This is a genomic window from Fusobacterium ulcerans ATCC 49185, assembly GCF_900683735.1.
Taxonomy (GTDB): domain Bacteria; phylum Fusobacteriota; class Fusobacteriia; order Fusobacteriales; family Fusobacteriaceae; genus Fusobacterium_A; species Fusobacterium_A ulcerans_A.
This window is the reverse complement of the sequence record NZ_LR215979.1, coordinates 2,768,234-2,998,919: the sequence shown is the minus strand read 5'-3', so window position 1 is coordinate 2,998,919 and position 230,686 is coordinate 2,768,234. Positions and strand designations below refer to the sequence as shown.

At 30.2% G+C, this 230,686-nt stretch carries 202 protein-coding genes, 11 tRNA genes, 4 rRNA genes, 1 other RNA gene, 2 pseudogenes and 1 riboswitch (2 of these 221 cut by a window edge); of the genes and pseudogenes, 173 read left to right on the top strand and 47 right to left on the bottom strand.

Going from position 1 to position 230,686, the window contains the following annotated elements; translation table 11 throughout:
- The 7 genes from E0E45_RS13440 to E0E45_RS13410 form a co-directional block, all read left to right on the top strand.
- A protein-coding gene (locus tag E0E45_RS13440) for a TRAP transporter large permease subunit (RefSeq protein WP_130891641.1) crosses the window boundary here: on the top strand, positions 1 to 1,847 show its 3' portion. The gene continues 7 nt to the left of window position 1, outside the view; 1,847 of the gene's 1,854 nt are visible here — the last part of the coding sequence; the start codon falls outside the window, past its left edge; its stop codon occupies positions 1,845 to 1,847.
- A gap of 21 nt (positions 1,848 to 1,868) precedes the next feature.
- Complete coding sequence (locus E0E45_RS13435) at positions 1,869 to 2,831, top strand: acetylxylan esterase (RefSeq protein ID WP_130891640.1); 963 nt, start codon at positions 1,869 to 1,871, stop codon at positions 2,829 to 2,831.
- Positions 2,832 to 2,856: 25 nt separating this feature from the next.
- Positions 2,857 to 3,807 carry an ROK family protein gene (locus E0E45_RS13430; protein ID WP_130891639.1) on the top strand — a complete coding sequence of 317 codons (951 nt, stop codon included), beginning with the start codon at positions 2,857 to 2,859 and terminating at the stop codon, positions 3,805 to 3,807.
- A gap of 50 nt (positions 3,808 to 3,857) precedes the next feature.
- The gene (locus E0E45_RS13425) at positions 3,858 to 4,313 is read left to right on the top strand and encodes a YhcH/YjgK/YiaL family protein (protein WP_130891638.1); all 456 of its coding nucleotides are present in this window, start codon (positions 3,858 to 3,860) and stop codon (positions 4,311 to 4,313) included.
- Positions 4,314 to 4,357: 44 nt separating this feature from the next.
- Positions 4,358 to 5,230, top strand: a complete 873-nt coding sequence (gene nanA / locus E0E45_RS13420; RefSeq protein WP_130891637.1) for an N-acetylneuraminate lyase — start codon at positions 4,358 to 4,360, stop codon at positions 5,228 to 5,230.
- A gap of 30 nt (positions 5,231 to 5,260) precedes the next feature.
- On the top strand, positions 5,261 to 5,935 hold the full coding sequence (locus tag E0E45_RS13415) for an N-acetylmannosamine-6-phosphate 2-epimerase (RefSeq protein WP_130891636.1): 675 nt from the start codon (positions 5,261 to 5,263) through the stop codon (positions 5,933 to 5,935).
- Positions 5,936 to 6,267: 332 nt separating this feature from the next.
- Entirely contained in the window at positions 6,268 to 8,517 is a 2,250-nt protein-coding gene (locus tag E0E45_RS13410; protein WP_130891635.1) for an EAL domain-containing protein, read from the top strand.
- Between the two features lie 22 nt (positions 8,518 to 8,539).
- On the opposite strand, the gene E0E45_RS13405 is transcribed toward E0E45_RS13410, so the two are convergent.
- From E0E45_RS13405 to E0E45_RS13395, 3 genes are read right to left on the bottom strand one after another with little or no spacing between them, the layout of a single operon-like run.
- Complete coding sequence (locus tag E0E45_RS13405) at positions 8,540 to 9,487, bottom strand: 2-keto-3-deoxygluconate permease (protein ID WP_130891634.1); 948 nt, start codon at positions 9,485 to 9,487, stop codon at positions 8,540 to 8,542.
- Positions 9,488 to 9,504: 17 nt separating this feature from the next.
- Positions 9,505 to 10,662 (bottom strand): UxaA family hydrolase, encoded by a 1,158-nt coding sequence (locus E0E45_RS13400; protein WP_130891633.1) that lies wholly within the window; start codon positions 10,660 to 10,662, stop codon positions 9,505 to 9,507.
- A 45-nt stretch (positions 10,663 to 10,707) separates the two neighbouring features.
- Positions 10,708 to 11,001, bottom strand: coding sequence for a UxaA family hydrolase (locus tag E0E45_RS13395; RefSeq protein ID WP_130891632.1), 294 nt, complete (start codon positions 10,999 to 11,001; stop codon positions 10,708 to 10,710).
- 204 nt (positions 11,002 to 11,205) lie between these two features.
- Between E0E45_RS13395 and E0E45_RS13390 the strand changes: the two genes are divergently transcribed.
- The 11 genes from E0E45_RS13390 (at position 11,206) to E0E45_RS13340 (ending at position 24,004) form a co-directional block, all read left to right on the top strand.
- A complete protein-coding gene (locus tag E0E45_RS13390; RefSeq protein ID WP_130891631.1) occupies positions 11,206 to 13,071 on the top strand; it encodes a sigma 54-interacting transcriptional regulator in 1,866 nt (621 codons plus the stop codon).
- Positions 13,072 to 13,251: 180 nt separating this feature from the next.
- Positions 13,252 to 14,556, top strand: a complete 1,305-nt coding sequence (locus tag E0E45_RS13385) for a sensor histidine kinase (RefSeq protein WP_130891630.1) — start codon at positions 13,252 to 13,254, stop codon at positions 14,554 to 14,556.
- Positions 14,531 to 15,331 (top strand): response regulator, encoded by an 801-nt coding sequence (locus E0E45_RS13380; protein ID WP_130891629.1) that lies wholly within the window; start codon positions 14,531 to 14,533, stop codon positions 15,329 to 15,331. The genes E0E45_RS13385 and E0E45_RS13380 overlap by 26 nt, the downstream gene beginning before the upstream one ends.
- Before the next feature lie 121 nt (positions 15,332 to 15,452).
- Positions 15,453 to 16,985, top strand: a complete 1,533-nt coding sequence (gene nhaC, locus E0E45_RS13375; protein ID WP_130891628.1) for a Na+/H+ antiporter NhaC — start codon at positions 15,453 to 15,455, stop codon at positions 16,983 to 16,985.
- 28 nt (positions 16,986 to 17,013) lie between these two features.
- Entirely contained in the window at positions 17,014 to 17,427 is a 414-nt protein-coding gene (locus tag E0E45_RS13370) for a hypothetical protein (RefSeq protein WP_130891627.1), read from the top strand.
- Positions 17,428 to 17,834: 407 nt separating this feature from the next.
- Positions 17,835 to 19,865 carry a BglG family transcription antiterminator gene (locus E0E45_RS13365; RefSeq protein WP_130891626.1) on the top strand — a complete coding sequence of 677 codons (2,031 nt, stop codon included), beginning with the start codon at positions 17,835 to 17,837 and terminating at the stop codon, positions 19,863 to 19,865.
- Positions 19,866 to 19,972: 107 nt separating this feature from the next.
- Positions 19,973 to 20,401, top strand: coding sequence for a PTS sugar transporter subunit IIA (locus E0E45_RS13360; protein WP_130891625.1), 429 nt, complete (start codon positions 19,973 to 19,975; stop codon positions 20,399 to 20,401).
- A 34-nt stretch (positions 20,402 to 20,435) separates the two neighbouring features.
- Positions 20,436 to 20,711 carry a PTS sugar transporter subunit IIB gene (locus tag E0E45_RS13355; protein WP_039995694.1) on the top strand — a complete coding sequence of 92 codons (276 nt, stop codon included), beginning with the start codon at positions 20,436 to 20,438 and terminating at the stop codon, positions 20,709 to 20,711.
- Positions 20,712 to 20,745: 34 nt separating this feature from the next.
- On the top strand, positions 20,746 to 22,113 hold the full coding sequence (locus tag E0E45_RS13350; RefSeq protein WP_130891624.1) for a PTS ascorbate transporter subunit IIC: 1,368 nt from the start codon (positions 20,746 to 20,748) through the stop codon (positions 22,111 to 22,113).
- Between the two features lie 30 nt (positions 22,114 to 22,143).
- Positions 22,144 to 23,040, top strand: a complete 897-nt coding sequence (locus tag E0E45_RS13345) for a carbohydrate kinase family protein (RefSeq protein ID WP_130891623.1) — start codon at positions 22,144 to 22,146, stop codon at positions 23,038 to 23,040.
- 4 nt (positions 23,041 to 23,044) lie between these two features.
- Positions 23,045 to 24,004 (top strand): ketose-bisphosphate aldolase, encoded by a 960-nt coding sequence (locus tag E0E45_RS13340; protein ID WP_130891622.1) that lies wholly within the window; start codon positions 23,045 to 23,047, stop codon positions 24,002 to 24,004.
- Between the two features lie 125 nt (positions 24,005 to 24,129).
- On the opposite strand, the gene E0E45_RS13335 is transcribed toward E0E45_RS13340, so the two are convergent.
- Together E0E45_RS13335 and E0E45_RS13330 are read right to left on the bottom strand one after the other, a co-directional pair.
- The gene (locus tag E0E45_RS13335) at positions 24,130 to 24,885 is read right to left on the bottom strand and encodes an aspartate dehydrogenase domain-containing protein (protein WP_130891621.1); all 756 of its coding nucleotides are present in this window, start codon (positions 24,883 to 24,885) and stop codon (positions 24,130 to 24,132) included.
- 136 nt (positions 24,886 to 25,021) lie between these two features.
- The gene (locus E0E45_RS13330) at positions 25,022 to 25,870 is read right to left on the bottom strand and encodes a MurR/RpiR family transcriptional regulator (RefSeq protein ID WP_130891620.1); all 849 of its coding nucleotides are present in this window, start codon (positions 25,868 to 25,870) and stop codon (positions 25,022 to 25,024) included.
- 189 nt (positions 25,871 to 26,059) lie between these two features.
- On the opposite strand from E0E45_RS13330, the gene E0E45_RS13325 reads away from it, so the two are divergent.
- From E0E45_RS13325 to E0E45_RS13305, 6 genes are all read left to right on the top strand, one after another.
- Positions 26,060 to 27,004 carry a threonine ammonia-lyase gene (locus tag E0E45_RS13325; RefSeq protein WP_130891619.1) on the top strand — a complete coding sequence of 315 codons (945 nt, stop codon included), beginning with the start codon at positions 26,060 to 26,062 and terminating at the stop codon, positions 27,002 to 27,004.
- Positions 27,005 to 27,224: 220 nt separating this feature from the next.
- Positions 27,225 to 27,374 carry a hypothetical protein gene (locus tag E0E45_RS17720; RefSeq protein ID WP_172604198.1) on the top strand — a complete coding sequence of 50 codons (150 nt, stop codon included), beginning with the start codon at positions 27,225 to 27,227 and terminating at the stop codon, positions 27,372 to 27,374.
- A gap of 156 nt (positions 27,375 to 27,530) precedes the next feature.
- Positions 27,531 to 28,943 (top strand): pyruvate kinase PykF, encoded by a 1,413-nt coding sequence (pykF, locus tag E0E45_RS13320; protein ID WP_130891618.1) that lies wholly within the window; start codon positions 27,531 to 27,533, stop codon positions 28,941 to 28,943.
- An 85-nt stretch (positions 28,944 to 29,028) separates the two neighbouring features.
- Positions 29,029 to 30,336 carry a phosphopyruvate hydratase gene (gene eno / locus E0E45_RS13315; RefSeq protein ID WP_130891617.1) on the top strand — a complete coding sequence of 436 codons (1,308 nt, stop codon included), beginning with the start codon at positions 29,029 to 29,031 and terminating at the stop codon, positions 30,334 to 30,336.
- 388 nt (positions 30,337 to 30,724) lie between these two features.
- Positions 30,725 to 31,573 carry a pirin family protein gene (locus E0E45_RS13310; protein ID WP_130891616.1) on the top strand — a complete coding sequence of 283 codons (849 nt, stop codon included), beginning with the start codon at positions 30,725 to 30,727 and terminating at the stop codon, positions 31,571 to 31,573.
- Positions 31,574 to 31,779: 206 nt separating this feature from the next.
- Positions 31,780 to 32,214: a YcxB family protein gene (locus tag E0E45_RS13305; protein ID WP_130891615.1), complete on the top strand. Its 435-nt coding sequence runs from the start codon at positions 31,780 to 31,782 to the stop codon at positions 32,212 to 32,214.
- Positions 32,215 to 32,410: 196 nt separating this feature from the next.
- Here E0E45_RS13305 and E0E45_RS17935 read toward each other — a convergent pair.
- Positions 32,411 to 32,679 (bottom strand): annotated as a pseudogene (locus E0E45_RS17935) (IS3 family transposase); the annotation flags it as partial.
- A 161-nt stretch (positions 32,680 to 32,840) separates the two neighbouring features.
- Here E0E45_RS17935 and E0E45_RS13295 point away from each other — a divergent pair.
- Positions 32,841 to 33,698 carry a tetratricopeptide repeat protein gene (locus E0E45_RS13295; RefSeq protein ID WP_130891614.1) on the top strand — a complete coding sequence of 286 codons (858 nt, stop codon included), beginning with the start codon at positions 32,841 to 32,843 and terminating at the stop codon, positions 33,696 to 33,698.
- 37 nt (positions 33,699 to 33,735) lie between these two features.
- Here E0E45_RS13295 and E0E45_RS13290 read toward each other — a convergent pair whose 3' ends face one another.
- The 3 genes from E0E45_RS13290 to E0E45_RS13280 are packed head-to-tail and all read right to left on the bottom strand — an operon-like array spanning position 33,736 to position 35,894.
- Complete coding sequence (locus tag E0E45_RS13290) at positions 33,736 to 34,158, bottom strand: DUF2000 domain-containing protein (RefSeq protein WP_130891613.1); 423 nt, start codon at positions 34,156 to 34,158, stop codon at positions 33,736 to 33,738.
- Positions 34,151 to 35,056, bottom strand: a complete 906-nt coding sequence (locus E0E45_RS13285) for a DMT family transporter (RefSeq protein WP_130891612.1) — start codon at positions 35,054 to 35,056, stop codon at positions 34,151 to 34,153. Before E0E45_RS13285 ends, E0E45_RS13290 begins: the two co-directional genes overlap by 8 nt.
- Positions 35,049 to 35,894 (bottom strand): AraC family transcriptional regulator, encoded by an 846-nt coding sequence (locus E0E45_RS13280; RefSeq protein WP_130891611.1) that lies wholly within the window; start codon positions 35,892 to 35,894, stop codon positions 35,049 to 35,051. Before E0E45_RS13280 ends, E0E45_RS13285 begins: the two co-directional genes overlap by 8 nt.
- Before the next feature lie 420 nt (positions 35,895 to 36,314).
- Here E0E45_RS13280 and E0E45_RS13275 point away from each other — a divergent pair, with 420 nt between their 5' ends.
- On the top strand, positions 36,315 to 39,098 hold the full coding sequence (locus tag E0E45_RS13275) for an autotransporter domain-containing protein (protein ID WP_130891610.1): 2,784 nt from the start codon (positions 36,315 to 36,317) through the stop codon (positions 39,096 to 39,098).
- A gap of 92 nt (positions 39,099 to 39,190) precedes the next feature.
- On the opposite strand, the gene E0E45_RS13270 is transcribed toward E0E45_RS13275, so the two are convergent.
- Together E0E45_RS13270 and E0E45_RS13265 are read right to left on the bottom strand one after the other, a co-directional pair.
- Positions 39,191 to 39,337: a hypothetical protein gene (locus E0E45_RS13270; RefSeq protein WP_197730059.1), complete on the bottom strand. Its 147-nt coding sequence runs from the start codon at positions 39,335 to 39,337 to the stop codon at positions 39,191 to 39,193.
- A gap of 136 nt (positions 39,338 to 39,473) precedes the next feature.
- Positions 39,474 to 41,780, bottom strand: a complete 2,307-nt coding sequence (locus E0E45_RS13265; protein ID WP_130891609.1) for a patatin-like phospholipase family protein — start codon at positions 41,778 to 41,780, stop codon at positions 39,474 to 39,476.
- A gap of 164 nt (positions 41,781 to 41,944) precedes the next feature.
- On the opposite strand from E0E45_RS13265, the gene E0E45_RS13260 reads away from it, so the two are divergent.
- From E0E45_RS13260 to E0E45_RS13165, 20 genes are all read left to right on the top strand, one after another.
- Positions 41,945 to 43,852, top strand: coding sequence for an ABC-F family ATP-binding cassette domain-containing protein (locus E0E45_RS13260; RefSeq protein ID WP_130891608.1), 1,908 nt, complete (start codon positions 41,945 to 41,947; stop codon positions 43,850 to 43,852).
- A gap of 137 nt (positions 43,853 to 43,989) precedes the next feature.
- Positions 43,990 to 44,358, top strand: a complete 369-nt coding sequence (gene rpsL / locus E0E45_RS13255; RefSeq protein ID WP_005948786.1) for a 30S ribosomal protein S12 — start codon at positions 43,990 to 43,992, stop codon at positions 44,356 to 44,358.
- A gap of 24 nt (positions 44,359 to 44,382) precedes the next feature.
- Complete coding sequence (gene rpsG, locus E0E45_RS13250) at positions 44,383 to 44,853, top strand: 30S ribosomal protein S7 (RefSeq protein WP_130891607.1); 471 nt, start codon at positions 44,383 to 44,385, stop codon at positions 44,851 to 44,853.
- Positions 44,854 to 44,911: 58 nt separating this feature from the next.
- Positions 44,912 to 46,993 carry an elongation factor G gene (gene fusA / locus E0E45_RS13245; protein ID WP_130891606.1) on the top strand — a complete coding sequence of 694 codons (2,082 nt, stop codon included), beginning with the start codon at positions 44,912 to 44,914 and terminating at the stop codon, positions 46,991 to 46,993.
- Positions 46,994 to 47,085: 92 nt separating this feature from the next.
- A complete protein-coding gene (gene tuf, locus E0E45_RS13240; RefSeq protein WP_096401451.1) occupies positions 47,086 to 48,270 on the top strand; it encodes an elongation factor Tu in 1,185 nt (394 codons plus the stop codon).
- Positions 48,271 to 48,355: 85 nt separating this feature from the next.
- Entirely contained in the window at positions 48,356 to 48,949 is a 594-nt protein-coding gene (locus tag E0E45_RS13235; RefSeq protein WP_130891605.1) for a hypothetical protein, read from the top strand.
- Positions 48,950 to 49,033: 84 nt separating this feature from the next.
- Complete coding sequence (locus E0E45_RS13230; RefSeq protein ID WP_130891604.1) at positions 49,034 to 49,852, top strand: transketolase; 819 nt, start codon at positions 49,034 to 49,036, stop codon at positions 49,850 to 49,852.
- A gap of 32 nt (positions 49,853 to 49,884) precedes the next feature.
- On the top strand, positions 49,885 to 50,814 hold the full coding sequence (locus E0E45_RS13225) for a transketolase family protein (protein ID WP_130891603.1): 930 nt from the start codon (positions 49,885 to 49,887) through the stop codon (positions 50,812 to 50,814).
- 89 nt (positions 50,815 to 50,903) lie between these two features.
- Entirely contained in the window at positions 50,904 to 51,752 is an 849-nt protein-coding gene (locus E0E45_RS13220; protein ID WP_130891602.1) for a cell division protein FtsX, read from the top strand.
- Positions 51,749 to 52,846: a murein hydrolase activator EnvC family protein gene (locus tag E0E45_RS13215; protein WP_130891601.1), complete on the top strand. Its 1,098-nt coding sequence runs from the start codon at positions 51,749 to 51,751 to the stop codon at positions 52,844 to 52,846. The genes E0E45_RS13220 and E0E45_RS13215 overlap by 4 nt, the downstream gene beginning before the upstream one ends.
- A gap of 18 nt (positions 52,847 to 52,864) precedes the next feature.
- On the top strand, positions 52,865 to 53,668 hold the full coding sequence (locus E0E45_RS13210; protein ID WP_130891600.1) for an NAD(+)/NADH kinase: 804 nt from the start codon (positions 52,865 to 52,867) through the stop codon (positions 53,666 to 53,668).
- Positions 53,662 to 55,326 (top strand): DNA repair protein RecN, encoded by a 1,665-nt coding sequence (gene recN / locus E0E45_RS13205; RefSeq protein WP_130891599.1) that lies wholly within the window; start codon positions 53,662 to 53,664, stop codon positions 55,324 to 55,326. Before E0E45_RS13210 ends, recN begins: the two co-directional genes overlap by 7 nt.
- A 2-nt stretch (positions 55,327 to 55,328) precedes the next feature.
- Positions 55,329 to 56,114, top strand: coding sequence for a tyrosine-type recombinase/integrase (locus E0E45_RS13200; RefSeq protein WP_130891598.1), 786 nt, complete (start codon positions 55,329 to 55,331; stop codon positions 56,112 to 56,114).
- A 3-nt stretch (positions 56,115 to 56,117) separates the two neighbouring features.
- Positions 56,118 to 57,011: a GTPase Era gene (gene era / locus E0E45_RS13195; RefSeq protein WP_130891597.1), complete on the top strand. Its 894-nt coding sequence runs from the start codon at positions 56,118 to 56,120 to the stop codon at positions 57,009 to 57,011.
- 189 nt (positions 57,012 to 57,200) lie between these two features.
- Positions 57,201 to 58,907 (top strand): ABC transporter ATP-binding protein, encoded by a 1,707-nt coding sequence (locus E0E45_RS13190; protein WP_130891596.1) that lies wholly within the window; start codon positions 57,201 to 57,203, stop codon positions 58,905 to 58,907.
- Between the two features lie 791 nt (positions 58,908 to 59,698).
- Positions 59,699 to 61,543, top strand: coding sequence for a sigma 54-interacting transcriptional regulator (locus E0E45_RS13185; protein ID WP_130891595.1), 1,845 nt, complete (start codon positions 59,699 to 59,701; stop codon positions 61,541 to 61,543).
- Between the two features lie 156 nt (positions 61,544 to 61,699).
- Positions 61,700 to 62,653 carry a 2-keto-3-deoxygluconate permease gene (locus E0E45_RS13180; RefSeq protein ID WP_130891594.1) on the top strand — a complete coding sequence of 318 codons (954 nt, stop codon included), beginning with the start codon at positions 61,700 to 61,702 and terminating at the stop codon, positions 62,651 to 62,653.
- Between the two features lie 19 nt (positions 62,654 to 62,672).
- Positions 62,673 to 62,975 (top strand): UxaA family hydrolase, encoded by a 303-nt coding sequence (locus E0E45_RS13175; RefSeq protein WP_130891593.1) that lies wholly within the window; start codon positions 62,673 to 62,675, stop codon positions 62,973 to 62,975.
- Positions 62,976 to 62,978: 3 nt separating this feature from the next.
- Complete coding sequence (locus tag E0E45_RS13170; RefSeq protein ID WP_130891592.1) at positions 62,979 to 64,139, top strand: UxaA family hydrolase; 1,161 nt, start codon at positions 62,979 to 62,981, stop codon at positions 64,137 to 64,139.
- Positions 64,140 to 64,229: 90 nt separating this feature from the next.
- Positions 64,230 to 65,114, top strand: coding sequence for a fumarylacetoacetate hydrolase family protein (locus tag E0E45_RS13165; RefSeq protein WP_130891591.1), 885 nt, complete (start codon positions 64,230 to 64,232; stop codon positions 65,112 to 65,114).
- Between the two features lie 529 nt (positions 65,115 to 65,643).
- On the opposite strand, the gene E0E45_RS13160 is transcribed toward E0E45_RS13165, so the two are convergent.
- Together E0E45_RS13160 and E0E45_RS13155 are read right to left on the bottom strand one after the other, a co-directional pair.
- Positions 65,644 to 66,162, bottom strand: a complete 519-nt coding sequence (locus E0E45_RS13160) for an NUDIX hydrolase (protein WP_130891590.1) — start codon at positions 66,160 to 66,162, stop codon at positions 65,644 to 65,646.
- A gap of 39 nt (positions 66,163 to 66,201) precedes the next feature.
- Complete coding sequence (locus E0E45_RS13155) at positions 66,202 to 67,542, bottom strand: DUF1576 domain-containing protein (protein WP_130891589.1); 1,341 nt, start codon at positions 67,540 to 67,542, stop codon at positions 66,202 to 66,204.
- 214 nt (positions 67,543 to 67,756) lie between these two features.
- Between E0E45_RS13155 and E0E45_RS13150 the strand changes: the two genes are divergently transcribed.
- The 13 genes from E0E45_RS13150 (at position 67,757) to E0E45_RS13090 (ending at position 69,731) form a co-directional block, all read left to right on the top strand.
- A complete protein-coding gene (locus E0E45_RS13150; RefSeq protein ID WP_130891588.1) occupies positions 67,757 to 68,050 on the top strand; it encodes a GIY-YIG nuclease family protein in 294 nt (97 codons plus the stop codon).
- A gap of 121 nt (positions 68,051 to 68,171) precedes the next feature.
- A tRNA-Leu gene (locus E0E45_RS13145) sits at positions 68,172 to 68,259 on the top strand.
- 6 nt (positions 68,260 to 68,265) lie between these two features.
- Positions 68,266 to 68,342: transfer RNA gene (locus E0E45_RS13140), tRNA-Met, on the top strand.
- A 19-nt stretch (positions 68,343 to 68,361) separates the two neighbouring features.
- Positions 68,362 to 68,437, top strand: a tRNA-Gly gene (locus E0E45_RS13135).
- Between the two features lie 5 nt (positions 68,438 to 68,442).
- Positions 68,443 to 68,518: transfer RNA gene (locus tag E0E45_RS13130), tRNA-Lys, on the top strand.
- A gap of 5 nt (positions 68,519 to 68,523) precedes the next feature.
- Positions 68,524 to 68,600, top strand: a tRNA-Arg gene (locus E0E45_RS13125).
- Between the two features lie 16 nt (positions 68,601 to 68,616).
- Positions 68,617 to 68,693, top strand: a tRNA-Ile gene (locus E0E45_RS13120).
- An 8-nt stretch (positions 68,694 to 68,701) separates the two neighbouring features.
- Positions 68,702 to 68,776: transfer RNA gene (locus tag E0E45_RS13115), tRNA-Glu, on the top strand.
- Between the two features lie 4 nt (positions 68,777 to 68,780).
- Positions 68,781 to 68,864 (top strand) — tRNA-Ser (locus E0E45_RS13110).
- A gap of 15 nt (positions 68,865 to 68,879) precedes the next feature.
- Positions 68,880 to 68,955: transfer RNA gene (locus E0E45_RS13105), tRNA-Phe, on the top strand.
- Positions 68,956 to 68,972: 17 nt separating this feature from the next.
- Positions 68,973 to 69,048: transfer RNA gene (locus tag E0E45_RS13100), tRNA-Val, on the top strand.
- Between the two features lie 10 nt (positions 69,049 to 69,058).
- Positions 69,059 to 69,135, top strand: a tRNA-Asp gene (locus E0E45_RS13095).
- Between the two features lie 323 nt (positions 69,136 to 69,458).
- Positions 69,459 to 69,731, top strand: coding sequence for a hypothetical protein (locus E0E45_RS13090; protein WP_130891587.1), 273 nt, complete (start codon positions 69,459 to 69,461; stop codon positions 69,729 to 69,731).
- Between the two features lie 68 nt (positions 69,732 to 69,799).
- Here E0E45_RS13090 and E0E45_RS13085 read toward each other — a convergent pair whose 3' ends face one another.
- From E0E45_RS13085 to E0E45_RS13030, 12 genes are all read right to left on the bottom strand, one after another.
- Positions 69,800 to 70,231 (bottom strand): hypothetical protein, encoded by a 432-nt coding sequence (locus tag E0E45_RS13085; RefSeq protein ID WP_172604196.1) that lies wholly within the window; start codon positions 70,229 to 70,231, stop codon positions 69,800 to 69,802.
- A gap of 20 nt (positions 70,232 to 70,251) precedes the next feature.
- The gene (locus E0E45_RS13080; protein ID WP_130891585.1) at positions 70,252 to 70,473 is read right to left on the bottom strand and encodes a hypothetical protein; all 222 of its coding nucleotides are present in this window, start codon (positions 70,471 to 70,473) and stop codon (positions 70,252 to 70,254) included.
- 59 nt (positions 70,474 to 70,532) lie between these two features.
- Entirely contained in the window at positions 70,533 to 71,108 is a 576-nt protein-coding gene (locus E0E45_RS13075) for a hypothetical protein (protein WP_130891584.1), read from the bottom strand.
- 392 nt (positions 71,109 to 71,500) lie between these two features.
- Positions 71,501 to 71,971: a hypothetical protein gene (locus tag E0E45_RS13070; protein WP_130891583.1), complete on the bottom strand. Its 471-nt coding sequence runs from the start codon at positions 71,969 to 71,971 to the stop codon at positions 71,501 to 71,503.
- A 135-nt stretch (positions 71,972 to 72,106) separates the two neighbouring features.
- Entirely contained in the window at positions 72,107 to 73,054 is a 948-nt protein-coding gene (locus E0E45_RS13065; protein WP_130891582.1) for a M14 family metallopeptidase, read from the bottom strand.
- Positions 73,055 to 73,067: 13 nt separating this feature from the next.
- Entirely contained in the window at positions 73,068 to 74,366 is a 1,299-nt protein-coding gene (locus tag E0E45_RS13060; protein WP_130891581.1) for an MATE family efflux transporter, read from the bottom strand.
- The gene (locus tag E0E45_RS13055) at positions 74,341 to 75,180 is read right to left on the bottom strand and encodes an ABC transporter ATP-binding protein (RefSeq protein WP_130891580.1); all 840 of its coding nucleotides are present in this window, start codon (positions 75,178 to 75,180) and stop codon (positions 74,341 to 74,343) included. The genes E0E45_RS13060 and E0E45_RS13055 overlap by 26 nt, the downstream gene beginning before the upstream one ends.
- Positions 75,164 to 76,006, bottom strand: a complete 843-nt coding sequence (locus E0E45_RS13050; protein WP_130891579.1) for an ABC transporter ATP-binding protein — start codon at positions 76,004 to 76,006, stop codon at positions 75,164 to 75,166. Before E0E45_RS13050 ends, E0E45_RS13055 begins: the two co-directional genes overlap by 17 nt.
- Positions 76,003 to 76,827 carry a nickel/cobalt ABC transporter permease gene (gene opp1C / locus E0E45_RS13045; protein ID WP_130891578.1) on the bottom strand — a complete coding sequence of 275 codons (825 nt, stop codon included), beginning with the start codon at positions 76,825 to 76,827 and terminating at the stop codon, positions 76,003 to 76,005. Before opp1C ends, E0E45_RS13050 begins: the two co-directional genes overlap by 4 nt.
- Entirely contained in the window at positions 76,828 to 77,769 is a 942-nt protein-coding gene (gene opp1B / locus E0E45_RS13040) for a nickel/cobalt ABC transporter permease (RefSeq protein ID WP_130891577.1), read from the bottom strand.
- Positions 77,770 to 77,840: 71 nt separating this feature from the next.
- Positions 77,841 to 79,451, bottom strand: coding sequence for a nickel ABC transporter substrate-binding protein (nikA, locus tag E0E45_RS13035; protein ID WP_130891576.1), 1,611 nt, complete (start codon positions 79,449 to 79,451; stop codon positions 77,841 to 77,843).
- 338 nt (positions 79,452 to 79,789) lie between these two features.
- Positions 79,790 to 80,674, bottom strand: coding sequence for a VIT1/CCC1 transporter family protein (locus tag E0E45_RS13030; protein ID WP_130891575.1), 885 nt, complete (start codon positions 80,672 to 80,674; stop codon positions 79,790 to 79,792).
- A gap of 271 nt (positions 80,675 to 80,945) precedes the next feature.
- Here E0E45_RS13030 and E0E45_RS13025 point away from each other — a divergent pair, with 271 nt between their 5' ends.
- The 21 genes from E0E45_RS13025 to E0E45_RS12925 all read left to right on the top strand — a co-directional run bounded on the left by E0E45_RS13025 (position 80,946) and on the right by E0E45_RS12925 (position 99,862).
- The gene (locus tag E0E45_RS13025) at positions 80,946 to 81,497 is read left to right on the top strand and encodes a hypothetical protein (protein ID WP_130891574.1); all 552 of its coding nucleotides are present in this window, start codon (positions 80,946 to 80,948) and stop codon (positions 81,495 to 81,497) included.
- 2 nt (positions 81,498 to 81,499) lie between these two features.
- On the top strand, positions 81,500 to 81,676 hold the full coding sequence (locus tag E0E45_RS13020) for a hypothetical protein (protein ID WP_172604195.1): 177 nt from the start codon (positions 81,500 to 81,502) through the stop codon (positions 81,674 to 81,676).
- Positions 81,677 to 81,680: 4 nt separating this feature from the next.
- Complete coding sequence (locus tag E0E45_RS13015) at positions 81,681 to 83,273, top strand: GspE/PulE family protein (RefSeq protein WP_130891572.1); 1,593 nt, start codon at positions 81,681 to 81,683, stop codon at positions 83,271 to 83,273.
- A gap of 12 nt (positions 83,274 to 83,285) precedes the next feature.
- On the top strand, positions 83,286 to 84,467 hold the full coding sequence (locus E0E45_RS13010; RefSeq protein ID WP_130891571.1) for a type II secretion system F family protein: 1,182 nt from the start codon (positions 83,286 to 83,288) through the stop codon (positions 84,465 to 84,467).
- Positions 84,468 to 84,492: 25 nt separating this feature from the next.
- Positions 84,493 to 84,975 (top strand): type II secretion system protein, encoded by a 483-nt coding sequence (locus E0E45_RS13005; RefSeq protein ID WP_130891570.1) that lies wholly within the window; start codon positions 84,493 to 84,495, stop codon positions 84,973 to 84,975.
- Positions 84,976 to 84,988: 13 nt separating this feature from the next.
- The gene (locus E0E45_RS13000) at positions 84,989 to 85,441 is read left to right on the top strand and encodes an A24 family peptidase (protein WP_130891569.1); all 453 of its coding nucleotides are present in this window, start codon (positions 84,989 to 84,991) and stop codon (positions 85,439 to 85,441) included.
- A complete protein-coding gene (locus E0E45_RS12995; RefSeq protein WP_130891568.1) occupies positions 85,438 to 85,875 on the top strand; it encodes a type IV pilus modification PilV family protein in 438 nt (145 codons plus the stop codon). The genes E0E45_RS13000 and E0E45_RS12995 overlap by 4 nt, the downstream gene beginning before the upstream one ends.
- 7 nt (positions 85,876 to 85,882) lie before the next feature.
- Positions 85,883 to 86,485 (top strand): type II secretion system protein, encoded by a 603-nt coding sequence (locus tag E0E45_RS12990; protein WP_130891567.1) that lies wholly within the window; start codon positions 85,883 to 85,885, stop codon positions 86,483 to 86,485.
- Positions 86,478 to 87,065: a hypothetical protein gene (locus E0E45_RS12985; RefSeq protein WP_130891566.1), complete on the top strand. Its 588-nt coding sequence runs from the start codon at positions 86,478 to 86,480 to the stop codon at positions 87,063 to 87,065. The genes E0E45_RS12990 and E0E45_RS12985 overlap by 8 nt, the downstream gene beginning before the upstream one ends.
- Positions 87,055 to 88,287: a hypothetical protein gene (locus tag E0E45_RS12980; protein ID WP_130891565.1), complete on the top strand. Its 1,233-nt coding sequence runs from the start codon at positions 87,055 to 87,057 to the stop codon at positions 88,285 to 88,287. Before E0E45_RS12985 ends, E0E45_RS12980 begins: the two co-directional genes overlap by 11 nt.
- Entirely contained in the window at positions 88,271 to 89,092 is an 822-nt protein-coding gene (locus E0E45_RS12975) for a hypothetical protein (protein ID WP_232044121.1), read from the top strand. Before E0E45_RS12980 ends, E0E45_RS12975 begins: the two co-directional genes overlap by 17 nt.
- 12 nt (positions 89,093 to 89,104) lie before the next feature.
- A complete protein-coding gene (locus E0E45_RS12970) occupies positions 89,105 to 90,796 on the top strand; it encodes a secretin N-terminal domain-containing protein (RefSeq protein ID WP_130891564.1) in 1,692 nt (563 codons plus the stop codon).
- A 20-nt stretch (positions 90,797 to 90,816) separates the two neighbouring features.
- On the top strand, positions 90,817 to 91,815 hold the full coding sequence (rfaE1, locus tag E0E45_RS12965) for a D-glycero-beta-D-manno-heptose-7-phosphate kinase (RefSeq protein ID WP_130891563.1): 999 nt from the start codon (positions 90,817 to 90,819) through the stop codon (positions 91,813 to 91,815).
- Positions 91,816 to 91,822: 7 nt separating this feature from the next.
- A complete protein-coding gene (ispF, locus tag E0E45_RS12960) occupies positions 91,823 to 92,296 on the top strand; it encodes a 2-C-methyl-D-erythritol 2,4-cyclodiphosphate synthase (RefSeq protein ID WP_172604236.1) in 474 nt (157 codons plus the stop codon).
- 83 nt (positions 92,297 to 92,379) lie between these two features.
- On the top strand, positions 92,380 to 92,703 hold the full coding sequence (locus E0E45_RS12955) for a hypothetical protein (RefSeq protein WP_130891561.1): 324 nt from the start codon (positions 92,380 to 92,382) through the stop codon (positions 92,701 to 92,703).
- A 445-nt stretch (positions 92,704 to 93,148) separates the two neighbouring features.
- Entirely contained in the window at positions 93,149 to 94,471 is a 1,323-nt protein-coding gene (locus tag E0E45_RS12950; protein ID WP_130891560.1) for a GntP family permease, read from the top strand.
- A 69-nt stretch (positions 94,472 to 94,540) separates the two neighbouring features.
- Positions 94,541 to 95,317, top strand: a complete 777-nt coding sequence (locus E0E45_RS12945) for an enoyl-CoA hydratase-related protein (RefSeq protein WP_130891559.1) — start codon at positions 94,541 to 94,543, stop codon at positions 95,315 to 95,317.
- Between the two features lie 22 nt (positions 95,318 to 95,339).
- Positions 95,340 to 96,893 (top strand): acyl CoA:acetate/3-ketoacid CoA transferase, encoded by a 1,554-nt coding sequence (locus E0E45_RS12940; RefSeq protein WP_130891558.1) that lies wholly within the window; start codon positions 95,340 to 95,342, stop codon positions 96,891 to 96,893.
- A 38-nt stretch (positions 96,894 to 96,931) separates the two neighbouring features.
- Positions 96,932 to 98,083, top strand: coding sequence for an acyl-CoA dehydrogenase family protein (locus tag E0E45_RS12935; RefSeq protein WP_130891557.1), 1,152 nt, complete (start codon positions 96,932 to 96,934; stop codon positions 98,081 to 98,083).
- A gap of 72 nt (positions 98,084 to 98,155) precedes the next feature.
- On the top strand, positions 98,156 to 98,884 hold the full coding sequence (locus tag E0E45_RS12930) for an electron transfer flavoprotein (protein WP_130891556.1): 729 nt from the start codon (positions 98,156 to 98,158) through the stop codon (positions 98,882 to 98,884).
- 9 nt (positions 98,885 to 98,893) lie between these two features.
- Positions 98,894 to 99,862 (top strand): electron transfer flavoprotein subunit alpha/FixB family protein, encoded by a 969-nt coding sequence (locus E0E45_RS12925; protein WP_130891555.1) that lies wholly within the window; start codon positions 98,894 to 98,896, stop codon positions 99,860 to 99,862.
- 56 nt (positions 99,863 to 99,918) lie between these two features.
- Here E0E45_RS12925 and E0E45_RS12920 read toward each other — a convergent pair whose 3' ends face one another.
- Entirely contained in the window at positions 99,919 to 101,307 is a 1,389-nt protein-coding gene (locus E0E45_RS12920) for a sigma-54 interaction domain-containing protein (protein ID WP_130891554.1), read from the bottom strand.
- A 184-nt stretch (positions 101,308 to 101,491) separates the two neighbouring features.
- Positions 101,492 to 102,883 carry a tryptophanase gene (locus tag E0E45_RS12915; RefSeq protein WP_096401494.1) on the bottom strand — a complete coding sequence of 464 codons (1,392 nt, stop codon included), beginning with the start codon at positions 102,881 to 102,883 and terminating at the stop codon, positions 101,492 to 101,494.
- Between the two features lie 593 nt (positions 102,884 to 103,476).
- On the opposite strand from E0E45_RS12915, the gene E0E45_RS12910 reads away from it, so the two are divergent.
- From E0E45_RS12910 to E0E45_RS12900, 3 genes are all read left to right on the top strand, one after another.
- Positions 103,477 to 104,145, top strand: coding sequence for a helix-turn-helix domain-containing protein (locus E0E45_RS12910; protein WP_172426471.1), 669 nt, complete (start codon positions 103,477 to 103,479; stop codon positions 104,143 to 104,145).
- Positions 104,146 to 104,275: 130 nt separating this feature from the next.
- Positions 104,276 to 105,775 (top strand): sodium-dependent transporter, encoded by a 1,500-nt coding sequence (locus tag E0E45_RS12905; protein ID WP_130891553.1) that lies wholly within the window; start codon positions 104,276 to 104,278, stop codon positions 105,773 to 105,775.
- Positions 105,776 to 105,797: 22 nt separating this feature from the next.
- Positions 105,798 to 105,899 carry a MetS family NSS transporter small subunit gene (locus E0E45_RS12900; protein WP_130891552.1) on the top strand — a complete coding sequence of 34 codons (102 nt, stop codon included), beginning with the start codon at positions 105,798 to 105,800 and terminating at the stop codon, positions 105,897 to 105,899.
- 110 nt (positions 105,900 to 106,009) lie between these two features.
- On the opposite strand, the gene E0E45_RS12895 is transcribed toward E0E45_RS12900, so the two are convergent.
- The gene (locus E0E45_RS12895) at positions 106,010 to 107,719 is read right to left on the bottom strand and encodes a sigma-54 interaction domain-containing protein (RefSeq protein ID WP_130891551.1); all 1,710 of its coding nucleotides are present in this window, start codon (positions 107,717 to 107,719) and stop codon (positions 106,010 to 106,012) included.
- A gap of 281 nt (positions 107,720 to 108,000) precedes the next feature.
- Between E0E45_RS12895 and dpaL the strand changes: the two genes are divergently transcribed.
- The 14 genes from dpaL (at position 108,001) to mtnK (ending at position 125,285) form a co-directional block, all read left to right on the top strand.
- Positions 108,001 to 109,221, top strand: a complete 1,221-nt coding sequence (gene dpaL, locus E0E45_RS12890) for a diaminopropionate ammonia-lyase (protein ID WP_130891550.1) — start codon at positions 108,001 to 108,003, stop codon at positions 109,219 to 109,221.
- Between the two features lie 32 nt (positions 109,222 to 109,253).
- Positions 109,254 to 110,438 carry a YgeY family selenium metabolism-linked hydrolase gene (locus E0E45_RS12885; protein WP_130891549.1) on the top strand — a complete coding sequence of 395 codons (1,185 nt, stop codon included), beginning with the start codon at positions 109,254 to 109,256 and terminating at the stop codon, positions 110,436 to 110,438.
- Between the two features lie 43 nt (positions 110,439 to 110,481).
- The gene (hydA, locus tag E0E45_RS12880; protein ID WP_130891548.1) at positions 110,482 to 111,909 is read left to right on the top strand and encodes a dihydropyrimidinase; all 1,428 of its coding nucleotides are present in this window, start codon (positions 110,482 to 110,484) and stop codon (positions 111,907 to 111,909) included.
- Between the two features lie 18 nt (positions 111,910 to 111,927).
- The gene (locus tag E0E45_RS12875; RefSeq protein WP_130891547.1) at positions 111,928 to 113,340 is read left to right on the top strand and encodes a cytosine permease; all 1,413 of its coding nucleotides are present in this window, start codon (positions 111,928 to 111,930) and stop codon (positions 113,338 to 113,340) included.
- Between the two features lie 57 nt (positions 113,341 to 113,397).
- Complete coding sequence (locus E0E45_RS12870; RefSeq protein ID WP_130891546.1) at positions 113,398 to 114,882, top strand: NCS1 family nucleobase:cation symporter-1; 1,485 nt, start codon at positions 113,398 to 113,400, stop codon at positions 114,880 to 114,882.
- Positions 114,875 to 115,603, top strand: a complete 729-nt coding sequence (locus tag E0E45_RS12865; RefSeq protein ID WP_172604194.1) for an aspartate/glutamate racemase family protein — start codon at positions 114,875 to 114,877, stop codon at positions 115,601 to 115,603. Before E0E45_RS12870 ends, E0E45_RS12865 begins: the two co-directional genes overlap by 8 nt.
- A 17-nt stretch (positions 115,604 to 115,620) precedes the next feature.
- Entirely contained in the window at positions 115,621 to 116,994 is a 1,374-nt protein-coding gene (gene hydA, locus E0E45_RS12860) for a dihydropyrimidinase (protein ID WP_130891544.1), read from the top strand.
- A 10-nt stretch (positions 116,995 to 117,004) separates the two neighbouring features.
- Positions 117,005 to 118,594 (top strand): N-acyl-D-amino-acid deacylase family protein, encoded by a 1,590-nt coding sequence (locus E0E45_RS12855; RefSeq protein ID WP_130891543.1) that lies wholly within the window; start codon positions 117,005 to 117,007, stop codon positions 118,592 to 118,594.
- A 437-nt stretch (positions 118,595 to 119,031) separates the two neighbouring features.
- Complete coding sequence (locus E0E45_RS12850; RefSeq protein ID WP_130891542.1) at positions 119,032 to 119,796, top strand: DeoR/GlpR family DNA-binding transcription regulator; 765 nt, start codon at positions 119,032 to 119,034, stop codon at positions 119,794 to 119,796.
- Positions 119,797 to 119,817: 21 nt separating this feature from the next.
- Positions 119,818 to 120,987: an iron-containing alcohol dehydrogenase gene (locus E0E45_RS12845; protein ID WP_130891541.1), complete on the top strand. Its 1,170-nt coding sequence runs from the start codon at positions 119,818 to 119,820 to the stop codon at positions 120,985 to 120,987.
- Between the two features lie 15 nt (positions 120,988 to 121,002).
- On the top strand, positions 121,003 to 121,668 hold the full coding sequence (locus E0E45_RS12840; RefSeq protein WP_130891540.1) for an L-fuculose-phosphate aldolase: 666 nt from the start codon (positions 121,003 to 121,005) through the stop codon (positions 121,666 to 121,668).
- A 42-nt stretch (positions 121,669 to 121,710) separates the two neighbouring features.
- A complete protein-coding gene (locus E0E45_RS12835) occupies positions 121,711 to 123,006 on the top strand; it encodes a Na+/H+ antiporter NhaC family protein (RefSeq protein ID WP_130891539.1) in 1,296 nt (431 codons plus the stop codon).
- A 26-nt stretch (positions 123,007 to 123,032) separates the two neighbouring features.
- Positions 123,033 to 124,082: an S-methyl-5-thioribose-1-phosphate isomerase gene (locus tag E0E45_RS12830; RefSeq protein WP_130891538.1), complete on the top strand. Its 1,050-nt coding sequence runs from the start codon at positions 123,033 to 123,035 to the stop codon at positions 124,080 to 124,082.
- 15 nt (positions 124,083 to 124,097) lie between these two features.
- Entirely contained in the window at positions 124,098 to 125,285 is a 1,188-nt protein-coding gene (gene mtnK, locus E0E45_RS12825; protein ID WP_130891537.1) for an S-methyl-5-thioribose kinase, read from the top strand.
- Positions 125,286 to 125,450: 165 nt separating this feature from the next.
- On the opposite strand, the gene E0E45_RS12820 is transcribed toward mtnK, so the two are convergent.
- On the bottom strand, positions 125,451 to 125,951 hold the full coding sequence (locus E0E45_RS12820) for a YcxB family protein (RefSeq protein WP_130891536.1): 501 nt from the start codon (positions 125,949 to 125,951) through the stop codon (positions 125,451 to 125,453).
- A gap of 184 nt (positions 125,952 to 126,135) precedes the next feature.
- The gene (locus tag E0E45_RS12815; protein ID WP_130891535.1) at positions 126,136 to 127,206 is read right to left on the bottom strand and encodes a chorismate mutase; all 1,071 of its coding nucleotides are present in this window, start codon (positions 127,204 to 127,206) and stop codon (positions 126,136 to 126,138) included.
- 379 nt (positions 127,207 to 127,585) lie between these two features.
- Between E0E45_RS12815 and aroB the strand changes: the two genes are divergently transcribed.
- The 5 genes from aroB to E0E45_RS12790 are packed head-to-tail and all read left to right on the top strand — an operon-like array spanning position 127,586 to position 132,922.
- A complete protein-coding gene (aroB, locus tag E0E45_RS12810; protein WP_130891534.1) occupies positions 127,586 to 128,587 on the top strand; it encodes a 3-dehydroquinate synthase in 1,002 nt (333 codons plus the stop codon).
- An 11-nt stretch (positions 128,588 to 128,598) separates the two neighbouring features.
- The gene (gene aroC, locus E0E45_RS12805) at positions 128,599 to 129,708 is read left to right on the top strand and encodes a chorismate synthase (protein ID WP_130891533.1); all 1,110 of its coding nucleotides are present in this window, start codon (positions 128,599 to 128,601) and stop codon (positions 129,706 to 129,708) included.
- A 33-nt stretch (positions 129,709 to 129,741) separates the two neighbouring features.
- A complete protein-coding gene (gene aroF / locus E0E45_RS12800) occupies positions 129,742 to 130,761 on the top strand; it encodes a 3-deoxy-7-phosphoheptulonate synthase (protein WP_096401512.1) in 1,020 nt (339 codons plus the stop codon).
- A gap of 27 nt (positions 130,762 to 130,788) precedes the next feature.
- Entirely contained in the window at positions 130,789 to 132,060 is a 1,272-nt protein-coding gene (gene aroA, locus E0E45_RS12795) for a 3-phosphoshikimate 1-carboxyvinyltransferase (RefSeq protein WP_130891532.1), read from the top strand.
- On the top strand, positions 132,050 to 132,922 hold the full coding sequence (locus E0E45_RS12790; RefSeq protein ID WP_130891531.1) for a prephenate dehydrogenase: 873 nt from the start codon (positions 132,050 to 132,052) through the stop codon (positions 132,920 to 132,922). Before aroA ends, E0E45_RS12790 begins: the two co-directional genes overlap by 11 nt.
- Before the next feature lie 189 nt (positions 132,923 to 133,111).
- Here E0E45_RS12790 and E0E45_RS12785 read toward each other — a convergent pair whose 3' ends face one another.
- Positions 133,112 to 133,978 (bottom strand): ROK family protein, encoded by an 867-nt coding sequence (locus tag E0E45_RS12785; protein WP_130891530.1) that lies wholly within the window; start codon positions 133,976 to 133,978, stop codon positions 133,112 to 133,114.
- 242 nt (positions 133,979 to 134,220) lie between these two features.
- Between E0E45_RS12785 and smpB the strand changes: the two genes are divergently transcribed.
- The 16 genes from smpB to E0E45_RS12705 all read left to right on the top strand — a co-directional run bounded on the left by smpB (position 134,221) and on the right by E0E45_RS12705 (position 151,840).
- Positions 134,221 to 134,661, top strand: a complete 441-nt coding sequence (gene smpB / locus E0E45_RS12780; protein ID WP_130891529.1) for an SsrA-binding protein SmpB — start codon at positions 134,221 to 134,223, stop codon at positions 134,659 to 134,661.
- Positions 134,662 to 134,718: 57 nt separating this feature from the next.
- Positions 134,719 to 135,066, top strand: a transfer-messenger RNA (tmRNA) gene (ssrA, locus tag E0E45_RS12775).
- 1,059 nt (positions 135,067 to 136,125) lie between these two features.
- A complete protein-coding gene (locus E0E45_RS12770) occupies positions 136,126 to 137,547 on the top strand; it encodes a trypsin-like peptidase domain-containing protein (protein ID WP_130891528.1) in 1,422 nt (473 codons plus the stop codon).
- Between the two features lie 26 nt (positions 137,548 to 137,573).
- On the top strand, positions 137,574 to 138,230 hold the full coding sequence (locus E0E45_RS12765; protein ID WP_130891527.1) for a stress protein: 657 nt from the start codon (positions 137,574 to 137,576) through the stop codon (positions 138,228 to 138,230).
- Between the two features lie 22 nt (positions 138,231 to 138,252).
- Positions 138,253 to 139,227, top strand: a complete 975-nt coding sequence (locus tag E0E45_RS12760; protein ID WP_172604193.1) for an HpcH/HpaI aldolase/citrate lyase family protein — start codon at positions 138,253 to 138,255, stop codon at positions 139,225 to 139,227.
- A 3-nt stretch (positions 139,228 to 139,230) separates the two neighbouring features.
- Entirely contained in the window at positions 139,231 to 140,373 is a 1,143-nt protein-coding gene (locus E0E45_RS12755) for a phosphoribosyltransferase domain-containing protein (protein WP_130891525.1), read from the top strand.
- Positions 140,370 to 141,422, top strand: coding sequence for a cysteine protease StiP family protein (locus tag E0E45_RS12750; protein WP_130891524.1), 1,053 nt, complete (start codon positions 140,370 to 140,372; stop codon positions 141,420 to 141,422). Before E0E45_RS12755 ends, E0E45_RS12750 begins: the two co-directional genes overlap by 4 nt.
- Before the next feature lie 36 nt (positions 141,423 to 141,458).
- The gene (locus tag E0E45_RS12745) at positions 141,459 to 143,735 is read left to right on the top strand and encodes a YceG family protein (RefSeq protein WP_130891523.1); all 2,277 of its coding nucleotides are present in this window, start codon (positions 141,459 to 141,461) and stop codon (positions 143,733 to 143,735) included.
- 36 nt (positions 143,736 to 143,771) lie between these two features.
- Entirely contained in the window at positions 143,772 to 144,902 is a 1,131-nt protein-coding gene (locus tag E0E45_RS12740) for a toxic anion resistance protein (RefSeq protein ID WP_130891522.1), read from the top strand.
- A 36-nt stretch (positions 144,903 to 144,938) separates the two neighbouring features.
- Positions 144,939 to 145,520 (top strand): TerD family protein, encoded by a 582-nt coding sequence (locus tag E0E45_RS12735; RefSeq protein ID WP_096401536.1) that lies wholly within the window; start codon positions 144,939 to 144,941, stop codon positions 145,518 to 145,520.
- 23 nt (positions 145,521 to 145,543) lie between these two features.
- Positions 145,544 to 146,125 carry a TerD family protein gene (locus E0E45_RS12730; protein WP_130891521.1) on the top strand — a complete coding sequence of 194 codons (582 nt, stop codon included), beginning with the start codon at positions 145,544 to 145,546 and terminating at the stop codon, positions 146,123 to 146,125.
- A gap of 18 nt (positions 146,126 to 146,143) precedes the next feature.
- Positions 146,144 to 146,740 carry a TerD family protein gene (locus E0E45_RS12725; RefSeq protein ID WP_130891520.1) on the top strand — a complete coding sequence of 199 codons (597 nt, stop codon included), beginning with the start codon at positions 146,144 to 146,146 and terminating at the stop codon, positions 146,738 to 146,740.
- 45 nt (positions 146,741 to 146,785) lie between these two features.
- Positions 146,786 to 147,799, top strand: coding sequence for an ATP-grasp domain-containing protein (locus E0E45_RS12720; protein ID WP_130891519.1), 1,014 nt, complete (start codon positions 146,786 to 146,788; stop codon positions 147,797 to 147,799).
- A gap of 11 nt (positions 147,800 to 147,810) precedes the next feature.
- Positions 147,811 to 148,560 carry an HAD hydrolase family protein gene (locus E0E45_RS12715; RefSeq protein ID WP_130891518.1) on the top strand — a complete coding sequence of 250 codons (750 nt, stop codon included), beginning with the start codon at positions 147,811 to 147,813 and terminating at the stop codon, positions 148,558 to 148,560.
- A gap of 40 nt (positions 148,561 to 148,600) precedes the next feature.
- Positions 148,601 to 151,237, top strand: a complete 2,637-nt coding sequence (locus E0E45_RS12710) for a calcium-translocating P-type ATPase, PMCA-type (RefSeq protein WP_130892356.1) — start codon at positions 148,601 to 148,603, stop codon at positions 151,235 to 151,237.
- An 18-nt stretch (positions 151,238 to 151,255) separates the two neighbouring features.
- Positions 151,256 to 151,840 carry a TerD family protein gene (locus E0E45_RS12705; RefSeq protein ID WP_130891517.1) on the top strand — a complete coding sequence of 195 codons (585 nt, stop codon included), beginning with the start codon at positions 151,256 to 151,258 and terminating at the stop codon, positions 151,838 to 151,840.
- 38 nt (positions 151,841 to 151,878) lie between these two features.
- Here E0E45_RS12705 and E0E45_RS18105 read toward each other — a convergent pair.
- A pseudogene (locus tag E0E45_RS18105) lies at positions 151,879 to 152,159 on the bottom strand (IS256 family transposase); the annotation flags it as partial.
- 83 nt (positions 152,160 to 152,242) lie between these two features.
- Positions 152,243 to 152,863: a flavodoxin family protein gene (locus E0E45_RS12700; RefSeq protein ID WP_130891516.1), complete on the bottom strand. Its 621-nt coding sequence runs from the start codon at positions 152,861 to 152,863 to the stop codon at positions 152,243 to 152,245.
- A gap of 336 nt (positions 152,864 to 153,199) precedes the next feature.
- Here E0E45_RS12700 and E0E45_RS12695 point away from each other — a divergent pair, with 336 nt between their 5' ends.
- The 3 genes from E0E45_RS12695 to E0E45_RS12685 all read left to right on the top strand — a co-directional run bounded on the left by E0E45_RS12695 (position 153,200) and on the right by E0E45_RS12685 (position 160,655).
- The gene (locus tag E0E45_RS12695; protein ID WP_130891515.1) at positions 153,200 to 153,808 is read left to right on the top strand and encodes a cyclase family protein; all 609 of its coding nucleotides are present in this window, start codon (positions 153,200 to 153,202) and stop codon (positions 153,806 to 153,808) included.
- Positions 153,809 to 154,407: 599 nt separating this feature from the next.
- Complete coding sequence (locus E0E45_RS12690) at positions 154,408 to 156,060, top strand: ShlB/FhaC/HecB family hemolysin secretion/activation protein (RefSeq protein WP_130891514.1); 1,653 nt, start codon at positions 154,408 to 154,410, stop codon at positions 156,058 to 156,060.
- 23 nt (positions 156,061 to 156,083) lie between these two features.
- Positions 156,084 to 160,655, top strand: a complete 4,572-nt coding sequence (locus E0E45_RS12685) for a filamentous hemagglutinin N-terminal domain-containing protein (RefSeq protein WP_130891513.1) — start codon at positions 156,084 to 156,086, stop codon at positions 160,653 to 160,655.
- Between the two features lie 681 nt (positions 160,656 to 161,336).
- Here the strand turns inward: E0E45_RS12685 and E0E45_RS12680 are convergent.
- Positions 161,337 to 161,747 carry a hypothetical protein gene (locus tag E0E45_RS12680; RefSeq protein ID WP_130891512.1) on the bottom strand — a complete coding sequence of 137 codons (411 nt, stop codon included), beginning with the start codon at positions 161,745 to 161,747 and terminating at the stop codon, positions 161,337 to 161,339.
- Positions 161,748 to 161,923: 176 nt separating this feature from the next.
- Here E0E45_RS12680 and E0E45_RS12675 point away from each other — a divergent pair, with 176 nt between their 5' ends.
- Both E0E45_RS12675 and E0E45_RS17715 read left to right on the top strand, forming a co-directional pair.
- On the top strand, positions 161,924 to 162,445 hold the full coding sequence (locus E0E45_RS12675) for a hypothetical protein (RefSeq protein ID WP_130891511.1): 522 nt from the start codon (positions 161,924 to 161,926) through the stop codon (positions 162,443 to 162,445).
- A gap of 301 nt (positions 162,446 to 162,746) precedes the next feature.
- A complete protein-coding gene (locus E0E45_RS17715) occupies positions 162,747 to 162,920 on the top strand; it encodes a hypothetical protein (protein WP_172604192.1) in 174 nt (57 codons plus the stop codon).
- Here the strand turns inward: E0E45_RS17715 and E0E45_RS12670 are convergent.
- Positions 162,890 to 163,627: a GntR family transcriptional regulator gene (locus E0E45_RS12670; protein WP_130891510.1), complete on the bottom strand. Its 738-nt coding sequence runs from the start codon at positions 163,625 to 163,627 to the stop codon at positions 162,890 to 162,892. The genes E0E45_RS17715 and E0E45_RS12670 overlap by 31 nt on opposite strands.
- Positions 163,628 to 163,805: 178 nt before the next feature.
- On the opposite strand from E0E45_RS12670, the gene E0E45_RS12665 reads away from it, so the two are divergent.
- The 3 genes from E0E45_RS12665 to E0E45_RS12655 are packed head-to-tail and all read left to right on the top strand — an operon-like array spanning position 163,806 to position 166,437.
- Entirely contained in the window at positions 163,806 to 164,774 is a 969-nt protein-coding gene (locus tag E0E45_RS12665) for an SIS domain-containing protein (protein ID WP_130891509.1), read from the top strand.
- Between the two features lie 16 nt (positions 164,775 to 164,790).
- Positions 164,791 to 165,648 (top strand): PfkB family carbohydrate kinase, encoded by an 858-nt coding sequence (locus E0E45_RS12660; protein ID WP_130891508.1) that lies wholly within the window; start codon positions 164,791 to 164,793, stop codon positions 165,646 to 165,648.
- Between the two features lie 33 nt (positions 165,649 to 165,681).
- Positions 165,682 to 166,437 carry a basic amino acid ABC transporter substrate-binding protein gene (locus E0E45_RS12655; protein WP_130891507.1) on the top strand — a complete coding sequence of 252 codons (756 nt, stop codon included), beginning with the start codon at positions 165,682 to 165,684 and terminating at the stop codon, positions 166,435 to 166,437.
- Positions 166,438 to 166,489: 52 nt separating this feature from the next.
- Here E0E45_RS12655 and E0E45_RS12650 read toward each other — a convergent pair whose 3' ends face one another.
- From E0E45_RS12650 to E0E45_RS12635, 4 genes are all read right to left on the bottom strand, one after another.
- The gene (locus E0E45_RS12650) at positions 166,490 to 168,004 is read right to left on the bottom strand and encodes an AbgT family transporter (protein WP_130891506.1); all 1,515 of its coding nucleotides are present in this window, start codon (positions 168,002 to 168,004) and stop codon (positions 166,490 to 166,492) included.
- 14 nt (positions 168,005 to 168,018) lie between these two features.
- Positions 168,019 to 169,215 (bottom strand): amidohydrolase, encoded by a 1,197-nt coding sequence (locus tag E0E45_RS12645; protein WP_130891505.1) that lies wholly within the window; start codon positions 169,213 to 169,215, stop codon positions 168,019 to 168,021.
- A gap of 36 nt (positions 169,216 to 169,251) precedes the next feature.
- Positions 169,252 to 170,433, bottom strand: coding sequence for a MalY/PatB family protein (locus E0E45_RS12640; RefSeq protein ID WP_130891504.1), 1,182 nt, complete (start codon positions 170,431 to 170,433; stop codon positions 169,252 to 169,254).
- Positions 170,434 to 170,702: 269 nt separating this feature from the next.
- Positions 170,703 to 172,445, bottom strand: a complete 1,743-nt coding sequence (locus tag E0E45_RS12635; protein ID WP_130891503.1) for a flavocytochrome c — start codon at positions 172,443 to 172,445, stop codon at positions 170,703 to 170,705.
- Between the two features lie 292 nt (positions 172,446 to 172,737).
- Between E0E45_RS12635 and E0E45_RS12630 the strand changes: the two genes are divergently transcribed.
- The 6 genes from E0E45_RS12630 to E0E45_RS12610 all read left to right on the top strand — a co-directional run bounded on the left by E0E45_RS12630 (position 172,738) and on the right by E0E45_RS12610 (position 179,813).
- Positions 172,738 to 174,324 carry a toxin-antitoxin system YwqK family antitoxin gene (locus E0E45_RS12630; protein ID WP_130891502.1) on the top strand — a complete coding sequence of 529 codons (1,587 nt, stop codon included), beginning with the start codon at positions 172,738 to 172,740 and terminating at the stop codon, positions 174,322 to 174,324.
- 131 nt (positions 174,325 to 174,455) lie between these two features.
- Positions 174,456 to 175,958: a putative basic amino acid antiporter YfcC gene (gene yfcC, locus E0E45_RS12625; protein ID WP_130891501.1), complete on the top strand. Its 1,503-nt coding sequence runs from the start codon at positions 174,456 to 174,458 to the stop codon at positions 175,956 to 175,958.
- A gap of 211 nt (positions 175,959 to 176,169) precedes the next feature.
- Positions 176,170 to 176,319: a hypothetical protein gene (locus tag E0E45_RS17710; RefSeq protein ID WP_172604191.1), complete on the top strand. Its 150-nt coding sequence runs from the start codon at positions 176,170 to 176,172 to the stop codon at positions 176,317 to 176,319.
- Between the two features lie 143 nt (positions 176,320 to 176,462).
- Positions 176,463 to 177,530 (top strand): branched-chain amino acid aminotransferase, encoded by a 1,068-nt coding sequence (locus E0E45_RS12620; RefSeq protein WP_130891500.1) that lies wholly within the window; start codon positions 176,463 to 176,465, stop codon positions 177,528 to 177,530.
- 16 nt (positions 177,531 to 177,546) lie between these two features.
- A complete protein-coding gene (locus E0E45_RS12615; protein ID WP_130891499.1) occupies positions 177,547 to 178,074 on the top strand; it encodes a hypothetical protein in 528 nt (175 codons plus the stop codon).
- 26 nt (positions 178,075 to 178,100) lie between these two features.
- Positions 178,101 to 179,813: a carbon starvation protein A gene (locus tag E0E45_RS12610; RefSeq protein ID WP_130891498.1), complete on the top strand. Its 1,713-nt coding sequence runs from the start codon at positions 178,101 to 178,103 to the stop codon at positions 179,811 to 179,813.
- A 155-nt stretch (positions 179,814 to 179,968) separates the two neighbouring features.
- On the opposite strand, the gene E0E45_RS12605 is transcribed toward E0E45_RS12610, so the two are convergent.
- Positions 179,969 to 180,463, bottom strand: coding sequence for a hypothetical protein (locus E0E45_RS12605; RefSeq protein WP_130891497.1), 495 nt, complete (start codon positions 180,461 to 180,463; stop codon positions 179,969 to 179,971).
- A 135-nt stretch (positions 180,464 to 180,598) separates the two neighbouring features.
- On the opposite strand from E0E45_RS12605, the gene E0E45_RS12600 reads away from it, so the two are divergent.
- The 4 genes from E0E45_RS12600 to E0E45_RS17930 are packed head-to-tail and all read left to right on the top strand — an operon-like array spanning position 180,599 to position 183,429.
- A complete protein-coding gene (locus E0E45_RS12600) occupies positions 180,599 to 181,090 on the top strand; it encodes a deoxycytidylate deaminase (RefSeq protein ID WP_130891496.1) in 492 nt (163 codons plus the stop codon).
- Positions 181,091 to 181,124: 34 nt separating this feature from the next.
- The gene (locus tag E0E45_RS12595; protein ID WP_130891495.1) at positions 181,125 to 182,492 is read left to right on the top strand and encodes an MATE family efflux transporter; all 1,368 of its coding nucleotides are present in this window, start codon (positions 181,125 to 181,127) and stop codon (positions 182,490 to 182,492) included.
- A 3-nt stretch (positions 182,493 to 182,495) separates the two neighbouring features.
- A complete protein-coding gene (locus E0E45_RS12590; RefSeq protein WP_232044120.1) occupies positions 182,496 to 183,131 on the top strand; it encodes a phosphotransferase in 636 nt (211 codons plus the stop codon).
- Positions 183,097 to 183,429, top strand: coding sequence for a phosphotransferase family protein (locus E0E45_RS17930; RefSeq protein ID WP_232044119.1), 333 nt, complete (start codon positions 183,097 to 183,099; stop codon positions 183,427 to 183,429). The genes E0E45_RS12590 and E0E45_RS17930 overlap by 35 nt, the downstream gene beginning before the upstream one ends.
- Positions 183,430 to 183,496: 67 nt before the next feature.
- Here the strand turns inward: E0E45_RS17930 and E0E45_RS12585 are convergent, their stop codons facing one another.
- Positions 183,497 to 183,850 carry a hypothetical protein gene (locus tag E0E45_RS12585; RefSeq protein WP_130891494.1) on the bottom strand — a complete coding sequence of 118 codons (354 nt, stop codon included), beginning with the start codon at positions 183,848 to 183,850 and terminating at the stop codon, positions 183,497 to 183,499.
- Positions 183,851 to 183,968: 118 nt separating this feature from the next.
- On the opposite strand from E0E45_RS12585, the gene E0E45_RS12580 reads away from it, so the two are divergent.
- From E0E45_RS12580 to E0E45_RS12545, 8 genes are all read left to right on the top strand, one after another.
- Positions 183,969 to 184,640 (top strand): Crp/Fnr family transcriptional regulator, encoded by a 672-nt coding sequence (locus tag E0E45_RS12580; RefSeq protein ID WP_130891493.1) that lies wholly within the window; start codon positions 183,969 to 183,971, stop codon positions 184,638 to 184,640.
- Between the two features lie 221 nt (positions 184,641 to 184,861).
- A 16S ribosomal RNA gene (locus E0E45_RS12575) occupies positions 184,862 to 186,369 on the top strand.
- Positions 186,370 to 186,542: 173 nt separating this feature from the next.
- Positions 186,543 to 189,453: ribosomal RNA gene (locus tag E0E45_RS12570) — 23S ribosomal RNA — on the top strand.
- A gap of 70 nt (positions 189,454 to 189,523) precedes the next feature.
- Positions 189,524 to 189,640: ribosomal RNA gene (gene rrf / locus E0E45_RS12565) — 5S ribosomal RNA — on the top strand.
- 33 nt (positions 189,641 to 189,673) lie between these two features.
- Positions 189,674 to 189,790 (top strand): 5S ribosomal RNA (rrf, locus tag E0E45_RS12560).
- The 16S, 23S and 5S rRNA genes sit together here, the layout of an rRNA operon.
- Before the next feature lie 322 nt (positions 189,791 to 190,112).
- Positions 190,113 to 190,607 carry a complex I 24 kDa subunit family protein gene (locus E0E45_RS12555; RefSeq protein WP_130891492.1) on the top strand — a complete coding sequence of 165 codons (495 nt, stop codon included), beginning with the start codon at positions 190,113 to 190,115 and terminating at the stop codon, positions 190,605 to 190,607.
- A gap of 37 nt (positions 190,608 to 190,644) precedes the next feature.
- Positions 190,645 to 192,429, top strand: a complete 1,785-nt coding sequence (locus E0E45_RS12550; protein WP_130891491.1) for an NADH-quinone oxidoreductase subunit NuoF — start codon at positions 190,645 to 190,647, stop codon at positions 192,427 to 192,429.
- A gap of 26 nt (positions 192,430 to 192,455) precedes the next feature.
- The gene (locus E0E45_RS12545; protein WP_130891490.1) at positions 192,456 to 194,213 is read left to right on the top strand and encodes an NADH-dependent [FeFe] hydrogenase, group A6; all 1,758 of its coding nucleotides are present in this window, start codon (positions 192,456 to 192,458) and stop codon (positions 194,211 to 194,213) included.
- Between the two features lie 84 nt (positions 194,214 to 194,297).
- Here the strand turns inward: E0E45_RS12545 and E0E45_RS12540 are convergent, their stop codons facing one another.
- The gene (locus E0E45_RS12540; protein WP_130891489.1) at positions 194,298 to 195,152 is read right to left on the bottom strand and encodes a MurR/RpiR family transcriptional regulator; all 855 of its coding nucleotides are present in this window, start codon (positions 195,150 to 195,152) and stop codon (positions 194,298 to 194,300) included.
- A gap of 162 nt (positions 195,153 to 195,314) precedes the next feature.
- Between E0E45_RS12540 and E0E45_RS12535 the strand changes: the two genes are divergently transcribed.
- On the top strand, positions 195,315 to 196,658 hold the full coding sequence (locus E0E45_RS12535; protein WP_130891488.1) for an MATE family efflux transporter: 1,344 nt from the start codon (positions 195,315 to 195,317) through the stop codon (positions 196,656 to 196,658).
- Positions 196,642 to 197,757 carry a Coenzyme F420 hydrogenase/dehydrogenase, beta subunit C-terminal domain gene (locus E0E45_RS12530; RefSeq protein WP_130891487.1) on the top strand — a complete coding sequence of 372 codons (1,116 nt, stop codon included), beginning with the start codon at positions 196,642 to 196,644 and terminating at the stop codon, positions 197,755 to 197,757. The genes E0E45_RS12535 and E0E45_RS12530 overlap by 17 nt, the downstream gene beginning before the upstream one ends.
- A 196-nt stretch (positions 197,758 to 197,953) precedes the next feature.
- Here E0E45_RS12530 and yqeC read toward each other — a convergent pair whose 3' ends face one another.
- The gene (gene yqeC / locus E0E45_RS12525) at positions 197,954 to 199,243 is read right to left on the bottom strand and encodes a selenium cofactor biosynthesis protein YqeC (protein ID WP_130891486.1); all 1,290 of its coding nucleotides are present in this window, start codon (positions 199,241 to 199,243) and stop codon (positions 197,954 to 197,956) included.
- Positions 199,244 to 199,370: 127 nt separating this feature from the next.
- Positions 199,371 to 199,458, top strand: a riboswitch (SAM riboswitch).
- An 89-nt stretch (positions 199,459 to 199,547) separates the two neighbouring features.
- On the opposite strand from yqeC, the gene E0E45_RS12520 reads away from it, so the two are divergent.
- The 8 genes from E0E45_RS12520 (at position 199,548) to E0E45_RS12485 (ending at position 207,335) form a co-directional block, all read left to right on the top strand.
- Positions 199,548 to 200,555, top strand: coding sequence for a methionine ABC transporter ATP-binding protein (locus E0E45_RS12520; protein WP_005980473.1), 1,008 nt, complete (start codon positions 199,548 to 199,550; stop codon positions 200,553 to 200,555).
- Entirely contained in the window at positions 200,545 to 201,192 is a 648-nt protein-coding gene (locus E0E45_RS12515) for a methionine ABC transporter permease (protein WP_005980474.1), read from the top strand. Before E0E45_RS12520 ends, E0E45_RS12515 begins: the two co-directional genes overlap by 11 nt.
- A 31-nt stretch (positions 201,193 to 201,223) precedes the next feature.
- Complete coding sequence (locus E0E45_RS12510) at positions 201,224 to 202,006, top strand: MetQ/NlpA family ABC transporter substrate-binding protein (protein WP_130891485.1); 783 nt, start codon at positions 201,224 to 201,226, stop codon at positions 202,004 to 202,006.
- A gap of 34 nt (positions 202,007 to 202,040) precedes the next feature.
- Entirely contained in the window at positions 202,041 to 202,808 is a 768-nt protein-coding gene (locus tag E0E45_RS12505) for a MetQ/NlpA family ABC transporter substrate-binding protein (RefSeq protein WP_005980480.1), read from the top strand.
- A 203-nt stretch (positions 202,809 to 203,011) separates the two neighbouring features.
- Complete coding sequence (locus E0E45_RS12500) at positions 203,012 to 204,355, top strand: 6-phospho-alpha-glucosidase (protein ID WP_130891484.1); 1,344 nt, start codon at positions 203,012 to 203,014, stop codon at positions 204,353 to 204,355.
- A 19-nt stretch (positions 204,356 to 204,374) separates the two neighbouring features.
- Positions 204,375 to 205,934 (top strand): PTS transporter subunit EIIC, encoded by a 1,560-nt coding sequence (locus E0E45_RS12495; protein ID WP_130891483.1) that lies wholly within the window; start codon positions 204,375 to 204,377, stop codon positions 205,932 to 205,934.
- Positions 205,935 to 205,957: 23 nt separating this feature from the next.
- Positions 205,958 to 206,731: a MurR/RpiR family transcriptional regulator gene (locus E0E45_RS12490; RefSeq protein ID WP_130891482.1), complete on the top strand. Its 774-nt coding sequence runs from the start codon at positions 205,958 to 205,960 to the stop codon at positions 206,729 to 206,731.
- A gap of 82 nt (positions 206,732 to 206,813) precedes the next feature.
- The gene (locus E0E45_RS12485; protein ID WP_130891481.1) at positions 206,814 to 207,335 is read left to right on the top strand and encodes a cysteine hydrolase family protein; all 522 of its coding nucleotides are present in this window, start codon (positions 206,814 to 206,816) and stop codon (positions 207,333 to 207,335) included.
- Between the two features lie 53 nt (positions 207,336 to 207,388).
- Here E0E45_RS12485 and E0E45_RS12480 read toward each other — a convergent pair whose 3' ends face one another.
- From E0E45_RS12480 to E0E45_RS12465, 4 genes are all read right to left on the bottom strand, one after another.
- Complete coding sequence (locus E0E45_RS12480; protein ID WP_130891480.1) at positions 207,389 to 207,655, bottom strand: zinc ribbon domain-containing protein; 267 nt, start codon at positions 207,653 to 207,655, stop codon at positions 207,389 to 207,391.
- 68 nt (positions 207,656 to 207,723) lie between these two features.
- Entirely contained in the window at positions 207,724 to 208,635 is a 912-nt protein-coding gene (locus E0E45_RS12475) for a helix-turn-helix transcriptional regulator (protein ID WP_130891479.1), read from the bottom strand.
- A 1-nt stretch (position 208,636) separates the two neighbouring features.
- Positions 208,637 to 209,371, bottom strand: coding sequence for a YdcF family protein (locus E0E45_RS12470; protein ID WP_130891478.1), 735 nt, complete (start codon positions 209,369 to 209,371; stop codon positions 208,637 to 208,639).
- 115 nt (positions 209,372 to 209,486) lie between these two features.
- Positions 209,487 to 211,598, bottom strand: a complete 2,112-nt coding sequence (locus E0E45_RS12465; RefSeq protein ID WP_130891477.1) for a glutamine synthetase III — start codon at positions 211,596 to 211,598, stop codon at positions 209,487 to 209,489.
- Between the two features lie 276 nt (positions 211,599 to 211,874).
- On the opposite strand from E0E45_RS12465, the gene ptsP reads away from it, so the two are divergent.
- The 19 genes from ptsP to E0E45_RS12370 all read left to right on the top strand — a co-directional run.
- Positions 211,875 to 213,599, top strand: coding sequence for a phosphoenolpyruvate--protein phosphotransferase (ptsP, locus tag E0E45_RS12460; protein WP_130891476.1), 1,725 nt, complete (start codon positions 211,875 to 211,877; stop codon positions 213,597 to 213,599).
- Positions 213,600 to 213,625: 26 nt separating this feature from the next.
- On the top strand, positions 213,626 to 213,895 hold the full coding sequence (locus tag E0E45_RS12455; RefSeq protein WP_130891475.1) for an HPr family phosphocarrier protein: 270 nt from the start codon (positions 213,626 to 213,628) through the stop codon (positions 213,893 to 213,895).
- A 3-nt stretch (positions 213,896 to 213,898) separates the two neighbouring features.
- Entirely contained in the window at positions 213,899 to 214,774 is an 876-nt protein-coding gene (gene ispH / locus E0E45_RS12450) for a 4-hydroxy-3-methylbut-2-enyl diphosphate reductase (protein ID WP_130891474.1), read from the top strand.
- Entirely contained in the window at positions 214,767 to 216,389 is a 1,623-nt protein-coding gene (locus tag E0E45_RS12445; RefSeq protein ID WP_130891473.1) for a 30S ribosomal protein S1, read from the top strand. Before ispH ends, E0E45_RS12445 begins: the two co-directional genes overlap by 8 nt.
- Before the next feature lie 378 nt (positions 216,390 to 216,767).
- The gene (locus E0E45_RS12440) at positions 216,768 to 217,388 is read left to right on the top strand and encodes a DUF445 domain-containing protein (protein ID WP_130891472.1); all 621 of its coding nucleotides are present in this window, start codon (positions 216,768 to 216,770) and stop codon (positions 217,386 to 217,388) included.
- Positions 217,389 to 217,398: 10 nt separating this feature from the next.
- Complete coding sequence (ruvB, locus tag E0E45_RS12435) at positions 217,399 to 218,421, top strand: Holliday junction branch migration DNA helicase RuvB (protein ID WP_130891471.1); 1,023 nt, start codon at positions 217,399 to 217,401, stop codon at positions 218,419 to 218,421.
- Positions 218,399 to 218,821, top strand: a complete 423-nt coding sequence (locus E0E45_RS12430) for an RrF2 family transcriptional regulator (protein ID WP_005980509.1) — start codon at positions 218,399 to 218,401, stop codon at positions 218,819 to 218,821. The genes ruvB and E0E45_RS12430 overlap by 23 nt, the downstream gene beginning before the upstream one ends.
- 9 nt (positions 218,822 to 218,830) lie before the next feature.
- Complete coding sequence (locus E0E45_RS12425; RefSeq protein WP_130891470.1) at positions 218,831 to 219,544, top strand: RsmE family RNA methyltransferase; 714 nt, start codon at positions 218,831 to 218,833, stop codon at positions 219,542 to 219,544.
- Positions 219,531 to 220,829 carry a tRNA (N(6)-L-threonylcarbamoyladenosine(37)-C(2))-methylthiotransferase MtaB gene (gene mtaB, locus E0E45_RS12420; protein ID WP_130891469.1) on the top strand — a complete coding sequence of 433 codons (1,299 nt, stop codon included), beginning with the start codon at positions 219,531 to 219,533 and terminating at the stop codon, positions 220,827 to 220,829. The genes E0E45_RS12425 and mtaB overlap by 14 nt, the downstream gene beginning before the upstream one ends.
- Complete coding sequence (locus E0E45_RS12415; protein ID WP_130891468.1) at positions 220,822 to 221,799, top strand: LytR C-terminal domain-containing protein; 978 nt, start codon at positions 220,822 to 220,824, stop codon at positions 221,797 to 221,799. The genes mtaB and E0E45_RS12415 overlap by 8 nt, the downstream gene beginning before the upstream one ends.
- Before the next feature lie 11 nt (positions 221,800 to 221,810).
- Complete coding sequence (locus tag E0E45_RS12410; protein WP_130891467.1) at positions 221,811 to 222,227, top strand: hypothetical protein; 417 nt, start codon at positions 221,811 to 221,813, stop codon at positions 222,225 to 222,227.
- Positions 222,228 to 222,229: 2 nt separating this feature from the next.
- Entirely contained in the window at positions 222,230 to 224,071 is a 1,842-nt protein-coding gene (mrdA, locus tag E0E45_RS12405) for a penicillin-binding protein 2 (RefSeq protein WP_130891466.1), read from the top strand.
- 73 nt (positions 224,072 to 224,144) lie between these two features.
- Positions 224,145 to 226,019 (top strand): ribonuclease J, encoded by a 1,875-nt coding sequence (locus E0E45_RS12400; protein ID WP_130891465.1) that lies wholly within the window; start codon positions 224,145 to 224,147, stop codon positions 226,017 to 226,019.
- 14 nt (positions 226,020 to 226,033) lie between these two features.
- Positions 226,034 to 226,342 (top strand): ribosome assembly RNA-binding protein YhbY, encoded by a 309-nt coding sequence (gene yhbY, locus E0E45_RS12395; RefSeq protein ID WP_130891464.1) that lies wholly within the window; start codon positions 226,034 to 226,036, stop codon positions 226,340 to 226,342.
- 23 nt (positions 226,343 to 226,365) lie between these two features.
- Complete coding sequence (locus E0E45_RS12390; protein ID WP_130891463.1) at positions 226,366 to 226,851, top strand: divergent PAP2 family protein; 486 nt, start codon at positions 226,366 to 226,368, stop codon at positions 226,849 to 226,851.
- A 9-nt stretch (positions 226,852 to 226,860) separates the two neighbouring features.
- On the top strand, positions 226,861 to 228,684 hold the full coding sequence (dxs, locus tag E0E45_RS12385; RefSeq protein ID WP_130891462.1) for a 1-deoxy-D-xylulose-5-phosphate synthase: 1,824 nt from the start codon (positions 226,861 to 226,863) through the stop codon (positions 228,682 to 228,684).
- Positions 228,668 to 229,504: an HD domain-containing protein gene (locus E0E45_RS12380; protein ID WP_130891461.1), complete on the top strand. Its 837-nt coding sequence runs from the start codon at positions 228,668 to 228,670 to the stop codon at positions 229,502 to 229,504. The genes dxs and E0E45_RS12380 overlap by 17 nt, the downstream gene beginning before the upstream one ends.
- A gap of 22 nt (positions 229,505 to 229,526) precedes the next feature.
- Positions 229,527 to 230,336 (top strand): TlyA family RNA methyltransferase, encoded by an 810-nt coding sequence (locus E0E45_RS12375; protein WP_130891460.1) that lies wholly within the window; start codon positions 229,527 to 229,529, stop codon positions 230,334 to 230,336.
- Positions 230,333 to 230,686, top strand: the start of a protein-coding gene (locus E0E45_RS12370; protein ID WP_130891459.1) for a S41 family peptidase. The gene runs 933 nt beyond the window's last position; the window shows 354 of its 1,287 coding nt (coding positions 1–354); it begins with the start codon at positions 230,333 to 230,335; its stop codon lies off the right edge, out of view. The genes E0E45_RS12375 and E0E45_RS12370 overlap by 4 nt, the downstream gene beginning before the upstream one ends.

The following is a 230,686-nucleotide window of genomic DNA, read 5'->3' as shown; positions in this document are numbered from 1 at the left end:
TTTTTGATAAATTAGAAGAATGGATAGGAGGAACACTTTTTGTCTGTATGTTTATAATACTTGTAATGCAGATAGTGGCAAGACAAGTATTAGGAACACCTCTTATGTGGAGTGAAGAATTATCAAGTCTGTTGTTTGTATATGTAGGAATGCTGGGAATTAGTATGGGTATCAGAAACCAGCAGCATGTACTTATAGATTTTCTTTGCAGCAGATTTTCTCCAAGAATGCAGAGAGTTGCATTTACTATTGTACAGATAATAATTTTTATATCTATTATTTTTATGGGGTATTTAGGAAATAATCTTTATAAGAAAAAATGGATATTTGAACTGGTATCATTAAAAATATCAGCAGGATGGATGTATATAGCTCTTCCTATTGTAGCAATACTTATGATGATACGTTTTTTTCAAGCATACAAGGAAAATTATGATAATAAAAAAGTAATATTACATCCAGGAATTTTTTTAGCAGCTTTGATAATTATTGTAGGATTAATAATATATGACCCTAAAATATTTAGAATATTCAGATTAGCTAATTACTATAAGTTTGGACCTATAGCAGGATATGTAACTATTGGAGTTTGGCTGGTAATGATTTTTATGGGAGTACCTGTTGGATGGTCTCTTATGGCAGCAACAATATTCTACTTTTCAATTACTAAATGGAATGTTATATATTTTGCCTCTGCTAAATTGGTAGATAGTCTTAACAGCTTTAGTCTTTTAAGTGTTCCTTTCTTTGTATTAACAGGAATACTGATGAATGGATCCGGTATTACAGAAAGAATATTTAATTTTGCAAAAGCTCTGCTGGGACATTTTACTGGAGGAATGGGACATGTAAATGTAGCTGCATCTCTTATTTTCTCAGGAATGTCAGGGTCAGCTATAGCAGATGCTGGTGGACTTGGACAGTTGGAAATAAAAGCCATGAGAGATGAAGGATATGATGATGATATTTGTGGTGGAATCACAGCAGCTTCATGTATAATAGGACCTTTAGTACCTCCAAGTATAAGTATGATAGTATACGGAGTAATTGCTAATCAATCTATTGCTAAATTATTTCTTGCAGGATTTGTTCCAGGTGTTCTTACTACAATAGCTTTAATGATAATGAATTATTTTGTATGTAAAAAAAGAGGATATAAAAAAGCTAAAAAAGCTACTTTTAAGGAACAGGTTGAAGCCTTTAAAAAATCTTTTTGGGCTTTAATAACTCCATTCATCATTATTGGAGGAATATTTTCAGGATTATTTACTCCTACAGAAGCAGCAGTAGTTGCAGCAGCTTATTCAGTTTTCTTAGGAGCTTTTATCTATAAAGAACTTACTATAAGATCGTTTTTTAAACATTGTGTTGAAGCTATGGCAATCACTGGAGTTACAGTTTTAATGATAATAACAGTTACATTCTTTGGAGATATGATTGCCAGAGAACAGATAGCTATGAAAATAGCAGCAGGATTTATGAAATATGCAAGTTCTCCATTGACTGTATTAGTAATGATAAACTTATTATTACTATTCCTTGGAATGTTTATTGATGCTCTTGCTCTTCAATTCCTTGTACTCCCTATGCTTATTCCAGTAGCAGACAAAGTAGGAATAGATTTAGTTTTCTTTGGAGTAATGACAACATTAAACATGATGATTGGAATACTTACTCCTCCTATGGGAATGGCTTTGTTTGTAGTAGCACAAGTAGGAAAAATGTCTGTAAGTACAGTAACAAAAGGTGTACTTCCATTTTTGATACCAATATTTGTAACACTGGTATTTATAACTATATTTCCTGGAATAATAACATTCCTTCCTAATTTAATAATGGGAGGATAGTAGAAGAGAGGTAAATAAAAAATGCCATTAAGTGTGGATATGTCATTAGAACAATTAAAAAAATATCAAGGAAGCAGTAAAAGGCCAGATGATTTTAATGAATATTGGGAAAATATACTCAAAAAAAGAAAGTTTTTTTCTGGTAATATAGAAATAAAAAGGAATGAATTTCAAACTCCTTTTTGTGAATGTTATGATATATTTTTTCATGGAATAGAAGAAGCTGTCATACATGTAAAATATTTAAAACCTAGAAATATAAGGGGAAAAATACCTGCTATAATAGAATTTCATGGTTATGGAGGCTGCAGTAAAGATTGGACTTATAAACTTCCATATGCAGCATGCGGAATAGCAGTGTTTTCTATGGAATGCAGAGGACAGATGGGTGATTCTACTGATAGTTTTGGGGTTCAAAATCATTTTAGAAATTGTAATCTTATAAGAGGAGTGATGACCCCAGAAGATTTATATTATAAAAAAGTATTTTTAGATGCGTTAGATTTAATGGATATTGTAATGGAGTTTGACTATATAAATATTAATAAAATTGGAACAATGGGCTATTCTCAAGGTGGGGGAATAGCCTTAGCTCTTGCAGCTTTAAATACAAATGTGAATAAAGTATTTGCTGTATATCCATTTTTAAGTGATTATAAAAGATGTTGGGATATGGATACAGGAGCTGCCTATGAAGAAATAAAAGATTATTTTAGACAAAGAGATCCACAACATGAAAGAGAGAATGAATTTTTTAATAACTTAGGATATATAGATATCCAAAATATGGCTCATTGGATAAAAGCTGATGTTGTAATGACAACTGGGCTTATGGATAAGGTGTGTCCTCCATCCACTCAATTTGCTGTATATAATAAGTTGTTATGCAGAAAAAAACACTTAATATTTCCAGAGTATGGACATGAAGATATGTTGAATGGCTTACAGGATGAAAATTTAAAATGGGCTATGGAACTACTTTAGAGTGATTAGAAACAAGGAGAAAAAATTGAAGATAGTAGGTATAGACATTGGTGGAACAATGATAAAATATGGTCTGATATCTTTAGATGGAGAGATATCAGCTGGAGGAGAAATTCCTACAGAAGCTGAAAAAGGTATAGAGAATTTATTCCAAAAAATATCTGGTATAATAGAAGTGTATCCAAAGGAAAAACTTTTAGGTATAGCTGTTTCTGGAACAGGACAGGTAGATGGAAATATTGGAAAAGTAATAGGTGGAAATGATATTATTCCTGGATGGATAGGAACAGATTTAGTAAAGATGTTAGAAAAGAAGTTTTCTCTCCCAGCAGTTCTGGAAAATGACGTAAATTGTGCAGCACTTGGTGAAAAGTGGCTTGGAGCAGGAAAAGAAAAAAAAGATTTTATATGTGTAACTATTGGAACAGGTATAGGTGGAGGGATTGTCATGAATGATGATATCCTGAGAGGAGATACTTGTGTAGCAGGAGAATTTGGACATATACAGATAGTAAAAAATGGACTCAAATGTATGTGTGGAAAAAAAGGCTGTTATGAGAGATATGCTTCTGCTACAGCTTTGGTAAGAATGGTTAAGGAAAAAACAGGACTTAAATTAAATGGAAAAGAGATATTTGAAAGAGAAAGAGCAGGAGAAACTGTATATAAAGAGATAGTAGAAGAATGGATAGATTACCTCACAGATGGTTTGAGTACAATTATATATATTTTTAATCCATCCCTTATAGTTATTGGTGGAGGAGTTACAAAACAGGGAGATTATCTCTGTGAAAGAATAAATAAAAGTCTTGTAACAAAAATTGGTTTAAATTATAAAAAGAATCTTTCTATAAAATTTGCAGAACTTGGAAATAATGCAGGAATGTTGGGAGCTGTATATCTTTTGCTTAAAAAACTGGAAAACTTTAATAATAAAAATGAAAAAAAGATTGACAAAACACCTAAAAAGGTATAAATTAAAATAAAATGTTCGCGAGAACAAAAAAGTTGAAAGGAAGATAAGAGATGATATATGGTGAAATAAAAGACCTGAATCAGTATAAAGGAATATCTGAAAATCTTGATAGAGCAATAGAATATATTCTAAAGGGAGAGTATAAAAAAGGGATTCCAGGAAAAAATGTTATAGATGGAGATAATCTTTATTTTAATTATCCAAGCTGTGCAATAACAAAAGAGATAAAAGATGGTTTCTTTGAAGGTCATAAAAAATATATAGATATACATATAGTCATATCTGGAGAAGAGAATCTAGGTTATACTCCTCATTCAGAAGTAACTGTAAAACAGGAGTATGATTCAGAAGGGGATTGTGAGTTATATGATGGAGAGCTAAAGAATGTGTTTCATGTATCAGCAGATAGATTTATAATGTTTTTCCCAGATGAACCTCATATGGCATTGCTAAAAGTAGGAGAAGTAAAAGAGATAACAAAGGTAATATTCAAAGTGTTGGCTTAATTTCAAGTGATTAATAAAAAATAAAAATATATTAGGAGGAACAAATGAAAGGAATATTTTCAGCTTTAATGGTACCATATAATGAGGATGGATCTATAAATGAAAATGGATTAAGAGAGATAGTAAGACATAATATTGATAATATGAAAGTTGATGGATTATATGTAGGTGGAAGTACTGGAGAAAACTTTATGATTTCTACAGAAGAAAAGAAAAGAGTATTTGAAATAGCCATAGATGAAGCTAAGGATCAAGTACAGCTTATAGCTCAAGTGGGAAGTATCAATGTATTTGAATCAGTGGAGTTAGGTAAATATGCAACTAAATTAGGATATAAATGTCTTTCTGCTGTAACACCATTTTACTATAAATTTAGTTTTGAAGAAATCAAAGAATACTATTTTACAATTGTAAGAGAAACTGGAAACAATATGATTATTTACTCAATTCCATTCTTAACAGGAGTAAATATGTCTGTTGCTCAATTTGGTGAATTATTTGCTAATGATAAAATAATTGGAGTTAAATTTACAGCTGGAGATTTCTTTTTATTAGAAAGAATGAGAAAAGCTTACCCAAATAAATTAATCCTTGCTGGATTTGATGAAATGCTTTTACCAGCAGCAGTTCTTGGAATTGATGGAGCAATTGGAAGTACTTATAATGTAAATGGATTGAGAGCAAAAGAAATATTCAGATTAGCAAAAGAAGGAAAAATTGCTGAAGCTTTAGAAATTCAACATGTAACTAATGATCTTATTGAAGGAATTCTTTCAAATGGATTATATGGAACTATCAAAGAAATAATGAAACTTCAAGGTGTGGATGCTGGATATTGCAGAAGACCTATGGCAAAAGTAACTCCTGAACAAGTAGCTGGAGCTAAAGTTCTTTTTGATAGATATCTTGCTAAATAATTACTGTACTTAAAGAGAGGTGACATTGTAATGAATAGATTGGAAAAAGTGAAAGGAAAACTTATAGTTTCTTGTCAGGCTTTAGAAGATGAACCTCTTCACAGTTCTTTCATAATGGGAAGAATGGCTTATGCAGCTTTAGTGGGAGGAGCTTCTGGAATTAGAGCAAATACTATATCTGATATACAAGAAATTAAAAAGAATGTTGATCTTCCAATTATTGGAATAATAAAACAGCAGTATGGAGATAATCAGGTATATATAACTCCTACAATGAAAGAGATAGATGCTTTGGCAGCTGAAGGAGTAGATATCATAGCTCTAGATGGAACAAAAAGAGAAAGACCAGATGGAAATACTCTTGAAAATCTAATGAAAGAAGCTAAAATAAAATATCCAAATCAATTATTCATGGCAGATATATCTTCAGTAGAAGAAGCTGTTGAGGCAGCAAGAGTAGGATTTGATATAGTAGGAACTACTTTAGTAGGGTACACAGAATATACAAAAGGAAAGGATCCTTTGACAGAACTGGAAAAGGTTATAAAGGCTGTTACTGTACCTGTAATAGGAGAAGGAAATATTGACACTCCAGTAAAAGCTAAAAAGGCTTTGGAGCTAGGAGCCTATGCAGTGGTAGTTGGTGGAGCTATAACTAGACCTCAGCAAATTACAAAGAAATTTGTAACTGAAATGGAAAATTAAAAAATAAAGAAAGAACTATTTTGTAGTAATCTTAAAATCTTAGATAATTAAGATAAAAGGATAATGCATTTTAGTTCTTTTTTTATAATTTATAAAAATATTAAGTACTGAAAAATAAAATTATAAATAATTATGATATAGAGCATTAAGTTATATTTGAATATTTTAAATGTTTCTTAATTTCTTGACTTTAAATTATATATAAGTTAAAATATTACTGGTATTAAAGAATATTTTTATTTCTTAAAATTAAAAATAATATTATAAATTATTTTTTAGTATATTAAAAAGTGAGTAAATTTAAAAATATAATAATATTTTTGGAGAAAACTATGGCAAAAAAAAAGAAAAGCAAAATAAGAGAAATGATAACATTATTAGCAATAGGGGCAGTAATATTCATAGCAGCTCTTTCTTTTTCATTTGTCAATAAAGTAAAGAATTCTATACTTTCTGATACACTAGGAAATATTTCTGAAATAACTATCCAAAGTGCTGAAAAGTTTGCATTATTTTTGGAAGCTGATAGAGTAAAAGTTGAAGCAGCTGATTGTGTAATGGAGATAGAATTAAGGGATGGATTTTCAGAAGAAGATATATATATGGTATTGACACATCTTTATGACAAGTATAAAACCTCATTTACATTTATTCTCAATGATGGAAAGATTTATAAATTAGATAAAAGAACTAAGAAAATTTGGAGAAGAGAACTAGAAGAGATAGATTTTAATAAATATGGAAAAAGAGGTGTAAAAGGACCAGTATATAACAATATAACAGGAAGAAGAGAAATAAGTACTTATAAAAAGATAAATATTCCTAAAATAGGAGAAGCACTTATCATGAAGAGTAGAGATGTAGAAACGCTCTATGATGAATATGAGCTTTCTTTTTATAATGGAATGGGATATTCATATGTTATAGATATTCATGGAGATATTTTATTTAGACCTAGAAATATAAATAGTAGTAAGGATTTAAGTAATTTTTTTGATATTTTATATAAAGAAAATATTTCACAAGAAGCGGATAAAGTAAGAAAAGATTTATTAGAAGATAAAGCTGGTATAAGAATAATGGAATACAGGGGAATAGAAAGAATTATAAGTTATGTTCCAGTAAAGAATGTAGAAGATTGGTATGTAATTTCAGTAATTCCTCTTTCAGCAGTAGAAAAAGCATCAAATAGTATAGTTGTAAGAGCATTATTTTTATGTCTTTTTATTATATTAGTAGTTGGAATAGGAACATGGTTATATTTGGTTTCAAGGACAAAATATGAAAAAGAAATAGAAAAAATAGCATATAATGATTCTCTTACAGGACTTATGAATTTTATAAAATTTAAATTAGAAGGAAATAAAATTTTAAAAGATATGCCTTTAGGAAATTATGCAGTTTTCTATATGGATATAAGAAATTTTAAAATGATAAATGATGTATTTAGCTATAAAATAGGGGATAAAATAATACAAGGAATTGCAAATGAGCTAAAAAACTTTTTTTCAAAAGAATCTTTGGTAGCAAGAGTAAATGCAGATAATTTTGTAGTATTGATTGAATATTTAAATAAAGACATACTTGAAGATGAATTAAATAGTATAATAAAGAAAATGAGCAGCAGCAGTTATGTAAAAGATATGGAATATCATTTAGATATTTATGGTGGTGTATGTTGCAGAGAAGATTCAGAAAAAAATGATGTAAATACTATATTAGACAGAGCTAATATGGCTCGTAAATATGCAAAAGACAGTAAAACTAACAAACTTGTTTTTTATAACAAAACTATGAGTGAAATTTTGATAAGAGAGCAAAATATGGAGCTTAAAAAAGAAGAAGCTTTAAAAAATGGAGAATTTATTGCATTTATACAGCCAAAATATTCTTTGAAAAGTGGAAAAGCAGAAGGTGGAGAAGCGTTAGTAAGGTGGAAAGCAAATGGAGGATACATCTCTCCAGGAGAATTTATTCCATTATTTGAAAAAAATGATTTTATTGTAAGTATAGATAAATATATGCATGAAGAAGTATGTAAACTTCAAAGAAAATGGCTGGATGAGGGCTTAAAGGTATTTCCTATCTCTGTAAATGTTTCAAAAAGACAACTTTACAATCCTTATTTTGCAGAAGAATATATTGAAACTAAAAATAGATATGAACTGCCAGATGGTCTTATAGAGTTAGAATTTACTGAAAGTATTTTTTTTGAAAAATATGAAGTGATATCTGGGATTGTAAAGAAACTGACAGAGCATGGATATATATGTTCAATAGATGATTTTGGCTCAGGATATTCTTCGTTAAATCTATTAAAAGATGTTTCTCTTGGAGTTTTAAAGATTGACAGATTATTTTTTGAAAACTTAGAGAATAATAAAAGAGGAGATATAATTATTAGAAATGTTATAAATATGGCAAGAGAATTAAATATGAAAATTGTTGCAGAAGGGGTAGAAACTTTAGAGCAATTAGAATTGTTAAGAAGTGTAAATTGTGATATGGTACAAGGATATATTTATGACAGACCTATGCCAGTGGAAGAATTTGAATCTAAATATTATAATATAAAGGGCTGATCATAAGATCAGCCCTTTGGTTTTAAATCTGAATAGATTCTTTTTTTCTTTGATTATATTTATATACATAAGTTGTTAAAACAGGAACTAAAAATGCTGTAAGTATAGTTGAAGCAGCAACTTGAGCAGTAGCTATTTTAGCAGTTTCTAAAAGTCTTGGATCCATAGCAGCAATTGCTAAAGGTGTAGCAACAGCATTTCCAGATGTACTAGAGATTGCTGCACCAGCTATTCCACTACCACCAGTTATCTTATCTGAGAGAATATTGAATAGTCCTCCAATTATTACTGTCATAAGTCCAAGTATAACTCCAGGTATACCAGCTTTTATAAGCATAGCAAGATTGATTCCACACCCTAGGCCAAAAGCAAAGAATGGGATCATAACTCCTCCAGCTTTTGATAAAAATTCTTTCATATCTTCATCAAGATTTCCAAGTAAAGCACCTAGGAGGATAGGAATAACAGCTCCAATCAGTATAGAAAAAGGAATAGCAGCAACACCAGCACTTCCCAGAGCAATCATAGTAAGAAATGGACCATCATTTAAAGAAACTATTGCAATAGCTCCAGTATCAGTAGCATCTCCAAATTCACCTGTAAGAGCAGCATAAAGTCCTCCATTGCTATTTGTCATAGCAGATATTATTGCCAACGCTGAAAGCCCAAACAGTCCTTCTGTACCCATAAACTTACTTACAAGAATACCAATAACAGCACCTATTAAAAATTTTGAGATTGTAATAACAGAACCTTTTTTTATAACTTGGGGTGCTGCTTTTAAATTTATTTCAGCTCCCATACATACAAGGAAAACAGCTAATATAGGCATTGCACCTCTAGCTAGATTAGTGGTAAAGCTACCTATATCTAAAATCTGTGGACAAAATGTATTCATTACAGCCCCAATAATAAGAGGTACTACCATCATTCCACCTGGAATTTTTTCAATACTTTTTTTTATTTTCATATAATTCACTCCTTATATTAGAATGTTGGTGCTATTTTATAAATGCAGAATTCTCTATGTTTCAGTGCTTCAGCCTTAGTAATCTTTCCATTGCAAACTTCAACTATTTCTTCAAATAATTTTTCACCCATTTCTTTTATAGTTTTATGACCTGAAACAATTTCTGATACATCAAAATCTATATTATCTTCCATATTTTTAAAAGTATGGAAGTTACCTGTAAGTTTAATAACAGGAGCAAGTGGATTACCAGTTGGCGTTCCTCTACCTGTTGTAAAGATAACAACCTGAGCCCCTCCAGCTACCATTCCTGTTATTGATTCAATATCCTGTCCCGGAGTATCCATTATAAAGAGACCTTTTTCAGCAGGAATATCAGCATATTGGAGTACACCTTGGAATGGAGCAGTTCCAGATTTATGAATACATCCAAGAGATTTTTCTTCAATAGATGTAAGACCACCTTCAATATTTCCTGGAGTTGGCTGTCCACCTCTGATGTCTTCTCCTAATGCCATTGCTCTTTCTTCACAACCTCTTACTAAATCGAGAATTTCTTGAGAAACTTTTTCATTTATACCTCTTCTTGCAACAACATGTTCAGCTCCAATAAATTCAGTAGTTTCTGATAAAATACTAGTTCCACCCATTTCTACAAGGATATCTGATGCTACTCCGCAAGTAGGATTTGAAGCTAATCCAGATGTTGTATCTGAACCTCCACATTCCATTCCAAGAATAAGTTCTGAAATATCACATTCTACTTTTTTTTCTAATGAAAGTTCTTGAGCAAATCTTCTAGAAATAGAAACTCCCTTTGCAAAAGCTTTAAGAGTTCCTCCTTCCCCCTGTATAGTTATCATTTCTACTTTTTTTCCTGTTTTCTTTATTTCATTATATACTTCTAAAGGTTCAGCTCCTTCACAACCAAGTCCAACTACTAATACTGCACCAACATTGGGATGAATTCCTGTATTAACAATAGTTTTTAATGTAAGTCTTGCATCTCCCCCTAACTGGCAGCAACCAAAAGTATTGTTGATATGAGTGCTTCCTTCAACTGCCCTAGAAATGTCTTCTGCTAATTTATTAGAGCATACACTAGTTGCTAAAATAAGTACATAGTTTCTTATTCCTACTTTTCCATCATTTCTTCTGTATCCCATAAATTTCATATTAATTTCCTCCTGATTTTTTTTATTTCTGCTAAAAAATTGTTATTAATGTTTTTTATCTCCTCTTCCTCTATCACTTTCTACATTATGTACATGAACATGTTCTCCAGTAAAAATATCTTTAGTTGCAGTTCCAATGCTTTCATTGTATTTTATAACATGTTCTCCTTTTTTTATGTCTTTAATAGCAAATTTGTGACCAAATTTAACATCTTCTTTCATAACTACTTCAATTACTTCATCCCCCAGAAACATTTTGGCAATATCTCCTTTTTTTAAATCGACAGTTGCAGTAGCTAAAGAATCATTTTTTGTTACTATAACACCTTGTTTTTCCATTTTAAGCCTCCTTGAATTTTGTTGTCTGCCATAGATATATAAAGCAATTTTTATGCCATAATATTGAAAAAAATAAAAAATAACCGAAAGTAGTGAATAAATTTAAATCAGAATATTATAAAGAATAAAAAATAATGATATAATATGAAATATATTATAAAAGCGTTGTATTTTACAGCTGTAAATTTCAATATAGGAGGAAAAATGAAAAGAATATGTCTGCTTGCACCATATAAAGACTTTTTAGAGCATGAAGAAAGCGATAAATTTTTAATAAAGAAATATGCTAATTTAACAGAAGCTGTAAAGGTAGCAAAAGATTTTCAGAATAATGATGGAGAAATAATTATAACAAGAGGAGGGACAGCAAAAATAATTAGAGAAAATACTTCTCTTACAGTAATAGAAATAGAAATATCTAGTATAGAAATATTGAAGACATTGAAGAAAATAGAAAAAACAGATACTCCATTAGGGATAGTAGGATATAAAAATGCAGTATATAAATGCAGTTATTTAGCTAATATAGCTGGATTTAAAGAAACATACGAAGTAATATTTGATGAGGAACAAAGTTATAATAAATATTTGAATACTCTTGAAGAGCTGATATATGAAAAGAAAGTCAAAACTTTTATAGGAGATACAGTACTTTTAAATACTCTAGAGAAAAAGCCATATTATATAGACTTTTATCTTATAAAATCAGAGTATAATTCTATTCATAAGGCTTTTCAAGAGGCTAAAAAAATGTTGGAGTTTAAAGAGAATGAAAAAATAAAAAATAGATATCTAACAGCTATTCTTAATAATACAGATTGTGGAATGATATATACAGATAATGAAGGAAAAATAGGACATTATAATTCTATGGGAAATAAGCTGTTTAATAATAAAATATATATAGATGATAATATTTTTGATTTTATACAAGAGATAGACCAAGAATTTATTTTTGGATTAAAAGATGAAGTAAAAAATATTCTTATTGATACCAAAAAAGAAAAGGTGTCCATGGATATAACCCCTGTACAGCAGTCAGAAAATAAAAACAGTTTTCTCTTTACTTTCAGAAGATTTAAAAATATAGAAGAATCAGCTAATAGTTTAAGAAAATCTTTAGTTAATTTAGAATTTTCAGCTAAACATACATGGAAAGATTTGGTAACTAGTGATAAGAATTTTGAAGAAATTAAAAAAATTGCAAGACATTATGCTGGAACAGAAAATACCATACTTATAACAGGAGAAAGTGGAACTGGAAAAGAGCTGTTTGCTCAAAGTATACATAATGGGAGCAAAAGAAAAAATGAACCCTTTATAGCTTTCAATTGTGCTAATATTTCAGAGAATCTTATAGAGAGTGAACTTTTTGGATATGAGGAAGGAGCTTTTACAGGAGCAAAGAGAAGAGGGAAAAAAGGCTTATTTGAACTTGCTCATAAAGGAACTATTTTTTTAGATGAAATATCTGAAATTCCATATCATCTTCAAAATAAATTTTTAAGAGTTCTTCAGGAAAAGTGTTTTAGAAGAGTTGGAGGGGAAGAAACTATATATGTAGATGTGAGAATTGTAGCAGCTACAAATAAAAATCTTTCTTTATTATGTGAAGAGGGAAAATTCAGAACGGATCTTTTCTATAGATTGAATGTACTGGAAATAGAAACTATACCATTAAGAAAAAGAAAAGAGGATATTTTTATTATAGGAAAACATATACTAGAAAAAGAACTTCTTGGATTAAATCTTTTTGAAGCAGAAAGATTTATAAATATATTGGAAAAATTATCTGAATATTCATTTCCAGGAAATGTAAGAGAGTTGGAAAATATAATAAAAAGAGTAGTGGTGTTGAAAATAAATTTAAAACTTTCTGATGATAAAATATTAAATCTTCTTCCTTTTGGAAAAAGTGAGAGGAGAAAAAATGAATTTTCAAATATGACACTTAGAGAGATTGAGAAAAAAATAGTAAAAGAGATACTTGAAGAAGAAGGTAATAATAAGACTAAAACAGCTATTAGATTAGGAATAGATAGAGGAACATTAAATAGAATATTAAATTAAAAGTATGCTATATTTTAAATTATATCTAAAAAATGTAAAAAAAGTTGCAAAAATGATGTAAATGTTCTAAAAAAATTGTTTTGTGTTGACTGAAAAAATATATAATGGTATCATAAAGTACAAATGTTTTTTAGAGAAATAAAGACTATAATGTAGTATAAATCAAAGGAAGTGAATTATGTGAAAGAGACATATTTGCAAAATTATCTTGTTGAAAATTATACACTTATTGCAATAATATTGGGTACATATTTTATTGTTTCCATGAAATCAGCAGTGGATATATTTATAAAAAAACGAATGATTATAAATATGACCATACTTTTGATTCTATCTATAGTAGAGTTTTATATGAATTGTCATAAAGATCAAACTATAATGAAATTGCCTCTCATAATAACAGGATTAATCTATTATTCTTTAAAACCTATAGTTATGGCTATAGTCATAACTATAATTGAACCTAAAAATAAATTAATCTATATTCCTGCAATAGTAAATTTCTTTTTTTATTGTAGTATATTTTTAAAAAATAAAGTATTTTATTTTGGAGCTGATGGAAGTATTGAACTTGGACTTTTAGAATATACCTTTATTATTACAAATTGGATATATTGGGGTATATTCCTTTTTGTATTGAATCTTAAATTTTATAAAAATACAAAGATAAATCATCTTCAGGCTTTCTTTTGTATAGCATGGCTGATGACTGCAAATATTATGGAATCAATAGGGATGAGACCAGGAATATTGAATGAAAGTTATGCTACAGCTTTTTTGTTTTATTATCTTGTAATACATGTACAAATATCTCAGCAGGTGAATGAGGAGAAAGAAATAAAGCTGAGGGAACAGAGGATATCATTGATGCTTTCACAGATACAGCCTCACTTCTTATATAATACTTTAAATACTATAACTGCCCTTTGTCGAGCAAATCCAAAACTTGCAGAGGAAACTACTATAAAGTTTTCTGGATATCTTAGAGAAAATATGTATAGTATGGGTGAAAATGATACCCAGCTTTTTTCTAAGGAGCTAGAGCATACAAATATATATCTTGATATAGAAAAGCTAAGATTTGGAGATAGGGTAAATGTAGAATATGATATAAAATCATCTGATTTTGATATGCCAACTCTTACATTGCAACCAATTGTAGAAAATGCAGTCAAGCATGGGATATGCAAAAAACTTGAAGGTGGAACTATAAAAATTTCTACAGAAAAGAAGGGGAGAGATTATATAATAACAATTTCAGATAATGGAATAGGTTTTGAAGTAGAAAGTGCATTAAATGATGGGAAGGAACATGTTGGTATACGCAATGTAAAAGAACGGTTAAAAAGTATTGTTAATGCAGAGCTTGAAATTACAAGCTTTATAGGAATTGGAACAATTGTAAAAATTATTATTCATGGAGAAAGAAAAAAGTTAAGATTAGAGAAAGGAGAAAGGCGTGAAATACTTAGTATTGGACGATGAAATACTTGCAGCAGAATATCTTGTAGCATTAATATGTGAAGTTGACAAAAAAGCAGAAGCTATAACAGTAAATAATCCTGTTAAGGCACTTGAGCTTATCAAGGAACAGTTTCATGTGTGCTTTATTGATATACAAATGCCAGGATTAAATGGCATAGAATTTGCAAATAAACTTAAAAAATTGTATCCAAAAACCAATTTTATATTTGTAACTGGTTACTCAGATTATATGAGAGAGGCATTTAAATTGGATGCCAGTGATTATATAATGAAGCCAGTAAATGTGGAGCAGATACGCCATGCACTTGAAAATCTTAGATATTCTGTACCTGAAAATTTATTAGGAGATGAAAAGAAAAGGATACAGATAACCTGTTTTGGAAACTTTGATATACTTATTGATGGGAATCCTGTGAAATTTAAGTTTGAAAAGACAAAGGAGCTTTTGGCATATCTTGTTCATAGGAAAGGGGCAAGATGTACTTCAAAAGAAGTAATTGCAAATTTATGGGAGGAAGAAGGACATGACTCTTACTATAGGATGTTGAAAAAAGACTTACGAGATGTGCTGAATAAACTGGGATGTGAAAAAATAATATATAGTGAAAGAGGAAAGATTGGACTGTTGGACTTAGAGAGTATTCAATGTGATTATTTTAAATGGGGAGAAAATATTGTAGAAGGGAGGAAACTTTATCATGGAGAATATATGGCTCAATATTCTTGGGGAAAAGAAGTTAATGCTTTTTTAGATATGGATAAATATCAAAAATAAGAATTATAAATGAATATAAAAAAAATTGAAAATTTTTTATACTCATTGACACTTTCTTGACAGTAAGAGTGTTATAGTAAAATTATAATTATATAAATTATAATTTTGGGGAGGTATTTCAATGAGTGAAAAGAGCAGAAAAGTCAGACTACCAAACAAAGTGGAAGCTATTATTCCTATTATTTTTCTTCTGACAGTAATGATTACAAACTATGTGCTGGGATGGGGACTTGACCCTCATATTCCTGTAACACTTTCATGTGGAGTTGCCATGATTATTGGGAAGTTGTGTGGATATAACTACAAAGAAATGCTTGCAGCAGGTCTTGAAGCTGTTAATCAGTCACTTGAAGCAATAATTATCATTCTTCTTGTTGGATGCTTGATTGGTTCATTTACTGCATGTGGTACTATTCCCGCAGTAGTGTATTATGGATTAAAGTTATTTACACCAGCTATATTCCTTCCATTTGTAACGATTCTTTGTGCAGTTGTAGGGATTGCACTTGGATCAGCTTGGACTGTAACAGCAACGCTTGGAATTGCATTTATGGCGATAGGTACAACAATGGGGCTAAATCCAGCACTTATTGCAGGAGCTATTCTTTCAGGAGCATGTTGTGGGGATAAATTTTCACCACTTTCAGACTCAACAAATCTAGCTGCAGGTTCTGCACAGACTGGTCTTTTTGATCATGTGGCTGCTATGGTAACTACAACTTTACCAAGTCTAATTATGGCAATAATTATATATGCGTTTTTTTCACTTTCAAAGGTTGAAACTTATGATCCTACACTTGCAAATGAGCTATCAGGTGCAATTCTTGAGCATTATAGATACATGAGTCCAATTCTTCTTGTTCCTATTTTGTTGATTATAGTAGTAGCAGTAATAAAGATGCCAGCTATTCCTTCAGTAGTACTGCTTTCATTGCTTGGGTGTGTATTTGCTTTAATCTTCCAAGGAGCTGGAATTGCTGACTGTATAAAAATGTTACACTATGGATATGAAGCTCAATCAGGAAATGCACTATTTACAAAGCTTGTAAATAGAGGTGGTATGGATAGTATGCTTTGGACTAACAATCTTGTAATAGTTGCTGTTGCTTTTGGTGGAATACTTCAAAAGATAGGTTCAGTAGAATCACTTCTTGGTGGGCTAATAAAGAAAGTTAAGACTCCATTCCAGTTAGTCATTGTTACAATCACAACTTCAATGTTTTGTATCACAACTATGTGTGACCAATACTTAGGATTAATAATTCCTGCATCAATGTATAAAGATAACTTTGATAAAATGGGACTTGGTAGAAATATGCTTTCAAGAACACTTGAAGATGGTGGAACTTTATGGTCACCACTTATTCCTTGGTCATCTTGTGGGGCATATCATGCAGCAGTACTTGGAGTTCCAACACTTTCATACTTACCATATTGCTTTATGAATATAATAAACCCTATTTATGCTATTGTTACTTTAAGTTGGGGAGGAAATATTTTATATGCTGATGGTTCAAGAACTAATGTATTTGGCAATCTGAAAAAAGGTCGTGGACCTGCTGAGGCACCTGAAGAAGCATATGAAAAGGCTATGAGAGCTCTGGCAAGGAAAAGAAGTGCTGATAATTTTAATGGTTTACAGAAAGATAGTTAATACTATTTAATGTAAGAGGAGAAATACTATGAAATATTATGGAATTATAACAGAACAAAAACTATGGGTAAAAGTTGGTATTATAATTTTGGGTGTTTATACTATTTATAGCTCTATTATAAATCATAATTTATTTTATTTTCCATTTGGAATTGTTATGATTCTTGCTACTTTTTCTGATAGAAAACATATAATTTCACAAGAGGGTGTGGATATTCTTTATACTATCTGTGGAGTTCAGTTCCATAATATGTGGAGCTGGAGTGAAATAAATACAATTCATACAGATTCGATTAGCTCTAAACCAAATGTAGAAGTGCATATTGGAAAGGATATAATATCTAGAAGATTTATTTTATCAAAGGTTGATACTGACAAAACAATAGCTATTACAAGAAAAATGAATTCAAAGATTTATATTTCAGAAGTAAATAAGAAATAGTAAATATCAATGATAAATAGGGCTGTTTCATTTTTTGAATGGACTATACAGAAATGCTGAATGGATTTTTATCTTCTCAGCATTTTTTTTAATAAAAAAGGTATAAAGTACTTAAAATTTTTTGTAAATATACTTAAATAATTCATAATAACACTTTTTTAATTTAACTTAACCTAAAGGTTTTCATCTCATAGAATACCAAGTTTTTGAATATGATTTTGTGAAAGAATTTAGCAAAATTTTGGAGAAGATAGATTTTGATAAGTTAATGCAAGTATTTTCTCATAAAACAAAAACTCAGCCTGTTAGAATGTTTGCTATTTTAAACTTTGAACAAAACTTTTTTAAATTGCATATTAGAGCTTTTTAAGGTATAATTTTTTATAATTAGATATAAGGAGGAGAATATGCTGTCAAGAAAATCAATAGATTTGCTGCACTTTTTACTCAAAGAAAAAAGAAATGTATCATTGAAAGAACTTTCAGATAATTTTCATTTGAGTGAAAGAAGCATAAGATATGAGATAGAAAAGATACAGAAAGAACTTTCAGCAAAAGATGGATTTGAATTCATCATTTCTAAAGGTGAATGCTTTGTTGATGATTATACAGCATTGGAAAAATATCTTAATGAAAGTAGGCAGGACTATATTTTTTCTCCAAAAGAGAGAGAAATATATATATTATTGAAAATATGCTTTGAAAGAGAGATTAATCAAAATATAATATCAGAAGAACTTGATACAAGCAGAAGTACAATAAAAGTTCATTTGAGAGATATAAAAAAAGTGCTGGATGAATATAATTTAGAGTTGGAGCTTTTACATAAAAAAGGTCTTGGGGTGACAGGGGAAGAAGAAAAAATTCGTCAATGTACTTTAAAGATTATGAATATGGTAAAAAAGGCCAACAGCAGTTTCTTAAAAAATATACTTGATAATTATTTTGAAGAGATAGATATAGAGGGAGTAAAACTTTTTATAAATTACTGCCAAAAACTCATGAATAAAATAGTGTCAGATGAAGCTTTTGATATCATATCTAAGTATTTGATACTTGCTATATATTTTAATAAAAAAGGACATAAAATAACAAGTATAAAGAATTGTAATTTTTTAAAAAATACATCTGAATTTGAATGTGTAGAAAAATCAAGAGCACTTTTAGAAGGATTCTATGAGATAGAACTTTCAGAAGAAGAATACCTAAAGATAACAGATTATTTTTTAGGGAGCCATACATATAATATCTCATACTCATATTATGAAAACTGGGTAGAGATAGAAATGATAGTAAAGAATTTTATAAACAGGATAAATGAAAAATTAGATGTGAATATATCAGCAGATGAAACTCTTATGACAGGCCTAGTAAATCATATAAAGCCAACTATCTATAGACTGAAAAATGGAATAGAACTTGAAAATACTATTTATGAAGAAGTTGTAGAAAGTTATCCTAATCTTTTCTCATTGATAAAAGGAAGTGTAGGAGAACTTGAAGATTTTATAGATAATAAATTTACAAATGATGAAATAGCTTTTATTACAATCCATTTTAAAGCTGCCATAGACAGAAATATAAAAAAGAAACGTGAAAAAGTGAAAGTACTTGTTGTATGTGGTTCAGGATATGGAAGTTCTAAACTTTTGGCTCAACAACTAAAAGATATGTACAGAGTGGAAATTATAGATACTATTCCTAGATATCTTTTAGAGAAAGTGAATAAAAGAACTGATATAGATTTGATACTGACAACCATTCCATTAGATGATTTTGAAACTGATAAAACTATTATAAAAGTAAATCCTATTTTAAATAAAGAGGATATGGCAAAATTAGATAATTATCCTATATCAAGAGATAGCAAAAAAATAATATTTTCAGAATTAGTAGAAGTAATTGAGAAAAATAGTAAGATAAAAGCAGATGATAAACTGTTAGGAGCTTTAAAAGCTTTTCTGGATAGTAAGCTGATAGATGATCTTTTTCATAAAAAAATTACAATCTCTGACCTGCTATCAGAAAAAAGAATAAAATTAAAAGGAAAAGCTTCAAATTGGAGAGAAGCTATAAGAGAAGCAGGAGAATTGTTGCTGAAAGATGGATGTATAGAAGAGGAATATATTGATAATATGATAAAGCTGGTAGATGACTTTGGAAACTATATAATGCTTATTCCAAATGTTATTTTTCCTCATACAAAGTCAAAAGATTTAGTGAAAAAAACAGCTTTCTCTATAGTTACTTATGATAAAAGAATAGATTTTTTAGATGAAGGTAAAATTGGAGTAGTAATATGTTTCTGTGTAAAAGATGAAAGAGAACATCTGGATGGTCTAATAGAAATTGTAGAAAAAATTGAAGAAAATAATCTGGAAGAAAAAATAAGAAGAAGCAAAACTGCAAAAGATGTAATAAAATATTTAACTAACTAAAATGACTGGTCTACTGACCAGTCATTTTTTTTGAATAAAATAGAATCTTTAAAATAATTGAGGTGCAGGGTACAATTGTATTAACAAGGTCAAAAGGAGATATCAAGATGTTGAAAGATGCAGTTAAGGGAAGGGTAAATATAGTAGAAAATGTAAATGACTGGAAAGAAGCAATAACTTTAGCAGCAAAACCATTAGTAGAAGATGGAAGTGTTGAAAATTCATATATAGATGCAATGATAGCCAATGTAAATAAGTTTGGAACATATATAGTAATTGCACCAAAAGTAGCGATGCCACATTCTAGACCAGAAGATGGAGTAAATAAAAATTGTGTATCTATGCTGAAGATAAATGAAGGAGTTGTTTTTGAAGGAGAAGAGGAAAAAGTATACGTATTCTTTGTGTTAGGAGCAGTAAATAATGATTCTCATATAGAAACTCTTATGGAACTTATGGAATTGATAGAAGATGAGGACAAAATAGAGGAAATTATTGAAACAAAAACTGTTCAAGAAATAATGGATTTAATTTAAACTTTAAAGATAAATATATAAAGGAGTGGTAATAATGATAAAAATATTAACTGTATGTGGAAATGGAATTGGAAGTAGTTTGATGTGTGCTATGAAGATTGAAGAAATATGTAAAGAAGAAGGAATAGAAGCAGATGTATCATCATCAGACTTTAACTCTGTGGCAGGAAAAGGAGCAGATTTAATTGTAACAGTAAAACAACTTGCAGATCAATTAACTGGATATAATGTAGCAGAAATTAGAAGTTATACAAATAAGAAAAAAATTAAAGAAGATGTATTAGATAAAATTAAGGAATTAGTAAAATAAAACTTATATAAAAAAATATTTAGGAGGGAAAAGAATGAATTTTTTAAATGTTATAGGAAATGATATACTTACTAATCCAGCATTCTTATTGGGACTTATGTCACTTGTAGGGTTAATTGCTTTAAAAAAACCATTTAATAAACTTATAACTGGAACTTTGAAACCAATACTAGGATATATAATGCTTGGAGCTGGAGCAGATTTCATTGTTAAAAATCTTGATCCACTAGGAAAAATGATAGAAAAAGGATTTGGAATTACAGGAGTAGTACCCAACAATGAAGCAATAGTTTCTATTGCTCAAAATATTCTTGGTAAAGAAACAATGTTTATATTAGTTGCAGGACTTATTATCAACATTATAATAGCAAGAGTAACTAAATTCAAATATATATTCTTAACAGGACACCACAGCTTTTTTATGGCTTGTATGTTCTCAGCAGTTCTTTCTACTTCAGGAATGAAAGGAACTACACTTATTCTTATAGGTGGAATTTTATTAGGAGCATGGTCAGCTATATCTCCAAGTATAGGGCAAAGATATACAGATCTTGTAACTGATGATGATGGAATAGCTATGGGACATTTTGGTTCTTTAGGATATTATCTATCAGCATTTATTGGAGAAAAAATAGGTGATAAAGAAAATAGTACAGAAAATATAGTTATCCCTGAAAAAGTAAATTTCTTGAGAGACAGTACTATATCTACAGCTATAACTATGATTGTATTCTATCTTATTGCAGCTATTGCAGCTGGACCAGAATATACAGAAACTTTATCTGGTGGAAAGAATTATATAGTTTTTGCTCTTACTTCTGCTTTAAGTTTTGCAGTTGGAGTTACAATTGTATATAATGGTGTAAGAATGATACTTTCTGAACTTATTCCAGCATTCCAAGGAATTTCACAAAAACTTATTCCTAATGCAATACCAGCAGTTGACTGTGCAGTGTTCTTTACTTATGCACCAAATGCAGTGTTGATTGGATTTATCTCTTCATTCATAGGTGGAGTAATTGGAATGGTTATACTTGGAGCAGTTGGGGCAGTTCTTATTATTCCTGGACTTGTACCTCACTTCTTCTGTGGTGCAACAGCAGGTATCTATGGAAATGCTACTGGAGGAAAGAAAGGTGCAATAGTTGGAGCATTTGTTAATGGACTTTTACTATCATTCTTACCAGCAATGCTTCTTCCTGTATTAGGAAATATTGGATTCCAAAATACAACATTTGGAGATTTTGATTTTGGAGTGTTGGGAATTTTAATAGGAAAATCAACATCATCTATTGGAACAGCTGGAATATATATAATTGTAGCAATTCTTCTTGCTGTACTTATTATTCCTAGTTTCATAAAAACAAAAACAAACGTTATCAATGCAAAAGATGAGTATTAAGATCATTATATAATGAAAGGATGATGTTTCATGAAAAAAATACTTTGTGTAGGACATTCAGCATATGATATAACATATCTGCTTCCTCACTTTCCAGTAGAAAATAGGAAATATAAAGCTAAAGACAGAATAATGGTAAGTGGAGGACCTGCAGGAAATGCTGCTTATCTTTTAGGAAAATATGGGGAGAAGGTTTCCTATATAACAGCTTTAGGAAATGATTTTTATGGGAAAAAAATACTGGAAGATCTCAATGAAGTAGGAGTAGATACTAAAAATATAGTTATATCAAATAAATTAGTTACACCATGCAGTATAATAATAGCTAATGAAGAAAGTGGTTCAAGAACAATAATAAACTACAGAGAAGAAAAACCTATAGATGATTTTAAAATGATATATGAAAAAGTACCAGAAATAATACTTTATGATGGTCATGAATTAGATATAGCTTTGAAAGTCCATAAAGAATTTCCAAATGCTGTATCAGTATTAGATGCAGGAACATATAAAGAAGGAACTTTAGTCATAGGAGAATTTGTAGATTATCTAGTGTGCTCAGAAGACTTTGCAAAAGACTACTGTAAAATGGATAAGATAGAAGAGAAAGATTTTAAATATGTTCTTGAAAAATTGGAAGAATTGAATAAGAATACTGTTATAGTAACTTTAGGGGAAAGAGGTTCTATAATGAAAAAAAATGGAGAGTTATTGAAATTCAAAGCTTTTAAAACTAAAGCAGTAGATACTACTGGAGCAGGAGATATTTTTCATGGAGCATTTGTTTATGGACTGAGCAATAATTTTTCAATTGAAAAAAATATAGAGTTTGCTTCTGCATGTGCTTCATTATCAGTAGAAAAGCTTGGTGGACGTAACTCAATACCTGAGTTAGATGAAGTTGAAAAAAGAATAAAGAGAGGATAAAGAGATGAAAAAATATAGTTTTAAAGAACTTGGACTTGAAAATACAAGAGATATGTTTAAAAGAGCTAATGAGAGTGGATATTCTATACCAGCATTTAACTTTGCAAATCTGGAACAGCTTCAAGCTATACTAGATGCATGTGTAGAAGCTGAAAGTGATGTTATAATTCAAATATCAGCAAGTGCAAGAACATATATAGGAAAAGAACAGCTTCCTCTTTTAGTAAAAGGAGCAATAGATGAAATAAGAGCAAAGGGATCAAAGATAGCAGTAGCACTGAATCTTGATCATGGGAAAGGTCAGGATTTAATCAAAGACTGTCTTGATTATGGATTTTCATCTGTAATGATAGATGCTTCGAAATATGATTTTGAAAAAAATATAGAGTTAACTAAAGAAATAGTAGAACTTGCAAAAGATTATGATGCTTCTGTAGAAGGAGAAATTGGTGTTATTCATGGAACAGAAGATGAACATTCTGCTGATGAAAGTGCATTTACAAAACCTATTGAAGCTGTAGAATTTATAAAAAGGACAGGGGTAGATTCTCTTGCTATTGCAATAGGAACTGCTCATGGAGCACATAAGTTTAAAGTAGGAGAAGATCCTAAATTAAGACTTGATATACTTGAAGCTATTAAAAAAGAGATAGGAAGTTTCCCAATTGTTCTTCATGGATCATCTTCAGTGCCTCAAGATTATATTAAAAAGTTCAAAGAATTTGGTGGAGAAGTAAAAGATGCAATTGGAATACCAGATGAAGAATTAAGAAAAGCATCTAAATCAATAGTTACAAAAATCAATGTAGATACAGATGGACGACTTGTTTTCACAAGTGCATTGAGAGAATATTTTGCTGAGAATCCAAAAGAAATGGACTTAAAAAAATACCTTGATTATGCTAGAAATGAAATGAAAAATTTTTATATAAAGAAAATTAATTCTGTATTTAAAACTAAATAAAATATTTCAGCAGTCTGAAATTTAAGATTGCTGGAATAAAAAACAGTCATTAAAGGAAAAAATAATGACTGTTTTTTAAATTTTTAGTTTAAAAAATGATTCTACACTATTACTTTAAAATGCTGTTATACAAATTTATAATATTCATCTCCACCTAGTATTCTATCCAAACTTCCACAAGCAGATATAGGTGTGTAAAATCCTGTTACTCCTCCAGTTGAAAAACTGCTTATATTCAGAGTAAATGAAATTCCATCTCCTTTTATACATATATTGTGAGTGTTAGTAGTAACAGCTGGATCTGATATTATTCTTGAGTATGTTTTATCAAAGCCAATTCCTGATAATGCTACAGTAGCATGAACATTAACATTTCTTGGATAAAGCTGGCATGCTTCTCTTGTAGTTCCTTCATATACAATTGTTCTTTCAGCATCATCACGTCCTAGACTTTTAGGATTTTTTATAGTTTCAATAGTTACACTATTAATAATAGAACGAGCATCAAAAAGACCATCCATTCCTAATATTGCTCCATGAGGAAAATATATATGTCTTTTATATTTATTACATAAGTCTTTTACTTTAGTTACAAAGTTGTCATCACTAAAAGCTGTTACTGATAATACTAACAGGTTTGAATATTTCAATATCAATTCTATATTTTCTTTGAGAACATCAGCAGTAGCTGATTCTATTATTAAATCTGTTCCTTCATAAAATGAATCTAGCCCTTTGGCAATAATTTTTTCTTTTAATTCACCTTCACATTTTAAGAAAGGATCCTGTATAAAAGTTATTTGATGAGTTCCTTTTTTCTTAATGTGTTCCACCATACTTTTTCCAATTTTACCACATCCTAAAAAACCTACTTTTGCCACACTGATACCTCCTTTTTAAATTTTATAATTTTTTATTATATAAAAATAAATATTAATATTTATTTTTAATTATATCAGTTATGAATGCTTTGTCAATAGAAAAAGACCCAGAGTAAAATCTAGGTCATTTTTATTTTCAATACATTCCAGTTTCTGACATGTATTCATCCAACTTTTCAAGTCTTTTTTTCCCATTTTCTCCTGCAAGCTTACTTATAAGACTGACTAATATTTCAACAGTCAGTGTTACTCCAACTATAGAATTAGCAAAACTTAGAGAATCTACACTATGTACTAAGACGTAAGCAGCACCTTCTGTTACTGGAGATATCAGCTGGTTAGTAATCACAATTACAGGACATTTATGTTCCTTTGCTATTTTGTGCACTTGCAAAGCATTTTGTGAATAACGAGGTAGAGTAAAAAGTATCAGTATATCATTTTCATCCATGTCTATAGCCTGATCTTCAAATCCCTCATGAGCATTAAGATGTATAACTTCAGGGATAACATGTGATAAGATGGTTGTAAAATAATTAGCAATTCCATAAGTATTACGAAAACCAGCTATATACTTTTTCTTTGCACATATTATTTTTTTAGCTGTTTCTATATACTTTTCAACTTCATTTCTATTTTGATCCTTTGAAATATTATTCTGTATATTTTGAAATACCAATTCAGGTATTTGTTTTAAATCTATCGAATTTGTAATTGTTATTTTTTCAAAAGGCAGATGGTTATTTATTTTTTGATATCTTTTTTCTAAGGTTTCCAAAGCCAGTTTCTTTTTAAATTCTCCATATCCTGAAAATCCAAGAGATTTTGCCATTCTTATAACTGAAGTATCTCCCAGTTTTAATTCTTTTGCTATTTCATTAGATGTCATATAGCAAGCTCTTTCCAAATTTTGAAGTATGTACTCCAGAACTTTTTTTTCATTTTTGGTAAGTTTGGTGCTATAGGCTTTCTCTTCAATTGTCATTTTGCATTCTCCTTTCGTCTTAAGATATAGACTACATTTTATTATATCACAGAGAAGAATTAGAAAAAATAATTTTTTCTTTTATTGGGTATCTTGACAAAAAATTATTAGAGGTTATAATTATAAAAAGAATATTTATATTTTTTTAAAATTTATATTGAATGATAAGATTTAAAAAGGGGGAACAATATGCTCAGACTAGAACAGATAAAAGAAGCTCAAGTAAGGATATCAGAATATACGATTAAAACTCCAATAATAAGAATGGAAGTTTTAGATGAACTTCTTGGATGTAAAGTGTATCTTAAAGCTGAATGTATGCAGAAAACAAATTCTTTCAAGATAAGAGGGGCACTTAATAAGATGCTGACTATGTCTGAAGATGAATTGAAAGCTGGAGTTGTAGCAGCTTCATCTGGCAATCATGGAAAAGGAGTTGCATTTGTTACAAAATTATTAGGAGTAAAAGCTACTATAGTTGTTCCTGACAATGCTCCTAAAATTAAAGTTGATGGAATTAAATCTTTTGGAGCAGAGGTAGTACAGTGTCCATATGACGAACGTCATAATGTAGCCAATGCCTTAAGCAAAGAATATGGATATTCTATAGTTCACCCATATGATGATTATGCTATTATGGCTGGGCAGGGAACTATTGGGATGGAAATTATGGAACAGCTTCCTGATGTAGATTATGTGGTCGTTCCAATAGGTGGAGGCGGACTTATCAGTGGTATTTCAACTGCTGTGAAAGAAATTTCTTCATCTGTTACTACTATTGGAATAGAACCAGAATGTATGTGCAGATACACCAAAAGTTTTGCTGCTGGAGAACGGGTTCTTCTTCAAGCACAACATTCTATTGCTGATGCTATTCTTACCCTTACTCCAGGAGAAAAACCATATCCAGTAGTAAAAAAATATGTAGATAAAATTATTACAGTGAAAGAAGAAGATATAACTCAAGGAAGTATCAAACTTCTTACTATTGGAAAAATAATGGCTGAGTTTTCTTCAGCTATTGGTATAGCTGCTGCTCTTAAAGGAGCACTTCCTGTTGAAAAAGAATCAAAAGTATGTTTTGTAATATCAGGAGGAAATATAGATCTAGAAGCAATAGTAAAAGAGATATAAAAAGTTATTTCATAAATAAAAATTTATTTTGTTTTCAATTTGAGTGGTCTGAAAGTATAGACCACTTTTTTTATTTATATAAATAAAATTAAAAATTTATGATAAATTTTTCATATTTATTTAAAAGAGAAAAGATGGTTTTCTTGAATATTAATAAATAGAAGACATATAAGTGAAATTGAAATCTTTCAAAAAAAAAGAAAGATATGGCTGAAACAGTATGAAATTCCTTGATAATGTTTTTTTTGAATACATAAGAAAAGAAAAAGATATCTGTAAAGAAATGGACTATTCTACCTTGGAATCTCTTGAGAAAAAGAGAGAAAAAGAATCTGTTATGGGAAAAAGTAAAAGTAAAAATTACGCATAAAAAGGTCAAAAAATACACGATAATTTTCTTGATAAATTACATTATATAATATAAACTTCATAGTAGATAAATTTCATTTATTGAGAGAAAGACAAGTGGGGATAACAAACTGTTTATAATATTTAGAATTTAAAAATAATATTTGAGGTGAGAATTTTGAAAAAGACAAAAATTGTTTGTACAATTGGACCAAAAACTGAATCAGTAGAAACTTTAAAAGAATTATTAAGAACTGGAATGAACATGATGAGATTAAACTTTTCTCATGGAGATCACGAAGAGCATGGGAAAAGAATTCAAAACTTTAGACAAGCAAAAGCAGAAACTGGAATCAGAGCAGCTTTATTATTAGATAACAAAGGGCCAGAAATTAGAACTATCAAACTTGAAGGTGGAAAAGATGCTGTAATAGTTGCAGGTCAAGATTTCACAATCACTACTGATAAAACTGTAATAGGAAACAATAAAATAGTTGCTGTCACTTATGAAGGACTTACAACTGACCTTAAAGCTGGGGATACTGTGCTTATTGATGATGGACTTCTTGAGTTCACTGTTAAAGAAGTAGTAGGAAATGAAGTAAGATGTGTTGCTGTAAACAATGGAGAATTAGGAGAGAATAAAGGTGTTAATCTTCCAAATGTTGCAGTTAATCTTCCAGCATTATCAGAAAAAGATGTAAATGATATGATATTTGGATGTCAGCAAGGAATCGACTATGTTGCAGCTTCATTTATCAGGAAAGCTGATGATGTAAGAGAAGTAAGAAGAGTACTTGATGAAAATGGTGGAAAAGACGTTCAAATTATTTCTAAAATAGAGAATCAAGAAGGAGTAGACAACTTTGAAGAAATTCTTGAACTATCTGATGGTATCATGGTAGCAAGAGGAGATCTTGGAGTAGAAATTCCTGTAGAAGATGTACCAGTAGCCCAAAAAATGATGATTGATAGATGTAATGCAGTTGGAAAAGTGGTTATTACAGCTACTCAAATGCTTGACTCTATGATTAAAAACCCAAGACCTACAAGAGCAGAAGTAAATGATGTTGCTAATGCAATTCTTGATGGAACAGATTGTGTAATGCTTTCTGGAGAATCAGCAAAAGGAAAATATCCAATAGAAGCTGTTTCAGTAATGGCTAAAATAGCAGAAAAAATGGATCCATTAGTGACTCCAAGAAATAAATGTAAAAATGAAAAAGTAACTATAACTTCAGCTGTTGCAAAAGGAACTGCAGAAGTAAGTGAAGCTTTGGGAGCAAAAGTTATAGTTGTAGGAACTGAATCAGGAAGAGCTGCAAGAGATATCAGAAGATATTTTCCAACAGCAACTATACTTGCAATTACTAATAATGAAAGAACAGCAAATCAATTGATGCTTTCTAGAGGAGTTATTCCATATGTAGATGGAAACTCAGAAACTCTTGATTCATTCTTTAATCTAGCTGAAAGAGTAACAGTTGAGTTAGGATTAGTAACTAGAGGAGATATAGTAGTTGCTATTTGTGGAGAAAGTGTATTCAAAAGAGGAACTACTAACTCTGTAAAAGTAATTGAAATAAAATAAGAGTAAATTAATTTAAATATTTTTTAAACTATGGTATAATAGTAATGATAGATTAAAGATATAATTTATTAGGAGGTTTTTTTAAATGACAAGAATAGTAGATGTAGTAGCAAGAGAAATACTTGATTCAAGAGGAAATCCTACAGTAGAAGTAGATGTAGTGTTAGAATGTGGAGCAAAAGGAAGAGCAGCAGTTCCATCAGGAGCTTCAACAGGAGCTTATGAGGCTGTTGAATTAAGAGATAATGATAAATCAAGATATTTAGGAAAAGGTGTTCTTACAGCTGTAAATAATGTAAACACTGAAATCAAAGAAGCTATATTAGGAATGGATGCATTAGATCAAGTAGGAATTGATACTGCTATGATCGAATTAGATGGAACTCCAAATAAAGGAAGATTAGGAGCAAATGCTATACTAGGTGTATCTTTAGCACTAGCTAAAGCAGCAGCAGAAGCATTAGGAATGCCTCTATATAAATATTTAGGAGGAGTAAATACTAAAGAATTACCTCTTCCAATGATGAATATTCTTAATGGAGGATCTCATGCTGATTCAGCTGTAGATGTTCAAGAATTCATGATTCAACCAGTTGGAGCAAAGAGTTTTAAAGAAGCTATGAGAATGGGATGTGAAATATTCCATAAGCTAGGAAAACTTCTTAAAGCTAATGGAGATTCTACAAATGTAGGAAATGAAGGAGGATACGCTCCTGCTAAAATAAACGGAACTGAAGGAGCTTTAGATCTTATGATTGAAGCTATCAAGAAATCTGGATATGAGCCAGGAAAAGATATCACTTTCGCAATAGATGCTGCATCAAGTGAATTCTGTAAAGAAGTAGCACCAGGAAAATTTGAATACCACTTCAAAAGAGAAGGTGGAGTTACTAGAACTTCTGAAGAAATGGTTGAATGGTATACAGAATTAGTAAATAAATATCCAATTAAATCTATCGAAGATGGATTAGGAGAAGATGACTGGGATGGTTGGGCAAAATTAACTGCTGCAATTGGAGACAGAGTTCAAATAGTTGGAGATGACTTATTTGTAACTAATACTGAAAGACTTAAAAAAGGAATAGAACTAAAATCTGCTAACTCTATTCTTATCAAATTAAATCAAATTGGATCATTAACTGAAACTCTAGATGCTATTGAAATGGCAAAAAGAGCTGGAATGACTGCTGTTGTTTCTCACAGATCTGGTGAAACTGAAGATGCAACAATAGCTGATATAGCTGTTGCAACAAATGCAGGACAAATCAAAACTGGTTCAACTTCTAGAACTGACAGAATGGCTAAATATAACCAATTACTAAGAATAGAAGATGAATTAGGATCTACAGCTCAATACAAAGGACTTGACGTTTTTTATAACCTTTCAAAATAGTTAAAAAATAATATAAAAAACCGGCTGGTAATGCCGGTTTTTTTATTCCCCTAAGTTATTTTTTCCTACATTCATAACTATACTGAAATCTTTCTTGTTTTATATCCAATTCAGCTCTGTAAATGACTGACATTCTTTTTGAATTATATTTGTAATAATTAGCTTATTATGTTAAAAATTATTCTTTATGGTTAATATATTTTTATTATTTTTGTAATGATAAAAAATAAAAAGAAATATAGATTTATGAAAGTATAATATAGTATCTTTCTATGAAGTGTTTTATATATAATAAAAAACTTCATTAAAAAAATACTTAAATGACTAAAAAATAAATCTTTTATTAATTATTATAAACATTACTTTAAATTATGGAGGGTAGATATTTATGGAAAGAAAAATCAAAACACAGGTAAAAGGTTTCAAAACACAAGATGGTGCAGGAGTAAATTTGGTTAGAGTACTTGGACATAAAACTGTAAATGATTATGATCCAATATTAATGCTCGATTCATTTGATAGTACCAATCCAGATGACTATACAGCAGGATTTCCTCTTCATCCACACAGAGGAATAGAAACTATAAGTTATATATATAAAGGGAAAATGATTCATAAAGATAGTTTAGGGAATGAAGACATGATTGAAGATGGTGAAGTCCAATGGATGACTGCAGGTTCTGGAATCTTGCATGAAGAGAAGCTTCCAGCAGTAAAACAAATGCTTGGAATTCAATTATGGCTTAACTTATCTGCTAAAGATAAAATGGTTCCTCCAGCATATCATAGTATAAAAAATCATGAAATTGAGGAAATTATTTTTGAAAATGGGAAATTAAGATTACTTGCTGGAAAATATGGAGATAAAAAGGGATATCAAAGTAAATATTTGCCTTTAGATTATTATGATATTCATCTAGAATCTAATACTTCTTTTACTATTAATACAGATAGAGAAGCTTCAGTTATGTTATTTTTACTTTCAGGTAATGCATATATTGGAGATGTACTAGTAGAAGAAAAAACAGCAGTAAAACTAACAGAAGGAGATTATGTTAAAATTCAAGCAGATTCTGGATATACACAAGTACTTTTCATAAGCTCTACTAGCTTAAATGAGGCTATCAGTTGGGGGGGACCAATTGTAATGAATACTAAGGCTGAGCTTCAGCAGGCATTTAAAGATTTAGAAGAAGGAACTTTTTTGAAAGAAAATATAAATTATGAAGAAGATTAATATATTATTTTAATAAAAAATAAAATGATAATACTCTTTAAACTACTAAAATGTTTGTTTTTATAAAAATGAACATTTTTTTAGTTTTAAATATATGATATAATTGATATAAAAAAGAAAGTGAGGAGATAGATATAGAACTTTTATTTGAAAATAGATACTACGTTACTAAAAATATTTTTATAGAGTATCTGAAAGGAATAATAATGAAACGTTTGAGGGTATGTGGAGCCATTCTTGCAGTAATATGCTTTTGGATAGCATACTTAAACATTGTAAAAAGAAGAAGTAGTTTTGAGATACTTGTATTTGTAGTTATGTTTTTCTTTTCAATAGCTATATATTTTATTCATATGAAAGTAAGCAGAGATATGATGAAAAATACTCTTGCTGTACATAATGGAGTGCATCCAGAAAGTATCTTTCGCTTTGGAGAAGATATAATAACTCTTGAAGAAGGAAAAATCTTTATGGAATTTGATTACAATCAAATAAAGAAAATATATGAATTAAAAAAGCTCTATGTACTAATGATAGGAAAGCAGAATGGAATAATTGTAAGAAAAGATAGTTTTTCAGTAGGAACATTTCATAAATTCAAAGAATTTATAGAAAGAAAATGTAAAAACATTAAAAAATAAGAGGCAGGAAATTGTAATGAACTCTTTTTCTTAGCCAACTTAATTTTAAACATTGATTAATAAGGATTGATTTCTATATTGTATAGGAATTAATTCTTTTAATTTTTTTATTATTCTATAAATTATTTTTTTGTCCATAAAACATTTCTGATGTCATTATGCCAAAAAACCTTCCATTAATCCATTGTTTAGACTATTTCCTCTTTTTATGCATAATACTATGTAAATTTAATTTATTCATAAGCCTTAAAATCTTCTTATGATTGACTTGTAAGCCTTGATTTCTAAGTTCTAATGTAATTCTATGATAGTCATATCTTCTTTTATGCACATAAAATATATTCTTGATTTTATCAATAATATCTTGATTTTTTATATCTATATCTTTTTATTTCTGTAAAAATAGTAAGTTGCTCTTGCTATACTTGAAATTTCAAGCAACATTTTGAAAGGATACTTTGCTCTCGTGTTAATTTAGCCATAAAAAAATACACTCTCCATCTTACTTGTCTAAGATTTTGGGTGCAGGATAAACTTCCTGTCTTTTCTAATAAATTCAAAGAAAGATTGTAATTTTTTCCAAAAAAATGTAGAATAAAAATAGTAGAAATAAAGGAGGGATTTATTTGGAATTAAAAAATAGATTTGGAAGTATTTTTTATGTTGTTCTCCTGCTATTAAGTTTTGGAAGTAGTAGTTTTGCAGCAAAAAATATAAAAAACCAAGTAACTCAAGGAAATTATTATTATGAAGAAGGAAATTATGAGGAAGCAGAAAAATATTGGAAAATAGCAGCAGATCAGGGAGATATAGATGCTCAGTATGCCTTAGGAATATTGTATGAAGATACTGGAAGGACTGAATTTTCTGAAAAATACTATAAAATGGCTGCAATACAAGGAGATAAAGATGCTCAATATAATTTGGGAGTTTTATATGATGATCAGGGGAATTATAAAGAGGCAGAAAAATACTATAAGATGGCTGCAGTGCAAGGAGATAAAGATGCTCAATATAATCTAGGGTGTATGTATGATGAACAGAAAAATTTTGATGAAGCAGAAAAATATTATAAAATGGCCGCAGAACATGGAGATAGAGGAGCTCAATATAATTTAGGATGTATGTATGATGATATGAAAAAATATGATTTAGCAGAAAAATATTATAAGATGTCTGCTGATCAAGGAGATGTGGATGCTCAGTATAATTTGGGGCTTTTATATAAAAATCAGAAAAAATATACTCTTGCAGAAAAATATTGGAAAGTTGCTTCAGATCAAGGGGATTTAGAAGCTCAAAATAATCTTGGTATACTCTATGAAGAACAGAAAAAATATGATTTAGCAGAAAAATTTTATAAAATGGCAGCAGATGAAGGACTAAAAGATGCTCAGTACAACTTAGGACTTTTCTATTCAGATCATGAAAAGAAAGATCTCTCTAAAATGTACAAAGAAATGGCAGAAAATAATAAAAATTAGATAAACTAAAAGACTGCAAAATGAAAGCAGTCTTTTTTTAACGAAGGAGTGGGATACTCCCTGTGAGTTTATTTATTTTTTTCTTATTTCCACAAAGAGCTATTCCAAAATAATTCATATCTTTTTCATGAACTTTAGAAAGCTTTTCTTCAAATTCATCATAAGTCTTACAACTTTGTGCAACATCAGAAAAGTCCACTGTAATGATATCTTCAAAGTCAGAAGTATAGAGTTTTTCTCTCAATTCACGTATCATATTTTTATTTCCTTTTAATATAGGAACGGGAATTTTAATTATACCTAGATGATTTTTGTTATTATCATCTTGGACATCTTTTCCTATTAATTCAGGAATATGCTTTCCAAGGGTAATACCAAGAATAGAAGATGTATTTGCAATTATTCCTAAGGGAAGTTCTTCATCTACAATTATTACACATTTACTGTTTTCATCATTCATTTTTTTCTCCTTTTTTCAAACTAAGTCTATTTTCTGAAATAAATAATCCAGCCAGTGTGAGAAAAGTTCCAAACATAGCAACAGGAGTTATTTTTTCTTTGAGTATAAAAGCTGAAAAAGCTACTGTTATAACTGGAACAGCATAGATATATACACTTGTTTTCAGTACTCCTAAAAGCTTTAGAGAAAGATTCCAGGTAACAAAGCATACAGCAGAAGCTCCAAATCCCAAGAACAATATATTAAATAGGACAAGAGGATTTCTAAACCTTTCCATTCCTAAACGAAAATCAAAAAAGAAAAGAGCAGGAAGCATAAATATCAGTCCATAGAAAAAAATTCTTCTTGTTACCTGAATTGTATTGTACTGGTAATCACTTATTTTTTTGGTAACTATAGAATAAACAGACCATGTAGCTGCTGCTAATACAGCAAGAATATCTCCAATAGGATTAAGTTTTAAAACAGTACTTCCATTAAAACTGATAAGAGCTACTCCTGAAATAGAAACAAAAAATCCAAGAAAGAAAGTTAGTTTTAACTTTTCCTGTTTTAAAAAAAAGTGAGTAAGTATCCCTGTAATAAAAGGAGATATAGAAACAATAACTCCTATATTAGAGGCAAAGGAATAAGTTAAAGCTATATTTTCAAAAAGAAAATATAGTGTAACTCCACATAATCCAGCCAACATAAATAATTTTTCCTGTTTTTTATCTGTAAGAACCAGCTTGTGAGGATATATAAGGAGTAATGCAATAAATCCTAGAGTGAAACGAAAAAATAATATTTCAATAGGCGTAAAGTGTGCAAGAAGAACCTTTGTAGAAATAAAAGTAGTTCCCCATATAAGTACTGTAAGAATAGCAGAAATATGCCCTAAAGTGTTTTTGTTATTCATTTGTTTCCTCCAGAGATTTGTTTTTATTAATAAAAATATTTTGATATTGCTTAGGTGTTAGGCCTATGAACTTTTTAAAGAAATTACTGAAATGACTCTGATCACTAAATCCAGTGAGAAAAGCAGTTTCTGCTGGAGAGACTCCTTTTTCAAGAAAGTTTTTGGCTTTTTCTATTCTTACCGTTTCAAGATAGCCATAAGGTGTAATACCAGTTTCTTTAGTAAAAGAACGAAGTAGATGGTATTTACTAAAATCTGTAAGAGAAGTAAGTGTATCAAGTGAAATATTTTTATCAAAATTTTTTTCTAAAAATTCACATACTCTTTTTATATTTTCACTTTGTTTTACAGAATAATTATTTTCAAAAGGTATAGAATGATATTTTACTAAATATTCCAGAATAAGTATAAAAATTTCTTCTTTTCGGAATTCTCTTGATTTTTTTGTTATCAAGGAATGAAGCTCTTTTATTAAAGATGATAAATAAAGATTAGTAATAACTGTTGGAGAAAAATTGATTTTTTCTTTTATTTCTGTAATATTTATTATATTTTTTTCCATGATTTCTTCAGATACATTAAGGCATCTATAATCAAGAGGAAGTTCATTTATCTGCTCACAGGTATGGACATCATAGGGATTAAAAATTGTAATATCACCACTTCCAACTATGTATTCTTTATTAAGACAAGAAAGTTTTCTTTCTCCTTTTTCAATAAAACCAATCACAAAGTGTTTATGAAAGTGATTTGGAAATTTTTGCATTACTCCCTTAAAACTATATGCCTCTATATTCAATTCATTATCAAATATGACAGTTCTACTTTCTTTTTTCATAATATCCTCCTGTGTGTTAGGAATATTTTAACATAAGTTTGAATTTTTTTCTTGTAAGATATTGCTTATTGCAATAAAAATATTTTATTTGTAACAATAATGCCATAAAAAAGAGGTATAAAATTATTATAAAATCTTTTCCCAATATTAATCAAGATTACACATTTAACAAAAAAACTTTTAACAGACTTGTAGTTTGTTGGAAGTTTTTTTATTTTTTGAAATTAAATAAAAAATATAAAATTATATTTTTAATATAATTATTAAAAACTTTCTGTATGGTTAGATATTTTTAACTTAAATTGTGATTTTTTAATTTTAAAAAGTTGACATTTTTAAAAAATAAAGTAATTTTTTAAAAAGGAAAAATGTTAATTTTTTGAATGTCCAAATTGAGGATAAAAATGCAGGAGGTAAGAAATGAAGAGAAATATTAAGACTAAATATTCATATATATTTATAATTTTGTCTATTTTACTTAGTAGTTGTGGAAGCAGTGGTGGAGGATCATCATCAGAGAATAATAACAGTAATATTATTATTCCCCCAGAAGTTGAAATGAATTTTAAAAAATCTGATACAATAGTAGGAGTGATAGATACATCTTTCTCATATTTTGATGAATTTAAAGATCCTTCAGGTAACTATAGGATATTCATTGACAATAATTTTGGTGCTGATCCACAGAAAAAATTAAACAATACATATACTCATGGAGAACTGGTATCTCTTCTCATAGGAGGAAATAAAATAGGTGTAAGTGATGGAATAAAAATTTATGCTATTCCTGCTTATTTAGCTGAAGGAGGGCAAATAAAATTTCAGGCAAGTATGTATGAGAAAATGTACAAGAACGGAGTAAGAATATTCAGCCAATCCTTTGGAAATCCTTCTTATGGAATAACCAAAGAAAATTATCCTGTGGGATCTGGAATTGTTGATTTTTATGTAAATAGAGCAGCAACTGATTCCTTATTTATTTTTGCAGCTGGAAATACAGGAGATTTTAATCCAACAGCAGAGGCTCTTTTACCAAAGTTTTATCCTAAAGCTGAAAAAGGTTGGCTGGCAGTTGTTGGATTAGATCCATCAACTGGAAAGATTCATAGAGAATCCAGCAGAGCTGGAGATGCAATGAATTGGACTATTACTGCTAGTTTTGTGGCTAACGCAGATAAAGAGTACAATGGAGTAATCTATAATACTACAGCATTTGGAACTTCTTTTTCAGCTCCTGTGATAGCAGGGGCAGCAGGAGCTATACAACTTAAATATCCATGGATGTCTAGAGATATTATCAAACAATCTTTGCTAACTACAGCAACGGATTTAGGAGCTGCTGGGGTAGATAATATTTATGGTTGGGGGTATCTTAATTTAGAAAAGGCTTTGAAAGGGCCTGCCAGTTTTGATAAAAGACTTACATTTGACAATGAAGGAAATCATGTAGATAATGTAATTATTGACATGGAAGGATATCCAACTTCTTCAGAAAACATTGAAAATTATACTTTTTCAAATGACATATCTGGAGATGCTGGTATAATAAAAAAAGGTACTGGAACTCTGTGGTTTACTGGAAATAATATATATGAAGGAGAAACAACAGTACAAGAAGGAACTCTTGTTGTGACAAATCATTTAGACTCAAATGTAATTTTAGAGAATACTGGAACATTAAGAGCTGTTGGATTAATATCTCCTTTGGGGATAACTGAGAGAGAAGTATCTATAAATGGAGATATAAAAAATAATTCTACTTCATCAGAGGGTCTCAGTGTGTCCTATGGAGGGTTGAAAATTAATGGAAATTATACAGGAAGCAGCAACAGTTCAATTAGTATAGATATTACTTCTGCTCTGGAAGTTGCAGGAATTTTTGATAATGGAAATGGGAAAATAAATGTAACTTATGGAGCCAAAAGTATTCCTGCCTCCAATGTGTATATTACAAAAGATATTATTACTGCTGGATTAATTCAAAATGTTGTTTCTGAAAACATAAACACAGCTCCAATTAATAACTATTTTAACTTTCAGAATATAGTAATAACAAATAATAAAATAAGTTTAGATTATAAAAGAAATTCTACAGAATATGTGGCAAAATCTTTAGGAATGACATCTTTCTCAGCTATAAATACAGCTATGAATTTAGAAAATTCTTTTGTATCAGCTGGGAATAATGATTCTTTTTTAAAAGCAGCTTCTGGAATATTAGCTACACCTAATGCTCTTCTTCCAAGAACTATAGATTCATTATCAGCTGAAATATATGCTTCTTCACAGAATCTTATATTTAAACAGTTAAAAGAAATGAACAGAGATCTTTCTAATAGAATGGCACTTATTTCTGATGATGAAAACAAAAATATGGCTGGAATTTGGTTTAATGGAATAGGAGCAAAGGGAAAACTTTATCAGAGTGGATATGCTGAGGCAGATACAAAATTATATGGGGGACAAGTAGGAATAGATAAATATTTCACTGAAAAACTTCTCCTTGGAACTGTTATTTTTGCTTCAAAAGCTGAAGCTGATTTTGATAAATATGCTGGTAAAGCTGAAAATACAAATATTATGTTATCTGGATATGGATTATATGAATTTAATAAAAAAGGATTGTATACTTTAGGAAGAGCTGGAATAGGGTATACAGAGAGTGATATTGAAAGAGATATCTGGATAAATAATGACAATCTTCATTTAAAAACAGATCATAATAGTGTTATCTATTCTCTATATGGAGAATTTGGATATAAATTCCCTGTGAATGAAAAAATAAAATTAAATCCTTTTGCTGGCTTAATGTATGATCATGTAAGAAGAGGAAGCTTCAAAGAAGATTCCAGTAGTATATATGGTATTGAAGCTGACAGAAAAAATTATAAACAATTTTCTGGAGTAGCTGGAATAAGAGGAGAAATTAAATTTGATAAAGTAAAAGTCTATGGAGGTGTTACTCAGGTAGTTTCTTTTTCAGAAGATAAACTTGATTTCAAAGCCAGATATGTAGGGGATACAACTGGTAATGAATATAATATAACAGGAATAAAACTAAATAAAAATACTACATGGATAAATTTAGGAGCAGAAGTAAAAATAAGTGAGCAGACATCAATAAATGCTTCTTATGATATTTCTATAGAAAGATCAAAAATTTCTGATAATATGATCTCAATAGGATATAAGTTTAAGTTTTAAAAATTATTTATTTTTTAATTTAGAAGAACAAGAAGTTTAGAAAATAAATTAAATATATGAATGTAATAAAAAAGGAGGTATATACCTCCTTTTTAAACTATAAATGATTTTGATTTTCTTACTTCTTTTTTAGATAGTTTTGAAATAAGCCCTACAACCCTTTCAACTAGAAAAGCAACAATAAATGTTTCTTCTCTTATTCCATAGATGCTTTCTAAAAATATAAAAGATAATAACACTACTGCTACAGCTATGAGATTGAAACTTATTTTTATATTATGAAATTCAAATGCTGATTTCTTTTACAATAAACAAAAACTCTTACACATTTTTCAACTTTATTATCCCTTTGATCTATTTAAAATTTTAATTTATTTAGAATGTATATCCCATATATACTTCAAATAATGGGGAAGAAGAATCCAAATCATTAGACAGCATTAGAGAAATAGGACCAAGGAATGTATCCCAACCAATACCTCCACCATAACCATGATATCTTCTATCACCAATTTCATAAGATTTTTGGAAAGATAATCCATCAGATGAATAAGTCATCATATTATATTTTCCTATAAGATAAAATGTATCTGTAAGTCTGTATTGAACCCCACCACGAATCATATAAAATTCATCAGTATATCTTCCCATCATAGGGAGACCTATAAATGAAAATGTCAAATCATTATCTCTTAATCCACCTAATTTAAATAGGCTACTATTAGGAATATTTTCACCTGCTGTTTTTCCTCCAGATATTCCTAAATTCATAGAGAACCTTTCAGTTACAGGAAGATAGAAATCAGTAGAAAACATAAAACCATTATAATTTATATCTTTACTTGCTACACCTTGAGTGTTAAAACCATCAAAACGCAGAACATTTCCTTTTGATGGAAAATTCTTTTTATTAAGAGTGTCAATATAAAGATACATACCAGTAGAAACAGTTTGATAACTTTCATGGAAATCTCTGTATGCTCTGCTTCCGCTGGAATATTTATTGTCAGTATCTTGATATCCTAGAGTTAATCCTGTAACAACATTATTAGATATTGCAGTACCAAGTGACAAAGTAGTTTTGAAAGTATTTGAATCATATGTTGAAACTTTATTTCCATCATTAAAGATAAATAATGGGTCTACTTCATAACCTATACTTGCAGCAGTTAAAATTTTAATTCTTCCTAGTTCATAAAATGAAAGATTATTAAGAGCTATTTTAGGATAGCTTGATGCCTCTGCTTTTACAGTATAGTTTCTAGTCCATAATCCAAAGTTTGGTATAGTGGCAGAAATATTCATAGAACCACCATAATTAGAAGCATAATTAAGTGAAGCATTGATATTTATTCCATCTTTTTCTTTTACTTTAAATATAATAGTATCTCCATCTACTTCATAAAAAGCTCTCTCTATATAGCTTACTGAATAAACTCTTTTTGTCCAGTCATTTAAATCTGCTCTGGTGAACTGGTTGCCATTGACATTTGGCATAAGATTTTTAACTTTTTCTTCAGTAAGAATTTGATTTCCAACAAGTTTTATATTTTTTATCAATATAGGTTTTTCTTTAAGACTTTTTTCTTTTATTTCTTTAAATTCCTTTGGATAACTTAAATTTTCTAAAATATACCCATATTTTTCAGCAGCTTTTTCACCCTCATCAACAAGTGCTGAAAGATTGCTGAAATCTATTGTATCATGATCTTTTACATCTGGAACTATTAAAATATCAGCTAGCCTTTTATGTAAATCAACTTTTCTATTTCCATTATATGTAGCAAGTTTGTCTAAAATAGTTATAAGATTAGATTTTTCATTTATTTTAGAGGCTTCAGCTGAAATATCAACAGCTATAATTATATCAGCTCCTAATGAAAGAGCTACATCTATAGGAAAGTTATTAACAACTCCTCCATCTACATAAAATTTTCCATTGTCTTCTATGGGCTCAAGAAAACTAGGTATAGCCATACTTTTAAAAGTGGCAAGTGCAAGATCTCCATCTCTTATAATTACTTCTTTTCCAGTTTGTAAATCAGTAGTGATAGCTCTGTACTGAATAGGAAGATCGTTAAAATTTTTAATATTTTCAGCTCTGTTAAATATCTCTTTTAATTGCAAATAAATATTCTCTCCATTTAAAAATCCCATAGGGAATGACAACTTAAGATTTTTATCTATACTGACAGTAAAAGGATATTTATCATTTTCTATTTTATCTTCTATATTTTTTAGATTTCTATCTTTTGAATTTGTAAGAAGTGAAGTAAACTTTAGGTTAAGTATAGTTTTTTCTATTTCATCAGGAGAGTAGCCAATAGAGTACATTCCTCCCACTATACTACCAACACTTGTTCCTATTATTATATCCACAGGAATCTGATATTTTTCAAGAACTTTAAGAACTCCAACATGGGCAGCTCCTTTTGCACCTCCACCACTTAGGACAAGGGCTATTTTTGGTCTGCCTTCAGAAACAGGAATTTTTTTTGTAACATCAGTATCTGTACTTTCTATTTTTTCTTTTAAAAGCTCTAAATGAGCCTGCTGCATTTTTAATTCTTCTATTGCTTTATTGATGGCATCCACTTTATAAGCTTTAGACTGAACTCCATCAGAAAATGAGAAAGAAAACATCAGAATAAAGAAGTGGAGAATCAAAATTTTTTTTATCATAAGTAATGCATCTCCCTAAGTAAAGTTATTAACATATAATTTTATCATAAAATTATGAAAGGAGTAAGAAAAACTTTTGTAAATACTTTGACCTTTACAATAAATCTGGAATGTGTTAAGATTTTAGATGGAAAATATTAGGAAGAAATTAGGAGAGATAAGAAATGGCACTTCTGCAGGTAAATAATTTATTTATGGGATTTACAGGGGAAACTTTGTTTAAAAATATAAGCTTTTCAATAGATGAGAAGGATAAAATAGGAATGATAGGGGTAAATGGAGCAGGGAAAAGTACCCTTATTAAAATACTTTTGGGATTAGAATATGATGAAGTTGACCCTGAAACAAATCAAAGGGGAACAATATCAAAAAAAGGTGGATTAAAAATAGGATACCTTTCACAGCAGCCTAATCTTAATCATGATAATACTGTCTTTGAAGAATTAATGACAGTTTTTTCTAATGTGCAGAATGATTATCATAGAATACAGGAATTAAATATCATATTGGCAGAAAATCTTGATGACTTTGATAAAACTATGGAAGAATTAGGTACTGTAACAGTAAGATATGAGCAAAATGAAGGATATGCAATAGAATATAAAGTAAAACAGATATTGAATGGACTTAGTCTGGCAGAATCTTTATGGAGTTCCAAAATAAGTGATTTGTCTGGAGGACAGCTTTCAAGAGTGGCATTAGGAAAGATTCTTTTGGAAGAACCTGAACTTTTGATACTTGACGAACCTACCAATCATTTGGATTTAAATGCTATTGAGTGGCTTGAAAAAATATTAAAAGATTATAAAAAAGCTTTTATCCTTATTTCACATGATGTTTATTTTTTAGATAATGTAGTGAACAGAATATTTGAAATAGAAGGGAAAACTTTAAAAACATATAATGGAAATTATACAGATTTCACTATTCAAAAAGAGGCTTATTTATCAGGAGCTGTAAAAGCTTTTGATAAAGAACAGGATAAACTCAGAAAAATGGAGGAGTTTATCAGAAGATACAAAGCAGGAGTAAAATCAAAACAAGCAAGAGGTAGAGAAAAGATACTTAACAGAATGGATAAAATGGAAAATCCTGTTATTACAACAAAAAAAATAAAACTTAAATTTGAAACTGATACTACAAGCGTAGATTTAGTACTAAGAATAAAAGACTTAGCAAAATCTTTTGATGGAAAAGAAATATTCTCTAATTTAAATTTGGATATATACAGAGGAGACAGAGTAGGAGTAATTGGAAAAAATGGTGTGGGAAAATCTACTTTATTGAAAATAATAAATGGTATGGAAAAACAGAGTAAAGGAGATTTTAAAATAGGAGATAGAGTAAAAATTGGATATTATGACCAAAATCATCAGGGGTTGGATCCCAAAAAAACTGTCTTAGAAGAACTAATGTATCATTTTGTATTAAGTGAAGAAGAAGCAAGAAATATATGTGGAGGTTTTCTTTTTACAGAAGATGATGTATATAAAGAAATATCTAGTTTGAGTGGGGGAGAAAAGGCAAGAGTGGCATTCATGAAACTCATGTTGGAAAAACCTAATTTTTTGATATTGGATGAACCTACTAACCACTTGGATATATATTCAAGGGAGATTTTGTCTGAATCTCTTGAAGATTACACAGGAACAATATTAGTAGTATCACATGATAGAAATTTTTTAGATTGTGTTGTTAATAATATATATGAAGTAAAAAAAGATGGAGCAGAACTTTTTAAAGGAGATTATAATTCTTATTTAAATCAAAGAGAAGAAGTAAAAGAAAAAGACATTAAGGCCTCTCTCAACTTTGAAGAACAAAAAAGAAATAAAAATAGAATGTCATCTCTTGAGAAAAAAATAATAAAAGCTGAATCAGATGTGGAAAAACTTGAAGAAAAAAAATCTGCTAAAGAAGAAGAGTATAATAAAGCAGGAATAGAAAATAATGTAGATAAGCTTATGGAAATACAAAAAGAACTAGAAGAATTAGATATGGAGATACTTTCTTTGATGGAAGAATGGGAAGAGTTAGAAAATGAATTAAAAACTTTAAAAAATACTTTCTAAATTTGATAAAGTATGATATAATTGTAAAGATTTATAAATATAACCTTAGCTTTATATTGACTTTTTGAAACAAAGTGATTATAATATTTAAGTTATAATATATAAAATTATTTTAAAATAATAGGAAGGAGGGTAAAATGCCTACTTTAAGTCAATTAGTAAAAAATGGAAGAGACACTTTACTAGAAAAGAAAAAATCACCAGCATTACAAGGAAACCCACAAAGAAGAGGAGTTTGTGTGAGAGTTTATACAACTACACCTAAAAAACCAAACTCAGCTTTAAGAAAGGTTGCCAGAGTAAAATTAACTAATGGAATCGAAGTTACTTGCTACATTCCAGGAGAAGGGCACAATTTACAAGAACACTCAATCGTACTTGTAAGAGGTGGAAGAACAAAAGACTTACCAGGGGTTAGATACAAAGTTATCAGAGGAGCTTTGGATACAGCTGGAGTTGCAAAAAGAAAACAATCAAGATCTAAATACGGAGCTAAAAAAGCGTAATTATAGGGAGGTGAACAGTTAAAAATGTCAAGAAGAAGAGCAGCAGTAAAAAGAGATGTACTACCTGATTCTAGATACTCAGATAAAGTAGTTACTAAAGTTATCAATTCAATTATGTTAGATGGAAAAAAAGCTATCGCTGAAGGAATATTCTACTCAGCTATGGATTTAATAAAAGAGAAAACTGGTCAAGAGGGGTATGATATATTTAAACAAGCATTAGATAATATTAAACCTCAAATCGAAGTTAGATCAAGAAGAATCGGAGGAGCTACATACCAAGTTCCAGTTGAAGTAAGAGTTGAAAGACAACAAACTTTAGCAATCAGATGGTTAACACTTTATACAAGACAAAGAAAAGAATATGGTATGATCGAAAAATTAGCAGCAGAACTAATCGCAGCAGCTAATAATGATGGAGCAACTATAAAGAAAAAAGAAGATACTTATAAAATGGCAGAAGCAAACAGAGCTTTCGCACATTACAAGATCTAATTTTTTTATAGATGGTAGAGATTAACTTTATTCATTTTTTTTGAGGAGGAAATACTTAATGGCTAGGAAAGTTTCTTTAGATATGACTAGAAACGTTGGAATTATGGCTCATATCGACGCAGGAAAAACTACTACTACTGAAAGAATTCTATTCTATACAGGAGTAGAGCATAAGCTAGGAGAAGTTCATGAAGGTGGAGCTACAATGGACTGGATGGAACAAGAGCAAGAAAGAGGTATTACTATCACTTCTGCTGCAACAACTTGTTTCTGGAGAGAACATAGGGTAAATATAATAGACACACCAGGACACGTGGACTTTACAGTTGAGGTTGAAAGATCTCTAAGAGTTCTAGATGGAGCAGTTGCAGTATTCTCAGCAGTTGATGGGGTACAGCCTCAATCAGAAACTGTATGGAGACAAGCTGATAAATATCAAGTACCAAGAATTGCATTCTTTAACAAGATGGATAGAATCGGTGCTGACTTCAGCATGTGTGTTGGAGATATTAAAGATAAATTAGGATCAAATCCTGTACCTATTCAATTACCAATTGGTGCAGAAGATTACTTTGAAGGAGTAATTGATCTAATCACTATGAAAGAAATTATCTGGCCTATTGATTCAGATAATGGACAAAAATTTGAAGTAAGAGAAATCAGAGCAGAATTAGCTGATAAAGCTGAAGATGCAAGACAATTCATGTTAGAATCAGTTGTTGAAACAAGTGATGACTTAATGGAAAAATTCTTTGGTGGAGAAGAAATCACTGAAGAAGAAATTAAAGGGGCTCTTAGAAAAGCAACTATTGCTAATATGATAGTTCCAGTAACTTGTGGAACAGCATTCAAAAATAAAGGAATACAATCATTACTTGATGCTATTGTTGATTATATGCCAGCACCTACAGACGTTGCAATGGTAAAAGGAACTGATATGAAAGACTCTTCTATTGAAATAGAAAGAGAAATGTCAGATGACGCTCCATTTGCAGCTCTAGCATTTAAAGTTATGACAGATCCATTTGTTGGAAAATTAACATTCTTCAGAGTATACTCTGGTATTGTAGAAAAAGGAACTTATGTTCTTAACTCTACAAAAGGTAAAAAAGAAAGAATGGGAAGAATCCTTCAAATGCATGCTAATAAAAGAGAGGAAATTGAAGCAGTTTACTGTGGAGATATCGCAGCAGCAGTAGGATTGAAAGAAACTACAACTGGAGATACTCTTTGTGCAGAAAATGCTCCAATAGTTCTTGAAAAAATGGAATTCCCAGATCCAGTTATCTCAGTTGCTGTTGAACCAAAAACAAAAGCTGACCAAGAGAAAATGGGAATCGCTTTATCAAAACTTGCTGAGGAAGATCCTACTTTCAAAGTTAAGTCTGATGAAGAAACTGGACAAACAATAATTTCAGGAATGGGAGAACTTCACCTTGAAATCATTGTTGACAGAATGAAAAGAGAATTCAAAGTTGAATCTACAGTAGGAAAACCACAAGTTGCTTACAGAGAAACAATTCTTGGAACTACAGATCATGAAGTTAAATATGCAAAACAATCTGGAGGTAAAGGACAATACGGACACGTTAAAATTATCCTTGAGCCAAATCCAGGTAAAGGTTTTGAATTTGTTAACAAAATCACTGGAGGAGTTATTCCTAGAGAATATATTCCAGCAGTAGAAAAAGGAAGCAGAGAGGCTCTAGAAAGTGGAGTTGTAGCTGGATATCCAGTTGTTGATGTAAAAGTAACTCTTTATGATGGATCATACCATGAGGTTGACTCATCAGAAATGGCATTCAAACTTGCAGGATCAATGGCTGTTAAACAAGCTGCTGCTAAATCTAATCCAATAATCCTTGAACCAGTATTCAAAGTAGAAGTAACTACTCCAGAAGAATACATGGGAGATATTATAGGAGACCTTAACTCAAGAAGAGGAATGATAGGTGGAATGACAGACAGAAATGGTGCAAAAATCATTGATGCTAAAGTTCCATTATCTGAAATGTTTGGATATGCTACTGACTTAAGATCTAAATCTCAAGGAAGAGCAACTTACTCTATGGAATTTGCTGAATACATTCAAGTACCAGCTTCTATCCAAAAAGGAATTCAAGAAGAAAGAGGAAAATAGTCTTTCTTGCATATAGTAACTTTATAAAGGGTTGGTACTATTAAGTACCAACCATAAAAAATAAAAATATAAAAATTAGGAGGAGAATTTAAATGGCTAAAGCAAAATTCGAAAGAAGCAAACCCCATGTAAACATTGGAACAATTGGACACGTTGACCACGGAAAAACAACTACAACAGCAGCTATTTCTAAAGTTTTATCAGACTTAGGACTAGCTCAAAAAGTTGATTTTGATAAAATCGACGTAGCTCCAGAAGAAAGAGAAAGAGGAATCACAATCAACACAGCTCACATTGAGTATGAAACAGAAAAAAGACACTACGCACACGTTGACTGTCCAGGACATGCTGACTATGTAAAAAACATGATCACAGGAGCAGCTCAAATGGATGGAGCTATTCTAGTTGTATCAGCAGCAGATGGACCTATGCCACAAACAAGAGAGCACATCCTACTATCAAGACAGGTTGGAGTTCCATATATCGTAGTATATTTAAATAAAGCAGATATGGTAGACGATCCAGAATTACTAGAACTAGTAGAAATGGAAGTAAGAGAATTACTAACAGAGTATGGATTCCCAGGAGATGACATTCCAGTAATAACAGGATCATCACTAGGAGCATTAAATGGAGAACAAAAATGGGTAGATCAAATAATGGCGCTAATGAACGCAGTAGATGAGTATATTCCAACTCCAGAAAGAGCAGTAGATCAACCATTCTTGATGCCAATAGAAGACGTGTTCACAATAACAGGAAGAGGAACAGTTGTAACAGGAAGAGTAGAAAGAGGAATAGTAAAAGTAGGAGAAGAATTAGAAATAATAGGAATCAAACCTACAGCAAAGACAACATGTACAGGAGTAGAAATGTTTAGAAAACTACTTGATCAAGGTCAAGCAGGAGATAACATAGGAGCTCTATTAAGAGGAACTAAAAAAGAAGATGTAGAAAGAGGACAAGTACTAGCAAAACCAGGATCAATCCTACCACATACAGGATTTAGATCAGAAGTATATGTATTGACAAAAGAAGAGGGAGGAAGACATACACCATTCTTCTCAGGATACAGACCACAATTCTACTTCAGAACTACAGATATAACAGGAGCAGTAACATTACCAGAAGGAGTAGAAATGGTAATGCCAGGAGATAACATAGAAATGAGAGTAGAATTAATCCACCCAATCGCAATGGAAACAGGATTAAGATTCGCAATCAGAGAAGGTGGAAGAACAGTAGCTTCTGGTGTAGTTGCTGAAATTACTAAATAGTAATATTTAAAGTAATTAACCTTACATAAAAGGCAGAAGGAGCAGATATTTTCTGCTCCTTTTTTTTCAAAACAAGGGAGAAAAAATGGATTTTCTGATAAAATTTTTTGATAAAGTAAGCTTTGCAGGAATAATAGTTTCTTTTACAGCTTATTTTTTAGGAATAAGATTTCCTGACTGGGATTTTAAATTTAATTTGAAACACAGGAGTATTCTTACACACAGTCCTTTAATTCTTCTTATATTAATAAGATTTTATGAGAGAGATAGTAATGATACTTTTAGATATTTTCTTATAGGTTTTGCACTGGCATTATCTCTTCATTTTATTTTTGATTTGTATCCAAAAGGCTGGGGAGGAGGAGCTCTTCTTAAAATACCAGTTATAGGGATAAGCTGTAATCCACAACTAACAAAGACTCTACTAATATTTTTTACAGTATTAAGCACTATTATAGCTATTGCTTATACTAAAAATAGTATGGAATTTTTGTATCTGTTTTCTTTGGGGGTATTTACTATCCTCAAAAATATGAAAAAAGAAGGGAAACTTATAAGACCTTTATTTTCCTATTCTTTTTTTCTTTTAGTCATAGGATGTATCAAATATAAAGATATATTTAAATTTTTAGAAAGCAGTATTGACTTGGTTTTAAAAAGGGTAGGTATGTTTTTTTAAGCTAAAAAAATACCTTTTCTTGACAATATTATGTATAAAATAATATAATTTAGAGAGAATATAAATATTTGAAAGGAGAAATAAATGAAAGATATCAAAACTCTAGAAGAAAAAGCTACTAGTATAAGAAAATCTATTGTAGAAATGATCTGTGAAGCAAAGTCAGGACACCCAGGAGGATCACTGTCAGCAACAGACATTTTAACAGCTCTATATTTTTCAGAGATGAATATAGATCCTGCTAATCCTAAAATGGCAGGAAGAGACAGATTTGTATTATCAAAAGGACATGCAGCACCAGCATTATATGCTACACTTGCAGAGAGAGGATATTTTGATAAGGCTATCCTAAAAACTTTAAGACAATATGGATCAATATTACAAGGACACCCTGACATGAAAAAAGTTCCAGGAGTAGAAATCTCTACTGGTTCATTAGGACAGGGATTATCAGTAGCAAATGGTATGGCATTAAATGCTAAACTTTCTGGAGAATCTTACAGAACATATATCATCCTAGGAGATGGAGAATTACAAGAAGGACAGATATGGGAAGCTGCAATGACAGCAGCACATTATAAACTTGATAATGTATGTGCATTCTTAGACTTTAATAATCTTCAAATAGATGGAAATGTAGATAAAATTATGGGTGTGGAACCTGTTGATGCAAAATGGGAAGCTTTTGGATGGAATGTTATTAGAATAGATGGACATAACTTTGAAGAAATTCTTTCTGCTTTGGATAAAGCAAAAGAGGCAAAAGGAAAACCAACTATTGTGATAGCTAAAACTGTAAAAGGTAAAGGAGTGTCTTTCATGGAAAATGTTTGTGGATTCCATGGAGTAGCACCAACTAAAGAAGAAGCTGAAAAGGCATTAGCAGAACTTAACAGTAAATAATTAATCTAAAAGAATCCAGGAGGGAAAAATAAATGAGTAAAAAAGCTACAAGACAAGCTTATGGAGAAGCTTTAGTAGAGCTTGGAAAAATAAATAAAGATATCGTAGTATTGGATGCAGATTTAACTAAATCTACAAAAACTAGTATGTTCCAAAAAGAATTTCCTGAAAGACATTTTAATGTGGGTATAGCAGAAGCTGATCTTATGGGAACAGCAGCAGGATTTGCAACTTGTGGAAAAATTCCTTTTGCTTCTACATTTGCAATGTTTGCTGCAGGGAGAGCATTTGAACAAATAAGAAATACAATAGCTTATCCTAAATTAAATGTAAAAATTGCCCCTACTCATGCTGGAATATCTGTAGGGGAAGATGGAGGCTCACACGAATCTATAGAAGATATAGCTCTAATGAGATCTATTCCAGGAATGATAGTTTTATCTCCAGCTGATGCGGTTGAAACTAAAAAAATGATATTTGCAGCAGCAGAATATGAAGGACCTGTATATATTAGAATGGGAAGATTAGATGTAGAAACAATATTTGATGAAGAAACTTATGATTTTCAAATAGGAATAGCTAATACTGTGAAAGAAGGGAATGATGTGACAATAGCAGCAACAGGTCTTATGACTTATGAAGCTATAAAAGCAGCTGATATTCTTGCACAGGAAGGTATATCAGTAAGAGTTATAAATGTAGGAACTATAAAACCTCTTGATGGAGAAACTATACTGAAAGCAGCTAAAGAAACTAAATTTATAATTACAGCGGAAGAACATTCTGTAATAGGAGGACTTGGTTCGGCAGTATCTGAATTTTTATCAGAAGTATACCCTACTAAAGTTAAAAAACTTGGTATATATGATAAATTTGGACAAAGTGGAAAAGCAAATGAACTTCTAGAAAAATATGAACTTACAGCAGCTAAATTAGTATCAATGGTTAAAGAAAACATGTAAAAATGAAAAAGCAGGCTGACCAAAAAGTTTATTGTTCTTATTAGGTCAGCCTTTAATCATAACGAAAAAATTTTTATGATGAGGTGGGTATGAATAACTTATTAAAAATCGAGAAGAATTATACTAAAAATAGAATACAGTTAAAGAAAAAAACATTTATCCTTTTGGTTATTTCCTTTGTCATCTTAAATTTTTTCTTGTCTTTTGTGATCAATATTTCTTCTACTACTAAAAAAATTGAGAATAGTTATTTTTTTACAGCAGATTTGAGAAGCAACCTTAATGAAGAAGAAAAAAATAAAACGGAAATAGAAGTTCTGAATATAGAAGGAGTAAAAAAAGTCAGATATTTGTCTAAAGAAGAAGCTTTTAAAAAACTTCAATTTCAGTTAGATATAGCAATTCCAAAAGGAGAAAATCCTTTGTCAGATTCACTATTGATTTATTTTGATAGTCCAGCAAAACTGGAAAAAATACAAGAGAATTTAGAAAATAATCAAAATATTAAGGAAGTTTTTATAGATGCCAATTTTATAGCATATAAAGAAAGAGAAATGAAGTTTTATAAGTTGATACTTGTAAGTATTATTTTAGGAATGACTCTGCCTTCAATGGCTATGATATATTATATTTTCTACAATGCAGTATCCATAGAATTTCTTAATAATATGGATATAATTCACGATGAAAGAGTAAATGCAGCTAGATCTAAAAAAGTAAATTTACTGCCATTTACAGCAGCATCTATAATAGGGACCCTTATATTTTTTAATGGATATATCTATATCAGAGAACAAATGCTTAAAATAAGCACTAGATATCTGATATTAAGTTTGGGAGAGATAATACTCATAGAAGGACTTATTGTACTTATGATAAATATTCTTATTTGGATTAATCCTTTAAAGCTAAAAAGAGCCTCTAAGGAGGAATCTTGAAAAGGGTAGTTCTGTTTTTTATGTTTTTTAGTGTTTTATCTTTTTCAGATTCTGTATCAGATATGGAAAAGAAAGTAAAAAATATAGAACGCCAAATAAATCAGAAAAACACTAGAATAAAAACTATTGATGTGGAAAAACAAAAAATAGCTAAACAAATAAAGGATATTGAAAAGGATATTGTAAGTATAGAAAAAGAAAGAGAAAAAATAGTCGAAGAGATAAAAACTGTTTCAAAAAATATAGAGTATGGGGAAAAAAATCTGGCAATAAGCTCTGATGAAATGAAAAGAAAAAAGCTGGAATACAAAGCTAAACTGATAGCATGGAACAGATATGTTTATGACAAAGATGAAGAAATTATAACAGAAGCTCTTTTAAGAAAGAATTTTAAAAATCTTTTAAATGGAGATTTAAAAAAAATGGACTATATTCAATCAGTGCAAGTGGATATAAAAAAAGTAAAAAAAGATATTGAAAATGAAAAATTAAAATTAAGCAGCCTTAGAAATAAACTTGCTCAAAATTTAAAAAATATAGATAGAATGAAAAAAGAAAAAAATTCACTTATAGCAAGACTTAACAATGAAAAAACTACACATGTAAAAACTATAAGTAAACTTCAAAAAGAAAAAGAAAGAATAGAAAAACAAATTAAACAGATTATTGTTTCTAGAAGTAAGGAAGATAAACAGGTAGTAAATAAGAGTCAGGCTTATTCTAAATTAGGAAAAGTTTTAAAACCTGTAGAAGGAAGAATTGTGGTGAATTTTGAACAAGAGAAAGAGCAAGGAGTAACGAGTAATGGAATAGAAATACTTGCACAAATGGGAAGGAAAGTAATAGCTTCTTCTGGAGGAAAGGTAATTTATTCAGATAACTTCCAAGGACTTGGAAAAGTGGTAATGATAGATTATGGATATAATATGATTGGAGTTTATGGAAATCTTATATCTACTAATGTAAAATTGAATCAGACAGTAGGAAAAGGTGCAGAAATAGGGGTACTTGGACTTTCTACAGAAGGGAAACCAAATCTTTATTATGAGTTGAGGTTCAATCTGAAACCAATAGACCCTGTTCCAATGTTTTAAACTTGGGAGGCAGAGCAGATGAAAAAAGTGTGCATCATTTATAATTTTGAAAAAAAAATAGCAAAAGAGATATATGAAGAAAGTATTGAATACTTTTGTGAAAGAAATATAGAAGTTGTTTCTGGAGAAAGAAGTTCTGAAGCTGATTTTGCTGTAGTTATAGGTGGAGATGGGACTCTTTTAAGATCATTCAAACACTTTATATTCAGAGCTCAAATGTATGTCATTGCAATAAATGCTGGAAGTTTGGGATTTCTGACTGAGATAAAAAAAGAAAAAGTATTTGAAGAATATGATAATTTTTTAAATGGAACATTTAAATATGAAAAAAGATATGTTCTTGAAGTAAAAATAAATCACAGGAAATATTATGCATTAAATGAAATTGTTATATCTAAAGGTGGAATAACGTCAAAGGTATTGAGAGTTAGATTTTCTTCTGATAATGAATATATGTGTACATATAAAGGAGATGGAGTTATAATTTCTACTCCTACTGGTTCTACAGCATATTCTATGTCAGCAGGAGGACCTATAGTAAAATCTAATATGAAAGCTATGATAATAACCCCTTTAGCACCACATAATCTTAATACAAGACCTATTGTAATCAGTGGAGAGGAAAAACTACAGATACAGATGGAAGATACAGACAGAACAGGTCAGATAGTGGTAGATGGGCAGGTAAGTACAAAAGTCAGCAGTGAAAGTATAATAGATATTGAATATTCAAGTATGACTCTAAACCTTGTAATACCTAAGGATAGAAACTATTATAGTGTCCTTAGAGAAAAATTAAAATGGGGAGATAATCTATGTTAAGAGAGCTTAAAATAGAAAATCTGGCTATAATTGATGAACTTGATTTAGAATTTGGTAATGGACTTATAGTTCTTACAGGAGAAACAGGGGCTGGAAAATCAATTATCCTCAGCGGAATAAATCTTCTTATAGGGGAAAAAGCCTCTGTAGATATGATAAGAAGTGGGGAAGACCATCTTCTTGCTCAGGGAGTTTTTGAAATAAATGATGAACAGGCAGAGGAGCTCTCTGCCCGTTTTGGCATAGAAACAGAAGATAATGAGGTAATTGTAAGAAGATATCTGGATACTAATGGAAAAGGAAAAGCCTTTGTAAATAATATAAGGGTATCTCTCAACAGTCTTAAGGATGTTATGGGAACTTTAGTAGATATAGTGGGACAGCATTCTCATCAGATGCTTTTAAATAAAAATAACCACATCAGACTTCTTGATAAATTTTTAGGAGATGAGGGAAAAACTCTAAGAGAAAGCATTGCAAAAAAATATAATGAATATAAAGATATTGTTTCGCAAATAGATAATATTGAAAAAAACAGGCAGGAAGCTATTGAAAAAAGAGAATTTTATGAATTCCAGCTTGCTGAAATTGATAGAGTAAATCCTCAAATTGAGGAAGACACTAAATTAGAAGAGGAATATAAAAAACTTTTTAATGCTGGAAAGATAAAAGATAAAATACTTGATTCAAATGTACAGCTGAGAGATGGAGAGTTTAATGCTCTGCACTTTATATATAATTCAAGAAGAAACATTGAAAGTTTATGCAGATATGGAGATGAATTTCAAGAAATTTTAGAAAAACTTGAAAAAATTTATTATGAACTTGAAGATTGTGTAGATATATTAGACACTATAGATCAGGATATAGATATAGATGAAACAAGACTGCAAAAAGTAGTAGACAGATTGGATGCTATCAATAAAATGAAAAGTAAATATGGTGCAACAATTGAGGAGATTATAGAGTTTAGAAATGGAATAGCTGAAAAAGTAGAGCTTTTAGATGAAAATAATTTTGAAATAAAAAGATTGTTAAAATTGAAAGAAGAAATAGAAAAAAGTTATTGGAAAGATGCTGAAGAATTGAGAAGATTCAGGCTGAAAAAATCTCTTGAAATAGAAAAAGAGTTGGAAAATGAACTTAAATTTTTGAAAATGGGAGATGCCAAGTTTCATATTGTTGTGGAAAAAATTGATTCTATGGGAATAAATGGTTCTGATAATGTGGAATTTCTTATATCAACAAATGTAGGACAGGATATGAAACCTTTGTGGAAAATAGCTTCTGGTGGAGAAGTAAGCAGGATAATGCTTGCTTTGAAAGTAATTTTTTCAAGAGTTGACAATATTCCTATTCTTATCTTTGATGAGATAGATACAGGAGTAGGAGGAGAAACTGTTAGAAAAATAGCTAATAAAATGAGAGAAATAGGAGATCATGCTCAAGTGGTATCTATAACTCATTCACCAGCTATAGCAGCAAGAGCCCATCAGCAGTTCTATATAAAAAAGGAAACAGTGAACAATAATACTTCTACTACTGTTAAAAAATTAGATGCTAAAGGAAGAATAGAGGAAATTGCAAGAATGCTGGCAGGAGAAAATGTTACAGAAGCAGTACGTAAACATGCAGAAGAACTTTTAAATGAGGAGTAAATATGGATTTTGTGAAAGAATTTTTAGAAACATCAAAAGAAAATGGAAAAATCACAGATACTACTCATGAAATGTATCAAAGAGATTTAAAAGATTTTAAAGAATTTCTTGGAGAAAAAAACTGGATAGATGTCGATAATGATGATATTTTAAAGTATATAGAGGAACTGAAAAATAAATATAGTGACAGATCCATCTATAGAAAAGTAAGTTCTTTGAAAAGCTTTTATAGATATCTTCTCCAAAAAAGAATAATAGATTTTATGCCTATGGGGGAAATAGAGCTTCCAAAGCTTCAAAAGGGACCTGTAAGGACTTTGGAGCTTCAAGAGCTGAATAGAGTGTTGGAACAGTGTGGAGACACTTTTGAGGGCAAAAGAGACAGTCTTGTGATAAGACTTTTGTATGAAACAGGATTAAAAATAAATGATATTTTAGAAATAGAAAAAGATATGCTTGAAACTTATGAGTATAAAAATATAACCACTACAAAGGGAAAAAGAGTGTACTCAGAACCTATAAGTGAAAAACTAGGATCAGATTTAAAAAATTATATAGAAATGCTGAAAAATCCAGAGGAAAAAAGAGTGTTTGGACAGCTTTCAAGACAAGGATTCAGAGCAAGATTTATATCATATGGAAAAAAAGCAGGGATAAAACAGGAAATTTCTCCTAGTATGATAAAAAGAATAAGTATAGAGATAAAAGATAGAAATGAAAATAATGATGTATCTTTTATAGAAAAAATAAGAGAAGCCTATATGAAAATAGGTATAGGAGATGATTGATAAATGAAAGCAGGATTTATAGCAGTTGTAGGGAGACCTAATGTTGGAAAATCTACACTGATAAATAAGCTTGTATCTGAAAAAGTTGCAATAGTTTCAGATAAAGCAGGAACAACTAGAGATAATATAAAAGGAATACTTAATTTGAATAATAATCAGTATATCTTCATAGATACTCCAGGAATACATAAAGCAAAACATCTTCTTGGAGAATATATGACTAATAGTGCCATCAGAGTATTGAAAGATGTGGATGTAATACTTTTTCTTTTAGATGGCTCACAAGAAATCAGTACAGGGGATCAATTTGTTATGGAAAGAGTAATGGAGGCTAAAAAAACTCCAAGAATTCTTGTAATTAATAAAATAGATAAACTTTCTGATGAACAGCTTGTTGCTAAAAGGGAAGAAGTAAAAGAAAAACTTGGTGAGTTTGACACAGTGGTTGAAATATCTGGTCAGTATGCTTTTGGGCTGCCTAGATTATTAGAAGCAATTGATCCATTTATGGAAGAGGGAATCAAATATTATCCTGATGATATGTATACAGATATGTCTGTTTATAAGATAATAACTGAGATAGTGAGAGAAAAAATACTTCTTAAAACAAGAGATGAAATACCTCATTCAGTGGCTATTGAAATATTAGATGTAGCTAAAAGAGAAAAGGGAAGAGATAAATTTGATGTAAATATATATGTGGAGAGAGATTCTCAAAAAGGAATTATTATAGGAAAAAATGGTAAACTTTTAAAAGAAATAGGAACAGAAGCAAGGAAAGATATAGAAGCATTACTTGGAGAACCTATTTATCTTACACTTTGGGTAAAGGTAAAAGATGACTGGAGAAAGAAAAAACCATTTTTAAAAGAATTAGGGTATGTAGATGAGAAATAATTTATAAATATAAGGTAAGTTTTAAAATTTTGGAAATTAGAAAAATTTGTACATTTTATGGAGCAAATAATTCTAATGAAAAAATTCTAAAACTTATTTTTATTTAATTAATATAATTTTTTATCATCCAAATATTTTGAATTATATGATATAATACTATTTATAATCATGAAGAATCAAGGGGGAGAAATGTTTAAAAAATTTATAAGTTACTATAAACCGTATAAAAAAATGTTTTTTCTAGATTTGTTAGTGGCAACCATTTCTGCATTATGTGATTTGGTATACCCAATGATAACTAGAGAAATAGCTAATCATACAATTCCTAATAGAGAATTCAGAGCCATTGGAGTATTTGCAGGAGTACTTTTAGGGATATATGTGATAAAAATGTTTTGTGCCTATTTTATGCAGTATTGGGGACATCTTGTAGGAGTGGGAATGCAGGCTGATATGAGAAGAGATGTATACAGTCATCTTCAAAATCTTCCTATCAGATATTTTGATAATACTCAAACAGGAAGTATAATGTCAAGAATAGTAAATGACTTGCAGGATATATCAGAACTTGCACATCATGGACCAGAAGATTTATTCATATCTTTTTTTATGATAATGGGGTCTTTTTTAGTACTGATTAGAATAAATGTTGGATTGACAATTATAATATTTTGTCTTTTGCCACTAATCATAATATATAGTTTATTTCAACGAAAAAGAATGCTGGCAGCATTTGTAAAAACTAGAGAAAAAACTGGTGATATCAATGCAAGGCTGCAAAATAGTATTTCAGGAATAAGGGTATCAAAAGCTTTTGTTATTAATGAAAATGAAAGAGAAAGATTTGAAGAAGATAATCAGAGATTTGTAGATGCCAGAAGCAAATCGTATAAAATAATGGCAGAATATGGTGCAGGAGTAGGATTTTTAACAGATCTTTTGGATTATGCAGTTCTTATATTTGGAGGAATATTTGCATATATGGGAAAAATTAATATAGGGGATTTTCTTGCTTATCTTTTATATATAAAAATATTTACTCAACCAATAAAAAGACTTATAGCATTTGTAGAACAGTATCAAAATGGAATGAGTGGTTTTAAAAGATTCTTGGATATCATTTCTGAAGAAGAAGAAACTGATAAAGCTAATGCAGATGAAATAGGAAAAGTAGAAGGAGAAATAGATTTTCAAAATGTATCATTTAAACACGAAGACAAAGAGGTTTTAAAAAATATTTCTTTAAAAATACCAAAAGGAAAGATGCTTGCACTAGTAGGACCTTCAGGTGGAGGAAAAACTACTTTATGTAATCTTATTCCAAGATTTTATACTATTGATAATGGAGATATAAAAATAGATGGAAAAAGTATATATGATGTAAAATTAGAGTCTTTAAGAAAAAATATAGGAATAGTGCAGCAAGATGTATTTTTATTTACAGGGACTATAAAAGAAAATATTTTAGTAGGAAATGGGGAAGCAACAGATGATGAAGTCATGATTGCTGCTAAAAAAGCAAATATTCATGATTTAATAATGGAAATGCCTGATGGATATAATACTTTTGTTGGAGAAAGAGGAGTAAAACTTTCAGGTGGGCAGAAACAGAGGATTGCTATTGCCAGAATATTTTTAAAGAATCCTCCAATATTGATACTTGATGAAGCAACTTCTGCTCTTGATAATATTACAGAAAGGCTTATTCAAAAATCACTTGAAGAGTTATGCAAAGGAAGAACAACGATAGTAGTTGCTCACAGACTTTCTACTATTCAAAATGCTGATGAAATAATAGTTCTTACTGATAATGGAATAGAAGAAAGAGGAACTCATAGAGAACTTTTAGAAAATAAAGGTTTTTATCATAAACTTCACAATATGAGTAATTTATAAAAAAAGAAGGGGTTGTTGCAAATTAGTGATTTATAAACTAATTTGTACAGCCTTTTTTATTTTTATGAACTTGTAAATAATCATATTATATATTCAATAAAGAATAGTTATTAAAAATAATAGAAAGGGTAGTGTATTTTTGATTTTACAAGTCAATGTATTCAATCCAGAAAAAAAGTATATATTATAAAGTTAAAATGTATAAAAATTTAAAAATATAATAAATATTAAAGTTATTAAAGAAACCAGAATAATCAAAATCTGTATAGTTAATGTGACAATAAATTTAAAAAAATGTAGAATAAGTTACTTTAGAGATGTTTTCATTAGTTAAGTATTCTTTATATATTTTTGATGAACATAATCATTGTTATCAAATTCTTCAATTATTTTCATAGAATACTCTTTCTATTGTTTATTAAATTGGGAATTTTAATAAAATTTATAAAAATATAATAGTTGAAAAATTTAAAAAAAATACAGCATATAATACTATATTTAAAAGTAAGTTATAGATGAAATATACAGTAAAAATAATGCAAAATTAATTTCACACTTTCAACCTTAGTAAATACTAGATTTAATATTGTATATTCTAACGTTATGATAAGTATTATAAAAGCAAATTAGTTTTTTTATCATAGGAGTTAGTTAAATACAAAGCTTGATAAATTTATGTGAATTTTTATCAGTTCTTCTTTTAATATTTTAAGGAATAGGTGAAAATTATTAGAATAATCTATTTTTATATAGTAAAATAAAAATAAAAAGATTGAGTTAAGGGAGAAAAAATGGAAGAAATGTTATCATTTAAAGTGGCAGTATTAACACCATATAAAGCTTTGTATAATATTTGTAAGCATTATATAGAAAAACATTCTTTAAATTGGGAATTAGAAATGATTAGCAGTGAGAACATTTTATCTTTGGGAAAAAAATATAAAAATGAAAATTATTCTTTAATTTTATCAAGAGGAGGACTTGCTAAAAAATTAAGAGATTTTTTTAATTTCGAAGTAATTGAGTTTGAAATTTCTCAAGAAGTTATACTAAAAATTTTATATAAATATAGAAATTTTAAAGAAAAGATAGCAGTTATTGAAAATAAAAGTTTTATAGATAATATAAAGAAGATAAATAATATTTTAAAATTAGAGTTATTTTATTATAAAGTAGATGATATTTCAGAATTTTCTAAAAAGATAAAACAAGCACATAATGAAGGTGCTAAAGTGATTATAGGAGGAAGTTTTGGAACAGAAATATTAGATACAATAGAAAAATTAGAGTTAGATTATGAATTAATAACAAGTGATTATGATTCAATTGAAATGACTTTCCATAAAGCAAGAACTTTTTTTAAAGGGAAATTATCTGAGAGAAAAAATAATATTTTTTTAGAAAAAATACTTTCTTCTTTTTCAAAAGGAATAATAGTTGTTGATACTCTCGGAATTATAAAAAAGGTTAATAAAAATGTATGTTCAATTTTAAAAAAAGAAAATTTATTATCTAAGCATATATGTCAGATTTTACCAAATTTTAATGAAGAAGATATATTTGAAAATGATAAACAGGTAGTTTTAGAATATCAAATGACAAAATTAGTTATAGAGATAAAAAAAATTGAAAATATTGGAAGTATTTTTTTTATTCAAATAGACAGTGATATTTTAAAATTAGAAAATACTTTGAGAAAATTTAATCAAAAAAATGGGTTTATAGCTAAATATACACTTGAAAATATAATAGGAGAGAGTAAAATTATTAGAAAAGCTAAAGAAAGAGCAGAAATATTTTCAAAAGTATCTTCAAGTGTATTGATAACAGGAGAAAGTGGAACTGGAAAAGAATTGTTCGCTCAAGCAATACATAATTTATCAGAAAGAAAATTTGAAAATTTTGTAGCAATAAATTGTTCAGCTTTTCCAAAAGAATTACTGGAGAGTGAACTTTTTGGATATAGAGAAGGTGCATTTACAGGTTCAAGGAAAAATGGGAAACAAGGCTTGATTGAAATAGCTAATGGTGGAACTTTATTTTTAGATGAAATTTCAGAAATGGATATAACACTTCAAAGTAAACTTCTCAGGGTTTTATCAGAAAATGAATTTATAAAATTAGGTGATGATAGAGTTTTATCAATAGATATAAGAATTATATCTGCAACAAATAAAAATTTATTGGAAGAGATAGAAAATAATAGATTTAGAAGAGATTTATATTATAGATTAAATATATTGAATTTAGAGCTTCCTTCTCTTGAAGGAAGAAAAGATGATATTTCTATTTTAGTAGAATATTTTATAGACTACTACAATAAAAAATTTAAACATAATGTGAAAGGAATATCTCCAGAATTGTTAGATTATTTACAATTAAAACAATGGACTGGAAATGTAAGAGAATTAAAAAATTTTATGGAAAAAATAATAGCTGTTACTCAATATGGAATTATTGGAATAGAAATTTTAGATTTTTTTTCTGATAAACAACTAGTAAAATCTTCTAAAACATTAAAAGAAATAGAAAAGGAGATAATAGAAAAAATGTTGCTGAAATATGGAAATAAAAGTCAAGTAGCTAAAATTTTAAATATTGACAGAGGAACTTTAAATAGAAAACTAGAATTTTGATGAAAAATACAATAAGTGTTGTCGTAAATTACATCAAACAAAAAATAAAAATCTAAAAATACTAAGCGTTTTAGGTAGTTTTTAGATTTTTTTTATTGGCATAAAATTTGCTAGAAAATAATTGTCAGCTGGCTATAAAAAAAGGAGGAATAAGATATGATTCTAAAAAATATAAAAAAAATTCCAGGAGGAATGATGGTAGTTCCTTTATTAATAGGTTCTATTTTATACACTTTTTTTCCAGAGGCATTAAATATAGGAGGATTGACTAGTGCTGTTTTTTCAAAAAATGGGACTTCAACAACAATAGCTTTAGCACTTGTATGTATAGGTTCACAACTTTCATTTAAAGAAGCACCTGAAGCAATAAAAAGAGGAGGAACTTTATTAATAGTAAAATTTTTAGCAGGAGCATTATTTGGAATTTTGATTGAAAAAATGTTTGGTGCTAGTGGAATTTTAGGAATTTCTTCTTTAGCAATTATAAGTTCGATTACAAATAGTAATGGTGGACTTTTTATGGCTTTAACTGGAGAATTTGGAGATTCAATAGACGTTTCATCACAAGCTGTAATGAATATAAATGATGGACCATTTTTAACTTTAGTTGCTCTTGGAGCATCTGGATTAGCAGAAATTCCATTGTTGAATTTGTTAGCTGCTATTGGACCTATTTTAATAGGATGTATTTTGGGTAATTTAGATCATGAAATAAAAAATTTTTTAAAACCAGGTGTTGCAATAACTATTCCTTTTTTTGCATTTTGCTTAGGAGCAGGAATAAATTTAAATAATGTAATTTATGCTGGACCATCAGGGATACTATTAGGAATTTTATGTATAGTTGTTAGTGGAGTTCCAATGTTTTTTGCTGACAGATATATAAATAAAAGACCTGGTTATGCAGCTGCAGCAGCGTCTAGTGCAGCTGGAAATTCAGTAGCAACACCAGCAGCAGTAGCTCTAATTGTTCCACAATATGTTCCATATACAGAAATAGCAACAGCTCAGATAGCAGCTGCAGTTGTAATAACTTCTATATTAACTCCAATAGTTACAGCTTGGACAGCTAAAAAATTTGGGTCACCACTTACAGGGATGAAAAATTAAAATATTTTAAGGAGGATTTATGATTGCTAATTCTATTTTATTAAATGAAAAAGATAATGTAATTACTACAGTTGTTGCATTAAAACAAGGAGAAAAAGCTTTTTATTTTAAAGAGGATCGATTAATTTCTATTGAAGCTCAGTCTGATATTCCAAGTTATCATAAGATAGCATTAAAAAACTTTCCAAAGGGAGATTTAATTATAAAATATGGTGAAATTATTGGAATGAGCATGATTGAAATTGAACAAGGAACTTTGGTTGATCATAAAAACATTGAAAGTATTCCAAGAAACTATAATGAGGAAATAGGAGAGTGCTAGATTATGAAATTTAAAGGTTATAAAAGACCAGATGGAAAAATAGGGATAAGAAATAAAGTTTTAATATTACCAACTTGTTCATGTGCGAGCGAAACTTGTAGAATTATAGCACAACAAATAAAAGGAGCTGTAAATATAATTAATCAAGATGGATGTGCAGAAGTCAAAGGTAATGAAGAAATAACTCAAGAAGTGCTATCTGGTTTTGCAGCTAATCCAAATGTTTATGGAACAGTTCTTATAGGTTTAGGGTGTGAAAGTAATTCAGCAGAAAGTATGAAAGAAATTATTTTATCAAAAACAAATAAACCACTTGAAGTACTAATTATTCAAGAAGAGGGTGGAACTGTAAATACAATTAATAAAGCTATAAAAATTACAAGAAAAATGGTTGAAGAAGCGTCAATGGTAACTTTAGAAGAGTTTCCAATATCTGAGTTAATTTTAGGGATTGAATGTGGAGGTTCAGATAGTACTTCTGGATTAGCTACTAATCCAGTAGTTGGAAAATTGAGTGATTTTATTATTGATAATGGTGGAAGTTCAATAATGAGTGAAACAACAGAATTTATAGGAGCTGAACATATTTTAGCAAGACGTGGAGAAAACAAAGAAGTTCAACAAAAAATTATTCAAATTTGTAAAGATTTAGAAGAACATTTAGCTAGAGCAAATCAAGATTTAAGAACAGGACAACCAACTCCAGGAAATAAAGAAGGAGGATTATCAACTATTGAAGAAAAATCACTAGGATGTATATATAAAGGTGGAACAAGACCTATAGTTGAAGTTATTGATTATGCAAAATTACCAAGCAAAAAGGGAGCTATAGTTATGGACACACCAGGTTATGATATAGCTTCTGTCAGTGCAATGGTAGCAGGGGGAGCTCAAATAATAGCATTTACAACAGGAAGAGGAACACCAACAGGGCATGCTTTAGCCCCAGTTGTAAAAATTACTGGTAATAAAGAAACGTTTAATAAAATGTTTGACAACATGGACATAGATGTAAGTGATGTAATTCTTGGAAAAATTTCTATTGAAGAAGCAAGTAATAATCTTTTCAATGAAATTATAAAAATTTGTAATGGAAAGAAAACAAAAGCTGAAATTTTTGGATTTTCAGATATAGCAATTAACAGAATATGCAAATATATTTAGAAGAAAATTTTATAAAAAATTAATATGATGGTTATCAAATGAAAAGGTCATATTATTGAAAATAGAAAAGTAAAGGAAGGTGACAGAGCAATGAAATTTATTAGATTTCAAATAGGTGAAGTTGAAAAACTAGGAATTTTTAATAAAACTGAAACTGAAATTTTAGAAATAGCTAAAATTCTTGGGAGAGAGTTTACATCTATGATAAACTTAATAGAAGAGATAACAGAAGAAGAACTAAAAAAATTAAAAGAAACAGAATCAAATAAAAAATATAAAGGTTACTATACAAAAGAAGTAAAATTGTGTTCACCAATAAAAAAACCTATTCATGATATTGTATGTGTTGGAGTTAACTATAGAGATCACTTAGAAGAAACACAAAAGAATTTTGATAAAAATTTTTCTGTGCCACAAAAGACAGTGTATTTTTCAAAAAGGGCAATAGAGATAATAGGACCAGGAGATACTGTAAAAAGTAGAATGGATTTAGATGAAAAATTAGATTATGAAGTAGAATTGGCAGTAGTCATAGGAAAAAGAGGAACAGATATTCCCAAAGAAAAGGTTGAAGAGTATATATTTGGATATTCAGTATTTAATGACATTTCAGCAAGAGAACTTCAAGGAAGCCATGTACAATGGTATAGAGGAAAGAGCTTAGATAGTTTTTCGAGTATGGGGCCAGTAATATTACATAAATCATCACTTCCATTTCCAGTAGAAGTAGATATAAGAAGTTATGTAAATGGAGAAATAAGACAAACATCTAATACAAAATTATTTTTGTCAAATATAGGAGAAATAATTTCAGAAATATCATCAGGAATAACATTAGAAGCAGGGGATATAGTAATCACAGGAACACCATCAGGAGTAGGACTGGGATTAAAGCCACAGAAATTTATGAAAAAGGGAGACATAGTAGTTTGTGAAATTCCTGAAATAGGAAGATTAGAAAATATAATAGGATAATTTATTGTACATTATAAGTCCATATAACAAATATAAGAATAAATAAAAAGAGAGTATGAACTTTTTTTGTAAGCTTTAACTTTTTATGATAAAAATATTTAGTTTAAATTTTTTTATATGTTTTTAATATATTTTATAATTTGAGTTATATCAAGGGCACTCTCATTTTGAGAGCGCCTTTTTTATGGATATAAATATTTATTCAAGTTTAGATAGACCACACCATATTAGAACAAAATATTTTCAAAGAAACTTTTAAAACATCATATAACATTAATTGATAATTAGTAGTAATAAAAAAGTTATCCTAGTGAGTAGCCATTGATTTTATTGATATAGTTATAAATTTGGTGCTAAAGGGAAAAAACTGATGTAAGACCTTTAAATATAAAATTTCTTTGTTTTTAAACAAATAATAAATAATTTTTTTATTTAAAATTATCATATCAAAAAATTATATCATAGAAAATCTTTAAATCAGCTTTTTTGATAATTGAACTATTTTGAATTTACAACAACACCTTTATTTTTAAGAATTTTTAATATTTTTATAAAGATGAATAGTAAATATAGTTTTAAAATCACTTGTAATTTCTTCAATTTCACTTAAGGGGAACCAAGTATCGATTAAGTCTTCTCCAATGTCTAATTTCAAGTTTTGTGGCATGATAGAGTCATCTTTTAGCTGAATGATATAGATATATAAAGATTCGCTTGTATACCCTGGAGAAAGAATCAAAGGTTTTTTAGGACTGTAGATAATATTATAATCATTCTTTAGATACCCAGTTTCTTCTTCTATTTCTCTTTCAAGAGTGTACACAGGATCTTCTCCATCTTCCATTATTCCAGCAGGAATTTCGTACATATATCCTTGAAATCCAGGTCTATACTGTTTTACAAGGAGGACTTTATCTCCAACTGCATTTAATAGTAAAGCAGCAATAGCATTAGGTTTATCCAGATATTCTAATTGTATTCCAGTAGTTGGATGTTTTTCAATAGCAACTTTAAGAAATTTTAAATCTTCTAATTTTTCTAACTTCATTTTATCCCCTTCTTTAATTTTGGCTATGAATATTTTTTATTATTCTTCTTTGTTAAATTCTTCAAACTTTTTTCTTTCTAAATTTATTGCTTCATAAAGCTGTTTTTTTCTTTTCAGGTATTTTAATCTTTCTTTATCTTTATGATTTTTAATCATATCCATTACAGGAAGGAGAAATCCAGCAACTATACCAGCGGAGAACCCATTGTTATACAGATTAAGACCTCCATGGACAGTTCCTATACTTTGTACCACTGCAAGATGAAGCCATCCAGCAACTATACCCCAGAAAGTTCCATATACTCCTGATATAGGAGCAAGGGATGTACCAAAAAGACCAGAAAGAGCAACAGTAAATGTATCAGTATTGCTTCCAAATTTTGCAAGATATACTCCAAGCAAAATTGGAATGGTATTGAGAAAATGTTTTCCATAGGCAGAGAATCCTACTATGGTAAGAATTCCAGCTAAAAGAGGTCCGTTGAAAGTTTCTCCAAGTAAAACAACAAATCCCATTGCAACAAATCCCATTATCCCCATATTGATATATGTAAGACCAAAACCATAACGTTGAATATAATCTGCTTTTAATCCTGTGTCTTCTAAAAGTTTTTTATAACCTGCAAAGGAGCTTCCATTGATAAAATATCCTATAATTATAAGGCTCATAAATACTCCAGAACAGATTAGTTTAAGTGCAAGGTCATATTCTACTGAAATTATTCTCTGAGGGGTTATTTGGAACTTATACAGCTTCAGAATGGAAGTGATTACAGCACCAAGTATACCACCAGTAAATCCCAGATTATACAAGTTAAATCCTTCATGAAAAGAAGCCATTTTTTTAGCAAGGGGTGTAACAATAAATCCTATTAATATTCCCAGAGCAATGGCATTAAGATATGAAGTGTCAGTAGTGTCTACTCTAAAAGCAACTTCACTTACAAATGGGGCAAGAGCACTAGCAAAAGATATAGTAATAAATATTTCTTTAAAATCTATGTGTTCATAAAGACTGTAGAGAATCCCTCCAAGATAGAAAGGCAGAATGTTTAAGATATTTTTACCAAAAAATGAAAATCCAAAGACAGTGAAAAAAGAAGCTATTATCAATCCATTTATTTCAATTTTCAGCATTTTGATAATGGTGAAATTAAATAAAAATATCAGGAAAGCATTCACAAATGAAGCTCCAATACCTCCTATTACAAGGAAATCTGTAATAAGAACAGCTGGAGATGTGATGATTTTTAAAATTCCAGTGAAAACATTTTCTCTTTCATGAATAACATAGCCAATAAAGGATATAGCAATAAAACCTATCAGAATTCCTGATAAGATTTTTATTTTTTTCATTCTTTTTCTATTAAAATTATCCACACTTCCCTCCTTTATAAAAAAATATCTAATTAGATATTATTATTTTTTAAGATAAAAGTCAATTATACATTATATTTAAATTATATATAGGGTTATATTTTTGGATTTAATACATTATTGAATAAAAAAGATTATATTAAAATAAAAAGTACTCAAAATTTTTTTTATTTTAGAATATAATGAAGATAATATATATTTTAGAAGGTGAAAATAAATGGAATATTATGTATATATAATAAGGTGCAGAGATAATTCCCTATATACTGGAATAACTACTGACATAGGAAGGAGATATAAAGAACATGAACAAGGAACAGGGGCAAAATATACAAAATCAAAAGGAGTTTTAAAAATAGAAACATTCTTTAAATGTGATGGGAGAAGTGAAGCTTCAAAAATTGAATATTATATAAAAAAAATGACAAAGGATCAAAAGGAGCGTGAGCTCAATAAAATCAATGGTTTTAAAACATTGATATTAAGAGATTTAGGAATAATTATAAAATAAAAAATTTTTTTTGAAAAAAATAAAAAAAGTTATTGACATAATTTGTTAGTTATGATAATATAATAAATGTCCTCGACGGAAAGAGATAAATCGTGAGAGTTATCAAAATAAGTTGAAGATTGCCTGGATGGCGGAACAGGTAGACGCACGGGACTTAAAATCCCGTGGTACTTAGTACCGTGCCGGTTCGATTCCGGCTCTAGGCACCATTATGTTGCGGGGTAGAGCAGTCTGGTAGCTCGTCGGGCTCATAACCCGAAGGTCGTAAGTTCAAATCTTGCCCCCGCCACCAAAACAATTTAATATTATATGCGGGAATAGCTCAGTTGGTAGAGCGTCAGCCTTCCAAGCTGAATGTCGCGAGTTCGACCCTCGTTTCCCGCTCCAAAGATGCGTCATTAGCTCAGCTGGTAGAGCACACGACTTTTAATCGTGTTGCCACAGGTTCAAATCCTGTATGACGCACCATTTATGTGTCTGTAGCTCAGCTGGATAGAGCAACGCCCTTCTAAGGCGTGGGCCAGGGGTTCGAATCCCTTCAGACACGCCATGTTTTAACTAATTGTGGATCCATAGCTCAGTTGGTTAGAGCACTCGGCTCATAACCGAGTGGTCGCTGGTTCAACTCCAGCTGGATCCACCATTTTTTTTGCCCCGTTCGTTCAGTGGTAAGGACATCAGATTTTCACTCTGGCAACAGGGGTTCGATTCCCCTACGGGGTACCACTATGGAAGGTTACCCTAACTGGTAAGGAACCGGTCTTGAAAACCGGCGTCGCAAGACTTCAGAGTTCGAATCTCTGACCTTCCGCCAGTATTTCAAATGTTTGCCCAGATAGCTCAGTCGGTAGAGCAGGGGACTGAAAATCCCCGTGTCGGTGGTTCGATTCCGCCTCTGGGCACCATTTAAAAATTCTAATATGGTCGCATAGCTCAGTTGGGAGAGCACCTGCCTTACAAGCAGGGGGTCATAGGTTCAAGTCCTATTGTGACCACCATATACACCTTGGGGGTGTAGCTCAGTTGGTTAGAGCGCCTGCCTGTCACGCAGGAGGTCGCGAGTTCGACCCTCGTCACTCCCGCCATTAATTAAAAAATACAAGACATACAGTTGTGTGTCTTTTTTTTATTAAAAAAGCATAAAAATAAAATTTAAAAAAATTTATTAAAGAATTTTGATAATTTTTTCTTTTTAATAGAAAAAATATTTAAATATTGTTTTTTTATAGTGAAACAATAGAAATATTAATAAATTTTTATCTATCAATATTGAAAAATAAAATAAAAAATTTATAAAAGCACCTGTCAGTTGCCATAATGAGAAGCTTGCTTGGTTGTATGTAAAACAGGGTTTGTGCTAAAATTAATTAGTATAAAAACCAATACATATCTTAAGGAGGATTTTAAAATGAAAAAAATTGTAATAGGAGCTTTGATGATAGGACTGCTTGCAGCTTGTGGAGGTGCAAAAGACAACTACTCATATAGTGATAAGGTTGCTTTATCAAAAAAAGTTATGAGTAGTGATTCAAAAGCTATAAAAGAGTATGAAGAGATTATGAAAAAACTTTCTGAAAAAGCAACTAAAGGGGATCAAGATGCTATAAAAGAGGCTCAAGAATGGGCAAAAGCTATTGCAGAAGTATCAGGAGTAGAAATACCTACTACACCAGCTAACTAATTAAAATGAATGATTAAACAAATATATAAATGTTAAAGAGGGAACCAGAATTCTGGTTCCCTCTTATTTTATTTTTTATTTTCATCTTTTTCAATAGGTTCATCTATTTTTACATATTCTTTTAATACATCATTTATTTTATATTTTTCAACTAGTTCATTTATGACTTTTACTTTTTCTTCTCCTAATTTCTGATTGAATAATGCCTGCTGAAGCTGTGGGTATACTTCTACAGTATTTTTATCCTTCAATATTTCAGTATTATTTTTATATACTTCTAATAGTTCATAATCATATATTTGAACTGTTTTTTGAGCTACTGAATTTAGATAGAATTCAATCTCCATATTAAGTTTCATTTCCTCAAGATATTTTTTTTCCTCTTCTGTGTATTCTTTCTTTTCCATTTCTGCAAGAATAGCTTTTCTTACTAGAAGCTGAGCTACAGCATCCTTATTTTCTCCTAAAGCTTCCAGTTCTTTTTTTGTTAATTTTATCATCACTATTTTCCTCCAAGTTATTATAGTTTTATCTTATTTTTATCATTTTTTTCTTCTAAAGTTTTTCCATATTTTTTAAAAAGATTAATTAATATTTTATTATTTGATCCATATTCTTCTTTTAATTTTTTCAAACTTTGTTGAATCATCAAATATTCATTTTCAGTAAAGCGGCATCCTAGAGCACAGTAATTTTTTACTCCACTTCCTAAAGGGCGGCCTCTTTTCTTTTTTTCAACCATAAATTTTGCCCTCCTTTAGTGATTTCATATTATTTAATTAAATAATAAGCTACTTAATTTTAATTAGCAATAATCTGTTCCATTTTATCTAATCTGCTCAAGTATTCATTAAGCTTTTCATTTTCAAGTAAAAGAAGTTCAATCTCATTATTGTTTGAGTTAAACTGGTCATATACTTCATCAAATTTTTGACTTAAAAATACTCTGTTTTCATCAGGCTCCATCCCCAAAACCTCTTCTAGTTTCACAATTTCCTCTTCTTCCATCTTTAGGAAAGCCATTCTTTCCTTTCCAATTTCAAAAGCTCCTACTGCTGCTGTTATTCTAGCTTCTGGAGTGTTTTCACTTCTGAATACTTTTTCTTCAAGAGATTCATTCATATCTCTTCTGATATCTTCAAGTATTTTTTTTCCCTTTTTTTCTTCAGCCTTTTCAGCAGCTATTCTAGCTTTTTCTTCTTCTGCTTTTGCTTTCTCAGCATCTTCAATAGCTTTTTGTTTAGCCCTTTCCTCTGCCTGAATTTCTTTTCTTATTTGTTCAAGAACTTTTCTTCCTTCTTTTTCACTTACTTCTTGTGAATAAAGTGCAGTTGTTAAACAAGATAGAAAAAGAAATACTGTGAGCATTTTTTTCATATCTCTTTCCTCCCAGAAATAAACTTATTTTTTAGATTTTATGGATCTATAAAATATTAAAAACTTTTCCCTCCTTTCTAAATCTAGATATGACATACAAAAAATCAATTTGAATGTATAATTCTTTCAGATAATATTAAATTTATTTTCTAAAAAATAGTAAAAGTAAATAAAATGTGTTGTTATATTAAGATTATAACATTAAAAATTATCTTTTGGAATAAAAAAATATATTCTAAAGAAACAGTTTAGAGTTTTATATAATGAAGAAGAGAAAAAAAATAGAAATATAGAAATAAAATAAAATTTAGGAAAAAATAAAAAACAACCATAAAATGTTATTATGGTTGTTTAGACACAATTAAAAAAGTTAAAATACAAATATAAAATTATTAAAATAAATTTATAATTTGTTGTATTTCTTCAGCATTTTTAACAGCATTAGTTACAACAGGATGAAATTTAAAAGTTCCAAATAGAACTTTTTTCAATGTAAGTGTTTCTAAATTATATTCTTCCCCATTTCTTAAAGTTAAAAAAACTTCTACTCCAGTTGCTAAACCTGGAATAAGAGAATTGATAATTACTTTTTTAGATGAAATATCAGCCCCATTTATTTCAAGTGCTTTAAAATCTAAGAAAGCAGGTTCCAAAAGTGCTATTATTTTTTTCTCTTCATCAATAGCTATTGTAGCATAATTACAATCCCATCTTTTAGTAAAATTGTAACCTTTTTCTTTTGAAAGTTTTTCTAAGCATTTAGTCCTTTTTCCTTTCATAACTATACGAGTATTCATGAAAACAATGAAAAGATTTCCTAAAATTACGAAAAGAATAACTAAAATAATTGTAAAAAAATTCATATTTTCCCCCTTGATGTCTGTAGTGATATTACTGTAAACCATTTAAATCGTAGAAGAAATGATTTATAACTTATTAAATATAGCATAACTCAGAAAAAAAAAGTCAAATCTTCTCAAAGCTGATAATTAAAAGTATTATATTTCTCCATAAGCAATGAGAGGATCATCAATGGCTATTGCTAGAGATATTGTTTCATAAAGAATAATTCCATTAAATTCAGCTTTGTAAGTTTCAAGAATATTTCCAAAACAATCTTTTATTTCTCCAAGAAATGTTCCTTTTTTAAATGTATCTCCTGCTTGAAAAGCTGGATACCAGAATCCATTATGCTTAGATTCAAGATATTTAGAGTTATCAATTTCAACTTGTAGTAAATTCGGGATATCAGAATCACTTTTTAAAACATTGAAGTGATTTAAAAGACTTCTTATATCTTTTTTATATGCTTCAACTTCTTCTCTGTTCCAAAGACCTCTTCCTCCTCTTTCTACAAGAAGAGATGGAACTCCCTGTATAGCAGCAGAACTATATACTCCAGTAACAGAGGAAGATTTTACCCTGTAAGGGACAGTGAGAGATTTGGCAGCTTCTATTGATATTTTTTTCACATCTTCAGCAGCTGAACCAGCAAAATATACAAAAGGAGTAACATTTTCCTGTACATCTCCTCCATGTAGATCAAGGAAAAAGTCTATATTAGGATAAAGATTTTTTGAAAAATTATATGCTATTTTTTCAGAAAGAGTTCCATCTTTATCCCCTGGAAAAACTCTGTTGAGATTTTTATTATCTTCAGGCATAACAGCAGGAAGTCTTTTAAAAAATCCTGTATAGTTTACTGGGTGAAGAATAACAACTGTTCCTGAAATATTCTCTGGAGAAAGTTCCTGAGCTATTTCAATGGCAGCTTGTATACCAACATACTCACAACTATGTACTCCAGAAGAAATTACTATAGTTTTTCCTTCTTTTTTCCCACAGATAACTGTAATAGGAATATGATATCTAGTTTTTTCTATGTTCCAGTATCCCTTTTCTTTTTTTCCATTTTCACATTTTATATTGCCTAAAACAAAACTCATAATCATCTCCTTTTTAATTTAAAGTTTTTTTGAGAAATGGTATCAGCAGTATGCTTCTTAAAAAATAAAATAGAAGCAGAGATATCCAAATACCATCATTATTTAAAATTGGAATTACATATTTCCATGAGAGAAGGAATCCAGCTAAAGCTCCAGCTGTAGAATAAAGAATTGGAGCAGTAACAGATGAACCAGTAAAAATTCCATAGAAAGTCAGTCCGATAAAAGCTAAAATAGGATAGAGAGCTATCCAGTAAGCATATCTTTCAGCTGTATGAATTATAGTAGTTATATCTGTAAATATTCCTATTATTCTTGGATATAAGATTAAATATATAATTGTAAGTATTCCTGCCATTATCAATCCCCATTGAAATGTTTTCTTCCATGTATTTTTCATAAGGATATTATTCTTTTCTCCTGCTGCCCTTCCAGCAAAAACACTGGAAGTATTGGCTATTCCATCTAGCAAGTATGAAATAACTGAAAGTACCTGAAAAAGAACAGCATTAGCAGAGAGAATTGTTACTCCAAGAGAAGAGCTTGCAGCTGTAAAAAGATTATTATGTACAACAAGGCACACTGTTCTCAGCATAAGGTCTTTATTTACACACATGATAGAGATTAATTCTTTCTTTTTGAAAATGTTTTTTAAACATAAATTTTTAGTATAACCATAAGGAAGCAGATAATATAGCCCAATTAAAGTAGAAACTATCTGAGATATAAGTGTAGCATATGCTACTCCAGCGATTTTCTGCTTAAAGATTACAACTAAAATCACATCTAAAATTATATTTAGAAGATTGCTGCTTATCTGCATAGTAAGAGAACCTTTTATATTTCCCTGTCCCATTAGCCATCCAAGAATGACATAATTAATTAGGACAAAGGGAGCTCCCCATATAAGTATAAAAAAGTATTCACTTGCAGCTTTTTTTATTTCTATATCAGGAATTATGAGCTCCATAGAGAAATTAAATATAGAGTTCTGAAATATTATGAATAATATACTGATAAAAATAGCTATAAAAAGAGGTCTGAAAAAAGTATCTGAGGTTTTTTGAATATCAGAATTTTTTATACTTTGAGCACTAAACCCTGTAGTACTTACTCTTAAAAAACCAAATATCCAGTATATTGTATTGAAAATGAGAGTTCCAATAGATATCCCAGCAATATATTTTTCATCTCCAAGCCTTCCTACTACTGCTATATCAGCGGCTCCCAATAAAGGTTGTGTCACAGTTGAGAGCATAAAAGGAATCATGATATTAAGATATATTTTATGAGTAAGATTGTTGTTTTGCATAATCTATCTGCTCCTCATTTTGTAGATCAATTTCTAAAATAGAATGTAAAAGTTTTGCAGCATATGAACTTTTTACTTCAGACAGCATATAAATATCATCAACCTGTTCTACTATTTTTCCATCATAGAAAAATATAACTCTGTCACACATATATGTCACTGAAGGAAGATCATGAGTTATAAAAATATATGAAAACCCAAACTCTTTCTGCAGATTTTTCAAAAGATCCATAACCTGTGTTTGAGTAGAGGCATCCAGAGAGCTAATAGCTTCATCAAGAAGAATAATTTCTGGGTTTGTAGCAACAGCTCTGGCTATACATACTCTTTGCAGCTGCCCTCCACTTAATTCATGAGGATATCTATCCATGAAATTTTTATTGAGTCCAACTAATTCTAATAGCTCTTCTGTTTTTTTTTCTCTATCTACTCTTATACTTTCTCTTTTTTCTATAATTCTCAAAGATTCCCCAATGATATCCTTTACACGAAATCTGGGATTTGCAGAAGAAGTATAATCTTGAAATACAACACTAATAGATGGTTTTACTTTTCTTTTTTCCTCTCTGGAAGATTTTCCATAAAGAGTTATTCCATTGATAAAAACATCTCCTTTATCAGGAGTTAAAAGACCTATCAATACTTTTCCAAAAGTGCTCTTTCCACTTCCGCTTTCTCCTATTATACCTAAACACTCACCTTTTTTCAAAGAAATTGAAACCCCTTTTACAACTTCCTGTTTCTCTTTTCCAAAAAAAGAAGTTTGATTTTCTTTTTTAAAACTAACAAATATATTCTTAGCTTCCAGCAACATATGTCTTCCTCCTTCCATTATGGAGTATTTCTCTGTATCTATTCATAACAGCCATTTTTTTCTCTATGAGCATTTTTGTATATTCTTCTTTTTCAAAGGAGAATATATAATTTTTCTCTCCTTGAGCAACAGCTTTTCCTTTACTCATAATAATAACATTATCAGCAATTTTTGAAATGACACCTAAATCATGAGAGATGAATATTATTGCTACTTTATATTTTTCTTTTATTTTTATAAATTCTTTCATTATTTCATATTGTGTAACAGCATCTATAGCAGTTGTTGGTTCGTCAGCTATGAGAAGTTTGGGTTCCATAGCCAGAGCCAGTCCAATCATTATTCTTTGAAGCATTCCTCCACTCAATTGATGAGGATATTTATGAAGAATATCTTCTGGATCTTTTAACTGCATGAGTTTTAATATTTCAATTGATTTTTTTCTTATTTCTTCTTGTGAGAGATTAAGATGCTCTGCAAATGTTTCAGCCATTTGATAACCAATAGGGTATAAAGGGTCAAAACAAGTCATAGGGTTTTGTAAAACCATTGCGATTTCTTTTCCTCTTAATTTTCTCATTTCTTCACTATTTTTTTTAAGAAGATCACTATCTTCATAAACAGCAGAACCTTCAATGTGAAAATTTTTATCAAGAAGTCCCATGATTGCTTTACAAGTCATACTTTTACCACTTCCAGATTCTCCAAGTATCCCAAGACACTCTCCTTCCTTTAAAGAAAAAGAGATGTTATCAACGAGTTTTATAGATGATTTATTAGCTCTTGCTTCAACAGATAAGTTTTCCACTTTCAGTAATGTTCTCATATTTGTGCCTCCTTTGGATCAAAAGCATCTCTCAGACAATCTCCAAGAAGATTGAAAGAAGCTACAAGAATAACTACTGCAATACCAGGGGCTATCATCTGAATAGGGTTAGTTGTCATAACATTTTTAGCTTCGTTAAGCATAGCCCCCCATTCAGGGACAGGAGCCTGTACCCCAAGTCCTAGAAATGACAGTGTAGAAATATTAAGTACAGCCCATCCAATATCAAGAGTAGCCAGCACAGCCATTTCAGAAGCTATGCAAGGAATCATATGTCTTATCAGAATAAATCTTTCTCCAGAACCAATACATCTTGAGAAGAGAACAAAATTTTTATCAGTATATTTTACCACATTTGTTCTTATCATACGTGCATACCATGCCCATTTTATAAATATATTTGCAATGATGACATTTCTTATATCTACCCCTAGAAGAGCCACAACAGCAAGTATCATAATCTGACTTGGGAAAGAGAGCATCATATCTACAATTCTCATTATGATTTCGTCTATAGTTCCTTTAAAATACCCAGCCAGAAGTCCCATAAGAGTTCCCAGTCCAATAGTTCCCAGCATAGTTACAAGTGAAAGGAAAAGAGTAGGTCTTATTCCATAGATCATTCTTGAAAAAACACATCTTCCAAGCTGATCAGTTCCCAATGGATATTGTAATGAATAAGATGCAAATTTATTCATTATATCATTTTCATAGGGGTCATTAGGAGCAAACAAAGGAGCAAATATTCCCATGACAGAAAGAAGAAGTATAAGTGCCATACAGAAAACAGCTGTTTTATTTTTTAAAAGTTTCTTAAACATTTAATACACTTCCTTTCTAAGTCTAGGGTCAGATACATATTGAATTATATCAAATATAAGATTGAAAGCTACAAAGAGCGTTCCAACCATAAGAACATAAGCCTGAATTACAGGATAATCTCTATTAAAAATAGAAGCTATACATAATTTTCCAATACCAGGCCATGCAAATACATTTTCTACAACAATAGTCCCTGCTATAAGCTGAGGAATACTCATACCAATAGCAACTATACAAGTATGAAGAGAATTTTTTAATATATGTTTTCTAAGAATATCTTTTTGTTTCAGACCTCTTACATTTGCATAAAGAACATAATCTTCTTTCATATTTTCAAGCATATTGTTTCTGATGAGCCTTATATAAGTAGAAATATATGTAAGAGAAACAGTAAAAGAAGGTAGGATAAGATATTTTAATCCTCCTCCGCCACTTGTAGGAAGCAGATCAAGTTTTATGCTGATCAGCCATATTAAAAGTAATCCAATCCAGTAAGCAGGCATAGCAGTAGTCATAAAAATTATTCCTCTCATTATACGATCAAAAAGAGAATCTTTGTATACTGCACAAAAAAATCCTATTGGTAAACTTAGAGTTACTACAAAGAAAAGTGACATTCCAGCGAGTTTTAAAGTGGCTGGAAGACATCTTCCAATCTCCCCAAGTACAGTACGTGCGGGGTTTGTATAGCTTACTCCAAAGTCAAGTTTTATACATTGAAAAAGCCATTTAATATATCTCAAAAGAAAAGGGTCATTGAGTCCTAATTCTTCTCTTACCTGCATTATAGCTTCTTCTGTGATGATAGGAGTTTGTCTTACCCTAAGAGCTACTTCAGCAGGGTCTGAGGGAATAAGATTAATGAAAACAAAACAGACAAAAGATATACACAGGAGAAGAGGGATACTCATAAGAATACGTTTTAATATATAGTTCTTCAAAATATTTCCTCCTAAAAAATATTAAAAGCTGAAAAGAGAAGGAATTACTCATCTCTTTTCAGCATTAAAATTTATTTTTCAAAATACATATCTGCAAAAGGTACTTCATATTGAGTTTGTGTGAAGTTGACTCCTTTTAAAGCAGAGTTATATATAGCTTTGTTACATTCATAAGTAAGCGGGATATACACTGCATCTTCATGAAGTCTTGTAAGAACAAAAGTATATAGCTCCTGTCTTTCTTTTTCATCAGTAGATACAAGTATTTTTGTTATAGCTTCATCAATTTCTTTCTTATCTTCCAGTCCTAATTGAGCAGCATAATCTCCATAGACAGGCTGACGCATAGCAGCAAGAGAAGATTGAGGGTCATATGGAGTACCCCAGCAGATATTAAATACCATATCAAAATTACCAGTTTTCATTTTATCACGATAAGATTGTTCTTCTTCTCCAGCAATAGATATTTCTACACCTATTTTTTTGTATTCTGACTGTAAATATTCAGAGATTATTTTTTCAGTTACACTATCACTGTTATAAAGAAGAGAAAGCTGTAATTTTTGACCATTTTTTTCACGGATACCTTTGTCATTTTTAAGCCATCCAGCTTGATCTAAAGTTTCAGCAGCTTTTTCCATACTGAATTTATAAGGTTTTAAATCTATGTTGCTGTATGGAATAGTTTTAGAGAAAAGTGTATCAGCAGGTTTTTCCAACCCATAGAAAACACCATCAGAAATAGCTTGTTTGTTAGTAGCATATTGAAGAGCATGTCTAACACTTTTATCTTTTAAAATTCCATTTGAAGTATTTAATACAATCTGTCTTGTAGAAGTAGGTTCTGAAAGAGCTATATTAAATTTTTCACTACTCTTATATTTATTTATAGCATCAGCATCTATCATATTTTTACCAAATATAAGATCAATCTCACCTTTTTCCAAAGCAAGAATACGTGTCTGATTATCTGGGATAACTTTAACAATAATTTTTTTAATTTCTGGAACTTTTCCCCAGTAATTTTCATTTGCTTCAAATACTGCATATTCATCAGTAACAAAATCTTTTAAAATATATGCTCCAGTTCCAATATATGCGTTTACACCATTTTTGGTAGAACCATCTTTCATAGCCTTTGGAGAGATCATAGCAAAAGGTCTTGTAACTCCAAGTTCAGTAAGCATAGGGTAATAAGGCTTACTCATTTTTATTTGAATAGTATAATCATCTATAAGGTCTACACTTTCTAAAAGCTGCATCATTTCAAGCCATGTATGTCTGCTTTTATTTTCAATAATTGCATCAAAATTAGCTTTTATAGCTTTTGCATCACATAAAGTTCCATCAGAGAATGTGACTCCTTTTCTAATATTAAATGTATAAGTTTTTCCATCTTCACTGATAGTCCAGCTTTCAGCAAGACAAGGTTCATATCCTTTTTCTGTAATATTTACAAGAGTTTCATAAAGCATCTCTTGAGCATACATTTCCCCAGCATAAAGATGAGGGTTTAGATCACGGATATCACGATAGTTTACAAATGTCAGCTCCTCTTTTTTTGCAGGTTCTGTAGTTACATTTTTAGTAACAGCAGAGGTATCTTTATCAGAACCACATCCACTTAATAAGCTAGAAATTACAGTTATTCCAAGAATAAGTTTAAAAATGCCTTTTTTCATAAAATCTAATTCCTCCTTTGATGACATTAATATTGTCTATGATATCATCAAATTGGATTATTTTCAATAAAAAATAATTTGAATATAGAAATATTTTTTAATGGTGTATATTATTTGAGTTATTTTTTTAGAAATAAAAATTTTTATAAAATATTTATATAGGATTTTTTAGCATTGATATAAAGTTTAAAAAATTAGTTGATTAAGAACTAAATTGGATAGAAGAAAGTAAAAAAAGAAAAAAGATATTAAGGAATTGTGAAATATAATTCATTCTTCACTTTAATGTCTTTTTTCTTTTATATCAAATATTTTTATATTTAAAGTAATTTTTTAAATTAAAGGTCTATTCCTAAGAATTTTTTTACTAATATACCTATTACAAAAGATATAGCAGCTACAGAAAGACTGATTCCAGCCATTTCTAAAAATCTTTTCATAAATGGCAGATCTTTAGCTACTGAAATGTAATAGTTGAAGAAAAGAATAATAAAAATAACAGTAGCAAGCATTGTAATTAGAGCACCAAGCCACATATCTTCTGGAAATATAAGATATGGAAGAACAAGAAGAGCAACAGTGATAAGATAAGCTACTCCTGTATAAACACTTGATTTCATTGCATTTGGATTATTTTCAGCCCTTTCAGCAAGATAGTTTGAGGCAGCCATAGAAAGAGTTGCAGATATTCCAGTAATGATACCAGAAAGAGCAACAATTCTGGTATTCATAAGAGCAAATGAAAGTCCTGCAATGGTTCCTGTGAGCTCTACAAGAGCATCATTTAATCCAAGTACCATGGCACCAACATATTGAAGTCTTTCTTCATCAAGCATCTCAATAAGTTCATGTTCATGTCTTAGTTCATCTTCAGAAGCTTTTTCAGCTTCAGGAACTTCGTCTATTATATCGGCATATTTAGAACTGGCATTAGTTTCATCACTTTGAATAAGCTTTAATACAAATGTGAATCCCATAATTACTGTGAGAAATTTGTACCAGTAAATAAGTTTAAAATTGGGTTTTACATTTTTTTTAGTAAAACTTTTCCACATTTTAGCATGATCTCTTTCATCATTAGCCATTTTTTCTAAAATCTTTTTATTTTTTGGATCTTTTTCTTTTCTTGACATAAAATCATAAATTAAACTGTCAGTTTCTTCATCTGCCTGACTTTTAAGCAATATATCCAGTGCTTTTTGGCTCAATACTCTTTCTTTCATTTTATATCCCCCTCTGTTTGTAAAATCATAATTATTCTTATATTTAGATTATATACACATTTATATCAAAATACAATTTTTATAAAAAAGAATTATTTTTTTAAGGAATTGTTTCGATATTATGCTATTATTGAAGCTTTAATTGTTTAGTTTTATGTTTTACTTTTTAGAAAAATAGAGGAAAATAGATAATTATCTAGTATATAACTGAGCATAAATTTTATTTATATAAAATATTTTATTATTAATAATATAAATAAGGATGAAAAAAATGAATAAAAATAGAGGATATGCATATTTAAATATAGTTGTTTCAACACTTGTAATATTAAGTTTCATGTATGTAGGAATAATATATTATAGGAATTTAAAAGAAAAAAGAGAGGTAGATGAAGCAAAGCAGAAGATAGTTAATATTTTTACTGATTATTCTGCAGAAGCTTTTGATAATGAAAAGGCACACAATATAAAAATTGACTATATTTTAAAAAAAATAATAATCTATGAGAATATATTAAAAGAAAAAGAGAAAATAAAATTACCTGCTTCTTTAAAATATGCTACTGTATATAACAAAGAAAATGTAGAAAAATTTGAAGTGAAAATAACAAGAGATGGAAATATAACTCCATCTTTCAGCATATATATTTTTGGATATGATGATATAGCAAGATATAGAATATCTTTTTATGGATTTGATATGATAAAGTTCATGAAAATAAATGTATATAAAAATATAAAAAATAAAAAAGCAAAATATAAAGACATAGTATCTTATCATGAAAAATTTGCTTATGAAGAAGATGGGTGGAAAAAAGAATAGAAATGAAGGTAATATTTATATTAATATTTTTTCTAGGTGTTGTATTGATGTATGGAGAACAGAAAAAATTGGAGCTTATAAAAGTAAAAGTTAGAATAGGAAGTGCTGAGTATATGAGTTATGTGCAGTTGTCAAATAAAATAGAGTCTAAAAAATTTAAAATATTGAGAGAGATGTGAAAAAATGAAAAATATAGTTAAAAGTATGAAGTTTGAAAAAAATCAGATATCTTTAGAGATCTTAAAAGAAAAGGATATAAGAAAAGAAAACTATATTTTAGGTGAAAAATTTTTTAAAAATAAAGTTATTCAATATTTTTTAGAAAATAAAATGATAAAAGATGATTTTTTTCCATGTTATGTGGATGAAGGAAGAATAGTTCTGATACTTTTTGAAGGTTTGAAAAAAGATATTTTAGATATTTTATATATTAAGTTTAAATTAAAGGTAATATTCCTATTTTGTGATAAAAAAAGTTTTTTAATAGGAATAGAAAAATTTAAAAATATATATAAATATGGAAATATAAGAGAAATTGAAAATATATTTAAAGAACTTCAGAAAAAAAGAAATAAAAATGAGAAAATTCAAAGTGAAGATATATATAAATCTCTTTCAACAGAAAGTCCAATAGTGGTAAAAGGACTTAATGCAATAATAATTCAGGGAGTAGAAAGAGAAGCCAGCGATATTCATATCGAGCCAAATAAAGATTATATAAGAATAAGGTATAGAATAGATGGAATATTAGTTGAAGCAGAAAAAATTTCTCTAGAGCTGTTATCTCCTATGATTTCAAGATTAAAAATAATATCAAACTTAGATATTACAGAGAGAAGAATGCCTCAAGATGGAAGATTCAATTTGGAAATAAGAGGTAAAAAAATAGACTGTAGAGTATCTATAATGCCAGTGATAAAAGGAGAAAAAGCTGTTATAAGAATATTGGATAGAGAGATAATAGAACTTGAAATAGATAAAATAGGAATGGAAAAATCAAATTATGAGAGATTATTATTCCAGCTGAAAAGAAAAAATGGGATTTTTTTAGTAAGTGGACCTACAGGTTCTGGAAAAAGTAGTACTCTCTATGCTCTACTTAAAAAACTCAATACAGGAGAAGTTAATATATCAACAGCAGAAGATCCAGTAGAATATGAGATAGATGGTATAAATCAAGTACAGTGTAAAAATGATATTGGAAGAAATTTTGCTTCTGTTTTGAGAGCATATCTCAGACAAGATCCAGATATTTTGATGGTTGGAGAGATAAGAGATCAAGAAACTGCTGAAATAGCAGTAAAAGCTGCAATTACAGGACATCTTGTACTTTCGACTATTCATACAAATGATTCTATAGGAGGAATAAACAGACTTTTAAATATTGGAATACAGCCATATATGATATCAGCTTCTATTATAGCTGTATTATCGCAAAGACTGGTACGAAAATTATGTTCCCATTGTCAAGAAAAAGATAAAGAATGGAAAACTAAAATACAGCTTTTAGGCTATGAATATGAAAAATATCAAGATAGTTTCTATATAGGAAAGGGCTGTGAAAGGTGTAATTATAGTGGCTATAAAGGAAGAACAGCAGTTTTTGAAATATTTGAACCAAATGAAAAGATGAAGGAAATGATAGAAAGAGGCAATTCAGCTCAGGAAATAGAAAAAGAAGCATTGAGTAATGGAATGAAAAAACTTATAGAAGATGGAATAGAAAAAGCAAGGATAGGAATGACATCCTTAGATGAAATACTAAGACAATGTTAAATGAGGGAGAAAATGCCACAATATAGATATACAGCTTATAATTTAAAAGGGAAAAAATGCAGAGGCAAAAAGGAATTCTCCAATGAAATGGAATTTAGAAAATTTCTAAAAAGTAAAAGAATGATATTGATTCAATTTGATATTTTGAAGAAAACTAAAAAAATATCACAAGAGAATATATTATCTTTTACTAGAGAATTAAAAATAATGCTGGAAAGTAGGATAGGTATAGTAGAAGCTTTAGATATTCAAAAAAATCAATATGAAAACAGTAAATTTGGAGAAATTATTTTTGAAATAAGAAAGGATATACTAAATGGAAATTCTATAGGAGATGCTTTTAAGAAACATAGAAATATTTTTGGAAACTTTTATGTGAGTTTGCTGTATTTAGGAGAAAAACCAGGAAAAATTATTGAAAATTTAGAGAGAATCTCTGTCAATCTGGAATTAGAAAATAAAATAAGAAAAAAAATGATAGAAGCACTTTTTTATCCTTGTATAGTAATAGTTTTTTCTATGATAGTGGTAATATTTTTAATAACTTATGTACTTCCTAATTTTGTGGAAATGTTCAATGAAAGTGGAACCAAACTCCCTTTTCTTACTAAGGTGTTAATGGGGACAAGTAAAAATATTCATTATATACTTATTTCTATGATATGTATATATATAATAATAATTTATTTGAGAAAAAAGATGAAAAATAATCTAAAAAGTAGATTTGAGTACGATAAATTTGTAATGAAAATACCAATATATAAAAATATTATGATTAAAAATATGATAATAAGATTTTCTAAGAATATGGCATTGTTGATGGATTCTGAAATGCCTATAGCAGAAGTACTGGAAGTTATAATAGAAAGTTGTGACAATGTTGTTGTAAAAAAAGATATAGAAGATATGAAGTTCAGTATTATGTCAGGAGAAGGAATAGCAGAATCTTTAAAACAGATAGAAATATATACAGGTAAATATCAGAAGATGGCAGCAATAGGAGAAAAAAGTGGTGAGTTAATAAATGTGTTTCATAAAATTTCTCAGTTATGTCAAGAGGAATTGGAAAACTATATAGGGAAAATATTGATTTTAATAGAGCCAGTGATGATAATCATATTGGGTTTAATATTAGGAAATGTAATAATAGCTATTTATCTTCCTATATTCAATTTGTCAGATGTAATTAAGTAAAATATAAAAACTTGGAGGAGAACAAATGAAAAATGGAGGATTTACACTAATTGAACTGATAATAGCTGTAGCATTAGTAGGAATATTATCAAGTTTGGTAACACCTAAAGTGAGAATACAATTAGCAAAAGGAAGAGATACAAAAGCAATCTCATATCTGGGAGCTATGAGAACAGCAGCAGAATTATATTATATAGAAAATGGAGAAGCACCAACTGCAGTAGTGGAACCTGATGAAGAAGAAGATAAAAAGGCTATAAAGAATATATTGCCTTACTTAGATCCTAAAGCAGAAGCTGTAATAAAAGATGGAAAAATACAGATTGGAGGGAGTAGAAAAGATAAGGATAAGAATACAAAAATAACTTTTGGTGGAGAAATGAGATTTACTTTTAAAAGTCCACAACATGATGAAATGGCTAAAAGGGGAGATGGAGTATATATTTGGTTTGCACCAACAGAAGATCAAGTATATGATATTCAGGGAAATAAATGGATAGAGTATTAAAGAGGAGAAGAATATGGAAAATATAATTTTAATTTTTCTTGTTGCAGTTTCTTTTTTGATATTAGTGATAGATGTAAAAAAACTTTATATTCCCAATAGTTTAAATATAATTTTTCTCATAGGAGCTATATGTTACAGAGGAACGGATATATATGAAGTAGAAAATGGAATATTAGGAGCAGGAGTTTACACTCTTCCCCTGCTCTTTTTTTACGGGTATGGCTCAGATATTGCTAAAAAAGAAATTATAGGTTTTGGAGATATAAAGCTTATGGTGGGAGTTGGATATATTCTTGGTTATAGTAATTTTTATACAATATATATTTATTATCTTGTAACTTTTGTTATAGCTGCTATTTTTGGAATAGTATATATAATAAAAAAGAAAGCAGTAAAAGGAGAAATTGCCTTTTCTCCTTTTCTTTTAATATCATTTTATTATATTTTCTTTGCAGGGAAAATATGAGAAGTAAAGCTTTTTCTTTTATAGAAGTAATTATATCTATGAGTTTGTTTTTAATAACTATACTTCCTCTTATGGAACTCAATAGAGGAATACTAAAGACAAATAGAAAATACATGGAAATAGAGCAAAGTGAGAAAAATTTTCATTTATTAGAAAGAAAAATAATATCTAAAGGATATAAGTTTTTAGCTTTAAATTTAGGAGAATATGAATATGTATTGAAAGAAAATCAAGATATTCATTATATTTTTAATGATATAAAATTTTTGTATGAGAATAAAGAGAGTGAAAAAATATTACTTTCAATAGATAAAGCAGTATTTAATAGCAAAATTGAAGAAGAAAAGTTTTTGATTTTAAAAATAGAATTTCATAGTAAAAATAGGGTATTTAAAAAGGAAAAATTAATATCAGAATATGATGAATATTATTAGGAGAAAAATGTACAGGAAAAAAATAAAAGGGATAACTCTTATTGAAACAATGGCTTCCATAGGAATAATGGGAATATTTATGCTTCTTTCTTTTCCTATTATGAAAATTATTAATAAAGCAGAGAGTTTTTTTATAAGCGAAAGAAATACAGCAAGAAATAGTGTAAGAATAATAGAAATTATAGAAAAAGATATAAGAGAAAGTACTTTTGGAAATAAGGAATATATGGGGAAAGAATATTTAAATAATGGAAAAGAAATATTTGAACATTCTGGTTATATCAACAGTCCATTGAGAGAAGAGTTTTTCAACAGAAAAGTGAAAAGAGGAAATATAATATTTCTAGAGATTCCATATGTCAAAGATGATATAGTTTCTTCTAAATATATTATTTATAGATTTTATACTGGAAGTCTGGAAATTATAGAATGCAGCCTATTTGGTGGAAATATTTTTGTAGAGAGAATAGAAAATATTTTAGAAAAAACAGATGGATATTTTGAAAAAGATGAGAAGGGAATAATAATAAATCTGCAAATGAGAAATGGAAAAGAAAGAGTTGAAAAGATATTAAAAGGCTATGAACTTATAGGAAAAAAATATGAATAGAAAGGCCTTTTTACTTTTAATAACAATCTTTTTAATAACTTTTATAATGGGAAGTTTTCTTGTGGGATATAGAATGACTCATACTAGAGGGAAAAAGCTCATAAGCAGACTGGATAGTTTAAAAATTAAAGAAAAAAATGAGGTTCTGCATACTTTGGCATACCATGAACTATATAAAATAGATAGATATATAAATGAGGGAAAATATGAAAGTAGTATAGATTTTTTTGCTGGAAGCAGTATCCAAAAAAGAGTATGGTTAAAAAAGAAAGATGAGGTTCTTCAGATGAGTTATGGAGGGTATACTCTGCAAAAATTTTTGTACAATAATTCTGAAATAATATATCCAAATAGTAATGAAGAAATATATGAAAAAATATCAAATAAACTTCAAAGTCATTTTGTAGAAAAAAGAAAATTTACAGCAAGGATGGAGAAAAAAATTAAGTCTGATGAAATTAATTTAGAAGTAATATTTGTTGCTGTGATAAATATAGAATATGAATTTGAAAATGATGATATAGATAAACCAAATACTGAATATGTAAAGGAGTTTGTGATATCAGAAAATGTTCAATAAATTATTAAAAAGAGAAAATGACATTCTTTTTTCTTTAAAGGAGATAGAAAACAATAAGAATATAAAAAAAGGTATTTTAGTACTAGAAAGTGAATATTTTGAAGTAATTAAAGTAATATTGGAAGAAGGTTTAGAAGAGAGAGAAAGAGAATATGAAATAGAGGAACAACTGGAAAATAGGATAATAAATTATGAAGTTTTAGACTATGTAGAAAAAGAGATTTCTCTGGGGAAAAAAGATGGAATAGAAGAGAGCATCATAATACTTATTAAAAGAGAAAAAATATATGAAATAACAAATAGAGTAAAAGAGAAAAAAATAGAAATTAAAGGAATAATACCAGTTTTTCTTTTAAAGTATTTTTCAAATAATGATAAAGAAAATGAAATTTTTCTGGATATTGGAATAGCTAGAACTACAGCTGCAATATTTAAAAATAATATACTGAAAGATATAGTAACTGCAGATACAGAAAGAGATGAAATATTGAATTCACAAGAAGAGTTTAATGAGCTTTTAGAAAGAGTAATGTTTTCTTTTGAAGAAGAAATTTTTGATGATATAGAAAGAATAGCTATTTATGAAAAAGATAGGGAGCTGGAAAGTCTTATAAAAAATAGCAAGCTTTCTCAAAAAGAAATATTGATAGAGAATTGGAAAAATTTTGAAATAACTTTCAATAAGAATTTTGATTTTATTCCAGCAGAGTATAGAAGAGGAATGGAACAGAGAAAAAATATAAAATCTGGAATGATTATTCTGTCAGGAATTTTAGTTGTAGAATTTTTACTGTTTTTCTTTTTAACAAGTATAAAAAATCGTGAAATGAAAAATATAGAAAAACTTGAAGAAAATTTAGGGAATTTTAAAGTAAAAATAGAGAAGAAAAGAGAGGAAATAAAGAGTTTTGAAAATTTTAAAGAGAAAAAAAGTAAATTAATGGAGAAAGTGAGTTTTGGAAAATTTAAAATATATGAAGTATTAGAAGAATTAAAAAAGTGTAAGCCATCACAAATGAATTTTGAAGGAATAGAATATAATGGAAAAGATATGTTAAAAATAATTGGAAAGGTACAGGAAGAGAAAGAAGTATATGAGTTTGAAAAAAATATTTTAAAAAATAACAGGTTCTTTTATTTAAATCATGACTATATAAAAAAACAGGAAAATGGATATGAGTTCCAGATAGATATAGGGGTAAAAAATGAAAATAACAAATAATTTTCAATCTACAGAATGGAAAGAAAAAGTAATAGCTTTCATTTTTATCAGTATCTGGCTTGTGATGACATATAAGTTGGTGATAGAACCATACAATGAAATTCAAAATCAGAAAAATCAAAAAATATCTTTAGAGATAAAAATAAAAAAATCAGAAAAGGAATTAAAAGAAACAGAGAAAATTTATCAAAAAAAATATGAGGAAAACAGAAAAGAAAAAACTGAATATGAAAAATATGAGAAAAATCTTTTAAAAAAAGGATTTCAAAATTCTGGAGAAATGGAAGATTTTATATATGAAAAATCAAAAGAGAATAAAATAGCCATAGAAACTATAGGAGGAATAGAAAAGACTGGAACTGTAGGAAAAGAGAAAAAAGGAAAAATATATATTCCTTATTCTTTGTCTGGAAAAGAAAGAAATCTATTTGATTGGATTAAGGAGATGGAAAATTTAGAAAAATTGATATCATTTACAGATACACCATTTCAATTTCAAAAAAATGAAAGTGATATAAAATTTAATTTGAAAATATCTGGGTATATTCTTAATGATACTCCTAAAGAAAAAAATATGAAAAATATTGAAAAGGAAAATATTTTTTATACATATAATGAAAAGGAAATGGTAACAGAAAAAAATATAGTTGAAATAAATGAAAAGGTTTATATAATATTAAAATTTAAAAATGGAAAAAGAAAAATATTTAGTGAAGGGGAAAAAATAAGAAAAGATAGAAACTGGTACATCTTAAAAATAGAGGGTAACGAGATGTATTTAGAAAAAACGGAAGATTTTAAATAAAGGGGAGAGAATGTGAAAAAAAATCTTGTACTTTTATTAATTTTTTTTATTTGTTATAATATTTATGGTAAAATAGAAAAGATTTCTTTAAAAGAAATAAAACTTGAACAAGAGCTGGAATTAAAAAGTATGATTCTTTCAGATGCTTTAGCAGTTATGTCTAAAGAAAGTGGAATGACTATAATAGCAGATGATAAAGCTAAAGATATAATTTTGGATCTCTTTTTTGCAAAGGGGGAAAATTTTAAAAATATATTAGAAGGAATTGCCTCAACTAATAATTTAAAAATAAGTCCTCTAGATGAAATGCTGGTTTTATCAAGAAGAAATTCAAATATTTTAGGTGAAATGGCATTGGGAGGGAAAGTTCTCATAGAAGGCTATGATATGGGAATAGAAGGTGTAAAAATAACTGTTCAAAAAAGTTCTTCTAGCCCAGTATATACAACCTATGGAGGAAACTTTGTTATAAATGATTTGAATCCTGGAATATATGTGGTAAAATTTGAGAAGAAGGGATTTCTTACATCAGGACAGATAGTAAATATTGATAAAAATATAAATACTGTTACTGTTTCTATGGAGAGAGATAAAAATAGTTCTGAAAAGATAAGAGAAGAAAAAAATATTAATAATATTATGGAAAAAACTTTTATTAATGGAGAAGAATTTTACACTGAAAGAATAAAATTGGTAAATATATCAGCAGATGAAGTAAGCAGTATATTGAAAAATTCTTTTGGTGAGGGGATAAGAGTATCTTCCATACCAAAAATGAATATGATAATAATAGTAGGAAAAAAAGATAGTACAATATCAGCTGTAAGATTTGTAAAAGAACTGGATAGAGAGATACAGCAGGTAAGAATAACTTCACAAATACTGGATGTAACAGATAATTTGTTTGAAAATTTAGGTTTTGATTGGTTATACAATAACACTGGAAGTATAGAAAAAAGTAATGGACTGGATATTTCATTAATAGGAAAAGCAGCAGTAGAGGGAGCAGGAATAAGTTTTGGTTCTGGAATAAATTTAGTAAGACAGTTTAATGATGGAAATGATATACTTGGTCTTGGAATAAATCTTTTGCAAGCTACTCAGGATTTAGTAATAAGTGCTATGCCATCTATACTTGTAGCTGATGGAGAAGAGGGAGAATTTAAAATAACAGAAGAAGTGATAGTTGGTGAAGAGAAAAAAGAAAATGACAATACAGAGAAGACAACTTATACACCGCTGTTCAGAGAAGCTGGAATAATACTAAAAGTAAAACCTTTAATTAAGGAAAATGGAACAATATTTTTAAAAGTAATGATAGAAGTAAGTAATTTTAGATTAAAGAAAAGTGAACAGGAAAATATGACTTCTGAAGGAGGAACATATAATTCTGAGGGAGGCTCTAAAATAGGAAGAAGTATAGAAACTACTGTAAAAATGAAAGATGGTGAAACAATTTTTATAGGTGGACTTAAAAGAGCAATAGTTCAAAACCTAGACAGCAGAGTACCTTTTCTTGGAACAATCCCTGTAATAAATATTTTTTTTAAAAACCAATCTGTAAAAAGAGAAATAACTGATATATACATAAAATTAAAAGTTGATATCGAAAAAGATAGTTGGGAAAAAGATAGTTTTGATAAAACAGAATTGCATCAAAAAATTAAAGATATAAAAGATAAAAAAATATATCCTGTATTCTAGCAGGAAGCAAGGAGAATTTTATGGAGAAAAAGAATAATTTTGACTTGAAAAAAATACTGGATAATTTTAAGAACATAAAAATAGGAGTAGTTGGAGATTTGATGTTAGATGACTATATTTATGGAAGTGTAGATAGAATATCTCCAGAAGCACCAGTGCCAGTAGTCAATGTATTAGAAGAAAAATTTGTGCTGGGGGGAGCAGCAAATGTTGTGAATAATCTAGCTTCTCTAGGTGCACAGACTATCTGTTTTGGTGTTATTGGAAATGATTCTAATGGAGATAGACTTATGGGAGCATTTGCAGATAAGCATATAGATGTATCTGGTCTTATAAGAAGCAAGGACAGAACAACTATTGTAAAAAGAAGAGTAATAGGAGGAAACCAGCAGCTATTAAGAATAGACTGGGAAGATATAACTCCAATATCTACATTTTTAGAATATGCTCTCCTTAAAAATATAGAATCAAAAATAGATGAATTGGATGCAGTAATACTTTCAGACTATGATAAAGGAGTACTTACTCCAATGGTAGCAAAAGAGATAGTAAGAATGTGCAGAGAAAGAGGAAAAATAGTAACAGTAGATCCTAAACCTAAAAATGCAGTAAACTATACAGGAGCAACATCTATAACTCCTAATAGAAAAGAAGCTTTAGAATGTCTTGGACTGAAAAGATCAGATGATATGGAGGCTGTTGGAAAAGAACTTAAAGCAAAACTTCAGCTTGATAATCTTCTTCTTACTAGAAGTGAAGAGGGAATGAGTCTTTTCTTAGACAATGATGAAGTTATAACTATACCAACTTTTGCAAAAGAAGTGTATGATGTAACAGGGGCTGGAGATACAGTAATATCAGTATTTACATTGGCTGGAGCTTCTGGGGTTTCATGGCATGAAGCTGCAAAGATAGCAAATACAGCAGCAGGTGTAGTAGTTGGAAAGATGGGAACTTCTACTGTAACTAAAGATGAAGTACTTGAATTCTATAACAGAATTTATGAGAGATGGGAATAGTGATAAGATGATAAGAATTGGAAATGGATATGATGTCCATGTACTTATAGAGGGAAGAAAACTAGTGCTTGGAGGAATAGAAATTCCTCATACTAAAGGTGTGCTGGGACATTCTGATGGGGATGTATTAGTTCATGCAGTAATGGATGCAATGCTTGGAGCATTGGCTCTGGGAGATATAGGGCAGCATTTTCCTGATACAGATATGAAATATGAGAACATAAACAGTACTATACTTTTAAAAAGGGTAAAGGAATTGGTTGCTGAAAGAGGATATAAAATAATTAATCTTGATTCTATAATAGTTTTACAAAAGCCAAAAGTAAAACCATATATAGAAGCTATGAGAAAAAGAATTGCAGAAGTACTGGAGATAGATGTAGAACAGGTAAGTATAAAAGCTACTACTGAGGAAAAATTAGGCTTTACAGGAGATGAAAGTGGAGTGAAGTCTTACTGTGTTGTACTTTTGGAAAAATAAATGATTAACTTGAGGATGATTAAAAAGTTAGAATAAAATTCTGCTTATAAGTCATCCTCATATTTTTTATAGGAGGGAAATTTATGGATCATACAAGAAATAAAATATGTATATACATAAAAATAAAATTTTTTGAGGGTAGAAGAAAAACTCCTGTAAGATTTTCTGGTGGAAGGTATAGGCCTCATTTTGTAATAAAAAATGATTCTGAATACTTAGGGGTTCAATTTATAGATGGAGAGGAATTTATTTTTGAAAAGGAGATACTTGGAATTGTTCAACCTATTTATAGAGATACTGTAGACTACAGCAAGTTAGTGCCAGGGACAGAATTTTTTATTTTAGAGGGAGCAACTTTAGTTGGAGAAGGGGTTGTTATAGATAAATTTAAAACAGGGCTTTGCTAAGAAAAAAAGAAGTTGAGTAAAAAATAAGATAAATTTTAAAATTAGAAAATATGTTTAATTAATAAAGTAAGCAAAATATAAAAATAATATAGATGAACAAAGTAAAAATTATGTGTTACCTAATAATTATGAAAATAGATAATTGACAGCCTGAGTTGATTTTTTTAACTTAAGTGGTCAATTATTTTTTTTATTAATGTCAGTATTTTAAAAGTAATAAAGAATCATTCTTATATTTCTAATAAAAATAATTATAAAATATTGAGTTGAAATATAATTTATTCTGTCTTGATTTTGAGAAAAAATTATCTAATTTGAAACAAAAAAATATAATAAAGCACAAAAATAAATAAGAAAGCCCTTAAAAATAGTCTTTATTTTTTGGCATACTATTTGCTTTATATATAAGCATAGAAAAAATTATGAGGGAAGAGGTGGTATATTAATGACAGTTCCAGTAATAGTGAGTTTAATAGGGATAATTGTGGGGTTATCACTATTAATTTATCTTGTAATGAGAGGAGTAAATATATTTGTTATTGCAATTTTATGTTCTTCAATAGTGGCAATAACAGGTGGAATGAATCTTTACACTGCTTTAAAATTTGATTATATGGGTGGGTTTGTAGATTTCTTTAAAAATAATTTTTTCATATTTCTTGCAGGAACAGCAATGGGAAAAATGATGGAAATTACAAATGGTGCTAAGGCAATAGCTAAAATGATTATAAAATTTTTGGGGAAAGATAAAGCTTTAATATCAATTCCTCTTGCTTGTGGAATTCTTCTCTATGGAGGAGTGAGTATGTTTGTTGCAAGTTTTGCAGTATTTCCTATAGCATTGGAAGTATTTAGAGAAGCTGATATTCCAAGAAGATTTATACCAGCAGCACTTTGTTTTGGATGCAGTACATTTGCAATGGTTGTCCCTGGGACACCTCAGATACAAAATATTATTCCAAGTCAATATTTAGGAACAGACTTAATGGCAGGACTTGTGAATGGGGTAATTGCCTGTGCAGTTATGTTGGTCCTTGGAAGTTTCCTTTTATTCAGAATGGTAGATAAGGAAAAGAAACAAGGGAAGCATTTCGTGGCTAAGCCAATGGATGCATTTGATGACAAAGAAGAAGATTTACCTAATGGCTGGATAGCTCTTATTCCACTTCTGGTTTGTATCATTTCAATAAACATAAAAATAAATGGAAAAACAATTATACCAATTGAAGTAGGAGTATTTTTAGGAACATTTCTTACATACATATTATTAAATAAGTATCAAGATAATTCAAAAGTACTAGATAATCTTGGAGAAACTTGTAAAACAACAATACTTGCAATTACCAATACTTGTGCAGTTGTAGCTTTTGGGTCAGTTGTAAAGTCAACAACAGCTTTTCCTGAAATAGTAAATACAATGGTAAATTTTCCAGGACCAAAAATCCTTGGAGCAGCAGTTGGAACAACAGTCATTGCAGGGGTATGCGGGTCAGCATCAGGTGGACTTGGAATAGCAACACCACTATTGGGACCAGCATTTATGGCAAAGGGAATTTCAGCAGCAGCTCTTCACAGAACAATGTCAATAGCATCAGCTGCTTTAGATTCACTGCCACATAATGGATATATAGTTACTGTAACTAACAGTTTATGCAATGAAACACATAAAGATGCATATATGCCTGTATTCTGGCTTACAGTATTTACACCACTGGTAGGAACAGCAGTAGCAGTTGTTTTATTTACATTCTTTCCAAATCTGCCATAGAGTAAAAAATTTTTAATGAGATAAATATAAAAAATGATAACTAAGGAAAATATTCAAGGAGGAAGCAAAATGGAAAATGTATTATTTAATGAAAAAGATGGAATTATGTTTATAACTATCAACAGGCCAAAAGCTCTCAATGCTTTGAATTCACAAACTGTTAATGAGCTGGGAGAGGTAATAAGCTCTGTTGAAAAAAGAAAAGATATAAAAGTTGTTATTATTACAGGTTCTGGAGAAAAATCATTTGTTGCAGGAGCGGATATTGCAGAAATGCATAATTTAAATGCTATGGAGGGAAGAGAGCTTGCTTTAAATGCTCAAAAAGTTTTCTCAAAAATTGAACAAATGCCTCAAGTGGTTATTGCAGCAGTAAATGGATATGCACTAGGAGGAGGATGTGAACTTTCTATGGCTTGTGATTTAAGAATAGCTTCTGAGAAAGCAAAATTTGGACAGCCAGAAGTTAATTTGGGAATACTCCCTGGGTTTGCAGGAACTCAAAGACTTCCAAGGCTGGTTGGAAAAGGAATAGCTAAAGAATTAATATTTACAACTGATATGATAGATGCACAGAGAGCATATGAAATAGGACTTGTAAATAAAGTTGTGAAGCCTGAAGAACTTATGCCAGCAACAGAAGAAATGGCAAGAAAAATAATGTCAAAAGGTATGTTTGGGGTAAGCCTTGCAAAAGCAGCTATTAATAATGGAATGAATATGGATATGGAATCTGCTTATAAATATGAAGCTGATATGTTTGGTCTTTGCTTTGCAACAGAAGACCAAAAAGAAGGTATGGAAGCTTTCTTAAATAAAAGAAAAGCTGAATTTAAAAATTTCTAATATAAATAGGGAGATGAAACATATGGGAAAAGTGAGAGTATTACAGCCATCAGAAGCAGCAGCTTTAGTTAAAGATGGAGTAAATATAGTTACAAGTGGGTTTGTTGGAAGCTGCTGTCCAGAAACTTTAAGTGAAGCATTGGAAAAAAGATTTTTAGAAACAGGCCATCCCAATAATCTTAATTTCTATTATGTTTCTGCACAAGGAAATAAAGGAGAACGGGGAGCAGGGCATTTTGCACATAAAGGAATGATAAAGAGAGTTGTTGGAGGACATTGGAATATGACTCCAGGACTTGGAGAGCTCTCTATGAATAACGAAATAGAAGCATATAATTTTCCTCAGGGAACTTTATCTCAGTTATTTAGAGATATAGCTGGAAAAAGAATAGGAACAATAACTCATGTTGGATTAAATACATTTGTTGACCCAAGAATTGAGGGAGGGAAATTAAATGAAATAACTACAGAAGATTTAGTTGAAGTTATTAATATAAAGGGACAGGAAAAACTTTTATATAAGGCATTTCCAGTAGATGTATGCTTCCTGAGAGGGACTTATGCAGATGAAAATGGAAATATCAGTATGGATAAAGAAGTAGCAACTCTGGAAATGACAGCTATTGCTCAGGCGTGTAAAAATTCTGGGGGAATAGTTATAGTTCAAGTGGAAAAAATAGTTGAAGCAGGGTCTCTCAACCCTAAACTTGTTAAAATACCTAAAATATATGTAGATGCTGTTGTTATTTCTAAACCTGAAGAACATGAACAATGTTTTGGCTGTGAATATGATTCAAGTATGGCTGGTCTTACAAGAGTTCCTCTTTCAGGGTTAGCCCCAGTAGAACTAAATGCTAAAAAAATAATTGCCCGTAGAGCAGCTATGGAACTGCAGGAAAATTCAGTTGTAAATCTAGGAATAGGAATTCCTGAATTTATTTCTTGTGTCGCAAATGAAGAGGGAATAGGAGAAAAAATGACTCTTACTGTTGAGGCAGGAGCAATAGGAGGAGTTCCTCAAGGAGGAATGCGTTTTGGAGGGTCAGTAAATCCTGAATGTATTTTAGATGAACCTTATCAATTTGATTTTTATGATGGTGGCGGAGTAGATCAGGCATTTCTAGGACTTGCTCAGACAGATGAAAATGGAAATATAAATGTGAGTAAATTTTCTGGAAGAGTTGTAGGATGTGGCGGTTTTATAAATATTAGTCAAAATGCTAAAAAAGTATATTTTTGCGGAACTTTCACTACAAAAGGTTTAAAGCAGGAAATAAAAAATGGAGAGCTGGTTATTCTTCAAGAAGGAACTTCAAAGAAATTTGTAAAAGAAGTGGAACAGATAACATTTAGTGGAATATATGCTGGAGAAATAAACCAGCCTGTAATGTATATAACAGAAAGAGCTGTATTTGAATTGAAGGAAGATGGAGTATATATTACAGAAATTGCTCCAGGAATCTGCTATGAAAAAGATATTCTTCCTTATATGGATTTTGAACCGAAAATACCACAAAATGGAATAAAAATAATGGATGAAAGAATATTTAAAGATGAACTAATGAAACTTAAATAAAAATATAATAACTTATAATAAATCAGGAGGGATAAAATATGTACGATTTAAGATTATCAGAGGAGCAACAAAGAATATGTCAAATGGTTAGAGAGTTTTCAGAAAAAGAAGTAGCGCCAGGGGCAAAAGAGAGAGATTTAAATGAAGATTTTCTAGGAACAAAAGATATTTTAAAGAAAATGGGAAAACTTGGTCTGATGGGACTTCCATATGCAAAAGAATATGGAGGAGCAGGACTGGGATATGTAGAATATGCTCTGGCAGGGTTTGAATTAAATAAAGTAGATGCTTCAGTGGGAATTTCTTATTCTGTACATATTTCATTGGGAACAGGGCCAATATATAATTTTGGAAATGAAGAGCAAAAGAAAAAATATTTACCTAAATTATGTTCAGGAGAATATATAGCAGCATTTGGACTGACTGAACCATGTGCAGGAAGCGATGCTGGAGCAAGCCAATGTACAGCAGTACTGCAGGGGGATAAATATATATTAAATGGAACTAAATGTTTTACAACAAATGGAGAGTTTGCAGATATTATTGTAGTATTTGCAATGACTGACCCATCACAAGGAACAAAAGGAATTTCAGCATTTATAGTTGAAGCTAAAAATTTCCCAGGAATAAAATTTGTAAAGAGAGAAAAGAAAATGGGAATCAGAGCATCTGTTCAAAATGTTATAGAAATGGAAAACTTAGAAGTACCTAAAGAAAATTTATTAGGAAAAGAAGGAAGCGGATTTAAAATTGCCATGGCAACTTTAGATAGTGGAAGAATAGGGGTAGCAGCTCATGCTACAGGAATAGCAAAGGGAGCATATGAATATGCACTGAATTATTCAAAAGAAAGAGTACAATTTGGAAGACCAATAGCAAAACAACAGGTAATTGCTTTTAAACTGGCAGATATGTATGCTAAGATAGAGGCAGCAGAAGCAGTAACATTGAAAGCAGCATGGACAAAAGATCAACATGAATCATATAGTATTCCAGCAGCAGTAGCTAAATTAACAGCAACAAATACAGCAATGGAAGTGACAACAGAAGCAGTTCAAGTACTGGGAGGAACAGGATTTACAATGGATCACCCAGTAGAAAGAATGATGAGGGATTCTAAAATTACTCAAATTTACGAAGGAACAAATGAGATACAGAAACTTGTTATTTCAGGAGCAATCTTAAGATAATTATACAAAATAAAATATATTAAGGGATGCAGTCAGCGTCCCTTATTTTTAAAATAAAACAGGAGATCAACCATGAAAAAATTATTAGTTTTGATTCGTGAAACTTTTCCTACAGATGAACTTTTAACAGAGAAAAATTTAAAGGAGAAGAGAATACTAAATCCTTATGATGAATATGCATTGCTTCAAGCTAAAAAAATAAAAGAAAAATATGGGGGAGAGATAGTATGCTTATTTTTATCTCATAGAAAAACACAATATGGGTTAAGGACTGCTTTAGGACTTGGGGGAGATAGAGGAATTTTTGTATATTACCCTGAAAAAAATATTGAAGAAATAGCAGAGTTTTTAGCAAGGGAGATAAAAGAAGAGAAATATGATGCTATTTTGATGGGAAATAGAGATGTCAATGATGATAGAGAGGAGCTTCCAAGCAGACTGGGAGTATTATTGGAACTTCCTATTTATTCTCATCTGCTTTCAATTGATTACCAAAATTTCTACTTTATAGCTGAAAGAGAAAAGGAAGAAACAATAGATACAATTAAAATTCTAAAGAATGGTATTTTTGCATTCAGTCAAAATGTATATGAACCAGAATACCCCTCAATCAACAATATTATGTCAATCAAAGATAAAATGATAAGAGATGTTTATTATGAAAATATCATTTCCAAAGAAGATGAAAAAGTTGTATACCAGGATATTTATAGAAGATTGGAAATTTATAAGAATATAACAGCAGACAAAGGAACAGAAAAATTACTAGACTACATGAAAAAATGGAAGCTGATTGACTAAGGAGGATGTATGAATATATTGCTGTATCTTCATGGGAATATAGATTTATCAGAAAAAACTCAGGAATTAATTAATATTGCCTGTTCATGGAAAAAAGCAACAGATGGAAAACTCTATGCAGCTGTGTCAAAAGAAAAGAAATTATTAATAAAGAATAAAATTGAAAAATGGGAAATTGATAAAATATTTATTTTAGAAGACAGCAAGGAAGACACTTTAAAAAAAACAAGCTCATTCTTTAAGAAAATTTCAAATATTATAAATATTGATTGCATAGTGATGGGAAATTCAATCTTTGAAAGAGAACTGGCACCATATTTAGCAAGTATATATAAATGGAAATTTGCACCTAATATTATAGATTTTAAAATTGATGGGAAAAATATTTTATGGAAAAGATTCTTGTATGGAACAAGAGCAATACAAAAATTTACTACAGAGAATAATTCTATTGTAGTTACAGTATCCTCTAACATATATAAGAAAGATGAAAAAAGACCTGTATCAAGGGATATAGAATATATAGATGTGGATACAGAAAAAGATAATGAAATTTTATTTACAGTGGAATCAAGAGAAGAAAAAATATTGCAAAAGCACCCTTTGGAAAATGCTAAGATAGTCATTGGAGTAGGAAAGGGAATTAAAAATAAAGAGAATTTTTCAATGATAGAAGAACTGGCAGACTTATTAGGAGCAACTATAGGAGTAACCAGATCTGTAGTAGATAATGGCTGGCGGCCTGAATATGAAAAAATAGGACAGACAGGAAAAATTATCAAGCCAGAATTGTATCTTGGCTTTGGTATATCAGGGGCAATGCAGCATATGGCAGGAGTACGCCAAGCAAGGCATATTATTATGGTGAATAATAACCCTAATGCAGAATCATTTCGTTCATCAGATTTTGGAATTGTAGCAGATCTATTTGATGTTATTCCTAGAATTATTGAGTTTATGAAAAGTAAAAAATCTTAAAATAAAAACTTTCATAAAAAAAGACCTCTTCTAAAGAATTCGAGGTCTTTATTTTTTTAACTTTTTTTTATATCAAATTTTTTAATTTTTTTATAGAGAACGCTTCTATGAATTCCCATTTTTTCTGCTGCTTCACTACAGTTCCAATGATATTTTTTTAAAAATTCTTCTATAAGAAGTTTTTCATAAGAATTTATTTTCTCCTGAAAATTTAGATTTTTATTTTCAATATCAGAGTATCGTTTATTATACATTTTTGCAGGGAGATCATCAAGTTCAATTAAAAAACTATCATTTATTGCATAAGCACTTTTTATGACATTGTCTAGTTCTCTGATATTTCCAGGCCATGGATAATTTTTAAGACAGTTTTTCACTTCCTTTGAAAAACCTTTTACAGTTTTATATTCAAGATTCAGTTTAGTCAGAAAATAACCTGCAAGCTCCAGAATATCTTCTTTTCTTTCACTTAAAGAAGGCATTTCTATATTTATGACATTTAATCTATAATATAAGTCTTCTCTGAATAGGTCTTTTTCAATCATTTCTGGAAGATTTTTTCTTGTAGCTGCAATAATTCTTACATCAATAGGGATAGAATTTACACTTCCAATAGGGTCAATTTCTTTTTCTTGAAGAACTCTCAGAAGTTTTCCCTGCATAGGAAGAGGCATATCACCAATTTCATCTAAAAAGATTGTCCCTCCATTGGCAATAAAAAACTTACCTTTTTTTCCACCCTTTTTTGCCCCTGTAAAAGATCCTTCTTCATAACCAAACAATTCAGATTCCAGAAGAGCTTCTGGAATAGCAGCACAGTTTATACTTATCATAGGTTTGTCTGCTCTGTCTCCACTTGTATGAATAGCTCTGGCAAATACCTCTTTCCCAGTTCCAGTTTTACCAGTGATAAGAACAGGAAAATTTGTTTTGGAAGCTTTTAAACCAATTTTTTTTACAGTAAGGAAAGATTGAGATTTACCTACTATTTTATCAAAACAATAATTTTCTTTTGCTGCATTGATGTATTCTTCTTTATAATACTCAAGTTCAGCATATTCCTTCATTAATTTTTTAGCAACATCGAGAGTTTGAAGCCTAAATTTTATCTGAGCTACTCCAGCTATAACTTCTCCCTCTTCATTTTCAACATATGAACGGCTTACAATAGCAGATCCTTCTTTTTCAATTCCCAAGATATAAGTTTGAATTACACATTCTTCACAATAACGTTTTTCCATTACTTCAAGCATTTTACTGTTTGGAATAATCTCAAAAATTGATCTGCCAAGAGCTTTTTCCTCAGTAGTACCTAAAAAGTTGCAATATTTTTTGTTGATATGAATAACTTCTCCAGCTCTATTTACAACAATAAAGCCATCATCAGTCATAGAAGAAACTCTTTCGAAAATATGAAGATGTAGATATTTATTATTATTGTCCATAGATATCTCCTAATCATAAAATGCTTTTTATTATATATTACCATAAAAGTTGTGTATTATAAATAGAAAAATTGTAAAAAATATTTTTAAATCTATGTTTAAATAGGATGAAATTGATTTCTAATTTAAATTAAAAAGGTTCTAGCTATTTTTAAAAAAGCTAGAACCTTTAGTAATTATTTAATTATTCTTCTATTGGAGCAAGAGAAGCTTGGAAATGACGAAGAATAGGTGGTTCCCAAGTAATTTTATATCCACGTTTAATTTCATGGGCTCTTTTGCTTACTTCTATGATAGCGTCAGCCATTACATCAAAATGAGATTGAGTATAAACCCTTCTAGGAATAGCAAGACGGGTAAATTCAAAGTCTGCCTTTAACTGTTCCCCAGTATCAGGGTCATTTCCTAACATATAAGAACCAATATCACAAGTTCTTATTCCAGCTTCTATATACAATTCAATTGCAAGGACTTGTCCTGGATATTCATTATAAGGAATTTGAGGAAACATAGCTTTAGCATCTATAAATGCTCCATGTCCACCTATTGGAGCTTGGTAAGCTATTCCAGCATCATCTAGTCTAGAAGCTAAATATTCCATTTGCCCATTTCTGTATTTTAAATAATCTTCATCAATTCCTTCATAAAGACCTATAGCAAGGGCCTCGAGATCACGTCCTCCCAGTCCGCCATAAGTAAAGAAACCTTCATAAGATATACAATTAGCTTTTATTTTTAGAATAAGAGGGCTTTCAGGATCTTTAACACCTATAAGTCCACCCATATTTACAATAGTATCTTTTTTAGCGGACATAGTAAACATATCAGCATAACTGAAAGTTTCTCTAATGATATCTTTTATTGATTTATTTTGATAACCTTCCTCATCTCTTTTAATAAAATAAGCATTCTCAGCATAACGAGCAGCATCAATATTAAATGGAATACCATATTTTTTACATATCTCTGAAGTTTCTCTAATATTTTTCATAGAAACAGGTTGGCCACCAGCAGAGTTATTTGTAATTGTCATAACAATTAACCCTATATTTTCAGGTCCTTTTTCAAGAATTATTTTTTCCATTTTTTCAACATCCATATTACCTTTAAACTTACAACGATGAGAAGGATCTTTAGCTTCTTCAATTACACAATCTATTGGACGGGCTCCAGCTAAAATTACATGAGCACGAGTTGTATCAAAAAACATATTTGAAATAGCAAATTTTCCTGGACTTAAAAATGTAGGAAACAGAACTTTTTCAGCAGCACGCCCTTGGTGGACTGGTTGAATAAAGCCATAATTGAATATATCTTTACCAGCATCTACTAATTTAAAATAACTTGAAGCACCTGCATAAGCTTCATCTCCACGCATAACTCCTGACCATTGATCATGGCTCATTGCATTTGTTCCAGAATCTGTTAGAAGGTCAATATAAACATCTGCACCTTTAAGATTAAACAAATTATAGTTTGCTTCCTTGATTTTTTGAATTCTTTCCTCTCTAGTAAGCATTTTGATTGGTTCTACCATTTTAATTCTAAATGGTTCTGGAATATACTTTACTGCCATAAATAAACACCTCCAAAATTTGTATGAAAATTTTTTCTGTGCCCTGGTCATTGAAATATCAACTGGCAGGCGGCATCTTTTTAAATAGAACTTACTCAGTTCACAGTAAAAAATAAATGAATTAAATTATTTTATTTTTCTTGAGAATATTTTAACTTTTTTTAAATAAAATGTCAATAATTTCTTAAAAATATTTTTCAATTATTTTATAATATAGGTTTTTAAATAATAAAAAATTGATTTATAGAAATTAAAAGCTGAAAAAATATTTATTGAACTAAAAAATTAGATTAAAATTTATTAAGTTATGTTAATATATATTTGTATTAACTTTAAAAATTATTGAGAGAAATAAAAGGATAGAACTTAAAATTAAATATCTGGCATCTAGAGATATTTTTGTAAAATAAGGAGATTCTATTTAATAATTTAAAATGATTTCTAAAAAATTTATTTTTTATAATTTTATAATATATTTTTTATATTTTACTTGTTTGAAAAATGTATTATACTTATGAATATAAAACCTTAGAAATTTTTCTCAATAAAAAATTATATAAGAAAAAAATCTTATGAATAATTTGGGAGGTTTTATGATTTTTGAAGATGGATTTTCATATTACAGTATTATTATTAATTTTTTAGAAAGAACATTTGGGGAGTTAACAGAGATAACACTTTATAGTTTTGAAGATAAAAAAGAAGGAAAACTTATAGCTAAATCATCTAATTGTAATTTTGAATTAGGAAGCCCTATACCAAAAACTTTAGGAAAATTACTTGATAAATATAATAATGAAAAGGAATCAAGTGATAATATTGATTTTATAACAAATTTTCCTGGAAAAGATAATGATGGGAAATTATTTAGAGTATCAACTTTTTTTATAAAAGGGGAAAAAAATTCTCTTAAAGGAGCATTTAATATAAAAGTTGATATATCTGAGATGGTATATGCAGCTAATTTTTTAAACAAAGCATTAAAAGAGCTGACTGGAGGACTAGAAAGAAATCTTGAAAAAGAATCAGAAGAAGTAGATGAATTAGGAACAATAGAAGAATATTCAAAATATCTAATAAATCAATATTTTGATAGTTTAAAAAAACCAATAGATGCAATGACTACTTCAGAAAAGATAGAAATTGTAAAATCTTTAGATAAAAAGGGAATATTTAATCTTAAAGGAAGTGTTGGAGAACTTGCAAAAAGATTTAATACTTCTGAAAAAACAATTTATAGATATTTAAGCTCAGAGCAATAATTTTTTACTTCAGCCAATATTTAAAATGATAATACCTAAAAATAGTTTTTATAGAGAAAAATAAATACAATAATCTTTATAAAGTTTTTAATAAAAATAAGTTTTTAAAAATAACTTAAGGAGGTTTATCATGGCTGAAACTAGAGAAGTATGGAAGAGTAGAAAAGGATTTATTTTTGCAGCTGTTGGGGCAGCAATAGGCTTGGGAAATTTGTGGAGATTTCCATTTCAAGCTTATAAAAACGGTGGAGGAGCGTTCTTTTTTCCCTATATAATAGCATTATTTACATGTGCGGTTCCATTGATGATATTAGAATACCAATATGGAAGAAAAATAAGAGGGGGCTCAACAAAAGCATTTAGACTTTTAGGAAAAAAGTATGAATGGGTTGGCTGGGTTCAAGTAATGGTGCCAATAATAGTTATGATGTTTTACAGTACAATAATATCAATATCAATAATATTTATGTTTTGGTCTCTTGGACATGCATTTGGACTGACAAATTGGATGACAGACCCTGGAAAATTGATGGGAATGATAGTAGGTGGTGGAAATGGGCCATTTGATTTTGCAGCAGGAATAAGTAAATATTTATTAGGGTTTGTTATATTAGTGTGGCTTGGAAACTGGATTATTGTTAAAAAAGGGATATCAGGTGGAATTGAAAAATGTTCTAATATATTTACACCACTTTTGATGATAATGATGGTAGCTTTTATGTTTAATTCAATTAGACTTACAGGAGCAAAAGTAGGTTTGAATGCATTATTTACACCTGATTTCACTAAAATTTTAAACCCAAGTATATGGGTTGCAGCATATGCTCAAGTATTCTTTTCAACGACTTTAGCAGTTGGAGTCATGATAGCCTATGGTTCATATATACATGATGATTGGGATATAGTAAATAGTTCATTTATTACTGTATTTTCAAATGCTTCATTTGATATAATATCTGGAATAACTGTATTTTCAACTCTTGGATATTTGGTACAAAATATGGGAGTAGATTATAATTCTTTTGGCGATGGTGCAGGGATAGCATTTATAGCTTTTCCAATAGCAATTTCAACAATAACAACAAGTCAATTCTTACAGGGAATTATAGGTTTTTTCTTTTTCTTATGTTTATTTATAGCAGGACTTTCTTCAAGCATTTCAATGTTGGAGTCTTTTTCAACAGCAGCATTGGATAAATTTAAAATAAGTCGGGAAAAGTTAGTAGGAATTGTTTCAATTGTCGGTTTTATAGGAAGTGCATGTTTTGCAACATATGCAGGGTTTAATTATATATTAGACATAGTAGATTCATATGTTGGAAGTTATATAATAGCTACTTCTGGATTAGTAGAAACTTTGCTTATTTGTTATATTTATGGAGTAGAAAAGATAAGACAAGATGCAAATGAATTTTCTGATTTTAAAGTAGGAAAATGGTTTAATTTTTTATTGAAATATGTAACACCAGTAATTTTAGGAACTACAGTAATAACAAATCTTATAAAAGGATTGTCAAAGCTTAATATGCCAGAATTAGTATTTGGCTGGGGAACAATTTTATTGATGATAATATCAGCAACTATTTTCTATAAGAAAAAATGGGAAAATAGTGTAGATATAGAAGAGTAATTATTACAAAGGAGGGCTTATTATGAATACAGGTGCATTGATAATGATGACAATGGGATGTATAATTATTTGGGGTGGACTATTTATAACTTTGGGAATTGCATTTAAAAAAGGGAATATTTAATTAAAAATCAATATTTATAAAAGAGGTTGACCTATAAGTAAGAAATAATTTTAGAGTATTTTAAAATTTACTTCAACTTTTAGGTCAACCTTGTTTTTATTTTGACTAAATTATAGACCATATAATTTTAATTTTCTATAAAGAGTAGCAAGGCTTATATCCAATGTTTTAGCTACTTTAATTTTATCTTTAGATGAATGTCCATATTTTAAGAGAAGGCTTTCAATAGCTTCTTTTTCTATTTCAGCCAAAGTTTTTATTTCCTTTATATTAAGAGAATTTGTGAGTTTTGGTGGTAAGTGTTTCACAGTTATCATTAAATCTCTTTCTTCCAGTACATTTATTATATATTCTGTTATATTTTTCAGTTCTCTTATATTTCCAGGCCAGCTGTAAGAAAGGAAAAGAGACATCACTTCATTAGAAAGCCTTCTTATAGGAATATTGAAAAGCTGAGAATATTTAGCAATGAAGAAATTCGTTAAATCTTCTATATCTTTGGGTCTTTCTCTCAATGGAGGAATATCTATTGGAAAAACATTTAATCTATAATAGAGATCTTCTCTGAATTTACCTTCAGCAACAAGAGCTTCTAAATTTTTATTGGTAGCAGCAATAATTCTTATATCTATTTCTTTTATTTTATCAGAACCAACAGGAGAGATAGTTTTTTCTTGAAGCACTCTTAAAAGTTTTACTTGAAGAGATAAGGGCATATCACCAATTTCATCTAAAAATATAGTTCCTTTATCAGCCTGCTCAAAAAATCCAACTTTCCCTTTCGGATTTGCTCCTGTAAAAGCTCCCTTTACATAGCCAAAAAATTCACTTTCCATAAGAGTATCTGGAATGGCTCCACAATTGACTGCAACAAGGGGCATATCAGCCCTGTTGCTGTTCATATGAATAGCTTTTGCAGCCACTTCTTTTCCAGTTCCACTTTCTCCTGTAATGAGAACAGTTGATGTTGTTTTGGTAACTTTTCTTATTTTTGAATATACAGCTTCCATTTCCTGAGAATTAAAAATAAACTCTTTAGAAAAATTATAGTTTAATTGATGGAGATATGTTTTAAATTTTTCAGATTCCTGAAATATATACAAGGTTCTAAATCTTCCCATATTTTTTGGAAAGTAGATTATATCACCTACAACATCATGTGAAATGTCAGCATAGGAAAGAGAAAATTCTTTTTTATCAAGAAAGTTTTTTATAGGTGAAACTATAAGTTTATGTTCATAGTCTGTAAGTTTAAAAAGAGCTATTCCCTTTTCATTGATAAGCTCGATTTTATCATGTTCATTAGTTATAATAATAGAATCAGGAATTCTATCAACTATATTCATAAGAACTTTATTATTATTTTCTATCATTATTTTTTCATTGGCTTCATATACTCTGGAACTTATGAATAAAGCTATCTGCTGTAAAAATTTTATATATGAATCTTTTTTTGAAATAAACTCTTCTTTTTGTTTTTCATCAAAACATATCAAACCTATAACACCAATAGGTTCAGAATTAAACATGATAGGAGTAGAAATTTCCAATACTTCTGTACAGGTATATTTCGAAGGACAGGTTTGACATATTTCCTCTTCTCTTGGAGAGAGAATGATTTCTGTATTTCCAGTTTTTAAAACATGTTCATAGACATGAGATTCTCCAGTCATATCAAGACCTACTTTTTCTTTCAGTCTTCCAGTACCAGCTATTCTTATGAGATCTTTGCTCATAATTTCCACATCTATATTTATTACTTGAGAAATAGTTTCAGCATATTTTGATATATCATCTTTTATTTTATTTAATAAATCCATATTCCCACTTCCTTTTATTTCATATATGTATTATACAATTTTTTCTCAAAATGAGAAAGAAAAAAATAATAAAAAGAATAAATCAGAAAATACAGGACTTTAATGAAAATTATCAAAATGATAGAAACTTCTCAAAATGAGAAATATGAAATTAAAATATTTTCTGAAAATGAATAAAAACAATTCTAAAAGTTCTGAAATAAAACGAAAAAAGATTTTGAAAAATTGGTATGGTTTTTGCTTATATATACTATGAAAATAAAACAACAGGAGGAAAAAAATTGGAACTATTAAAATGGGTACATAATAAAAAAAGCAGAGATGCTGAATATAAAAAATCTGAACTTTCAGGATTTAGCTCTGAAGAAATGAAAGAGGTTTACAACTTTCATAAAAGTCTCCCTGACTATCGTGCTACTCCTTTAGTTGATTTGAAAACTCTTGCTTCATACTATGGGGTTAAAAAAGTATGGCTGAAAGACGAATCTAAAAGATTTGGGCTTAATGCTTTCAAAGTACTTGGAGGTTCATATGCTATTGGTAAATATCTAAGTAAAAAACTTAATAGAGATATGAAGAATCTTCCTTTTAATGTTCTTATCTCTGATGAAGTAAAAAAACAGCTTGGAGATGTTACTTTTGTTACTGCTACTGATGGTAATCATGGTAGAGGTGTAGCATGGATGGCTGCAAGACTTAGACAAAAATCTGTTGTATATATGCCTAAAGGTTCTGCTCAAATGAGATTTGATGCAATAGCCAGAGAAGGAGCAGATGTAAGTATAACTGATCTTAACTATGATGATGCTGTAAGACTTGCTAACAAAGGTGCGCAGGATCATGGTTGGATAATGGTACAAGATACTGCATGGGACGGATATGAAGAGATACCTCTATGGATAATGCAGGGATATTCAACAATAATAAATGAGGTTGTAGAACAGCTTGAAGCAGCTAAAGAAGAAAAACCGACTCATGTATTTCTCCAAGCTGGAGTAGGATCATTTGCAGGAGCAGTACAGGGATATTTAGCTCATCTTTATGGAGATGACAGACCAGTAACAGTTATTTGTGAACCTCATGGAGCTAACTGCATATATAAATCTATGGAAGCTGATGATGGAAATCCTCATAATGTAACTGGAGATCTTACTACTATAATGGCTGGCCTTGCTTGTGGAGAGCCAAATACTATCAGCTGGAAAATATTAAGAGATAATGCAGATTTCTCTGTGTCATGTGATGACCAGGTTGCAGCTAGAGGAATGAGAGTACTTTCAAGTCCTCTTGGAAATGATGCAAGAGTTATCTCTGGAGAATCTGGAGCTGTAGGGTTAGGACTGTTTACTATTCTTTCAGAAAAGAAAGAAGAATACAAAGAACTTATGAATGAACTTAAAATTGATGAAAACTCAAGAATATTATGTATCAGCACTGAAGGAGATACAGATGTAGAAGGGTTCAAAAATGTGGTGTGGAATGGAGCTTATCCAAATAAATAATATTTTAAATAAAAAATTCAGGAGGAATTTAAATGTTGACTAATGAAAGAAAAGAACAGATAGTAGAAGTACTTCAAAACCTTATTCAAAGAAGAAGTTATTCAGGAGAAGAGAAAGAAGTAGCAGAATATATTAAAAAGTTATGTCTTGAAGTAGGATATGATACTGTACATATAGATAAATATGGAAATGTTATTGGTTCTGTAAAGGGAAAATATGAAGGACCAAAAGTACTTATGGATGGTCATATAGATACTGTTCCAGTAGATGAGGAAAAATGGACTAAGAAGCCTTTTGCTGGAAATATAGAAGATGGCAAACTATATGGTAGAGGAACTACTGATATGAAGGGTGCTGTGTGCGCAATGCTTTTAGCAGGGGCATATTTAGCTCAAGACCTAAAAAAAGAATTCGCTGGAGAAATATTCATAGCTGGTGTAGTTCATGAAGAGTGTTTTGAAGGAGTAGCAGCAAGAGAAATCAGCAAATATGTAAAACCTGATTATGTAATAATAGGAGAAGCTTCTCAGCTTAACCTTAAAATAGGGCAAAGAGGAAGAGGGGAAATAGTAGTAGAAACTTTTGGAAAACCAGCTCACTCAGCTAACCCTGAAAAAGGAATAAATGCAGTATATAAAATGATGAAGATAATTGAAAATATTCAAAAACTTCCAATGACTCATCATGATACATTAGGATATGGAATACTTGAATTAACAGATGTAAAATCATCTCCATACCCAGGAGCATCAGTAGTACCTGATTACTGCAGAGCAACTTATGACAGAAGACTTTTAGTAGGAGAAACTCCTGAAAGTGTACTAGCACCTATTCAAAAACTATTAGATGAAATGTCAAAAGAAGATGACACTCTCAAAGCAAAAGTATCATATGCAAAAGGAGTGGAAAAATGCTGGACAGGAGCAACAATAGAAGGAGAAAGATTCTTCCCAGGATGGCTGTTTGAAGAAAAAGATGAATATGTACAAAAAGCATTGAAAGCTTTAAAAGAAATAGGACAGACTCCTACAATCACTCATTATAATTTCTGTACAAATGGATCTCATTATGCAGGAGAAGCAGGAATAAAAACAATAGGATATGGACCATCAAGAGAAAACTTAGCACATACAATAGATGAATACATAGAACTAGATAGTCTATATAATGTAACTGAAGGATATTATGCAATTTTAAAAGCTTATTTGGCAAAGTAGTCTTTATTAAAGCATTTATAAGTTTATAATAAGGAGGAGTTCTATGAAATATGATCTAATTATTAAAAATGGGAAAATAGTATCATCAGAAGCAACAGTAAAATGTGATGTTGCTATTATTGGAGAAAAAATAGCAGCTATTGGAAAATTTGATGAGAATGAAGCAGAAAGGGTTCTTGATGTAAATGGAAAATATGTTATGCCAGGGGTTATAGAGGCACATATGCATTGTCAAGCGCCATTTCAAGGATGTTTAGGCGCTAATACTTTTTTTGAGCAAAGTGTTAGTGCAGCTTTTGGTGGGGTTACTATGTTTATGGATTTTGCTAATATGAACAAAGGAGATTCTCCTTATAAACAAGCACTTGCAAGGGCAAAAGAAATGCAAGAGTCTGCTATTGACTTTAGTGTTCATGGAAAGTTTGTTGAATCAACTGAAGAAGCAATAGATGATATTGAAAAAATGGCCAATTCAGGGATACCTACTTTTAAAATGTTTATGACATATAAAAAAGAAGGTGTCATGAGTGATGATGAAACTATGCTTAAAGTTTTCGAACGTGCTAAAAAAGTCAATGGATTACCTATGGTACATTGTGAAAGCAATGCAATAGCAGAAACTAATATTGAAAAATGTAAAGCAGCAAATGATATGAGTTGGGTAAACTTTGCTAAATGTAAACCTGTTTTATGTGAAGCTGAAGCGTTTGATAGAGCAGTTAATTTTGCAGAATACATAGGAAATGCTTTGTTGGTAGTACATACTACTAATGAAAAAGCGCTTAATACTGCAAGAAGAGCACATGAACAAGGGTTACCAATTTATGTAGAAACTGGTCCACATTATTTAACATTATTTGAAGATTTGTATAAAAAAGAAAATGGTCATTTGGCTATATGTTCACCTCCACTAAGAACTCCCAAAGAAGCAGAAGCTCTTTGGAAAGGATTGCAAGATGGAACAATTTTATTAACAGGGTCTGATGATTGTACATTTGATCTAGATGAAAAATCAATGTTTTTAGAAAAAAACGAAGATGGAACTTGGAAACAAGATTTCACTAAAGTAGTAAATGGGCTATCTGGTATTGAGATAAGGCTTCCAATTCTTCTTTCTGAAGGTGTTAATAAAGGAAAATTAAGCATTAATAATGTATGTGCATTAACAAGTACAAATATAGCAAAGATTTATGGATGTTTTCCACAAAAAGGAATTATAGCTTCAGGATCTGATGCAGATATAGTTATTGTAGATATGGAAAAAGAAGTAACTCTTAATAAAGATGTACTTCATAATAATATAAGCTATTGTTTACATGAGGGAATGAAAATTAAGGGTTATCCTGTAATGACAATAGCAAAAGGGAAAATTATAGTTGAAAATGGTGAATTTAAAGGGAAAAAAGGGGATGGATGTTTTATTAAGAGAGAAATCTCTAAACAATATCTAGAAAAATATGGTTTAAATTAAAACTTTAGGGGAGGGAATATGGATTTTAATATGGAAAATATAAAACTTCGAAGTAAAGAATTATTACCGACAGGGGATAAAGAAAGGGATATGGCGCTTTTTGATTATATTATTTTATGGGCAGGGATGACAATTAATATTGTAGCTTTTAGTTTAGGAGCACAATATTATAATGGAGGTAAAGGGTTATCACCTTGGGTCTTGGTGGTAGTCATGTTAATAGGATATGGAATTGTGACTTTGTTTACTTCGTTAGTAGGAGATATAGGAACTAAATATGGTGTTCCTTTTGCAGCATATATCAGAGCTCCTTTTGGATATAAGGGTGCTAATATTGCAGGGTTAATACGTGCAATACCAGGATTGTATTGGTTTGGATTTTTAACTTGGGTAGGAGCAGGATCGCTTAATAAAATAATGGCAATTATTTTTCCAGGTTTTAATAATTTGATGTTAATGATTATAATATTTGCTGCAATTCAAATCTTAAATACAATGTATGGATTAAAAGCAATGGCGAAATTTGGATGGGTAGCGATTCCTTCGCTAGTAGTTATGTTCTCAGCAATTTTAATTGGAACCTTAAATAAGTATAATATTACGATTCCAGAAATTATGTCAGTTGAAACAGATGGAGGTTATTCATTTGCATTTGCAGTAGCAGGAATAGCAGGAGGATGGCTGACTATGGCACTTAATGGTAGTGATTTAACAAGACAAATAAAAAGACGTACAGGGTATGAAAATATGAATTTTTTTCAACGTAATAGAAGTGCTATTTTTGGACAAGTAGTTGGTCTTATGCTAGTAGGAGTAGTTACTATGCTTATTGGAGTAGCGAGTGGGATAACATCAGGATTTTGGGATTTGAATGATGTTGTTCCAGATTTATTTGCCAACAATAATGTTGCTTTAGTTTTATGCTTTATAGTAATTGTGTTTGCACAATGGTCAACAAATACAGCAGCTAATCTTTTGCCACCAGCACTTGTTTTACTAAACTTTTCACCTAAAATAAAATATTGGATGAGTACAATTATTTGTGGTGTTATTTCTATTGGAATCATGCCTTGGAAAATACAAAGTTCAGGAGGATTTTTAGTTGATATCCAAAGTTGGATTTCTCAAATGTTGGGACCTATTATTGGGATTATACTTGCTGATTATTTTATTATAAGAAAATGTAAACTTAATGTAAAAGATTTATATACAGCAGGTGGACAGTATGAATACTGGAAAGGGATTAATATAAGCGCAATTATAGCATTATTTGGAGCGTTTTTTATAGGGTTATTCTTTGGAGATTATGCATTCTTTGCAGGATCAGCAGCTAGTGTAATTATTTATTGTATATTAATGAAATATATAACTTTAAAGAAGTATGATCAAAATATTGGAAAAGAAACTTTATTTGATATATCTAAAGATTAATAGAAGTAAGTAAAAAGGTGTTCTGGATAGAACACCTTTTATATAAGAGGAGGAAGAATGGGTAAATTTCAACAAGAGACAAATGGATTATATGATTTAACAATAGAAGGAATTTCAAAAATTAAAAAATATGAAAATAATTTTACAGAATCAACAAGACAAATTTCATCAAAAGAGAGAGATTGGAATGCTTGGAGTATGGGGAGCTTATGGATTGGAATGATGGTTTCAATAGCAGTATATATGATTGCTAGTGGACTTATAGTATCAGGAATGAGTTGGAAGCAAGCTTTACTTACAATAGTATTAGGGCATACTTTGGTAATGATACCAGCAGTAACAATAGGACATTTTGGAACGAAATTTGGGTTGACATTTCCAATGATGTCTAAGTTAATTTTTGGAATAAAGGGAACTTGCGTTCCAACTTTTGTAAGAGCTATTTTAGGGTGTTTCTGGTTTGGAGTTCAATCTTGGATAGGTGGACAAGCTGTAAATACAATAATATCAGTAATAGTTCCTTCTTGGGTAAAATTTGGATTTACAGGTCTATTTATATCATTTCTAATTTTTTGGGCAATGAATCTTTATATAGCTGCTTCTGGTTCAAAAGCAGTCAAAGCTCTTGAAGTATATGCAGCACCAGTTCTTATAGCATTGAGTTTTGCAGTTATTATTTGGGCTTTATATGTAGCAAATTGGAGCTTAACAACATTGTTAACACAACCAGCAGTACAAGGAAATGGAACTAATTTCTGGATTATGTTTTTTCCAGCTTTATCTTCAATGATTGCTTTTGATGGTGGAATAGCTTTAAGTATGCCAGATTTTACAAGACACTGTGAAACTCAAAAATCTCAATATTTTGGACAATTACTTGGTGCACCTATCATGACAGCATTTATTGCATTTGTTGGAATTTGTGGAACATCAGGTTCTTATATAGCGTTTGGGGAAGCTTTATGGGAACCAGCTGTATTAGTGAGTAGATTTAGTAATCCTTTTATAGTAATATTTTTCTCAATATTTATAATTTTAGCAACTTTAACAACAAACGTTGCAGCTAATTTAATACCACCTTCAGTAGTATTTGCAACTTTATTTTCTAAAAAATTAACCTATAAACATGCGGTGATTTTAGCAGCAGCACTTGCTTTATTAGCTCAACCTTGGAAAGCCCTCGCAGATGCAAATAATCTCATCTATTCAGTATGTGGAATATTAGGTGCTCTCTTAGGACCAATTTCAGGATTATATATTGTTGCATACTGGTTTGAACATAAAACGAAAGTTAATTTAATAGATATTTATAGAGAGGATGGAGGAAAATATTACTATTCGAATGGATGGAATATAGGAGCTATAGTTATTTTTGTACTTTCAACAATAATTGTAATAGCGGGTAAGTATATTTCAGCATTAAAATTTGTATTTGATAATTCATATGTTATTGGAATTTTGGGATCAGGATTAGTGTACTATATTTATTTAAAAGTTATAAAAAGAGATAAATTTATGGAAAGAGAGAATGAAGATGAATAAAAGATTACTTATAATTAATCCAAATACTTCTGCTGAAATGACAAAAGATATAGAAATAACAATAAATAAATACAAAAGCAAAGATATAGAAGTGATGGTAAAAAAGCCTGATTTTGGACCACAGTCATTGGAATCTTTTTATGATTATGCATTGGCAGCCTTTGGATGTATAAGAATGCTTGAAAAAGAAAAAAATAATTATGATGGAGTATTAATTGCTTGTTTTGGAGATCCTGGGCTTTATGCAATAAAAGAAATGCTTGATTATCCTGTGATAGGTATTGCTGAGTCATCAATTGCAATGGCTAACTTAATGGGACAAAAGTTTGGATTACTCGTTGCTTTGGATAAAGCAGTAGCTTTGATGACAGATATGGTAGGTCAATATGGGGTGAAAGAAAGATGTGCAGCAATAGAACCTTTAAATATGAGTGTTTTAGATGTAGAAAAAAATAAAAAAGAAAGTATAGCGAGACTGATAGAGGTAGGAAAAATAGCTATTAATAAAGGTGCTGAGGTATTGATTCTAGGATGTGCTGGAATGACTGGAATAAAAGAAGAAATAGAAAAAGGATTAAATGTCACTGTAATAGATCCTGTTGAATGTGGATATAAAGTTCTTGAAATGATGGTAAAAGGAGAATTTAAAATATCTAAAAAAGCTTTATATATGACTCCACCTAAAAAAAGTATAGAAAGACCAGAACTATTATTTAATTAAAGTTTTAAGGAGGAATAATGCTGCTAATAAAAAATGGATTTATAGTATCAGAAAAAGATACTTTTAAAGCAGATATACTTATTGAAAACGGAAAAATAAAAAAAATAGAGAATGATTTAAAAATAAAAGAAGGATATAAAGTAATAGATGCAGAAGGGAAATATATAATTCCAGGAGCAATAGATGCTCATACACATTTTGATTTACAGGCTGGGACATGCAGAGCAGTAGATGATTTTTATACTGGGTCAATAGCTGCCGCTTGTGGAGGAACAACAACAATTATTGATCATATGGCTTTTGGACCAAAAGGATGTAATTTGCAGCATCAAGTAGATGAATACCATAAACTTGCTGCTGGAAAATCAGTTATAGATTATTCGTTTCATGGAGTGATACAACATGTAAATGATGATATAATAAATGAAATGGAAAAAATTATAAAAGAAGGTATTCCAAGTTTAAAAGTGTATATGACTTATGACTTTAAGCTGAATGATGCAGAAATATTGCAAACATTAAAAAAAGCTAAAGAATGTAATGGAATAATAGCTGTGCATGCTGAAAATCATGATATAATAAATTATTTTAGAGAAAAATTTCTATTAGAAGGAAAAAAATCTCCTATATATCACGCTTATAGTCGGCCAGAAGAATGTGAAGCAGAAGCTATAAATAGAATGATTTATCTTTCAGAAATAGCTGAAGATGCTCCATTATATATTGTCCATCTTTCTACAAAAAAAGGACTTGAGGAGATAAAAAGAGCGAGAAAGAAAGGAATGAAAAATATTTTTGTTGAAACTTGCCCTCAATATTTATTGTTGACTGAACAAGAATATTCAAAGGAAAATAATGAAGGATTAAAATTCATAATGTCTCCTCCATTGAGAAAAGGTAGTGATATAGAAGCACTTTGGGAAGGAATAAATAATGGAGATATTCAAGTAATTGCAACAGACCATTGTCCATTTAATTTTAGAAAGGAGAAACAATTTGGGAAAAATGATTTTACTAAATGCCCAAATGGAGCTCCAGGAGTGGAGGAAAGAGTCAAAATTATTTTTTCTGAAGGAGTTAAAAAAGGAAGAATCTCAATAAATAAATTTGTAGAGGTAGTATGTACTAATCCAGCCAAAATATATGGTTGTTATCCACAAAAAGGGGTATTGCTTCCTGGATCAGATGCAGATATAGTGGTGATAGATGCAAATAAAAAATCAATTATAACTCATAATAGCCTTCATAGTGTAGTAGATTATACTCTTTACGAAGGAAGAGAAATTATGGGAGATATTGAGCTTGTAATCCAAAGGGGAGAAGTTATAGTAAAAAATAATAAATTTATTGGAAAAAAAGGAAATGGAAAATTTTTAAAAAGAAAAGTATAGGAGGATAAGAATGAAAATTCTAATTAAAAATGGAATTATTGTAGATGGAAGTAGAGAGAGAAGATATAAGGCAGATGTCCTTATAAATGGAGATAAAATAGAAAAAATAGGAACAATAGATAATATAGAGGGAGCGGAAGTTATAGATGTTGCTGGCAAAATTGTAGCCCCTGGATTTATAGATACTCACAGCCACTCAGACTTAAAAGTATTAATAGAACCATTTATCGAACCTAAACTTCGTCAAGGAATAACTACAGAGATACTAGGTCAAGACGGAATCTCAATGGCTCCTCTTCCAAAAGAATTTGTAAGCTCTTGGAGAAAAAATCTAGCTGGGCTAGATGGTGACAGTGATCTTCTAGCTTGGGACTGGGAAACAACTGATAAATATCTTGATCTTATAGCAAAAACTGGATCAGGACCTAATGAAATGTACTTAGTTCCTCATGGAAATATCAGAATGGAAGCTATGGGACTTGAAGCAAGAGTGGCAACTGATGAAGAATTAGCTAAAATGAGAGATATTACTAGAAGAGAGATGGAGGCTGGTGCAGCTGGACTTTCAACAGGACTTATATATATACCTTGTGCTTACTCAGATACTAGAGAATTAGTAGAAATCTGTAAAGTGGCAGCAGAATATGACAGACCTCTAGTTATACATCAAAGAAGTGAAGCAGATACAATGATTGAATCTATGAATGAAGTTATAACTATAGCTAGAGAAAGCGGAGTAAAAATTCACTTTTCTCACTTTAAAATCTGTGGTAAAAAGAACTGGCATCTAATAAAAGATATCATTGCTCTTCTTGATAAATGTAAAGAAGAAGGAATTAAAATATCTTATGACCAGTATCCATATGTTGCTGGAAGTACAATGCTGGGAGTTATTATTCCGCCTTGGGCGCATGCAGGAGGAACTGATAAACTTGTAGAGAGATTAGGAAACAAAGTTGACAGAGAAAAAATGAAGCATGATATAATCAATGGAATTCCAGGTTGGGATAACTTTATAGATTTTGCTGGGTTCGAGGGTATATATGTAACTTCAGTAAAAACAAAAGCTAATGAAGACTGTATAGGAAAAAATCTTATAGAAATAGCTGAATTAAGAGGAAAAGACAAATTTGATGCAGTATTTGATTTATTAAAAGAAGAAGAAAATGCTGTTGGAATGTATGACTACTATGGAAAAGATGAACATGTAGTTACTTTCATGACAAGAGAAGAAAGCAATATATGTACAGATGGACTTTTAGGAGGAAAACCACATCCTAGAGTATATGGAGCTTTCCCAAGAGTTATAGGAAAATTTGTAAGAGAAATGAAGGCTATGACATTGGAAGAAGCAGTTTATAAAATGACTAATAAACCTGCTAAGACATTTAAAATAGATAATAGAGGACTATTAAAAGAAGGATACTTTGCAGATGTAGTTATATTTGATGAAAATACAACTATTGATAAAGGGACTTTTGTTGATCCTATTCAATTCCCAGAAGGGATAAGTCATGTAATGGTAAATGGAGAACTTGTAATTAACAATTATAAGAAAAATGAAGTATTGCCAGGAAGAGTTATCAGAATTAAAAAATAGCTACCACTTACAAAATCATTCATGAATTTTGTACTCTAAATAATCCTTAAAGAAAGAGCATGAGAAATCATGTTCTTTTTTTGTGGAAAAATGTTGTGAAATGTGAGAAGCTAAATAAAATATGATATTAAGAAAAGGCCTTTTAAATATTAAAAAATATAGAATTATAAAGGATATAAAGAAATTTTTTATATCTTTTTGTATTGAATGATATCTTTAGTTTCAAAAACAGTTCAATTTTTTTTCAAAAAGTTGTTGATTATTTTTGTTAAATGTGATATCTTGTTGTTAATAGAAAATAAATGTTGTAAAATGTGAAAATATATTGGAAAAATAAATAGATACAAATTTTGATATAGTATATAATTGTAGATGATGACACATATTTTGAGAAAATGTAATATTATGTGAACTGTATCAAAGGAGGTATTTAAAAAATGCTGGCAATTCAAAGATTAAAAGAAATTGAGAAAATCTTAAATGAAAAGGGGAGTGTGATAATAAGCACACTAAGCAAACAATTCAATGTATCTGAAGAAACTATAAGACGTGATTTAGATAAACTTGAGAAAACCAAAGTTTTGAAGAGAGTAAGAGGAGGTGCATACCTTCAGTCAGAAACTGACAAACAGGTTCCTTTAGAAATAAGAGAGAAGATATACCTTGAAGAAAAACATGAGATAGCTAATAAAGCTATTGAATTTATTCAAGATGGAGATACACTGATGATAGACAGTAGTACTACAGCAGTGTGTGTGGCTCAGAACATAAATAAATATGAGAAAAAGGTTACTGTAATAACTAACTCAATAAGAGTAGTGGAAGTATTTCAGGATTCTAAATGGGTAAAAATAGTATGTGTTGGTGGAAGTTTTAGAAAGAGAACCAAATCTTTTATAGGAAGTCAGGCTGTAAACCAGCTGGAAACTCTTTATGCAAATAAAGCATTTGTAAGCTGTACAGCAGTTAATAGAAAATTTGGAGTGACAGATGACAGTGAAAGGGAAGCAGAAATCAGAAGAAAAATGATAGCTAATTCAGAAGAAACATTCTTGATAGTGGATAGAACTAAGTTTGATAATCTAGAATCTCATTTGATTTGCGGATTGGAAAAAATAGAGCATATTATAACAGATCAAAAGTTATCAAACGAATGGGAAGAATCTCTTAAAAAGCTGAAGATAGATATTGTATATATATAATTCTAAGGAGGCGCATAAAAATTGGAAAATTTTAATTTTAAAAACAGCACAAGGCTTATATTTGGAAAAGGTACTCATGAGGAAGCAGGAAAGTACATTAAAAATTACAGTAAAAAAATTCTGCTGCATTATGAGGGGGATGGCAGCCTGATTAAAAAACTTGGTATATATGACAAAGTAGTTAAATCTCTTGAAGATAATGGAATAGAGTATGTAGTATTTGGAGGAGTAGTTCCTAATCCAAGACTATCTTTAGTATATGAAGGAATAGAAATATGCAGAAAAAATAATATAGATTTTATTCTGGCAGTAGGTGGAGGGAGTGTAATAGACTCTGCTAAGGCTATATCTCTTGGTGCAGTATATGAAGGAGATGTATGGGATTTCTTTACAGGAAAAAGTCAGCCTGAAGCCTCTTTAAATGTGGGAGTAGTTCTTACGATACCTGGTTCAGGATCAGAGATGTCAGAAAGTTCCATAATAAGTGATGAAAAAACATCAATGAAATGTGTATGTGATACAGAAAAGAATTTTCCAGTATTTTCAATACTTGACCCACAGGTATGTTTTACAATACCACCTTATCTGATGGGATGTGGAATAACTGATATAATGTCACATCTTATGGAGAGATATTTCAGTCAGACATCAGATACACAACTAAGTGATGCACTTTTAGAAGCAGCAATGAAAATAGTTGTGGAATTTGGACCAAAAGTAATTAAAGAGCCAAGAAATTATAATAATTGTGCACAAATAATGTGGGCAGCCACTATTGCACATAATGGAATGATAGCAGCAGGAAGAGCAGCTGACTGGGCTTCTCATAGAATTGAGCATGAAATAAGTGCTATATATGATATAACTCATGGAGCTGGTATGGCAATAGTATTTCCAGCATGGATGGAATATGTAAAAGATGAAAATATTGAAAGATTTTCAGAGTTTGCAATAAAAGTCTTTGGAATGAAAGCAGATGAAGATAAAGAAAAAACTGCTTTAAGAGGAATAATAGAGCTTAAAAAATTTTTTAAACACCTTAAAATGAAAACATCTCTTGGAGAAGCAGGGATAGGAGAAGAGAATTTTGAAGTCATGGCTGAAAAAGCCTTGGCAGGAAACATAACTCTTGGAAGATTTAAAAAATTAACAAAAGAGGATATTGTGAATATTTTAAAAATGTCGAAATAGGAAGGTAAAAACTAAATGTTATTAGAAAAAGAAAGAAAAGAAGTAATGGAATATGGCAGACGAATGATAAAAGAAGGTCTTACCAAAGGAACTGGTGGGAATATAAGTGTAGTTAATAGAGAAAAAAATCTTATGGCAATTACTCCAAGTGGAATTGATTATCTTGAAATAATTCCAGAAGATATTGTAGTAATAGATGTACAGACTGGAAAAATAGTAGATGGAAATAAAGTTCCTTCAAGTGAAGCAGATATGCACAGAATATTCTATAAATATAGAAATGATATAAATGCAATGGTACATACCCATTCAAAATATGCAGCAGGTTATTCATGTATCAATCAAAAACTACCAGCAATACATTACCTGTTGGCAGTAGCAGGAACTGATGTGCCCTGTGCAGAATACGCAACTTATGGAACTGTGAGATTAGCTAAAAATGCTTTTAAAGCAATGGAGGGTACAAAAGCAGTACTTCTCAGCAATCATGGAATGCTGGCAGGAGGGGCCAACCTGTCAGAAGCCTATAATATAGCTGAAAATGTAGAGTTTTGCTGTGAATTGTATTTTATAGCAAAAACTGTAGGAGATCCAAAAATTCTTTCAGAAAAAGAGATGCAGAATATGATAGAAAGATTTAAAGATTATGGAAAAAAATCAGAAGAACATGAAGAAATCTAGGGTGGATTAAAATTTATATAAAAAATATTTAGGAGGGGACATATGGAGAAAAAAGGAAATATCAAAGGTTTGATTCCACTGTTTGTATTTTTAGGGTTATATGCAGGAGCTGGAATCTTTACAGGAAGTTTTGGGAACATGCCGTTACTGACAGCATTTATGATTACCATGGGAGTATCTTTCTGTTTAAACAAGGAAGGAAAAAAAGAAACATTAGATGAAAAAGTAAATATTTTCTGCAAGGGGGCGGGAGAATCTACATTGATTTTAATGGTGGTAATTTTTCTTTTGGCAGGAGCTTTTTATTCTGTAGCAGATGCTATGGGAGCAGTTAGTTCTACAGTAAATTTGGGACTATCTGTACTTCCAGCAAAGATGCTTCTTCCAGGGCTGTTTCTGGTAGGTTGTGCACTTAGCTTTTCAATGGGAACATCTATGGGAACTGTAAGTGCTTTGACCCCAGTAGCTGTAGGAATAGCAAGAGAAACTGGGATAGCACTGCCTTTGGTATGTGGGGTGGTTATAGGTGGAGCAATGTTTGGAGATAATATGTCATTCATTTCTGACACAACTATTGCAGCAACAAGAACTCAGGAAGTAGGAATGAAGGATAAATTCAAAGTCAACTTTGCTATAGTTCTTCCAGCAGTTATCATTAATATGATATTGATATCTTTTATGGGAGGAAGCGGGGTAGAAGGAAAAGTATATGAGTATAATCTTGTAAATATAATTCCATATATTTCTATCATTATTCTGGCTCTTACAGGACTTAATGTAATTAATGTGTTGGGAATAGGAATAGCTTTAGGGTTGGGAATAGGACTTTTCCATGGAAGTTTTACTTTTGTAGAAATTTTTGGAATACTTCAAAGAGGACTTGGATGGATGGAGGATATGTCTATAATTGCTATTGTAGTTGGAGGAGTGGTTGCTCTTATGGATCATTTTGGTGGTATCAGTTATCTGCTGGAAAATCTTACAGCCAGAATAAAGAGCAAAAAAGGAGCTGAAACTGGAATTGCAGTTCTTGTGAGCCTTCTTGATTTAGCAACTACAAATAATACTGTATCAATTATTACAGCAGGACCTTTGGCAAAGGATATAGCAGATAAATTCGGTGTAGACCGTAAGAGAGTGGCAGGGCTTCTTGATTTATTTTCATCAGCATTTCAAGGGTTGATGCCTTATGCAGGACAGATATTGATGGCAGCAGGAATGGCTCAGATATCACCAGCTTCTATTGTACCTTATTCATGGTATTCTATGCTGATGATAGTGATGGGAGCTTTGTCAATAGCTACAGGACTGCCTAATTTTAAAGATAGCAAAGCATAGTATTTTTAATAGAAAGAGGGATAAATATGAATAGAATGGACCAAGGATTAGCTTTTATGCTTCAATATGAAAATATTGCATGGTATGAAAATGGAAAAGTGAGAATTTTAGATAGAAGAATTTATCCAAGAGAAGTAAAATTTGTGGAGTGCAGTGATTATCTTGAGGTAAGACAGGCTATTACAGATATGGTGACACAAAGTGCAGGACCTTATACAGCAGCAGGAATGGGAATGGCTTTAGCTGCTCATCAGGCAGAGGATTTGCCTAAAGAAAAGCAGATTGCTTTCTTAAAGGAGGCTTCTGATATTATATCTCATGCAAGGCCTACTACTGTGAATCGTATGAAGCTCATAACTGAATCATGTTATGAAGTAGGAAAAGAAGCTATTGAACAAGGAAAGTCAGCTGTAGAAGCAATATTTCAAAGAACAGTCGATTCTCTTGAGAGAAGATATGGAAGAATGTCAGAAGTAGCTAAGAATCTTGTGAAGCTTTTTCCACAAAAAGGAAAAGTGATGACACAATGCTTTGGTGAAACAATTGTAGGGTGTATGGGAAGAGAAATAAGAAATCAAAATAAAGACATAGAATTTTTCTGTCCAGAAACAAGACCATACCTTCAGGGAGCACGTCTTACAGCAAGTGTTTTAAAAGATCAAGGATTTAAAGTTACTGTTATTACAGATAATATGCCTGCATGGACAATAAAATCTAAAGGAATAGATGTATTTACTTCAGCAGCAGATTCTATCTGCATGGATGGGCATATAGTAAATAAAGTGGGAACTTTGCAAATTGCTATAGTTGCAAAATATTTTGGAATTCCTTATTTTGTTACTGGTATCCCTGATGAAGATAAAAGACTTGAAAATATAGTAATAGAGGAAAGAAATCCAGAAGAAGTATTGACATGCAATGGCATAAAAAATACTTTAGAAGGAGTAGAGGCATATTACCCATCTTTTGATATTACTCCACCTCATTTAGTCAGTGGTGTTGTTACAGATCAGGGAATATATTCTCCATATAATCTGGCAGAATATTATGAGAAAGAAGTAGAACAATATTATTAAGAAAGAGGGAAGACTATGAATAAATACTTAGAACATTTTCGTATGTCAGTAGCAGATGCTGTTGAATATACAAAGTATTTTGGAATTTTTTCAAATGAAGCTGAATTAAGAGGGGAAGAAATTGGAGATGGAAATATAAACTATATTTTCAGAGTAGTAGAAGATAAAACTGGAAAGTCTGTTGTATTAAAACAGGCAGATAAATTTTTACGTTCTTCTGGGCGCCCTCTTGATTTAGATAGAAGCAGAATTGAAGCAGAAATACTGAAGCTGGAAGGGGAATATGCTCCTGAATTTGTACCAGAGATATATCGTTATGATGATATTATGTGTGTAATAGTGATGGAAGATATTTCTGAGTATAAGAATTTAAGAAAAGAACTCATGGATGGAAAGATATTTAATAATTTTGCTGATGAAATAAGCAGTTTTCTAGCAGATACACTTCTTCCAACAACAGATTTGGTATTGGATAGAGGAGAGAAAAAAGACAGGGTAAAAGCTTTTATAAATAAAGAACTATGTGACATATCAGAATGTCTTGTATTTACAGAGCCTTATGTAAATGACAGAAACAGAAATATTGTTATTCCAGAAAATATGGAATTTGTAAAAAAATACTTATATGATGATAAAGAACTTCATGTTGAAGCAGCAAAACTAAAAAATAATTTTATGAATAATGCACAAGCTCTTATTCATGGTGATCTTCATTCAGGTTCTATATTCATTAATGAAAAAGGAATGAAAGTTATCGACCCAGAATTTTCTTTCTATGGTCCTATGGGCTATGACATTGGAAATGTTATTGGAAACTTATTCTTTCCTTTGATAAATAGAAAATATCTCATGGAATCAGGAGAAAAGAAAGAAAAGTTTATAGAATGGCTTTCTAAAGCTATTGCAGATATATTTGATATGTTTATTATAAAATTTCATAAAAAGTATAAGAAGATAGTGAAAGATCCTCTTTACATAAATGAAGAATTTGAAAACTGGTATTTAAATCAAATAATGGCAGACTCAGTAGGTGCAGCAGGTATGGAAATCATTAGAAGGGTAGTAGGAGATTCTAAGGTGATGGAGATAACAAGTATCACTGATGTAGAAAAAAAGGTAGAGATAGAAAGAGAGCTTATTAAAATTGGAATAAAATTTATAAAAGAAAGATATAATATAAAGTCAGGAAGAGAATTAATTTAAAAAACATATTAATATATAAAAGAGGTTGACTCATAAGAAAAGTATAATTTTAGAGTTTTTTAAGTGGGAGGGTTTGTTGCTAAATAAACAAACCTTTCTAATTTATAGAACTCCAATATTTATCTTAATTTTGGTCAACCTCTTTTATTATAATTAAAAGTTATTTTATTTGACTTTTTCAGTTATAAATTTTTTAAATTCTTCAAAAGTTCCAATTGCAAAACTATCTTTTTTTAATATTAATCCCTGTTTTTTCCCAATCATTAAGACATAGGCTAACTTATACTCTTTTATTTTTTTGATTTGATTATATTCAAACTCCATTGATACCTTACCTTCTTTTAAAGCAATGCTATTATCCATAAATTGCAGAACAGATTCAGGTGACTGACCATTATGCAGATTAAGAGAAGATTTTTTCATATTTTTCAGATAAACTAAATGATAGAAAATTAATCGTAATGAAATGATGAAAATGAATATAGTCAGTACAGCCATAACAAAACGTAAGCTTCTCATTTTAAATAATATAAGATAAGTATAGAGTATTGCAACAATCATAAATAAAAATCCAATTATTCGAGGATATTTACAATGGACATCTTTCACATATTCAAGTAAAACTTTTTTATCAGAGTAATATCTATTTTCAAATAATATATTCATTTTCTCTCCCCCATCTCCTATTATTTATATATATTTTCAAAAATTTTTAAGTATTTAAAATATTATATAGTAATTCATATTTTTAATCTACTTGTATTTGGAATAAAATAGAAAATAATTGCAGATTTAGGAGAATATAAAGAAAATTACTGTTTATTTTAGAAAATATAATTTTGAAGTTTTATTATTTTACAGAGTAACTTCCTAATATTTTAAGGTCTTTACAATTTTTTCTCATAGCATCTATCAAATCTTTTGTTCTCTGTTCTTTTAATTCTCCTACTATTTCTACATAGAAGAAGTACTGCCAAGGAAGATTATGAAGAGAACGAGATTTGATGCTTTCCATATTGAACCCATGTTCAGCTACTATCTGAATGATATGTGCAAGCTGTCCTGCATTGTGGTCAACAGTAAATAAAAGATTAAATCTATCTCCCTTTTCTTCAAGCTTTTTAGTTAATATAATAAATCTTGTAGTATTTTCTATACTTGTATTTATATTCTCTACTAAAATTTTTAAACCATAAAGTTCTGCAGTTTCTCTGCTGGCAATAGCAGCTTTGTGTATATCTCCAGCTTCACTTACAAATTTGGCTGCAAGGGCAGTATTAGGGTAAGGGATAGCCTCAAAATTAGTTCCTTTTAAGAATGTCTGGCATTGAGATAATGCCTGATGATGTGAGTAAACCTTTTCTATGTCTTTTATTTCAGCATTTTTTAGTCCCAATAAATTTTGATCTATTTTAAGGTCATAAATTCCAGAGATGTGGCAATCGTATTTTAAAAGAAGATCAAGGACTTCTCCCACTTCTCCTGTAAATGAATTTTCAAAAGGAATAACACCATATGCAGCACCACCATCAGCAACTGTTTTAAAGACATCTTCAAAAGTTGCAAATGATTTTAATTTTGAATCAGGAAAAACTTTTTTTGATGCTATATGGGAAAAAGCACCCATGGTTCCTTGGTATGCAACTACACCTTTATTAATAATAGTAGCCTGATATCTTTTAGAAGTATCCATAAGATTCTGAATAAATTCCTTATATGATTCAATATATTTTTCCTCTGTGATATAAGCACAGTTTTTTTCTATCACCTGCTTTTCTCTTCCCCCATCGAAAATAGGCATATTATTTTCCAGTTTGTATAAAATGACATCTTCTACAGCCTGCATTCTTTTTTGGAAAAGGGCTGCTACTTCTTTATCTACTTCATTTATGACTTTTCTTGCTTCTTCCAGTTTATTCATAATTTACTCCCCCTTTAAATTTTGAAATTATTATAGCACTATTTTATGTGACATTCTACATAAAATTTTTTTGTTTTTCTTAAAAGCTTGAAAAGTTAGTAAAAATAGGGAGTTCTGTAGAATATAAAAATTAAAGTTTCAAAAAATTTAAAAAAAGTGTTGCAAAATTTTTAATATAGGTTTATTATAAATAAAATTCGTTTTTTCGGAGTGGTAACTTATGAGAGATAAAAAAGCAGACAATATAGTATTCAGATTTTATTTTAGATAGCCTTGATACAACCATAAAGCCCTTATGGTCTTTTGTTGTATCAAGGCGAAGCATTCAAGGAATTGAATGCTTTTTTTTATATTTGAGAAAAATATAAGGAGGATTTTTATGAAACTGAGAGTGGAGCTTAAAGAAAAAAGTTATGATATTCATATTGAAAAAGGAATACTTCATAAAATAAAAGAATATATAAATTTAGATAGAAAAGTTATGATAGTGACAGATAAGGGAGTTCCTCAAAAATATATAGATATAATAAAATTTCAGTGTCCAAATGGATACTCTATAGCTGTAGAGCATGGAGAAGGGGCAAAAAGTTTTAAAGTATTTGAAGAAGTATGCAAAAAACTTCTTGATCTGGGATTTCATAGAAATGATTTGATAATAGCTCTTGGTGGAGGAGTAATTGGAGATTTAGGAGGTTTTACAGCAGCTTCTTATATGAGGGGGATAGATTTTATAAATATTCCAACTACTACACTGTCGCAGATAGATAGCTCTATTGGAGGAAAGACTGCAATAAATCTTGGAGATACTAAAAATATAATAGGAGCTTTTTATCAGCCAAAAGGGGTATTTATAGATTTAGAAGTTTTGGAAACTCTTCCTGAAAGGCACTATTACAATGGACTGGTGGAAGCATTGAAGGCAGGGCTGATATATGACAAAGAGCTTTTTGAGATATTTGAAAATAAAAACATAAATGATAATCTTCAGGAGATAATATACAGAGCTCTCTTGGTAAAAAAAGATGTGGTAGAGAAAGATGAAAAAGAAGAAAATCTGAGAAAGATATTAAACTTTGGACACACTGTAGGGCATGGAATAGAGGGGTTCTTTCATTTGAAAGATGTACTTCATGGAGAAGGAGTAGCTATAGGAATGCTTCCTATGATAGAGGATGAGGATTTAAGAGAGAGAACTAAAAAAATATTGAAGAAAATGAATATAGATACAGATATAGAATATGACAGAGAAAAAGTGTTTGAACTTATGCTTAAAGATAAAAAAGCTGATCAAGATAAAATAACTTTGGTAAAGGTAAAAGAGCTGGGAAAAGCTGAATTAGTAAAAGTTCCAATAGAAGAGTGTAAAAATTATCTTAAATAAGAGGAGGAAAAATGCAGAGTACAATAGGAAATAGTATAAAGCTCAGTCTTTTTGGAGAATCACATGGAACAGCTATTGGAATAGTGATAGATGGCTTGGCTCCTGGAATAAAATTAGATACTGATTTTATACAGCAGCAGCTGGAAAAAAGAAAGCCAAAAGGGAAAATATCAACTCAAAGACATGAAGCAGATGATTTCAAAATAGTAAGTGGATATTTCAATGGATATACAACTGGTACACCACTATGCCTTATAATTGAAAATAAATCACAGCTGAGCAGAGATTATGAAAAAACTAAAAGCATAATGAGACCTTCTCATGCTGATTATACAGCAGATATAAAATATATGGGGTATCAGGACTATAGAGGGGGAGGACATTTTTCTGGAAGAACAACAGCACCTCTGGTAGCAGCAGGGGCAATATTTATTCAGATACTTAAATCTAAGGAAATAGAAATAGGAACTCATATATTAAAATGTAAAAATGAAAGAGATAAAGATTTTTCATCAAATGAAATAATACTTTTAAAGGAAATCAAAGAAGTAAATGAAAAATATTTTCCTGTACTGGAAAAAGATGCAGAAGAAAAAATGAAAAACATAATAGAAAAAGCTGGAGAGGAACTAGATTCAGTAGGAGGAATATTAGAAACTGCTGTGACAGGATTGCCAGCTGGAATAGGGGAACCATATTTTAATTCTGTAGAAAGTGTACTTTCTCATCTTATATATTCTATACCAGCAGTAAAAGGAATAGAATTTGGAGGTGGTTTTAGAATGACAGATATGTATGGAAGTGAAGCTAATGACAGTTTCTATTATGAAAATGGAAAAGTAAAAACAAAAACAAATAATAATGGAGGTATCAATGGAGGGATAACAAATTCTATGCCACTTATAATGAGAACTGCTGTAAAACCTACACCATCAATATATAAAGAGCAGGAAAGCATAGATATATCTAAAGGAGAAAATGTAAAATTTAATATTGAAGGAAGGCATGACCCAGCTATAATACATAGAGCAAGAGTAGTTATAGATTCTATGACAGCATTTGGACTGCTTGATCTCATATGTATGAGATATGGGTATATGTGGATGACAGATAAAAAATAAAAATTAAAGCATAAAAGCTGAGGGGGAACAAAAATGATAATAACTTTAAAAAAGAATGCACCACAAGAAGAGATTCAAAAGATGATTGAGGCTTTAGAAAGCAAAAATGATGTAGCTGTAACTCTTATATCAGGAGAAAACTACAATGTATTTGGTATTGTAGGAGATACAACAAAAATAGATGAAAAAGCATTGAAGGCAAATCCATATGTTGAAGATGTAACTAGGATAGCAGCACCATATAAGAAAGCCAACAGACTTTTTCACCCAGAAGACAGTATTATAGATGTGGCAGGAATCAAGATAGGAGCAGGTCAGAAAATAGCTGTAATAGGAGGTCCTTGTTCTGTAGAGGGAGAATGCTCTGTTATGGAGATAGCTAAAGAAGTAAAAGAGGCAGGAGCTTCTATGCTTAGAGGTGGAGCTTACAAACCTCGTACATCACCATATGCTTTTCAGGGAATGGCAAGTGAAGGAATACAATGTCTGGTGAAAGCAAGAGAAACTTATGGACTTCCAATAGTAAGTGAACTTATGAGTGCAGATAAGATAGATGAATTCGTTGAAAATGTAGACCTTATTCAAATAGGGGCAAGAAATATGCAGAACTTTGATTTACTAAAAGCTGTTGGGAAAATAAATAAACCTATTCTTTTAAAAAGAGGACTTTCAAACACTATAGAGGAATGGATAATGTCAGCAGAATACATAATGGCTGGAGGAAATGAAAATGTAATACTGTGTGAAAGAGGTATTCGTACATTTGAAAAATATACTAGAAATACACTTGATCTTAGTGTAATACCTATTATCAAACAGAAAACACATCTTCCTATAATAATTGATCCTTCTCATGCTACTGGAAACTGGGAATATGTAGAATCAATGGCATTGGCAGCTATTGCTGCAGGGGCAGATGGACTTATTATAGAGGTACATAATGATCCTGAGCATGCTTGGAGCGATGGAGCTCAATCATTAAAACCTAAAAAATTCAAACATTTGATAGAACAGGGAAGAAAAATAGCAAAAGTCATTGGAAGAGATATGTAGAACTTGCTGTAAGGAGGAAATAAAGAGATGAAAGTAAAAATATATCCATCAAAATGCAGTGGGCAGACAATTATACCACCTTCTAAAAGTATGGGGCATAGGGCAATAATATGTGCTTCATTAGCAGCAGGGAGAAGTGTCATAAAAAATGTAGCTTATTCTGATGATATAAAAACAACTATTGAGGGAATGAGGAAATTAGGAGCTGAAATAGAAGAAAATGGAGATATTCTCATTATAGATGGAATAAAAGATATTACAAAAATTTCAGATGAAATAATAAATTGTAATGAATCTGGTTCAACTTTGAGATTTTTTATACCTATATTTTCTCTCACTGGAAAAAAAATAACTTTTCTTGGAAAGAACAGACTTCTTAAAAGACCTCAAAAAATATATGAGGATATATTTAAAGAACAGAAATTGCATTATTTCCATGATGAAACTAAAATGGAAATAGAAGGTAAATTGAAAGCTGGAACATATGTGATAGATGGAAATATAAGCTCACAATTTATAAGCGGACTTCTTTTTACTCTTCCTCTGCTGGAAGAAGATTCTGAAATAAAAATAAAACCTCCTTTTGAATCAGCTTCATATATAGAGCTTACTCTTGAAATGCTGAAAAGATATGGAATAGAAATATCTCAGACAGATGAACTTACTTTTAAAATTAAAGGAAATCAGAAATATAAACCTTGTGATTATACAATAGAGGGAGATTTTTCACAACTTGGTTTTTTTGCAGTACTGGGAGCAATAAATAATGATATTGAATGTCTTGGGCTGAATCGTGAATCCAGTCAGGGAGATAAGGCTATAATAGAAATATTAAGAAATGCTGGAATAAAAATAGAAAATATTGAGGGAGGATATCTTATTTATAAGAGTATTCCCAAAAGTTGTGAAATAGATCTTGCTGACTGTCCAGATCTAGGACCAATACTTAATGTATTGGGAATGTATGGAGATGGAAAGTTCAGAATCTATAATGCAGGAAGATTAAGGTATAAGGAAAGCGACAGAATAGCAGCTATGGAAGAGGAACTTTTAAAGCTGGGAGTGGAAATAAAAACTACTGAAGATGAGATTTTTATATCTGGTAAAAAAATATATGATGGTGGAATAGAAACAGCAGGACATAAAGATCACAGAATAGTTATGAGTCTGGCAGTGGCAGCAACTATTATGAAAAAACCAGTCATCATAGATGGAGCAGAGGCTGTGGAAAAGTCTTACCCAGATTTTTTTGAAGATATAGAGAAGATAGGGATAAAGGTTGAATACTATGGCAAATAAAAATATGAAATTCTTAATTGTAGGATTGGGACTTTTAGGAGGGGCTTATGCAAAAGCTCTCAAGAAAAAAGGTTACTTTGTAAGTGCTGTTGATATAAATGAAGATAGTATAGAATATGCTCTTGAAAATAAAATAATAGATGAAGGAGCAGTTTCTGATTATAAATCATTGATAGAAAAAGCAGATGTGATAATATCAGGACTTTATCCTACTACTATGGTAGAATGGATAGAAAGAAATCAAAAATATTTTAAAAAAGGCTGTATAATTACTGATGTAAGTGGTGTAAAAAGAGGTATAGTTAATAAAGTACAAGAAAGGTTACCTAGAGATGTTGAGTTTATCAGCTCTCATCCAATGGCAGGAAAAGAAGTGAGTGGAGTAAGAAACAGTGACGAAACTATTTTTGAAATAGCTAACTTTATTGTTACTCCTACAGAAAAAAATACAATTCAGGGAATAGAATTTGGAAAGGAACTTGGGAAAATACTTGGCTTTAGAAATATAACTCAGCTTTCTTTGGAAGAACATGATAAAATGATTGGTTTTGTATCTCAGCTAACTCATGTGATAGCTGTATCCCTTATGAATACAAATGATAATACACATCTTGTAGAATATACAGGAGATTCATTTAGAGATCTTACTAGAATAGCTAAAATAAATGAAGTTTTATGGAGTGAACTTTTTCTTTTAAACAAAGAAGTTTTGATAAAAGAAATAGACGACTTTGCAGCAGAACTGGATAATTTCAGAGAAAAGCTTGTAAATGAAGATGTTGAAGGAATGAAAAAATTATTTATTCAATCAACTGAGAGAAGAAAACTTTTTGACAAGAAAGATGTAAAGAATAGAAAATAATTTTTTTAAATAATTTATTTTAATAGTTGAGTAATTAAAGAATGAATTTTATATTTGCTGGGATAATAATTATTAGACATCATCAATATATTTTCAATTTTAGCATTTAAATATAAAAAAGAAATGAAACAACTATTAAAAAATGTGAATAAAAAATAAGGGTACTCTGATTTTGAGTACCCTTTACTTTTATTTAAAACAAAGAGCCAAAGCTCCTAAAATTCCAGCATCTTCTCCAAGAGCTGGTGGCACAATATATTCATCAATATTCTTCAAAATACTTTCAGTTTGGATATATCCATTTAAAAGCTGAACCACTTTTTTTCTGATTATAGGGAAAAGATGTTTCTCTCTCATTACTCCCCCACCTAGCATTATTTTTTCAGGTGAAAGAACAAGAATATAATTTACAAGAGCATGAGCAATATAGTATCCTTCCATTTCCCAAGCAGGATGATCATCTGGAATATCTACCCCTTTCATGCCCCATCTTCTCTCAAGAGCTGGACCTGAAGCCATACCTTCCAGACAGTTTCCACCATGAAATGGACAGTTTCCAACAAATTTATCTCTAGGGTGTCTGTTGACAAAAATATGCCCCATCTCTGGGTGAAGCATTCCATGGACAAGTTTTCCTTCAACTACTGCTCCTCCTCCTATTCCAGTTCCTACAGTAAGGTAGATAGAACTTTTTAAGTCTTTTCCAGCTCCCCATACGTATTCACCAAAAGCAGCAGCATTTACATCTGTATCAAAATATACTGGGATATCAAAGTTCTTTTTAATTTCTCCAACAAGATTGAAATTTTTCCATGCAGTTTTAGGAGTGGAAGTTATATAACCATAGGTTTCAGAGCCTTTATTTAAATCGATAGGTCCAAAGCATCCTATTCCAATTGCTTCTATATCCTTCCCTTTAAAAAAAGAGATAACATTTTTCATTGTTTCATGTGGTAGTTCTGTAGGAAAAGAAACTCTCTCTATTAATTCCCCAGATTTAGTTCCTATTCCACATACGAATTTTGTTCCACCAGCTTCTATTGCACCAAAAAACATAGTATTTCCTCCCATTCCCATATATTTTAAAATGATTTTATCTTTCTAATATATATTTTACCATTTCTTTTGAAAAGTTTGTAGGGAATAAATAAAAAAATTTAGAAAAATTATTTCTTTAAACCACTGTAAGAAATAGGTTTTGAATTTGAAGAGAAAAGGAGTATAATAAAGATTAAATATAGGAGAAAACTATATAATTTGATATAATATATTAGATAATATAGATTTAGGAGGAAAAAATGATACTAGCAGGAAATAAGAAAGCATTTTTCGATTATTTCATAGAAGATAAATTTGAAGCCGGTATTGAGTTAGTGGGAAGTGAAGTGAAATCTGCAAAAGCTGGAAAAATAAGCATAAAAGAATCTTTTATAAGAATAATAAATGGAGAAATTTTTATTATGGGAATGTCAATAGTTCCATGGGGATTCGGAAGTGTATATAACCCAGATGAAAGAAGAGTAAGAAAACTTCTTCTGCATAAGAAAGAAATAAGAAAACTTCATGAGAAAGTATCTCAAAAAGGATATACTATTGTTCCTTTAAATGTTCATATGTCTAAGGGATATGTAAAACTGGAAATAGCTCTGGCAAGAGGTAAGAAAAACTATGATAAGAGAGAAAGTTTAGCTAAAAAAGATGTAGAAAGAGATCTTCAAAGGATAGCAAAAGAAAGATAAAATTGAAAAAAATTTTAAAATATGCTATACTTTAATGTAGCATAAAAATTGAATAATGGGGATGCAAAGGTTTCGACGGGGTTCTCAGGTTATAGGTAGCAGGCCAGGGTGACCGCTGTGAGAGGTCAACTCATCGTTTAGATGGAAATAGAAATTACGCTTTAGCTGCTTAATGTCAGCTCACCTTTGAACATATTCTTCTGTAAATGTGTTCAGCCAAGGTGTCACAAAAATACAGATTACCCTAAATGATTTCTCTAAGTTATAGGGGACATTCCAGAGGATAGCTTTAGTTAGCCCTGTCTGTGGGATTAACTACTGCGAAATCTAATAGCAGACTAAGCTTGTAGAAGCCTATGGCGCTGGTAATTTCGGACACGGGTTCGATTCCCGTCATCTCCACCATTTCTAGCCATGTCCATCATTGAAAAAATTTTCATGTCAATAACAACACGATTGTTGTAGACAGTAACTTTTTCAATGAATGTTTCTAATATATTTTTTATCAGAAATTCATCTTTAGATTTAAAGTCTTCACTTAAATTTAAAAGATGATTTTTTATTTTTTGCTTATCTAAAAAATCATGAAGGAGCTTTATATTTAATTTTCTTATTTTAGTTGTGGGAAGTTTTAAAAATAAAGTAAAAATTAAGATAAATATATGAAAAAAGAAAAATTTGAAGTCTTTCATTGCCATATATCCCTCTGACTTTTTTATGACATTCAAGTATCAGTGCTGTTATTTCAATATTTTGTTCAGCTCTTTTATAAAGAGTTCTAGTTCTATTTTTCCACTCATAATATTCACTTCTCGAATGCATAGCAAAATGACATAATGAGCTTAAAGAATATCTATCTCTTACCTCATCAATAATTAGAAATGTATTAACTTTTTTTAAAATTTATTCTCCATTCTTAAATATTTAACTTCCTCTTCAAGATATTTAAATTTATTTCAAAAGAAAAAAAGTTTTATAGTATTTTCATTATAAAATAGTATTAATTTAAATTTTTTTACATTCTCTTTTTAACTCACAAAATCAATTTTTAATTTATTATAAATATAATTTAAATTTTTATCAATCTAAATTTTACTGAATTTATTATTTTGAAATAAATACTTTTTATGCTATTATTTATATGGGATAGTAAATAATACAAGATAAGATAAAATACTAGGATTAACAGGGTGTCATGTCATAGTTTTATTATGGTTAAAAATTTATATTATTAAAAAAATATTGAATATTTATAAATAATATTAAAATGAATTTTATTATTTTTTAACTATTTAAAATAATAATCAATATTATCTATAGAAACATAACTTAATTAATTTTTTGATGAAAAACTATATAGATACAGTTAAGAAAAAGTTATTTTAATAAGCAATAAAGCTATTACTTTATAAATCTTATCAAAAAGGGGGAAGCTGATAGGCAGTTATTTATTCAGCAAAAATTATGAATCAAATACAAAAATTAGAAGTTAGAATAAATCCAATAGCCTTGACTTCTATTTTATCCTTTAAAAATATTTCAGGACGTTTTTTTAATTATAAAAAAGATGTCTATTTTTTTAGATATCTTGGAATAAAATGTGAAAAAACCTATATAGAAGAAATTTCAGGTCTTTTACCAGAAATTTTTATAGAGAAAGATTTAGACAACTTTATAGAAAATAATTTAATTGGAAAATATTCTATTATTTATGAGGAATGGAAGAATTTATCATATCATGATGTTGAAAAATTAGATGCTTTAAAGTTTCCGTTTAAATTTCAAGATAAATGTTGGGAATATACATTAAAAGAAGTTTATGGAAAGATAATTGAAATATATTTTAAAATAAAAAATCAAAATGAATCAATAACAAAAAATTTTGGAATTAAGCTCCTCTATTGGATAGAAAAATATTTTCCAAAAATATTTAAAAATACTGAAGAAATGAAAGGCTTTCCCAAAGCTGTATATCTAGGGGAATTAAAGATTCAAGAATATCTTTTCTTGTATATGCTGGTGCTTTTAGGTTGTGATGTCATTTATTTAGATTCAGAAAAGAAAAAAATAAATATACCAGAAAATTTATTAAAACTATCATCTTTATATGAGGAAGAAAATAGTAAAAAATTAGATATTTTCATTGAAGATTTATTAGCAAAAAATATAAAAAATAAAGCTGAAGTTAATCACACTAAAGAAAGCAGCAGAACCAATGCAAATAATACAGTTAAAGTGAACCTAAAAAGAAATGAATCACTGAAAAAAGCAGAACAAAAAAAAGAAGTAAATACTGTTGAAGAAAGCAAAACAAAAGAAATATCATATGAAAAACTTGCAAGATTAGCTTCATCAGTTGTTATGATAAGTGTATTCAATAGAAAAAAAGAATGCATTAAAACTGGTTCAGGAGTTATTATTAATGATAATGGGAATATACTCACAAATTTTCATGTTATTTCAAATGGATATTATTTTGGAGTACAACTGGAAAATGATGATAAGATATATTTCACTAATGAGATTGTTAAATATCATGATTTAAATGATTTAGCAATAATAAAAATAGAAAAAACTCATAAATACATAAAGCTTTATCAAGATACTAAAGAACTGGTAAGAGGCCAAAAAGTAATAGCAATTGGAAGTCCATTAGGTCTTTTTAATTCTGTTTCTGATGGGATAATATCAGGCTTTCGTATGATTGATGATTTATATATGATCCAATTTACAGCTCCTATTTCTCATGGAAGTTCAGGGGGAGCTCTTCTAGATTTAAATGGCAAATTAATAGGAGTAATTACAGCGGGATTTGATAAAGGACAAAATATAAATTTAGCTGTAAATCACAAGACAATATTGGGTTTCATCAAAGGGTTTATATAGATAAAAAATAATGAAGGGGGAAGGAAATGGCAGTAAAATTAGAAAAATTTGGAGATCAACACAAGATTAGTTTAAGCAAAGAGCATATGGCTGGAAAACAAGAGATAGTAATTAATCTAAATTGGTCTCAAGAATCTAAAAAGAAAGGATTTTTAGCCTCATTTTTGGGAGGAAATCAAGAAATAGACTTAGATTTAGGATGTTATTATGAGCTCAACAATGGAGAAAAAATGATAATTGATGGGCTACAGTTTTCTCAGGGAAGAGGAGGAAATAGAGATCAAAGAACAAATCAAGGTTGTTACAGCAGTGCTCCATTCATATGGCACAAGGGAGATGACAGAGGAAATGCAGGTGGTGAATCTGGAGAAAATATTTATGTAAACCCTAAGGGGATAAATAATATTCATAAAATTATTATATATACTTTTATCTATGAAGGTGCCCCTAATTGGACTGCAACAAATGCTGTAGTTACTGTTCAGGTTCCTGGAAATGAAAGTATAGTTGTAGAAATGGGAAAACAAAATGATCACAGAAATTTCTGTGCAATAGCTGAACTGCTGTTTGATGGTCAGGATTCAATAACAGTTAAAAAGCTGGTTACATTTCATAAAGGACATCAAGATTGTGATAAACAATATGGATGGGGATTCAAATGGCAAGATGGGAGTAAAGACTAAAAAAATTATTTGGAGGAAATCAATGTTAGATAATAGAGAAAAAATGGCTTATACAGTTGGAGCATTAATGTATTCTCCTGCTATCAATGATAAAGTATTTGAAATGATAATAGGAAAAAAAATTAAAGGCAAGTATTCTCTTTCTCTTTGTTTAGAAGATTCCATAAGTGATGATATTGTTGAAGCGGCTGAGGAACAAGTAATAAAAACTTTCAAAGAATTAGAAACATATAAAAAAAATAATCCTCAATGGAATAGCTGCCCAAAAATATTTATTAGAGTAAGAAAACCAGAACAGATACTGACTATTTTTAGAAGAATAAAAGAATATAGTACTCTATTCACAGGGTTTATCTTTCCAAAATATTCTTTGGAATGTGCAGATGAATACAATTCATATATGAAAGAAATCAACAAAGAAATTGAAAAGACAATATATATGATGCCTATACTTGAAAGCTCAGAAATTATTGAATTAAACACCAGAAGTGAATATCTATATGAACTTAAAAAGAAAATTAATGAAGTAAAAGATATGGTTCTTAACATAAGAGTAGGAGGCAATGATTTCTGTAAAGAATTTAAAGTACGTCGTAATTATACTCAAAGTATTTATGATATAACTCCTGTAAGAAATATATTAAGTGATATTCTTACTGTCTTCTCAAGAGAATATGTAGTTTCTGGTCCTGTATGGGAATATTTTGCCAGTAAAAATGATGAATGGAAAACAGGTTTAGCAAAAGAAGTCCAATTGGACAAAATCAATGGGTTTATAGGAAAAACTGTCATCCATCCTAATCAGATAACTATAGTAAATGACAACTTAATAGTAGATCAATCAGATTATGAAGATGCACTTGAAATAACAAGCTGGAAAAATAATGTACTTGCAGTAGGAAAAAGCAATTCTGGGGAAAGAATGAATGAAGTAAAAGTTCATTTAAAATGGGCTGAAAAGATAATGATACTAGCAGAAACATATGGAGTGAAATAAAAAATGCAGAAAACATATAATAAAGAGGATCTTGTAAAAGTAGCTAAAAGAGATAACAATAACAAGAGAACCTTTCTTTTGGTAAATCCTCTGCAAGGAAAACATATACCTGTAAGTCCAACAGCAGCATTAGAATTATTTAAAAAATTAGCTAATAAATTAATAAATAAATATCCAAATGAAAAATTATTAGTAATAGGTTTTGCAGAAACAGCTACTGCTATTGGTGCAACTATAGCAGCCCAATGTCCAGAAGGGACAAAATATATACATACTACTAGAGAAATTGTACAAAATAGTGAATATTTATTTTTTTCAGAAGCTCACAGTCACGCTGTAGAACAAAAGCTTGTAAAAAATAATCTAAAAGAGATGATTGAAGAAACTGATAGAATAATATTTGCTGAGGATGAAATAACGACAGGAAATACCATTTGGAATATAAAAAATATTTTAGAAGAACAATATCCAAAAAAGAAATTAAACTTTGGAGTAATTTCTATTCTCAATGGTATGAATAAAGAAAATATGAAGAAATTTAATGAATCTCAAATAGAATGTATATATGAAATAAAACTATCAGCAGAAAATTATGATGATCAATTAAATAAATACAGTTATGAAAATGAAAGAAGATATGACCTAAAGTTTGCAGAAAAATTTTTAATTAAGGAATATTTCATAAAAGAATATGTAGATGCTAAGTTAGGAATAGACAGCAGAGTATATAAAAAAAACTGCAATAAACTAGCTGAATTAATAATAAAAGAATTAAAAAAAGAAGAATTTGAAAATAAAGATGTTCTTGTACTGGGAACAGAAGAGTTTATGTATCCAGCTATGATAACAGGAGAAAAGATTGAAAAAGAATACAAATGTAATGAAGTAAAATTTCATGCTGTTACTAGAAGTCCTATTCTTCCAAGTAGAGAAAAAGACTATCCTCTTTATTTAAGGCATGAGTTAAGAAGTCTTTATGACAAAAATAGAGTAGTCTATTTATATAATTTGAAGAAATATGATAAAGTTATTATTATTCATGACTCAAAATTAATAAAAGGTGAAGGAATAAAAAGTTTGATAGCTGCCTTGAAAGAACATGAATGTGATGACATCTCTATATTTCAATGGAGTGATTTAGATTGAAAACTTCTTATAATACTGAAGATGTAATTCTATTGTTGAAAGATATTACCAATATGGTAATGCCCATGTCAACTGAGGAAAGAGAAAAAAAAATACAAGAAGGAACACATTACTCTGAAATGCTTCCTGTAGAATATAAACCTACTAAAAAATATATGGAAATGTATGACATAGCCTTAAAAAATTATTCAAAGCAAACAGCAGAAGCAGTATGTCTTACAGCAGAAAAAATATATAAAATAAAGGGAGAAAATGTAGTATTGGTTTCTCTGGCAAGAGCAGGAATTCCTGTTGGAATACTAATAAAACATTATCTCAATAGAAAATATGGAATGAAAAATCTTAAACATTATTCTATATCAATAATTAGAGGAAAAGAAATAGACCACAATGCTATGAAATATATTCTTGAAAAACACAAAGCAGAAGATATTCAATTTGTAGATGGCTGGATAGGAAAGGGAGCAATTCTTACAGAATTAAAAAAATCTCTTGAAAATTATAAAGAAGTATCTCCAGAACTTGCAGTGTTATCAGATCCTGCAAATATTACAGAATTATGTGGAACACATGAAGATATATTGATTCCAAGTTCATGTCTTAACAGTACAGTTTCAGGTCTTATCAGCAGAACTTTTTTAAGAAAGGATATAATTGCTGAAAATGATTTTCATGGGGCAGTTTATTATTCAGATTTGATAAAAGAAGATGTTTCCTATAAGTTTATAAAAGAGGTAGAAAAATATTTTGATTTTAATATAAAAAACATAAATAATGTAACAGGTAAAAATGGCATTGAAGAAGTTTTAAATATTGGAGAAAAATTTGGAATAAAAGAGATTAATTTTATAAAACCAGGAATAGGAGAGGCTACTAGAGTATTGCTCAGAAGAGTTCCTTGGAAGCTTTTAATAAGTGAAAATTATAAAAATGATCCTGTTTTACAGCATTTATATAGATTAGCTCAAGAGAAAAATGTCCCTATAGAATATTATCCTTTGAATAATTATAAAGCCTGCGGAATAATAAAAAATCTATCAGATTTATAAAATAAAAGAGAATAACTGTGTGGAATGTGAGGAAAAATGGTAGAAAAGATAAAATTTAATAATACAGATGATTATTTTAAAAAATATAGTGAAAGAAATCCCAAAGGCATATATTTTTACAGAGTAACTTCATACAGTATAAAAATAGAAAATTTTCTCTTTAAGTACTTAGAACAAGTAAAAATATGTGGAGTCTACATAAAAAATAATATTCAAAATCCAACTCAAGAAAGAATAAATTATTTTATTGAAATGGCTGGAAAAGAATTCATAATGGATAAAGTATTCATGGAAAAAACTATGAAAAAATGGATACCTCAACTTTCAGAAATTCAAATTGCAATAATAATAGAAGCTCTTTTTGAAGAATTAAAAGTATTGGAGAAAGAGGGTAAAAATATTAACATCTTAAAAAATACTTATGTAAAATATATGTGTTGGTTCTATTATAGATTTCAATCTGTATTAAAAGCATTGGGAAAGGATAATGTTCCTAAAATTCTTTTTGATGGAAATGCAAGCAATCACGAATTAAAAATGCTGAATATACTTGCCAAAGCAGGATGTGATATCATTTTGCTTCAAACTGTAGAAGATAGAAATTTAGATAGAAATTCAGTTTTATCTTATATAATGCCAAATGATAACCCTCAGCCATTTCCAAAAAATTTTTCTGTAACAGCACTAGAAATAAAAAAATATAGCAACTCTAATGATGAAAAAAAGCAGATAAAAATAGCTCAGCCTCAAGGAATAATGAGTACAAACACTTGGATTACTGCTGGATATATATTTGAAGATTCTTTAAAATCTTCAAATGTGAGGGGAAGCAAAGATAATTATTATTATAATATGTTTGTTAAAATGACAGGTGTTGAAGATAAAAATAATTTTATGAATGAATTATTTAAATGGAAATTAAAACTGAGCAGCAGTGAAAGAGAAGTATTAATCATAGAAGGTGGAATACATAATCCTGATGGGTTAGAGGTACAGCAAATAAAGAAAAAACTATATCAAAATTCTATAGAACTGATAAATGAGCTTTCTAATAATATTTCTTTTAGACAAAATTCTGAGCTTGAACTTCTTTTAAAGAAAGCTTTTATTGAAATAATGACAGAAAATAAAGATGAAAGGCTGCAAAAATTAAGCAATAGTGGAGTAATACTTTTGTGTTGGCTAAATAGATATATTTCTGTACTATTCAAAAAAATAGATTTAAAAAAATATCCTGTATTTATTTATTATGGCAACTGCAAAAATGAAAATGAAAAGCTGTTTATAAGACTTCTAGCAAGAATTCCAGTTGATGTTATAATATTTTGTCCTGACAAAACTTTAGAATGCAGTATAAACGATAAAATTTTATTTGAAGAAATAAATGAATTTTCTATTCCCTTAGGAAAATTTCCTAAAAAACTAGAAAATATAAATTTTGGGACAACAGCTTATAATGCTGAACGAGATTTAGATTCGCTTTTATACCAAGATTCTGGCTTATTCAGACAAAATCAATTTAAAAATGCTATTCCAGTTACTTTACAAACTACCTATGAAGAAATTGGAATATTATGGAATCAGGAAGCTAAATACAGACAAAATTTTGAAATACTTACTGACAGAGTAATGGTTCCAGTAATATGTTCTAAAATATGTGGAGTTCCAAATAAAGATAAAAATAATTATTGGAAAATAATAGAACAATTTTTACAGCCAGAAGGAATATTTGTAAAAAATCTTCCATATATAAATGAAAAAAATAAAAAAACTTTGGGACAATCTGTAGTTTCATTTATAAAAAATAAAAAAATACAAGTGGAAACAATAAAAAAACATCCTTCATATAATTATAAATTTATCAGAGATGAAATGCAGAATTATATTTTTGAAAAAGCTCAGCAACTATTAGATAGTGGTATTATTCCTGGAACTTTCAACAATGGTATAGAATTTACAATACTGGATACAATACTTAATCTTGATATAGAAATATTAAGACTTATACAAAAATATGATTTTACTAAAAAAATACCAAAATTAGTAATAGTTGATACTACTGAACAAATAGGAAGTAAGGAAGATGGAATAATTACAGCTTTTTTAAAATTTTTAGGATTTGATATCCTTCTTTTTGTTCCAACAGGATATAAAAGTGTTGATGGACATCTTGAAAAAAATATATTTGTAAAACATCAAATCGGGGAATATCTTTATGATATGAAAATACCCATTTATGATAAGGAAAAGAAAAAATTTGATATAAAAAAAGAAAGATTTGGATTAAGATCACTTCTTAACCTTATGAATTAAAAAACTATAAAAATAAAGAAGAGGGGTATGATTATAATGGGAATAAAAATGAATTCAACAGAACCTGTAGTTGTTGATGAAAATAATATGACTATAGTTGAAGCTGAAGTAAAACAATTTAATATACAAGCTGATAGAAATGAAATGACTCAAAAGCTTGTAGATTCACGTGAGGTAGATAATCTTGTAAGTTCAATATCCGTTTATGATACTGAAACTATCATCTCTTTTGGAGGAGAAGTTGCTGAAGAAATATCTAGATGTTCTGACGCTGTATTAAATAGTATGAATATGTCTCAAATTAATGATACTGGAGAAATGCTTACACTTCTTGGAAAAATAATGAGTAAGTTTGATATTGATGAAATTAGGGAAAAACCAGGATTTTTAGAAAGAATATTTGGAAATCTGAAAAAACAACTTGAAAAAATATTAGATAAATACCATACAATGGGAGATGAGATAGATAAAATATATGTAAAACTGAAACAATATGAAGTTGAAATCAAGCAGTCAAATAAAAAACTTGAAACAATGTTTCAAACAAATGTAAATTATTATCATGAACTTTTAAAATATATTCTGGCAGGAGAGCAAGGAATAAAGGAAATAGATGCTTTTATCACTCAAAGGACTGAAGAGATGGAAAAGTCAAATGACAAAAGTATCCAATTTGAATTAACAAGCTTAGTACAAGCAAAGCAAATGCTGGAGCAAAGAACACAAGACCTAAGAATAGCAGAAAATGTGGCTATGCAGTCTATCCCTATGCTAAAAACTATGCAATTTAGCAATGTAAACCTTATAAGAAAAATAAATTCAGCTTTTATAATTACACTCCCTATATTTAAACAAGCTCTTTCACAAGCTATACTACTGAAGAGACAGCGTATACAAGCTGAAGCAATGGCTGCTCTTGATGAAAAAACAAATGAGATGCTGATTAAAAATGCTCAAAATACTTCTGAACAAGCTAAACTTGCAGCACAATTGGCTTCTGGAAGCTCTATAAAAATAGAAACTTTAGAAACGACTTGGAAAACTATTGTAAAAGGAATAGAAGAAACAAAGCAAATACAAGAAAATGCTTCTAGAAAACGTATTGAAGATCAAGCACGTCTAAAGGCTATAAAAGATGATTTTAATAAAATGTTTGGTAATAAGTAATATTTTTTTACTATAAAAATCAAGGAGATGATTAATATGCCAATAAACTTAACAAAAGGGCAAAAAGTAGACTTAACAAAAGGAAATGCTGGTTTAAAAAATCTTGTAATTGGTCTTGGGTGGGATACTAACAAATATGATGGTGGAGCTGATTTTGATTTAGATGCAGCAGCATTTTTAGTAGGTGCAAATGGAAAAGTACCTTCACAAGAAGAATTTGTTTTTTATGGTAATCTTATTCATAAAAGCAGTTCAGTAGAACATATGGGGGATAACTTAACAGGTGAAGGAGATGGCGATGATGAACAAATAAAGGTAGATTTATCTAAAATCCCTGCTAATGTAGAAAAAGTTGTATTTACTGTTACTATTTATGATTCAGAAACAAGAAGACAAAATTTTGGACAAATATCAAACGCATATATAAGAGTAGTAAATGAAAGCAATAATCAAGAACTTATCAGATACGATCTTGGAGAAGACTTCTCAATTGAAACAGCAGTTGTAGTTGGAGAAATTTATAGACATGCTGGAGAATGGAAATTTAATGCAGTAGGAAGCGGATTCCAAGGAGGGTTGGCAGCTCTTTGTGCTAACTTTGGAATAGAAGTAGCATAATTTTCAATTTTGGAGGTAAACAAATGGGAATTAGTTTAAAAAAAGGACAAAAAGTAAGCCTTACAAAAGATAATCCTGGGTTAAAAAAATTAATAGTAGGACTTGGATGGGATACCAATAAATTTGACACAGGTGGAGATTTTGATTTAGATTCTGCTGCATTTCTTCTAGGAGAAAATGGTAAGGTAACTTCACAAAGTGATTTTATTTTTTATGGCAATTTGAAGCATAATAGTGGTTCTGTTATTCATATGGGTGATAATAGGACTGGTGATGGTGATGGCGATGATGAGCAAATATCCATTGATCTTTCTAAGGTACCTGAAAATATTACAAGAATAATATTTACAGCTACTATATATGAAGCGGAAGAAAGAAGGCAGAATTTCGGACAGATATCAAATGCATATATAAGAATAGTTGATGAGGATGTAAAAAATGAGATACTGAAATATGATTTAGGAGAAGATTTTTCAATTGAAACAGCAGCAGTCTTTGGAGAACTCTATAAAAATAATGGAGAATGGAAATTTAATGCAATAGGAAGCGGATATCAAGGAGGTCTGGCTGCTCTTTGCATCAACTATGGAATAGATATTGATTAGAAAAAGGAGAATAATATTATGTCAATAAGTTTACAAAAAGGACAAAAGATAAGCCTTACAAAAGATAACAGCACTTTAGACAAAATTATATTAGGGCTTGGATGGGATCAAGCTTCAAAAGATAATGGCGGTTTTTTTTCAATGTTTGGCAAAAAGGCCAATATAGATTGTGATGCTACAGCAATGCTTCTTCAAAATGGTAAAATGATAGATAAAAAAGATATTGTTTATTTTGGAAATCTGAAGCACTATACTGATTCTGTAAGACATACAGGAGATAATCTTACAGGTGAGGGGGAGGGAGATGATGAACAGATTATTGTTGAATTAAAAAAAATCCCTCAAAAATACGATAAAATAGTAATAGTTGTTAATATATTTAAAGCTAAAGACAGAAATCAACATTTTGGAATGATAAAAAATGCTTTTATAAGACTAATTGATACTAAAACAAATAAAGAAATGTGCAGATATAATCTGACAGATGACTATAGTGGGTGTACTGCTCTGATATTTGGAGAGGTATATCGTCATAATGAAGAATGGAAATTCAATGCAATAGGTCAAGGAACAACTGATGATGGTATTGGTGAACTTGCTGCTAGATATAAATAATAAATGAAGGGAGCAGCATATGCTCCCTTCTAAATTGGAGGAATAATGAAAAAAGTCATTATTTGGTTCAATCACTGGTTTAGTACTGCTTATCATATGGTTAATATGATAAAAGATGATAATAATACCGAATTTTATATAATAGGTACTAATGGAAATGAAGAAAATGTTATGAAAACAGTATGTGATTACTGGGAAAAAGAACCTGATTTTCTAAGTGATGAAGAGTACGTGCAATATTGTTTAGAATTTTGTCAAAGACATTCAGTAAATATATTTATCCCAAGAAAAAAACAACTTTCCATAGTTAAAAATATAAAAAGATTTGAGAATATATCTGTTAAAGTTCTTGCAGAAAAAAATTTTGAAAAAATGAAGCAGCTTAACAATAAAAAAAATACATATGAATTATTTGAAATGTTAAAAATTGGAAATATTCCTGAATACTATATAGTGAATACAGCTGAAAAATTTATTGAGGCTTATCAAAAACTAAAAGTAAATCATAAAAAAATCTGTTTTAAATTTGTTGAGGATGAAGGTGCTGTAAGTTTTAGAATAATTGATGATTCTATGAAGGATGCTGATATTTTTTTAGTAAGAAAAGGGCTTAAAGTTACATCAGAAGAAGTATATAATTCTTTTAAAAAAAGAGAAAATACTGTTGAAATAATGCTGATGCCATATCTTGAAGGTGAAGAAGTAAGTGTAGACTGTTTAAAAACAAAAAGTGGTTTAATTTCTATTCCAAGAGTAAAAACACTGACAAGAACAGAAATAATAAGATACGACAAAGAAATTTTAGATACATGCAAAGACTTTTTTAAGAAATATGGAGTAGAACATCCCTGCAATATTCAATTTAAATACAACAATGGTATTCCTTATTTATTAGAAATAAATACCAGAATGTCTGGAGGAATACATTATACATGTCTTGCAGCGAATATCAATATTCCTAATATATCTGTAAATCAACTTTTAGGTATAGATAAAATTTGGAAAATTAATAAAAAAGAAACAAAAGTATCTTATATAGAAACGCCTATACTTATTTGAAAGGAATAAAAATGAAAATTTTTACAACAGATTTAGATAATACTTTAATATATTCATATAAAAAAGATATAGGAAAAGATAAAATACTTGTTGAAACAAAAAATGGAAAAAAACTTTCCTATATGACTAAAGTTTCTCATGAATTACTAAAAGAACTGAATTTTATCCCTATAACAACACGTTCTCTTGAACAATATCAAAGGATAAAATTTTTTGAAAATTATCAGCCAGAGTATGCTCTGACAGCCAACGGGGGAATTCTTCTTTATAGAGGAAAAATTGTTAAGGAATGGTACCAAAAATCATTAGAAATATCAGTAAAATCTATAAAAGAACTGGAAAAAGGAATAAAACTGCTGACAGAAGATGAAAATATATATTTTGAAGTTAGAAAAGTAGATGAGCTTTTTATATTTACTAAAAGTTTTAATATAGAAATAGTCATAAAAAAATTAAAAAATAATCTAAATCAAAAACTTGTAGATATACATAATCATGGAGAAAAATTATATATATTTCCCAAGGAATTGAATAAAGGAACTTCTTTAGAAAGATTAAAAAAATTTTTAAAAGCTGATACAGTAATCTGTGCAGGAGATAGTGAAATGGATATTCCAATGTTGGAAAAAGCAGATATATCTATTTTTCCAGAACAATTAAAAAAATTTTTATCTAGACAAAAGGAGCAATATGCTATATCTGAAAAAGAGTTTTTTTCAGATAAAATGCTGCAAATAGTAAAAAAAGTTTTTCAAGAATAGAAGAAAAAGCATCTAAGGAGGATAAAATATTTTGAAAAAGATGGGATTAACGGATTTAGAAGTTCTAGCATCAAAAGAAAAATTTGGTAGTAACATAATTACAGAACAGGAAACAGAAAGTTTTTTTGATAAACTAAAGGATAACTTTGGCGACCCAATGATAAAAATATTGTGTGTAGCTCTAATTATCAATGTTATTTTTACATTCATGGGGCAAACAGAATGGTATGAGCCTTTTGGTATAGCTGTAGCTGTCATACTTGCTACATTTGTTTCTACATTTTCCGAATATAGAAATGAAAATGCTTTCCAGAAGCTTCAAGAAGAAGCTTCAAGAATAATGTGCAAAGTATATAGAAACAATGAAGTAACTGAAATATCTATTAATGATATAGTAGTAGGAGATTGGGTCTTACTTCAATCTGGAGATAAGATTCCAGCAGATGGAATAATTACAGATGGAACTATTAAAGTAGATCAATCTGTTTTAAATGGGGAAACTAAGGAAGCTACTAAAAAACCATTGGCAGAAAATTATAAAGATGAAGAAGCTTCAATGGACTTTTTAAATCCATATAAAGTATTCAGAGGTGCAGTTGTCTGCTCTGGAAATGCTGTGATGGAAGTTACTGTAGTTGGAGACAAGAGTGTATATGGTCAGATAGCAAGTGAGTTACAAATAGATGATGATAGGGAATCTCCATTAAAATTAAAACTTGGAAAACTTGCAGATGATATAAGTAAATTTGGGTATATTGGTGGTATAGCAATAGCAATAGCACTTTTATTTCAAAGAATTGTAATACATAATGGCTTTGAAATGGCAAGAATTATTGCTTATTGTTCTAACTGGATAGTTTTAGTGAATGACTTAATTCATGCTGTTATGCTTGCAGTTATCATTATAGTTATGGCAGTTCCAGAAGGTCTTCCATTAATGATAGCTATTGTATCAGCATTGAATATGTCTAAAATGCTGAAAGATAATGTACTAGTAAGAAAAATAGTAGGTATTGAAACTGCTGGAAGCTTAAATATCCTTTTTTCAGATAAAACAGGAACTATTACAAAAGGAAAATTAGAAACAATATTATTTGTAGATGGAACTGGTAAGGAAACTAAAAAATATGATCATATCTCTGAGGAACTAAAAAAAATATTTTCTCTTAATATATTTAAAAATACAAATGCCCTTATTACAGGAGATGGAGATAATATTAAAATAGTTGGAGGAAATGCTACTGAAAGAGCTATTCTTGGCTTTGTTGGAAAAAACTGCTGTGATTTGGATGTTGAAGTCTGCTGTTCATTGCCATTTAATAGTACAAATAAATATTCTGCCTGTTCTGTAACTGGAGATTGTGATATAACATTAGTAAAAGGAGCTCCTGAAAAACTCCTTTCAAAATGTAAATATTATTATACTGAAGAAGGGGAGAAAAAAGAGTTTAATGACCATGATAAAATAGAAAATATAATAAATGAGCTTGCCAGAAGAGCTATAAGAGTATTAGCATTTGCAAGCTGTGAAAAAAAAATACATGAAGATGATAAAGAAATTGAAGATTGTACTTTAATTGGTATTATAGGTATTAGAGATGAAGTAAGACCTGAATCTATTTCTGCTATAAAAGAGGTGCAAGGGGCAGGAATACAAGTAGTAATGATAACTGGAGATAGAAAAGATACTGCTGTAGCTATTGCTAAAGAAGCTGGACTTCTTACTGAAGAGGCAGATTTAGTTTATACTTCTGATGAACTAGCTCAAATGACTGATAATGAGATTGCTGCTCAAATGAAAAATATTAAAGTAGTGTCAAGAGCTCTGCCTAGTGATAAATCTAGACTTGTAAAAATAGCTCAAGAGCTGAATCTTGTAGTAGGAATGACAGGAGATGGAGTTAATGATTCTCCTGCCTTGAAAAAAGCTGATGTTGGATTTGCTATGGGTGGTGGCACAGAAGTAGCAAAAGAAGCTTCAGATATTGTTATACTAGATGATAACTTTATGTCTATTGAAAAAGCTATTCTCTATGGAAGAACAATCTTCAATTCTATTAGAAAATTTATAATATTTCAGCTTACAATCAATGTAGCTGCAGTAATGGTATCATTTGTTTCTCCTTTACTTGGAATGGAAAATCCACTTTCAATTACTCAAATTTTATGGGTAAATTTAGTTATGGATACTTTAGCAGCTCTGGCATTTGGAGGAGAACCTGCTTTAAAAAGATTTATGCAGGAAAAACCTAAACGCAGAGAAGAAAATATTGTCAGCAGCTATATGTGGAGTGCTATATTTACAGGAAGTATTTGGACATTTATACTAAGTATGTTCTTCCTTCTTACACCACAAATAAAGGCTTTATTTAGACCAGGAATAAATAATGAATATCTTCTGACTGGATATTTTGCTTTCTTTATATTTATATCTGTCTTTAATGCTTTCAATGCAAGAACTGAGCAAACTAATTTATTTGATAATATTTTTGAAAATAAAGGATTCCTTAACATAATTATTCTTATTGTAATTGTACAAGTTATTATGACATACTTAGGAGGAGCTGTCTTAAACTGTTATGGTTTAACTTTAAAAGAATGGGCAGCAGTAATTATTATGGCATTTACAATTATACCAGTTGATATAATAAGAAAAAAAATTGTAATAAAAAAATAGAAAAAAAGGGGAAAATGTATGAGTGTAAATTTATCAAAAGGACAACGTGTAAATCTTGATAAAAATATAACTATGGCATTAATTGGACTAGGTTGGGATACTAATAAATATTCTGGTGGCTATGATTTTGATTTAGATGCTTCAGCATTTTTGCTTGGTAAAAATGAAAAAGTTTTAAAAGATGAAGATTTTATTTTTTATAATAATCTTACTGCTTATAATGGTGCTGTTACTCATACTGGAGATAATTTAACTGGAGATGGCGATGGAGATGATGAAGTAATCATCATTGATTTCAGAAAAATTCCTCAGGAAATATATAAAATAGCTATAACAGTAACTATTCATGATGCAGTATTTAGAAGACAAAATTTTGGTCAAGTATCAAATGCTTATGTGAGAGTAGCCAGAATGGTAAATGAAACTGATACTGATGGACAAGAAGTGCTGAGATTTAATCTTATGGAAGATTTTTCTATTGAAACAGCCATAGTGGTTTGCGAAATTTATAGACATGGAAATGACTGGAAATTTAATGCAGTAGGAGCAGGATATCAAAATGGACTTAAAGCTCTTTGTCAAAATTATGGTGTAAATGTATAATAAGGTTTTAGTCAAAGCTGTCTGTTGGCAGCTTTGACTTAAAAATAAACAGTTATTTTAATTTGGAGTTCTCCATAAATTCTTTCCCAGTTTCTCAATGTTGAAGTCCATTTTTTTATTGCTTCAAAAGTTGATAGCTACAGAGCTTTTAATAGCACTGAATCACTTGGAAATACGTTTCTCTGACTATTTAACTTTCTATGGTCTTAGTTGTATAGATAACTTTTCTAACCTTAGTAGAAAACTTAAATATTGGGTTGATAACATCCAAATTTTTGCTCCAGCTTTTCATTGAACTTGGATAGAATTTTTCAAACTTTCTAAAATGAAAATGCCAGGATATAGATATTTTTTTATTATCTTCGATTTACAGAAATTACTTCACAAGGTCATTAAAAAACATTATTTGATAAAATTAGTCATTATTTTTTCTTCATATTCTGGTTTTGGGATATTCATTTTTTTTCCAGCTTCTATACATTTTAATAACCATGCCATATTTTCCCCAAGAGTACGCATTATTTGCAGTCCTTCTTCATCTTGCATTACATCTTCAGGAGTAAAACCATGTACTTGATTCCAGTAGTTAGATGATACAATAGGCATATTGCTGATTGTAAAATATTTGTTTAACTGATCAAATGCAGCTGTAGAACCTGCACGACGGCATGAAACTATAGAAGCTCCTAATTTTCCTGCCATTTTTTCTCCTGCTGAAAAGAATAATCTATCTAAAAAGGCAATTAAACTTCCATTGGCACTGGCATAATATACTGGAGAACCAATAATTAGTCCATCTATTTCACCCAATCTTTCTGCTATTTCGTTCACTTTATCATTCCATATACACTTTCCTGTTTCAAAACATTTAGAGCAGGCTATACATCCAGCAATAGGTTTTTTACCAAGATATATAATCTCTGTTTCTATTTCATGTTTGTTCAGTACCTTTTCTACTTCTCTCAATGCAGTGTAAGTACATCCTTTTTCATTTGGACTTCCATTTAATAACATTACTTTCATTTTAATTTCTCCTTTAATCTATTGGTTTTAGTGTTTTTAATATTTTTTACTTTCAACAGTTTTTCAGGTAAACTTTTCATAGTATTCTTTTCTTCTCTCTCTCTTTTACTGGATATATTTTGAATTTCCTTTATCTTAGTATATGATAATTTTAGTATGAATAAAATTTTAATTTTTTATCTAAAAAAAAGAATAGATAATAAAACTGAACAGCGTGAATTGTAACTTTAGAAAATAGTTTGAAATTTATTACAAAACATTAATAATAAGTTTTTTAAATAGGGATAAATATTAAGAAATAAAATAATTATATTCAGAGAAAATAGTGAGGGATCTATGAAAATATATGACTTAACACATAAAATAGAAAATAATATGACTGTATATTGTGATGCAGAAAAACCAGAGATTAAATCTATTTTTTCATATGAAGAAGATAATTTCAATGTAACTTATTTAGGATTGACTTCACATCTTGGGACTCATTTAGATGTTCCTCTTCACTTAATTGAAAATGGAAGGAATATATGTGACTTTCCAGTTGCTGCTTTTTGGGGGAAGGGAATATGTATTTCTTTTGAAAATTTAGACACTATTGATTTTGATTTGATTAAAAATATTGACTATCTATTAATTCATACTGGATGGGGTAAATATTGGAATGAGGAAAAATATTTTAAAAATTATCCAATTATTTCAAATAAAATAGTTAAAAAAATAGCAGATTCTCATTTAAAAGGAATTGGAATAGATTGTATTTCACCAGATAATTATGATTCTTGTGAATTGAAAAATCATAAACTTCTTTTATCATCTGATAAGATAATAGTGGAAAATTTGTATAGTTTAGAAAATATTTTGAACAAAGAATTCTATTTTTCATGTATGCCTTTGAAAATAGCAATAGATGGCTGTCCTGTTAGAGCTGTAGCAATTGTAGAATGATGGCAAAAAGCAAAATGATAATAGAATAAAATATAATAAATTTAGTAGTAATGTTATTAAGGCAGCTTCAGCAAAAAATGAATATAAAAAACAAAAATTTATTTTAACCCCAGACAATATGTCTGAGGTTTTTTTATAATTTTTATTTTAATATATTTTTCTATTGGTAGTTTACAGTTCAAAGTTCTGTTTTTCAATTATAATCTATAATTAAAATTATATATTTATATAATTAAAGTGATTTAGAATTTGTATAATATGAAAAAAAATGGTTACAAGAAGATTAATAACTTGAAAAAGTATACCTCTTAATATTTAGGTATATAAAATCCCTAAAAAATGATAATATTTAAAATATACAATTAAAATATAAATTAGCATATTTGATATATTAAAAAGTATATATTTATAGTTAAAATAACATTATTTTTAAAAAAATATTAAAATGACATCGAAAATATAAAAAAATATAAAAATAAAGATAAAAATAGAGGGTAGAAATTTATTTGATAAAAAGCACTTAAATATATATTAAGAAATATACTGAAAAAGAGATAATATTAGAAGTATATATTGGAAAGTTTGCCGGGAGAGATTTTATGAAAATCAAGGGGATATGTTTTTGGATTTTTTTAATACTTAATTACTGCACCTATGGGAATCAGCAGGAATTAAATAGAGAAGAAAGAAGAAGACAGGCAGAAGAGATAAGGAAGTTAGAAAAGAGTGGGATAAAGGATGAAGTCAAGTTAAATGATATTGAGGAAGATATTCAAGCTATGGGGAGTGAAATAAAGAGTATTATTATTGAAGGAAATACTCTTTTGAAGAAATTTCAAATTGAGTCTTTGAAAAAAAGATATGTAGGAAAAAAAGGTGGAAAAAATATATTGAATCTGATGAAGGAACTTGAAAATCTCTATTTAGAAGAAGGATATATTTCTGTCAGAGTAAAAATAGATATGGAAAAATCAAATATTCCAGAAGGAAGGATATTTTTAAAAGTAATAGAAGGTCATGTAGAAGAGATTCGATTTAAAAATGAAAAAAAACAGGAAAATTTAAAAATTTTTACTTCTTTTCCTATAAATAGAGGAAAAATATTGAATATAAATGATCTTGATCAAGGAATAGATAACCTTAATTCTGTTTCTTCTAATAATGCAAAATTAGATATAACAGCAGGAAATGAGCTGGGAGGAAGTATAGTAGAAATAGCTAATCAGAGAAGTAAGAAAATATCTGGAACTGTAAATTATAATGATTTAGGGCAGAAATCTACAGGAAAGGACAGAATAAAATTTTCTCTTATTTTTGATGATATTTTAGGGATAAATGATTCATTTGCAAGTACTTATCAGCGAAAACTTGGAAACAATAGAAAATACAAAGATAATGAGAATTTTTCTTTTTACTATAGAGTTCCAATAAAATATTGGGAATTTTCAATATCAAAGGACCAGTCAGAATATCTTTCTACAATAGAGTCCTTTGCTCATACCTATGAAGTAACAGGGGTTTCAAGAAATATGAATTATTCAGCAAGAAGGATAGTAAACAGAAACAGCAGTGGAAAAACTTCTGTAGGAGTAACTTTGACAAACAAAGAAACTAAGAATTATTTTGATGGAATAAAATTAATAACAAGTTCAAGAAAACTCTCAGTATTAAAAGCAGATGTAAGTCATAATAGAAGGCTTTTTAATGGAGTATTTTATGGGAGTTTGACTTATCATGAAGGAATAAAAAAATTTGGAGCAGAGAGAGATGAAAATAAGGGAGATTATTCTCCCAGAGCTCAGTTTCAGAAATATACAGCTGATTTAAGCTGGTATAAGCCATTTATGATAAAGGAGAAGAGATTTTTATATAGAGTTTCTTTCAGTGGGCAGTATTCAGATGACATACTTTATTCTTCAGAAAAATTGGGAATAGGGGATGATACTACTGTGAGAGGCTTTAAGGAAAATTCGATAATGGGAGATAAAGGTTTTTATTTAAGAAATGAGATTGGGTATAACTATAAATTTTTAGAACCATTTATAGCTTATGATTATGGAAGGGTAAAAGATGTGTATAAAGATGATTATTATGAGAAAAATGGAAGTGAGATGAGTGGAGCAACAATAGGTTTAAGAGTATACTTGAATCATTTTGATATGAGTTTTTCATACTCAAAGCCTTTAACAGCTCCTGCATACATAGAGAAAAATACACATGAAATATATTTTAGTATGAGTGCAAGATTTTAAACATTTTAAGGGGGAAGATTAAAATGGAGATATTAAAAAATAAGCTGCTGAAAAGATTGCTAATCTATACTTACATCTTTTTTAGTATCTTTGTACAGTCTGTAATGGCTGCAGGAACAGTAGTTGATAGAAATAAAAATCAGCAGACAAATGTGGAGAGAGCACCAAATGGTGTTCCTATAGTTAATATAAATGCTCCTAATAAAAATGGAGTTTCTCACAATTATTTTGAGGAATATAATGTAGGGAAGGAAGGAATACTTTTAAATAACAGCAGTAAGGAAAATAATAAAACTCAATTAGGAGGTATTATTCAGGGAAATTCTAATTTGAAAGGAAGAGAAGCTGATGTTATTCTGACAGAAGTTACTGGTGTAAATAGAAGTAAGATAGAGGGATATACTGAAATTGTTGGGAAATCTGCTGAATATATTCTGGCAAACCCAAATGGAATATATCTGAATGGAGCAGGATTTATAAATACTCCTAGGGTAATACTTACAACTGGAAAGTCTATAACAGATGAACTTGGAGATTTAAAGGGATTTGATATAGATGATGGGACAGTTGTAGTTGGAGGTCAGGGGATAGATGGAAAAAATGTAAGAATGGTAGATATCGTTTCAAGAACAGCTGAACTAAATGGAGCAGTATATGGCGGAGAAGAGGTAAATGTTGTTCTGGGAAGAAATGAATATAATCATAATACAAGAGAGGTTAAAGCTAAAGCTGAGAAAGAGGGAGATAAACCTAAAGTGGCTCTGGATGCAAAAGCATTGGGGTCTCTTTATGCTGGAAGAATATATCTTCAAAGTACAGAAAAAGGTGTTGGGGTAAACAGTCAGGGAGAGATGCTGGCAGGCTCTGGAGATTTGGAAATAGATGTTAATGGAGATTTAATACTGAAAGATGCTCAGGCAAAGAATAATATAAATATTAAAGCAGAGAATGTAAAGATACAGGAAAGAGCTATTGCTGAAAATAATATTAGTATAAATTCAAAAGATATAGTAAATACAGGAAATATATCTTCAAATAAAAATGTAGAAATAAAAAGTTCTAATGTTGAAAATAAGGGAAATATATCTTCAAAAAATATAAATATATCTAATAAAGAAAAAATTGTGAATACAGGAAAAATATCAGCAGATACTGTAACAATAACTTCAAAAGATATGGAAAATAAAGAACTTACTGCAGGAAGTGCAGATATCACATTAAGTGGAAATTTAAAAAATGAATCTTTAAAAGCAGTGGAAAATTTAAATGTTAAAGCTAAGAATATAGAAAATATAGGAACTATAGCTGCTAATAAAAAGGTAAAAATAGAAAGTCCCACTCTTACAAATAAGGGAGATATTACAGGAGAAAGTATAGAGATAAAAAATGAAAGCAGTTTTATAAATGAAAAGAATATCATATCTTCATCATTGGAGATAACTTCAAATTCTCTATATAATAATGGAGTTGTTCAAGGAGATATTTTAACTTTAAAAGTCACAGATTATCTGGAAAATAGTGGAAGTATAACAGGGAAAACAACTAAATTAAATGCAGGGCAAATGTTGAATAAAGGAATTATCTATGGGAAAGATTATCTCACTCTAACAGCTTCTAAATATGTAAACGAAAGCTATGGAATAATAGCAGGAGGACAGATTTTTGTATATGGAATTGGAGATAATGCTGGAAGTATACAGGGCGACAAGGTGAAGCTTGCAGGAACAAGTATTAAAAATAGTGGAAATATTACAGGAAAAGATACATTGATTATCAATGCTGATTTGGATAACAGTGGAGCTGTTCAAGGAAAGAATCTGGTAGAAATAGACGGAAATATAAATAACAGTAAAAATATAAAGAGTGAGAAGGAATTGAATATATATGGAAACACAATAAATAATGGATATATTTATGGTGAAAATGTAGATATAATTGGAAATGTTAATAATAGTGGAAACATATTGTCTTTACTGAATATGAAGATAACTGGAGATGTAACTAATAATAAAAATATAAGCAGTGGAAATAAACTTATTTTGTTAAGTGATAAAGTTTTGAATAATGGAGAGATATCTGCATTAGAACTTTTAATTACTGGAATCAAACTTGAGAACAAAGGAACAATAACTTCAGTTGAAGGAGTCTTTAATGTTTCTGATTTAGATAATTCTGGAACTATCTATGGAAAAAACAGCATTACTATTTCTGGAAATAAGATTTTAAATACCAACCTTATTCAAAGCTCAAATAATTTGTATTTAATTTCAAAGAATATAATAAATAGAGGGGATATATTTTCTGGAAATGATATGAGCATTACATCTCAATTTCTAAACAATGGTGGAAGAATAATAGGAGATGGAGATTTAATATTTGATACTGAAAATGCTGTTGAAAATTCTAATTTAATTCAAGGAGATAATATAACACTCAAAGAAATAGATAACAGTGGAAAACTTGTTGCTAAAGGAAGAATAAAAGCTTCTAAAACAAAAAATAAAGGAACTATTTCTGCTATGAAAAATTTTGAAGGAGAAGGACTGTTGAATTTACTCTTTGGGAAGCTTATTCTTGGAGAAAATTTAAGTCTTGAAAAAGAGCTTCTTAATGAAGGTATTATTTCAGTAAAAGGAGATATAACAGCAGAAAATGTTTCTAATACAGGAAGTATAATTTCTGATAATAATATAACTCTAAAAGAGCTAGACAACAACATTGGGAGTATAGAAGGAAGAAATATAAAAATAGAGAATACAGGAACTCTTAATAATCAATCAGGAAGTATAAAAACATTTGATAATGATTCTATACTGTATATTCAGGCAGAAAATATTCAGAATGCTGATGGAAAAATACAATCACAAGGACAGCTTGAGCTTGATATTTTTAATTCTTTTACACTGGATGGAAATTATAAAGGAAATGGAGTTTTAAAAATAACAACAATATCTCTTAGTACAAATACAGATATAGAAAATAGTGGAGATATAGTACTTAATCTGTCAGGAGCTTTCCTAAATAATAATAAATTTGTCAGTGGAAAAAATATAACTCTCAATGCAGTGAATCTGATAAATAATAAAATACTGGGCAGTACAGGAAGTTTTACTGTTGATCTTTCAGAAAGATTGGATAATTTTGGCAGTATTATTCTAGGAAATGGAAATAATATAATAGCAGTTGCTGAAAATATAAATAACAGTGGATATTTAATCTCACAAAATAATCTTACTATAAATTCAAAAGATTTGATAAATGATGGACAGATAGCTTCTGGGAATATTTTAATTTTAAACTCAGAAAATATATTAAATGGGAACTATTCTTTAATATATTCAGCTAATGATATGACTATAACTCTAAAAGAAGACTTTATCAACAATAAAGGAGAGGTACACTCTGGAAATAATGCAGAGATAAAAGCTTTAGGTAAGGTGCAAAATAATGCAGGAATTATAGAGGCAGTGGGAGATATTTATATAGAAGGAGCACAAATTGAGAATTTAGGAGAAATTGCAGTAAGTTATTCTGCCTCTGGAGGAACAGATGGAGAGTATGCAAGAAATATGGCATATATTTCATCAGGAAAAGGGATTACTCTGAAAACTATAGGAGATGTAGTAAATAGAGAGGGGAACATTTTGGCAGGAAGAGATGTAAATGTAACAGCATATAGAATGATAAATGGGAATATTATAGATTATAATAACGATGAGAAATATGAATATAATGCATATTCTTTTTATGAGAATGAGAAAAAAGAAGTAGAAGTTTATGATAAAAAGTTATCTTTAACTGAATCATTTACTCAAAAAGCTGAAACTGATAGAAGAACTAAAATATCAGCAGGAAATAAAATAAATATATCTGCTATACAAATAGGAAATGGAGCTTTATTAACTGAAGAAAATTTAGTAAATAATAAATACGTAAATATAGAGCAGATAATTGTTGACAGTAGTAATGTGGAGAGAACTGGCACAATTAATACAGAAGATTATATTACAATTCCTGAAGGAGATAAGGGACTGTTTAGTGTGAGCAGAGATTTAATTAATTCAAGAGATATTTCAATAGATGCTAAAGAAAAAACAGATGTAGGAAAAGATGAAATATTAAAAAGAGATAACTCTGTTTTAAACGAAAAAATTCCAGAATTTACATATTTGATAGAAACAAATGTGAAATATACAGATATGGGTTATTACCTTGGTTCAGATTATTTTTTTAGAAAAATAGGATATAATCCAGAAAGAGATATTAGACTTTTAGGAGATTCTTTTTATGAATCAAGGATAGTGAACAGAGCAATTTTTGAAAGTACTGGAAAAAGATATTTGAATGGAGCTGCAAATGAAAAAGAACAGATGCAGATACTATTGGATAATTCCATAAAAGCTATGGAAGATTTTAGTCTATCTATTGGGATAGCTCTTACAAAAGAACAGATAAATAATCTTAAAGATGATATTATCTGGTATGTAGAAGAAGAAGTAAATGGAGTAAAAGTTTTAGTTCCAAAGGTATATTTATCTAAAGAAACTCTTGCTTCACTTATAGATAACCAAATAGATATAGCAGCAGGAAATTAAATAAGCATCCAACAATTGAAGTAAATGATTAAGGCTGTAACTAAAAACTACAGCCTTTTGCTATTTTATAGAAGAAATTCATTACCTGAAGTAGAAATATTTTTTATAATATCATGCAAAGATAAAATAAAGTCTTGAGTATAACTGCTTTTAACTCTCTCAGCAGAATGGATAAGAATATCTCTAGTAATCATTGGAGGAATGGTACATGTTTTTTGTACCAGATGATTTTTTTTAGTATGTACTCAGGAAGCATAGGTACCCACATAAAAGCTCCTTTTACATTTACCAGCAGATTTATGTGGGTACCTCTGTTATAAACATATATGCATTTTAGAAGAGGCAAGAGTTTCAAAATCTTTTACAGTTAAGATTTTGGGATCTCTTTATACTATTACAGTTTTTTTTATTATAAAAATAAAAAATTAATTTGGTGACATACATTTATAGAATTGTATAGTTAAAAATAGTTATTAGAGAATATTACATAAAATAAAATATTAATTATAACTTAAAAAAATATATGGTAAAATAAGGAGAAAAGAGAACTATAATATAAATAATATTCTATTATTGAAAAATTAAACTTTTTATAAAAAAGAAAGTATAAATTTGAAGAGAATGTTTATATAGGTCCTTTAAGTAATTGATTTTATAATTTTTTTTAAAGTAATAAAAATATTAAAATATAATGGTAGATTTTTTTATATTATCATAGTTTTTAATGGTAACTGGTAAAATACAATTTTCAGGAATTATTATTTTTTTATTCAAATTTACAATAGCAGCATAGAGGTTTTTTCCTTCAGTAACATCATTAGGAAGTTCAGCAACACAATTAACAGACCCAAGAGGTCCACTGCTTTTTCCATAGTTATACCATAGCTTTAGACTGAATTTTTCCCAAGCAGGTGTTTTTAGTTTTTCTTTTAAATCTCCAATGTTATCTCTGATTTTTTTTAGAAATACATAATCATTTTTTATGTCTTCATCAAGAGAGTAAAAAACAAAGTTAAATTTTACTTTTTCATTTATTTTTACTGACATGACATAAAGATTTGTTGTACATTTTTTAGAAGAAAACCATTCCATAGTTTAAAACCTCCAGTTTTTATAACATAATAACAAATAAGATGAAATATGTCTATACAGTGAAGGTTGCTTTTTTGTATATCATGATTGACTATTAACAAATGAAGATGAATATTATTTGAATAAGAAAGAAGTTACAAAAAATTATAAAATATTTACTAAAAAAGGGGAATATTATGAAAAAGTTTCTATTCTTAATTTTGTTTTTTACAATTTTTGTTTTTAGTTTCTCTAAAGAAGTATTTTTAAAAAAGATAGAGCTAGAAAAAATAAAAACCATTCTCATAGATAATGGATTTATTTTTAAAGATGAAAGTACGTATTATTTTTTTGAAAGAAGAGAGGGAAAACTTAATGAAAAAATTGATATTTTATTAAAGGATGATGAAATTCCTTATGGTATAGGAATAATTGTATCTTGTCATAATTTAAATGTAGATCAGTTGAAATTAAAAAAAAGATTGATAAGTTTAGTTGAAACATTAAATGAGGGAATTATTGATAATAAATTGAAAAATAATATAATGGAATCCTTAAAAAAAATGCCAGAAGAAACTTCTAGGAAAGAACTTGATATAGTTCCATATATGAAGAAAACAAATAATATATATGACAACGGAGATTATTATATAGTGACAGCCAGCAGAGAAAGTGGAAAGAGTATAAAAATTATTTTTGAGCCATATTTGACTAAATAGAGAAAATAAGTATATTAACTTAATATAGATAATTAAATATTTTTAATTAATCATCTTTAAGATTGAAATTTTATTTGTAGCTATAAGATGATTTTTGTTATAAAGGTAAAATGTGTATAAACCAAGTTAAATAGGGTTAATAATATGATTTTATTTCTTAACTTTAAGTATTAAAAAAAATAATATCAATTATGTATATTGAAAAAGATATTTGATATATAATTGAAAATTAGTGAAGAAAATGAAAGAGGGAAATGAATGTGAAAAATATATTTAAAGGAGCTATGAGGAAGAACTAGGAATGTGGACAACAGTAGTTAAGACAACAGAAATAGCAGGAAAATATGTGATAGAGGCAGAAGTTTCGTGGACAAAGAAAAAAGTATTTAAATCAGTTCATAGATCTCTGGTTGTAAAAAATGGCTGCCAACTGGTAGCCATTTTTTATTTACTGTATCGAATATTATTCAAATGAAAACGATAATGCTCTGAATTTATAAACTGTTTTCCAATGTGAATAAGTTCTTTTTTATCATCATACATTTGAGTATAAAGATAGAAAAGAGGTTCTCCATTGGACAGCTGCATCAAAGGAGCTATATCACTTCCAGCACAGACTATGTCTAGATAGGAATTATCTGAAGAATCAACTTTTATACCATATTTATTTCTTAAAAGAGAATAAAGGGAAGTATTTAAAGGTTCTGAAAATAAGAAATCAAACTTAGGATATGGAAAATAGTTATTCTCACACATTATAGGAAAACCATCTGCAAACCTTATACGCTGTATAAATAAAATTTTTTCTTCCTTTTTTAAACCCATCTCTTCAATCTGTTTTTCTGTAGGGATAAGAATTTCTTTCTTGGTAACAATACTGGAAGGAATCATTCCATTTATTTCACAAGATTCAGTAAAACTTAATAAATTATCTATTTTTCTCTGTATTCTATTTTGCTGGACAAAAGTTCCCTTTCCTTGTTTTTTTAATAAGAATCCTTCTCTAACTAATTCTTCGACGGCTTTTCTTATTGTGATTCTGCTTACTTTATAGATTTCACTCAATTCAATTTCTGTAGGAATTTTTTCTCCATGAATAAGAGTTCCTTTTTTTATAGAATTTTTTAATTCTTCTTTGAGTTGTTTATATAAAGGTATTTTTGTATTTGAAATTAATGCCATACTAAATCTCCTTAAATTACTGAATATATCACATTTATTTTATTATACTATGTAATTTAAGAAACAACAAGAAAATTCATCATAAGATGTTATATGATAAATTAAAAAAACACTATTGTTTATAACGTTATATTATGATATAGTTATGTTATGAAATTTAATTGGGAAAGGAGTAAAAATGAATTCAAAAGAAATCATAAAAAAAATATTAGATGAAAAAAATAATATCAAAGATATATATTTCATAGCATGTGGAGGTTCGCTAGTTGACCTTTATCCAGGATTTTATTTTATACAGGCTGAATCAGCTTCTATACATGCATCATGGTATACAGCTAAAGAGTTTGCTATAACTCCACCAAAAACTTTAGGAAAAAATAGTCTGGTGATTGCAGTATCACATGGAGGGAATACAAAAGAAACTATAGAAGCAGCAAGAGTTGGAAAAAATGCAGGAGCATCAGTTATTACTTTAACTCATAATAAAGACTCTGTATGTGGAGGAACTGAATTTATACCATGGGTGTATGATTGGTCTTTTGATATAAATGAAAAAGATAAACCACAGGGGATAGTTCTTTCGCTGTTAAATGAATTATTACATATGCAGGAAGAAGAGTATGAGTTATATGAATCTATTTCTGATGGACTGGAAAAAATAGATTCCATAGTTAAAAATGCAGCTAAAAAAGCTAAGAATGCCTCTTGGGTTTTTGCAGAAAAATATTGGAATGAACCATTTCTTTATATTATGGCTTCTGGTGCTTCATATTCACAGGGATATGGTTTTGCTATATGTTCATTGCAGGAGATGCAATGGATGGACTGCTGTTATCTTCATTCTGGAGAATATTTTCATGGGCCATTTGAAGTAACAGATGAAGATCATCTTTATATTCTTTTAATGAGTAAAGGAAAAAATAGAGTGATGGATGAGAGAGCACTTAAATTTCTTGAAAAATATGGGAAAAAATATGAAGTGATAGATGCAGAACAATTAGGAATTGGAGAGATAGATGAAATGTGTGTTGAATATTTCAACCCTATATTATTTTATGCTATGTCAGTAGTCTATCGTACAGCTCTTCAGAACAAACGTAATCATCCTTTGGATATGAGACGTTATATGGATGTTGTAGAATATTAAAATTGAGAGGTGAGTTATGGAAAAATACTCAATAAAAGTATTGGGGTTTGGAGATAATGTAGTTGATAAATATGAGCATATCAAAACAATGTACCCAGGAGGAAATTGTGTAAACTTTGCTGTATATTCTAAGATGTTTGGGGCAGAAAGTTCAGCATATATGGGATATTTTGGAAATGATAAAGAAGCTGAACATGTAATAGAAAGTTTAGAAAAAGCAGGAATAGAAACAATAAAATGCAGGCAGTTAGAAGGAGAAAATGGCTGTGCAAGAGTAACTTTGATTAATGGAGAGCGTATATTTTTAGGGTCAAATGAAGGTGGAATAAGGGGAGAAGTCCCATTTGTTTTAGATAGATTTGATTTAGAATACATAAAGAAATTTGATTTAGTTCACAGTGGAAATTATTGTTTTACAGAAAAAGAACTTCATAAAATAAAAGAAACAGGGGTGTATGTTTCTTTTGATTTTTCAGATGATTCAACAGAAGATTATTTTAAAAGAATAGCAAAAGATATAAATTTTGCTTTTTGTTCTTTTGATGGAACAGAAGATGAAACTAAAAAATATTTAAAGAAAATAGTAGATTATGGGGCTGAAACTGCATGTGCTTCAAGAGGAGCAGATGGATGTATTTTATATGACGGGGGAGATTATTTTATACAGAAAGCAGTACCTTTAGAAAAAGTTGTAGATACAATGGGAGCAGGAGATTCTCTCATTGCTTCTTATTTAGTGAGTTATTTATCTTTGATAAAAAAAGGAACAGATAAAAAAGAAGCTGTAAAAGTAAGTTTAATAAAAGCAGCAGAATTTGCTGCTGAGATTTGTACCATAGAAGGTGCATTTGGTTATGGGAAAAAATATGAATAGACAAAGTTTAATTTAAATAAAGGGGGATTTATTATGAAAAAATTGATACTAGTTTTAACTTTACTGTTCTCTACTTTATCTTTTTCAGCTGAAAAACTTTATGTAGGGACAAATGCAGAATTTAAGCCTTATGAGTATTTGGAAGATGGAAAAATGGTAGGATTTGATATTGAACTTATGGAAAAAATAGGAGAAGAATTAGGGTATGAAATCAGCTGGATTAATATGTCTTTTGATGGTCTTCTTCCAGCACTTCAACTTGGAAAAGTAGATGCTGTAATTGCTGGGCTTACTCAAACTCCCGAAAGACAAAAAGCAGTAGATTTTTCTATTCCATATATGTTTATCTTCTCTTCTAAGCATATTATTATAATAAATGAAAAGAGTGATATAAAGACTAAAGAGGAATTAAAAGGTAAGAATATAGGAATACAATTGGGAGCTATACAGGAACAGTTTGTTAATGAATTAGAAGGGAAAGCAAAAGTTTATGATTCTTGGACTGGAGCTTTGATGGATCTTAAAGCTGGAAAGATAGATTCAGTTATAATAGATGAATTATCATCAAAAGCCTATCTAGAAAATTTAACAGGAATTAAACAGATAGATACTTTAGTTGATGAACAGCCAGCTGCTTCTATTGCATTCAGAAAAAATGAGAAAGAGTTAGTAGAAAAAGTAAATAAAAAAATAATTGAATTAAGAGATAATGGAGAATATTTAAAAATATTAGAAAAATATTTTCCAGCAAATATTGAAGAATTCAAAGCTGCTTATGAGAAAAAATAAATAAAATAAAAAGCCCATATTGAAAAGTTTAATTCAATATGGGCTTATAATATTAAGAAAGCCAGATAACTCCACCAGGTCCAACTGGAAGATTGAATGTCATCCAAATAACAATCTGAATGATAAATATACAAAGGAATGTAAATGAGTAAGGAAGCATAGCTGCAAATAAAGTACCCATTCCTGTGTTCTTATCATATTTTTGGGCTGTTGTAAGTAATATAGCAAAGTAAGCAAATAAAGGAGTAAGATGGTTAGTAGAACAATCTCCTAATCTATATACTGCTTGTGTAAAGGCTGGATGTATATTTAACTGTATCAGCATAGGAACAAATATAGGCCCCATTAAAAGCCATTTTGTTCCTCCACTTCCTATGAAAAGATTTACAAGAGCTGTCAATAATAAGAAACATACAACTATTATTTGTGTAGGTATTGGAAGAGAAGCAAGAAAATTTCCACCTTTTATTGCAAGAACCTGAGCTAAATTTGATTTATCAAAAAGGAAAAGAAACTGTCCAATAACTACTGCTAAAGCTATAAATCCTGCTAATGAAGATATAGACTCAGACATCATAGTATAAACATCATTTATACTTTGAATCTTTTTTATAGTTACTGCATAAGTAAGTCCAGCTAATGAGAAAACTATTATGATAATAAATTGAAGGCACTGCATAAGAGGAGCTCCAAATATTAATGAGTGATTTACTGGATTTCTAAGAAAACTATTTTGTGGTATACAACTTGCAACTAAGATAACTAGAAATATTAAAACATTTCTTCCAGCTTTTTTTACTGCTGTTCTTTCTTCATCTGTTATAGCCATATCAGAATTATCTTCCTCAGCAAATTGGTATTCTCCAAGCATTGGTTCAATAATTTTTATAGTAACTATTGCAGAAGCGGTTATTACAAGAACTGCTGAAACAAATAAGAAGAAATATCCATTCAACAGAGGCATATCAAAATTGGGAAGAATACTAGTAGCTGATTGTATAGAAATTGGAGTAAGAACTACATCCCAACCTCCAGGGATAAGGCAGGTACTGAATCCTCCTCCAACAGATGCATAACCTAGAAACACTCCAGCTAGAGGATTTCTTCTAAGACCATAAAATATTGCTCCTGAAATAGCTGGGATAAGAATAAAAGCAGCATCTCCAGCCTGATTTCCAAGGACACCTATAGTAGCTATTACATATATAGCTATATTACCTTTTCTGCCATATAACCCCATTTTTATAGCTGATGTAAAAAAACCGCTTCTGTCACAGAAACCAGTAGCTATACCAAGTATGATAACAACCCCAAGAACTGGAAAGTTTTGGAAATTTTTAACAAAGTTGGGAACTAAGAGCATAAAACCTTTTAAACTTACAAGATTTATTACAGAAATAGTTTCCCCAGAAGTAGGATGTATAGCTGAAATTCCTAATTTGCCCAAAACAAAGGAAAGTACTAAAACTATAATTATAATATATAAGAACAGAGCCATAGGATGTGGCATTTTATTTCCCACAACTTCTATCCAATTAAGAAACCCGCTTTTTTCTTTTTCTTTCATAATTTATCCACCCCTTAGATATTTAGAAAACTTGAAGCAAATTTTGTTGTAGAAATAACACCAACGATAAAGGCATTTTCATCAAGATCGAAATGAACATTGTGGTGTTCAGCTGTTGAACCAATTTTTTTATTTCCAGCTCCAACAAATACAAATAAACTTGGGCATAGAGCTGAATATCTGTTGAAAGACTCAGAAGCATACCACTTTTCTTGATGAATAAGAGTTCCCTCAGGAAGTATTTCACTTAAATGTTTGGCAGCAAAAGCTGATAATTCTGTATCATTTATTGTAGGGTTGGCAGCTATTCTCATGTCTGGAGCGAATTCTATTGAACAATTTTGAGATTTAGCAGCATATGTAGAAACTTCTTTAATGAGATTAAAAGCTTTTTCTCCCTCAGCAATATTAAAATATCTTATAGTTCCTGAGATAGAAACTTTATCAGGGATTATATTTGCAGCAGTTCCTCCATTGATAGTAGCAAGACCCAATGTAACAGTTTCATTTGAATTTATTCTGTTAACCCATGCAGAAGATAAAGACATAAGAATATTAGCAGCACCAAACAGAGGATTAATAGAAAGGTCAGGTCTTGAACCGTGGCCTCCTCTTCCTATGATATCCATCTTTATAAGAGCGGCTCCAGCCATTCTTGGACCAGGATCAATACTTACAGTACCAGTTTTCATAAAAGAAGTTAAGTGTATTCCCCATATTGCATCTATATTTTTCTTAGAAAGCACTGTCAGCATTTTATCTATTCCACAGCCTATTTCTTCTCCTTCTTCAAAACAGAAGATAATAGTTCCACTAAGATAGTCTTTAAGTTTAACTAAAACTTTCATTGAACCAAGGAGCATAGCCATATGACCATCATGCCCACAGGAATGACATGCTTCAGCTCTTTTAGAAACATATTTTTTCTTACCAACCATATTAATTTCACTTTCAGGCATTTTTAAAGCGTCTATATCACTTCTTAAAGCAAGTGTCTTACCAGGATTTTTACATTTTAAAGTAGCAATAAAACCAGTTGTTGAAACTTCTTCAATAGGAAGTCCCAAAGTCTCAATTTCTTTTTTCAAAAATGTACTTGTATCAAATTCCTGTCCAGAAATCTCAGGATTTTCATGCAGATATCCTCTTGTAAGTTTTACATATTCCTCAACTTCTTTAGCAGCTGCTATTATCATTTCATTTGACAGCATAAATTTACCTCCAAAATATTTATTTATGTAGCTATCTTATACTCTTTTTAAAGCTTTATCTAATCTTTCAAGAGACTCTTTAATAACCCATGAAGGAGCAGCAAGATTGATTCTTTCATATCCTTCTCCTGATTTTCCAAATATATATCCTTCATCAAAGAATAATTTGGCTTCCTTAACCATAAATTCTTCCATTTTTTTAGGTTCCATGCCTAGAGTTCTGAAATCTATCCACTGAAGATATGTGCCTTCAATAAGAGGAGCTTTTATTTCAGGGTAATTTTTTTCAAAGAATTCTTTTACTATCTTTTGATTTTCATCTATTACAGTGATGAATTCCTCCAGCCAATTTTCAGCTTTTGTGTATGCAAGCTCACAAGCTTTATATCCTAAAATATTGAAAGGAAAACCAGATACATTATTTATTTCTTGTATGAATTTTTCTTTAACAGCAGGGTTTTTAATAATAATATTAGATATTCCCATTCCAGCTAAATTGAATGTTTTAGAGGGAGCTGTACAAGTTATTGTTCTGTCAGCTAATTCATCAGATAATGTTTGAAATATCGTATGTTTATAACCAGGCATTATGATATCATGATGTATTTCATCAGATATAACAGTTACATTATTTTTAAGAATTATCTCTTCAAGTCTTTTCAATTCTTCAACTGTCCATACTCTTCCTACTGGATTATGAGGGCTGCAGAAAAGAAAAAGTTTATTTTCTGGTTTTTTTGTGATTTTATCAAATTTTTCAAAATCCATTGTGTAATATCCGTTTGTTTCTATTAAGGGACAATCAATCAAAGTTCTTTCATTAAATTTTATTGCATTATAGAAAGGATAATAAACAGGACTCATAATTACAACCCCATCACCAGGTTTTGTAAAAGCTCTGATAGCAGCAAAGAATGCAGGGACAACTCCAGCAGTATTTACGATCCACTCAGACTTAATAGTAAAATTATGTCTTCTTTGCATCCAATTTATGATAGAGTCAGTAAATGCTTTGTATGATGAAGTATATCCCAAGACTGCTGATTTTAAATATTCTCTTAGCCCTTCTGTTATTTCAGGAGCATTTTTAAATTCCATATCTGCAACAGAGAGAGGGACTACATTTTCTTCAACATTGGGATTCATTTTATACATTTGTTCCCATTTTAGTGAACCAGTATTTTTTCTAGAAATTAAAGTATCAAAATTATATTTCATATATTCCTCCTATTATATTTTCAAATGTTTTATCTTTTTAATAGTTAAGTATCTAATCTATTTAATTAGAAATATACTCTCTTATTTTAAATTTGTCAAATTTTTTTATATTAAAGAATAAATTATATGTTTAAAATTAGAAATTATGATTTCTTTAAAATTAAAAATAAAAAAGACCAACTAAAAAATAGTAAACAAGTTCTAAAAAATTATATTAAAAAATTTTAAAACATTATTCTATTTTATAAGTTAGTCTTTTAAAGTTTTGGTTATTTAGCTGGTTTTACAGCATTTTTTATTGCAGTTCCTATACCTCTTGCAGAACTTGTGGCACCTGCTACTGAATCTATTTTATCAGTATTTTGAGTATAGATAACATCATCAGATATTTTTTCAACAGCAGAGTTGAATATTATTTCAGTGTCCTTATATTCAACAGCTTCTATTTTAGCAATTTTATTATTTTTAACAGTAACTTCTACTTTTATATTCCCTTTGTATCCTTTTCCTTCACCTACATATTTTCCATCTCTATATTTAGTTTCCTTTACAATTCTATTATCTTTGAAACTAGTAATATTATTGATAATAGTTTTATCCATAGGATTAGTTATTGATTTAGCAGCAGCTATACCAGCTCTTCTGCCAAAAACAAATGCCTGTAAAAGTCCATTGCCAGACATATAGTTAGGTCCCCCAGCACCAGAAAACCCTTCAGTTACACCACCAGCAGCATAAAGATTAGGAATTTTATCTCCATTTTCTTTTTTTACTTCTCCATCAAGAGTTATGACAAGTCCACCTTGTGTATGTCTTAAATCTCCAGTTATTTCAATAGCATAATAAGGGCCATTGAAATTTTTTGGAAGTTTAGTTCTATTGAAGACATCTTCTCCTTTTTCTATTCCTTCATTATACATTTTAATAGTTTTTCCAAGTTCTTTTTCATCTACTCTCATAGCCTTAGCAATTTCAGCTATATTCTTTCCTTCCAAAACTATTCCAGCAGAAGTATAATTTTTGAAGTTGCTAGTTTTTTCAGCATTTTCTTTATTAAATAGTATGTACGCAGCAGCATCTTTTTGATTTACAACATGGGGAGTAAGCTCAGAATATCCCATTATTTCATTAGTGAATCTTTTTCCATCTTTATTTATGAGAATACCTCCTCTTGAAAGAATAGAAAGATCCATACTGCTTTTACTTTGAAGATTGAAAACTGCATGACCTTGATAGGCATGCATATTTTTTAATTCTGCTCCTAGTTTTTGTCCCCATACTATTCCTTCTCCAGTTGCCCCAGGAGCTGTCAAAGGATAAGCATTAGCTATTTCGGGAATATATTTTTTGAGCATTTCTTCATTAGAGGCAAAACCACTAGTTGCTAAAATAACTTTAGAAGCATATATTTCAATTTCTTCTCCATTAGCTTTTTTGGCTCTAACTCCACCAACATCTTCTTTATCTGTTATCAACCCAGTTCCAGATGTAAAATTAAGCACAGTAATCTTCGGGTTTTTCTTTACTGCTTCTATAATTTTAGTGGTCATACCAGCTCCAGAACCTTCAGCTATGTGCATTCTATAATTTGATTGTCCATAATATAAAGCATTAGTAATAAGGTTAAATTTAACCCCCAGGCTTTCAAGCCACTCAATAGTTAATTTAGCTTCAGAAGCAACAGTTTCAACCATATCTTTATCTTGACTATAGTTTGCAGCTCTGAATATATCCAATTTGAAATTTTCTATAGAATCATCAATTTTAGCATCTTTTTGCTGTTTAGTTCCTGTGGCAGGAATAATTCCTGCTGACATAAGAGTAGCTCCCCCCATATATCCTGTTTTTTCTAACAAAACTACATTAGCTCCATTTTCAGCTGCAAAAAGAGCTGCAGTCATACCAGCTCCCCCACTTCCAACAATAACTACATCAGTTTTATATTCTGTATTTACAGCATATAAACTAAATGATAAAACAGATGTCATAATAATAGATAATATTTTTTTCATGTATACCCCCTCTTTATTATAATGTTGACCTTATTAAAATTATACCTTAGATATTTCTATTCTGCACCAATTTTTTCAATGAAAAGGAAAGAAAAAATAAAGTGAGTGTAACTGTTCTTTAAATTTTAAATTAATATAAAATACAAAAATATTGAACTGTTATTATGTAAAAAATTGATAAATTGTATTTAAAGTCTGTCGATTTTGAAAAATATATGAAAAAGGTTATGGAAATATAAAGGAATAAGATGGTACAATATAGTTGTAAAAATACAAGAATGGGGGAAAGTACATGAGCGAAAAAGGAAAAAATTTTTTTATAGCATTTATTGTAATATTGATTATATCAGCAATATTAGCTGGAGGAGTGTACCTTGCTCAAACAAAAATCAAAGATTTGGATATAAAATCAAAGATTGAGGCTAATATTAATGAAAGTAAAAAAAATATGGAAATAGCAGCAATTTTATCAAAAACATCCAAGAAACCAACAGTAAAAACAACAAAAGTTACAAAAACTGTTGTAACACCTCCGCTTCCAAAAGTAAAAACATTTCCAACAACTGTAAAAAGAGAACAAAAAAATGGGGTGTACAAGGAATATTATAGCAGTGGTTCTATAAAATCAGAAACTTCATATACTGATGGAAAAAAAGATGGAGAAGAAATTCTTTATGATACAAATGGAAGAATAAAGGAAAAAAGGGAATATAAATATGGAATAAGAGATGGAAAATGGAGCAGATTTTATACTAATGGACTTTTAAAAGAAGAAGTTACATACAGAGAAAATAAACCAACAGGAGAATATATATCAAAATATGAAAATGGAAATATAAAAGCAACAGGAATATATGTTAATGGAGTACTTAATGGAAAGTATGTAATATATGCTGCTAATGGGGATAAAAAAAGTGAAATAGATTATACAAATGGAAAAAAAGAGGGAATAGAGAAAATATATTTTGGAAAAAATCTTCAATATGAAATAACTTATGAAGATGGAAAAAAGAATGGAAATTATGTAAAATATTATCAAGATGGAAATATTGAAGTAAAAGGAAATTATGCAGAGGATAGAAAAGATGGATTGTGGCAGGGAATAAGTAAAAAAGGAACTCTTGCTTGGGAAGAGAATTTTCAAGGGGGAGTTCTCAATGGAACATATATAAAATATGATAAGAATGGAAATAAAATAGAGCAAGGAAACTATATAAATGGTGGTATAGATGGGACTGTAGAAATATATTATCCTAGTGGAAAAATATACAGAAGATTAAATTATGTTTCTGGAAAGAAAGAAGGAATGTTCATAACTTACTTTGAAGATGGAAAGGTATCTGTAGAAGAAACATATTCCAATGATAGGTTGGAAGGTGATTATAAAAAATACAGCAGAAAAGGAGATATAGAAACATCAGGGACATATAAGGATTCTATGAGAGTTGGAATATGGAATACTTTTGATGAAAAAGGAAAGAATGTTTCTATCTATAACTACAATGAAAATGGCAAAATGGATGGAAAACAGATATACTATACACCTACTGATTTTGATAGAAAAGATTATTTTAAAAGAGAGTCAGAATTTAAAAATGGACTTCGCCATGGAACTGTAACTGAATATTATCCAAATGGAAAATTATATAAACAGGGAAATTATCAAATGGATGAAAAAGAAGGAAGATGGGTACAGTATTCAGGGGATATTATTATATCTGAGGAAAATTATAAATCTGGAAAAAGAGATGGAGTACAAAGATTTTTTTATACAACTGGAAAGATATCAGAAGAATATATCTATGAAAATGGTAAGGAAAAAGAGTATAAACGTTATAGTCAAGAGGGGAAATTAATAAGTCAAGGAAAAAGATTTTAGTGTAAATACTCATAAAAAAACAGCAGATGAAATACCTCTTAAAAATTTTAAATATAGTTTATATCATTAAGTATTGATTTAATTAAAAACATAAAGTATAATAATAGTATTAAAAATTTGTGGAGGTAAAAATGAAAAAAAAGTTTAACATGCCAGATACGTATGTAATTATATTTTTTGTAGTCATTTTGGCTGCAATATTAACACATACGGTTCCAGTAGGAAAATTCCAAATGGAAAAAGTTACTTATATAACTGAAACTGGGGCAGAAAAAACTAGAACAGTTCCTGTAGCAGGAAGTTTTGCTTATGAATTGAATGAACAAGGAGAACCTTTAGTAAAGGGAATAAAATTCTTTGAACCAGGTGGAGAAGTTGGAGTAGCAAACTATGTATTTGAAGGGATTGTAAGTGGAGATAAATGGGGTACAGCAGTAGGGGTAATCGCATTTATTCTTATCACTGGAGGATCTTTCGGAATCATATTAAAAACTAAGGCAGTTGAATCAGGACTTTATGCTTTAATAAAGAAAACAAAAGGATCAGAATGGCTGCTTCTACCAATAGTGTTCTTTGTATTTTCACTAGGTGGAGCAGTATTTGGAATGGGAGAAGAGGCAATACCATTTGCTATGGTGCTTATTCCAATAGTAATTGGAATGGGATATGACGGAATAACTGGTATATTGATTACTTATGTTTCTACACAAATAGGATTTGGAACATCTTGGATGAATCCTTTCAGTGTTGCAATAGCGCAAGGGGTAGCAGGAATTCCTGTACTTTCAGCAGCAGGATTCAGAATGGCTATGTGGACATTCTTTACAGCCTTTGGAATATTCTATACTATTAGATATGCAAATAAAGTAAAAGCTAATCCTCAAAGCTCTATTTCATATGAAGCTGATAGATATTATAGAGAGGAATTTAAATTAGAAGACCAACAGGAAGTTGATTTTAAATTTGGACATAAATTAGTTTTATTAGTTGTACTTTTAGGAATGGCTTGGATAATATATGGGGTTGTAGTGTTTGGTTACTATCTTCCTGAAATCGCTACTCAATTTGTAATAATGGGTGTTGTAGCAGGGATAATTGGAGTAGTTTTCAAACTTAATGATATGACTGTAAATGATATAGCAACTTCATTTAGAAAAGGAGCAGAAGACTTAATTGGAGCAGCTATAGTAGTAGGGATGGCAAAAGGGATAGTTCTTGTATTAGGTGGAACAGAAGCTGGAACACCAAGTGTTCTTAATACAGTTCTTAATTGGGTTGCAAATGGACTTGGAGGATTGCCAGCAGCAGCTTCTGCTTGGGTAATGTATATATTCCAATCTGTATTTAATTTCTTTGTTGTATCAGGTTCTGGTCAAGCAGCATTGACAATGCCTATAATGGCTCCATTGTCAGATTTGGTTGGAGTTCCTAGACAGGTTGCAGTTCTTGCATTCCAATTAGGAGATGGATTTACTAATCTTATTGTTCCTACATCAGGAATCTTAATGGCTATATTAGGTATTGCTAAATTAGAATGGGGAATTTGGGCAAAATTCCAAATTAAATTCCAAGGATGGCTTTTCCTATTTGGGTCATTATTTGTTATTGGTGGAGTGTTAATGAAACTTCAATAAAAAATATTTAAATATTTATTGATAAAAAATGGAAGAAAACAGCAGAAGAGGCTAATTAACCTTAACTGCTGTTTTTTATTCTATCATTTTTGAAAAATATCTTTCAAAAAGTATGGAATAAAATATTTTTTTCAAAAAATACTTGATTTTTTTTTAATTTAGGTTTATACTCAAACCTATAAAAAAGATTTTAAAAAGAGGAGGAAAAAAGATGTTCGTGATATCAAGCATAATATTTGTCATATATATACTACTCATATGCAGAGAAAAAAATTATATACAGATATTTATGTTAGGAAGAGTTGCAACATTATTCTACAATCCTCTTGTTATAAAAGATAAATTTGTTTCATTTGATTAGATTTTAAATGGAGAATAATAATATTCTTTTATAATAATATTGTGAATATTTTAATAATGTTGATATAAACAGCCTGACAGGCTGTTTTTTTTATATAAAAATTTTAAGTTAACAGAAACCATATATTTTTAAGGGGGAAAAACATGAAAATAAGAGTAGAAAAAACGGAAAATTTAAAGGTAAAACCAGATGAAAATAAACTTGGATTTGGAAAACATTTTACTGATTACATGTTTGTTATGGATTATGATGAGGGACAAGGATGGCATGATGCAAGAGTAGTTCCCTTTGGTCCAATTTCTATGAGTCCAGCTTCTATGGTTCTTCATTATGCTCAGGAAACATTTGAAGGTTTAAAAGCATATCGTACGCCAGATGATCGTATTCTTTTATTCCGTCCAGAAATGAATGCAAAAAGGATGAGAAATTCTAACAGGAGACTTTGTATGGCAGAGGTTCCAGAAGAAATGTTTGTTGAAGCAGTAGAAACTATTGTAGCCCATGAAAAGGAATGGATTCCTCATTTAGAAGGAACATCTTTATATATTCGTCCATTTATGTTTGCTACTGAAGTTGCTGTAGGAGTACATCCTGCAATTTCATACAAGTTTATTATTATTCTTTCTCCAGTAGGAAATTATTATCCTGAAGGAGTAAACCCTATAAAAATATATGTTGAAGATGAATATGTTCGTGCAACAAAAGGAGGAACAGGATTTACAAAGTGTGGAGGAAATTACGCTTCTAGTATTGCTGCTCAAGAAAAGGCAAGAAAGCTTGGATATACTCAAGTGTTATGGCTAGATGGAGTAGAAAGAAAATATGTAGAAGAAGTTGGAACTATGAATGTAATGTTTAAAATAGATAACGAAATATATACAGCCCCTATTGATGGAACAGTTCTTCCAGGGGTAACTCGTGATTCTTGTATAACTCTTCTAAAAGAATGGGGATATAAAGTTCATGAGGAACATTTTACCATTGATTTTCTGATGGAAGCAGCAAGAGCAGGAAAACTGGAAGAAGCTTTTGGAACAGGAACAGCAGCAGTTATTTCTCCAGTAGGGGAACTGAACTACAAGGGAGAAATAGCTATGATTAATGATTTTAAAACAGGAGAACTTACTCAAAGACTTTATAATACATTGACAGATATTCAATGGGGAAAAGCAGAGGATAAATTTAACTGGACTTATGAAGTAAAAAGATAGAAATAAGGAGCATATTATGACAACAGGGGAATATTTTAATAGGATAACAGAACAATACAAGGGAACATTTGATATATATAGAGATAAGGAGATAAATGGAGAAAAATATCTGGCTTATGGTCATTTTTACTCTCATTCTGAAAAGTATGTTTTAGTGAAAGAAGTGCAGCTTTGGGAAGCTAAAAGTTATGAACATATTATTTTTATGGATGTATCTGAAATGACTATAAATGTTTTAAATAAAACTGATGAACTGCTAAAAGAGTATATGGAACCTTTTCTAGTGAGAAAAGGGGAAAAATATCCTGAGAAAAATCATATGTATACCTTCTTGACTGTTGTCATATTTACTTCTAAAAGGATTTCAGATGATATAAAAAGAAAAATAGAAAAATATAAATTTGAAAAAAATTACCTTTTTTCCATAAGAGGATACAGTTCAGGCAGAATAGCTGTTATAGATGTAGAAAATATGAAAATAACAACAAATAAAGCAGGAAAAGTTCTGAATAAACTATATGAAAGAATTTTTGAACAAAAATAATATATTAAACTAGGGGGGAAAGATTTATGAATGGAGTAATGATTTTAGTATTTTCAATTTTATGCTTTTTTATTGCATATGTAACCTATGGTTCGTGGCTGGCAAAACAATGGGATGTGGATCCTTCGAGAAAGACACCTTCGCATGAATTTAATGATGGAATCGATTACATACCAGCAAAAGCGCCAGTTCTTTTAGGACATCATTTTGCTTCTATAGCAGGAGCAGGCCCAATCAATGGACCTATTCAAGCAGCAGTATTTGGATGGGTGCCAGTATTACTGTGGATAATTATTGGAGGAATATTTTTTGGAGCAGTGCAGGATTTCTCTTCAATTATAGTTTCAATAAGACATAAAGGGAAATCTTTAGGAGAGGTTATTGAAGAAAATATAGGATATAGATGCAAAATACTTTTTACTATTTTTTCATGGCTTGTACTTCTTTTAGTAGTTGCAGCATTTTCAGATATTGTTGCCTCTACATTTCAAGGATATATAATTGCAGATGATGGAACAAAAATATATAATTCAGCAAATGGTTCAGTAGCAACAGCCTCTATGCTTTTCATACCATTGTCAGTGGTATTTGGCTTTCTTGTACATAGAAAGAATGCCCCTCTTGCAGTATCATCAATAGCAGGAGTAGGACTTTTAGTAGTATGTATAGCTGTTGGATTAAAATATCCAATCTATTTAAGTAAAACTTTCTGGTTAGGAATGGTATTTGTATATATTTTTATTGCCTCTGTGACACCAGTGTGGATTCTTTTGCAGCCTAGAGATTATCTTAATAGTTTTCTTTTATATTTTATGATAATAGCAGCAGTTATTGGGATTGTAGGAAGCAATCCTACTGTAAATCTTCCAGCTTTTACAGGATGGACAAGTAGCTTTAATGGACAGGTTATGTTTCCCTACTTATTTATTACAGTAGCATGTGGGGCTATTTCAGGCTTTCATAGTTTGATAGGCTCAGGAACTACATCTAAACAATTAGATAATGAAAAAGATGCAAAACTTATTGGATATGGAGCTATGCTTATAGAGTGTGGGCTTGCAGTTGTAGCTCTTATAGCAGTAGGAGCATTATTTACAAATAATGAAATGCCTAAAGGAACACCAGCAGTAGTTTTTGCTTCTGCTATATCAGGGTTTTTCAAAACCTTGGGAATGGGAGAAATAGCAGTAAGTACTACTTTTACAGTTATTTCACTTGCAATATCTGCTTTTGCTCTTACCTCTTTAGATACTGCCACAAGACTTGGAAGATTTATGTTTCAGGAATTATTTGCTGCTAAGGCAGGAGAAGAAGCAGGAAGTATCAGAAAATCTCTTGGAAATATGTATGTAGGAACTTTTGTAACAGTTCTTTTAGGAGGAGTGTTATGTCTTGGAGGATATAAGAATATTTGGCCTCTATTTGGAGCTTGTAATCAATTAGTTGCAGTTCCTTGTTTTCTTGGAGTTTCTGTATGGCTTTCCAAAAAAGGAAAAAATAATAAGATGCTTTTTATCCCAATGGTATTTATGCTTGTAGCAACAATGAGCTCTTTGTTGATTTCATTTAAATCAAATGTGCTTATACTTATGAGTGGAAGAGGAAGCCTTGCAGTACATGGACTTCAATGCGCTATTATTATTCCTATATTTGCTCTTGCATTTATTTTAGTTATTGAGGGTGGAAAAGTATTGTGGGAAAACAGAAGAAAAAAGAATATTGTAAAAATGGAGGCTTAATATTTTAAAAGATGATAGAATGGAAAAGTTTTGTTGTAGCAGTTGTACAATATTTAAAAGTATAGAAATTTTTCTTTAACTATAAAAATAATGTAAAGAATTTAATAAAAAAAGCTGACTAGAGAATATTATAATTTTCAGTCAGCTTTTTGATTTTATTCTTTTGTAGCATCTACATATTCAATAATCAGATTGGAATCTATCATTTTTCCAAGATCATCTACAGTGTCAACACCTTTGTAATAAACTGAAGTAGAAATATTAGGGACAAATTTTAATGAATTACCTCTTAAGTTAAGTCCATTAAATTTTTGATCAATAGGATTTTTTGAAATAGGTTTTCCCATTTTTTGTACAAGATCATCATATATTTGTTTTATTTCATTTCTGCCAACATTTTCTTTATTAAAAAGGACTTCTATTTTAAAAAGTCTTCCATTAGTAAAATAGAAAGTATACTTGCTGACATTATCATTTGGTTTTTCAAAAGTGTATATCTTCATATCTGGATAGAGAGAGGGTTCTTCTCTTAATTTAGGGAATATAAGATCAAGATTGCTCTTGCTGTCACCCCAATTTACTTCATTAAAATCAATAATTCCAAAAGCCAGACTGTATAAACATAGAAATAAAAATATTATTTTTTTCATAAATAGCCTCCTAGTAATGTACTTATAGGTTATTTTACTTTAAATTTTCAGATATAACAAATAAAATTTTGAAAAAATTAAGACAGTTGTGATATATTGGTATATATGATAAAAAATATTTTTAAGGAGAAGATTATGAAGAGAGAAGATTATATAGAATGGGATGAATATTTTATGGGAGTAGCTCTTCTTTCAGCAAAAAGGAGTAAAGACCCTAATACTCAAGTTGGAGCTTGTATTGTGAATGAAGAGAGGAGAATAATTGGTGTAGGATATAATGGGCTTCCTAAAGGATGTAGTGATGATGAATTTCCTTGGGAGAGAGAGGGGGAGTTTCTTGATACAAAGTATCCTTTTGTATGTCATGCAGAATTAAATGCAATATTGAACAGTACAAAAACATTGAAAAATTGCACACTGTATGTAGCACTTTTCCCTTGTCACGAATGCAGTAAAGCAATTATACAAAGTGGAATAAAAGAACTTGTTTATCTTTCAGATAAATATTGTGGAACAAAATCTGATATGGCATCAAAAAGAATGTTGGATGCAGCAGGGGTGAAATACAGAAAACTTGAATCAAAATTAGAAAAGCTGGAATTATCATTTAAATCTTCAGATTACTAAAAATAATATAAAGAACCAAAATGGGGGAGAACAAATGGAACAAATGAAAAAAAATGATCTTGGGAAGGATAGCATAGGAAAATTAATAATTAATTTGACCATCCCAGCGATTACAGCTCAATTGATAAATGCTTTATACAATATAGTAGATAGAATATATATTGGAAGGATACCAGAAGTTGGAGGAGCAGCTCTTACAGGAGTAGGAGTAACATTCCCAATAGTAATGCTTATATCTGCTTTTGGAGCTCTTTTAGGAATGGGGGGAGCACCAAAGGCTGCTATAAAGATGGGAGAAAAAGACAATGATTCAGCAGAGGAAATACTAGGAAACTGTTTTTCTGGGATGATAGTAATGGCAATAATTCTTACTGTTTTCTTTTTAGTATTTCAAAAGCCTCTTTTAATGATGTTTGGTGCAAGTGACAGAACAGTTATATATGGACTTAAATATCTTAATATTTATGTATGTGGAACAATTTTTGTTCAGGCTACATTAGTTCTTAATAGCTTTATAACTGCTCAAGGATTTGCAAGAACTGGTATGCTTACAGTTCTTATAGGAGCAATATTGAATATAGTTCTTGATCCGATTTTAATCTTTTATTTTAAAATGGGTGTACAAGGAGCAGCAATTGCAACTGTTGTGTCACAAGCTGTATCTGCAATATGGGTAACAAAGTTTTTAACAGGAAAAAATACAAAAATAAAGATAAAGAAAGAATATTTTAAAATGAAAAAATCAGTGATAGTCCCTATAATAGGACTTGGACTTTCACCTTTTGTAATGCAGAGTACAAATAGTGTGGTAAATGTAGTGCTTAATTCATCACTTCAAAAGTTTGGAGGAGATTTGGGAGTAGGAGCTATGACTATATGTGGAAGTGTTATTCAGGTACTTCAAATGCCAGTTTTTGGACTTGCACAGGGAGTTCAGCCAATAGTAAGCTATAACTATGGAGCTAGAAATATAGACAGAGTAAAAAAAGCATACAAAATACTTCTGTTTATGAGTATGGGATATTGTGCTGTAGCATGGCTTATAGAAATTTTATTCCCAGCCATGTTTGTAACTATGTTTACAGAAGATCAGGAACTTATAAAATTTACTGTATGGGCATTGAATATATATGGAGCAGGACTTTTTATGATGGGAGTTCAGGTACCATGTCAGCAGACATTTGTTGCTTTGGGAGAAGCGAAAGTTTCTCTTATACTTTCATTACTGAAAAAAATAATACTTTTAGTGCCATTTGCTTTAATATTTCCATTGTTCTTTGAAAATAAAGTATTTGCAGTATTCTTGGCAGAACCAGTGGCAGGGATACTGGCAGCTTCAATAACCGCTACAGTATTTAGTATAAGATTTCCTAAACTTTTGAAAAGAAGAGCAATAGGATAAGATATGGAGAATAAATGGGAAAGATTTATAGAAATAGAAAAACTAAATATAGAAGAAATAATAAATATTATGAGAAAAGTGAATAATAGTATAAAGATAGTTGATTATAAATTAATATCTAGAGGGCAAAGGAACACTAACTATAGGGTTAATACTTTACAAAGAAAATTTTTTTTAAGAATATGTGCTGATAAAAATTTAAGTAAGAATGAAGAAGTTGCCTTTGAAATATTAAAAGAAAAAATTTCAGTACCAAAACTTGTTTTAGCTTTTAATCAATTAATAAAAAATAAGGAAAAAAGGATAATAATATATGAATATGTAGATTCTATATCTGGAGATGAATATTTAGAGAAAAATAACAGTTTTTCTGAAAAATTGTTGAAGGATACAGCCTTTATTTTATCTGAACTACATAATATAAAAACCTTAAATCAGCAGGAAATAAATTCAGTTCCAAATTTAAAAGAATGCTTTGAATTATTAATAAAAAATCCTATTCTTAAAAAGAGAATGGGAATGGATTTAATGAAAAGGTTAAATACAGTAACAATAAAATATAAAAAAGAGATAGATAAAAAAAGAGAGAATTTCCTCATTCATTGTGATTTTAAAACTTCTAATCTTTATAATAGATAAAGATGAAAAAATATATATTACAGATTGGGAATATTTAGGATATGGAAACAGATATTTTGATATTGGGTTATTTTTTAGATATGAAAATTTTTTTACAAAAAAAGATAGAGAAATATTTTGTAAAAGATATAATGAAAATATAAAGATTCAACTTGATAAAAATTGGATAGAGATAGGAACTTTGTGTAATATTGTAAGTTTGATGGAAATGTTGAGCAGAGAAGAAGAAGCCCCTAAAAAAAATAATGATATAAAAGAATTGATAGAAAAAGAAATAGATTTTTTAGTTGAAAAATAAAAAAGACTGATCTTACAAAGTGAGAATAAAATTATTCAAACTTTAGAGATCAGCCTGTTTTTTATTATTATTTTTTCTTTTTGAAAAGATCTTTAAATGATCTTTTAGGAGTTACATCTTTCATTTCTTCTTGCTGTTTTCTGTAATTTGACCAATTAGGATCATTTTTCATATTTTTCTTAAGCTGACTCATATATTTATAAGTTGCTTTTGTGTCATTGTATTTTTTGACTACATTGTACTTAATATCTTTTAAAGTAGTAACAAAACCAACAGCTACATCTTTAACATCATGGATGATTTTTTTATCAAAAGTGTATTTGTATATATTTCCACAATGTGGACATTTATATTTAGCTGTTTTATCTGATATCTTCATTTTTTTCTGACACGAAGGACAGACAATAACAATTTTTTTCATAATATCTCCCTATAATTAATTTATTTGATGTAGTAATTTTAACAGAGAAATATAATGTTTTCAAGTTTAAATATGATAAGATAAAAATAATAAGTATGTATAGATGATAGGAGGCATAATGGATTTAAATATAATAAAAAAATTAAAAAATACAGAATTATTTTGTGATATAGAAGAAAAAGATATAGAAAAATATTTTAATGGAATAAAATATGAAATTAAAAAGTACTCTCAGGATGAAAATATAGCATTCAGAGGAGATGAGGTAAAAGGATTGTATATTAATTTAGAAGGAAAGGCTGCTACAGAGATGCTAAAAGAAAGTGGAGAAGTAAAAAGAATAGAAGAGATAGAAAGTTTTTCTCTTTTAGCTACAGCATTTATCTTTGGAGATAAAAATAGATTTCCTGTAGATCTAAATGCAACTACTCCTACATCTATATTTTATATAGAAAAAAATGAACTTATACAATTGTTGAAAAAAGATGATAGATTATTAAAAAAATTTTTAGATGGAATAAGTTGTAAAGCACAGTTCCTATCTAATCACCTTTGGAATAATTTTACTAATAAAACTATTGGAGAAAAATTCAGCCAATATATTTTAGAAAATCAAAAAAATGGTTTTTTCCAAATGAAAATATCTGTAAAAGATTTAGCAGAATATTTTGATGTAAGTCGTCCATCTCTTTCTAGAGTAATAAAAAATTTTTTAGAAGAAAATATTTTAGAAAAAATTGAGAAGGGAAAGTATAAAATAATTGATATAGATAGATTGAGAGCTCAATAAAATAAAGGGATTTTTAATGCAGAAAAAATATTTTTAAAATATTTTAAAAAAATTGTTGACGAGAAGTATTAATTATGGTATTATAATCCTTGTCCACGAGAAAAGGGGACAGAAAAGAAAAACAATAAAAAAGGACATTAACAACAGAATAGAGAGAGAAGAAAAAATCAACAAACAATAAATAGGTGTAAACAATCAGTTAAAAAACTGAGTAAATAGATTGAACGAAGAGTTTGATCCTGGCTCAGGATGAACGCTGACAGAATGCTTAACACATGCAAGTCTACTTGATCCTTCGGGTGAAGGTGGCGGACGGGTGAGTAACGCGTAAAGAACTTGCCTTACAGACTGGGACAACATTTGGAAACGAATGCTAATACCGGATATTATGATTGGGTCGCATGATCTGATTATGAAAGCTATATGCGCTGTGAGAGAGCTTTGCGTCCCATTAGTTAGTTGGTGAGGTAACGGCTCACCAAGACGATGATGGGTAGCCGGCCTGAGAGGGTGAACGGCCACAAGGGGACTGAGACACGGCCCTTACTCCTACGGGAGGCAGCAGTGGGGAATATTGGACAATGGACCAAAAGTCTGATCCAGCAATTCTGTGTGCACGAAGAAGTTTTTCGGAATGTAAAGTGCTTTCAGTTGGGAAGAAGTCAGTGACGGTACCAACAGAAGAAGCGACGGCTAAATACGTGCCAGCAGCCGCGGTAATACGTATGTCGCAAGCGTTATCCGGATTTATTGGGCGTAAAGCGCGTCTAGGCGGCTTAGTAAGTCTGATGTGAAAATGCGGGGCTCAACCCCGTATTGCGTTGGAAACTGCTAAACTAGAGTACTGGAGAGGTAGGCGGAACTACAAGTGTAGAGGTGAAATTCGTAGATATTTGTAGGAATGCCGATGGGGAAGCCAGCCTACTGGACAGATACTGACGCTAAAGCGCGAAAGCGTGGGTAGCAAACAGGATTAGATACCCTGGTAGTCCACGCCGTAAACGATGATTACTAGGTGTTGGGGGTCGAACCTCAGCGCCCAAGCTAACGCGATAAGTAATCCGCCTGGGGAGTACGTACGCAAGTATGAAACTCAAAGGAATTGACGGGGACCCGCACAAGCGGTGGAGCATGTGGTTTAATTCGACGCAACGCGAGGAACCTTACCAGCGTTTGACATCCCAAGAAGTTAACAGAGATGTTTTCGTGCCTCTTCGGAGGAACTTGGTGACAGGTGGTGCATGGCTGTCGTCAGCTCGTGTCGTGAGATGTTGGGTTAAGTCCCGCAACGAGCGCAACCCCTTTCGTATGTTACCATCATTAAGTTGGGGACTCATGCGAGACTGCCTGCGATGAGCAGGAGGAAGGTGGGGATGACGTCAAGTCATCATGCCCCTTATACGCTGGGCTACACACGTGCTACAATGGGTAGTACAGAGAGCTGCAAACCTGCGAGGGTAAGCTAATCTCATAAAACTATTCTTAGTTCGGATTGTACTCTGCAACTCGAGTACATGAAGTTGGAATCGCTAGTAATCGCAAATCAGCTATGTTGCGGTGAATACGTTCTCGGGTCTTGTACACACCGCCCGTCACACCACGAGAGTTGGTTGCACCTGAAGTAACAGGCCTAACCGTAAGGAGGGATGTTCCGAGGGTGTGATTAGCGATTGGGGTGAAGTCGTAACAAGGTATCCGTACGGGAACGTGCGGATGGATCACCTCCTTTCTAAGGAGATCATTTCTCTTTCTCTATTCTATTGATAATGTTCTTGCAGCGTATTAAGCGCTGGATAACTTATCAAATGGACATTGGAAACTATATAGTAGATAAAATACAATTTTAACTCTTGTTTATATAAACAGAGTTAGCTGTCAATCAAATTAAACAAAAACAAAATAGGTTAAAATAATTAAGGGCACACAGGGAATGCCTAGGTAGTAAGAGCCGATGAAGGACGTGGTAAGCTGCGATAAGCTTGGGTTAGCTGCAAACGAGCGCCAACCCCAAGATTTCCGAATGGAGCAATCTGCTAAGATGGAGTCTTAGCACGAAAGAGGGTACCGAGTGAACTGAAACATCTAAGTAACTCGAGGAAAAGAAAGTAAAAACGATTCCCCAAGTAGCGGCGAGCGAACGGGGATGAGCCTAAACCATATAAGTGTCAAGGATACAGCCGTTGCTTATATGGGGTTGTGGGAAGAACGTTTGAAGAACTGTAAGATATTCAACATATCTAATGACCGAACTGGAACTAGTTGGAAAGCTAGATCGTAGAAGGTGATAATCCTGTACAGGTAAACTCATTAGAATGTATGTTCTCTCCCAAGTAACATGGAACACGAGGAATTCTGTGTGAATCTGCGAGGACCATATCTCGTAAGGCTAAATACTCTTACTAACCGATAGCGTATAGTACCGTGAGGGAAAGGTGAAAAGAACCCCGGGAGGGGAGTGAAATAGAACCTGAAACTGTGTGCTTACAAGCGGTCAGAGCTCTTCGGAGTGATGGCGTGCCTTTTGGAGAATGATCCTGCGAGTTACGTTCAGTGGCGAGGTTAAGTATAACGGAGCCGAAGGGAAACCGAGTCTGAATAGGGCGACATAGTCGCTGGGCGTAGACGCGAAACCTGGTGATCTAAGCCTGTCCAGGGTGAAGCTGTGGTAAGACACAGTGGAGGCCCGAACTCACCGCCGTTGAAAAGTTGGGAGATGAGGTAGGTTTAGGGGTGAAAAGCCAATCGAACTAGGAGATAGCTCGTTCTCTCCGAAATGCATTTAGGTGCAGCCTTGAGTGTTTAATTATGGGGGTAGAGCACTGAATGAACTAGGGGGCATATTGCTTACTGAATTCAATCAAACTCCGAATACCATAATTCAAAGCTCAGGAGTGAGACTATGGGAATTAACTTCCATTGTCAAAAGGGAAACAACCCAGACCACCAGCTAAGGTCCCTAATTATAACTAAGTGGGAAAGGAGGTGGAGATTCACAAACAACCAGGAGGTTGGCTTAGAAGCAGCCATACCTTTAAAGAGTGCGTAATAGCTCACTGGTCGAGAGTCTCTGCGCCGACAATGTAACGGGGCTAAGTTATAAACCGAAGCTGTGGAATTGCGCAAGCAATTGGTAGGAGAGCGTTCTGTAGGCCGTTGAAGGAGAAGCGTAAGCAACTCTGGAGGTATCAGAAGTGAGAATGCAGGAATAAGTAGCGAGAAAGGGGGCGAGAATCCCCCTCGCCGGAAGACCAAGGTTTTCAGGGTAAAGCTTGTCTTCCCTGAGTAAGCCGGGACCTAAGCCGAGGCTAAAATGCGTAGGCGAATGGAAAACAGATTAATATTTCTGTGCCAGTTATATTTTGTGATGGAGGGACGCAGAAGGGTATGTGCGCGGGAGAACGGAAGTTCCCGTAAAAGCATGTAGAGTGGTCTAGTAGGAAAATCCGCTAGATTAGACTTGAGGTGTGATATATAGTCGTAAGATGAATGCACAAATCCCACGCTGCCGAGAAAAGCTTCTAACGTTAAGGTATAACTGCCCGTACCCGAAACCGACACAGGTGGTCAGGATGAGAAATCTAAGGCGGACAGGCTAACTCTCGTTAAGGAACTCTGCAAAATTGCCCCGTAACTTTGGGAGAAGGGGTGCCCCTGGATGTTAGTAATTACGCATTATGAAGCATTTGGGGGTCGCAGTGAAGAGGCTCAAGCAACTGTTTAACAAAAACACAGGTCTATGCTAAGCTGTAAGGCGATGTATATGGGCTGACACCTGCCCAGTGCCGGAAGGTTAAGAGGAGGAGTGAGAGCTCCGAATTGAAGCCCCGGTGAACGGCGGCCGTAACTATAACGGTCCTAAGGTAGCGAAATTCCTTGTCGGGTAAGTTCCGACCTGCACGAATGGTGTAATGATTTGAGCGCTGTCTTGACGGGAGGCCTGGTGAAATTGTACTACCGGTGAAGATACCGGTTACCTACAGTAGGACGGAAAGACCCCATGGAGCTTTACTGTAGCTTGGTATTGGGTTTTGGCATTGCATGTATAGGATAGTTGGGAAACTATGAAGATATGGCGCTAGCTGTATTGGAGTTGTCGGTGGAATACCAACCATTCAATGTCGAAATTCTAATCTGTGGTTTGCAGCCACGGAAACAGTGCTAGGTGGGCAGTTTGACTGGGGCGGTCGCCTCCGAAAGAGTAACGGAGGCGTTCAAAGGTTCTCTCAGGTTGGATGGAAATCAACCGCAGAGTGCAATGGCATAAGAGAGCTTAACTGCGAGACTGACGGGTCGAGCAGGTGCGAAAGCAGGACATAGTGATCCGGCGATTCCGAATGGAAGGGTCGTCGCTCAACGGATAAAAGCTACCCTGGGGATAACAGGCTGATTTTGCCCGAGAGTCCATATCGACGGCAAAGTTTGGCACCTCGATGTCGGCTCATCGCATCCTGGGGCTGGAGAAGGTCCCAAGGGTTGGGCTGTTCGCCCATTAAAGCGGTACGTGAGCTGGGTTCAGAACGTCGTGAGACAGTTCGGTCCCTATCCACTGTAGGCGTTAGAATATTGAGAAGATCTGTCCTTAGTACGAGAGGACCGGGATGGACAAACCTCTGATGTACCAGTTGTCACGCCAGTGGCACAGCTGGGTAGTCACGTTTGGAACGGATAACCGCTGAAAGCATCTAAGCGGGAAACCAGCTTCAAGATAAGTATTCTTTAAGACTCCTTCGAGACTAGAAGGTTGATAGGTTGGGGGTGTAAGAGCTGCGAGGCTTTTAGCTGACCAATACTAATAAGTCAAAGTTTTAACCTAAAGATTGAAAGCGCGAAAGCGTATGCTACTATATAGTTTCAAGTGTCTATTAGAAAAAATAAAGACACAGCTTGGTAAGAATAGCTGCGGGGGTACACCTGGTCCCATTCCGAACCCAGAAGTTAAGCCCGTAAACGCTGAAAGTACTTGGAGGGAAGCCTCCTGGGAGGATAGGAACTTGCCAAGCTTTTTAACTGAAAATAAATAATTTATATATATGCTTAGTGAAGATAGCTATGGAGGTACACCTGGTCCCATTCCGAACCCAGAAGTTAAGCCCATAAACGCTGAAAGTACTTGGAGGGAAGCCTCCTGGGAGGATAGGAATTCGCTAAGCTTTTTTCTTTATATATATAAAGAATAGAAATCATTCTTATATGATATGCTTATTAAAGAAATATGTAAAAAATTGAAAAATTTGATCAATAAATGAAAAAAAGAATTCCATTTTATTGGGATTTTTTTATTTTTTGAAAACTGTTTTCCATTCTTGAAAGGAGATAAGAAGAATGATATTAATAGAGATATTTGAATTCTTCAAACATTAAAAATTTGTATTGTTCACAGCTAAAAAAAGTATTTAGTTTTGATAGTTTCTATGTTATTATAATATAAATAGAATTAAAATCTTACATAATTAAATGAGGAGGGGTCAAAAAATGATATGTAAAGATAATATTGGGTTTAAAGAACTAAAGAGTTATATATCAACATTCGAGGATAAAAAAAGTTCTCTTATTATAGTTTTGCATAAAGCTCAAGAAATTTTCGGATATATTCCAGCAGAAGTTCAAGAGTTTATAGCTGAGGAACTGGAAGTTCCAGTAGCAAAAGTATATGGGGTAGTAAGTTTCTATAACTTCTTCTCTATGGAACCAAAAGGAAAATATCAAATATCTGTTTGTACAGGAACAGCATGCTATGTTAGAGGAGCAGGAAAAGTTCTGGAAAGTCTTGAGAAAGAACTTGACATAGAGGTGGGAGGAGTTACAAAAGATGGACTTTTCTCTCTTGATTGCTTAAGATGTGTTGGGGCATGCGGATTGGCACCAGTAGTTATCGTTGGGAAGGAAGTTCATGGAAAGGTAAAACCGACTGACATAAAAAAACTAATTGAAGGATATATGGAAAAGGAAAGACAAGAGAACGCTTAAATTTGGTGAAATACAAGTAATTATTCAGGAGGGACTAATGAACTGCAATAAGAAAATTTTAATATGTGGTGGAACAGGTTGCTTATCGTCTAAAAGTGATGAGATAAAGAAAAATTTAGAAAAATATATAGCTGAATACAATGTGAAAGATATAGAAGTAGTACTTACTGGATGTTTTGGTTTTTGTGAAAAAGGGCCAATAGTTAAAATAGTACCTGAAAATACTTTTTATATTGAAGTAAAACCAGAAGATGCAGAAGAAATAATTAAAGTTGATATAGTAAATGGGGAAAAAATAGAAAGATTACTTTATATAGATCCTAAAACAGAAGAACGTATTCATGATTCTAAAGATATGGAATTTTATCAAAAACAAGAAAGAAGAGCTCTTAAAAATTGTGGAGTTATTGACCCTGAAAATATAGATGATTTTTTGAAAAATGATGGATATAAAGGAATTGAAAAAGTTTTAAAAACTATGAGCAACAGAGATGTAATAAAAGAAATATTTGCTTCTGGACTTAGAGGAAGAGGTGGAGGAGGATTCCTTACTGGTATTAAATGGGAGATTGCCTCTAATATAGAAGATGAACAAAAATATATTGTATGTAATGCTGATGAAGGAGACCCAGGAGCATTTATGGATAGATCTATACTGGAAGGAGACCCCCATTCAGTAATAGAAGGGATGATGATAGCAGGATATGCTATTGGAGCTACAAAAGGTTTGGTATATATCAGAGCTGAGTATCCTTTGGCTATTCACCGATTATCAGTTGCTATTGAAGCAGCGAGAAAAAATGGATTCCTAGGAAAAAATATACTGGGAAGCGATTTTGAATTTGATATTGAATTGAAATTTGGAGCAGGAGCATTTGTATGTGGAGAAGAAACAGCTCTTATCCATTCAATGGAAGGAAGAAGAGGAGAACCTACTTCTAAACCACCATATCCAGCAGAAAAAGGATTCTGGAATAAACCTACAGTTGTAAATAATGTAGAAACTCTAGTAAATGTACCAGGAATACTTTTACATGGGAAGGAATGGTTCAGAGAAGTTGGAACTGAAAAATCTCCAGGAACAAAAGTATTTGCTTTAGCAGGAAAAATTAATAATGTAGGACTTGTTGAAGTTCCTATGGGAATAAGTTTAAGAGAAATAATATTTGAAATAGGTGGAGGAATTAAAGATAATAAGAAATTCAAGGCAGTACAAACAGGAGGACCATCTGGTGGATGTCTGACTGAGAAAGATCTTGATACTCCAATAGATTTTGATACTTTAAGTAAAAAAGGTTCTATCATGGGATCTGGAGGAATGGTAGTAATGGATGAGGATGACTGTATGGTTGCCATTGCAAAATTCTTCTTGGAATTTACTCTTGATGAATCTTGTGGAAAATGTACACCTTGCAGAGTCGGAAATACAAGACTTTATGAGATGCTTGATAAAATAACTCAAGGAAGAGGGACATTGGAAGATCTTCATCTTCTGCAGGAGTTATCAGAAGGAATTAAAGCAACTTCTCTATGTGGATTGGGACAAACATCTGCTAACCCAGTTCTTTCTACATTAGCTCAATTCTATGATGAATATGTTGAGCATGTAGTAGATAAGAGATGTGCTGCTGGTGCATGTCAAAAACTTATAACATATTCTATTACAGATAAATGTATTGGATGTACAGCTTGTGCTAGAGTGTGTCCAATAGATGCTATTACAGGTACAGTAAAGCATAGACATGAGATAAATAATGAAATCTGTATAAAATGTGGAGCTTGTTATGAAACTTGTAAATTCGGTGCAATTGTAAAACTATAATATTTCTGATGAGGTGAACGAATAAAATGAGAATGATAAGACTTAAGATAGATGGTAAAATAGTATTAGCACCAGAAGGAACAACTATACTTAATGCAGCATTAAAAGCTGGTATACATATTCCTCACTTGTGCTATATGCAAATGGATGATATAGGATATAAAAATAACTGTGCTTCATGCAGAGTTTGTGTGGTTGAAGTAAAAGGAATGAATAGGCTTCTTCCTTCTTGTACTACTCCAATAGTTGAAGGAATGGATGTTGTAACTAACTCTCTTCAAGTAATGCAGAAAAGAAGAATGGTGGTAGAGCTTATGCTTTCTGACCACCCTAAAGATTGTTTGATATGTGGAAAAAATGGAGAATGTGAACTTCAAAAACTTGCTATTTCTTTTGGATTAAGAGAAATGAGATTTGAAGGAAAGGAAGCAACTCATGATAAACAATACTCTATTTCTATAACTAGAGATATTACAAAATGTATCATGTGCAGAAGATGTGAAACTATGTGTGGAGATATTCAAACTTGTGGAATTCTTACAGGAATAGACAGAGGATTTAATGTTGTAGTTAATACTGCTTTTAATAGAAATCTTATTGAAACTGACTGTACTTTCTGTGGGCAATGTGTAGCTGTATGTCCAGTTGGAGCATTATATGAAACTGATAACAGCTTTAAATTATCTCGTGATCTTATAAATCCTAATAAGAAAGTTATAGTACAAGTTGCTCCAGCTGTGAGAGTAGCCATTGGGGAACTTTTTGGAATACCTGCTGGAACTGACTCAACTGGAAAAATGGTTACAGCTCTTAAAAAATTAGGATTTGACGGAGTATTTGATACAAACTTTGCAGCAGATATCACTATAATGGAAGAAGCTACAGAGTTAAAGCATAGACTAGATGATTATTTAGCTGGAAATAAAGATGTAAAACTTCCATTATTTACTTCTTGCTGTCCATCATGGGTAAGATTTGCTGAGCTTAACTTCCCAGAAATACTGGATAATCTTTCAACTACAAGATCACCACAACAAATATTTGGTTCTTTAGCTAAACATGTATGGGCTGAAAAAATGGGAATAGACAAAAAAGATCTTGTATGTGTATCTATAATGCCTTGTATCTCTAAAAAATATGAAGCATCTAGAGAAGAATTTACAGTTGAACAAAACCCAGATGTAGATTATTCATTAACTACAAGAGAGCTTGGAAGAATTTTAAAACAATATAACATAGACTTTAATTCACTTCAAGAAAGCGAATTTGATTCACCTATGGGTAAATCTACAGGAGCAGCAGATATTTTTGGTAGAACTGGAGGAGTTATGGAAGCTGCTTCAAGAACATTATATGAGTGGGCTACTGGAACTAAACTGGAAGATGTAGATTTTGTTCCTATGAGAGGATTCGAAGAAGTGAGAGTAGCAGAAGTAAAAGTTGGAAATGAAGTTCTTAGACTTGCTGTAGTTCACGGATTAGGAGCTGCCAGAAAAGTTGTAGAGAAGATAAAAGCAGGGGAAGAGAATTTCCATGCTGTAGAAGTAATGGCATGTAAAGGTGGATGTGTAGGTGGAGGAGGACAACCTTATCATCATGGAAACTTTGACATTGTTAAGACAAGAGCAGCAGCTATTCAAAATATAGATTACCATAAAGAAATAAGAACATCTCATAATAATAGATATGTTATAGATCTTTATAGAGAATCATTAGGAAAACCTTATGGAGTTATGACACATAAACTTTTTCACACACATTACATAGATAGAAAAAATAAGTAAAAATATAAGAGGATAACCAAAAAGCAGAAAAGAGAATCTTAGAAATTTCTAAAATTATCTTAACTCTGGGGGTTATCCTCTTTTTTAATATTCTCCATTCTGTTCTAAGTATGTTTCCATTTTCATAAGACGTTTTTTATTTCCTGCTATATTTTTCCTGCTTACAAGGGCAACAATTGTTTCTATATTCATCATAGAACTTGCATAGGAATTGTAGAAACTAAAATTTTCCACACTATTAATTATAACTTGATCAACTCCCTGTGCTATTGGAGAAGTATAAAAATCAGTAAAAGATATTATTTTAGCTCCAGCATCTCTTGCCATCTGAACAGCAAATTTTGTATTCCCTGAATAACGGTTAAAAGATATAGCAACAACTACATCATTTTTTCCAAGATCGATAAGTCTGTCAACAATAGGTCCATTATTATTTAAGACGAAAACATCAGGTCTTATACATGAAAGCATTATTCCAAATGTAGAGGCAAGCCCTGCACAAGCACGATATCCTATAATGAATACTCTCTTTGCTTTTGAAATTATATCAGCACTTTCTATAAACTTTTTGTCTTCTTTACTGGAAATATCAGTGGTAATATTTTTTAATACATTCTGTCGGAAAGCTTTAATCAATTCAATATCAGAAAGTTTATCATATTGTTCTATCTTTTCATAAGGAATTTCGTTTATATCAAGAGATGGTTCCTGCTCAGCTATTTCCATTTGTAAAGCTTTTTTAAATGTTGAGAAGTTTTTAAAACCAATTTTTTTTGATAATCTCACAACAGATGAAGGGCTGACATTAAGAAGTTCAGCTATTTCGTTAGAGGTAAGAAAACAGGCTGTTTTCTTATTACGAAGTATATAATCTAATATTATTTTATCTTTATTGGTAAGATCAGATTTGTATGAAGAATTTTCAATAGTAGTTTTCATAAGATTACTCCTGTTAGAATTATTATAACAATATTTTAGAGTGCTGAAAGAGTAATGTCAATGATAATTTTATTGACAAAGAAATCTTATGGTGTTAAAATGATTTTGAAAAACCAAAATAAAATCAATAATGATTATATAAAATCTAATGAAGGATAAATTATGAAAAAAATGACAGAGGGAAATGTAACAAAAAATATTTTTTTCTTCACAATTCCTATATTTCTGGGAAATATTTTTCAGCAGATGTACAATACTGCTGATGCAGTAATAGTAGGAAGATTTAGTGGAAAAGAAGCCTTAGCCGCAGTAGGAACAGCTGGCCCTATAATGAATATACTGATATTTTTTGTTGTTGGGTTTTCATTGGGATCTGCTATACTTATGGCTGAATTTTATGGTGCTGAAGATATAGAAAAATTAAAAAAAGAGATAGCTACAACAATAAAAGCAGGAGCAGTTTTTATTTTTTTACTTTCTGTTGTGGCATTATTCAGCATAAAATATATACTTATTTTAATGAATACTCCCATAGAGATAATGGAAATGGCAGAGGGATATTTGAGAATAATAATAATAGGGCTGATATTTTCCTTTCTCTACAATATATTGTCTGCTGAGATGAGGGCAGTTGGAGATTCAAAGACGCCATTGGGAATACTTGTAATAGCAGTTGTTTTAAATATTGGGTTAGATATATATTTTATAAAAAATTTAGGGATGGGAGTAAAGGGTGCAGCTTATGCAACTGTAATATCTCAAATAGTGGCTGTTGTTATTTCCCTTTTAAATATTTATTTCAGAATGCCTGTTCTTAGATTAACTTTGAAAGAGTTTGTGATAGATCTGACTTTATTGAAAAAAACTATGTCATATAGCTTGTCTTATGCAGTTCAACAGACTATAATTTTTACAGGAGCTGTATTTGTACAGGGAGCAGTAAATCCTTTGGGAATAGATTCAATAGCTGCTTTTAATTCTGGAAGCAGAATAGATGGGTTTATACTTACACCAGGAGACAGTATGGGAGCAGCTCTTACTACTTTTATTTCTCAAAATAGAGGAGCTGGAAAAGATGAAAGAATATTTAAAGGGTTTAAAAGTGCCTTAACAATGTCATTGCTCTATTGCGTTGCAACTGCAATACTTATATTTATTTTTTCAGATTCAATAATGAAAATATTTATTGAATCATCAGAAACAGAGGCTATATTTTTGGGAAAAACATATTTAAAAACAATAGCATTATTCTATATACTTACAGCTTTATGCAATACTCTGCAAGGTTTTTTCAGGGGATTCGGAAGAATGGATGTGACTCTTATAGCAACATTTATTCAAATTCCTATTAGAGTAGTCTTGTCATACATACTTACAAAATATATGGGAATATCAGGAGTAGCTGTTGGAATGGGAATAGGCTGGATATTTATGGCGTCATATGAAGGATATTTATATATGAGATACAGAAACAGAAGGAGGGAATTAAATGGAGTACATATTTGAGAAAAAAGAAGATTGCTGTGGGTGCACTGCTTGTTATAATATCTGTCCTAAAGAAGCGATAAAAATGGAATCTGACAGAGAGGGATTTCTATATCCTAAAATTGATCAGTCACTGTGTATAGATTGTCAATTATGTAAAAAAGTCTGTCCTGTTATAAATGAAAAATCTCTAAAAAATAAAATAGAAGGAGGTTTTTATCTATCGAAGCACAAAAGTGAGGATACACTTAAACATTCCACCTCTGGAGGAGCATTTACAGCTATTTCAGACATTTTCTTAAAAGAGGGAGGAATAATATGTGGTGTTGACTTTGATGATAAATTCTGTGTAGTCCATGAAATGACAGAAATAAAAGAGGGAAGAGATAGATTTAGATTTTCCAAGTATGTACAGAGCAGATTAGGGGATATTTTTCCTAAAATAAAAGAGAAATTGGCAGAAGGAAGAAAAGTCTTATTTTCTGGAACTCCATGTCAATGTGCAGGACTTAAAGCTTTTATAGGAAATACACCATTAAGAGAAAATCTATATATTTGTGACCTTATTTGTCACAGTGTCACAAGTCCTTTTATTTGGGAGGAACTGAAAAAAGTACTGGAGAAAGAAAATGGGGGAACTATTAATGAAGTTCATTTCAGAACTAAAAAATTAGACTGGAACAGGACTAATAGCAACAAATCTTTTCATTTTTCTACAACTGCAATGAATGAAGTTCAAGGGGATGGGAGATTTTATAAAATGTTCTTTGGACTACTTTCAATAAGTCGTCCATCTTGTTCAGCATGTAGATTTACTGACACTCATAGAGTTTCTGATATAACAATTGCAGATTATTTTGGAATAGAGGAATTTGCTCCAGAGAAATATGATAAAAGAGGACTTTCATTAGTCATTGTCAACAATAAAAAAGGAGAAGAGATTCTTAATAAAATGAAAAATGATATGGAAATGGAGAAAAGGAAAAGTTCAGAATCTGTGAAACATCAGCAAAGATTGAGCTATCCAATATCTTATCCTGAAACTAGAGAAGAATTTTGGGATAGTGTTATTGAATTAGGGTTAGAAAAGGCAATGAAAAAATATAAGATATTTAAATAAAAAGTTCCCTTGTTTCATCTCAGTAATTAAGCAGTTAAAAATCAACTGCTTAATTACTGTAAATTTATTTTAAACAAACAGTATTATTTTTTACATTTTACTTGCTTTATTAATTACAAAAATTTTTCTAATTTCCAAAATATAATTTAGCTTTTGCTCACTAATTAATTAGTAAGATATAAAAGAAAAGGTTAGATTATTTTTTATTATTAAGTATATACATATAATCTTCAATAGTATCTATATCTTTAAATTCTTCTTTTGAAGAAAACTTAACAAGATTGATGACTGGAGTTTTTTTAATAACAGCTTTCCCTCCAGTGTCTCCTTCCAATTTCAATAGTTCAGCTTTTTTATCTTCTGGAAAAAATACAGGGGAAAATCTATCTTCTTCAACTGTTGGGATAGTTATAAGATTAGTTTTTTGAAATTCATAATAGAGATTTAAAATTGTATCCTCAGCCAGCAGAGGCTGATCTCCAGGGAAAAAGGCTAGCCCCTCTCCAGTAGAATTTTCTGCACCAAGCTTTATACTTTCACTCTGCCCAAGATCAGCAAAAGAGTTATAGCAATATTTAAAATTATATTTATCAGCAAGATCTTCAACCCATTCCTCTCTTCCGCAGATAATAACCTCATTAAAAGGGATATGAGAAATTTTCTCTAAAGTTGCTTCTAAAAGAGTTCTCTCTTTGTATGAGAGAGACAGTTTATTTTTTCCCATTCTTTTAGAAAAACCAGAAGCCATAACAACAGCATCTAATTTTTTAAAAGGATAAACCATTTTTTCTTTAAGACTTCCCATAAAAATTTTTGGCAGAAAACTATTTTTAGATAATTTATATGCTGTTTTTATAGCTTCTTGGAATTTAGAGAGATAATTTTCTCCATCAATTCCATTAAAAAAAAGATATTTTTCTGAATCTCCACTGGAATTTTTAAAATAATCAGCTGATAAAATATATCTTTGTAAAAAATCAGAAGTTATTTTTTTATTTATATCCTTTGGAAATTTTTCTTTTAGAAGCTCAAATCTATGAATATTTTCTTTGGAAATATTTAAATCAAGTATATCTATATTGATTACTCCAATTATTTTTGTTGAAAATTCAGGAATACAAGGCTCATAATCATTCCATTCTTTTAATAATTTTTCCTTTGCTCCATCTCCCTCTATTAATACAAAATCATAATTTTTTCTCATATTATTTATCTCGTCATAAGGCAGAGAATGAAGTTTTTCATCTTCTATTCTGCTCCCAACCACAGTTATATTTTTACTTTTTCCAGAGGATACATTATCTCCTACAATAAGCGATTCATATTTTTCTTTAGAGGGGCAGTAAATTTTTGTAGTGGTAGTTATAAGGACTTTTCCATATTCAGAAAGTTTTTCTGCAAGAAAAAATAGAAGAGAAGTTTTTCCACCTGCTCCTGTTATGGTTATTACATCATTTTTTATAATATTAAAATATTTAAAAGGCATAACTTCCTCCAATTTATTTAGCTTTATATAGTATTGTATATGAAATTTTTTTTCCAGTCTATAAAAATTTTAAAAAATGTATTGACATAAATTGAAAAAAGTTATAATATACTCCTAACAAATGAATCAACCATCAAGAGAGACTGAGGGACTGGCCCTGTGATGTTTCAGCAACCTGCCATTATGGTGTGGTGCTAATTCCAGACAGATGGATAGACTAATAAAATTAGTGTAATTTATCTCTATTCCTTGATGGCAGTAGAGATTTTTTTTTACTCAAATATAGATATGGAGGAGCACAGGAATGATCAAAATAGAAAAAATCAACAAAGTATACTCTAACGGCTTTCATGCAGTAAAAGATGTTAGCCTTGAAGTAAAAAAAGGGGATATATTTGGGATAATAGGTCTAAGCGGAGCAGGTAAATCTTCCCTCATCAGACTTTTAAACAGATTAGAGGAACCTACGAGTGGAAGTATAGTAATAGATGGAGTAGATATAACAAAACTTTCTAAAGATGAACTCTTAGAAAGAAGAAAAAAAATAGGAATGATATTCCAGCATTTTAATCTTTTAGCATCAAGAACAGTTGGAGAAAATGTGGCATTTGCACTGGAGATAGCTGGATGGGATAAAGCGAAAATGAAAGACAGGGTAAGGGAGCTTTTGGAAGTAGTAGAACTTTCAGATAAAATAGATTCATACCCTAGTCAGTTGAGTGGAGGACAGAAACAAAGGGTGGCAATAGCAAGAGCCTTAGCTAATAACCCTGATATACTTTTATCAGATGAGGCTACATCAGCCCTTGACCCTAAAACTACAAATTCAATACTGGAACTTATAAAAAATATCCAACATAAATTTGGACTTACAGTAGTTATGATAACTCATCAGATGGAAGTTATCAGAGATATCTGTAATAGAGTAGCAGTAATGTCTGATGGAGAAATAGTCGAAACAGGGGGAGTACACCATATCTTTTCAAACCCTCAGGCAGAAATAACAAAAGAGCTTATCTCTTATCTTCCAAGCACAGAAGAAAGAGGAGTAGAGATAATGAAAACAAAAGGAAAATATATAGTAAAACTTAAATTCTTAGGAACTATAGCAGAAGAACCAATAATATCACAGGCACTGAGAAAGTTTGATATAGATTTCAGTATAATTGGAGGATCAATAGATCATCTTTCTACAATGAAAGTAGGACATCTGTTTATTGAATTGTCAGGAGATATGGAGCAGCAGCAGGAAGCAATAGAATGGTTCAATGAATCAGGAGTTATAGTAGAGGTGATTTATAATGGTATTTAGTATGATTTTAGATTCGACATTGGAAACATTGTACATGGTATTTTTCTCAACATTCTTCTCATTGCTCATGGGATTTCCAATAGGAATACTTTTAGTAATTACTAAAGAGGGAAATATTTTAGAAAAACCTAAATTAAATAAAGTTCTTGAAATTATAATCAACACTTTGAGGTCATTTCCTTTTATCATTTTAATGATTTGTCTGTTTCCTCTTTCAAGGATAATAGTAGGAACAACAATAGGAAGTACAGCAGCAATAGTTCCACTATCAATATCAGCAGCACCATTTGTTGCAAGAATGATAGAGGGAGCATTGAACGAAGTTGATAGAGGACTTATTGAGGCAAGCTCAAGTATGGGAGCAAGTAATTCTACAATAATATGGAAAGTGATGATTCCTGAAACTATGCCTCATATCATACATGGAATAACAGTTACAGTAATAAGTTTGATAGGATTCTCAGCAATGGCAGGAACTATCGGTGCTGGAGGACTTGGAGATCTGGCTATAAGATTCGGATATCAGAGATTCAAGACAGATATAATGATATACTCAGTAATTGTTATAATTCTTCTGGTACAGGTATTACAGTCATTAGGAAACTATCTTGTATATAGAGCAAAAAAGAACAGATAAAAAAATTAAATTATAAAGGGAGTGAATATTTATGAAAAGATCATTAAAAACATTATTAACAGTAGCATTTGTATTGGTAGGAACAACAATATTCGCAGGGGAATTGAAAGTCGGAGCAACACCTGTCCCTCACGCAGAACTTTTAAATCTTGTAAAAGATGATTTGAAAGCAGAAGGAGTAGATCTTAAAATTATTGAATTTACAGATTATGTAACTCCTAACTTAGCACTGGCAGAGGGAGAAATAGATGCAAACTTCTTTCAGCATTATCCATATCTTGAAAAATTTGTAACAGAAAGAGGATTAAAACTTGTATCAGCAGCTAAGATTCATGTTGAACCTCTTGGAGTTTTCTCAAAAAAATATAAAGAAATAGGACAATTGCCTGATAAAGCAACAATAGCTATACCAAGTGACCCATCAAATGGAGGAAGAGCTCTTATTCTTTTACATAACAATGGAATAATAACTTTAAATGACCCAACAAATCTATATGTTACAGAGTTTGATATAGTTAAGAATCCTAAAAAATTAAAATTTAAACCAATTGAAGCAGCACAGCTTCCAAGAGTTCTGCCAGATGTAGATGCAGCAGTTATCAATGGAAACTATGCACTAGAAGCTGGATTCTCACCAGTAGAAGATTCTCTTCTATTAGAGGGGAAAGAATCTCCATATGCAAATATTATAGCTGTAAAAGCTGGAGATGAAAATAAGGAAGATATAGTAAAACTTATAAAAGCACTTCAAAGTAAAAAAGTAAGTGATTATATTTTAAGTAACTATAAAGGTGGAGTAGTACCTACATTCTAATGAAAATACATAAATAATAAGGGGAGCTGAAAAGATGAAAAAAATATTTATACTGTTTATACTGTTAACGACAATATGTTTTGGGAAAACTTTAAAGATAGGGACAACTTCTTATCCAGGAGCAGAGATTATGGAACTTATAAAAGATGATCTGAAAGCTGAGGGAATAGAACTTCAAATAGTTGAAATGAATGACTATGTAACTCCTAATATAGCTCTTGCAGAAGGAGATATTGATCTGAACTCTTTCCAGCATCTTCCATATTTAGAGCAATTTAAAAAAGATAGAAATCTTGATCTTGTTTCAGCAGGGGCAACATATATAGCTCCATTAGGACTTTACTCTAAAAAATACAAAACAATAGAGGAACTTCCTGATAAAGCTACAATAGCTATACCTAATGACCCTACAAACAGTGGAAGAGCACTTCTTCTTTTTCATAGAATAGGGCTGATAAAACTTAAAGACCCTACAGATCTTCATGCTACAGCATTTGATATTGTAGAAAATCCAAAGAAGCTAAAATTTAAACAATTAGAAGCAGCACAGCTTCCTAGAGTAATAGATGATGTAGATGCAGCTATTATCAATGGAGGATATGCTCTTAATGCAGGGTTCTATCCTACTAGAGACAGCATACTTCTTGAAGATAAAGATTCTCCATATATAAATATCATAGCTGTAAGGGCAGGAGATGAAAACAGAGAAGATATAAAAACTTTTGTAAAACATTTCCAAAGCGATAAAGTAAGAAACTATATTAATGAAACTTTTAAAGGTGGATTTGTACCAGTATTCTAACAAAAATATAAATACCTTTCTAATATAAGAAATACCTTATGTTAGGAAGGTATTTTTTTATTTCTTAAAAATGTGTAAAAAACTAAATTTTGAATGAAAAAACAAATAAAATTTTCAAAAAATGAAAATTTTTATTTTAAAAATTTTAATATGCTATACTTTGCTTGTAATAAAGATATTTTATTTTAAAAAGGAGAAAAAAGATGAAAAAGAATACAGTTGTAATAGCAGGAGCTGGAAGTACTCATACTCCAGGAATAATTCAAAGTTTAATTCAAAAGAAAGATACACTTCCTTTGAAAAAATTAATTTTATTTGATATAGATGAAGAAAGATTAAATAGAGTAAAAGCTGTAATGACTCAATTCATAAAAGATAATTATGATAAAGAATTAGAAGTTATAGCTACATTAGATTATGCTGAGGCTTTTACAGGAGTAGATTTTGTTTTTGCTCAAATAAGACAAGGTGGACTTGAAATGAGAAGGCATGATGAAAAAATACCTTTAAAATATGGCGTTATAGGTCAGGAAACTTGTGGACCTGGAGGTTCAATTTCATATGGAATAAGATCAATTCCTGGAGTTATAAAAATAATAGAGGAGGCTAAAAAGTATTCACCAGATTGCTGGATACTTAATTATTCAAACCCAGCTGCTGTAGTAGCAGAAGCAACAAGAAGAAAATTTAATAATGAAAGAATATTAAATATATGTGATATGCCAGTAGCAATACTTCTTTCTTATAGTAAAATGTTGGGATTAAGTGATTGGACAGAATTGGACCCAGAATATTTTGGACTAAATCATTTTGGATGGTTTACAGCATTATATGATCAAACAGGAAAAGATAGATTGCCAGAATTGAGAGAAAAAATAATATCAACAGGAATGGAAGCTTGCAGTGATAGACATCATAAAGATAAAGATTGGCAAAAAACTTGGAAGAAATATGCTGAAATTGTAAAAGATTATCCAGAATATCTTCCTAACAGTTACTTACAGTATTATCTATATTCATCAGATGTAGTAAAAAAAATGGACTTGACTCATACTAGAGCAGATATGGTGATAGAAGGAAGAGAAAAAGAACTAAAAGAAGAATACAATAAATTTTTAGCAGACCCTAATAATTATAAAAGCCCTGTACAAGAATTTACTGTATTTGGAGACTTTATAGTAGATGCAGCAGCTTCAATAGCATATAATAAAGGATACAGATATTTAGTTATTGTAGAAAATAATGGAGCTATTCCTAATCTTCCAGCAGATGCAATGGTAGAAGTTCCAGCATATTTAAGAAGCTGGGGTCCTGAACCAGTAGCTAGAAAACCTATTTCATCATTTTATAAAGGGTTGATAGAAAATCAATTATCGTCAGAAAAGTTAGCTGTAGATGCTTATTTTGAAAATTCATATGATAAAGCTCTTCAAGCTATAGCAGTGAATAAGACAGTTTCATCAACCTCAATAGCGAAAGCTATCTTAGATGATTTAATAGAAGCAAATGGGGAATATTGGCCAAAATTAGAAAAGAAATCTTATTAGAAATATTTTGGGAGGAATAATGGATAAAAACAGAGTATTTAGTGAGTTTCAAAAGTTGGGAAAAGTATTGATGGCTCCAGTTCTTATATTACCCATTGCAGGAATATTAGTTGGAGTTGGGAGTGGATTTACTAACCCAAGAATAACAGAGATATTTCCATTTTTAAAACATTTAGGATTATTGTTTAATATTTTAAAAGATGCAGGAAATGTTGTAAACAATAATATTCCAGTAATATTTGCAATCTGTATAGCATATGGATTTGTAAAGAGTGAGAAGGCAACAGCGGCATTAAGCGGTTTTTTAGGTTATATGACTATGAATACTATTTTAGGAAGTTTTTTAATATATACTCATAAGCTTAATCCTGCAAGTCTTTTGATAGGGCAGAAACAAGTATTAGGGGTATTAACTTTAGACACAGGAGTTTTTGGAGGTATATTAGTAGGCTTTTTAGTAGCAGCTATACATAATAGATTTTATAAGATACAGCTTCCACCAATTTTATCAATTTTTAATGGAACAAGATCTATACCAGCACTGACAATAATTTTTTCAAGTCTTCTAGGAATAGTATTAGCTTTTATTTTTCCACCTGTTCAGGGGTTATTAATAAAATCATCAGAGATTATTAATTCAACAGGGGCATCTGGTGCTTTTCTTTATGGACTTTCAGAGAGATTATTACTTCCATTTGGACTTCATCACTTTATTTATCTTCCTTTCTTTTTTACTCAGTTAGGTGGACTTATAGAAATTGATGGGAAAATGGTAGAAGGTGCAGTAAATATATATAATGCTATGTTAAGTTCACCAACAGCAGTTTTTGATGTGAATATAACAAGGTTTGTAATGAATGGAAAGGTTCTTTTTGCAATGTTTGGGCTGCCAGGAGCAGCATTAGCTATATATAAAACAGCATTGCCTAAAAATAAAAAGAAAGTAGCAGCTTTAATGATGGCAGCTGTTCTTCCTTGTGTATTAATGGGGATTACTGAACCACTAGAATTTTCATTTTTATTTATTTCACCAATATTATTTTGTTTACATGCACTTTTAGCAGGGATAGCTTATGTTCTTACATATATATTACAGATAAATATTCCTGGACCATCAAGTTTTGGAGGGCCATTTCTTTCTTTTATTTTTAATGGAATTTTAAACTCAAATAAAGGTTCTCACTGGTATAACTTACTCTTTGTAGGACCTGTATATTTTATAATTTACTATTATATGTTTAAATTGTATATTGAAAGAAGAAATCTTAAAACTCCTGGAAGAGAAGAAGAGGAATATGAAGATACAGAAATAGTATCGACTAAAACTATTTCTAATGATATACTTGAAAAGATAATAGAAAATGTTGGGGGAAGTTCTAATATTTTAAAAGTTGATGCCTGTTTTACAAGATTAAGACTTACATTAAAGGATAATTCTAAAATAATAGATCAAAAAATATTTGAAAAACAACTGGGGGCAAGTGGAGCTATAATTGTTGACAATGGAATTCAGATAATATATGGTAATAAGGCTAATTTATTTAAAATAGAACTTAGAGAATTTTTAAAACATGAATAAATAAACTACAGAGGTGTGTTGAGATGTATTCATTTTTTTCAAATCTAAAAAAATGTAGAGATAACAGTGATTTGTATCCAAGTGTAGAAGTTGTAATTGCTAATTACATATTAGAAAATCATGACTTTATCCCAGAGATATCTATAAAAGAGTTTGCTAAAAAATGTAATACCTCAATATCTACTGTATCAAGATTTTGTCGAAGAATAAATGACAGTGATTTTAAAACATTAAAGGAAGAATGTAGAATATACAATAGTTTTCTTAAAGAAAAAGAAGTTCATAGAAAAAATGAAAAGAAAAATTATTTTAGAGATCTTAATGATTCATTATTAGAAACTGAAAAATTAAATAATGAAGAAATATATAACCAGGCAATAAAATTGATTAAAGAATCTAAAAAAATATATTTCTTTGGAACTTCATTTTCGAATATATTGGCTCAAAATGCTAGTGAAAAGTTTATGAGATTAGGAAAAAATACTATATGTCCTCTTGCAGCTTCTTCACAAAATATTGAGGTCAAAAAAATAAAAGAAGATGATTTGGCATTTATAATAAGTTTTTCAAATAATAACTTTCAAATGAATAGAATAAAAAAGTATTTAAGAGAGAAAAAAATAAACACTATATTTATAACCTCTAAAAAAGATTCTAAAAATATAAATGAGATATTTTTAATGGTATCTTCAAAAGTGTATAAAGAATTTGAATCTCCTTTGATACAAGAGATAGCAACAAATTATATAATAAATAATCTTTATCTGAAATATGTGGAAGATTCAGATAAAAAATAGATGAATTCTAAAAAAATTATGATATACTATATGGAAATAATTTGGCCTTTTGTAAAGTATTTTTAATTTTTTAGGAGGAAAAATGAAAAAAACAGTATTACTAGTAGTGGATGTTCAGACAGCTTTGATTTTGTATGGTATGCATGATGCTGAAAAAGTAACAGATAATATCAATTCTCTTATTGAAATGTGTAGAAAAAAAGGAATAGAAGTTATTTTTGTAAGGCATGACAGTGGGAAAGGCAGCGAATTAGAACATGGAACTTCTGGTTGGGAAATATACAGCAAACTTCAACCTGCTGAAAATGAAAAAATATTTGATAAAATTTATAACAGTGCTTTAAGAAAAACAGGGTTAAAAGAATACCTTGAAAGCAAGGAAATTGAAAGAATAATACTTACAGGAATGCAGACAGAATATTGCATAGATGCAACTTGTAAGACAGCTTTTGAATATGGCTATGAATTGATTATCCCTAGAGATACAGTAACTACTTGTGATAATGGAAAATTTAGTGCTATGGATTTGAATGATTTTTATATGAATAATATTTGGAAAAATCGTTTTGCACAAGTAATAGATATGGAAGATATAGAATTTTAATTAAAAATGGGTGACTAGAAATTAACTTAACATCTAGTCACCCATTTAATTTTCTAGTCTTTTTTCCAACGCTTTAGATGAGGAAAAAATTCCTTCATCATCTGTCTTGCTTTTTCTTCAGTCATTTCAGGATGAGCCTCAACCATATGAGGAACACAAAGTTCAACCATTTCATCCATTGTCATCTCACTTGTAAACTTTCCACTATCAAAACAATAACTGCAGTAATCATTATTCTTTTCACCATCAGCATTAGTTCCATAAAGTTCATCAGTATTTCCCATAGGCATTCCACAGCTTTGACAATATTTTTCTTCCATTATTTATCCCCCCTATATACTTTAGATATTTCATTATAACATTTGAAACCTGACAACTACATGTCATGTTACTCTTTATAAATTTTTTTTATTTTTTCTATTTCATTTAGAAGATTTATTCTTATTTCTTCTGGTTCTAAAACTTTCACATCTGAACCAAAAGAGAGAAGAAAGCTATATACCCATTTATCATGTGGAAAAGATGTGGTTACTACATAATTTCCATCTTTTGTTTTTTCTATTTCTTCAGAGGAAAAGCCATCATAAACTCTGTAACCTAAATGAGAAGGAAATTCTAATTTTAGGTTCACAAGTGATGGACAAGCTTCTCTTTTTACTTCTAATGATGGAGGTAAAGGAAGTTTATTAATATCAAATATTTCTGGATTTGCCTTTAAAGAAGACATTCTGGTGATTTTAAATGTTCTGTAGTCTTTTTTATCAAGGCAAAATCCCTGTAGATACCAAGAAGAAGATTTGAAAAAAAGTTTTACAGGACAAATTTTTCTTAAAGTAACTTCTCCATATGAACTGATATATGCAAAGGAAATTATAGTATGCCCAATGATGGAATTCTTGATGAGGATATAATTCTGATTATTGTGATCACTGTCACCCCATCTGGAAAAATCTATCTCTATCCAGTTGAGGTAATTTTTTTTAAAGAGTCCTGATAATTTAGATATGAGCTTTGAATTATCAGTGTCATTTAATGAAGGAATACTTTGAAGAGATGTTATTATTTTTTCCTGTTCCTCATCAGTGAGAGCTGAGTTGTTTAAAACATAACTTTTTTCTATAAATATTCCGCCACCACTTCCTTGAGAAGTATAGACAGGGATACCAGAGGAGCAGAGAATATCTATATCACGATATATAGTCCTCACAGATACTTCAAAATGAAGAGCCAGTTCTTTAGCTGTTATATGTTTTCTGTTGATTAAAATATAGAGCATCTCAAATAGTCTGTTAATTTGCATACTAGACCTCTTTTTTTCTATATTCATTGAAGAAAGCAAAATATTCTCTCAGCATATAATTTGGAAAAACTATTGCTGGAGTTTTTGCATAAACAGTTTTTAAAGGAAAATTTAATTTTTTAGATATCATTTTTACTCTGTACATATGAAAGCTATTGGACATAACAGCTATATCTCCAGTTACCCCTTTTTGTTTGATTATTTCATTAGAGAACTTTAGATTTTCATAAGTAGATGTAGACTTATCTTCTTTAATTACATTTTTGATAGGAATCCCTCTTTTAGAAAGATATATTTCCATAGCTTCAGCTTCAGATATTGATTCATCTTTTCCCTGCCCACCAGAAACTATAAATATTGTGTTGGGATTCTCTTTATAATATTCCACAGCCTTATCTAACCTATATTTTAATACTTCTGATGGAATATCTCCTTTTAGTCCAGCTCCCAGAACAATAAGATATTTTACTTTAGGATTATTATTTCTATTAACTAGGATATCTTTTAAGATTACTCCTTCTACAATAATAAAAGAAAAGAAAAATAGACAGTATCCAAATTTACAGATTTTTTTTAAGAATTTAAAAAATCTATTTTTGTCAGCTTTAAGCAGTATATTTCTATATAATATCAGAGATAGATATAATAAAAAGAGGAATCTAAATCCGAAAGATGATTTAACTAATATACAGCAGATGAAAAGGAAAGTAAGTATAATAAAATCTATTTTTTTCATTTTGTACCTCTTTATATTTTTGTTATATTTTATCATGGAAATACAAAATAAAACAAGAGGAATCCCTTGAAAGTTCAAACTTTCAGAGATTCCTCAGAATTATAGAAGTATATTTTTATAGTCTGAATAATAAATCATAATAAGTAGGTATAGGCCATACAGATTTTTCTATCAATAATTCAAGGGCATCTACAATAGTCCTCATACGAGTAAGTACAGGAATAAGTTCATTGTTATAATAACATGCTCTCTCATATTCATCAGGGATTGCAACAGCTGTTTTCAATCCTTCATTTAATTCTGTTATAGTATCTTTAAGCTGATTTTTATATCCTATTACTTTAATTAAGTGTTCTTTGTCATATTGAATGAATTGTTCTTCACCTAGAGCTTCTCTTACACTATTTATCATTTGAGAGATGTTAGTTATATATCTAGATATACAAGGATATATTTCATTTCTTGCCATTCTTATAGCGGTAGATATTTCTATATTTGTTTGCTTATTGTATCTTTCACTATAAACTTTGAATCTTGAATAAAGTTCATTTCTAGAAAGAACTTTATTTCTTTCAAAAAGATCAATAGTTTCTTCTCTTATAAATACAGGAATTCCTTCAATAGTATTTTTTAGATTTGAAAGCCCAAGTTCTTTTGCCTTTTCAATCCAAGTACTTTCATATCCATTTCCATTGAATATGATTCTTTTATGTTTAGGATATCTCTCTTTAATAAGTTTGATAATGTACTTGTTTATATGTTTTGTAGGATCAGTTTTTTCAAGATAATCTGCATACTCTCTTAAAATATCTGCAACAATAGTATTTATCATAAATACTGGGGTAGAAGCAGAAGCACTTGACCCAGGCATTCTGAATTCGAATTTATTTCCTGTGAACGCAAATGGAGAAGTTCTGTTTCTATCTGAAAGGTCTTTTGCAATTTTAGGAATATGAACTCCTATATCAAGAGTACCGCCATCAGCAGATTCATTAGATTCTGTATTTCCAATATTTTCTAAAAGTTCTTGTAATTGTTCTCCAAGGAATATAGATATTACAGCAGGAGGAGCTTCATGTCCACCAAGTCTGTGATCGTTTCCAGGAGTAGCAGTACATGCTCTAAGGATGTCAGCATATCTGTCTATACCTTCAACTACAGCCATCATGTAAAGAAGGAATTGTAAATTATCTTTTGATAAATTATCAGGGTTGAAAAGATTTATTCCTGTATCAGTTGCAAGAGACCAGTTACAATGTTTTCCAGATCCATTTACCCCTTGGAAAGGTTTTTCGTGAAGAAGAGCAGCAAGATGATGTCTGTTTGCCACTTTTTTGATTATATCCATAGTCAGATGATTTTGATCTACAGCTACATTGGCAGAAGTAAACATAAGTGCAAGTTCAAACTGGTTAGGAGCAACTTCATTATGTTTAGTTTTTGCCATAACTCCAACTTTCCAAAGTTCAGCATCAAGTTCAGCCATGAAACATTCTACTCTTTCTTTAATTGTTCCATAGTAATGGTCATTCATTTCCTGACCTTTTGGAGGGAGGTTACCAAATAGAGTTCTTCCAGCAAGAGCAAGATCTAAACGTTTATCCCAGAACTCTTTTTCCACTAAAAAGTATTCCTGTTCAGCACCTAATGTTACATCGATATGTTTAGTCTGGTCATCACCAAGAAGTCTCTGTATTCTTAAAGCTTGTGCTTCAACAGATTTGATAGATTTTAAAAGAGGTACTTTTTTATCCAGAGCTTCTCCATTGTATCCAACAAAAGCAGTAGGAATATATAGTGATTTAGATATTCCCTCTCCTTTTAAGAACATAGGAGAACTTGTATCCCAAGCAGTATATCCACGTGCTTCAAAAGTAGATCTAAGTCCACCATTTGGGAATGAAGATGTATCAGCTTCCCCTTTTATAAGATCTTTTCCAGAAAATTGAGACATGATAGACCCATCAGAAGTAATAGAGATGAATGATTCGTGTTTTTCAGCAGTAAGTTCAGTCAGTGGCTGGAACCAGTGTGTGAAGTGAGTGGCACCTTTTTCAGTTGCCCAGCTTTTTACAGCGCTGGCAATGATGTCTGCTACTTCTAGAGACATTTCTGCCTCTCCAAGTTGAACAGATTTAAATTTTTTGAAAATTGAGCTAGGTACTCTGCTCTTTAATTCAAGCTCGGAAAAATAATGGATACCAAATACTTCTAGCATAGTGTTCATTTTTATAACGCCTCCCCTTTAAAAAAGATAAAAATATTTTCTATAAATATGTGTCCAGTACACAATTATATATGTTGTATATATAGAATTAAATTTATATGGAGTATAAAATTTATTGTATTAATTTTTATTTTATGATTGTAGCACAAGTGAACATGATAATCAATAAAATTTTTAAAAAAAATTTTTTAAAAAAGTAAATAAATTGAAAAATGAATTAAAATGAGATATAATTTAATATAGTCCACTAAAGATATAACAAGGGAGTGGTATAAAGTGGAAATTTTAAAGGGAACTTTTGCTTTTGAAGGAATTGTAATAGGAAGAGTATTTTTAGACAAGAAAGAATTATCTAGCAATGGGATAACTGCGCTCTTAGATGAAAGAGAGATAGAAACTGAGATTGAAAGATTCAGAGATGGATTGGAATTATCAAAAGAGTCTTTAGAACGTCTGAAAACAAGTCTTGCTGGGAAAATAGGAGAAAAGGATCTGGAAATAATAACAGCGCATCTTATGATTCTTGATGATCCTGTATATATTTCTGATATTGAGAAATATATACAAAAGAATAGAACAAGGGCTGAAGATTCTGTTAAAATAGTTACAGGTAAATATATCTCCTTGTTTAATAAGTTGGAAAATCCTATATATAGACAGAAAGTACTGGATATAAAAGATATAGAAAAACGTATAATCAGAAATTTGAATTCAAAAAAAAATGAGTGGGTTGATCTTAATGGAAAAATACTTATAACAGAAGAAATACTTCCAACTGAATTATTGAATATATATCAGGAGAATATAAAATTAAAAGGGATAATAATGGAGTATGGAGGAGAAACTTCTCATCTTGCAATTCTTGCAAAAGCTCTGGAAATACCTACTTTAATGAGTATAAAAAATATTTTCAGTTATGATTGGAAAAAAGATGTAATTTTAGATACTACTGAACAGAATTCTTGTGTTATAATAGAACCAGATGAAAAAACTTTAGAAGAATATAAGAATAAAATAGAAAAGTTTAACAGTAAAAAAGAAGAGATAGAAAAAACTGCTTTTCTTCCAGCTGTAACTTTAGATGGAGTGAAAGTTTCATTAAATATTAATATCAGTGGGAAAACTACTAGAAATGAGATAGAAGCTATTATACCAGATGGAATAGGACTTTTAAGGACTGAGCTTCTTTATATGAAGAATACCAGTTTTCCTGATGAAGAAGAACAAATCGCTTCATATAATGATATAATTAAAAATTTTGATGAAAAAAGCCCTATTATTATTAGGACATTGGATATAGGAGCAGACAAACAGCTTCCATATTTTCAAATGAAAAGTGAAATGAATTCATTTTTAGGGTTGAGAGGTATAAGATTTTCTTTAAGTGAAAAAAAAATATTTAAGATACAGCTTAGAGCAATACTTAGAACAGCTTACAGAAGAAATGTAAAAATTATGTACCCAATGATTACTAATATAAATGAAATAAGAGAAGCTAATATACTTTTAGAGGAAGTGAAAGAAGAATTAAGGCAAGAGGGCAAAAATTTTAAAGAAGATATAGAAGTGGGAATAATGATTGAAGTTCCATCAGCAGTTATAATGGCTGACGTTTTTGCACAAGAAGTGGATTTTTTCAGTATAGGGACAAATGATTTAACACAATATATACTGGCAGCAGATCGTTTATCAGAAACTGTTTCAGATATGTATGACAGTTATAATCCAGCTGTATTGAGAGCTATTTCTTGGGTAAAAGAAGCAGCAGATAGATATGGGAAATCGGTATCAATATGTGGAGAAATGGCAGGGCAGCAAAAAGCTATAGTAGCATTTTTGAGTATGGGAATTACTAATTTAAGTATGGTAGGAGGTTCAATACTGGCAGCTAGAGCTCTAGTAAGAAATCTTAATTATAATTCTCTGAAATCTTTAAAAGAACAAATTCTTCAATGCCATGATTCAAATGAAGTAAAAGGAATTTTAAAAAAATATATATAGAACAAGATAAGGAAAGTGATATTTTTATGAAAAGCAGAAAAGTTCAAATAAAAAATAAAGCAGGACTCCATGCAAGGCCATCATCATTATTTGTACAACTGGTAACAGAATATGATTCTGATATAACAGTTAAATGTGATGGTGAAGAAATAAATGGAAAAAGTATAATGGGTCTTATGCTTTTAGCAGCTGAGCAAGGAAGAACATTGGAATTAATTGCTGATGGACCTGATGAAGATGAGATGTTGGATGCATTAGTGAATTTAATAGAAGTTAAAAAATTTAATGAGGAATAAATCATGGAGATAATCAGAGCTAAACATATGGGATTCTGCTTTGGAGTATCAGGAGCTATTGAAACATGTTATAATGTATTGAAAGAATCTGAAAATTATGGGAAAAAAATATATATCCTTGGAATGCTTGTTCATAATGAATATGTAGTAAAAAAACTTGAAAAAGAAGGTTTTGAAATAATAGAGGAAGAAGATATCTTAGAAAAAAAAGATAAATTAAAAGATGGAGATGTAGTTATAATAAGAGCTCATGGAACATCTGAAAAAGTATATAATATATTGAAAGAAAAAAATATAAAAATATATGATGCAACTTGTATTTTTGTAACTCAGATAAGAAAAACTCTTATAGAAATGGAAAAAAAAGGATATGAAATTTTATTTGTGGGAGATAAAGAACATCCAGAGGTAAAAGGGATAATATCTTTTGGAAAAAATATCAGAGTTTTTAAAAATCTTGAAGAAATCACAAAGGCTGAAATAGATAGGGATAAAAAGTATTGTCTTTTGACTCAGACAACTTTAAATAAAAAAATTTTAGAAAAAATAAAAAGTTTCTTGGAAAATCACTATTCAAATGTTAAGATATCAGATAAGGTGTGTGGAGCAACCCAAGTTAGACAACAGGCAGTAGAAGAATTATCAAAAAATGTAGATATTCTTTTAGTTGTAGGGGGTAAAAATAGCTCTAATACTAAAAAACTTTATGATATATCAAAATCAATAAATGAATCCACTTATTTAGTGCAGGATGAGAGTGAAATAGAGAAAGAGTGGTTCAGAGGCTGTGAAAAGATAGGTATTACAGCTGGAGCATCAACACCAGAAGAAATAGTAATTAATATAGAAAATAAAATAAGGGGGATCTTTAATGTCTAATAACGAATATTATGAAGAATTTGAAGCTCTGTTGAATGAGTACTTACCAACAGAGGAAAAATCAAAAGTAAGGGTAACAGGAGTATTATCTCAAGTAGATAGAAACTTTGCTTACTTAGATGTACCAGGACAACCAACAAGTGTAAGAGTAAGAAGTGAAGAACTAGCAAACTATAATATAGGAGATGAAGTAGAAGTACTTCTTATCGGAGAAACTGATGAAGGAGAATTTATAATCGGTTCTAGAAAAAGAATAGATATGGAAGATAACTGGAAAAAGTTAGAAGATGCTTTTGAAAATAAGGAAACTGTAACTGGAAAAATAGTAAAAAGAGTAAAAGGTGGATATATGGTAGAAGCTATGTTCCATCAAGGATTTCTTCCTAACTCTCTATCTGAAATTTCTATGAAAGATGGAGATAAAGTAGTTGGTCAAGATATCACAGTAATGATAAAAGATATTAAACCTGATAAAGATAAAAAAGGTAAGAAAATTACTTTCTCTAAAAAAGATATCACTCTCCAAAAAGAAGAAAAAGAGTTTGCTGGATTAAAAGTAGGAGATGTAGTAGAAGCAGAAGTTGTAGATGTATTAGACTTTGGACTTTCTTTAAGATTACAGCATCTAAGAGGATTCGTTCATATTTCTGAAGTATCTTGGAAAAAACTTGATAAATTAACAGATAAATACAAAAAAGGAGATAAAGTAGAAGCTAAAATAATCTCTTTAGAGCCTGAAAAGAAAAATGTTAAATTATCTATAAAAGTTCTTACAAGAAATCCTTGGGAAGTAGCAGCTGAGCAATATGCAATTGATTCAGTGGTAGAAGGAAAAGTAACTAAAATACTTCCATATGGAGTATTTGTAGAAATAGCTGATGGAGTAGAAGGGCTTGTACATATGTCTGACTTCACATGGAACAAGAAAAGAGTAAGTCTAAATGAATTTGTTCAATTGGGGGATATTGTAAAAGTTAAAATAATTGAATTCCAACCAGCTGAAAGAAAATTGAAACTTGGAATAAAACAATTAAGTGCAAATCCTTGGGACAGTGCAGCTGAAAGATATGCTGTTGGAACTGAATTAAAAGGAAAAGTTCTTGAAGTTAAACCTTTTGGAATATTTGCTGAAGTAGAACCAGGAGTGGATGTATTCATTCATCAATCTGATTTCAACTGGCAAGGAGAAGAAAATAAAAAGTTTGCTGCAGGAGATGTAGTAGAGTTTAAAGTTATTGAACTTAATACTGAAGATAATAAAATAAAAGGAAGCATTAAAGCTTTAAGAAAAAGTCCTTGGGAAGTAGCTCTTGAAACTTATAAAGTTGGAGAAACTGTAGAAAAAGAAATTAAAAATATCATGGACTTTGGATTATTCATCAACTTAAGTAAAGGAATAGATGGATTTGTTCCTGCTCAAATGGCTTCTAAAGATTTTATAAAAAATCTTAAAGATAAATTTACAGTAGGACAAGTAGTAAAAGCTCAAATAGTTGAGATAGACAAAGAAAAACAAAGAATCAAACTATCTATTAAAAAAATAGAAATTGAAGAAGAAAAAAGAGAAAATCAAGAACTTCTTAGTAAATATGGAACTTCAGGAGAAGAGAACTAAAATATAAAAAAATAATGGAGACAGTTTGAGAAATCAAACTGTCTTTTATATTAATAATTTTATCGCTGTAATTTTTTAATAAAAATCAGCAAAAGAGAATGCCTGTATTGACAATTTTCTATATTCATCATAAAATGGTATTAGTGTATTGCAAAAAACTGTAAAAAAATAAAATATACTTAGGGGATGACACAAAAGTAAAAATCTTATTTTTAAATTTTTTGAGGCATCTTCTTTTTATTTCTGAACATAAAGTGGAAAAAAATAGTGACGATTGTAATGTTTATGGTTATAATAATTGAAAAAATACAATATTTATGATAAAATAGTTTACTAGAGAAGTAATGAAATTTTAATGAAATTTGAAGGTGAAATACAATGACAGAATTGAATGCAATGTTAATAAAATTAGCTCTTATAGTAGGAATAGGAGCAATGATCGGATGGATAACTAACTACGTAGCCATCAAAATGCTTTTTAGACCATATAAAGAAATAAACTTTGGGTTATTTAAAATACAAGGACTTATTCCTAAAAGAAAACATGAAATAGCTATAAGCATAGCAGATACAGTACAAAAGGAGCTTATCTCTTTAAAAGATGTAACAAACAGTCTGGATGGAGAAGAGCTAGAAAAAAGAATGGGAGATATGATTGATAAGATTCTTGATGCAAAATTAGAAGGGGAATTGGTAAAAAAATTTCCTATGCTGGCTATGTTTATGAGTGAGGATATGCTTAGAAAAATTAAAAATATGATAAAAACTTCTATTCTTGAAAATAAAGACACTATTATAGAGATGTTTTCTAACTACTTAGAGGAAAAAGTAGATTTCAGAGAGATAATAATAAAGAATGTAGATGGATTTTCTCTTGAAAAATTGGAAGAAATAACATATTCACTTGCTAAAAAAGAATTAAAACATATAGAAGTAGTAGGAGCTGTATTAGGAGGAATAATAGGTTTTTTTCAGTTTGGAGTAAGTCTGTTTATATAAGGAGAGGAAAGTGGATAGAGTAGTTACAACTTCAGAAATGGAGAATGATATAGAAATTCAAAAAACTCTCAGACCGAGATGTTTTAAAGATTATATAGGACAGGTTTCTTTAAAAGAAAAAATGTCAATATCTATAGAAGCTGCTAAAAAAAGGGGAGGATCTATTGATCATATTCTCTTATATGGACCTCCTGGATTAGGGAAAACTACTCTTGCAGGGGTTATAGCTACTGAAATGGGAGCAAATTTAAAAATTACTTCTGGACCTGTGTTGGAAAGAGCAGGAGATCTTGCAGCTATACTGACTTCCCTGGAAGAAAATGATATACTTTTTATAGATGAAATACATAGGTTGAACAACACTGTTGAAGAGATATTGTATCCTGCTATGGAAGATAAAGAGCTGGATATAATCATAGGAAAAGGTCCCTCTGCACGATCTATAAGGATAGAACTGCCAAGTTTTACCTTGATAGGAGCAACAACGAGAGCAGGACTTCTAAGTTCCCCATTGAGAGATAGATTTGGGGTAACTCACAGAATGGAATATTACAGCGAAGAGGAAATAACAGACATTATACTCAGAGGAGGAAATATTCTTGGAGTAAAAATTGAACTGGATGGTGCAAAGGAACTTGCAAGCAGAAGTCGTGGAACTCCAAGAATAGCAAATCGTCTTCTCAAAAGAGTGAGAGATTTTTGTGAAATAAGAGGTAATGGTGTTATAAACAGAGATATTTCTTTAAAGGCACTGGATATACTTGGAATAGATTCAGCAGGATTGGATGATCTTGATAGAGATATAGTGAATTCTATTATAGATAACTATGGAGGAGGTCCTGTTGGTATAGACACTCTTTCTCTTATGTTGGGAGAAGATAAAAGAACTCTGGAAGAGGTTTATGAACCTTATCTGGTAAAAATTGGTTACCTAAAAAGAACTAATAGAGGAAGAATGGTAACTGAAAAAGCATATGAACATTTTAAAGGTGTTAAGGAGCTGGGAGAAAATGAAGATAAGCACAAAAGTTAGATATGGGCTAAGAGCTTTAGCATATATAGCTGAAAAAAGTGGTGAAGAAAAATTAGTAAGAATAAAAGAGATCGCTGATGATCAGAATATTTCTGTACAATATCTTGAGCAGATTCTTTTTAAATTAAAAAATGAAAATATAATAGAGGGAAAAAGAGGACCTAATGGTGGATACAGATTGGCAAAGGAACCAACTGAAATAACACTGCATCAGTTATATAAAATACTTGACGAAGAGGACAAAGTCATTGATTGTAATGAAAGTGAAGAGCATAAGGCTACATGCAGTGAACAAACTTGTGGGACTACTTGCATATGGAGTAAACTTGACAGTGCTATGACAAAAATATTGAAAGAAACTACTTTAAATGAATTTATAAAAAATAAAGATATGATATAGGAGTTTAGAGTGATAAGTGTTATAATAACAAGTGAGAATATTAGTGGAAACAGGATTACAGTTAATGAAAAAAGCGATATAAATCATTTGAAAAATGTTTTCAGAATAAAAATAGATGAAGAAATAAGAGCTGTAGATGGAGAAAAAGAGTATTATTGTAAGGTTGTTTCAATAGATAAAAAAGAGATAGTTCTAGAAATAGAACAGATATTTGAAGATAGATATTCTCACAAAGTAAAGATAGATGCTGCATTAGGGATATTAAAAAATGATAAAATGGATCTTACTATTCAGAAACTCACAGAAATCGGAATTAATAAAATAATACCTCTAGCTGTAAAGAGAGGTGTTGCTAAGATAACCGAGAAAAAAGATAAGTGGGATCTTATAGTAAAGGAAGCTTTGAAACAATGTCAAGCAGTTAAAGCTACTGAAATAGATGAGGTAAAAAAACTTGAAGAGATAGAGTTTGAAAAATATGATCTTGTGATTGTTCCTTATGAATGTGAAGAGGAATATACACTGAAAAATCTATTGAGAAACAGAGAAAAACTTCCAGAGAGAGTCCTATATATAATAGGTTCAGAAGGAGGGTTTGACCCAGAAGAGATAATATTTCTGAAAAATAAAAAAGCAGATATAGTCACTTTGGGAAGAAGGATACTAAGAGCAGAAACAGCCTCTATTGTAGTAGGAGGAATATTAATAAATGAGTTTCAATAAAAGAGCTGCTTTTTATACTTTGGGATGTAAAGTAAATCAATATGAAACTGAAAGTATAAAAAACCAGTTACTAAAAAAAGGGTATACAGAGACAGCTTTTGAAGAGGAAGCTGATATTTATATAGTTAATTCATGTACTGTTACCAGTGTAGCAGATAGAAAAACAAGAAATATGCTGAGAAGAGCTAAAAAAATAAATCCAGAAGGAATAGTAATAGTTACTGGATGTTATGCTCAAACTAACAGCAAAGAACTTTTAGAGATGGAAGAAATAGACTATGTAATTGGAAATAGTGATAAAAATGCTATAGTTAATTTTATAGAAGATATAGAAAACAGGACCATGGAAAAGGTGAAAAATCACAATATATTTTTAGATAATGAATATACTGAATATGAGTTTGCAACATTGAGAGAGATGTCTAGAGCCTATGTTAAAATTCAAGATGGGTGTAATAATTTCTGTTCTTATTGTAAAATTCCTTTTGCAAGAGGAAAAAGTAGATCGAGAAAGAAAAATAATATAATAAAAGAGATAAAAAAATTAGTAGAAGAAGGATTTAAAGAAGTTATTCTCATAGGGATAAATTTAGGAGCCTATGGAGAAGATCTTGATGAAGGAGAAAACTTTGAGTCTCTTTTGAAATCTATACTAGAAATAAGTCAATTACAGAGAGTGAGAATAGGATCAGTTTATCCTGATAAAATCTCTGATGAATTTATAGAGATATTTAATAATAAAAAACTTATGCCTCATCTTCATATTTCTTTGCAGTCTTGTGATGATGATGTATTAAAAAGAATGAGAAGAAAATATGGAAGTTTTCTTATAGAAGAAAGACTTTTAAAATTAAAAGAAAAAGTAAAAGATATGGAATATACAGCTGATGTAATAGTAGGATTTCCTGGAGAAACTGAGGATATGTTTCAAAAATCATATAACCTTATAGAAAAAATAGGGTTTTCAGGAATTCATATATTTCAATATTCAGATAGAGAAAATACTCTTGCAAGTAGTTTTACAGATAAAATAGATGCAAGAATAAAAAAAGAAAGAGCAGATAGATTAGAGACTCTCAAGATAAAAATGGCAGAAAAAGAAAGAGAACAATACATAGGGAAATACTTAGCTGTTCTTTTGGAAGAAAAAGCAGATGGTTACATGTATGGTTATAGTGAAAATTATCTTAGAGTAAAAATTAAAGATAATGGAGCAGAGCTCAACAGTATTATTGAAGTAAAAATAAATTCTTTAGAAAAGGAGATGTTGATAGCTGATGAATAAAGGATTAGGGAAATTAAAACTAATAATATTTGTAATAGGAATAATAATAGCTTTAGCAGTTTTTTTGTTTATAAATATGAATGATGGAAATAGAGACCTGGATAAAAACAGCAGATACCTTATAATAGGTAAAAGTAATCTTATAGCTGTATATGAAGATAAACTTGCTGTAAAAATACCTTATGAAATAAGCATCAGCAAAGATGAAACTGTTGAAGAACTTGTAAAAAATAAAAATAAAGAAGAAATAATGGCAACAATAAACAAAATTCTTCCTGAAAAGGTTGATAATTATAAAGTAATTAAGTTTGGAGATATAAAACTTAATGTGAAAAATGCTAAAAATATTCCTGAAACAAATATAGCAGATAAAAGATATATACTTACTTCAAGCTTGTACTCTATGTTTGATACTCTGTACACAGACACTAACAGAGCAAATGAAGTAAATGAAAATATAATTGTAGACATATTGAATGCAAATGGAAGAGCTGGATATGCAAGAAAAACAGGAGAAACTTTAAAAAAGAATCTTTCAATGAAATATAATGCAGCAAACTATGAAACATTCCTTGAAGAAAGTTATGTAATAATGAATGATATTTCAAAAGAAAAAACACAAGAAGTTTTAATGCAGTTAGATGAAAAATATTTCAAAATTAAAGAAGTACCTTCTATTCCTACACTTGCTAATGTGGTGGTCGTTTTAGGGAAAGAACAAAATGTAGATTTTAATGTGGAAGTAGTTGGAAATACTAGTACAGCAGATGAGATGGGAAAAGAACTTAAAAAACTAGGATATAAAAACATTAAAAATGTTAAAAATGATTCAAAAGTTGAAAGTTCAATAATAGAATATAATTCCGAAGATTACTTTATTGCATATAAAATAGCTCAAAAGCTTGATATAAAAGATATGATAGAAAAAGATAGTCTAAAGAACAAAATAATGATATTTGTTAGTAAATAAAGGATGGACTAATGATTTATATATTATCTTTTTTAGGAATAATAATAGGAGCAAGTTTGCCATTTAACAGTCCTGTTTTAATAATAACGATTCCATTTTTTACTTATCTAGTAACTTTGAAAAGGATTCGTTCAGTAAGTTGTATATTTTTAATGACTGTAATTCTTTCACTGCAGACTCATGATTTTGTGAGACTGTTTTTGATAATGGCGGTATTTTATTATTTGTTTAACTTTATGTTTTTAAATTTTGTTTATAGCAGAGAAAATATTCTAAGTATTTCTGTGGTACAGCTTGGAATGTATTATGTAATGGTTTATAAAAATTATAGTCTGTATTATTTGATATTTAATTTTATTGGTTTTATAATATTTAATTACCTGTATATAGCAATTATACGTAAGAAGAAAAATACTAGAGGACAATAACTATGAAAAATGGAAAAATTCAAATAAAATTAGGATCAGATAACAGTAAAAGAGATATAATATTCAAGGTTTTTATTTTGCTTGTATTTTTAGGACTTGGATCTAGAATGATGTATCTTCAGCTTGTGAGAGGTGAAAGGTATGCGTATCTTTCTGAAAAAAATAGATTTAAACTAAAAAAGATAGAGTCTCCAAGAGGGAAAATTTATGACAGAGAAGGAAGACTGGTAGTAACAAATGGTGCTGGATATAGACTTGTATACTTGAAAGAAAGAGATAGTGATCCTGAAATAGTTAGAGAAATCAGTGAAGTAACTGGTTATGATGAAGATTATATAAAGAAAAGAATAAGAAATGGAGAAATATTTCCTTATACTAGGGAAAATGTATTAGTAGAAAGTCTGGATGAAGAAACAGCCCATAAGTTAATGGAAAAGATAGTGGATTATCCTTATCTTCAAGTACAAACTTATTCAAAGAGAAGATATCTTTATGATTCAGTAGCTTCTCATAGTATAGGGTATGTAAAAAAAATATCAGAAAAAGAATATGAAAAATTGAAAGATGAAGGATATTCACCAAGAGATATAATAGGAAAAGATGGTATAGAAAGAGCTTATGATAAAAAGCTTCAAGGGGAAGATGGATATGAATATATAGAGGTAAATGCTTTTAATAAAGTACAGAGAAGAGTTGCAGAAGAAAAAGATCCAATACCTGGAAAAGACCTTTATATGACATTGAACATGGAACTTCAGGAATACATGGAAGAACAATTCAAAGAAGAGGAAAGAGTGGGAGCTTTTATAGCCATGGATCCTAAAACAGGAGAAATAATTACTATGGTAAGTTATCCTACATATTCTTTAAATATGTTTAGTTCTCAAATTTTAAATGAGGATTGGCAAAAAATAATAACTGACCCAGGAAGACCACTGACTAATAAGACAATAGCAGGTGAGTATCCGCCAGGATCAGTATTTAAAGTAGTGTCAGCAATGGCATTCCTTGATAATGGAATAGATCCTAAGGAAAAATATCTAGATAAAAATGGATATTATGAAATAGGAAAATGGAGATGGAGAGCTTGGAAAGTTGGAGGACATGGATATGTAGATATGAAAAAATCCATTGTTGAATCAGCTAACCCTTATTATTACAGATTATCTGATCAGATAGGGCATAAACCAATAGCAGATACAGCTCGTTTATTTGGATTTAATGAAAGAACAGGAATAGATATTCCTGGAGAAAAAAGAGGACTGCTTCCAGATGCTGAATGGAAAAAGAAAGTAATGGGAAGTGGATGGTACAAAGGAGACACAATACTTTTATCAATCGGGCAGGGGTATCTTACAGTAACTCCTCTACAGATAGCTGTTCTTTATGCTACGATTGCAAATAAAGGATATGTGTATTCTCCCCATTTAGTAAAAAAATTAGTGGATTTTAGTGGAAAGAATGTAACTCCAATAACAGGAGAAAAACGTCAGGTAACAAAATTTCCTAAAAAATATTATGATGAATTAAATGAAGCTTTAATAGCAACGGTTGCACAGGATAATGGTACAACAAAAGTACTTAGAACTCCTGGGATGAAAGTTGCAGCAAAAAGCGGTTCTGCACAGAACCCACACTCTAAAACTACACATGCGTGGGTAGCAGGATATTTTCCTGCAGATAATCCTGAGATAGTCTTTTCAGTTATACTGGAAGGAGCTGGAGGTGGAGGAGCTATGGGTGGAGGAATGGCTAGAAAATTTATAGATAAATATTTGGAGATAAAAAATAGAGAAAATGCAGCCAATGAAAATCCGACTAACAATGGAGAGAAAGTTAATTAGGTATATTTTAGTGTTATAGTAATTTCGAAGTAGTGGAGGTACAGAAAAAATACTATTAGAATAAGGAGAACAGATGATAAGAAGAAACAAAGATACAGAAAAAGAATATTCAAAAAAGAAAAAAACAGAAACTAGCGGAATAAAAGAAGTAAAAGATATAAAAGAAAAATTAAAAGCTATAAAAGCTGGAATAAAAGAATTAAAAGAGGATAAAGAAGAAAATACAATAGAAGTTAAAGCAGAAAAGGCTGCTGAAGTAAAAGAAACAAAGGGGCCAAAAGAAGAAAAGATGTATGTCATTCCTCTTGGAGGTCTCGAAGAAGTAGGAAAAAATATGACAGTCATCCAATATAGAGATGAGATAATAATAATAGATTCAGGAGTGACTTTTCCAGATGATAATCTATTAGGAATAGATCTGGTAATACCTGACTTTTCATTTATAGAAAATAATAAAGATAAAGTAAAAGGGCTTTTTATAACTCATGGACATGAAGATCATATAGGTTCGATTCCATACCTTTATCAAAAAATAGACAAGAGTGTTCCAATGTTTGGAGGAAAACTTACATTAGCTCTAGCTAAATCAAAATTTGATAATCCTGGTTTTTCCAAAGAACTCCCTAAGATGAAAGAAGTGAAAGGGAGAAGCAAAGTAAAAGTAGGAAAATATTTTACAGTTGAATTTATAAAAGTAACACACTCTATAACAGATGCTTATTCATTAGCAATATCATCACCAGCAGGAGTGGTATTTCATACAGGAGACTTTAAAATAGATCTTACCCCAGTAGATAGTGAAGGGGTAGACTTTGCAAGGCTTTCTCAAATTGGGGAACAGGGAGTAGATTTGATGCTTTCTGATTCAACAAACTCAGAAGTAGAAGGCTTTACACCATCAGAAAGAAGTGTAGGAGAAGCATTTAAACAAGAATTTTCAAAAGCTAAGGGAAGAATAATTGTAGCAGCTTTTGCTTCACATGTTCATAGATTACAGCAAATAATAAATACAGCAGAAGAATATGGAAGAAAGATAGCTATTGATGGAAGAAGTTTAGTAAAGGTATTCGAGATAGCTTCTAACCTTGGATATCTTAGAATTCCAGAAGGTATGATGGTAGCATTATCAGAAGTGGATGGACTTAAAGATAATAAAGTAGTTATCTTATGTACAGGAACACAGGGTGAGCCAATGGCTGCTCTGTCTAGAATAGCTAAAAATATGCATAAACATATAAAAATAAAAGAGGGAGATACAGTAATAATTTCTGCAACTCCAATACCTGGAAATGAGAAAGCTGTTTCTAATAATATAAATAACCTTCTTAAATATGATGCTGAAGTTGTATTTAAAAAAATAGCAGGAATACATGTTTCAGGACATGGAAGCAAAGATGAACAAAAGCTTATGCTTAATCTTATAAAACCAAGATATTTTATGCCAGTACATGGAGAACATAAAATGCTGAAAGCTCATAAAGATACAGCTATAGAAACAGGAGTGCCTAAAAATAATGTCATAATTGCTCAAAATGGGAGTAAAGTAGAAGTAACAAAATCAGCAGTAAAAATTAAAGGAAAAGTAAATGCTGGTTCTACACTTGTAGATGGATTAGGTGTAGGAGATATAGGAAATATAGTTTTAAAAGACAGACAGCAGTTATCACAAGATGGAGTGGTAGTAATAGTCTTTACAACAAGTAAAGAAACTGGAAAAATAATAGCAGGACCTGATATTGTAACAAGGGGATTTGTATATTCTAAAGAATCTGATGATATAATAAAAGAGGCTATTGAAGCAATAAAATCTAAGTTAAGCAATATAGAAGGACATTCAACAAAAGACTGGAATACATTCAAGAATACTACGAGGGATATAGCATCAAAATATTTTTATAATAAAACAAAAAGAAATCCAGTAGTACTACCAATAATCATGGAAATATAAAAGGAGAAAAAATTATGGCATTAACAAGTAAACAAAGAGCATTTTTAAAAAAGAAGGCTCATGAATTAGACCCTTTAGTAAGAATTGGAAAAGATGGAATAACTGACAGTCTTATTCAAAGTATTTTAGAAGCAATAGACTCTAGAGAATTATTGAAAGTAAAAATTCTTCAAAATTGTGAAAAAGAAAAAGATGAGGTATTAGAAGAACTTTCTAAGTGTAATGAATTTGAAGTTGTAGGAATAATTGGAAGGACTATTATATTGTTCAGAGAAAATAAAGATAAACCAGCTATTTCATTAGAATTAAAAAGTATTAGATAGAAAATGTATTTAGGAGGGAAGTTATGAGTCCCGGAATAATTTTTAACAATAGAGTGTTGGATGTAGTATTTATAGCATGGTTTATAGCACAGTTCTATAAAGTACTTATGCCTATATTCAAGAAAAGAAAATTTGATATAACAAGACTATGGGATACTGGAGGAATGCCCAGCTCCCATAGTTCTACAGTATCATGCTTGACTACCTGTATAGCAATACGTTATGGTATAAGCAGCGATATATTTGCAATAACAATTATTTTTGCTGGAATAGTTATGTATGATTCAGCAGGAATAAGAAGAGCAGCAGGAAAACAGGCAGGCGTAATCAATTCTCTTGTAGAAAAGATACCATTATTTATTGGAAGAGCTCAATATAATAAGCATTTCAGTAAAGAAAAAGAAGCAAAATTAAAGGAACTCCTAGGACATACGCCTGTTGAGGTAGTAGTAGGATGTGCCCTTGGAATAGTAGTAGGATTGATATTTAAAGTATATCTACAAGGGTAAGGAAGGAATATGGAAAATTTGAAAGATGCAAGTGTAGATAAAATTAAGAAAAGAGCTGAAGAGATAAGAGAAATATTAATAGAAACTGTAAGTAAAAATGGAGGACATCTTGGTCCAAATTTGGGGGTAGTAGAGCTTACTCTGTGTCTGCATAAAGTTTTTGATTTTTCTGAAAATAAATTACTTTTTGATGTTGGACATCAGTCATATGTACATAAAATACTGACAGGAAGAGAGGAAAGATTTTCTACACTGAGACAGAGAAATGGCATTGGGCCATTTATGGATCCCAAAGAAAGTCCATATGATCCATTTATTTCTGGTCATGCAGGAACAGCTCTTTCAGCAGCAGCAGGGATAGCAGTAGCTGATCCCAGTAAAAAAGTAATAGTAGTTATTGGAGATGCTTCTATCTCTAATGGACATTCTCTAGAGGCTTTGAACAACATTGGTGCTAAACTTAAAAACCTTATCATAATATTAAATGATAATGAGATGTCTATTGGAAAAAATGTGGGATCTCTTTCTAGGTTTTTTGGAAAATTAATGGTAAGTGAAAAATATATGAACTTTAGAGATGATGTAAAAGCTATTATAAATAAAATAAGAATAGTAAATAGAGTATCTAATACACTTGAAAGAATGGAGTTTTCTGTAAAAAATTTCTTTCTTCCATTAAGTATTCTTGAAAGCTTAGGATTGAAGTTTTTGGGAGTTATAGATGGACATAATATAGAAGAGCTAATTGATACATTTAATAAAGTTAAAGATATGGAAGGACCAATCTTTATACATATAAAAACTCAGAAAGGAAAAGGATATTCATTTGCTGAAAAGGATCAGGAAAAATTTCATGGAATATCGCCTTTTGATATGAAAACAGGTTCTACTCCTTATAAAACAAAAACTTACTCTAGTATTTTAGGGGAAGAGATGGTAAAACTTGGAGAAGAGGATGAGAATATATATGCTATTTCAGCTGGAATGGTAAAGGGAACAGGACTTGGAGAATTTTTTGAGAAATTTCCTAAGAGAGCCATTGATGTAGGAATAGCTGAAGGACATGCTGTGACTTTTGCAGGGGGTCTTGCTTCTATGGGGAAAAAACCATATGTAGCAGTTTATTCTACCTTCATACAAAGAGGATTCAGCCAGCTTATTCATGATATCTCCATTCAAAAACTACCAGTTCGTTTTATAATAGACAGAGCAGGTATTGTAGGAGAGGATGGAAAAACTCACAATGGTCTTTATGACATTTCTATGTTTACCACTATTCCTAACTATACTGTTATTGCTCCTACTACTTGTGATGAACTTGTAGAAGCTCTGGAGTTATCAAAAGATTTTGATGATGGACCTATGGTAATAAGAATACCTAGAGAGATATCTTTTTCATTGGAAAATGATGAAAAATTTCAAATAGGTAAATGGAAAGAGATAAAAAAAGGGAAAAAATCTCTCTTTATAGCAACAGGTAGTATGCTGAAAGAGATTTTAAGTATAGATGAGCAGTTAAAATCAAAAGGAATTGATGGAACAATAGTAAGTGCAGCTTCAATAAAACCTCTTGATGAAAAATACATATTGGACAATCTGGATAAATATGATAATATTTTTGTTGTAGAAGAAGCTTATGAGAAAAACTCATTTGGGAGTAGTATATTAGATTTTATTAATGAAATGGGGAAGAAGAAACTGATAAATAAAATAGCAATAGAAAATGGAATCGTGCCACATGGAAAGCGGGGAGAACTTTTAGAAGAGTTCGGTTTAAAAGGAGAAAATTTAATTAAAAGAATTGAGGAAAAAATAGATGCAGGAAAAAAATAAGAAAGCATTGGAATTCATAGAAAATCTTTTAGAATCAGAAATGGTAAAAGATTTGGAACTTTTTGATGACCAGGGTGTGAAAGTATCAACTCATACCTATGATGTCTTAAAAATATCTATCGATGAACTCAAAAGAGACTATAAAAATTTTTCTGAAGCTAAACAGAGAGTAGATTTTTTTGCTATGACAGTGGGAATAATAATCCATGATCTGAGTAAAGGGAGTATTAGAAAAACAGAGGAAAAATTTTCACATTCACAAATGATGCTTAAAAAACCTGAGTATATAACAAAGGAAGCAGATAGAGTACTAAAAGATATTGAAGAAACTATAGGAGCAGAACTTAATGATGCTATAAGAAAAAATATAATTCATATAGTACTATCTCATCATGGAAAATGGGGAAAAATACAACCTAATTCCAAGGAAGCTCACATAGTTCATAGAGCAGATATGTATTCTGCAAAGTATCATAGAATAAATCCTATAGGTGCAGATAAAATACTTGAGCTTATGGCTCAGGGAGCTCAGCTTGAAGAGATAGCCGAGAAATTAAATTGTACTCAAGGGGTAGTAAAAGATAGATTAAAAAGAGCTAAGCAAGAACTTAATTTAAAAAATACAAAACAGCTTATCAATTATTATAAGAAAAATAAAAAAATCCCAATTGGAGATAATTTCTTTATTCAAAGGGTAAGAGAAACAGAAAAATTAAAAAGGATGGTAGATAGAAAAGGGTTTAAAAACATAATGCTTGAAAGTCCTCTTCTTCCATATTTTGATGATAATGTTATCTTTAAAAAAAATGAAGATAAATAAATGATATTTTTAGAGGTGGAAAATGAAAGAGAGATTAGACATTCTCTTAGTAAAAAATGGTTTTTTTGAAAGCAAAGAAAAAGCTCAAAGGGCCATAATGGCTGGGCTAGTGATAGTAGATGATAAAAAAATAGACAAGAGCGGAACTCTCATAAAGCTGGATAAAGATCCTATTATAAGAATAAAAGGAGAAATGTCTAAGTATGTGAGCAGAGGTGGACTGAAACTTGAAAAAGCTTTACAGGTATTTGGAATGAATTTTACTGGTAAAACAATTTTGGATGTAGGAGCTTCAACAGGAGGATTCACAGATTGTTCACTTCAACATGGAGCTGAGTTTGTATATGCAATGGATGTTGGAACTAATCAGCTTGACTGGAAACTCAGAAATGATAAAAGGGTAAAGTCAATAGAGAATACTCATATAAAAGATTTAACAGAAAAGGATTTAGATAATAAGAGAGTAGATTATATAGTAATGGATGTTTCATTTATATCTATAACAAAGGTATTGGAGCATTTGATAAAATTCTGTCAGCCTGAGACTAAACTCATGGCTTTAATCAAGCCTCAATTTGAGACAGACAGAGAATATATAGAAAAAGGTGGAATTGTAAAAGATATCACACAGCATGTAGAGGCTGTAAAAAGAGTTATTGAAGAGGGAGAGAGAAATGGATTGTATATTGAAGGGTTAGACTTTTCTCCAATAACAGGAACAAAAGGGAATGTAGAGTATATATCAATATTTGGACTTAACGTTGAAAACAAAAAAAATATAGATATAGATAGAACCGTAGAAAATGGTAGGAATTTAGGAGGAGCTGTATGAAAAAATTGTTTAAGAACAAAGTAATAGTGCTGTTATTTTCAATGATTATTTTTTCTAATTGTTTTTCAGCAAATGAAGATAAGAGTGGATTTCTTTCAAATATAAGAGAGTTAAAAGAACTTTCTGATATTATGGATATACTTAATGAAAATTATGTAGGAGAAAAGAAGATAGATAAAAAAATCCTCCTTCAAGGTGCAGTAAAAGGAATGCTGGAATCTTTAGATGATCCTCATTCAAATTATTTTACTAAAGCTGAATTAGAAAGTTTTAAAGAAGATTTGAAAGGAACTTATGTAGGTGTTGGAATGGTAGTGCAAAAAAGAGTCAATGAACCTCTTACAGTAGTA

Excerpts from the sequence above, each read along its gene's own strand:
- E0E45_RS13435 (WP_130891640.1), top strand. The coding sequence starts at position 1,869 with ATGCCATTAAGTGTGGATATGTCATTAGAACAATTAAAAAAATATCAA.
- E0E45_RS13425 (WP_130891638.1), top strand. The coding sequence starts at position 3,858 with ATGATATATGGTGAAATAAAAGACCTGAATCAGTATAAAGGAATATCT.
- nanA (WP_130891637.1), top strand. The coding sequence starts at position 4,358 with ATGAAAGGAATATTTTCAGCTTTAATGGTACCATATAATGAGGATGGA.
- E0E45_RS13415 (WP_130891636.1), top strand. The coding sequence starts at position 5,261 with ATGAATAGATTGGAAAAAGTGAAAGGAAAACTTATAGTTTCTTGTCAG.
- E0E45_RS13410 (WP_130891635.1), top strand. The coding sequence starts at position 6,268 with ATGGCAAAAAAAAAGAAAAGCAAAATAAGAGAAATGATAACATTATTA.
- E0E45_RS13405 (WP_130891634.1), bottom strand. The coding sequence starts at position 9,487 with ATGAAAATAAAAAAAAGTATTGAAAAAATTCCAGGTGGAATGATGGTA.
- E0E45_RS13400 (WP_130891633.1), bottom strand. The coding sequence starts at position 10,662 with ATGAAATTTATGGGATACAGAAGAAATGATGGAAAAGTAGGAATAAGA.
- E0E45_RS13395 (WP_130891632.1), bottom strand. The coding sequence starts at position 11,001 with ATGGAAAAACAAGGTGTTATAGTAACAAAAAATGATTCTTTAGCTACT.
- E0E45_RS13390 (WP_130891631.1), top strand. The coding sequence starts at position 11,206 with ATGAAAAGAATATGTCTGCTTGCACCATATAAAGACTTTTTAGAGCAT.
- nhaC (WP_130891628.1), top strand. The coding sequence starts at position 15,453 with ATGAGTGAAAAGAGCAGAAAAGTCAGACTACCAAACAAAGTGGAAGCT.
- E0E45_RS13370 (WP_130891627.1), top strand. The coding sequence starts at position 17,014 with ATGAAATATTATGGAATTATAACAGAACAAAAACTATGGGTAAAAGTT.
- E0E45_RS13365 (WP_130891626.1), top strand. The coding sequence starts at position 17,835 with ATGCTGTCAAGAAAATCAATAGATTTGCTGCACTTTTTACTCAAAGAA.
- E0E45_RS13360 (WP_130891625.1), top strand. The coding sequence starts at position 19,973 with ATGTTGAAAGATGCAGTTAAGGGAAGGGTAAATATAGTAGAAAATGTA.
- E0E45_RS13355 (WP_039995694.1), top strand. The coding sequence starts at position 20,436 with ATGATAAAAATATTAACTGTATGTGGAAATGGAATTGGAAGTAGTTTG.
- E0E45_RS13350 (WP_130891624.1), top strand. The coding sequence starts at position 20,746 with ATGAATTTTTTAAATGTTATAGGAAATGATATACTTACTAATCCAGCA.
- E0E45_RS13345 (WP_130891623.1), top strand. The coding sequence starts at position 22,144 with ATGAAAAAAATACTTTGTGTAGGACATTCAGCATATGATATAACATAT.
- E0E45_RS13340 (WP_130891622.1), top strand. The coding sequence starts at position 23,045 with ATGAAAAAATATAGTTTTAAAGAACTTGGACTTGAAAATACAAGAGAT.
- E0E45_RS13330 (WP_130891620.1), bottom strand. The coding sequence starts at position 25,870 with ATGACAATTGAAGAGAAAGCCTATAGCACCAAACTTACCAAAAATGAA.
- E0E45_RS13325 (WP_130891619.1), top strand. The coding sequence starts at position 26,060 with ATGCTCAGACTAGAACAGATAAAAGAAGCTCAAGTAAGGATATCAGAA.
- E0E45_RS17720 (WP_172604198.1), top strand. The coding sequence starts at position 27,225 with ATGAAATTCCTTGATAATGTTTTTTTTGAATACATAAGAAAAGAAAAA.
- eno (WP_130891617.1), top strand. The coding sequence starts at position 29,029 with ATGACAAGAATAGTAGATGTAGTAGCAAGAGAAATACTTGATTCAAGA.
- E0E45_RS13310 (WP_130891616.1), top strand. The coding sequence starts at position 30,725 with ATGGAAAGAAAAATCAAAACACAGGTAAAAGGTTTCAAAACACAAGAT.
- E0E45_RS13305 (WP_130891615.1), top strand. The coding sequence starts at position 31,780 with ATGAAACGTTTGAGGGTATGTGGAGCCATTCTTGCAGTAATATGCTTT.
- E0E45_RS13290 (WP_130891613.1), bottom strand. The coding sequence starts at position 34,158 with ATGAATGATGAAAACAGTAAATGTGTAATAATTGTAGATGAAGAACTT.
- E0E45_RS13285 (WP_130891612.1), bottom strand. The coding sequence starts at position 35,056 with ATGAATAACAAAAACACTTTAGGGCATATTTCTGCTATTCTTACAGTA.
- E0E45_RS13280 (WP_130891611.1), bottom strand. The coding sequence starts at position 35,894 with ATGAAAAAAGAAAGTAGAACTGTCATATTTGATAATGAATTGAATATA.
- E0E45_RS13275 (WP_130891610.1), top strand. The coding sequence starts at position 36,315 with ATGAAGAGAAATATTAAGACTAAATATTCATATATATTTATAATTTTG.
- E0E45_RS13265 (WP_130891609.1), bottom strand. The coding sequence starts at position 41,780 with ATGATAAAAAAAATTTTGATTCTCCACTTCTTTATTCTGATGTTTTCT.
- E0E45_RS13260 (WP_130891608.1), top strand. The coding sequence starts at position 41,945 with ATGGCACTTCTGCAGGTAAATAATTTATTTATGGGATTTACAGGGGAA.
- rpsL (WP_005948786.1), top strand. The coding sequence starts at position 43,990 with ATGCCTACTTTAAGTCAATTAGTAAAAAATGGAAGAGACACTTTACTA.
- rpsG (WP_130891607.1), top strand. The coding sequence starts at position 44,383 with ATGTCAAGAAGAAGAGCAGCAGTAAAAAGAGATGTACTACCTGATTCT.
- fusA (WP_130891606.1), top strand. The coding sequence starts at position 44,912 with ATGGCTAGGAAAGTTTCTTTAGATATGACTAGAAACGTTGGAATTATG.
- tuf (WP_096401451.1), top strand. The coding sequence starts at position 47,086 with ATGGCTAAAGCAAAATTCGAAAGAAGCAAACCCCATGTAAACATTGGA.
- E0E45_RS13235 (WP_130891605.1), top strand. The coding sequence starts at position 48,356 with ATGGATTTTCTGATAAAATTTTTTGATAAAGTAAGCTTTGCAGGAATA.
- E0E45_RS13230 (WP_130891604.1), top strand. The coding sequence starts at position 49,034 with ATGAAAGATATCAAAACTCTAGAAGAAAAAGCTACTAGTATAAGAAAA.
- E0E45_RS13225 (WP_130891603.1), top strand. The coding sequence starts at position 49,885 with ATGAGTAAAAAAGCTACAAGACAAGCTTATGGAGAAGCTTTAGTAGAG.
- E0E45_RS13220 (WP_130891602.1), top strand. The coding sequence starts at position 50,904 with ATGAATAACTTATTAAAAATCGAGAAGAATTATACTAAAAATAGAATA.
- E0E45_RS13210 (WP_130891600.1), top strand. The coding sequence starts at position 52,865 with ATGAAAAAAGTGTGCATCATTTATAATTTTGAAAAAAAAATAGCAAAA.
- recN (WP_130891599.1), top strand. The coding sequence starts at position 53,662 with ATGTTAAGAGAGCTTAAAATAGAAAATCTGGCTATAATTGATGAACTT.
- E0E45_RS13200 (WP_130891598.1), top strand. The coding sequence starts at position 55,329 with ATGGATTTTGTGAAAGAATTTTTAGAAACATCAAAAGAAAATGGAAAA.
- era (WP_130891597.1), top strand. The coding sequence starts at position 56,118 with ATGAAAGCAGGATTTATAGCAGTTGTAGGGAGACCTAATGTTGGAAAA.
- E0E45_RS13190 (WP_130891596.1), top strand. The coding sequence starts at position 57,201 with ATGTTTAAAAAATTTATAAGTTACTATAAACCGTATAAAAAAATGTTT.
- E0E45_RS13185 (WP_130891595.1), top strand. The coding sequence starts at position 59,699 with ATGGAAGAAATGTTATCATTTAAAGTGGCAGTATTAACACCATATAAA.
- E0E45_RS13180 (WP_130891594.1), top strand. The coding sequence starts at position 61,700 with ATGATTCTAAAAAATATAAAAAAAATTCCAGGAGGAATGATGGTAGTT.
- E0E45_RS13175 (WP_130891593.1), top strand. The coding sequence starts at position 62,673 with ATGATTGCTAATTCTATTTTATTAAATGAAAAAGATAATGTAATTACT.
- E0E45_RS13170 (WP_130891592.1), top strand. The coding sequence starts at position 62,979 with ATGAAATTTAAAGGTTATAAAAGACCAGATGGAAAAATAGGGATAAGA.
- E0E45_RS13165 (WP_130891591.1), top strand. The coding sequence starts at position 64,230 with ATGAAATTTATTAGATTTCAAATAGGTGAAGTTGAAAAACTAGGAATT.
- E0E45_RS13160 (WP_130891590.1), bottom strand. The coding sequence starts at position 66,162 with ATGAAGTTAGAAAAATTAGAAGATTTAAAATTTCTTAAAGTTGCTATT.
- E0E45_RS13150 (WP_130891588.1), top strand. The coding sequence starts at position 67,757 with ATGGAATATTATGTATATATAATAAGGTGCAGAGATAATTCCCTATAT.
- E0E45_RS13090 (WP_130891587.1), top strand. The coding sequence starts at position 69,459 with ATGAAAAAAATTGTAATAGGAGCTTTGATGATAGGACTGCTTGCAGCT.
- E0E45_RS13085 (WP_172604196.1), bottom strand. The coding sequence starts at position 70,231 with ATGATAAAATTAACAAAAAAAGAACTGGAAGCTTTAGGAGAAAATAAG.
- E0E45_RS13080 (WP_130891585.1), bottom strand. The coding sequence starts at position 70,473 with ATGGTTGAAAAAAAGAAAAGAGGCCGCCCTTTAGGAAGTGGAGTAAAA.
- E0E45_RS13075 (WP_130891584.1), bottom strand. The coding sequence starts at position 71,108 with ATGAAAAAAATGCTCACAGTATTTCTTTTTCTATCTTGTTTAACAACT.
- E0E45_RS13070 (WP_130891583.1), bottom strand. The coding sequence starts at position 71,971 with ATGAATTTTTTTACAATTATTTTAGTTATTCTTTTCGTAATTTTAGGA.
- E0E45_RS13065 (WP_130891582.1), bottom strand. The coding sequence starts at position 73,054 with ATGAGTTTTGTTTTAGGCAATATAAAATGTGAAAATGGAAAAAAAGAA.
- E0E45_RS13060 (WP_130891581.1), bottom strand. The coding sequence starts at position 74,366 with ATGCAAAACAACAATCTTACTCATAAAATATATCTTAATATCATGATT.
- E0E45_RS13055 (WP_130891580.1), bottom strand. The coding sequence starts at position 75,180 with ATGTTGCTGGAAGCTAAGAATATATTTGTTAGTTTTAAAAAAGAAAAT.
- E0E45_RS13050 (WP_130891579.1), bottom strand. The coding sequence starts at position 76,006 with ATGAGAACATTACTGAAAGTGGAAAACTTATCTGTTGAAGCAAGAGCT.
- opp1C (WP_130891578.1), bottom strand. The coding sequence starts at position 76,827 with ATGTTTAAGAAACTTTTAAAAAATAAAACAGCTGTTTTCTGTATGGCA.
- nikA (WP_130891576.1), bottom strand. The coding sequence starts at position 79,451 with ATGAAAAAAGGCATTTTTAAACTTATTCTTGGAATAACTGTAATTTCT.
- E0E45_RS13030 (WP_130891575.1), bottom strand. The coding sequence starts at position 80,674 with ATGAAAGAAAGAGTATTGAGCCAAAAAGCACTGGATATATTGCTTAAA.
- E0E45_RS13025 (WP_130891574.1), top strand. The coding sequence starts at position 80,946 with ATGAATAAAAATAGAGGATATGCATATTTAAATATAGTTGTTTCAACA.
- E0E45_RS13020 (WP_172604195.1), top strand. The coding sequence starts at position 81,500 with ATGAAGGTAATATTTATATTAATATTTTTTCTAGGTGTTGTATTGATG.
- E0E45_RS13015 (WP_130891572.1), top strand. The coding sequence starts at position 81,681 with ATGAAAAATATAGTTAAAAGTATGAAGTTTGAAAAAAATCAGATATCT.
- E0E45_RS13010 (WP_130891571.1), top strand. The coding sequence starts at position 83,286 with ATGCCACAATATAGATATACAGCTTATAATTTAAAAGGGAAAAAATGC.
- E0E45_RS13005 (WP_130891570.1), top strand. The coding sequence starts at position 84,493 with ATGAAAAATGGAGGATTTACACTAATTGAACTGATAATAGCTGTAGCA.
- E0E45_RS13000 (WP_130891569.1), top strand. The coding sequence starts at position 84,989 with ATGGAAAATATAATTTTAATTTTTCTTGTTGCAGTTTCTTTTTTGATA.
- E0E45_RS12995 (WP_130891568.1), top strand. The coding sequence starts at position 85,438 with ATGAGAAGTAAAGCTTTTTCTTTTATAGAAGTAATTATATCTATGAGT.
- E0E45_RS12990 (WP_130891567.1), top strand. The coding sequence starts at position 85,883 with ATGTACAGGAAAAAAATAAAAGGGATAACTCTTATTGAAACAATGGCT.
- E0E45_RS12985 (WP_130891566.1), top strand. The coding sequence starts at position 86,478 with ATGAATAGAAAGGCCTTTTTACTTTTAATAACAATCTTTTTAATAACT.
- E0E45_RS12980 (WP_130891565.1), top strand. The coding sequence starts at position 87,055 with ATGTTCAATAAATTATTAAAAAGAGAAAATGACATTCTTTTTTCTTTA.
- E0E45_RS12975 (WP_232044121.1), top strand. The coding sequence starts at position 88,271 with ATGAAAATAACAAATAATTTTCAATCTACAGAATGGAAAGAAAAAGTA.
- rfaE1 (WP_130891563.1), top strand. The coding sequence starts at position 90,817 with ATGGAGAAAAAGAATAATTTTGACTTGAAAAAAATACTGGATAATTTT.
- ispF (WP_172604236.1), top strand. The coding sequence starts at position 91,823 with ATGATAAGAATTGGAAATGGATATGATGTCCATGTACTTATAGAGGGA.
- E0E45_RS12955 (WP_130891561.1), top strand. The coding sequence starts at position 92,380 with ATGGATCATACAAGAAATAAAATATGTATATACATAAAAATAAAATTT.
- E0E45_RS12950 (WP_130891560.1), top strand. The coding sequence starts at position 93,149 with ATGACAGTTCCAGTAATAGTGAGTTTAATAGGGATAATTGTGGGGTTA.
- E0E45_RS12945 (WP_130891559.1), top strand. The coding sequence starts at position 94,541 with ATGGAAAATGTATTATTTAATGAAAAAGATGGAATTATGTTTATAACT.
- E0E45_RS12940 (WP_130891558.1), top strand. The coding sequence starts at position 95,340 with ATGGGAAAAGTGAGAGTATTACAGCCATCAGAAGCAGCAGCTTTAGTT.
- E0E45_RS12935 (WP_130891557.1), top strand. The coding sequence starts at position 96,932 with ATGTACGATTTAAGATTATCAGAGGAGCAACAAAGAATATGTCAAATG.
- E0E45_RS12930 (WP_130891556.1), top strand. The coding sequence starts at position 98,156 with ATGAAAAAATTATTAGTTTTGATTCGTGAAACTTTTCCTACAGATGAA.
- E0E45_RS12925 (WP_130891555.1), top strand. The coding sequence starts at position 98,894 with ATGAATATATTGCTGTATCTTCATGGGAATATAGATTTATCAGAAAAA.
- E0E45_RS12920 (WP_130891554.1), bottom strand. The coding sequence starts at position 101,307 with ATGGACAATAATAATAAATATCTACATCTTCATATTTTCGAAAGAGTT.
- E0E45_RS12915 (WP_096401494.1), bottom strand. The coding sequence starts at position 102,883 with ATGGCAGTAAAGTATATTCCAGAACCATTTAGAATTAAAATGGTAGAA.
- E0E45_RS12910 (WP_172426471.1), top strand. The coding sequence starts at position 103,477 with ATGATTTTTGAAGATGGATTTTCATATTACAGTATTATTATTAATTTT.
- E0E45_RS12905 (WP_130891553.1), top strand. The coding sequence starts at position 104,276 with ATGGCTGAAACTAGAGAAGTATGGAAGAGTAGAAAAGGATTTATTTTT.
- E0E45_RS12900 (WP_130891552.1), top strand. The coding sequence starts at position 105,798 with ATGAATACAGGTGCATTGATAATGATGACAATGGGATGTATAATTATT.
- E0E45_RS12895 (WP_130891551.1), bottom strand. The coding sequence starts at position 107,719 with ATGGATTTATTAAATAAAATAAAAGATGATATATCAAAATATGCTGAA.
- E0E45_RS12885 (WP_130891549.1), top strand. The coding sequence starts at position 109,254 with ATGTTGACTAATGAAAGAAAAGAACAGATAGTAGAAGTACTTCAAAAC.
- hydA (WP_130891548.1), top strand. The coding sequence starts at position 110,482 with ATGAAATATGATCTAATTATTAAAAATGGGAAAATAGTATCATCAGAA.
- E0E45_RS12875 (WP_130891547.1), top strand. The coding sequence starts at position 111,928 with ATGGATTTTAATATGGAAAATATAAAACTTCGAAGTAAAGAATTATTA.
- E0E45_RS12870 (WP_130891546.1), top strand. The coding sequence starts at position 113,398 with ATGGGTAAATTTCAACAAGAGACAAATGGATTATATGATTTAACAATA.
- E0E45_RS12865 (WP_172604194.1), top strand. The coding sequence starts at position 114,875 with ATGAATAAAAGATTACTTATAATTAATCCAAATACTTCTGCTGAAATG.
- hydA (WP_130891544.1), top strand. The coding sequence starts at position 115,621 with ATGCTGCTAATAAAAAATGGATTTATAGTATCAGAAAAAGATACTTTT.
- E0E45_RS12855 (WP_130891543.1), top strand. The coding sequence starts at position 117,005 with ATGAAAATTCTAATTAAAAATGGAATTATTGTAGATGGAAGTAGAGAG.
- E0E45_RS12850 (WP_130891542.1), top strand. The coding sequence starts at position 119,032 with ATGCTGGCAATTCAAAGATTAAAAGAAATTGAGAAAATCTTAAATGAA.
- E0E45_RS12840 (WP_130891540.1), top strand. The coding sequence starts at position 121,003 with ATGTTATTAGAAAAAGAAAGAAAAGAAGTAATGGAATATGGCAGACGA.
- E0E45_RS12835 (WP_130891539.1), top strand. The coding sequence starts at position 121,711 with ATGGAGAAAAAAGGAAATATCAAAGGTTTGATTCCACTGTTTGTATTT.
- E0E45_RS12830 (WP_130891538.1), top strand. The coding sequence starts at position 123,033 with ATGAATAGAATGGACCAAGGATTAGCTTTTATGCTTCAATATGAAAAT.
- mtnK (WP_130891537.1), top strand. The coding sequence starts at position 124,098 with ATGAATAAATACTTAGAACATTTTCGTATGTCAGTAGCAGATGCTGTT.
- E0E45_RS12820 (WP_130891536.1), bottom strand. The coding sequence starts at position 125,951 with ATGAATATATTATTTGAAAATAGATATTACTCTGATAAAAAAGTTTTA.
- E0E45_RS12815 (WP_130891535.1), bottom strand. The coding sequence starts at position 127,206 with ATGAATAAACTGGAAGAAGCAAGAAAAGTCATAAATGAAGTAGATAAA.
- aroB (WP_130891534.1), top strand. The coding sequence starts at position 127,586 with ATGAAACTGAGAGTGGAGCTTAAAGAAAAAAGTTATGATATTCATATT.
- aroC (WP_130891533.1), top strand. The coding sequence starts at position 128,599 with ATGCAGAGTACAATAGGAAATAGTATAAAGCTCAGTCTTTTTGGAGAA.
- aroF (WP_096401512.1), top strand. The coding sequence starts at position 129,742 with ATGATAATAACTTTAAAAAAGAATGCACCACAAGAAGAGATTCAAAAG.
- aroA (WP_130891532.1), top strand. The coding sequence starts at position 130,789 with ATGAAAGTAAAAATATATCCATCAAAATGCAGTGGGCAGACAATTATA.
- E0E45_RS12790 (WP_130891531.1), top strand. The coding sequence starts at position 132,050 with ATGGCAAATAAAAATATGAAATTCTTAATTGTAGGATTGGGACTTTTA.
- E0E45_RS12785 (WP_130891530.1), bottom strand. The coding sequence starts at position 133,978 with ATGTTTTTTGGTGCAATAGAAGCTGGTGGAACAAAATTCGTATGTGGA.
- smpB (WP_130891529.1), top strand. The coding sequence starts at position 134,221 with ATGATACTAGCAGGAAATAAGAAAGCATTTTTCGATTATTTCATAGAA.
- E0E45_RS12770 (WP_130891528.1), top strand. The coding sequence starts at position 136,126 with ATGAATCAAATACAAAAATTAGAAGTTAGAATAAATCCAATAGCCTTG.
- E0E45_RS12765 (WP_130891527.1), top strand. The coding sequence starts at position 137,574 with ATGGCAGTAAAATTAGAAAAATTTGGAGATCAACACAAGATTAGTTTA.
- E0E45_RS12760 (WP_172604193.1), top strand. The coding sequence starts at position 138,253 with ATGTTAGATAATAGAGAAAAAATGGCTTATACAGTTGGAGCATTAATG.
- E0E45_RS12755 (WP_130891525.1), top strand. The coding sequence starts at position 139,231 with ATGCAGAAAACATATAATAAAGAGGATCTTGTAAAAGTAGCTAAAAGA.
- E0E45_RS12745 (WP_130891523.1), top strand. The coding sequence starts at position 141,459 with ATGGTAGAAAAGATAAAATTTAATAATACAGATGATTATTTTAAAAAA.
- E0E45_RS12740 (WP_130891522.1), top strand. The coding sequence starts at position 143,772 with ATGGGAATAAAAATGAATTCAACAGAACCTGTAGTTGTTGATGAAAAT.
- E0E45_RS12735 (WP_096401536.1), top strand. The coding sequence starts at position 144,939 with ATGCCAATAAACTTAACAAAAGGGCAAAAAGTAGACTTAACAAAAGGA.
- E0E45_RS12730 (WP_130891521.1), top strand. The coding sequence starts at position 145,544 with ATGGGAATTAGTTTAAAAAAAGGACAAAAAGTAAGCCTTACAAAAGAT.
- E0E45_RS12725 (WP_130891520.1), top strand. The coding sequence starts at position 146,144 with ATGTCAATAAGTTTACAAAAAGGACAAAAGATAAGCCTTACAAAAGAT.
- E0E45_RS12720 (WP_130891519.1), top strand. The coding sequence starts at position 146,786 with ATGAAAAAAGTCATTATTTGGTTCAATCACTGGTTTAGTACTGCTTAT.
- E0E45_RS12715 (WP_130891518.1), top strand. The coding sequence starts at position 147,811 with ATGAAAATTTTTACAACAGATTTAGATAATACTTTAATATATTCATAT.
- E0E45_RS12710 (WP_130892356.1), top strand. The coding sequence starts at position 148,601 with ATGGGATTAACGGATTTAGAAGTTCTAGCATCAAAAGAAAAATTTGGT.
- E0E45_RS12705 (WP_130891517.1), top strand. The coding sequence starts at position 151,256 with ATGAGTGTAAATTTATCAAAAGGACAACGTGTAAATCTTGATAAAAAT.
- E0E45_RS12700 (WP_130891516.1), bottom strand. The coding sequence starts at position 152,863 with ATGAAAGTAATGTTATTAAATGGAAGTCCAAATGAAAAAGGATGTACT.
- E0E45_RS12695 (WP_130891515.1), top strand. The coding sequence starts at position 153,200 with ATGAAAATATATGACTTAACACATAAAATAGAAAATAATATGACTGTA.
- E0E45_RS12690 (WP_130891514.1), top strand. The coding sequence starts at position 154,408 with ATGAAAATCAAGGGGATATGTTTTTGGATTTTTTTAATACTTAATTAC.
- E0E45_RS12685 (WP_130891513.1), top strand. The coding sequence starts at position 156,084 with ATGGAGATATTAAAAAATAAGCTGCTGAAAAGATTGCTAATCTATACT.
- E0E45_RS12680 (WP_130891512.1), bottom strand. The coding sequence starts at position 161,747 with ATGGAATGGTTTTCTTCTAAAAAATGTACAACAAATCTTTATGTCATG.
- E0E45_RS12675 (WP_130891511.1), top strand. The coding sequence starts at position 161,924 with ATGAAAAAGTTTCTATTCTTAATTTTGTTTTTTACAATTTTTGTTTTT.
- E0E45_RS17715 (WP_172604192.1), top strand. The coding sequence starts at position 162,747 with ATGTGGACAACAGTAGTTAAGACAACAGAAATAGCAGGAAAATATGTG.
- E0E45_RS12670 (WP_130891510.1), bottom strand. The coding sequence starts at position 163,627 with ATGGCATTAATTTCAAATACAAAAATACCTTTATATAAACAACTCAAA.
- E0E45_RS12665 (WP_130891509.1), top strand. The coding sequence starts at position 163,806 with ATGAATTCAAAAGAAATCATAAAAAAAATATTAGATGAAAAAAATAAT.
- E0E45_RS12660 (WP_130891508.1), top strand. The coding sequence starts at position 164,791 with ATGGAAAAATACTCAATAAAAGTATTGGGGTTTGGAGATAATGTAGTT.
- E0E45_RS12655 (WP_130891507.1), top strand. The coding sequence starts at position 165,682 with ATGAAAAAATTGATACTAGTTTTAACTTTACTGTTCTCTACTTTATCT.
- E0E45_RS12650 (WP_130891506.1), bottom strand. The coding sequence starts at position 168,004 with ATGAAAGAAAAAGAAAAAAGCGGGTTTCTTAATTGGATAGAAGTTGTG.
- E0E45_RS12645 (WP_130891505.1), bottom strand. The coding sequence starts at position 169,215 with ATGCTGTCAAATGAAATGATAATAGCAGCTGCTAAAGAAGTTGAGGAA.
- E0E45_RS12640 (WP_130891504.1), bottom strand. The coding sequence starts at position 170,433 with ATGAAATATAATTTTGATACTTTAATTTCTAGAAAAAATACTGGTTCA.
- E0E45_RS12635 (WP_130891503.1), bottom strand. The coding sequence starts at position 172,445 with ATGAAAAAAATATTATCTATTATTATGACATCTGTTTTATCATTTAGT.
- E0E45_RS12630 (WP_130891502.1), top strand. The coding sequence starts at position 172,738 with ATGAGCGAAAAAGGAAAAAATTTTTTTATAGCATTTATTGTAATATTG.
- yfcC (WP_130891501.1), top strand. The coding sequence starts at position 174,456 with ATGAAAAAAAAGTTTAACATGCCAGATACGTATGTAATTATATTTTTT.
- E0E45_RS17710 (WP_172604191.1), top strand. The coding sequence starts at position 176,170 with ATGTTCGTGATATCAAGCATAATATTTGTCATATATATACTACTCATA.
- E0E45_RS12620 (WP_130891500.1), top strand. The coding sequence starts at position 176,463 with ATGAAAATAAGAGTAGAAAAAACGGAAAATTTAAAGGTAAAACCAGAT.
- E0E45_RS12615 (WP_130891499.1), top strand. The coding sequence starts at position 177,547 with ATGACAACAGGGGAATATTTTAATAGGATAACAGAACAATACAAGGGA.
- E0E45_RS12610 (WP_130891498.1), top strand. The coding sequence starts at position 178,101 with ATGAATGGAGTAATGATTTTAGTATTTTCAATTTTATGCTTTTTTATT.
- E0E45_RS12605 (WP_130891497.1), bottom strand. The coding sequence starts at position 180,463 with ATGAAAAAAATAATATTTTTATTTCTATGTTTATACAGTCTGGCTTTT.
- E0E45_RS12600 (WP_130891496.1), top strand. The coding sequence starts at position 180,599 with ATGAAGAGAGAAGATTATATAGAATGGGATGAATATTTTATGGGAGTA.
- E0E45_RS12595 (WP_130891495.1), top strand. The coding sequence starts at position 181,125 with ATGGAACAAATGAAAAAAAATGATCTTGGGAAGGATAGCATAGGAAAA.
- E0E45_RS12590 (WP_232044120.1), top strand. The coding sequence starts at position 182,496 with ATGGAGAATAAATGGGAAAGATTTATAGAAATAGAAAAACTAAATATA.
- E0E45_RS12585 (WP_130891494.1), bottom strand. The coding sequence starts at position 183,850 with ATGAAAAAAATTGTTATTGTCTGTCCTTCGTGTCAGAAAAAAATGAAG.
- E0E45_RS12580 (WP_130891493.1), top strand. The coding sequence starts at position 183,969 with ATGGATTTAAATATAATAAAAAAATTAAAAAATACAGAATTATTTTGT.
- E0E45_RS12555 (WP_130891492.1), top strand. The coding sequence starts at position 190,113 with ATGATATGTAAAGATAATATTGGGTTTAAAGAACTAAAGAGTTATATA.
- E0E45_RS12550 (WP_130891491.1), top strand. The coding sequence starts at position 190,645 with ATGAACTGCAATAAGAAAATTTTAATATGTGGTGGAACAGGTTGCTTA.
- E0E45_RS12545 (WP_130891490.1), top strand. The coding sequence starts at position 192,456 with ATGAGAATGATAAGACTTAAGATAGATGGTAAAATAGTATTAGCACCA.
- E0E45_RS12540 (WP_130891489.1), bottom strand. The coding sequence starts at position 195,152 with ATGAAAACTACTATTGAAAATTCTTCATACAAATCTGATCTTACCAAT.
- E0E45_RS12535 (WP_130891488.1), top strand. The coding sequence starts at position 195,315 with ATGAAAAAAATGACAGAGGGAAATGTAACAAAAAATATTTTTTTCTTC.
- E0E45_RS12530 (WP_130891487.1), top strand. The coding sequence starts at position 196,642 with ATGGAGTACATATTTGAGAAAAAAGAAGATTGCTGTGGGTGCACTGCT.
- yqeC (WP_130891486.1), bottom strand. The coding sequence starts at position 199,243 with ATGCCTTTTAAATATTTTAATATTATAAAAAATGATGTAATAACCATA.
- E0E45_RS12520 (WP_005980473.1), top strand. The coding sequence starts at position 199,548 with ATGATCAAAATAGAAAAAATCAACAAAGTATACTCTAACGGCTTTCAT.
- E0E45_RS12515 (WP_005980474.1), top strand. The coding sequence starts at position 200,545 with ATGGTATTTAGTATGATTTTAGATTCGACATTGGAAACATTGTACATG.
- E0E45_RS12510 (WP_130891485.1), top strand. The coding sequence starts at position 201,224 with ATGAAAAGATCATTAAAAACATTATTAACAGTAGCATTTGTATTGGTA.
- E0E45_RS12505 (WP_005980480.1), top strand. The coding sequence starts at position 202,041 with ATGAAAAAAATATTTATACTGTTTATACTGTTAACGACAATATGTTTT.
- E0E45_RS12500 (WP_130891484.1), top strand. The coding sequence starts at position 203,012 with ATGAAAAAGAATACAGTTGTAATAGCAGGAGCTGGAAGTACTCATACT.
- E0E45_RS12495 (WP_130891483.1), top strand. The coding sequence starts at position 204,375 with ATGGATAAAAACAGAGTATTTAGTGAGTTTCAAAAGTTGGGAAAAGTA.
- E0E45_RS12490 (WP_130891482.1), top strand. The coding sequence starts at position 205,958 with ATGTATTCATTTTTTTCAAATCTAAAAAAATGTAGAGATAACAGTGAT.
- E0E45_RS12485 (WP_130891481.1), top strand. The coding sequence starts at position 206,814 with ATGAAAAAAACAGTATTACTAGTAGTGGATGTTCAGACAGCTTTGATT.
- E0E45_RS12480 (WP_130891480.1), bottom strand. The coding sequence starts at position 207,655 with ATGGAAGAAAAATATTGTCAAAGCTGTGGAATGCCTATGGGAAATACT.
- E0E45_RS12475 (WP_130891479.1), bottom strand. The coding sequence starts at position 208,635 with ATGCAAATTAACAGACTATTTGAGATGCTCTATATTTTAATCAACAGA.
- E0E45_RS12470 (WP_130891478.1), bottom strand. The coding sequence starts at position 209,371 with ATGAAAAAAATAGATTTTATTATACTTACTTTCCTTTTCATCTGCTGT.
- E0E45_RS12465 (WP_130891477.1), bottom strand. The coding sequence starts at position 211,598 with ATGAACACTATGCTAGAAGTATTTGGTATCCATTATTTTTCCGAGCTT.
- E0E45_RS12455 (WP_130891475.1), top strand. The coding sequence starts at position 213,626 with ATGAAAAGCAGAAAAGTTCAAATAAAAAATAAAGCAGGACTCCATGCA.
- ispH (WP_130891474.1), top strand. The coding sequence starts at position 213,899 with ATGGAGATAATCAGAGCTAAACATATGGGATTCTGCTTTGGAGTATCA.
- E0E45_RS12445 (WP_130891473.1), top strand. The coding sequence starts at position 214,767 with ATGTCTAATAACGAATATTATGAAGAATTTGAAGCTCTGTTGAATGAG.
- E0E45_RS12440 (WP_130891472.1), top strand. The coding sequence starts at position 216,768 with ATGACAGAATTGAATGCAATGTTAATAAAATTAGCTCTTATAGTAGGA.
- E0E45_RS12430 (WP_005980509.1), top strand. The coding sequence starts at position 218,399 with ATGAAGATAAGCACAAAAGTTAGATATGGGCTAAGAGCTTTAGCATAT.
- mtaB (WP_130891469.1), top strand. The coding sequence starts at position 219,531 with ATGAGTTTCAATAAAAGAGCTGCTTTTTATACTTTGGGATGTAAAGTA.
- E0E45_RS12415 (WP_130891468.1), top strand. The coding sequence starts at position 220,822 with ATGAATAAAGGATTAGGGAAATTAAAACTAATAATATTTGTAATAGGA.
- E0E45_RS12410 (WP_130891467.1), top strand. The coding sequence starts at position 221,811 with ATGATTTATATATTATCTTTTTTAGGAATAATAATAGGAGCAAGTTTG.
- mrdA (WP_130891466.1), top strand. The coding sequence starts at position 222,230 with ATGAAAAATGGAAAAATTCAAATAAAATTAGGATCAGATAACAGTAAA.
- E0E45_RS12400 (WP_130891465.1), top strand. The coding sequence starts at position 224,145 with ATGATAAGAAGAAACAAAGATACAGAAAAAGAATATTCAAAAAAGAAA.
- yhbY (WP_130891464.1), top strand. The coding sequence starts at position 226,034 with ATGGCATTAACAAGTAAACAAAGAGCATTTTTAAAAAAGAAGGCTCAT.
- E0E45_RS12390 (WP_130891463.1), top strand. The coding sequence starts at position 226,366 with ATGAGTCCCGGAATAATTTTTAACAATAGAGTGTTGGATGTAGTATTT.
- dxs (WP_130891462.1), top strand. The coding sequence starts at position 226,861 with ATGGAAAATTTGAAAGATGCAAGTGTAGATAAAATTAAGAAAAGAGCT.
- E0E45_RS12380 (WP_130891461.1), top strand. The coding sequence starts at position 228,668 with ATGCAGGAAAAAAATAAGAAAGCATTGGAATTCATAGAAAATCTTTTA.
- E0E45_RS12375 (WP_130891460.1), top strand. The coding sequence starts at position 229,527 with ATGAAAGAGAGATTAGACATTCTCTTAGTAAAAAATGGTTTTTTTGAA.